The organism is Halomonas campaniensis, from assembly GCF_014193375.1.
Classification (GTDB): Bacteria; Pseudomonadota; Gammaproteobacteria; order Pseudomonadales; family Halomonadaceae; genus Halomonas; species Halomonas campaniensis.
Map to the genome: position 1 here is coordinate 1 of NZ_JACHZF010000002.1, position 215,916 is coordinate 215,916.

Here is a 215,916-nt window from a genome sequence, read left to right on the forward strand (position 1 = left end):
CTCCTCCTTCGGATCGCCCGATCCTTGAATGGATGTCTCTTCCATTCTGGCGCATTGCGACGCCGTTAAAGGGGGAGGAGACCATCTCATCATCCCTGGGCGCTACTTTTGCCGTCCCTGGCAAAAGACCCTCGCTCCGCCTTATCCCCGGCGCTCATCTAGGGGGCAGTACTCAATGCATCGTCCACGATCTCGATCCAGTGGCGCACCTCGGTGCGGTTGGCGCCGGCCAGGTGCGTCTGGCAACCGATATTGGCGGTGACGATCACCTCGGGGTTGCCGGCCTCCAGGTTGTCGAGCTTGTTGTCGCGCAGCTGCGTCGAGAGCTCGGGCTGGGTGATGGAGTAGGTGCCCGCCGAGCCGCAGCAGAGGTGGGCATCGGCGACCGGGGTCAGCGAGAAGCCGAGCCGGGTCAGCACGCCCTCCACGGCACCGCCGAGCTTCTGGGCGTGCTGCAGGGTGCAGGGGCAGTGGAAGGCGAGCCGGCGGCCCTGCTTCACGCTCAGGTCGTCGAGGGCCTCGTCGCGCAGCACCTCGACCAGGTCCTTCGCCAGCTCGCTCACCCGGGCGGCCTTCTCGGCGTAGGCCGGGTCGTCCTTGAGGATGTCGACGTACTCCTTGACGAAGGCGCCGCAGCCGCTGGCGGTCTGCACGATGGCCTCGGCGCCCGCCTCGATGTGCGGCCACCAGGCGTCGATGTTGGCCCGCGCCCGGGCGCGGCCGTCGTCATGGGCGTTGAGGTGGAAGTCGATGGCGCCGCAGCAGCCGGCCTCCGCCACGGGGGTCAGCCCGATGCCGAGGCGATCCAGCACCCGGGCCGTGGCGGCGTTGGTGTTGGGCGAGAGCCCCGGCTGCACGCAGCCCTCCAAGATCAGCATCTGCCGGGCGTGTTGCCTGCCGTCGGGGCGCTTGCCGGCATCCACCGGGGCCGGCGGCATCTTGTCCCGCAGGGCACCGGGCACCAGCGGCTTGAAGGTCTGCCCCAGTTTCAGCAGCGCCTGGAAGCGCTTCGGTTCCACCAGCATCTTGCGCAGCGCATAGCGCTGGGCCCGCTCGGCCGGCTTGCGCGGCACCCGGCGCTCGATCTCGGCGCGGCCGATGTCGAGCAGCTTGTGGTACTCGACCCCGGAGGGGCAGGTGGTCTCGCAGTTGCGGCAGGTCAGGCAGCGGTCCAGGTGCAGCCGGGTCTCCTCGGTCACCTTGTCGGCGCCCTCGGGGGCCTCGAGCATCTCCTTCATCAGGTAGATGCGCCCGCGGGGGCCGTCGCGCTCGTCGCCCAGCAGCTGGTAGGTGGGGCAGGTGGCGTTGCAGAAGCCGCAGTGCACGCAGCTGCGCAGCACCCGGTCGGCCTCGCGGATATGCGGCTTCTTGAGATCTTCCTCGGTAAAGTGCGTCTGCATCTCGGCGTTTTCCCCTGTCTCAGAATGCCGCGTAGAGCCGGCCCGGGTTGAAGATGCCCTGCGGGTCCAGCTCGGCCTTGAGGTTGCGGTGGTACTTGGCCAGCACCGGGGGCAGCGGAGTGAAGGGCTCGTCCACCGCTGCGCCGCCGGCGCCACGCAGGCAGGTGGCGTGGCCGCCGGCGCGGGCCGCCGCCTGGCGGATCGCCTCGGCGTCGAGGTCGCTCCTCAGCCAGCGCTGGCAGCCCGCCCAGTCGTAGAGGACGTCGGGATCATTGACGCCGGGCAGCTCGATCAGCGGGGTGTGGTGGGGCAGCGAGAGGCGCCACAGGGCCCGGCTGTCGTCCTTCGCGAAGAAGGCCAGGCGCTGCTCGCGCAGGGCCTCCCAGAAGTCCGGCTTGAGCGCGTCGCCGCCCAGGCGTTCGGCGGTGGCCGCCACGGAGCTCGGCCCGCCCTCCAGGCGCAGGTGCAGGGCGCCGTCGAGCCAGGCGGCCGCGGTGATCGGCAGCGGCTGGCGGCCCCACTCGGAGAGCTTATCCAGCGCCCGGGCCAGCGGCATGTCCAGGTGCAGGCTGCGCGAGGCACCGGGCAGCGGCAGCACCTTCATGGAGACCTCGGTGATCAGACCCAGGGTGCCCTGGGCGCCCACCATCAGCCGCGAGAGGTCATAGCCGGCCACGTTCTTCATCACCTGGCCGCCAAAGCGCTGCTCGCTGCCCTGGCGGGTGATGATCCGCGTGCCCAGCACGAAGTCGCGCACGCTGCCGGCCCAGGGGCGGCGCGGACCGGAGAGGCCGGTGGCGATCATGCCGCCCACCGTGGCGTCGTCGCCGAAGTGGGGCGGCTCGCAGGGCAGCATCTGCCCGTTGGCGGCCAGGGCGGCCTCCAGCTCGCGCAGCGGGGTGCCGGTGCGCACCGAGACGATCAGCTCCACCGGGTCGTACTCGGTGATGCCGCGGTGCTCGCGAGTGGAGAGCGCCTCGCCCTCGACCCGGCGACCATAGAAGGCCTTGGTGTCGCCGCCGACGATGCGCAGGGGCGTGCCCTCGGCCTCGGCGCGACGGACGCGCTCCGCCAGCGCCTCGCTGGCGTCCTGGCTTTGGATGTCGTGCTGGGGGATATCGTGGGTGGTCACCATGTCGTCGAACTCTCTCAGCCTTGGCTCTCGGGGGCCCGGGTCGGGGCGGGGGCGTCACCGGCGCTCTTGGTCAGGCGGAACTCGGAGCAGCGCGCCGGCGTGGGGATGTTCTTGCCGGGGTTGAGCAGCTCGTCAGGGTCGAAGGCGCGCTTGGCGGCACGGAAGGTCGTGAGTTCGCCGGGGCTGAACTGCACGCACATCTGGTGGATCTTCTCGCGGCCCACGCCGTGCTCGCCGGTGATGGTGCCGCCCACCTCGACGCACAGCTCGAGGATGCGGCCGCCCAGCTCCTCGGCGCGCTCGAATTCACCCGGCTGGTTGGCATCGAAGAGGATCAGCGGATGCATGTTGCCGTCGCCGGCGTGGAAGACGTTGGCCACCCGCAGGCCGTACGCCTCGCCCAGATCGCCGATGCCCTTGAGCACCCGCGCCAGCTCGCGGCGGGGGATGGTGCCGTCCATGCAGTAGTAGTCCGGCGACATGCGGCCCACCGCCGGGAAGGCGTTCTTGCGCCCGGCCCAGAACAGCGCCCGCTCGGCCTCGTCCCGGGCCTGCTGGATATCGGTGGCGCCGGCCTTCTCCAGCACGCGTCGCACGGTCTGGCAGTCGTCGTCCACGTCCGCCTCCACGCCGTCCAGCTCGCAGAGCAGGATCGCCTCGGCCTCCACCGGGTAGCCGGCGCCGATGAAGTCCTCGGCGGCGCGGATCGCCAGGTTGTCCATCATCTCCAGGCCGCCGGGGATGATGCCCGCGGCGATGATGGCGCCCACGGCGTTGCCGGCCTTCTCGATGTCGTCGAAGCTCGCCATCAGCACCTTGGCGGTCTCGGGCTTGGGCAGCAGCTTGACGGTGATCTCGGTGACCACCCCGAGCATCCCCTCGGAGCCGGTGAACAGCGCCAGCAGGTCGAAGCCGGGGGCATCCAGGGCGTCCGACCCCAGGGTCATGTGCTCCCCCTCGATGGTCAGCACCTCGACCTTGATCACGTTATGGACGGTGAGGCCGTACTTGAGGCAGTGGACGCCGCCGGCGTTCTCGGCCACGTTGCCGCCGATGGAGCAGGCGATCTGGGAGGAGGGATCCGGGGCGTAGTAGAGCCCGTAGGGGCTGGCGGCCTCGGAGATCGCCAGGTTGCGCACCCCGGGCTGCACCCGCGCAGTGCGCGCCTCGGGGTCGATCTCGAGGATGCGGTTGAAGCGCGACAGCACCAGCAGCACGCCGTGCGAAAGCGGCATGGCGCCGCCGGAGAGGCCGGTGCCGGCGCCGCGGGTCACCACCGGCACGCCCAGCGCCCGGCAGCGCTTGAGCAGGGTCTCGACCTGCTCGAGGGTCTCGGGCAGGGCGACCAGCATCGGCAGGGCACGATAGGCGGAGAGACCGTCGCACTCGAAGGGGCGCAGGTCCTCCTCGCGGTGCAGCAGGGTCATGCCGGGCAGTGCCTGCTGGAGGTCGGCCAGTACCTCCGACTGATCGCGCCCGGGCTGACCGCCATCGAGTCGTTCATCGAAGTGGGTGTTCATGGTGACTCCTGAGCGGGAGGGACATCACTTCAGTGTAGGACCAATTTTATGAAAAGAATTTCCATAAATCCATGGAAATTTTTTTCATCAACGTGGTTCCGATGTCCTGGAAAACGGGAAATGACCGGGCCCCGCCGACGGTCGGCGGGGCCCGGAGAGCGTCATGCTCGTGCCATCAACTCACCCGCATCAGCGGATCCGTCACGCCGATCACATAGAAGGCGATCAGGGCGATGAGGCCGGTGAAGACCAGGTAGTAGAGGGTCGGCAGGATGGTCTTGCGGATGGTGATGCCCTCGCGGCCGAGCAGGCCCACGGTGGCGGATGCCGCGACCACGTTGTGGATGGCGATCATGTTGCCGGCGGCCGCACCCACGGCCTGCAGGGCCACCATGAAGGCGGTGGAAAGCCCCAGCTGCTGTGCCACGTTGAACTGGAACTCGGCCAGCATCAGGTTGGACACGGTGTTGGAGCCGGCGATGAAGGCCCCCAGGGCGCCCACGGCCGGGGCGAAGAACGGGTAGACACCGCCCACGCCGTCGGCGACGAACTGCGCCATGGCCACCGGCATGGAGACCAGGTCTGCCGCGTTGACGCCGGAGTTGATCAGGATCCGCACCATGGGGATGGTGAAGATCAGCACGAAACCGGCGCCGAAGATGGTCTTCGAGGATTCGCTGAAGGCGGCCTGGAGTTCGCCGGCGCGCATGCGGTGCAGCACGGCGGTGATCAGCACCACCATCAGCAGGATGCCACCCGGCAGGTAGAGCGGCTGGATGGCACCGGAGACACCGGCCTCACCCAGGATGTTGCTCCAGCCGAAGGAGAGGGACTGCAGCGCCTCGCGGAACGGATCGATGGTGCGGGAGGCGACCAGGATCACGGCCAGCAGCACGTAGGGGACCCAACCCATCAGGGTGGAGATCGGCGCCTTGCCGGCGATGTCGTCCAGCTTGATTTCCAGCTTGCCGATCCACTCGTCCGGCCAGGACTTGCTCTCCGGGAAATCCCAGACGTCCTTGGGGATCAGGAAGCCCTTGCGGGCCGCCGGCACGACGATGGCCAGGCCGACCATGGCGCCGATCATCGACGGGAATTCCGGGCCGAGCAGCACGCCGGCCAGCATGTAGGGCACCACGAAGCAGACGCCGGCGAAGATGGCGAAGGGGGCGATGGAGAGGCCTTCCTTCCACGACTTGTTGGCACCGAAGAACTTGACCATGATCACCACCATGATCAGCGGCATCAGGACGCCGACGATGCCGTGGATCACCGCCACTTCACCGGCGATCAGGCGGAAGTACTCCAGCCAGGTGTAGCCGCCGGCTTCCAGCGCCTCGCTGATGCCCTCGCGGTTGATGCCGCCGGTGACGCCCACCACGATCGGCGTGCCCACGGCACCGAAGGAGACCGGCGTGGACTGGATCATCATGCCCACCACCACGGCGGCCAGCGCCGGGAAGCCCAGGGCGACCATCAGCGGGGCGGCCACGGCGGCCGGGGTGCCGAAACCGGAGGCGCCCTCGATGAAGCAGCCGAACAGCCAGGCGACGATGATGGCCTGGACGCGGCGGTCCGGGCTGATGCCCGAGAAGCCGTTGCGGATCGCGGTGATGCCGCCGGAGTGCTTCAGGGTGTTGAGCAGCAGGATGGCACCGAAGATGATCCAGAGGATCGACACGGTGAGGATCAGGCCCTGGAAGGTCGAGGCCAGCACCCGGTTGAAGCTCATTTCCCATGCGAACAGGGCGATGAGGGCGGTGACCACGAAGACCACCGGCATGGCGGTCCTGGCCGCCATCCGGAAGCCGATCAGCAACACGCCGGCCAGCACCAGGGGCACGAAGGCCAGTAGTGCAAGAGTGGTGTCATTCATGAGGCAGGTTTCCCTCTCGGTTATTGTCAGACAGGCTCGTGAACGAAGGTTAAGTGTAGGCACGCCTGCCGGCAGGGCGGGGCGAACGGGCGAAAGATAATCGCATCGCCGGGTGGCTGGCCAGCGCTGGAAAATTGGTATGACCAATCATGCCCGTAACCGATCTGCGCCGATCATGTCGCAAGCGTCTGTCAGGAAAGGCATTCTCGGTCGGCATCGGTGAGTGCCGCCGCCTGGCAGGGCGGGGCGGCATAGACTAAAGGACAGTCCGGCGTGCCGACCTGCCCGCCTGGTCAGGCCCCATGGCGGGGGTCGGCAAAGCCTGGCACACTCGGACGAGACCACCCCCGACACCGAGGAGTTGCCATGACACGGGTGCTTTACGATCTCTGCGGCATCGACGAGGGGCTGCGCTTCTCGCCCTATTGCTGGCGGGTCCGCTATGCCCTGGCCCACAAGGGGCTGGAGGTGGAGGCGCGTCCCTGGCGTTTCACCGACAAGCAGGCGCTGGCCTTCGCCGACCACGACAAGGTGCCCGTGCTGGTCGACGGCGACGAGGTCATCACCGACAGCTACGAGATCCTGCGCTACCTGGATCGCGCCTACCCCGACGCCCCCCTGCTCGGCGATGCCGTCGCCGAGGGGCGGGCCCGCTTCCTCAAGCACTATGCCGAGCGCGCCCTGCAGCCGGCGATGATGCGCACCATCATCATGGACCTGCTCAACGCGGTCCATCCCGACGACCGCGACTACTTCCGCGAGAGCCGCGAGAAGCGCTTCGGGCGCACCCTCGAGGAGTTCCACTCCCCCGCGAAGGGCCTGTCACAGCTGGATGCGGCGCTGGAGCCGCTGCGCGGGCGCCTCAAGGAGGCCGACTACATCGACGGCGCGTCACCGGCGGCGGGCGACTACCTGGTGTTCGGCAGCTTCATGTGGGCGCGCACCGTCTCCAGTGCCGACCTGGTCTCCAATGCCGACCCGGTGCACGCCTGGCTGGAGCGCATGCTCGACCTTCACGGCGGCCTGGGGCGCCATGCCATGCGGATCACCGATGTCGAGGGGGCCTATCGCTGACGGGGCCAACTAGGCCATCTCGATGGCGAGCCGCCCACGACGCCCGGCCCCGGCCGGGCGTCTTCGATGGCGGCGCGGGCGCGCGCGGAGGATGAGGAAAATCGGTCGTCGACATGTTGCGCCGCACAAAACCGCCTGCTATGTTGCAATGCAACACAGGGCATATCGCCCCTGTTCGACCACCAGAGACGGAGGTGTTCCATGTCCACCAAGGCAACCACCCAGAAGACGACCGAACAGTTCGAGGGCCTCTTCGTCGAGCCGGCACGCGCCTATGGCTCGCTGACCCTCGAGTACTACGAGAAGCTGCTGGGCGCCCAGCTGGATGCCGCCCGCAGCTACACCGACCTCGGCCTGGCCCAGGCGCGCGCCTGGATCGACGTGCGCGATGCCGATGGCCTCAAGAAGGTCGTGGAAGGCCAGCAGAAGGCGGCCCAGGACCTGGGCGAGCGCATGAAGAGCGATGCCGAGAAGGTCAGCGCCCTCGGCCAGGACTTCCTGCAGAAGAGCCAGAAGCTGGTCGAGGAAAGCATGAAGTCCGCGACCGCCGCCGCCAAGTAAGGCCGGCGCCGGCGTCTCGCCGGCCGCGGGAACCACACGGGCCGCCCCTCTCCGGGGCGGCCCGTGCCGTTCTGGGCCGGTGCCGCGGCTTCCGGCTCAGGTGGCCCCGCCGAGGAGACGGACGACCTCGTCATCCTCGACCTGGTCGAAGGTGGCGAAGAACTGGCCCACGGCGCGGAAGTGGTGGGGGGCCTCGGGGCAGATTACCTCGTCGGCCAGGGCGCCGAGCCGGGCCAGGGTATCGGGCGGGGCCACGCCGATGGCGGCGATGAGCCGGGCCGGGTCACGCTGGCGCAGGGTGGCGAGCGCCGCGGCCATGGTCGCCCCGGTGGCGCTGCCGTCGTCCACCACCACCACCACCCGCCCGGTCGGGTCGATGGGCGAGCGCACCGGCGTGTAGCGGCGGCGGCGCTCGTCGATCAGCTCGCGCTGGCGAGCCACCTCGCGGGCCAGCCAGTCGTCGCGGCAGAGCGCGGCCTCCTCCTCCAGGTGCACGCTGCCGTCCTCGCTGACCGCCCCGATGGCGAACTCGGGGTTGCCCGGGGCGCCGATCTTGCGCACCAGCACCACGTCCAGCTCGCCCTCAAGGGCGTCGGCGATGATCCGGCCCATGGGGACCCCGCCGCGGGGGATGGCCAGCACCAGGGGGTGTGCTCCCCTGAGGTGGGCCATGGCCTCGGCGAGCCGTCGTGCCGCATCGATTCGATCCCGGTACATGGTGATACTCCCAGCGTGGCCGTCAACGACAGTCTAGCCAAGGCGAGCCATGGCGGCCGTGAAACGACGAGCGCCGCCGGGGTAACCGGCGGCGTACGGGGAGGGGCAGGGCGCGAGGGAGGTGTCAGGCGTTGGACTCGGCCTTGCTGGCCTCGGCCTCGACGTCCTCGCCGCCGCGCTGACGCTTCGGCTTGCCGGGCAGGATGGCATCCAGCAGCAGGGCGGCCAGGGCCGCCGGCACCAGGCCGGACTTGAGCAGCAGCCCCGCCTGGCCGGGCATGGTCTCGGAGATCGCCTCCACCGCCGGCAGGCCGATGCCCAGGCTCAGCGAGACCGCGATGATCAGCATGGCGCGCTGGTCGAGCTCGCACTCCTGGATGATCTTGAGGCCCGCCGAGGCGATCATGCCGAACATCACCACGCCGGCGCCGCCCAGCACCGCATGGGGCATGGCCGCCACCAGGCCGCCCAGCTTCGGGAAGAGCCCCATGCAGATCAGCAGGATGCCGCCGATGGTCACCACGTGGCGGCTGACCACGCCGGTCAGGGTGATCAGGCCCACGTTCTGGGCATAGGCGGTGTTGGGCAGGGTGTTGAAGACCGCGGCGAAGGAGGTGGCCACGCCGTCGGCCATCACGCCGCCGGAGAGTTCGCGGTCCTTCGCCGGCCGGCCGGCGCCGCCGGTGGTGATGGCGGAGATGTTGCCGATGGTCTCCAGGCCCACCACGAACATGATCAGCACCATGCCCACGATGGCGGTGAGGTGGAACTCCATGCCGTACTGCAGCGGCCTCGGCACGGCGAACCAGGCCGCCTCGCGCAGGTTGGTGAAGTCCACCATGCCCAGTGCGATGGCCACCAGGTAGCCGGCCAGCAGGCCGAAGAGGATCGAGGAGGCCTTGACGAAGCCGCGGCCCAGCTGGTGCACGGCGATGCACACCACCAGCACGAACAGCGCCAGCAGCAGGTTGGTGGGCGAGGCGAAGTCGGGCGAGCCCACGCCGCCGGCGGCGTAGTTTAGGCCGACCGGCATGAGCGTGATGCCGATCAGCAGCACCACGATGCCGGTGACCACCGGCGAGAACCAGTGGCGGATCTTCTTGAGGAAGGCCCCCAGCACGATCTGCAGCAGGCCGGCGATGAAGGAGGCGCCGAGCACGGCGGCCAGCCCGAAGGCATTGGCCAGGGGGAGCGCCACCGGCAGGAAGCCGAAGCTAGTGCCCTGGACGATGGGCAGGCGGGCGCCGATGGGGCCCATGCCGATGGTCTGGATCAGGGTCGAGACCCCGGCCACGAAGAGTGCCACCTGGATCAGGAAGATCGTCTCGCCGGTGGCGGCGCCGATCACGCCGGCGATGATGATCGGCGGCGTCACGTTGCCGGCGAACATCGCCATGATGTGCTGAAGGCCCAGCGGGATCGCCTTGGAGAGCGGCGGCATCGCGTCCGGGTCGCGGTTGATGGTGCGGCTGGGGTTCGTCTCGGGATGGGGGGCGGAACGAGGTCTGGTCATGGTCGGGCTCGCAGCTTGGGTTGTTGTCGGTGCTGGCGTGCGGGTCGTGGAGTCGGCCGGTTGTTATGGGTATTGAGGCCAATCCTCTGGCCTAAATGTACACAATGTCGAAGATCATGAAAGACATTATGCCGCAATTTCTGTGTTCATTTATGGCGATACCTTTCATATCAATGTCTTGCGGGAAATTTGTTGACCAATCGGTCAGTCTGTTGGGGGTGGCCCATGAGGGGGCTGGGCCCCCGCGGCCGGGCCGCGGGGGCGGTGATCAGCCCGCCAGGCGCGCCTGCAGGCGGAACAGCGCGATGCGATTGATCTGCTCGATGGCGGTATGGCGCTCCTGCTCCGGCGTGTTCTCCAGGCGCGCCTCGAAGGCGTCGAGGATGGCGAAGCGGTCGCTGCCCTTCACCGCCATCACGAAGGGGAAGCCGAACTTCGCCTTGTAGGCCCCGTTGAGGCGCTCGAAATGGGCCAGCTCCTCGGGGCTGCACTGGTCGAGGCCGGCGCCGGCCTGCTCGCGGGTGGAGTCGTCGGTCAGGGTCCCGGCGAGGGCCGCCTTGCCGGCCAGGTCGGGGTGGGCGCGGATCACGGCAAGCTGGCGCTCGGGATCGGCCTCGGCGAGGATCCGGCCCATTGCCTCGGCCAGGCCCGCGGGTGTGTCGTGTCGCGGGTCCAACCCGCGTTCCCAGGCCAGTTCGGCGACCCAGGGGGAGTGCTCGTAGATCTCGCCGTAGGCGGCCACGAAGGCGGCCTTGTCCAGCTGGCTGGGGCGCGGTGTCAGGGTGCTGTCAGTCATGGTCGGTCTCCCGATGGCGGTGGTCGAAGGGGCTTTCCTTCCTAATGTATACAAAAAATATTTTGAAATGTACTCCATAAACGTCTAAAAATGTCCTCACTGATGTCCGCGACCTTCCGGGAACCATCCACCGAGAACAACAGGAGAGTGAAGATGGGACGCCTGACTACCCATGTGCTCGATACCGCCCAGGGCCGCCCCGGCCAGGGCATCCGCATCGAGGTGTACCGCCTCGCGGGCGAGGGACGAGAGCGCCTCAAGGAGGTCGTCACCAACGATGACGGCCGCTGCGATGCCCCGATCCTCGAGGGTGATGCCTTCGCCGCCGGCGAGTACGAGCTGGTCTTCCACGCCGGCGACTACCTGCGCCGGCAGGGCATCGAGGCCGACGAGCCGCGCTTCCTCGATGTGATCCCGCTGCGCTTCGGCGTGGCCGATGCCGAGGCGCACTACCACGTGCCGCTGCTGCTGTCGCCCTATGGCTACTCCACCTACCGCGGCAGCTAGCCTCAGCCCGTAACATGGCGGCCCCCTCCGGCATGTCTGACGAGGCCTGGCCGCCGGTCACCCATAACAATGCAATGAGTCGAGGCATCCCCTGATGCAAGCCTATCTGCTGGACTTTGCCAACTTCATGCTGCGCTGGCTGCACGTCATCGCGGCCATCGCCTGGATCGGCGAGTCGATCTACTTCGTGATGCTGGACAACGGCCTGCGCAGGCCCAAGGCCGCCGAGGACCGCGACAAGGGGGTGTTCGGAGAGATGTGGGCGGTGCACGGCGGCGGCTTCTACCACAACCAGAAGTACGCCACGGCCCCGGCCAAGCTGCCGGAGGACCTGCACTGGTCGTTCTGGAAGTCCTACACCACCTGGCTGTCGGGCTTCGCCCTGTTCGTGCTGCTCTACATGGCCAACCCGAGCTTCTACCTGGTCAACCCCGACAGCAGCTGGGCGTGGGCGGCGAGCATGAGCGGCTGGCAGGCCAACCTGCTGGCGCTGCTCTTCCTGGTCGGCGGCTGGGTGGTCTACAACGAGCTGTGCAAGCGCATCAGCCCCGACATGACCCGCGACGGCCTGCTGAGCATCGCCGTGGCGGTGATGATGGTGGTGGTAGCCTACCTCAGCACCCAGTTGTTCTCGGGACGGGCGGCCTTCCTGCTGACCGGGGCGGTGATGGCCACGGCGATGTCCGCCAACGTCTTCTTCTGGATCATCCCCGGGCAGCGGCGCATGGTGGCGGCGATGAAGGCGGGCGAGGCGCCCAACCCGCTGGACGGCAAGCGCGGCAAGCAGCGCTCGGTGCACAACACCTACTTCACCCTGCCGGTGGTACTGCTGATGATCAGCAACCACTACTCCTTCGCCTACTCCCACGAGCAGGCCTGGGTGATCATGTCGCTGTTCATCTTCGCCGGCGCGCTGATCCGCCAGTTCTTCGTGCTGATGCACGCGGGCAGCATCAAGCCCGCCTACCCGGCGGCCGGGGTGGCGCTGATCGCCGTGGCGTTCTGGATCGCCGCGCCTGAGCCGTCCCCCGCCGCCGATCCGGATCGCGCCGCGGTGGGCATCGAGGAGGCCCATGCCATCGTCGAGACCCGCTGCGCGGCCTGCCACGCCAGCCAGCCGACCCAGCCCGGCTTCAACGCGCCGCCGGCCGGCATGGCCTACGACACCCCTGAGCAGACCGCCCGCCAGCGGGAACAGATCCAGCAGGTGGTGGCCAGCGGGTACATGCCGCTGGGCAACATGACCGGGATGACCGACGAGGAGCGCGCGGCCATCGCCGCCTGGACGGAGTGAGCCGGACGGCTGCCTGCCACCCTTCCGACGACCCGCCCGGCCGGCGGGTCGTTGCCGTTGGCGGGCCGGGCGTCGTCGGCGACCGAGTATGCGTATACAATACCTCGCATCAGGCAATGCAGGAGACGAGCCTTCATGAACCAGCGTCAGACCGTGGCCGAGCGCAAGGCGCCTGGCCCCCGCCTGGGCAAGAACGGCGACGGTGCCGAGCGACACGAGGCCATCTACCGCTCGATCAGCGATGCGATCATCGAGCACCGTCTCAAGCCCGGCGCCCGCCTGCGCGAGGATGCCCTCGCCGAGGTGTTCGGCGTCAGCCGCACCGGCATCCGCAAGATCCTGCAGCGCCTGGCCCTGGAGCAGCTGGTCACCCTGACGCCACGCCGCGGGGCCAGCGTGACCCGCCCCACGGCCGACGAGGCCAAGGATGTCTTCGACGCCCGCCAGATGGTGGAGTGCGGCCTGATGCCCGAGGTGGCGCGGCGCATCACCGAGGCCGACGTGAGTGAACTGCGCGAGATGGCCCGCCGCGAGCGCGAGGCGCTCAAGGGCGGCGAGCAGAGCGCGGCCATCAAGCTCTCCGCGGCCTTCCATGCGCGCCTGGCCGGGATCTCCGGCAACGCCACCCTGGCCGACTTCGTCGGCCGGCTCTGCTCGCGCTCCTCGCTGATCCTCGCCGTCTACGGCAACGCCGGCCACCTGGGCTGTGAGTCCCACGACCACGACGACCTGATCGGCTACCTGGAGGCCGGCAACGGCGAACGCGCTGCGGCCTTCATGAGCCGCCACCTAAAGGCTATCGAGGCCTCGCTCTCCATCGTCGAGGAGGAGGGCGAGGCCCCGGACCTCCACGAGATCTTCGGCGGCTGACGCGCCTCGGCCGCCGCCCGAGCGGCGGTTCCCCGCTCCCTCCAGACGACAGCGCCCCGGACCATGGTCCGGGGCGCTGTCGTTGGTGCTCGGGCGGGTTACTGGCGGAAGCGCTGGCAGGGGGGCCAGTGGTTCATCAGCAGGTAGTAGGTGACGCCAGCCGGGATCAGACTGGCGTACCAGGAGATCGACGAGAAGCTCAGGGCGGCGGCGATGCCCACGGCGGTGGCGATCAGGGCGGCCAGGTTGACGCCGCGGTAGGGACCCTGCTCGTCATAGAGCTTGCCGAGGTCGAGGGTGCGGCGACGAATGATGTAGTAGTCGACCACCAGCACGGCGAAGATCGGGCCGAGGAAGGCGGAGTAGGTCTGCACGAAGAGCTGCAGGCCGGCGGCGGAGTCGGGCTGCACCAGCTTCCAGGGGAAGGTGGCGAAGGCCAGCAGGCCGACGATCACGGTGGCGGTGCGGAACTTCAGCTTGAACACGTCCATCAGCACGTAGGTGGGCGGGACCACGTTGTTGAGCACGTTGGTGGTGACCTGGGCGAAGGCGATGAACAGCAGGGTGGTCATCAGCAGCGGGGTGTTGTCCACGGCGTTGGCGAACACCTGGATCGGGTCGGCGGTGCCGGTGGCCTCGGAGACCATGAAGCCGATCAGGCCCATGAACAGGGTGCAGGGCAGGATCGACATGGCGTAGATGGTGGTCAGCAGGCCCGGGCCGGTGCCCTGCTTGTGCTCGCGGGCATAGTCGCCGACGTTGAGCATCATGGTGCTGTAGATGCCCAGGAAGAGCATGGTGGCGCCCCAGAACGGCATGCCCCAGGACCCTTCCATGGTCAGCAGGTTGGCGGAGAGCACGTCACCATAGCGCTGCACGGTGCTGTAGAACATGTAGACCAGCGAGGCGAGGATGAAGGCGCTGCCGATGTTCTCCAGCCACTTGATGCCCTGGAAGCCCATCACCGACAGGCCGATCTGCAGGAACTGGAAGGCGATGAAGTAGAAGATCAGGTTGTCGAAGCCGAACAGGGTGGCCGAGACCATGTTCAGGGCGCCGGCGCCGATCCAGCTCTGGAAGCCGTACCACACCACCGCCGGCACGGCGCGGACCAGCCCCGGCAGCCGGGTGCCGGCGAAGCCGAAGGCGCTGCGTGCCTGCACCATGAAGGGGATGCCGTACTTGTAGCCGGCGGCCCCGTTGATGGCCAGCGCGATGCCGATGACGAAGCAGCCGATGGCGATGGCCAGGGTGGCCTGGATCAGGTTGAGGGTGCCGACCACGCTGGAGCCCATGGTGAAGGTGCCGATGGAGACGCAGCCGCCGAACCAGGCCAGGAAATAGGAGGTGCGCCCCATGATCCGCGTCTGCTGCGGGGCCAGCGACTCCTGGCCGGGCGCCTTGGTGTGGTGTGTGCCGGCGCCGGTGGCCGGTGGGGCTGAGGCCGCCTGGGCGTTGGCCGGTGAAGTGGGCGTTGTCATGTCGAGGTCCTCGCAAGTCGCTTGTTGGTCTTGGGTTGTCCGGTCGAGCCGGGTGTCTTGCGGTCTGGCGTGCTGCCGGCAGCGCTATTGTTGTCGTGTCGTGTCGTGGCGATCGGTCAGCGGGTCGGGATCAGGTGGGCGAAGCGCTCGAACTGGCCGGTCATCGGCTTGGGCCGCGGAAAGGCCAGGTCGCCGTGCTTGCTGGTGCCGAGTCCCAGTCCCACCAGCGCCTCGGCGAGCTTCACGGCGGCGGTGACCCCTTCCACCACCGGCAGGCCGACCTCGCGGCTGATGGTGGCGGTCAGGTCTGCCATGCCGCCGCAGCCGAGCACGATGGCGCCGATGCCGTCCTCGTCGCGGGCGCGCCGGCACTCGTCGATGATGCGTGCCAGGGCCGCATCGCCGTTCTCCTCCAGGTCCAGCACCGGGATCTCCGCGGCGCGCACCCGGCGGCAGTGGTGGCGGAAGCCGTACTGCTCCAGCAGGTGCTCGGCGATGATGCCGGTGCGTCCCAGGGTGGTGACGATGGAGAAGCGGGTGCTGACCAGCGTCGCCATATGGAAGGCGGCCTCGGCGATGCCGATCACCGGGGCGCGCGTCAGCTCCCGTGCGGCCAGCAGCCCCGGGTCCCCGAAACAGGCGATCACGTAGGCGTCGACCTCCGCCTGCTCGCCCGCCAGCACCTCGTCCAGCACGCCCACGGCGCTGATCGCCTCGTCGAAGTGGCTCTCGATGGAGACCGGCCCGCTGGCGGGCTGGGTGGCGGTGATCCGGGTGCCTGGCGCGGCGATGCGGCTGGCGGCGTCGCCGATCGTCGCCGTCATGCCGGCGGTGGTATTGGGGTTGATGACGCGGATATGCATGGTGAGGGGCCCTGTCTCGTGAACATTGGATAATTTCTTTGTACACAAAATAGTTGTCTTTTGTTCAAGCTGCAACCCTCGGCTGCCAGGGCGGCGCTGGCCGATATATGCCAATCAAGATCAGTGTGTTAGCGGTTATTCGAGGAGGCGTCGAGAAGATGGGTGGCAATAGACCTTGGTCTATGCCGGGCGTTTCGGTTCGTGATGTCGGCTATTTTCACATTAATCTGTATACAGTTTTTGCCCTGCGCGAGGGCTTGCAGACAAAGTGGACACAGCCTATCTTGTCTTTGTATACATAAAACTGTTCTTTCACGTTCCGGCTCCCGGGCCGTCGCGACAGCCGATAACAACCAGGAAGCTTCGCCATGACGCACGTTCCCTCATCCGACTACCCTCGTGACCTGATCGGCTACGGCCGCACGCCGCCCCACGCCAATTGGCCGGGCCGGGCGAAGATCGCCGTGCAGTTCGTACTCAACTACGAGGAGGGTGGCGAGAACTGCGTGCTCCACGGCGATGCCGGTTCCGAGCAGTTCCTCTCCGAGATCATCGGCGCGGCCAGCTACCCGGACCGCCACCTGAGCATGGAGTCGATCTACGAGTACGGCTCCCGGGCGGGGGTGTGGCGCATCCTGCGCGAGTTCGAGCGCCGCGGCCTGCCGCTCACCGTGTTCGGGGTGGCCATGGCGCTCGAGCGCCACCCGGAGGTGGCCCACGCCTTCAAGGAGCTGGGCCACGAGGTCGCCTGTCACGGCTACCGCTGGATTCACTACCAGGAGATGCCGGAGGCGCAGGAGCGCGAGCACCTCAAGCAGGCCATGGAGATCTTCCAGCGCCTCTACGGCGAGAAGCCCGAGGGCTGGTACACCGGCCGCGACAGCCCCAATACCCGCCGGCTGGTGCTCGACGAGGGGGGCTTCCTCTATGACAGCGACTACTACGGCGATGACCTGCCGTTCTGGACCCGCGAGGCCGACAGCCGGGGCGTCGAGCACGACCATCTGATCGTGCCCTACACCCTGGACACCAACGACATGCGCTTCGCCGCGCCCCAGGGCTTCAATACCGCCGACCACTTCTTCACCTACCTGCGGGATGCCTTCGACGTGCTCTATGCAGAGGGCGAGGAGTCGCCGAAGATGCTCTCCATCGGCATGCACTGCCGCCTGCTGGGGCGCCCGGGCCGCTTCCGCGCCCTGCAGCGCTTCCTGGACCATATCGAGGCCCACGATCGGGTCTGGGTGGCGCGCCGGGTGGATATCGCCCGCCACTGGATGGAGCATCATCCGGCACCGGCGCGCTGAGTCCATGCCGCGCTGAACGGCTCGAGGCTGATCCGGCGAACGTCTTTTCAACTGCCGCTGCCCGAAGCGAGAGGCGCCGGGGACAGGTCGTAGAGGGGGTCCTATGCCAGGAATGGCATCGGTAGCGCCCAGGGAGGGGTTCACAGCGCCACCTCGTAGACCTGTCGCCGGAACAGCCTCGAGCGATCTCGGCCATGGGCACGGTTTTCGGCCGTAGACTTATTCAGGACACCCCATGAAACCACGTACCTACTACGCCCCCGCCGGCGGCCATCCGCCCCAGACCCAGCTGCTCTCCGACCGGGCGGTATTCACCGAGGCCTATGCGGTGATTCCCAAGGGCGTCTTCGGCGATATCGTCACCAGCAACCTGCCGTTCTGGGAAGGGACCCGGCTGTGGGTGCTGGCGCGCCCGCTCTCCGGCTTCGCCGAGACCTTCTCCCAGTACATCATGGAGGTCGCCCCCGGCGGCGGAAGCCAGCGCCCCGAGCTCGACCCCGAGGCCGAGGGGGTGCTCTTCGTGGTGGAGGGCGAGATGACCCTGACCCTGGCCGGCGAGCGCCACGCCATGGGCCCGGGCGGCTACGCCTTCATCCCGCCCGGTAGCGACTGGCAGGTCAGGAACGAAGCCGAGGCGCCGGTGCGCTTCCACTGGGTGCGCAAGGCCTATGAGCGGGTCGAGGGCATCGAGGTGCCCGAGGCCTTCGTCACCAACGAGAACGACCTCGACCCCAACCCCATGCCGGGCACCGAGGGGCGCTGGGCCACCACCCGCTTTGTCGACCCGAACGACGTGCGCCACGACATGCACGTCAATATCGTCACCTTCCAGCCCGGCGCGGTGATCCCCTTCGACGAGACCCACGTCATGGAGCACGGCCTCTACGTGCTGGAGGGCAAGGCGGTGTACCACCTCAATCAGGACTGGGTCGAGGTGGAGGCGGGCGACTTCATGTGGCTGCGCGCCTTCTGCCCCCAGGCCTGCTACGCCGGCGGCCCGGGGCCGTTCCGTTACCTGCTCTACAAGGACGTCAACCGCCATCCCAGGCTGCGCCTGGGTAGCCGCTGAACATTCAGGCGTCTGCCGCGAGATTCGCGAGCTGCGTTGGCGGGGCTCGAGGCTGATCCGGCGGCCTGCTGAGATAGCGCCAGCGCAGGGGCGCCGGGGGCAGGCTGAAGAGGAGGTCATTTGCCATGGATGGCAAATGTAGCGCCCAGGGAGGGGGTCACAGCGCCTCCTCGCAAGCCTGCCCCCGGATCAGCCCCGGAATGCAGGCGGACTGACGAGTTAAACAGGAGGGCACAACATGCTTGAATTGAAAGCCGAGCCGCTGACCGCCGAGGCCTTCGCCCCCTTCGGTGAGGTGATCGACGCCCGGACGTCGGAGTGGTTTCCCATCAACGCCGGGCGCACCCGGCGCCACCACGACCTGGCGACGGTCGAGACCCTGGGGGAGGGCGCACGGACGCTGATCAGCCTCTTCGTCAGCCAGCCGGTGACGGTGCCCCTGGAACTCGACTTCCTGGAGCGCCACCCCCTGGGCAGCCAGGCCTTCATGCCTCTTCATGAAGAGAGGTTTCTGATTGTCGTGGCGCCGCCGGGCGAAACCATCGACCCCGCCGAGGTGCGCGCCTTCGTCACCGACGGCCGCCAGGGGGTCAACTACCGCGCCGGCACCTGGCACGCCATCCAGTCGGTGCTGGAGCGGGAAGGGGAGTTTCTCGTCGTCGATCGCGGCGGCGAGGGGAACAACTGCGACGAGCATCTGCTGGCGCTGCGCATCACCCTCTGAGCGCCTCCATGTTGCGTCGATAACAATACCCAAGCATTTGATTCTGCTTGGGTATTTTCATGCATATGGTAATATTGAAAATATTTTCCATATAATCTTGACGGGGTTGGGGTGGCGGCCTAATCTCGGTATACAAAATGATTTTCCAAAAACAAGACACCTCACTGGAGGATCCCGTCATGGCCCGCATGACCGCTGCAGAAGCCGCCGTTCACGTGCTCAGGAAGGAAGGCATCGATGTCGCCTTCGGGGTGCCCGGCGCCGCCATCAACCCCTTCTATGCCGCGATGCGCCAGGTGGGCGGCATCGACCATGTGCTGGCCCGCCACGTCGAGGGCGCCTCCCACATGGCCGAGGGCTACACCCGCACGAAGGCCGGCAACATCGGCGTGTGCATCGGCACCTCCGGCCCCGCCGGGACCGACATGATCACCGGGCTCTACTCCGCCAGCGCCGACTCCATCCCGATCCTCTGCATCACCGGCCAGGCCCCGCGTGCCCGGATGCACAAGGAGGACTTCCAGGCGGTGGACATCCAGGCGATCGCCGGCCCGGTCACCAAGTGGGCGGTCACCGTGCTGGAACCGGCCCAGGTGCCGCGTGCCTTCCAGCAGGCCTTCCACCTGATGCGCTCCGCGCGCCCGGGGCCGGTGCTGATCGACCTGCCCATCGACGTGCAGATGAGCGAGATCGAGTTCGACCCGGACACCTACGAGCCGCTGCCCGTCTACAAGCCGGCGGCCAGCCGGGCCCAGGTCGAGAGGGCGATCGCCATGCTCCAGGAGGCCGAGCGCCCGCTGATCGTGGCCGGCGGTGGCATCGTCAATGCCGATGCCAGCGACCTGCTCCTCGAGTTCGCCGAGCTCACCGGGGTGCCGGTGATCCCGACCCTGATGGGCTGGGGCACCATCCCCGACGACCACCCGCTGATGGCGGGCATGGTGGGGCTGCAGACCTCCCACCGCTACGGCAACGCCACGCTACTCGCCGCGGACTTCGTGCTGGGCATCGGCAATCGCTGGGCCAACCGCCACACCGGCAGCGTCGAGACCTACACCCGGGGGCGCAAGTTCGTCCACGTGGATATCGAGCCGACCCAGATCGGCCGTATCTTCGGGCCGGACCTGGGCATCGTCTCCGATGCCCGGGCGGCGCTTGCGCGCTTCGTCGAGGTGGCCCGCGAGATGCACCAGGCCGGCACCCTGAAGGATCGCGGCCGCTGGGCCGAGGAGTGCCAGGAGCGCAAGCGAACCCTGCTGCGCAAGACCCACTTCGACAACGTGCCGGTCAAGCCGCAGCGGGTGTACGAGGAGATGAACCGCGTCTTCGGCCGCAACACCCGCTACGTCAGCACCATCGGCCTCTCCCAGATCGCCGGGGCCCAGTTCCTGCACGTCTACAAGCCCCGCCACTGGATCAACTGCGGCCAGGCCGGCCCGCTGGGCTGGACCATCCCGGCGGCCCTGGGGGTGCGGCGCGCCGACCCGGAGGCGGACATCGTCGCGCTCTCCGGCGACTATGATTTCCAGTTCATGGTCGAGGAACTGGCCGCCGGCGCGCAGTTCAACCTGCCCTGGATCCACGTGCTGGTGAACAACTCCTACCTGGGGCTGATTCGCCAGGCCCAGCGCGGCTTCGACATGGACTACTGCGTGCAGCTCGCCTTCGAGAACATCAACTGCCCCGAGATCGACGGCTATGGCGTGGACCACGTCGCGGTGGTGGAGGGGTTGGGCTGCAAGGCGCTGCGGGTGACGCGACCCGAGGAGATCGCCCCGGCGCTGCGGGAGGCCCGCCGCATGATCGCCGAGTACCGCGTGCCGGTGGTGGTGGAGGTGATCCTCGAGCGGGTGACCAACATCGCCATGGGCACCGACCTGGACGGCGTCACCGAGTTCGAGGCCCTGGCCGAGAACGTCGAGGATGCGCCCACCTCCATCGCCGCCCTGACCTGAAGAACCAACGACCCAAGGAGTTCACGATGCCCAAGTTCGCCGCCAACCTCAGCATGCTGTTCACCGAGGTGGAGTTCCTCGACCGCTTCGCGGCCGCCGCCCGGGCCGGCTTCCAGGGGGTGGAGTACCTCTTTCCCTATGACTATCCGGCCGAGGAGATCAAGCGGCGCCTGGACGGCAACGGCCTGACCCAGGTGCTGTTCAACCTGCCGGCGGGCGACTGGGCCGCCGGAGAGCGTGGCATCGCCTGCCACCCGGATCGCGTCGAGGAGTTCCGCGACGGCGTCGAGCGCGCCATCGCCTACGCCCGGGTGCTGGGCAATACCCAGGTCAACTGCCTGGCCGGCATCAAGCCCCAGGGCGTCAGCGACGACGAGGCGCGCAGGACCCTGATCGAGAACCTGCGCTTCGCCGCCAAGAAGCTCGCGGACGCCGGCATCCTGCTGATCGCCGAGCCGATCAATACCCGCGACATCCCGGGCTTCTTCCTCAACCGCACCGAGCAGGCGCTGGCGATCTTCGACGAGGTGGCAAGCGACAACCTCAGGCTGCAGTACGACATCTACCACATGCAGATCATGGAGGGGGACCTGGCACCGACGATCGAGAAACACCTCGCGCGCATCGCCCATATCCAGATTGCCGACAATCCGGGCCGTCACGAACCGGGCACGGGCGAGATCCACTACCCCTTCCTGTTCGCCCACCTGGATCGCGTGGGGTACCGGGGCTGGGTCGGCGCCGAGTACAAGCCGGCCGGCCGCACCGAGGAAGGGCTGGGCTGGCTGGACGCGGTACGGAATTGAGAGCGCTGTTCATGGCGAGAGGCGCCGGGGGCAGGTCGGAGAGGGGGTCCGAGGACCAGGGATGGCCGAGGTAGCCTACAAGGAAGTACTCGTAGCGCCCCCTCGAGGGCCTGTCGCCGGAACAGCCTCGAGCGGTAAGTAGCCTTCCAACCAGGATGACAACGACAAGAGGAGAGTGATGATGAGCAAGATCGGATTCATCGGCCTGGGCATCATGGGCCGCCCCATGGCAGGCCACCTGCTGGATGCCGGCCACGAACTGGTCACCGTGCGCCGCGGCACCCTGGACGCCACCCTGGCCGAGAAGGGCATGCGCGAGCTCGACTGCCCCGCGGCGGTGGCCGGCGAGGCCGAGGTGATCATCACCATGGTGCCGGACACCCCGGACGTGGAGGAGGTGTTGTTCGGTGAGGGCGGCGCCATCGAGGGCCTGACGCCGGGCACCCTGGTGATCGACATGAGCTCCATCGCCCCCATCGCGACGCAAGGCTTCGCCAGGCGTATCCACGAGGCCGGCGGAGAGTACGTCGACGCGCCGGTCTCCGGCGGCGAGGGCGGCGCCATCAACGCGGCCCTGACCATCATGGTCGGGGCCACGGAAGAGGGCTTCGAGCGCGCCCGCCCGATCCTCGAGGTGATGGGCAAGACCATCACCCATATCGGCGGCCACGGCGCCGGCCAGACCTGCAAGGTGGCCAACCAGATCGTCGTCGCCCTGACCATCGAGGCGGTGGCCGAGGGGCTGCTGTTCGCCTCGAAGGCCGGCGCCGACGTGGCCAAGGTGCGCGAGTCGCTGCTCGGCGGCCTCGCCCAGTCGAAGATCCTGAACGTCCATGGCGCGCGCATGATCGAGCGCACCTTCGACCCCGGCTTCAGGATCAAGCTGCACCAGAAGGACCTCAACCTGGCCCTGGAGGGGGCGCGCAGCCTGAACCTGGCGCTGCCCGGCACCGCCAATGCCCAGCAGCTGTTCCAGGCCTGTGCCGCCCTCGGCGGCGCCGACTGGGACCACGCCGGCATCCTGCGCGCCCTGGAGGCACTGGCCGACCACCAGGTCGGCCAGTCATGAGTCTGTCCGCCGGCCAGGTGCCTGGCCGGCGGACGACGGGGAGGTGACTGCTCCCCGGGACAGGCGTCGGGTCGTCGTCTGTCCCGGCCACCCGCGGGTGGCCTTGCCCGGCGGCGGGTCCGTCCCGTGGCCGGGTCCTTTTCCACGACCCCCGATTTCCCTTTCCTGGCTGTCCAGGCCTGACCTGGAGGAGTGTCCGATGGTCGCGATGTCTTCCCCGCAAATCCGGTCCTCGGCGGCCGGGCCGCTGTCCCCGGCGAGCGACGATGCCCCGGCCTGGCTGCGCCGCCTGGCCGACGTCGCCGTCGACGCCGTGCACCCGCGCTCCCTGCTCCCGGGACGGCTGCCCGAGCCGCCCGCCGGGCGCACCCTGGTGGTCGGTGCCGGCAAGGCCGCGGCGGCCATGGCCGCCAGCCTGGAGCAGGCCTGGCAGGTGCGGCATCCCGAGGCCCCCCTGGCCGGCCTGGTGGTGACCCGCTACGGCCACGGGCCCGAGCAGGACGCCGCTTGCCAGCGTATCGAGGTGCTGGAGGCGTCCCACCCCATGCCCGACGGGCTGAGCGAACGAGCCGCCCGGCGCATGCTCGAGGCCGTCTCCGGCCTCGGCGAGAACGACCGGGTGATCGCCCTGGTTTCCGGCGGCGGATCGGCGCTGATGAGCCTGCCGGCGCCGGGCATCAGCCTCGCCGAGAAGCAGGCGATCAATCGCGCGCTGCTGCGCTGCGGCGCGCCGATCCGCGAGATCAACACCGTGCGGCGCCACCTCTCGGCCATCAAGGGGGGGCGACTGGCCGCCGCGGCCCACCCGGCGCCGGTGCTGACCTGGGTGATCTCCGACGTGCCGGGCGACGATCCGGCGCTGGTCGCCTCGGGGCCGACCCGGCCGGATGCCTCCACGGCGGGTGACGCCCTGGCGATCCTCGAGCGCTACGGGATCGAGATCCCGGCCGACGTGCGTGGGCACCTGGCGGGAGCCGGCGATGCCCCGCGTGCCACCGACGCCGGTTTCGCCCGTGACGAGGTGGCGGTGCTGGCGCGGGCCGGTGATGCCCTGGCGGCGGCGCGAGCGGCGGCCGAGGCGGAGGGCGTCGAGGTGCGCCTGCTGGGCGATGACCTGGAGGGCGAGGCCCGCGAGCTGGGGCGCGCCCAGGGGCGCCTGGCGCTCTCCCTGCGCGAGGCGCCTCGGGACAGGCCGCTGCTGCTGCTCTCCGGCGGCGAGACCAGCGTCACCGTGCGCGGCGACGGCCGCGGCGGGCGCAATGTCGAGTACCTGCTGGGGCTCCTTGAGGCGCTCAAGGGGGCGCCGGGCATCCACGCCCTGGCCATCGACACCGACGGCATCGACGGCTCCGAGGACAACGCCGGCGCGCTGTTCGCCCCCGGGGACTGGACGCGCGCCGGCCGGCTCGGTCTCGACCCCGTCGATTACCTGTCACGCAATGACGCGTATACTTTCTTCGAGGCGCTCGACCGGCTGATCGTCACCGGGCCGACGCGCACCAACGTCAACGATTTCCGTGCCATTCTGGTCTTGCCGAGGACACCATGACGCTTCCCCCCCACGCTCCGCTCCATGATCCCATCCGCCGTACCAAGATCGTCGCCACCCTGGGCCCGGCCAGCGACCGCGAGGGGGTGCTGGAGGCGATGATCGCGGCCGGCGTCGACGTGGTGCGCCTCAACTTCTCCCACGGCTCGCCCGACGACCATCGCCAGCGCCTGACCCGCGTCCGCGAGATCGCCGCCCGCCTGGGCCGCAGCGTCGCCGCCCTGGGCGACCTCCAGGGCCCCAAGATCCGCATCGCCCGCTTTCTTGACGGCGCCGTCGAGCTCGCCGAGGGCGCCCCCTTCGTGCTCGACATGGCCCTGGACGGCAACGCCGGCACCCGGGAGCGGGTCGGCTGCGACTACCGGCAGCTGATCGACGACGTCGCCCCGGGCGACCGCCTGCTGCTCGACGACGGCCGGGTGGTGCTCGACGTCACCGCCGTCCGCGGCCACGAGGTCCACACCACCGTGGTGGTGGGCGGCAAGCTCTCCAACAACAAGGGCATCAACAAGCAGGGCGGGGGCCTCTCGGCGCCGGCGCTCACCGACAAGGACCGCGCCGACCTCGCCACCGCGGTGGCGATCGGCGTCGACTACCTCGCCGTCTCCTTCCCGCGCACGGCCGCCGACATGGCCGAGGCCCGCGCGCTGCTCGGCGAGGCCGGCGCCGAGATCGGCCTGGTGGCCAAGCTCGAGCGCGCCGAGGCGGTGGCCGACGCGGCCACCCTGGACGGCATCATCGAGGCCTCCGAGGCGGTGATGGTGGCCCGCGGCGATCTCGGCGTGGAGATCGGCGACGCCCAGCTGATCGGCATGCAGAAGCGCATCATCAAGCGCGCCCGCACGCTGAATCGCGCGGTGATCACCGCCACCCAGATGATGGAGTCGATGATCGAGTCGCCGCTGCCCACCCGGGCCGAGGTGTTCGACGTGGCCAACGCGGTGCTCGACGGCACCGATGCGGTGATGCTCTCCGCCGAGACCGCCGCCGGCGACTTCCCGGTGGAGACCATCGAGGCCATGGACCGGGTCTGCCTGGGCGCCGAGCGCGAGAAGATCGCCCAGTCGTCCGGCCACCGCATCCACGAGGGCTTCTCGCGGATCGACGAGACCATCGCGCTGTCGGCCATGTACGCCGCCAACCACCTCTCCGGCGTGGCCGCCATCGCCTGCATGACCGCCACCGGCTACACGCCCTTGATCGCCTCGCGCATCCGCTCGGGGCTGCCCATCGTCGGCCTGGCCCACAACCCGGTGGCCCAGCGGCGCATGGCGCTCTACCGCGGGGTGGTCTCGCTGCCCTTCGATACCCGCGACATGGCCCCCACCGAGCTCAACGACCGGGCGCTGGCGCTGCTGGTGGAGAAGGGCATCGCCGAACCCGGCGACCACGTGATCCTGACCCGGGGCGACCACATGAACGCCCACGGCGGCACCAACACCCTGAAGATCCTCGACGTGAACGAGAGTCACGAAGGCTGAGGAGGCGTCATGCAGGACACGATGCCGACCCTCGACTGCCCGCCCGGCGGTAGCAAGGGGAGCGTGGAGAGCGGCCGGGAGCTGCTCTCCGGCGTCAACCTGCCGGCCGCGGTGGTCCATGAGGCGCCCCTGGCCCATAACCTGGCCTGGATGCAGGGCTTCGCCGAGTCGCGCGGGGCGCGCCTGGCGCCCCACGGCAAGACCACCATGGCCCCGGCGCTCTTCCATCGCCAGCGGGAGGCGGGCGCCTGGGCCATCACCCTGGCCACCGCCCCCCAGTGCCGCTCGGCCTTCGCCCATGGGCTCTCTCGCCTGCTGCTGGCCAACCAGCTGGTCGGCGAGGCCAACATGGCGATCGTCGCCGGGCTGATCGAGGCCGGGGCCGATATCACCTGCGTGGTCGACGGGGAGGAGAACGTCCGCCAGCTCGGCCGCTACTTCGCGGCCCGCGGGCTGCGCCTGAAGGTGCTGATCGAGCTCGGTATCCCGGGCGGTCGCTGCGGCTGCCGCGACCATGACCAGGTGATGGCCCTCGGCGAGCGTATCGCGATGGAGCCGGCCCTGGTGCTCGCCGGGCTCGAGGGGTACGAGGGGGTGATCCACGTCGCCGAGCCCGAGGTCGAGGTGCGCGCCTATGCCTGGCGCCTGGTGGAAGCCGCCCAGGCGCTGGACCGCGACGGCCTGATCGAGGCGGCCAGCCCGATCATCACCGCCTCGGGCTCGGCCTGGTACGACCTGGTCGCCGAGGTCTTCCAGGCGGCTCGGCTCGGGCCCCGCTTCGTGCCGGTGCTGCGTCCCGGCTGCTATGTGGTCCATGACCACGGGCTCTACCACGAGGCCCAGGGGGGCGTGCTGGCGCGTCGCCCCGAGCTGGAGCGGGGCCTGGCGCCGGCGCTGGAGGTGTTTGCCCAGGTGCAGTCGCTGCCCGAGCCTGGCCTGGCCATCGTCGCCATGGGCCGCCGCGACGTCGGCGGCGACCGCCTGCCGATCCCACTGCGTCGCTATCGCGAGGGCGGTGATCCGGCGCGACCGTGGGGTGTTGCGGGCTGGGAGGTCGTCAAGCTGATGGACCAGCACGCCTTCGTGCGCCTGCCCAGGGCGGGTGAGGGCGCCGAGGATGAGCTGCGCGTGGGTGACGTGCGCGTTGGCGACGTGCGCGTGGGCGATATCGTCGCCTTCGGGGTCTCCCACCCCTGCCTCACCTTCGACAAGTGGCGGACGGTCCTGCGGGTCGACGAGCGCCTGGTGGTCCGCGAGGCGATGGCCACCTGCTTCTGATCCTGTATACAATCAGGCGCCAGGATGGTGTCATTCTTCGCCAAACGTGCGAAGGTGCTGGCAGGTGACTCGAGGGCGTCGTATGAGCAGGAGCTGGAAGGAAGAGGTGGAGGCCGCCGTGCTGGCGGGCGAGCGGATCAGCGACCGGCATATCGTCGAGCGGGTGCGGCATGCGGTGCTGACCCAGCGGCTGCCGCCGGGCACGCGGCTGCCGGAGGTGTCGCTGGGCGAGATCTTCGGGGTGAGCCGCTCGGTGGTGCGCAAGGCCTTGACCCGCCTGGCCGCCGACCATGTCATCGACCAGCGCCCCAACCAGGTGGCCCGGATCCGCGCGCCGAGCATCGCCGAGACCCGCGAGACCTTCGCGGCCCGCCGCCTGGTGGAGGGCGAGGTCGTGGCGCTGCTGGCCGTGCAGCTGGATGCCGAGACGCTGGAGGGGCTGGCCCGCGAGGTGGAGCGGGAGGCCGAGGCCCACACCCGCGGCGACGAGCCGGCGCGCATCGCCCACTCCCTGGCGCTCCACCACCGGCTGGCCGAGCTGTCGCCCAACCGGGTGCTCGGCGCCATGCTCACCGACCTGATCCTGCGCACCTCCATCGTCATCGCCCTCTACAAGCGGCCCTCGCTGGCCTCCTGCTTCCTCGAGGGAGACCATCCGCAGCTGCTCGCGCGGCTGCGCGAGGGCGATGCCGAGGGGGCGCGCCGGGTCATCGAGGCCCACCTGGAGGCCCTCCAGGCGCTGCTCGACCTGGGGCCCCGCGAGACCGAGACCGACCTCAGGGCGATCTTCGGCGGCCTGGCCACCGTCCGCTCCTGAGGGCCTTGACCCCCGTCATCGCGGCGCCAGTGCGTTGGCACGCATGCCTTGTGGCGATCCGGGCCCTGGCCGACAATGCGCGCATCCTCAACGACCCGGAGGTTCCGATGCGTCCACGATGCGCGGCCTGGCTGCTCGGCCTGGCGCTGTCCTTCTCCGCCACCCTGGCCAAGGCCGACGTGCCGACCGTGGCGGCGGCCTCGTCGCTGCAGTTCGCCTTCCCGGCGCTGATCGAGGCCTTTCGCGCGGAGACCGGCGGCGAGGTTCGCGTGAACTTCGGCTCATCGGGCAACTTCCGCCGCCAGATCCTGCAGGGCGCTCCCTTCGAGCTGTTCCTCTCCGCCGACGAGATCAACATCGATGCCCTGGAGGAGGCGGGACGCCTGGCTGGGGAGAGCCGGGTCTATGCCGTGGGGCGCCTGGTATGGCTGCAGCGAGCGGGGCGCGACGACCTGCCCGAGGCGGACGACCCGCTGGCCGGGGTGCGCGAGGCGCTGGCGGCCCATGCGGCGGGGGAGGGGCGGCCGCGCATTGCCCTGGCCAATCCGGAACACGCCCCCTACGGAATCGCTGCCCGGGAGGCCCTGGAGCACGCCGGGCTCTGGGAGGAGACGACGCCCCTGCGCGTGTTCGGCGAGAACGTCTCCCAGGCCGCCCAGTTCGCGCTGACCAGCGACGCTCGCGGCGGCCTGGTGGCCGAGTCGCTGGCGCTGGCTCCCCAGCTTGCCGAGCGCGGCGAGTACGTGCTGATCCCCGAGGCCTGGCATGCCCCCCTGGTGCAGCGCATGGGGCTGGTGCAGGGAGCCGGCGAGACCGCCCGGGCCTTCCACGCCTGGCTCCAGAAGGCGCCGGCCCGGGAGATCCTGACCGACCATGGCTTCCGGCTGCCTGCCCCTGAAACCCCACCCACCGACGCGGGAGACGCCACGCCCTGATGGACTGGACGGCCCTCTCGGTCTCGCTGCGCCTGGCCGCCTTCACCTGCCTGCTGCTGCTCCCGGTGGGGCTCTGGCTGGGGCGTACCCTGGCCACCGCCCGCTTCCGCGGCAGGCCGCTGTGCGAGGCGCTGGTGGCGCTGCCGCTGGTGATGCCGCCCACGGTGCTGGGCTTCTACCTGATGCAGGCCTTCGGCGCTGAGGCCCCCTTCGGCGGGCTCTGGGCCCGGCTGTTCGACTCGGGGCTCAACTTCACCTTCACCGGCATCCTGATCGCCTCGCTGGTGGCCAACCTGCCCTTCGCCGTGCAGCCGATCCAGCGGGCCTTCGAGACGGTGCCGGCCAACCTGCGCGAGGCGGCCTGGTGCAGTGGGCTCTCGCCCTGGCAGACCTTCCTGCGCATCGAGCTGCCGCTGGTGTGGCCGGGGATCATCTCGGCCCTGGCGCTGACCTTTGCCCACACCCTGGGCGAGTTCGGGGTGATCCTGATGGTGGGCGGGGCCATCGACGGCGAGACCCGCACCCTGGCCATCGCCATCTACGACCGGGTGCAGGCCTTCGACGAGACGGGCGCCGGCATCATGTCGGCGATGCTGCTGCTGGTCTCCTTCGTGACCATCGGCGTGGTCTACGGCCTGGCGGGCCGGCGGAGGTGGCGACGTGTCTGAGACGGAAAGCCCCAACGCGGCGCGCCTGTCGGTGAGCCTGCACCAGCCGGGCCCCATTCCCCTGGCGGCGGACTTCCACTGCGAGGCCGGCGAGCTGCTGGCCCTGGTGGGGCCCTCCGGCAGCGGCAAGACCACCCTGCTGCGGGCCATCGCCGGCCTGGCGCGCCCCGGGGCGGGGCGGGTCAGCGTCGGCGGGGAGAGCTGGTTCGACGCCGAGGCGGGAACCTGCCTCTCGCCCCAGCGCCGTCGCGTCGGCCTGGTGTTTCAGGACTATGCGCTCTTCCCCCACCTGACGGCGCTGGGCAACATCATGGTGGCTCTCGATCATCTGCCGGCCCGGGAGCGTCGCGAGCAGGCCATGGCCTGGCTCGGCCGGGTTCGCCTCGACGGGCTGGCCGACCGGCACCCCGCCGAGCTCTCCGGCGGCCAGCGCCAGCGGGTGGCGCTGGCCCGTGCCCTGGCGCGAAGCCCTCGGGTGCTGCTGCTCGACGAGCCCTTCTCGGCGGTGGATCAGGTCACCCGGCGCCGCCTGCAGCGTGAGCTGGCCATGCTGCGCGAGCAGATCCGCATCCCCATCGTGCTGGTGACCCATGACCTGGACGAGGCGGCGGCGCTGGCCGACCGGCTCTGCGTGCTGCACGCCGGCCGTACCCTGCAGGCGGGTCCGCCGGAGGCGCTGTTTCGCCGGCCCGCCTCGCCCGAGGTGGCCCGGCTGCTGGACCGCCACAACGTCTTCGCGGGCGAGGTGGTGGAGGCGGGCGGCAGCCGGCAGCTGCGGTGGGGGCCCTGGCGGCTCGAGGTGGCCGAGGGCCTGGCGGCACTGTCTCCCGGCACCCGGGTCAGCTGGTACCTGCCGCCCTCCGACGTGGTACTGCATCGGCGCGGGCGCCCCTCCCTGGGCGAGCGGGAGAATCCGGTGACGGCGCGGGTCGACGAGCTGGTGGTGCTGGGCGGCATGACCTCGGTGTCGCTGGCCTTCGACCATGCCCCCCAGACCCTGAGCTTCGAGATCGCCACCCATGCGGCGCGCCGCAACGGGCTGGCCCGCGGCGAGACGGTGCAGGTCTCGCTGCTGGCCGAGGGGATCCACCTGATGCCCGACGATGGACCGATTGCCACCCCGAGGAATACCACATGATCCCGACACGACGCCTGATCCTGGCCGGCCTGGCGGCCCTGCCGCTGTCTCTCGCCCTGTCACCTGCCCCGCTGCTGGCCACCGAGGGGGAGCCGCCGACCCTGGAGACACTGCCGCTGGTGATCCATGGCGAGGCGCGACGGCACGCCTTCACGGTGGAGGTGGCGCGCACCATCCCCGAGCGCAGCCGAGGCCTCATGGAGCGCGACCACCTCGACGAGGAGGCCGGCATGCTGTTCCTCTATCGGGATGCCCAGTCGCCCCGTAACGGCTTCTGGATGTACCGTACCCGCATCCCGCTGGATATCGCCTTCATCGGCGAGGACGAGCGCATCGCGGCGATCCGCACCATGCTGCCCTGTGCCTCCGACCAGCCCTCGGCGTGCCCGGTCACCTATCCCGGGGTGTCCTATCGGGCGGCTCTGGAGGTCAATGCCGGCACCTTCGAGCGGCTGGGCATCGCCGAGGGCGACTGCGTCAGCTGGCCCGGCAGCGCGGGGCACTGCCTGCCGGCGCCGGACGGCGGCGAAGGCGCCGACCCGGGGGCGTCGTCGGCCCCCGACGAATAGCCCCGACGAACCGGGGAGGGCGACGGGCTATCATTCAACGCAGCGCCTCGTAGACTATTTCCTTCCGACAACAATCATGCCGTCCGGCATCCCGCCGGGTGGCTGCCGCAAGGACACGCCATGACCACCACACGCCATCTCGCCAAGCTGGCCGCCACCCTGGCCGGCGCCGCCGTGCTCAGCGCCTCGCTCTCCGCCCAGGCCCGCGAACTCTCCGTCTCCACCGTGCTCTCCGATGCCTTCCCCTGGGGCCAGGCGGCCGAGAAGTGGGCCGAACTGGTCGAGGAGCGCACCGAGGGGCGCCTCACCCTGCGCGTCTATCCCAATTCCCAGCTGGTGGCCGGCGACCAGACCCGCGAGTTCTCCGCCATGCGCTCCGGGCTGATCGACGCCGCCGTGGGCTCCACCATCAACTGGTCGCCCCAGGTGCCGGAGCTCAACCTCTTCTCGCTGCCCTTCTTCCTGCCCGACGAGGCGGCGGTGGACGCCGTGACCGGCGGCGAGGCCGGCGAGATGATCTTCGAGGCCATCGAATCCCGCGACGTGATCCCGCTGGCCTGGGGCGAGAATGGCTTCCGCCAGCTCTCCAACTCCCGCGGCCCGATCAGTGAGCCCGGCGACCTGGACGGCCTGAAGATCCGCGTGGTGGGCTCGCCGCTGTTCCAGGACACCTTCAACGCCCTGGGCGCCGACCCCACCCAGATGAGCTGGACCGACGCCCAGCCGGCGCTGACCACCGGCGCCGTGGACGGCCAGGAGAACCCGCTCTCGGTGTTCGACGTGGCGCGCATCGACCAGGTGGGCCAGCAGCACCTGACCCTGTGGAACTACATGAACGACCCGCTGATCTTCGCCGTGAATCGCCAGGTGTGGGACTCCCTGGATGAGGGTGACCGCGAGATCCTGCGCGAGGCGGCCGTGGAGGCCGGCCAGTGGGAGATCGCCATGACCCGCGAAGAGGAGGGCGAGCGCCTGGCCGCCATCCAGGAGCGCGGCGTCAACGTCACCGAACTGACCGATGAACAGTACCGGGCCTTCGTCGAGGCCACCGCCGAGGTCCATGACAAGTGGGTGCCGCGCATCGGCGAGGCGCTGGTCGAGGCGGCTCGCGAGGCCGTCGAGGCGCGCTGAGTCCCGAAGCATGCCACGCCCGTCGCCCCCGCATCCGGGGGCGACGTCATTTCATGAGGTCGACATGAAACTCACTCCCGATGCCCGCCCGGAGCGCTGGCTCGCCTCCCTGGCGCTGGTGATCATCGCGCTGATCAGCCTCGGCAACGTGGTCACCCGCTACATCACCGGCGGCTCGCTGGCCTTCACCGAGGAGTTTTCGGTGTTCCTGCTGGTGGTCCTCACCTTCGCCGGCGCCGCGGTGGCCCTGCGCCGCAACGGCCACATTCGCGTGGGCCTGCTGGAGCGGGCGCTGCCGTCGGCGCCGCGCAAGGCCCTGATCCTCTTCCAGTGGGGCTGTGGCATGGCGGTGCTCGGCCTGATCACCTGGTTCGGCGGCAAGCTGGCCTGGCAGGAGTACCAGTGGGAATCGCTCTCGCCGGGGCTGGGCCTGCCCCAGTGGTGGTACATCGTCTGGCTGCCGCTGCTCTCGGCGGCGATGATGATCCGCCAGACCCAGCAGACCCGGGACCGGCTGAGCGGGAGGCTCGCCGATGAGCCCTGACCTGTGGATGCTGCTGGCCTTCGCGGGCCTCTTGATCGCCGGGGTGCCGGTGGCCTTCTCACTGGGCCTGGCCGGCGCCGTGGGCATCCTGGCCGGGCTGCCGCCGGCGATGCTGGCCACGCTGGGCACCAACACCTACAACAGCATCGCCAAGTACCCGCTGATCGCCATTCCGCTGTTCATCCTCACCGGGCTGATCTTCGAGCGCTCGGGGGTGGCGCTGCGCCTGGTGCGCTTCGCCCAGGCGCTGATCGGCCCGCGCCACGGCGGCCTGGCCCTGGTGGCGGTGCTGGTGTGCATGATCATGGGCGGCATGAGCGGCTCGGGGCCGGCGGACGCCGCCGCGGTGGCCATGGTGATGCTGCCGAGCATGACGAAGGCAGGCTACCCGAAGCCCTTCTCGGCGACCCTGATCGCCGCCTCGGCCTCCACGGCGATCCTGATTCCGCCCTCGGTGGCGCTGATCCTCTACTCCATCGTGGTGCCGGGGGTCGACCTGCGCGCGCTCTTCGCCGCCGGGCTCTTCCCCGGGATACTGGCCGGCCTGGCGCTGCTGGTGCCGGCGCTGCTGGTCTCGAAGCGCTATGGCTGGGAAGGCGGGACGCCGGTGGCGGGCGCCGAGCGCCTGAGGGTGGGGGAGACCTTCAAGCAGGCGCTGCCGGCTCTCTTCGCCCCGGTGCTGATCCTCGGCGGCCTGCGCTCCGGGCTCTTCACCCCCACCGAGGCGGCGGTGGTGGCGGTGGCCTACGGGGTGGTGATCGGGCTCTTCGTGACCCGCGAGATCGGCCTCCGGGACCTCTGGTCGCTGTTCGGCGAGGCGGCGGTGATCTCGGGCGTGGTGATGCTGATCATCGCGCTCGCCGGCATCTTCGCCTGGGCCGGCACCATGCTCGGCACCTTCCGCGACATGGCCCAGTGGATCATCGCGCTGACCGACAACGGGGTGCTGCTGCTGATCCTGATCATGCTGGCGGTGCTGGCCGCCGGCATGCTGCTCGACGCCATCTCCATCTACCTGATCCTGATGCCGATCCTGATCCCGGTGATGCAGCACTTCGAGTGGAACCCGGTGTGGTTCGGCATCCTGCTGGCCATGAACATCGCCATCGGCCAGTTCACGCCACCGGTGGCGGTGAACCTGATGGTGACCACCGAGGTGGCGAAGATCCGCCTGGAGCAGACCGTGGGCTGGGCGCTGCTCTTCGTGGTGGCCATGGCCGGCGCCCTGGCGCTGGTCGCCGTGTTCCCGGAGATCGCCCTGTGGTTGCCGCGCACCCTCGGCTACAACGTCGGCTAGGGCCCTGGTCGATCGCGACGTGAATCAGCGCTTTTCAGATTCAGATTGCTGCAGGGTCGCCAGGGTGCGCCGGTAGAGCTCGGCGCTCTCGGCATCGAAGAGCACGAAGCGCACCCGCTCGATATGCGGGCAGTCGGGCAGGGTGGTGAGCACCGTGGCCAGCGCCACCCGTGCCGCATCGGCCGGCGGGTAGCCGAAGGCCCCGGCGGAGATCGCCGGGAAGGCGACGGAGGCGATGCCGTGCGCCTCGGCCAGGGTCAGGGCGTTGCGGTAGCAGGCGGCAAGCAGATCGTCGGCGGGCTCGTCCACGCCATAGACCGGGCCCAGGCAGTGGATGACGTGGCGGTTGGGCAGGCCGAAGGCCTCGGTGATCACCGCCTCGCCCGGTCGGATCGGGGCCAGGGGACGGCAGGCGCGGTCGAGTTCGGGGCCGGCGGCGCGGTGCAGGGCGCCGGCCACGCCCCCGCCGGGATGCAGCCGGGCGTTGGCGGCGTTGACCACGGCATCGACGTCGGGCTGATGGGCGATATCGCCCTGGAAGCACTCGAGGGAGGCGTTCATGGGTCTCCTCCTGGGTGGGACTGCCACCTCCCAGTCTGGCCGTTCCCCGGGACCCCGGGCAAGCGAGGGGGCGATGCCTCGGCGCCTGCAGCGCCTCACGGCACAGCGGATCCGCAAGCCGGCGCAGTGAGGCGACCGTCTCGAATCAAGTGTTGCATGATCTGTGCTTTCGCGTGACATTCGTTGCAAATCGACGCAGGAAGTTGCACTTTCTCGTCCTGGTCTGTACCAATAGCCTCCCCCGATGAGAAGACGGTGGCCCCTGCCGGCAAGGCCAGGCCCCGGACAACGAAGAGGAGGCGAGATGAACCAGCGCGTCAGTATCGAGCTCGGCAGCCCCGAGGCCGAGGCCTTCGAGGCCCGGCAGTTCAAGGTCTATACCCACCGCCAGCTCGACAAGATCGAGGCGATCCAGAACCTGCCTGACGACCTGCGCTTCGACATGCGGGTCGTCAGCCAGGTGCTGCCGTTCCGGGTCAACGAGTATGTGATCGAGGAGTTGATCGACTGGAGCAACATCCCGGCGGATCCGGTCTTCCAGCTCACCTTTCCCCAGCGCGGCATGCTGCGTCCCGAGCACTACGACGAGGTGGCCGAGCTGGTCCGCCGCGAGGCCTCCGCCGCCGAGATGAAGCCGGTGATCGAGCGGGTTCGCAGCGAGCTCAACCCTCATCCGGCGGGGCAGATGGACCTCAACCTGCCGCTGCTTGACGGCGAGCCGCTGCCGGGCATGCAGCACAAGTACCGCGAAACGGTGCTCTTCTTCCCCAGCCAGGGCCAGGTGTGCCACAGCTACTGCACTTTCTGCTTCCGCTGGGCGCAATTCGTGGGCGACAAGGACTTGAAGTTCGCGTCCAGCGAGGCGGATTCCCTTCACCGCTACCTGGCCGAGCACACCGAGGTCACCGACCTGCTGATGACCGGCGGCGATCCCATGGTGATGAAGGCCAAGCACCTGCGCCAGTACCTGGAGGGGCTGATGGCGCCCGAGCTGGACCACGTCCAGGACATCCGCATCGGCACCAAGAGCCTGACCTTCTGGCCCTACCGCTTCGTCACCGATCCGGACGCCGAGGATATCCTCGAGTTGTTCAGAGAGTTGGTGGCTGCTGGGAAACATGTCGCCTTTATGGCGCACTTCAACCACTGGAAGGAGATGGACACCCCCATCTGCCGCGAGGCGATCCGCCGCATCCGGGCCACCGGGGCGGAGATCCGCACCCAGGCGCCGCTTCTGAAGCACATCAACGACGATGCCGACCAGTGGGCGAGGATGTGGACCACCCAGGTGCGCCTGGGGATGATCCCCTACTACATGTTCGTGGAGCGCGACACCGGCGCCCGCCACTACTTCGAGGTACCGCTGGTGCGCGCCTGGGAGATCTACCGCGCGGCCATGAAGCAGGTGCCTGGCCTGGCGCGCACTGCCCGTGGGCCGTCGATGTCCGCCGATCCCGGCAAGGTGGAGATCCAGGGGGTCACCGAGATCAAGGGTGAGAAGGTCTTCGTGCTGCGCTTCATCCAGGGCCGCGACAGCGACTGGGTGCAGCGCCCCTTCTTCGCGAAGTACGACGAGGAGGCGACCTGGCTCAACCACCTGGAGCCCGCGCTGGGCGAGAGCGCGTTCTTCTATGAGGCCGAGTTCGCCGCCATGAAGGACGAGAAGCAGGCGTTGATCATGAAGGCCTCCTGAGCCACCTTGGCCCCACGGCCGCCCGCGTCACTCCTCGAGAACCGCGCCACGGCGCGGTTCCTTTGTTGCGGCGCAACAAGAAGTTAACGTTTCATAAACGCGGGCAGGCGCTAGACTCTCCTCATGGACACCGGAAATCTGCCTGACCTGAGCGATGTCATGGTCAGGTATTTTCTCTGGCGTAATTTTTTCCGCTAAAGTAGGAGAGAGTGGTAGATTCGCAGGCCTCGGGCCGCGAGCTGCCCGATAACGAATGCCTACAACGTCAAGAGGTATGTTCATGAAACGCCATGCATTCTCGGCTGCTGCCTTCTCCGGTGCGCTTCTGGGTGCCGCCATGTTCTCGGCCCCGGCCGTGGCGCAGGAACGCTTCATCACCATCGGCACCGGCGGCCAGACCGGCGTGTACTATGTGGTCGGCCAGTCGGTCTGCCGCATGGTCAACCGCGGGAGCGATGAGCACAACATCCGCTGCAACGCCCCCTCCACCGGCGGCTCCGTGGCCAACGTCAACGGCATGAAGAGCGGTGAGCTGGACATGGGCGTGGTGCAGTCCGACGTCCAGTACCGCGCCTACCACGGCGAGGACAACTTCGCCGACGACGGTGCCTGGGAGGAGATGCGCGCCGTCTTCACCATGCACGGCGAGCCGCTGACCGTGGTCGCCCGCGCCGACTCCGGCATCGAGCACATCAGCGACTTCCCGGGCAAGCGCGTCAACATCGGCAACCCGGGCTCCGGCCAGCGCAACACCATGAACGTGGTGATGGACGCCATGGGCTGGGATACCGACACCTTCTCGCTGGCCTCCCAGCTGGACGCCGCCGAGCAGGCCGCGGCCCTGTCCGACAACAACATCGATGCCATGGTCTACGTGGTGGGCCACCCCAACGGCTCCATCCAGGAGGCCACCACCACCATCGATGCCCGCCTGGTGCCGGTGACCGGTCCCGAGATCGACGAGATCATCGAGGCCAATCCCTTCTACACCCGCTCGGTGATTCCCGGCGGCGTCTATCGCGGCAACGACGAGGACGTCGAGACCTTCGGCGTGGCGGCCACCTTCGTCACCTCCACGGCACTGGACGAGGAGATCGTCTACGAGACCGTCAAGGCGGTGTTCGAGAACTTCGACCGCTTCAAGCGCCTGCACCCGGCCTTCGAGAACCTCGAGGAGGAGCACATGATTGCCGATGGCCTGACCGCACCGCTGCATGACGGCGCGGCCCGCTACTACCGGGAGCGTGGCTGGATCGAGTGATCCCGGCAGTGAAAGCCAATCACCCGTGGTGATCGATGCGCGGACCCCCTCGGGGCGTCCGCGCATCTCGTTGGTGACTCGGCTTCCTGCCGTCGCCGCGGGAAGGGAATGAACCATAAGTCAATGACAGTGGGCAGGGCCAGCACATGACTGACGAGAACACTAAACCCCGCGCGTCGGACGTCGACCTGGAGGACATGGTTGCCTCCAGCGACTCCGGGGCGCGCAAGCCGCTGGGAGCGCCCGGCAAGCTGCTGGTAGGGATCGCGGCCACCTGGTCGCTCTTCCAGCTGTGGATCGCTTCGCCGCTCCCCTTCCTGTTCCGCTTCGGGGTCTTCAATGCCACCGAGGCGCGCTCGATCCACCTGGCGTTTGCCCTCTTCCTGGCCTTCATGGCCTATCCGGCGCTCAAGCGCTCGCCCCGCGACCGCATCCCGATCCAGGACTGGGTCTTCGCGGCGGTGGCGGCCTTCTGCGGCGCCTACATGTTCCTCTTCTACGACCAGCTGGCGACCCGCCCGGGGGCGCCGATCACCCAGGACGTGATTGTCGGCATCGTGGGCATCGTGATGCTGCTGGAGGCGACACGGCGGGCCCTGGGGCCGCCGCTGATGATCGTCGCCTCGGTGTTCATCCTCTATTCGCTGTTCGGCCCCCAGATGCCGGGCATCCTGGCCCACCGTGGCGTCAGCTTCAACGGCCTGGTCAACCACCAGTGGCTGACCACCCAGGGGGTGTTCGGCATCGCGCTGGGGGTCTCGACCAGCTTCGTGTTCCTGTTCGTGCTCTTCGGCGCCCTGCTCGACAAGGCCGGGGCCGGCAACTACTTCATCAAGGTGGCCTTCTCGCTGCTGGGCCACTACAAGGGTGGCCCGGCCAAGGCGGCGGTGGTCGCCTCGGGCATGACCGGCCTGATCTCCGGCTCCTCCATCGCCAACACCGTGACCACCGGCACCTTCACCATCCCGATGATGAAGCGAGTCGGCTTCTCGGCGGAGAAGGCCGGTGCCGTGGAGGTCTCCTCCTCGGTCAACGGCCAGATCATGCCGCCGGTGATGGGCGCCGCGGCCTTCCTGATGGTGGAGTACGTCGGCATCCCCTACGTGGAGGTGATCAAGCACGCCTTCCTGCCGGCGCTGATTTCCTATATCGCGCTGATCTACATCGTTCACCTGGAGGCGCTCAAGGCCAACATGCAGGGGCTGCCGTCGAGCAACCCGGCGCGCCCCTTCCTCAACAAGGTGATCGGCTTCCTGACCGGGCTGCTGTTGCTGATGGCGCTCTCCTTCGGGGTCTACTACGGGCTCGGCTGGCTGAAGCCGGTGCTCGGCGATGCCACCCCCTGGGTGGTGGCCGTGGCCCTGGCGGTGATCTACGTCGCCCTGCTCAAGGTAGGGGCCAGGTATCCGGAACTCGAGATGGATGACCCCGCCTCCCAGGTGGTCACGCTGCCCCAGACCCGGCCCACGGTGATGGTGGGCCTGCACTACATCCTGCCGGTGATCGTGCTGGTGTGGTGCCTGATGGTGGAGCGGCTCTCGCCCGGGCTGTCGGCCTTCTGGGCGACGGTGTTCATGATCTTCATCATGGTCACCCAGCGGCCGATCATCGCCCTGTTCCGGGGCCGCAGCCGCATGGCCGCCGACATCAAGGAGGGCTTCAAGGACCTGTGGGACGGCCTGGTGGCCGGTGCCCGCAACATGATCGGCATCGGCATCGCCACTGCGGCGGCGGGCATCATCGTCGGCGCGGTCTCCCAGACCGGCGTGGGCCTGGTGCTGGCCGACGTGGTGGAGATCCTCTCCATGGGCAACCTGATGCTGATCCTGCTGCTCACCGCGGTGCTTAGCCTGATCCTCGGCATGGGCCTGCCCACCACCGCCAACTACATCGTGGTCTCGGCGCTGCTGGCGCCGGTGATCGTGATGCTGGGCCAGCAGAACGGCCTGATCGTGCCGCTGATCGCGGTGCACCTGTTCGTCTTCTACTTCGGCATCATGGCCGACGTGACGCCGCCGGTGGGCCTGGCCTCCTTCGCGGCGGCGGCGGTCTCCGGGGGCGACCCGCTGCGCACCGGTTTCCAGGCCTTCTACTACAGCCTGCGCACCGCGGCGCTGCCGTTCCTGTTCATCTTCAACACCGACCTGCTGCTGATCGACGTGACCTTCCTGCAGGGCATCGTGATCTTCATCATCTCGACCATCGCCATGCTGATCTTCGCGGCGGGCACCCAGGGCTTCATGATCGCCCGCAACCGCTGGTACGAGTCGATCCTGCTGCTGCTGGTGGCCTTCACGCTGTTCCGGCCGGGCTTCTGGATGGACCAGGTCCACGACCCCTACCAGTCGGTGCCGCCCAGCGAGTTCGTGCAGGCGCTGGGGGAGGTCGACGAGGGCAGCAACCTGCGGGTGCAGATCGCCGGCGAGGACGCCTTCGGTGACCCCATGACCACCTACATCCTGGTGCCGGTGCCCCGCGGCGAGGATGGCGAGGAGCGCATGGAGCGCCTCGGCATGGAGCTGTGGGTCGACGGTGACCAGACCCTGGTGGACTTCGTCGAGTTCGGCGGCATGGCCCAGGACCTGGGCTTCGACTTCGACCAGGAGATCGTCGAGGTGATGGCGCCGGTGGATCGCTGGGCCAAGGAGTGGATGTGGATTCCGGGCTTCCTGGTCTTCGGCCTGGTGGTGATGCTGCAGCGTCGCCGTCGTGAACCTGGTGCCGGCCAGGCCGCCACCGCCTGAAGGAGACGATGACATGTACAGCAAGATCATGCTGCCGGTGGACCTCAACGAGGAGAGCTCCTGGAAGAAGGCCCTGCCCACGGCGGTGACCCTGTGCCGGACCTTCGGTGCCTCGCTGCACGTGGTGACGGTACTGCCCGACTACCGCATGCCGCTGGTGGGCTCCTACTTCCCCAAGGACTTCGCCAGGAAGGCCCACGAGGCGATCACCGAGGCCCAGCACACGTTCATCCGCGAGCATGTGCCCGAGGATATCCAGACCCAGACGGTGATCGTCGATGGCTCGCCCTGGGAGGCGATCATCAAGGCGGCCAAGAAGCTCGAGGTCGACCTGATCATCATGGCCTCCCACAACAAGCGCAAGTTCGCCGACTACGTGCTCGGCCCCAACGCCGAGCATGTGGTGCACCACTCCAAGGTGTCGGTGATGATCGTGCGCTGAATCCCTCACTCACCCGCTGCGCGACGCCCGCCCCGGCCCCTGCCGGGGCGGGCGTCCTGCGTTCAGGACGCCGCCACCCGCCGCCATCTCCCGTTGGATCGGCGTGACATCCTTTCGTCTCGGGGGGCCTGCAGGATTGACGCGGGTCAACTACATTAAGGTCGTGTTAAAGGATGACGGCGGCATTAAGGCCCTGCGCCGGTGTCGCCACAGGAAGGCCCGATTCATGCGAATAGCTCGGCTCGGGCCGTTATGGCAGAAACAGGGGTGACACCATGAATGCGGCAACAACAAGAGCGCACAACAAGGCTGCAGCGCCCGGGGTCAAGATCACCATCAACCCGGTGGGCATGGACAGGCCGCGGGCATGGCTGGCAGCGGGCTTCGAGGACTTTCGCCAGGCCACGGCGGTCAGCCTGGCCTACGGGATGTTCTGGGTCGGCCTGAGCCTCGCCATCACGGCAGGGGCGGTGACCCTGGGCCTCTGGCACTGGCTGCTGCCCATGGTGGCGGGCTTCATGTTCATCGGGCCGCTGGTGGCCGTGGGCTCCTACGGCGTCAGCCAGGCCCTCGAGGCCAACCGGGCCCCCCATCTGGGCGACGCCTTCGGCGCCTGGCGGCCCCATGCCGGACAGCTGGCCATGATGGGCGTCATGATGATGATCTTCTTCCTCGCCTGGATCCGGCTGGCGACCCTGCTGTTCGCGCTCTTCTTCGGCTTCGAGGTGCCGAGTCCCGCGACCCTCTACTCGGCACTGCTGACCACCCCGGAAGGACTGGGCATGATCGCCGTGGGCACGGTACTGGGTGGCATCCTGGCCTTCGGCGCCTTCGCCATCAGCGTCGTGGCGATCCCCACCCTGATGGACCAGGACCTCACCTTCATGGAGGGGATCGAGGCCAGCGTGCGTTCCGTGGCCCGCAACTTCCGTCCCATGCTGCTGTGGGCGGCCATCCTCACCGGCTGCGTGCTGGTCGGCGTGATGACCTTCTATATCGGCCTGGCGCTGATCCTGCCGGTGCTGGGGCACGCCAGCTGGCACGCCTACGAGGATCTGGTGCGCATCAAGCCGGTCGAGGAGGGTGAGCAGCTGCCCGGCTGAGACGCCAGGCGCGGGTAGTCGCGCTCGCCTCGATCAACCTCTATGCTGGGGGGGCGTTCATCGTCCCCCTTTCTCGTGGCCGACCGCCGCCTTCGCCGCCACCCTTCGAACCGGCACCCTTAGAACCAACACCGCGGGGCCTCCATGCCAAGTCTGCGACATCTACTCTGGCCGCTGCTCGCCTGCCTTCCCCTGGAGTCGCTGACCGCCCAGCCGCTTCCTTCGCCGGGCGGACACCCCATCGAGTACGCCCTGGATGACTGCATGGAGCAGGGCGAGTGGCAGCCGTCGGTGATGCGGGAGTGTGCGGCCACCGCCGAGTCCCGCTGGCAGGACGAGGTGGCACAGCTCACGGCCAGGCTCGCCCAGGTACTCGGTCGTGAGGCGCGAGAGGCGCTGGAGGCCTCCGATGATGCCTGGCAGCGCGCCCTCGATGCCGACCTGGCACTGATCGATGCCTATCACGCCCAGCTGGTCGAGGCCGAGCTGGGTGACCCGGCACTGCTGCCGCTCGCTCGCCAGCTCCATCGCAATGCCGTGCTGGAGGAGCGCGCGCTTCGCCTGCGGCGCTTCCTGGACGGCCTTGAGGCCCTGGAGATGCCCGCCGAGGCACCGTCGGCGCCCTGACGCCGGGAGCCGTCGCCGCCTTCGTCGAAGTGAACTTGATTCATGAACCCTGTACCCTTGGCGCCAGTGCCCCTTCGACAGGACCGCCCCATGCGCCCACGCGCCTCCTGCCTGCTGCTCGCCCTCGCGCTGCTGACCTGGCTGCCACCTGCGCTGGCGGAGGCCCTGCCGCCGCCGTCGGGGGAGGTGCTGCTGACCATCAGCGGGGATATCGCCCATCCCAACGTCGGCGAGCGCGCGCTGCTCGACCGCGAGATGCTGATGGACATCGCGCCCACGGTGATCGAGACCCGCACCCCCTGGCACGCCGACCGGGGCCGCTACCGGGGGCCGCTGCTCCGCGAGGTGCTGGCGGTGGTCGGTGCCGGCAGCGACCGGGTCCGCGTGCGGGCGCTCAACGACTACGAGGCCGAGATCCCCGTGGCCGACCTGCACGACTACGATGTCATCCTGGCGATGACCCGCAACGGCTCGCCGATGCAGATCCGTGAGTTCGGCCCGCTGTTCGTCCTCTATCCCTTCGACGACCACCCGGAACTGCACACCGAGGCGGTGCGCTTCCGTTCGGTGTGGCAGGTCGTCCAGATCCACGTCCCCTGACGCCCCCGGGCCACGGAGGCTCTCCATGCTGCGCCTTCCCCTGCGTCTCAAGCTCGGTGCGGTCAGTGCCCTGCTGCTGCTGGCCGCGGCCCTGGTGGTGGTGGGGCTGGTCTCCTGGCGGCAGGACAGCCTGGCCCAGAGCGTCGGCGGGGATGCCACCTGGCACGCCTACAAGCTCGACCGCGACAACGTGCAGATGCGCAACTACCTGGCGCAGCCGGACGCCGACCTGGCCGGCCTGTCGCTGCGCTTCGAGCTCTTCTACAGCCGCCTCAACCTGCTGAGGGACGGGGACATCAACGAGCTGATCGCCTCCATCCCCGCCGCACGGGCGCTGATGGACGAGATCGAGCGGCGCATCGAGGCCCTGGATCGCGAGATCGACGGCCTCGACGGCCTCGAGGCCACGAGTCGCCAGGCCCTGGACCGCCAGCTCGAGACCCTGGGCAACCGCACCGAGCGGCTGATCATCGCCATCAACGGCCACCTGGCAGAAAGCGCCACCCGGGAGCGTGAGCGCCTGCAGCGGCTCTATGCCCTGCTGCTGGTGCTGATCCTGGCGATGAGCTTCGCGGCCATGCTGGTGGCCATCATGCTGTTCCGGGAGGCGCGGGACAACGCGGCGGCCCGGCGCAATCTGGAGACGCTCAGTCGCGAGCTGGAGGTCACCGCCAGGCAGGCCGAGTCGGCCAGCCAGGCGAAGTCGGAGTTCCTGGCCACGGTCAGCCACGAGATCCGCACGCCCCTCAATGGCGTGATCGGCATGAGCGACCTGCTGCTCGCCCACCGCCTGGAAGCACAGGCGCGTCAGTATGCCGTCACCATCCATGACAGCGCGGGCCTGCTGCTCGAGCTGATCAACGACCTGCTGGACTTCTCCAAGATCGAGGCCGGGCGGCTGGAGCTCGAGAGCCGCCCGGTCGCCCTGGCCGAGGTGGTCGAGGGCACGGTGGCGATGGTCGCTCCACGCGCCGACGCCCGCGGCTTGCGCCTGATCACCCGGGTGGACCCGGCGCTGCCCGCCCGGGTGGTGGGCGACCCCGGGCGGCTGCGCCAGGTGCTGCTCAACCTGGTCTCCAACGCCATCAAGTTCACCGAGCGTGGCGAGGTGCGCATCGAGGTGGTGCCCCAGGGGCGCGACACCCTGCGCATCGAGGTGATCGACACCGGCTGCGGCATCGAGCCGGAACAGCAGGCCCGCGTCTTCGAGCCGTTCCGCCAGGGGGACGCCTCCATCGCGCGACGCTATGGCGGCACCGGCCTGGGCCTGGCGATCTGCCGACGCCTGGTGGAGGCCATGGGCGGCCGCATCGACGTGGCCAGCGAGCCGGGGGTCGGCAGCCGGTTCTGGTTCACCCTGCCGCTGCTGCCGGCGCCTGGACAGGACCTGCCGAGTGCCGCGGGAGGGGCTCCGGCGCGGCAGGTACGTCTCGACCAGGCGCGGCTGCTGGTGGTGGAGGACAACCGGGTCAACCAGCAGGTGGCCCGGGCCATGCTGGAGCGGCTCGGCTGCCGGGTGACCATCGCCGGGTCGGGAGGCGAGGGGCTGCGCCTGGCCGCCGCCGAGCGTTTCGACCTGATCTTCATGGATGTCCAGATGCCCGACATGGATGGCCTGGAGGTGACGCGTCGGTTGCGCGCCCGGGGCGGCTGGCTGGCCGAGGTGCCGATCGTGGCGATGACGGCCGGGGGGCCCGGCGGGGAGCAGGCGCGCTGCTTGGCCGCGGGGATGAACGGCTACCAGACCAAGCCGCTGCGCCAGGAGGCCCTGCTCGAGGTGTTGCGCCGCCACCTGCCCGACGGCGCGCCGGGCGCCGGGTCGGCCGCCGGGGCGCCGCCCCGGGTGGAGGCCGGGGCCCTGCTCGACACCGCTGCCCTGGCCGCGCTGCGGGAGAGCCTGGGCGACGCGGGGCTGACGGCACTGGTGGCGCTCTACCGCCGCCAGGTCGACGAGCGCCTCGACCAGCTCGAGCAGGCCGCCGCGGGCGCGGCCTCGGCCGAGCGAGTCGGCCACCTGGCCCACCAGTTGAAGGGGGAGTCCTCCAGCCTGGGGGCGGTGAAGGCGGCCGGGCTGGCCTCGCGGCTGGAGCACCTGGCCGCGGAGGGCCGCCTGGCCGAGGTGCCGGCGGTGCTGGGAGAGCTGCGAGGCTGCCTGGCGGCCACCCTGCCGGCCCTCGAGGCGTGGCGGATGGCGCCGACCTCGGGATGAGGTGTCGGGCGGGCCGGCGTTGTGACGCCCCGGCAGGCTGCTAGACTGCCTGGAGCCTCCCTGCCTTTCCCCGTCGGAGTCCACCATGCTCGATGCTCCTCTCCCCAGGGTCCCGGTGGAGACCCCTTCCGGGTCGGCCCCGCCCCTGCTCACGGCGGTGAGCCGGCAGGGGGATCCCCGCCTGGCGGCCGCCGAGCTGGCCGATGCGTTGCGCCACGAGTCCCTCGGCTTCGTGCTGTTCTTCTGCAGCGCCGAGTACCCCCTGGCGGCGCTCTCGGCGGCTCTTGACGAGGCCTTCGACGGCGTGCCGGTGGCCGGCTGTACCACCGCGGGCGAGATCTCCCCGCAAGGCTACGAGCGCGGCTGCATCGTGGCCATCGGCCTCGATCGCCGCGACTTTGCGGTCTCCTGCGCCCTGGTGGAGGACCTGGAGGGGTTCGACCTGCTGCGCGCCCAGGGGCTGGTCGAGGGGCTGCTCGAGGAGTGCCGCCGTCGCGCGGTGGCCCCGCTGGGGGAGCACAGCTTCGCCCTGACCCTGCTCGACGGCCTCTCCAGCTGCGAGGAGCAGGTCCTGGCCACCCTGGATGCGGCCCTGGGGCGGATACCCAGCTTCGGCGGCTCCGCCGGTGACGACAACCGCCTGGCCCATACCCACGTGCATGCCGGCCGCCGGTTCCACGACCAGGCCGCCGTGGTGGTGATGATCAACACCCGCCTGCCCTTCGAGGTCTTCACCACCCACCACCTGCGCCCGCGGACCGAGAAGCTGGTGGTCACCCGCGCCGACCGCGAGCGGCGCCGGGTACTGGAGCTCAATGCCGTGCCCGCCGCGGAGGAGTACGCCCGCCTGGTGGGGCTGCCGGTGGCGGCCCTGGAGGCCGCCGTCTTCGCCCGCCACCCCCTGGCCGTGCGTATCGGCGAGCAGCACTTCGTGCGTTCCATCCAGCGGGTCAACGACGACGGCAGCCTCGACTTCTACTGTGCGGTGGAGAACGGCATCGTGCTGACCGCCATGGAGCCGGCGCCGCTGCTCGACGACCTGGCGGGGGTGCTCGGCGGGCTGACGCAGCGCCTCGGCGAGCCGTCGCTGGTCATCGGCTGCGACTGCTTCCTGCGCCGCCTCGAGCTGGAGAGCCTGGCGCGGGTCGAGGAGGCCTCGCGGCTGCTCTCCCGCGCCAGGGTCGTCGGCTTCAACACCTACGGGGAACAGCACCATGGCATGCACATCAACCAGACCTTCACCGGCGTTGCCATTGGACCTCGCCCGACCCCCTGAGCTTCCCGCCGACGCCAGCGAGCAGGAGCGTGCCCTGGCCGAGGAGAACGCCAGGCTGAGGCGAATCTGCGCGGCGCTCATGGAGCGTGTCGAGTCGGGAGGCATGGCCGGGGGGGCACCGTACGGGGCCTTCGAGCACTCGGTGCTGCTCGCCGAACAGGTGCGCGAGCGCACCGAGACCCTGCAGCGCACCCTCGAGGCGCTGCGCCGGGCCAAGGCCGAGGCGGAGGCCGCCAACCACTCCAAGACCCGCTTCCTGGCGGCGGTGAGCCACGACCTGCTGCAGCCACTGAACGCCGCCCGACTCTTCACCAGCGCCCTGGACACGCATCCCCTGCCCGAGGCCTCGCAGCGGCTGGTGGGCAACATCGGCCGCTCGCTCAAGGACGTGGAGAGTCTGCTGGGCACCCTGGTGGACATCTCGCGCCTGGATGCCGGGGTGCTCGAACCGGATATCGCGCCCTTCCCGGTGGCGACCCTGCTCGATACCCTGGCGGAGGAGTACCGCCAGATGGCCGCCGCCCGGGGGCTCGAGCTGCGCTACGTGCCCAGCGGAGCGGTGGTCGAGTCGGACCTGGCGCTGCTCGCCCGGGTGGTGCGCAACTTCCTCACCAATGCCATCCGCTATACCGAGTCGGGGCGGGTGCTGCTGGGCTGCCGGCGTCGCCCCGAGGGACTGGAGATCCTGGTGGGGGATACCGGGCCGGGGATTCCCGAGGCGCAGCGCGAGGAGATCTTCCTCGAGTTCCGCCGCGCCGGCGCGAGGCGTGACTCGCCGGACCGCGGCCTGGGGCTGGGGCTCGCCATCGTCGATCGCATCGCCGGCATGCTGGGCCACCCGGTTCGCCTGGCCTCGCGGCCGGGACACGGCTCGCTGTTCTCCCTGCGGGTGCCCTACGGTCGGCTGGCCACCTCCCGGCCGGCCGCTACGGTGAACCGGTCCGGGGAGGATCGCGTGCTGGCGGGGCGGCGGGTCTGGGTGATCGACGACGACCCGGGGATCTGCGAGGGGATGGTGGCGCTGCTGGAGGGGTGGGGCTGCCGGGCCCATGCCGCCGCCACGCCGGCACGCCTGGCGGGGGAGGGGCCTCCCGATGTCCTGCTGGTGGACTACCATCTCGAGGCCGGCCTCGATGGCCTGGAGGTGGCGGCAGGCCTGCGCGAGGCGTGGCCGGACCTGCCGGTGGTGGTGATCACCGCCAACCATGATGCCGTGCTGACCAGCCGCGCCCGCGCGCTGGGCTATGGCTGCCTGCTCAAGCCGCTCAAGCCGCTGAGGCTGCGCATGATGCTCACCACCCTGCTGGGGCCGGCATTGGCCCCGCCCGGGGGTCAGCGCTGACGGCGGACGACGTCCCGCTCGCCCGGTTCCACCTCGCCGGCGACGAGGATCGCCTGGACCCGGCTGCCGACGCCCAGCCGTCGCAGGATCGCCGAGACATGGGTCTTCACCGTGGTCTCGGCGATGCCCAGCTCCCGGGCGATGGCCTTGTTGGAGTCGCCGCGGGCCAGGCGGGCGAGCACCTCGAGCTGCTTGTCGGTGAGGCGGGAGAGCCCGGGCGGCGGTGGCGGGGGCGCCGCCGGAGGCTCGGCGGGCGGCCGGCGCATGATGTCCGGCGGCAGGTAGACCTGACCCGACAGGATGTGCCGGAGGGCCGAGATCAGCGCCTGGCGCGGCGTCGACTTGGGAATGTAGCCCACGGCACCGAGGTCGAGGGCATCGAGCACCGTGCGCCGCTCCTGGTCGGCGGAGATGACGGCCACCGGCAGCTCGGGAAGCGCCTGGCGCAGGGCCCGCAGGCCCGAGAGCCCCTCGGCATCGGGGAGGTTGAGGTCCAGCAGCAGCAGGTCGAGCTCAGCGCATGCCCGGGCCTGGCCCAGGGCCCCGGCGAGGCTCTCCGCCTCCAGCAGCCGGCTGCCGGGCAGGCCGGCCTCGATGACCGACGCGATGGCGTCGCGAAACAGCGGATGGTCGTCGGCGACCATCAGGGTATGCATGGGCGTGTCCTCGGTGTCGTCGACCGCCTCCTACCGATGGAGGAGGCGATCTCATGCCTCCGGAGTATGTCGCAGAAGCGCGGAGTGACCAAGACTGTGGAGTGACCCGACATAACCACAACACCCTGGAGTCACGCCATGATCTATGCCAACCCCGGCCAGTCCGGTTCCGTCATCACCTTCGACCAGCGCTACGGCAACTACATCGGCGGCGAGTTCGTCCCGCCGGTGAAGGGCCAGTACTTCGACAACGTCAGCCCGGTCAATGGCGAGGTGTTCTGCCAGATCCCGCGCTCCACCGCCGAGGACATCGACAAGGCGCTGGATGCCGCCCACGCCGCCGCGCCGGCCTGGGGCAAGACCTCCGCCGCCGAGCGCAGCAACCTCCTGCTCAAGATCGCCGACCGCATGGAGCAGAACCTCGAGATGCTGGCCGTGGCCGAGACCTGGGACAACGGCAAGGCGGTGCGCGAGACCCTCAACGCCGACCTGCCGCTGGCCGTCGACCACTTCCGGTACTTCGCCGGCTGCATCCGCGCCCAGGAGGGCACCGCCGCCGATATCGACGCCAACACCGTGGCCTACCACTTCCATGAGCCGCTGGGCGTGGTGGGGCAGATCATCCCCTGGAACTTCCCGCTGCTGATGGCCGTGTGGAAGCTGGCCCCGGCGCTGGCCGCCGGCAACTGCGTGGTGCTCAAGCCCGCCGAGCAGACTCCCGCCTCGATCCTCGAACTGATGAAGCTGGTCGGTGACCTGCTGCCGCCGGGCGTGATCAACATCGTCAACGGCTACGGCGCCGAGGCGGGCCAGGCGCTGGCCACCAGCAAGCGCATCGCCAAGATCGCCTTCACCGGCTCCACCCCGGTGGGCGCCCACATCCTCAAGTGCGCCGCCGACAATATCATCCCCTCCACGGTGGAGCTGGGCGGCAAGTCCCCCAACATCTACTTCGCTGACATCATGAACGCCGAGCCCGAGTTCATCGACAAGGCGGCCGAGGGCCTGGTGCTGGCCTTCTTCAACCAGGGCGAGGTGTGCACCTGCCCGTCCCGGGCGCTGATCCAGGAGTCCATGTACGACGCCTTCATGGCCAAGGTCATGGAGAAGGTGGGCAAGATCACCCGCGGCAACCCCCTGGACACCGATGTCCAGGTCGGCGCCCAGGCCTCCCAGGAGCAGTTCGACAAGATCATGTCCTACATGGAGATCGCCCGCGAGGAGGGCGCCGAGTTCCTCACCGGCGGCGAGAAGGAGAGTCTGGACCCGAGCATCGACAAGGGCTTCTACATCCAGCCGACCCTGCTCAAGGGCAACAACAAGATGCGGGTCTTCCAGGAGGAGATCTTCGGCCCGGTGGTGGCGGTGACCACCTTCAAGGACGAGGCCGAGGCGCTGGCCATCGCCAACGACACCGAGTTCGGCCTGGGCGCGGGCGTCTGGAGCCGCGACATGAACGTCGCCTTCCGCATGGGCCGCGGCATCCAGGCCGGCCGGGTGTGGACCAACTGCTACCACCAGTACCCGGCCCATGCCGCCTTCGGCGGCTACAAGAAGTCCGGCGTCGGTCGCGAGACCCACAAGGTGGCTCTGGAGCACTACCAGCAGACCAAGAACCTGCTGGTGAGCTACGACATCAACCCGCTGGGCTTCTTCTGAGGAAACGCTGCTTTATTGCTGCGCTCGATATCTTGGCCGCCGGCGGTGCTCACAATCCTCATTGAGCACTCAGTCAACTCCGGTTGTTGCGCTCCGGCGGCGGTCAACCTGTCTTCGCTCGCGACATAAATCAGCAGTTTCCTCTGGTGCTGACCGACGGGGGCGCGACGCGAGTCGCGCCCCCGTCGCATTGCACACCCGGCATGCACTTGCGGCATCATGGAGGTTCGGCCACCCGAGGAGCCCCCATGACCGACGGCGACCCCTTCGACCTCCACCAGCAGCGCCTGCAGCACGTGGCCGAGCAGCTGCGCGCCAGCGGGGCACGGCGCGTGCTCGACCTGGGCTGTGGCACCGGCACCCTGCTGCAGTACCTGCTGCAGGCGCCGCAGTTCGAGACGCTGGTGGGGCTCGAGCAGTCCGGCGAGCTGCTGGCCCAGGCCCAGCTGCGACTGGGCGACCGGCCCGAGGCCGAGCCCGGGCGGCTGACGCTGGTGTGCGGCTCCTACGCCGACCCCCAGCCACACCTTTCGGGATTCGATGCCGCCGCCATGGTGGAGACCCTCGAGCATGTGCCGCCGGCCAGCCTCTCCCGGGTCGAGCGGGCCGTGTTCGGCCAGCTGCGCCCGGCCCTGCTGCTGCTGACCACGCCCAACCACGACTACAACCCGCTCTACGGTCTGGCGCCGGGCGAGTACCGCGACCCCGATCACAAGTTCGAGTGGACCCGCGCCCGCTTCCGCGACTGGGCCCAGGGGGTGGCGCGGCGCAACGGTTATCGGGTGCGGCTCTCCGGCATCGGCGAATGGCATCCCGAGCTCGGCCAGCCGACCCAGCAGGCCCGCTTCACCCTGCCCCGGGGCGAGGCCTGAGCGTTCCGGCCTCCTCCTGCCCGCCGACGCGCTACGGCGCTTCCTCGAGCCCCAGCACCTGCGCCTCGCGCCGCCGTCGTCGGCGCAGGTCCCAGGTCACGGCGCTCGCCAGCAGCACGAAGCCGGCCAGCTCCACCAGGGCGCGATAGTCGACGAAGAGGGCATGGAGCACCAGGCTGCCGCCCGCCGCACCGAGCAGCATCGGGACCGGTGACCGGTGGCGGCGGATGCCCGCGGCCAGCGCTGCCAGGGTGAGCAGCACGAACAGGGCGATGGTGCCGGCCCAGAGCCCCTCGTCCAGGGCGAGGCCCAGGCCCAGTAGCGGCAGCAGGGCGACCAGCGCCAGGGTGCCGTAGCAGCTCAGCAGCGCCAGGCCGAGGGCGGTCAGGCCCGCGAGCCCACGGCGCTGGACTCGCCGCCAGGCACGGCGGGGGTCGAGCCGGTGTCGCCAGCGCCGGGCCCGGGAGGGCGCCGTCTCGCCGCGGCGCATGCCCACCTCGATGGCGTGGGCGCCGAAGCTGGCCGCCACCTCGCGGGTCTGGGCGCTGGGACTCAGGGCGAAGTAGTCGTGCTCGCCCACCACCCGGATCTCCTCGAAGCCCGCCTCCGCGAAGAGGGTCAGCAGCTCCTCCTTGACCGTGGCGCCCACCACGCACTCCACCCACAGCCGCGGGTCCTCGTGGCAGTCCACCGACACCGGCCGATGGATCACCACGTCGGCGAGCTGCAGGCGCCCGCCCGGCCTGAGTACCCGGAACATCTCCGCCACGGCGCGACGCTTGTCCGGCACCAGGTTGAGGGCGCCATTGCTGGTGATGCTGTCGACGCTGGCCTCGGGCAGCGGCAGCTGTTCGGCGGAGCCCTGCACGACGTCGAGGGCGTCGATACCGGCCCGGCGTGCCGCCCCGGCCAGCCGGCGGGTCATGGCGGCGGTGAGGTCCAGGGCGAGCACCCGGCCCTCGGGGCCGACCCGCCGGCGGGCGATCAGGGCGTCGTTGCCGGCGCCGGCGCCGATGTCGAGCACCCGGTCACCGGGCCGGACGGCGTCGGCGCGAAACGGGTAGCCGACGCCGGCGAAGCGGGCCAGTGTCTCCGCGGGCAGGCCGTCGGTCTGTTCCGGCGGGTAGCCCAGGCGTCGGCAGGCCTCGGCGCCGACCGGGAAGTGGTAGGGGGCGTCGGGGGTCGCGGCCACGGCGCCGTACATCTGCTGGACCGCGGCAAGGATCTGGGGTCGCGAGTAGCCGAGAATTGCCACCATGAGGGTCTCTCCTCACGGGTCAGGGCAGGGCATCCGTCTCGTCGCTGTCGAACTGGTCGAGCAGGTGGCGGATACGTCGGTGCAGCCGTGGCGGTGCCTTCACCGTGCCGGATGCTTCCACCATGGCCCGCAGTCGTCGTTCGAATTCGGTACGTGAGAAGCAATCGCGGCACCTGGCCAGGTGTCGCTCGATATCCTCGGCCTGCTGCGCGTCGAGTTCCCGGTCGAGATAGTCGAAGAGCCGCTCGATAACCTCCTCGCAGCCCAGTTCCCTGGTGCTCATGGTGAATGACCTCCCTCTCCCTGGTGGCCGGAGCCGACGCCGGCGTCTCTGGCCTGCCGCCACAGCGACTTCTGCAGCAGGCCCCGGGCACGGCTGAGGCGTGACCTCACGGTGCCCAGCGGAATCCCCAGCAGGCGGGATACCTCCTCATACGTATAGCCCTGCACCTCCACCAGCACAATCACCAGGCGGAAGGGGTCGGGCAGCGCATCCAGCGCCGCCTGCAGCTCCTCCTGCAGGACGCTGTTGAAGAACTGCTCCTCCAGGCTGCCCCACCACAGCAGGAAGGGCTGGTGCAGCTGCTGGAAGAGGGTGAACTGCTCCGCGGCCAGCGCCTCGGTGTCCGGCCCCTCGGCACCCTCCTGGGGGTGGCTGCGACGCCGCCGCCACTCGCTGATGAAGGCGTTGGTGAGGATCTGGAACAGCCAGGCCTCGAAGCGCTGCGGGTCGCGCAGGGTGTCGAGGCGCCGCCACGCCTGGCCCACCGCCTCGGCGACGATGTCCTCGGCGTCATCGGGGTGGCGGGTCAGTCGCAGGGCCGTGCCGTAGAGCCGATCCATCAGCGGCTCCAGGCGCGCCCCGAACCACTGCCGCCGATGGACGCTGCCTCGCTCTTGCATGGCGGCCCCCGAATCGCCCCGGCGTGGCGGGCAGGGCTGCCGTGCCGGGGCTGTGGTGGGCGAGCTGGCCAGGATCATGGGCCACTACCTCGAGGATGGCGGGTGGAGCGGCGACCGGCAAGTCGCCTCGAGTGCAGGGACGCGGCGGTGGCCGGAAGGGTTCCCGCCGCCGGTCATGATCGGGTCGGGAACAAAAGTCCACGGCGCTGCGTCCTCGCGGACACGACACACCGGCCTTCGCCGGTGTCGTCGCCGCACAGCCACTGAGGAGAACCACCATGACCAGCACGGCAACCGCTTCCACCCTCTCCGAGGTGGATCGCCAGGAACTGGAGGCACGGGTCAAGTCGATGTACCGGGAGGTCGCCGAGACCCCGGAGGCCGACTTCCACTTCGAGATGGGGCGCGCCCTGGCCGAGCGCCTGGGCTACGACCCCGAGGCCCTCGACCGGATTCCCGCCGCGGCCATCGACTCCTTCGCCGGGGTTGGCCACTTCCTGGACCTGGCGGCCATCCGGCCCGGCGAGACGGTCCTCGACCTGGGCAGCGGCTCCGGCATGGACAGCCTGCTGGCCGCCCTGGCGACGGGGCCCGCCGGCAGGGTGCTGGGGGTCGACATGACCGAGGCCCAGCGCGAGAAGGCCAGCCGCCTGGCCCGCGAGGCGGGCATCGAGCACGTCGAGTTCCACCCCGGCTACATCGAGGCACCGCCCTTCCCGGACGAGAGCGTGGACGTGGTGATCAGCAACGGGGTGATCAATCTCTCCGCGGACAAGCCGCGGGTCTTCGCCGAGGCGGCCCGGCTGCTGAAGCCCGGCGGGCGCCTGGCGCTGGCGGATATCGTCACCGAGTCGCCGCTGCCGGAGAGCGTGAGCTGCAATGCCACCCTGTGGGCCGCCTGCATCGGCGGCGCCAGCCAGCAGGACGATTACCGCTCGGCCATCGAGGCCGCCGGCCTCGCCATCCATACCTTCCGCGAGCACCCCGAGTACCGATTCCTGACCGAATCGGCGCGGGGCGCCTGCGAGAAGTGGGGCGTCAAGAGCATCTCGCTGCTGGCCATCAAGGCCTGAGCGGGGGGGCAAGGCCCCGCCGGAACACCACAACGAGAGGACACGACCATGAACCTGAACGCCACCCTGACCACCGCCTCGCTGCTGCTGGCCCTGACCCTGCCGGCGGGCGCCCTCCAGGCCTCCCCGTACCAGGGCGACGGCCACCTGCTCGGCACGCCGGATGAACTCTCCTGGGGGCCGGTGGGCTCCATGGGGGAGGGGGCCGAGATCGCCATCATCGAGGGCAACCTCGGCGAGGAGGCCCCCTTCACCTTCCGCCTGCGGCTGGCGGACGGCTACGAGATCAAGCCCCATGTGCACCCGGCCTACGAGCGCGTCACCGTGCTCTCCGGCACCCTGCATTTCGCCCACGGGGAGACCTTCGACCCCGGGGCGACCACGCGGCTGCCGGTGGGCGGCTATGCGATCATGTCGCCGGGCGACGCCATGTTCGGCTATGCCGAGGGCGAGACCGTGATCCAGCTCCACGGTACCGGCCCCTGGGGGATCGAGTACCTCGATTCCGCCGACGACCCCCGTCAGTGAGCCGCCGTTGCCCGGCCGGCCCCATGACAGGGCCCCGCCTCCATGAGGCGGGGCCCTGTCATGGGGCCGGCCGTGCCCCGCGGGGACGGCGCCTCAGCCCTGGGTGGCCCCCTCGGGCGGCTCGCCCACGGCGCCCGGCATCGCCTGGACGCTGCCGTCCTCGCCGGCCAGCGCCAGGAAGTGCAGGTGGCGCTCGTACTCGGAGAGCACGTCGCCGATCACCTGCCCGCGGGTGTAGCCGTTGAGGTCCTGGCCGGTGCCGCCCTCGGCGAGGAAGACGTCGAGGCGCACGTAGTAGTCGTCATCCACCGGCAGGAAGCTCGGGGTGCGCATGCGATGGGGGCAGACCTGGTAGACGAAGCTCGCCGCGTCCTCCAGCACGACCTGGAGGGTCAGGCGCGGCAGCGGCTCTCCCTCGAGCAGCTCCTCGGTCACCGTGGCGTCCTGCCCGCGGCTCTCCAGTTCCTGGGCGAACTGGGACAGCGCCGGCCGGATGGCGTGCTCGATGGTGGCCGCGGCCCCGGCGCGGTTGGAGGTGTCCAGCGCACGGTCGAGGCGTTCCCGCCAGTCGCCGCCCGGCGCGGTGCCGGAGACCTGGCGGCGCGCGTCGGCCTTGCTGCCCTCGAGCTTCAGCGCCTTGAACATTCCCCACATGATGGCAAAGATCACCAGCGAGAAGGGCAGGGCGGTGATCACCACCGCGCTCTGCAGGGCGGCCAGGCCCCCGGCCATCAGCAGGGCCACCGTGACCAGCCCGATCACCACCGACCAGAAGATGCGCAGGGCCACCGGGGCGTCGTGGTTCACGTCGCTGAGGATCGAGGTGAAGTTGGCCAGCACCAGGGCGCCGGAGTCCGCCGAGGTGATGAAGAAGACGATGCCCAGCACGGTGACCACCGCGGCAGTCACGCCGATCCAGGGGTAGTGCTCGAGCAGGGTGTAGAGGGTGGTCTGGGGCGTGCTCAGGGCCTGCTCGCCCAGTTCGGCCACCCCCTGGTTGGCCACCAGCTCGATGCCGCTGTTACCCATCACCGACATCCACACCATCATGAAGGCCAGGGGAATGAACAGCGCACCGGCGACGAACTCGCGGATGGTGCGCCCGCGGGAGATGCGCGCCAGGAACAGCCCCACGAAGGGCGTCCAGGCGATCCACCAGCCCCAGAAGAAGATGGTCCACCACATCTTCCACTCGTTGGCCTCGTCGCCGGCGAAGGCGTAGGTATCGAAGCTCTTGGCGACGAAGCCGGAGAGGTAGTCGCCGGCGTTGTTCACCATCATGTCGAGCAGCTTGAGAGTATGGCCCTGGAAGAGCACGAACAGCAGCAGGGCCAGCGCCAGCAGCATGTTGAACTCCGACAGCCGGCGGATGCCCTTCTCCACGCCACTGACCACCGAGATGGTGGCCAGCACCACCACCAGGCCGATCAGGATCACCTGCACCGAGAGGCTCTCGGGCACGTCGAACATGTAGGCCAGCCCGTAGTTGAGCTGCATCACGCCGATGCCCAGGCTGGTGGCAATGCCGAATACCGTGGAGACCACCGCGGTGATGTCCACGGCGCTGCCGATGGGGCCGTGGATGCGCTTGCCCAGCAGCGGGTAGAGGGCGCTGCGGATCGCCAGCGGCAGACGGTGCCGGTAGCTGAAGTAGGCCAGCGCCATGCCCATCAGCACGTAGAGGCCCCAGCCGGAGAGGCCCCAGTGCAGGTAGGTCTGCACCACGGCGTTGCGCATGGCCTCCTGGCTCTCGGGCGCCAGGTCGGGCGGTGCCAGGTAGTGGGCCACCGGCTCGGCGACGCTGAAGTACAGCAGGTCGATGCCGATGCCGGCGGCGAACAGCATCGCCGACCAGGAGAGCAGCGAGAACTCTGGGCGGGAGTGGTCGGGGCCGAGGCGGATGCTGCCGAAGCGCGAGCAGCCGATCAGCACCACGAACACCAGGTAGGCCACCACGGCCAGCATGTAATACCAGCCGAAGGTCTCGCTGACCCAGGCCAGGCCGGCATCGAAGAAGGCGCCGGCCTGCTCGGTGAAGGTCATGGTGAGGACCAGGAAGACGAGGATCCCGGCCACGCTGCCGTGGAAGACCACGGGATTGAGCCGGTCTCGCCGCTCGGGAGGTGAGGTGTCATGCGCCATGGGGGCAACTCCTGTCGGGTGAACCTGGCCTGCCGCCCTCGCGGGACGCACTGTGGCTCGCGGGACGCGCTGTGGATTGTTTCGCACAATCGAGAGCACGCACCGCTGCCGGGCGGCCCGGGCGGGCAGGTTTTTGAATGAACGTTCAAATAAAATACGCGGATCGCCGTCGGGCTGCAACCCTGCGTTGAATGGCGGCGGGGTTGCGTGGACCGAACGTCGGACGCGCGAGTTGCCTTGCACGCGGTAACCGCTATACCTAAATGACCGAATGGTGACAGGAGTGACGCCCCGGATGGCGTGTTCACCGCAGGATGCCTCGGGACTGGAACGACCCTGCCGGGCGGGAACCCACGGCGGGGCGAATACAACGACAAGATTTCTGGAGTAACCGATGGCTCACGACAAGACGCCCGCCACCCCGGAGGTGGCCGCCCAGGCGACCCCCTCCGAGACCCCGACGCCGGCCAGCACCTCGCGGCGCCGCTTCCTCACCGGCTCCGCCGTCGCGGTCGGCGCCGGTGCCGCCGCGGCAGTCGGCTTCCCCAGCATCGCGGTGGCCCAGACCACCACGCTGCGCTTCCAGAGCACCTGGCCCAATCAGGACATCTTCCACGAGTTCGCCTCGGACTATGTGCGTATCGTCAACGAGATGTCCGGCGGCCGGCTGCGCCTCAACCTGCTGCCCGCCGGGGCGGTGGTGGGGGCCCTGCAGCTGCAGGACGCGGTGATCTCCGGCGCGCTCGATGGCGGCCACGGGGTCACCGCCTACTGGTACGGCAAGCACAAGGCCTTCTCGCTGTTCGGCACGCCGCCGCCCTTCGGCTGGGACGCCCACCAGTTCCTCGCCTGGTACTGGACCGGCGGCGGCAAGGAGCTCTATGCCGAGCTGCTGGAGATGCTGGAGCTGCCGCTGGTGGGCTTCCAGACCGGCCCCATGCCGACCCAGGCGCTGGGCTGGTTCAAGGAGCCGATCACCAGCGCCGATGACCTGCGTGGCCTCAAGTACCGCACCGTGGGGCTGGGTGCCGACCTGATGAACGAGTTCGGCGCGGCGGTCACCATCATGGGCGGCGGCGACATCGTGCCGGCCATGGACCGCGGCCTGCTCGACGGCGCCGAGTTCAACAACCCCTCCTCGGATCGCCTGCTCGGCTTCCCCGACGTCAGCAAGACCTGGATGCTGCGCAGCTACCACCAGGACTGCGAGGCCTTCGAGATCATGTTCAACAAGAACAAGCACGACAGCCTCCCCGAGGAGTTCCAGGCGATCCTCGAATATGCCGCCAAGGCGGCCTCGTCGGAGATGTACTGGAAGGCCATGGAGCGCTACCCCCGCGACCTCAACGGCATGCGCGAGGAGCAGGGGGTGCGGACCTACATCACCCCCGATTCGGTGCTGCAGGCGCAGCTCGATGCCTGGGACGCGGTCATCGAGCGCGAGTCCAGCAACGAGTTCTTCAAGAAGGTGGTCGACCACCAGCGCGAGTACTGCGAGCGGGTGGTGGGCTTCCACCTGGAGGGCACGGCGCCGAAGGAGCCCGCCTACCAGCACTTCTACGGCAAGGCTTCCACCGACACCTCCACCATCCTGTAGCGGTACCGGCGGGAGCCGCCGCCCACACCGTTCGCCCCGGCGCCAGGAGGGCGCCGGGCCCTCGTTGCCGCCGCCCCTCCGGAGGAGGGGCGGCGGCCGGTGAGAGGCCGTCATGCGCTTCATCTTCATGATCGATCACCTCAGCACCTGGGTGGGCAAGTTGTTCGCCTGGGCGATCCTGATCCTGACCTTCGTGGTGAGCTACGAGGTCTTCATGCGTTACGCCCTGGGGGCGCCCACCACCTGGGCCTACGACACCAGCTACATGCTCTACGGCACCCTGTTCATGATGAGCGGGGCCTATGCCCTGGCCCACAACGCCCACGTGCGGGCCGACGTGGTCTCGCGCTACTTCGCCCCCCGGGTGCAGGCCGGGTTCGAGCTGGCGCTCTACCTGCTGTTCTTCTACCCGGGGATCCTCGCCCTGATGTGGAGCGGCTGGGACTTCTTCGCCATCTCCTTCCGCCAGAACGAGCACAGCTCCTTCACCCCCGGCGGGCCGCCGATCTGGCCCTACAAGTTCGTGATACCCGCCTGCGCGGCCTTCCTGGCGCTGCAGGGCGTCGCCGAGGTCGCGCGCTGCGTGCTCTGCCTGAAGCACGGCCAGTGGCCGCGCCGGCTGGGTGACGTGGAGGAGATCGCCATTCCGGTCAACAAGGAGGCCGAAATCGAGGCCGCCCAGAAGGATTCAGGGGAGACGCGTCAATGAGTGAACCGGAAATCGGCATCCTGATGCTGGGCATGCTCGTCCTCCTGATCATGCTCGGCTTTCCCATCGCCTTCACGCTGATCGCCATGGGCATCGGCTTCGGCTACTTCGCCATCGGCGACATCATCTTCCCGCTGCTGGTGCAGCGCGCCTACGGCGTGATGTCCAACGACGTGCTGATCGCCGTGCCGCTGTTCCTCTTCATGGGCTACATGGTGGAACGGGCCAACATCCTCGACCGGCTGTTTTCCAGCCTGCAGCTGGCGGCCCGCGGCATGCCCGCCTCCCTGGCGGTGGCCAGCCTGATCACCTGTGCGCTGTTCGCCACGGCGACGGGCATCGTGGGGGCGGTGGTGACCCTGATGGGCCTGCTGGCGCTGCCGGCCATGCTCAATGCGGGCTACGACAAGCGGATGTCCAGCGGGGTGATCTGCGCCGGCGGCTGCCTCGGCATCCTGATCCCGCCGAGCATCATGCTGATCCTCTACGGCGCCATGGCCGGGGTCTCGGTGGTGCGGCTCTACGCGGCGGCGCTGATCCCGGGGCTGCTGCTGGCGGGGCTCTACATCGCCTACGTGATGGGCCGGGCGATGATCAACCCGAAGGTGGCGCCCAAGCTGTCCGCCGAGAAGCTCGACGTGCCGCTGGGACAGGTCTACTGGGGACTGCTGACCTCGTTCGTGCCGCTCTTCGTGCTGATCATGTCGGTGCTGGGGGCGATCCTGTTCGGCCTGGCCACCCCCCACGAGGCGGCGGGCATCGGGGCGCTCGGCGCGATCCTCCTGGCAGCCGCCTACCGGCAGCTGACCTTCGCCCGGCTCCGCGAGGCGGTGTTCCTCACCGCGCGCACCAGCGCCATGGTCTGCTGGCTGTTCGTCGGCTCCTGGATCTTCTCGTCGGTGTTCTCGCTGCTCGACGGCCACTCGCTGATCGAGCACTGGATCAGCGGGCTCTCGCTGACGCCGCTGCAGTTCCTGCTGCTGGCCCAGCTGATGATCTTCATCCTCGGCTGGCCGCTGGAGTGGACCGAGATCATCATCATCTTCGTGCCGATCTTCCTGCCGCTGCTGCACATGTTCGGCATCGACCCGCTGTTCTTCGGCGTGCTGGTGGCGCTGAACATCCAGACCTCGTTCCTGACGCCGCCCATGGCGATGTCGGCCTTCTACCTCAAGGGCATCGCGCCCAAGGGGATCCAGCTGGGCGACATCTTCATCGGCATCGCCCCCTTCCTGCTGATGGTGTTCGTGGCCATGTTCATCCTCTACATGGTGCCGGGCATCGTCTTCTGGCTGCCGGGCGTGCTCTACGGCTGAGGCCCGGAAACGACCGGACCCGACGCATGGCGCCGGGTCCGGGGAAGTGGCTGTTCTCACCTGCCGCCGGCCTGGGCCGGCGGCATTCCGTTTCAGTGGCGGTGCTTCAATCGCCGCGCTTCTCGCCATGGCCGTGGTAGGGCTTGCCGTGACCATGGCCATAGCCGCGCTCGCCGCGCTGCATCATGGTCTCGCGCAGCTCCTCGAGCTGCTCGTCGGTGAGCAGCTCGGCCAGGGCGGCCTGGTGCTCGTCGCGCATCTCGCGCATGGCGTCGCGGCGCTCGCTTCGGGAGTCGAAGTCGCGGTCGCGCAGCTCGGCCATGTCGGCGTAGATCGCCTCGCGGGTCTCGCGCAGGGCCTCGCGCTCCTCGTCGGAGAGGCCCCACTCATCGACCAGCGCCTCAAGGCGCTCCTGCATGCTGGCGCGGCGCTGCTCCCTCATCTCGGTGCGACGCTCCTCGCGCATCTCCCGGCGGGCCTCCTCCAGGGCGGCGCGCTGCTCCTCGTCGAGGATCTCGGCGAGGCGCTCCTGATGCTGCTCGTGGAGCTGGCGCATCGCCTCGCGGTGCTCGCTGCGGGCCTCGTCCAGCGCCTCGCGGGTCGCCTCGTCGATGCCGGCGCGCTCGAAGAGCGCCCGGCGCTGCTCGGCCCGGTACTCGGCGCGGGCCTCCTGCCACTGCTCGCGCTGTTCCGCCGTTCCCTTGCCATGGTGGGCGGCGGTGGCGGAGAGCGCCAGCGGGGCGATGGCGAGGGCCAGCAGGGCGGGGGCCAGCAGCTTGCGGGAAACGGTCATCTTCATGGGGGCACTCCTTCGGGCCGGGGTTGACGGTTCCAGTCTCCCCGCAGCGGGTGCAAGGGGGATGCACCGACGGTGCAAAGCTCGTGCAGGTCACTCCTCGGGCTGGTACTTGTAGCCCACCCCGTAGACCGAGCGGATCACCTCGCGTTCCGGCCACACCTCGCTGATCTTGCGCCGCAGCTTCTTGACGTGGCTGTCCACGGTGCGCTCCGAGACGATGCGGTGGTCGCGATACATGTGATCCATCAGCTGGTCGCGGGAGAAGATCCGCCCCGGGGCGTGCATCATCACCTTGAGCAGCTGGAACTCCACGGCGGTCAGCCCGAGGTCCTGGCCATCGGCCAGGGCCCGCCAGCCCTCCTCGTCGAGGACCAGGTCGCTGCCGCCGGCCGTCGCCGGGTCGCGGGCCGCCTGGCTGCGCCGCAGCACCGCCTTGACCCGGGCCACTACCTCGCGGGGGCTGAACGGCTTGCAGATGTAGTCATCGGCGCCCAGCTCCAGGCCCAGCAGGCGGTCCACCTCCTCGACCCTGGCGGTGAGCATCACCACCGCGATGGCCGGCCAGCGCTGGCGGATCTCGCGGCACAGGGTCAGGCCATCGGTGCCGGGCAGCATCAGGTCGAGCAGCACCAGGTCGGGGGCCTCGCCCTCCTGCCTGGCGCGCTCGAGCCAGGGCAGCACGGCGTCGCCATGCTCCAGGGGGTGGGTGGTGAAGCCGCTGCCCTCCAGGTAGTCGGCCACCAGCCGGGCGATCTTGGGCTCGTCCTCGACGATCAGGATGCGTTGGGTGACGGTGTCCTGCGGGCTCATGCCTTCTCCTCCTTGAAGCGGTCGTCATCGAGTCGTGGAAACGCCAGCGACCAGCATAACCCACCCAGCGCGGAGCGCGACGCCTCCATCCGGCCGCCGTGGGCCTTGACCAGGGCCGCGGCGATGGAGAGTCCCAGGCCGCTGCCGCCGCTGGCCCGGTTGCGCGATCCCTCGACACGGTAGAGCCGCTCGGTGAGCCGCGGTAGGTCGGGCTCACCCACCCCGGGGGCGCTGTCCTCCCAGGTGATGCGGACCTCCGCCGGCGAGCCGGCAAGGCGCACCCGCAGCTGCCCCGGGGCCCGGGTATAGGCGCAGGTGTTGTCGAGCAGGTTGTTCCACAGCTGGCGCAGGCGCTGGACGTCGCCGCGGATCCAGGCCTCGCCCGGGATGTCGGCGTCCAGTGCGATGCCGCTGTCGGCGAGCCACCCGCCCGCCTCGTCGAGCCGCTCGGCGAGGCTCTCGGCCAGGTCCAGCGGGGCGAGCTGCACTTCCAGGGCCCCGGCGTCGCTCTGGGAGAGCAGGCGCAGGTCGGCCACCAGGCGCTCGAGCTGGCCCACCTCCTGGGCCAGGGAGTGCAGGCTGTCCTGATCCAGGCGGCGGATCCCGTCCTGCATCGCCTCGATCTCGCCGCGCAGCACCGCCAGCGGGGTGCGCAGCTCGTGGGCGATGTCCGAGACCCAGCGGCTGCGCGCCTCGCGGCTCGCCTCCAGGGTGGCGGCCAGCACGTTGAAGTCCCGGGAAAGCCGGGAGAGCTCGTCGCGCCCCTGCTCGGGGAGCCGGGTGCTGTAGTCGCCCTCGGTGAGGCGGCGGGTGGCCAGGGCCATGCTGCGGGTGCGGCGACCCAGCCACCAGGAGAGGCCGCCGGCCAGCAGCAGCGAGGCGACCCCCAGCGACGCGACGATGATCGCCAGGTTGCGCTGCTGGCGGGAGAGGAAGATGCGGTCCATGCGCGCCATCAGCTGCTCCGGCGGCCGATAGCCCAGGGTGCCGACCCGCTCCCCCTCGTGGAGGATCGGCAGCCAGCGCAGGGTGGCGGCCTCCTCCTCGTCGTCCGGCGGCAGGCCGATCACCGGCAGGCCCGCGGCGTCGTGGAGCACGAAGTCCTTGGGGTCGCCCAGGCGGCGCTCGATGCCGTGGGGCGGCGGCCCCGCCCCGGGCCACAGCTGCTGGCGGACCAGGCGCTGCCAGGCCGAGGGCGAGACACGCAGCCACTGCCAGTCGCCGCGACGCGCCCACTCCTCGCCGAGCCCCTCGGCCAGGGTCTCGGCGCGGTTGGCCTGGGTGGTGTCCAGGTACTCCAGGAAGCCGCGGTCGAGGCTGCGCGAGACCGCCAGGAAGACCAGGCCCGAGATGGCCACGTTGACCACCAGGATCACCACGAAGAGCTTGATGCCCAGCCGTGACACGGCGGGGCGGGGCAGGCGCAGGCTCATGAACGGGCCTCCTGTGGGGTGATGCTGCGGCCGCCGAGGCGCTCGCGGAGCCCCTCCAGCATCAGGTAGAGACAGGGTACCAGCAGCAGCAGGATCAGGGTGGCGAAGAGCATGCCGAAGCCCAGCGAGATCGCCATGGGAATGATGAAGCGGGCCTGGCGCGAGGTCTCGAAGATCATCGGGGCGAGCCCCAGGAAGGTGGTCAGGGTCGTCATCATGATCGGGCGCAGGCGTCGGACCGCGGCGGCGACGATCGCCTCCCGGGCGGCCATGCCCTCGCGGCGACGGCGGTTGGCATGGTCGATCAGCACCAGGGCGTCGTTGATCACCACCCCGGAGAGGGCCAGCATGCCCATCAGGCTGATCACCGAGAGCCCGAAGCCCATGATCAGGTGGCCGGCCACCGCGCCGATGATCCCGAAGGGGATGGCGGCCAGCACCAGCAGCGGCTGCAGGTAGCTGCGGAAGGGGATCGCCAGCAGGGCGTAGAGGGCGGCCAGGGTCAGCCAGGCGGCGCGGGTGAGCGCCGAGACGTTGTCTGCGGCCTCCTGCTGGCGCCCGCCGGCGGTGATCTCGAGCCCCGGCCAGCCGGCCTGCAGGGCGGGGAAGACGTCGGCCTCCAGGGTGGCCATCACCTGGTTGATGGCAGCCTCCTGGCTGGCGTCGGCGGTGACGGCGATGATGAGTCGGCCGTCGATGCGCTGCAGGGTCGTGGCGGCCTGGCCCAGCGTGATCTCGGCGACCCGCGCCAGCGGTACCTGGCTCCCCTCGGGGGTGCGGACCGGCAGCCGGTGAAGGTCGGCGAGGCTGCGGCGCGCCTCGGCGGGCAGGCGCACCTCGACGCTGATCTCCTGGCGGCCGACGAACTGCTCCAGGGCGGTGATGCCCTGCAGGGGAGCGCGCAGCTGGCCGGCGAGATCGGCGCCGGTGAGCCCCAGCGCGCGCCCCTCCGGCGACAGGCGCAGCTCCAGCTGCGGCTTGCCGTCGGCCAGGCCGCTGTCGATGTCGGTGATCCCCTCGAACTCGCCCAGCGCCTCGGCCAGGCGGGTGGCCGCCCCCTCCAGGGCGCGGCTGTCCGGGTGGGAGAGGCGCAGGGTCAGGGCGGCCCCGGCGCCGGGGCCGCCGACGTCGGACTCGAAGCGTACCGCCTGGGCGCCGCCGAACTCGCCGGCCAGGCCTCGCCACTCGCGGGCCACCCGGGAGGGCGGCCAGGCGTCTAGGCTCTCGCCCGCCAGGGTCAGCTGCACCGTGAGCCGGTCGCCGTCGATCTGCGCGCGGCTGGCGGTGAACGCCGGGCCGTCGTCGCGGGCCGCCAGCGCCTCGGCGGCGTCCAGCAGGCGGTCGCGGATGGCGCGGTCGTCGGCGATGGGGCTGCCCACCGGCAGGGTCACCGTGGCCTGGACCCGGTCCGACTCCACCCGGGGCATCAGCGAGAAGCCCAGCCGTCCGCTCATGGCCCAGGCCAGGGCCACCGCCAGCACCGCCACGGCGAGGCTGACGGTCAGCAGCCGCTGGTCCAGGCAGCGCTCCAGGAAGGGGGCGAAGTGCTGCCGGGTGACCCGCGCCAGCCATCCCTGAAGCCCCTGGCGCACCCGGTCCAGCGGTCGGCGCCAGGCCGGCGCCTCGCGCCCCCCGGCGCGGTGGGCCAGGTGGGCGGGCAGGATGAACAGCGCCTCCAGCCAGGAGGCCAGGAACACCGTGACCACCACCAGCGGCACCACGGCGAAGATCATGCCCAGGAAGCCCGGCAGGAAGAGCAGCGGCAGGAAGGCCACGATGTTGGAGAGGATGGCGAAGCTGATCGGCACCGCCATCTCCCGGGCGCCGCGCACCGCCGCCTCGCGCAGGGAGTGGCCCTGCTCGCGGTAGCTGTGGATGTTCTCGCCGACCATGATGGCGTCGTCCACCACGATGCCCAGCGCGATGATGAAGGCGAACATCGACATCATGTTGATCGAGACGCCGAACCAGGGCAGGAAGAGCATCGCGCCGAGGAAGGCGGTGGGGATGCCCAGGGTCACCCAGAAGGCCAGCCGCGCCTCGAGGAACAGGCCCATCAGCACCAGCACCAGGGCCAGGCCCAGGAAGGCATTCTTGAGCAGCAGGTCCAGGCGGTCGCGATAGACTTCGGAGCTGTCCCGGGAGACGGTGAGGCTCACCCCCTCGGGCAGGCCGGCCCTCAGGCGATCCAGCTGGGCGTGGACGGCATCGGAGATGCCGATCGGCGTCTGGTCGCCGAGCTGGTAGACCTCCAGGGAGAGGCTCGGCTCGCCGTTGTAGAGCACCTCGCGGTCGGTCTCGGCGAAGCCGCGCTCGACCCGGGCGATGTCGCCCAGGCGCAGCTGGCCGCCGTCGGGGGTGCCGAGGATCGGCAGCGCCGCGAACTCCCGGGCCTCGTCGCGACGCCCCTGGTAGCGGATCAGCCATTCGCCCTCGCCGGTGGTCAGGCGCCCCCCGGCCAGGTCCAGGGCCTCGTCGCCGATGCGGCCGGCCAGCTGGCGGTGGTCCAGGCCGTGGCGCCGCATCGCCTCCTCGTCCAGCAGCACCTGGATCTCGCGCTCACGGTTCCCGGAGAGCTCCACCCGGGAGATGCCCGGGGCCGCCTGCAGCTCGGCGCGTACCTCCTCGGCCACGTCGTGGAGCAGCGGGTCGTCCACCGCGCCGTGGAGCTGCAGGCTCATCACGCTGCGCGAGCGCCCGGCCAGGCCGAAGCGCGCCGGGTCGGCGGCCGCCGGCAGGGTGGTGATGGCGCCCACCGCCTGCTGGATCTCCTGGTAGACCCGCATCACCTCCACGCCGTCGATCAGGGTGGCGGAGACGCGGCCGGCTCCCTCGTTGGCGGTGGCGGTGAGTTCGTCGATGCCGTCCACATCGGCCAGGGCCGCCTCCAGGGGCAGCAGCAGGCTGCGCTCGACCTCCTCGGGGGTGGCGCCGGGATAGCCGATGGCGACGGTGATGATCTCCAGCTCGAAGTCGGGGAAGACCTCCTTCTTGATGGTGGTGGAGGCCAGCAGGCCGCCCACGATCAGCAGGATCATCAGCAGGTTGGGGGCCACCCCGTGGTGGACCATCCAGGCGATGGGGCCACGGCGGATCATGGGCGCTCCTCCCCGGGCGAGGGGCTGGCCTCCCCGGCCGGGCGTTCGTCGCCCGGGGGGCGGGCGCGCAGCGCCATGCCGGCGCGGGGCTGGCCCAGCGGCGAGGTGATCACCCGCTCGCCGGAGGCCAGGCCCTCGGCCACCAGCACCAGGTGGTCATCGCGGTGCACCACCGTGACCGGCCGGCGCTCCAGCCGGTCCCGGTCATCCAGCAGCCACGCCTCGTCACCGGGACGCAGGGCGGCGGCCGGCAGGGCGATCAGATCGTCGCGTTCGCGGGTCGCGAAGGACAGCCGCACCACGTCGCCCAGTCGCAGCGCCGGGGCGCCCCGGTTCTCCTCGGCCAGCGCCAGGGGGTCCTCCACGGCGACCAGCAGCTGGGCCTGCAGGCCGTTCTCCTCGAGCGCCGGCAGCACCGAGAGCAGCTCGCCCCGGCGCCGGCTGTCGGCGGGCCAGCTGCGGCTGGTCAGGGTCACGGGGCTGCCCGGGGCCGCCGCGGTGGCCGGTGTCAGCCAGGCCAGCGCCTCGCCGGGCAGCGAGACGCGCACCCAGAAGCGCGACACATCCACCAGGTGGACGAGCTCGGTGCCGCTGCCCACCTCGCTGCCCTCGCCGAGCAGGCGTTCCTGGAGCATGCCCTGCCACGGCGCTCGCAGGGTGGCCCGCTCGAGATCCAGGCGGGCGCGGTCGCGGGCGGCCCGGGCCCGGGCCACCTCGGCCTCGGCGCTCCTCAGCTGGGGCTCGCGCAGCACCAGGGCGCGTCGCTCGGCCGGCAGCTCGCGGCCGAAGCTCCGGTACTCGGCCTGGGCGCGCTGCTGCTCGCCGCGCTCCATGGCGAGCGCCGCCTCGGCCTGGGACAGCGTCGCCTCGGCCTCGCGCAGGGCCAGGGCCAGGTCGTCATCGTCGAGCCGTGCCAGCGGGGCCCCGGCCTCCACCACCCTGCCGGGCAGCGCTCCGGGGGCGAAGGCTTCCAGCCGGCCGGCCACCCGGCTGGCCAGGCGCGCCTCGCGCTCGGCCACCACGCGGCCGAAGCCGTGCAGCTCGGGGGCAACGGGCCCGGGTGCCACGACCAGGGTCTCCACCAGGGGAGGCGGCGCCTCTACCCGGGGGCGGCGCTCCACGCCCGGCGGCTGGGTCATCAGCCAGCCGGCCAGGGCGAGGCCGGCCGCCAGCACCAGCAGGGCCAGCAGGGGGCCGAGGCGAAGTCGCCCGCGCTGACGGGTCGGGCAGGGCGCGGGAGGGGAGAGGGGGCGACGCATGGGCGACTCGGGCAGGAAGACGGAGTCCACAGCATCGCCGCTGGCGATGCAGTCAATGGTCATGAAATGTGCAAGCCCCGTGCAAGCCCGGGCGTCGCCCCGCGGTCACAGCGACAGGAAGAAGAGGATCAGCGGCGGCGAGAGCAGCGAGAGGAGAAAGCCCGAGACCACCGCCACCGGCACGCAGGTCACTCCGCCGTGCTGCTGGATCACCGGCAGCGTGAAGTCCATGGAGGTGGCGCCGCCGTAGCCGATGGCCAGGGCCGCCCGGCGGCGGATCACCAGCGGGATCAGCACGAAGGCCAGCAGTTCCCGGGCCAGGTCGTTGAAGAAGGCCACGCCGCCCAGCAGGGGGCCGAGCTGGTCGCCCACCAGGATGCCCGAGAGCGAGTACCAGCCGAAGCCGGCGGCGAGGGCCAGCCCCTCGCTGGCGCGCAGCGCCAGCAGCGGGGCGGCGATCAGCCCGCCGACCAGCGAGGTGGCGGCGAGGGTCAGGGCGATGGCCAGGCCGTGGCGGTTGAGCAGGATCTGGCGCAGCGGCATGCCGGAGTTGCGCAGCTGGCAGCCGATCAGCGCCAGCAGGGCATAGAGCACCCACTCGGCCAGGGTCTCGGCATGCCCGTGCAGCGCCTCGCCGACCAGCCGCCCGCCGGCCAGGCCGAGCAGTACGCCCAGCACCACCACCCCGACCAGGGCCAGGGAGCCGCCCATGGCGGCGAGCTTGCTCACCGGCGCGCCGGGCACCACCCGGCTGGGGTCGGCGCGCAGGGCGAGGCGGTTCGACAGCCACCACAGGCCGGCCAGGTTGCAGGCCGTGATCACCAGGAACAGGGCCAGCGCCTGCCCGCCCATGCGCGACAGCTGGCTGGCCAGGTCGTCCAGCCCGGCCAGGCCGATACCCATCAGCAGCAGGATGACGTAGACCGAGGCGTTCACGCCGCGGTTGATCAGTGCCATGGCCCCGGCATGGCGAACCGGCACCAGGTAGCCCAGCACCAGGGGCAGCAGGACGATCACGAGTCCGCTCAACATCGAGATTCCCTTCCCTTCACGATGACCGCCGCCGGCGGTCGAAAGCCCGCTACTCTAGCAGCCCGGCGGCCGGAAGGCAGGGCCTCGGTCGAGGAGGGCGCACCGATGCGTTGCCGGGATCATTCGCCGAAGGAGAGGTGGGTCAGGGAGAGGCGGCTACGGCGTTCGCCGTCGCGGTGGTAGTCCACGGCCAGCAGCAGTCCGGGGAGGTCGGGGTGGAAGCGGAACACCAGGCGACGCTCAGGCTTGCCGGGCTCGGTGACCTCCACCGCCACGGCGTCGAACTCGCCGGCGGGCAGCGACAGGGCCTCGGGGCCCGTCACCCGGTACTCCATCCGCTCCTCGCGGCCGCGGTGGTCCTGATAGCGCAGGGTGCAGGTGGCCGGGCAGTCGCCGCTCAGCGCCCGGCGGGAGAGCTCGAAGAGCGCCGCCTGGCGGTCGGGAAGCCCTTCCAGCTCGCCGGGGGCGAGACGGTAGTCACCGCCGAAGCCCAGCAGCGAGTAGCCGCTGGCGTACTGCAGCGAACGAACGCCCCCCTCCTTGACCAGGAAGCGGCTCTGCTCCTCGCCGCGAGCCACGGCGATGGCGGCGCTCATCCGGCTCTGCCAGGAGCCGCCGTCGCGGGAGAGGCGGTGTTCGACCTGGGTGCTGGGCCAGCCGCTCACCTCCAGGCGGTAGCGGGCGTCGAAGGGGCGGGGGGCCACCCGGAGGGGGTTCTCCGCCGCCGGCAGCGCCTTGCGATAGGCGGGGTCCGGCGCCGCCGGCGCCTGGGCCGCGGCGACCAGCGGCAGGCAGAACAGCAGGGCGGTCAGCAGGCGTCTGAGGGGCATGGGGCGTCCGTATCGCTGGGCGAGTTCAGTGCGGTGGACCCGCCGGCCGGGCGCGGGTTCCGGCATGCGGAGAACTTGCATATTCACCCCGCGGGACGACAGGGCCATGGCGGGACCGCACCGCCGCACCCCTGGCCTGGCCGCGGCGGCAGCGTCACGGCGCGGCTCAGCTGCCTGCCTGCAGGCGCTGGAGCTCGGGGCTCAGGTCGACCGGGTAGCCGTCGTCACCCGGGGCGAGTCGCCGCAGGGCGTCCGGCAGGCGCTCGAGACTCTCCCGTACCCGCTCCCGGGCCTCGTCGGCCCTGGCCATCTCGTCATCGTCGAGCCGTCCCGCCCGGACCAGCGGGCGCAACAGCGGCTCCCCGTCGATGCCCGGCTCGTCCCGCAGGGCAATGACATCGCCGGCATAGCGGCCGTCGGCGTCCCGCCGGCGATAGAGCTGCTTGCGACACGGCAGGTTGATCTTGCCGGGAGAGTGCTTGACCCGCGGGGTGCCGGCGTACTCCACCAGCTTGTAGGAGAGGTCGATCACCGGGGCATCCGCCGACACGCCCATCTGGGTGCCGACGCCGAAGGCATCGATGGGGGCGCCGTCCTCGAGCAGCGTCTCGATCTGGACCTCGTCGAGGCCGCTGCTGGCGACGATGGTGATGTCGTCGTGCCCGGCCGCGTCGAGCAGCTCGCGGGCGCCCCTGGCGAGCTCGCCCAGGTCCCCGGAGTCGAGGCGGATGGCCCTGACGGCGACCTCGGGCTCCTCGCGCATGATCTCGATCACCTTGCGTACCCCGGCCAGGGTGTCATGGGTATCCACCAGCAGGGTGGTGCCGGGGTAGTGGCGGGCGAAGGCCCGGAAGGCCTCGCGCTCGTCGTCGTGGGCGAGGATATAGCTGTGGGCCATGGTGCCGCTGAGCGCCAGGTCGTGGCGCAGGCCGCCCAGCACGTTGCTGGTGCCGGCCAGCCCCGCGCTGCGGTAGGCCCGCACGCCGCGCACCGCGGCATCCACGCCGTGCATGCGGCGCATGCCGAAGTCCACCACCGGCCGGCCCCGGGCGGCGATCACCAGGCGCACCGCCTTGGAGGCGAGCACCGTCTCCAGCTGCACCAGGTTCATCACCAGGCTCTCGAGCAGCTGGGCCTGGGCGATGGGGGCTTCCACCTCCATGAGCGGCTCGTTCTCGAATACCGGCGTCCCCTCGGGCAGCGTCCAGATGTCGCCCTCGAAGGACCAGTCGGCCAGCCAGTCGAGGAAGCCCGCGTCGAACAGGCCGGTGCCGGCCAGGCGCTCGAGGGCCGTGTCGCCGAAGCGCAGTTGGCACAGCAGCGCCGCGGCATGCTGCTGTCCGCAGGCCAGCATGAAGCGCCGGGTCGGCGGCATCTGGCGGAAGAACAGGCTGAAGGTGGCCCGCTCCTGCATCGCCTCCTTCCAGTAGGCCTGGGTCATGGTCAGCTGGTAGAGGTCGGTGAGCAGGACCAGCTCGTCATCGTCCACCCGCGGGGAGCTCGGTGCCGTCATGGGCGTACCTCGGCGCCGGCCTCGGTGAATTCGCGCCGGCACTCGCTCGCGGCGTCCGGGTCCACCGCGGCGGAGAGGCCCTCCAGCAGCAGGGTGGCAAAGCCCTCCCGGCGGGCCTCCAGCACCGTGGCGCGGACGCAGACGTCCAGGGCCAGGCCGCAGACGATCACCCGCGCGATGCCCTGCTCCTTCAGGTAGCCACCGAGCCCGGTGCCGTCGAAGGCCGAGTAGGCGTCGGCGTCGAAGGCGGTGGCCTTGCTGACGCGGATGGTGTCGGCCTCCAGCGCGAGGTCGGGATGGAAGGCGGCGCCGTCGGTGTCCTGGACGCAGTGCACCGGCCAGGGGCCGCCGCGATGGGCGAAGCTCACATGGTCGACGGGGTGCCAGTCCCGGGAGGCCACCACCAGGGCGCCGGCCGCCCGGGCGGCGGCGATCTCGGCGTTGATGCCCGGCACCAGGGCCGCCCCGCCCTTGACGGCCAGGGCGCCGCCCTCGCAGAAGTCGTTCTGCATGTCGACGACGAGCAGCGCGTCGCCGGGGCCGTAGTCCACGTTCATGCTCATCGCGCACCTCCTCGGAGGTTGTCGGGTTCACCTGCCTTCAGCGTAAGGCCTTCCCGGGGCTTCTTGTAGGGGCCGGGCTCAGTAGCCGGCGTCGGGGTCGACGGTCTCCTGCGCCTCGCCCGCCTCGAAGGCGCGCAGCGCCTCGGCCACCTGGTCCAGGGCCGCCCCGAGGGGCGTGGGCCCGGCCATGTGCGGGGTGACCCACACGCGCGGGTGGGACCACAGCGGACTGTCGGCGGGCAGCGGCTCCTCGGGGAAGGCATCGAGCAGCGCGCCGCGCAGCCGCCCCTCGCCCTCGCCCTCGCCGAGCGACTCGAGCAGCGCGGCCTCGTCGATCAGGGTGCCGCGGCCGGGGTTGATCAGGCTGGCCCCCTCGGGCAGCCGGGAAAGTGCCCGGGCGTCGATGATCTGGCGGGTCCCACGCGTGTCCGGCAGCAGCAGCACCAGGCTCCTCACCTGGCCGAGCAGCGCCTCGAGGCCGTCATCGCCGTGGTGGCAGGTGATGCCGTCGAGGGATTTCGGCGTGCGGCTCCAGCCGTGCACCGGAAAGCCGTCGTCGGCCACCATGGCCGCCACCTTGGCGCCGATGGCGCCCAGCCCCAGCACCCCCACCGGCCAGTCGGCCTTGTCCACCACCGCGTGTTCGCGCCACTCCCGGCGCGCCTGCTGGCGGCGGTAGCGGTCGAAGTCGCGCTGGAAGTGGAGGATGCCGTAGCGCACGTAGTCGCCGATCAGCTCCGCCATGCCGGCGTCACGCAGCTTGACGATGGGCACCCCCGCGGGCAGGCCGGGGTTGCCCAGCAGGGCATCCACCCCGGCACCCAGGTTGACGATGCCCTTGAGGTTTGCGGGCTCGCGCAGCAGGGCCTCCGGCGGCTTCCAGACCGCCAGGTAGTCGGCCTCGCGACGCTGCTCGGGCGGTGCCGCGGGGGTGATCACCTCGGCCTGTGGCAGTCGTTCGGCCAGGGCGTCGCGCCACTGCTCGGCATCGTCGATATGTACCAGTACCTTCATGTCGCCTCCCGGGGTCGTCGTGCCCTTCATCATGGGAGCGGGCGAGGCTGTGAACAAGGGTGTCGGATGATAAGGAAATGCTTGACCGCCTACCGTGGGTTGGCAGTAACCTCCCTTCATGGGGACCCTCCCCACTGCCTGGTGCGACTGACCGGCTTGCGCCCCGATCAGGCATCTCGTCAGTGACCCGTCACCCTGGCCCGGCCTTCTCCTCATCAGAGAGGGCCGATTTTCTTGATGTTGCGATGGCGAGTGGCCCAATGACCCAGGTAAACCTGCCCTTCACTCGTGAGGAATATGCCAGCCGCCTGTGGAAGGTGCGCGCCGAGATGGCCAGCCGAGGCATCGACGTGCTGATCATCAGCGACCCTTCCAACATGGCCTGGCTGACCGGCTATGACGGCTGGTCCTTCTACGTGCACCAGTGCGTGCTGCTCGGCCTGGAGGGCGAACCGGTCTGGTATGGTCGGCGGATGGACGCCAATGGGGCGCTGCGCACCTGCTGGATCGATCCGGACAACATCACCTACTACCCGGACTACTACGTCCAGAATCCGGACATGCACCCCATGGATTACCTCGCCCAGTCGATCATGCCCGATCGTGGCTGGCACGAGGGCGTGGTGGGCATGGAGATGGACAACTACTACTTCTCCGCCAAGGCCTACCAGAGCCTGCTGCGTGAGCTGCCCCACGCCCGCTTCATGGACGCCAACTCGCTGGTCAACTGGTGCCGGGCGATCAAGTCGCCCCAGGAGGTCGCGTACATGCGGGTCGCGGCGAAGATCGTCGAGGGCATGCACTCGCGGATCCTCGAGGTGATCGAGCCCGGCCTGCCCAAGAGCAAGCTGGTCTCCGAGATCTACCGGGTGGGCATCGAGGGCTGGACGGACGCCAACGGCAAGGTCTTCGGCGGCGACTACCCGGCCATCGTGCCGATGCTGCCCACCGGCAAGGATGCGGCAGCACCCCACCTGACCTGGGACGACACCCCGTTCCGCGAGGGTGAGGGCACCTTCTTCGAGATTGCCGGGGTCTACAAGCGCTACCATGCGCCGATGTCGCGCACGGTGTTCCTGGGCAAGCCGCCGGCGGAGTTCGTGCGCGCCGAGTCGGCGCTGCTCGAGGGCATCGAGAACGGCCTGGCCGTGGCCAAGCCCGGCAACCGCACCGCGGACATCGCCATGGCGCTGGGCGCGGCCATGGACAAGTACGGTTTCGACCGCGGCGGCGCCCGCTGCGGCTATCCCATCGGCATCAGCTACCCGCCGGACTGGGGCGAGCGCACCATGAGCCTGCGCCCCTCGGACGAGACCATCCTCCAGCCGGGCATGACCTTCCACTTCATGCCCGGCCTGTGGGAGGACGACTGGGGCCTTGAGATCACCGAGAGCATCCTGATCACCGAGACCGGCTGCGAGACCCTGGCCAACTTCCCGCGCCAGCTCTTCGTGCGCTGACCTCGATACACCACCCAAGGAGGGGCGCCGGGGACGAGCCGAAGAGGAGGTCTTTTGCCAGGGAAGGCAAAAGTAGCTTACAGGGAAGTATTCACAGCGCCTCCTCGCAGGCTTGTCGCCGGAACAGCCCCGTGTCGGGCCGCCATTCGTCGCGAGAATGGAGTCTCGAAAGACCTGTACAAGAACATGGAGACCAGCCAATGACCAAGCGTCCCAGCCCCATCAGCGCCACCGTCGACTTCGACGCCGACGGCGTCCAGCACGGCTTCCTCAAGCTGCCCATCTCGGTGGACGACTCCGCCTGGGGGGCGGTGATGATCCCGGTCACCGTGGTCAGGAACGGCGAGGGCCCCACGGCGCTGCTCACCGGCGGCAACCACGGCGACGAGTACGAGGGGATCACCTCGCTGCTCAAGCTCTCAAGCCAGCTCGAGGCCGAGGAGGTGACTGGCCGGGTGATCATCGTGCCCTGCATGAACACCCCCGCGGTAATGGCCGGCAAGCGTACCTCCGGGCTCGACGGCGGCAACCTCAACCGCAGCTTCCCCGGCGACCCCGACGGCACCGTCACCGAGAAGATCGCCGACTACTTCACCCGGGTGATGGTGCCGATGTGCGACGTGGTGCTCGACCTGCACTCCGGCGGGCGCACCCTGGACATCATCCCCTTCGGCGCCTCCCACGTGCTCGACGACGCCGAGCAGCAGCGCCAGGCGCTGGAGGGCGCCAAGGCCTTCGGTGCCCCCTACGCCATGATGATGTTCGAGCTCGACGCCGCGGCCCTCTTCGACACCGCGGTGGAGAGCCAGGGCAAGGTCTTCGTCGCCACCGAGCTCGGCGGCGGCGGCACCTCCACCCCCGAGAGCATGGCGATCACCGAGCGTGGCGTGCGCAACTTCCTGATCCACTACGGCCTGCTCGAGGGCGAGGTGGCGATGCCGGACGAGCCCCAGGTCTACCTCGACATGCCCGATGCCAGCTGCTACGTGCAGAGCGAGCACTCCGGCGTGCTGGAGCTGGCCTTCGCGCTGGGCGAGCGAGTCGAGAAGGGCGAGGTGGTGGCCCGGGTCTACGACATGACCCGCAGCGGCACTCCCCCGGTGGAGTATCACGCCGGGCGCAGCGGCGTGCTGGCGGCGCGGCGCCATCCGGCGCTGGTCAACATGGGCGACACCATCGCGGTGATCGCCGATGTTGTCGACTCCCTGGGATGAGGCGGCCGGCATCACGATGAAACTGGACCGCTACGACCTCAAGATCCTCGAGATCCTCTCCCGGGATGGCCGCATCACCAAGTCGAAGCTGGCCGAGGCGATCAACCTCTCGGTCAGCCCCTGCTGGGAGCGGGTGCGCCGCCTGGAGAAGGCCGGGATCATCGAGGGCTACAGTGCCCGCATCAATGCCGCGGCGCTGGTGCGCCGTACGCCGGTGTGGGTGCAGATCGAGCTCAAGCAGCACAACGCCGAGAGCTTCGCCCGCTTCGAGGCGCTGGTGCACGACACCCCGGAGGTCACCGAGTGCGTGGCGGTGGGCGGCGGCGTCGACTACCTGATCAAGGTCGAGGCGGACACCGTCGATGCCTACCAGCGCCTGATCGACACCTGGCTCACCGGCGAGGCCGGCATCGAACGCTACTTCACCTATATCGTCACCAAGACGGTCAAGCGCCCCGACCCGGGCTTCTCCCGCGACGACTTCACCGCCTGACCCCGCCCGGCGGCGCTCCGTCGCCGCCGGACCGGCCGGCCAGGGTCAACGAAATATCAGCGTTGATTCCCTGTGAGTGCGATGTGGCTTAAGCTGGTAGCGAGAGGCGAGCATGTGCTCGCCGGCCGGGCGATCTTGCCGGCACGCTCCTCAGGTGCCGGACATGCGGGATGTACTCCCGACAGCGCCCTGGAAGTTTTCGAGATCGCCTGACGCAGAGAGACCAAGATGTCCTACTTCACGATTGCCGGGGTGCAGATGCATGCCCTGCACCATGGCGACAACACCGAGGCCATGCGCCACCGGGTCGACGTGCTGATGAGCCGCTTCCCCCAGGTGCAGATGGTCCTGTTCAGTGAGCTGATGCCCATGGGGGCCTCGCCCCACCATGCCCAGCCGATGCCGAGCCACGCCGAGCAGTTCTTCTGCGAACTCGCCGAGCGCCACCGCATCTGGCTGATTCCCGGCTCGATGTTCGAACAGACCGACCAGGGGGTCTACAACACCCTGTCGGTGATCAACCCCCGCGGCCAGGTCGTGGCCCGCTACCGCAAGATGTTCCCCTTCCTCCCCTACGAGGCGGGCGTGGAGAGCGGTACCGAGTTCGTGGTCTTCGACGTGCCTAACGTGGCGCGCTTCGGGGTATCGATCTGCTACGACATGTGGTTCCCCGAGACCACTCGCACCCTGGTGGCCATGGGCGCCGAGGTGATCCTGCACCCGACCATGACCGATACCATCGACCGCGACATCGAGCTCTCCATCGCCCGCACCAATGCCGCGGTCAACCAGTGCTACTTCTTCGACATCAACGGCGCCGGCGCCATCGGCAACGGCCGATCCATCGTGGTCGGCCCCTCCGGGGATGTCATCCACCAGGCCGGCACCGGCGAGGAGGTCATGCCCATCGAGGTGGACCTCAACCGGGTGCGTCGCGAGCGCGAGACCGGGCTGCGCGGCCTCGGGCAGCCGTTGAAGAGCTTCCGCGACCGGCGCGCCGACTTCACGCTCTACCGCAGCGAGTCCGGCTCGTCGCCCTTCCTCGATACCCTGGGGCCGCTGCAGAAGCCGCTGCGCGCCGACGTCGAGGAGTACTGACCCCGCTGCCCGCCCGGCAGCGCCCGTGAAGGAGATCGCCGTGCTGGAGTCCCTGCTGCGTGCCCTGCGTCGCCTCTTCGGCGGGGCCCCCGAAGGGGACTCCGCTTCATCACCGCCCCCCGCCCGGCCCGCCGCCGGGGGGGAGGCCCCCGAGACCCCTCCCGCCACACCTGGAGCGACAACGATGAGCAAAATAACAACCATTGCCGACGTCCGCCGCCACTTCCTCAACAACAAGGAGCCGATCTACTTCATCTCGGCCACCAACTTCAACCTGCTGGGCATCGGCGACTGGGTGGGCAACTTCCGCCACATCAACTACATCGACTGCTTCGACGGCCAGCAGCGCAACGTCTTCGTGCCGAAGGAGAAGTTCCCGCGGGACTTCGAGAGCATCGAGGACATCAACAACTACCTCCTCGAGCACAAGGAGGTGATCGACTTCATCCAGTCGAGGGCCGACGGCGACAACGCCGGTGTGGCGGCCTTCCTGATGTTCGACGAGCATACCGAGGAGGTCTGCCAGCAGCTCGGGCTGCGGGTGGCGTTCCCGCCGGCGAACCTCCGGCAGCGCATGGACAACAAGATCGAGACGGTGCGCATCGGCAACAAGGCCGGCGTGCCCAGCGTGCCCAACGTGCTGGCCCGGGTGGGCAGCTACCAGGAGCTGCTGGAGGTCAGCCAGGAACTCGGCTCCGACCTGGTGGTGCAGACCGCCTTCGGCGACTCCGGCCACACCACCTTCTTCATCGCCAGCGAGGACGACTACTACAAGCACGCCGAGGAGATCGAGGCCGAGGCCGAGGTCAAGATCATGAAGCGGATCAACTGCCGCGGCTCGGCCATCGAGGCCTGCGCCACCCGCTGCGGCACCGTGGTGGGGCCGCTGATGACCGAGCTGGTCGGCTTCAAGTCGCTGACCCCCTACAAGGGTGGCTGGTGCGGCAACGAGATGTTCGCCGGCGCCTTCACCCAGGAGATCCGCGACAAGGCCCGGGAGTACACCTTCAAGTTCGGCGAGGCGCTGCGCGAGGAGGGCTACCGCGGCTACTTCGAGCTCGACTTCCTGATCGACATGGACAACGGCGAGGTCTACCTGGGTGAGCTCAACCCGCGGGTCACCGGCGCCAGCTCGCTGACCAACGTGGCGGCCTTCGCCCACTCCGACATCCCGCTGTTCCTCTTCCACCTGCTGGAGTTCTCCGACGTCGACTTCGACCTGGACATCGAGGAGATCAACGAGCGCTGGTCGCATCCCGAGAGCGTCGACAGCTGGAGCCAGCTGGTGATCAAGCACACCGACGAGAGCGTCGACCTGCTCACCGCCGCGCCGCAAACCGGGGTCTGGAGGATGGCCGGCGACGGCAGCGTCGGCTACGACCACTACAGCTACCATCCCCACGCCGCCGAGAACGAGCAGGAGGGCTTCTTCCTGCGCATCAGCGGCGCCGGCGACTTCCGCTACGAGGGGGCGGACCTGGGCATCCTGATCACCCGCGGCCGGCTGATGGACGACGACTTCCAGCTCAACGAGCGGGCGAAGGCCTGGATCGACGGCATCCGCGGCCAGTACGCCGGCCAGTCGCTGCAGGACCCGGTGGTGGAGGAAGTGGCCGTCAATCATGCCGTCGGTGGCGGCAACTTCAAGATCCTTTGAGCGGGGAGGGCGGCGGCACCCCCTGGCGGGTGCCGTCGCCGGCCGAAATGGACGACAAGACGCTGGTTTTTCGTACCGTGCTCGAGGCGGCACCGGGGGCCAAGTGGCAGTCGCTGTTCGACTACCACTGGCCGGCCTACGAGCCCTGGTACCTCGCCGAGGGGGAGCGCGAGCGCCCCGGGTATCTCGCCTGCTACAACGCCCTGCGCCGGCACATGCCGGAGCTGCTCGATACCTATCGGGCGCTGTGCGAGCTGGCGGGCGGTGGGGACCTGGCCTCGCGCTTCCTGAGCCTCTACCAGCCGCCGCCCTACATCACCGGCTGCTCCCAGGCGGTGCTGGCGCGCCCCGGTGCCACCCTGCTGGCCCGCAACTACGACTACCCCCCGGAGCTGTGCGAGGGCACCATCCTCTATACCCACTGGAACGAGCGCCGGGTGATCGCCATGTCGGACTGCCTGTGGGGCGTGCTCGACGGCATGAACGACCGCGGGCTCGCCGTGTCGCTGGCCTTCGGGGGGCGCCAGGTGGTGGGCGAGGGTTTCGGCGCGCCGGTCATCCTGCGCTACCTGCTGGAGTTCTGCGATACGGTACCCGAGGCGGCGGAGGTGCTCTCCCGGGTCCCGACCCACATGGCCTACAACATCACCGTGGCCGACGCTTCCGGGCGCTACGTGACGGCGATGATTGCCCCGGATCGACGGGCCAGCATCCGCCGCGTGCCGGTGGCCACCAACCACCAGAAGCGGATCGAGTGGTACGCCCATGCCCTGGCCTCGGAGACGCTGATCCGCGAGCGCCAGCTCTCCATCCTGGTGGACGACGAGGCCACCAGCGAGGAGCGGCTGGTCGCCGCCTTCTCGGCGCCGCCGCTGTTCCGCCACGACTACCGGCGGGGGCTAGGCACCGTCTATACCGCCTTCTATCGCCCCCGCGAGGGCCGGGCCTGCTTCCACTGGCCCGGCATGAACCTTGACCTGAGTTTCGATGACTTTCCCGAGGAGCGGATCACCGTTCGCTACGGCAGGCGCGGGCTGCAGACCGGCTGACCCGATGCGCCGGGCGGCCGATGCCCCTCGTCAACAACAAGCAAGGATGGGTGTCGCCATGCAAGAGACCAGCCAGACCGAAACGCCCTATACCGCGCTGGGCTTCTACCACAAGATCTCCCAGCTGCGTGCCGATACCTGGAATGCGCTGAAGCGCGACCTGGGCCAGCTGGTGCGACTGACCGACGATAGCCGGGCGAGGAACCTGGTGAAGGCGATCGACGTCAAGCTGACGCGGCTCGAGATCATCGAGGACTACCACGCCTTCCCCTCCAAGGAGGACTTCCGCCACCTCTGGTCGCTGTTCGACCGCGAGGAGTACGTGCTGCTGGAGAAGGTGGTCAAGCGCCTGGTACGGGCGCTGATCAGCGAGTCCTACCGGCGCCGCCACGTCGACCTCTCGGAGACCGACGCCGATGCCGAGGACATGGAGACCCTGGATGCCCTGGCCCAGCTGCGCCGCGGCCACCCCGCCTCCAACAGCTCCGCCCAGCCCTACTTCGAGCTGCTGATCGTCGACAACCTCTCGGCCCAGGAGGAGGAGGTGGTCCGCGAGGCGTTCCGCAACATGCGCCGCCCCGAGGACCGCTTCGTCTACGACGTGGTGACGGTGAGGAGCTTCGAGGACGCGCTGATCGCGGTGCTGGTCAACCCCAACATCCAGGCCTGCCTGATCCGCTACGAGTTTCCCTACAAGTCCAAGTACAACCTCAGCGCCCTGCGCAACTACCTGGAGGGGCTCTCCGAGCAGGCACTGGAGAACCAGTCCGAGGCCGAGCGCAGCATCCTGCTGAGCTCGATGATCCACGAGCTGCGCCCGGAGATCGACCAGTTCCTGGTCACCAGCGGCGACGTGGAGGCCACGGCCAGCCGTGACATCCGCCACTTCAACCGCATCTTCTACCGCGAGACGGACTACATCGAGCAGCACCACACCATCCTGCGTGCCATCGACAACCGCTACCGCACGCCCTTCTTCGATGCCCTGCGCGAGTACAGCAAGAAGCCCACCGGGGTCTTCCACGCCATGCCCATCTCGCGGGGCAAGTCGGTGACCCGCTCCCACTGGGCGGGCCACATGATCGACTTCTACGGCATCAACATCTTTCTCGCCGAGACCTCGGCCACCTCCGGGGGGCTGGATTCGCTGCTGCAGCCCTACGGCCCGATCAAGAAGGCCCAGGAGTACGCCGCCCGCGCCTTCGGTTCCCGGCAGAGCTTCTTCGTCACCAACGGCACCTCCACCGCCAACAAGATCGTGGTGCAGGCGCTGGTCAAGCCCCGCGACATCGTGCTGATCGACCGCGACTGCCACAAGTCCCACCACTACGGCATGGTGCTGGCGGGGGCCCACGTCAGCTACCTGGACTCCTATCCGCTGCATGACTACTCCATGTACGGCGCGGTGCCCCTCAAGGAGATCAAGAAGACGCTGCTCGAGTACAAGCGGGCGGGCAACCTGGACAAGGTGAAGATGCTGCTGCTGACCAACTGCACCTTCGACGGGGTGGTCTACAACGTGCGCCGGGTGATGGAGGAGTGCCTGGCCATCAAGCCCGACCTGGTGTTCCTGTGGGACGAGGCGTGGTTCGCCTTCGCCGGCTTCAACCCCACCTACCGGCCGCGCACCGCCATGCATGCCGCCCGCACCCTGCGCGACCGCTACCGCAGCGAGGCTTACCGCGAGGAGTATGCGGCCTGGAAGGCCGAGTTCGACCAGCTCGACCCCGACGACGACGCCACCTGGCTGGAGCGTCGGCTGCTGCCCGACCCCGACGCGGTGCGCATCCGTACCTACGCCACCCACTCCACCCACAAGACCCTGACCTCGCTGCGCCAGGGCTCGATGATCCATGTCTGGGACCAGGACTACCGCCAGAAGGTCGAGGCGCCGTTCCACGAGGCCTACATGACCCATACCTCGACCTCGCCCAACTACCAGATCATCGCCTCGCTGGACGTGGGCCGCATGCAGGCCGAGATGGAGGGCTTCGAGCTGGTGCATGCCCAGGTGGAGGCGGCGCTGTCGCTGCGCGAGCAGCTCTACACCCATCCGCTGCTGCAGAAGTACTTCCGGGTGCTGGTCAACAAGGACATGGTGCCGCTGGAGTACCGGCAGTCCGGGGTCGACACCTTCTACGACCCGGTCACCGGCTGGAACAAGATGGAGGAGGCCTGGGCCAATGACGAGTTCGTGGTCGACCCGAGCCGCATCACCATCGCCATCGGCGCCACCGGCATCGATGGCGACACCTTCAAGAACGAATACCTGATGAACAAGTACGGCATCCAGATCAACAAGACCTCGCGCAATACCGTGCTGTTCATGACCAACATCGGCACCACCCGGGGCTCCATCGCCTACCTGCTCGACGTGCTGATCAAGCTGGCCAAGGAGTTCGAGACTCGCTGGGAGGAGAGCAGCCGGCCCGAGCGCAAGATCATCGAGCACCGGGTGCGCTCGCTGACCCAGGAGCTGCCTCCGCTGCCCGACTTCAGCCGCTTCCACGACGCCTTCCGCCCGGACCCCGGTGGCCACACCCCGGAGGGGGACATCCGCCGCGCCTACTTCCTCAGCTACGACGAGGAGAACACCGAGTACCTGCGCTTCGACAACGGCGAGCTGCAGGCGGCGATGCGGGCCGGCCGCGACGTGGTCTCGGCGAGCTTCGTGATCCCCTATCCGCCGGGATTCCCGGTGCTGGTGCCGGGCCAGGTGGTCAGCGAGGAGATCCTCTACTTCCTGCAGGCCCTGGACGTCACCGAGATCCACGGCTACCGGCCGGAGCTGGGCCTGCTGGTATTCACCGAGGCCGCGCTGGTCGACCCGGCGGCCGGCTGAGGGCCCGCAGAAAAACTTCGCGTCAGACCGGCGAGGACGAAAAAAAAGCCCATTCGCCTCGCCGGCCAACGAAAAGTCCCCCCGCCCTCCTTCCCCTATCATGACCCCATCGAGCCGCACCGGACGCAACCGGGCGGCTCGCCCGTTTTTTTCCGCACCGGCCACACAACGTCAGTCCGGCCGGTGCGTCAGGGGAGGTGCCGCATGAACATGAAACTGTCCAGGACGCTGTCCACCATGCTCGACGATCCGCGTCTGTTCCGTCAGCACGCCTATGTCGACGGCAAGTGGACCCACGGCGAGGGCGGCCGCGAGGAGGCCGTCCAGGACCCCGCCACCGGCGAGGTGATCGGTCACATCCCCTGGCTGGAGGCGCACCAGATCCGCGCCGCGGTGGACGCCGCCGAGGCCGCCTTCGTGCACTGGCGCGCGCTGCGCGCCGACGAGCGCTGCGAGCGCCTGCTGGCCTGGTATGACCTGCTGCAGGCCAACCGCGAGGACCTGGCCACCATCATGACCCTGGAGCAGGGCAAGCCGCTGCCGGACGCCCGTGGCGAGGTCGAGTACGGGGCCAGCTTCGTGCGCTGGTTCGCCGAGGAGGGCAAGCGCACCTTCGGCGAGACGATCCCCAGCCACATCCCCAATGCCGCCCTGGGCACCATCAAGGAGCCGGTGGGTATCGCCGCGCTGATCACGCCGTGGAACTTCCCGCTGGCGATGATCACCCGCAAGGCCGCCGCCGCCATGGCCGCCGGCTGCCCGGTGATCGTCAAGCCCGCCGGCGAGACCCCCTTCTCGGCGCTGGCGCTGGCCGAGCTGGCCGAGCGCGCCGGCATCCCGGCCGGGGTGTTCAACGTGGTGCTGGGCGAGCCCGTCGAGGTGTCGAAGATCCTGTGCGCCGAGGACCGCGTCAAGGCGCTCTCCTTCACCGGCTCCACCCGGGTGGGTCGCCTGCTGCTCGAGCAGAGCGCCAACACCGTCAAGCGGGTGTCGCTGGAGCTGGGCGGCAATGCGCCCTTCATCGTCGGGCCGGACATGGATCCCCGGGAGGCGGCCTTCGCCGCGGTGGCGGCCAAGTTCCAGACCGCCGGCCAGGACTGCCTCGCCGCCGACCGCATCCTGGTCCACGAGTCGATCCATGACGAGTTCGTCGAGCACTTCGCCGAGCGCATGGCGGCGCTGACCGTGGGCAACGGCCTGGAGAGCGAGGTCGACCTGGGTCCGCTGATCCACCGCCAGGCGGTGGAGAAGGCCGCGGCCATCGTCGATGACGCCCTGGCCAAGGGGGCCACCCTGGTGGCCGGCGACCAGACCCTGGCGCCGGGCGAGAACTTCTTCATGCCTACCCTGCTGACCGGGGTGACCCACGACATGAAGATCTGGCACGAGGAGAGCTTCGCCCCGGTGGCCGGCATCACCGCCTACGCGGACGACGACCAGGTCATCGAGATGGCCAACGACACCGAGTATGGCCTGGCGGCCTACATCTACACCCACGACATCCGCCGCATCTGGAAGATCATGCGCGCCCTGGAGTTCGGCATGGTGTCGGTGAACTCGGTGAAGATGACCGGCCCGCCCGTGCCCTTCGGCGGCGTCAAGCACTCCGGCCTCGGCCGCGAGGGTGGCATCACCGGCATCGACGAGTACCTCGAGACCAAGTACTACTGCCTGGGTGCCCTGGGCTCCGTATCCGGGAGCTGATTGACCGACCCCATTGATGAACCTTCTCCCCGGCGGGACGCCGGGGAGCCTTGATATCAGAGAGAACGACATGAGCCAGCAGCACCAGGACCTGATCGACCGCGACCGCAAGGTGACCTTCCACGCCTCCACCCACCTGCGTGACTTCGCCAATGGCGATGCGCCGGGCCGCGTGATCACCGGCGGCAAGGGCATCCATATCCGTGACAAGGACGGCCGCGAGTTCATCGACGGCTTCGCCGGCCTTTACTGCGTCAACATAGGCTACGGTCGCACCGAGGTGGCCGAGGCCATCTACCAGCAGGCCCTGGAGCTCTCCTACTACCACACCTATGTGGGCCACTCCAACGAGCCGCAGATCGCCCTCTCCGAGAGGATCCTCGAGCTCGCCGGGCCCGGCATGTCCAAGGTCTACTACGGCCTGGGCGGCAGTGACGCCAACGAGACCCAGCTCAAGATCGTCCGCTACTACAACAACGTGCGCGGCCTGCCCCGGAAGAAGAAGGTCATCTCGCGCATGCGTGGCTACCACGGCTCGGGCCTGGCCACCGGCTCGCTGACCGGCCTCAAGGCGTTCCACGACCAGTTCGACCTGCCCTTCGAGGGCATCCTGCACACCGAGGCGCCGTACTACTACCACCGCGCCGCCGAGCAGGAGGGCATGACCGAGCGGGAGTTCTCCCAGCACTGTGCGGCAAGGCTCGAGGAGATGATCCTGGCCGAGGGGCCGGAGACCGTGGCCGCCTTCATCGGCGAGCCGGTGCTCGGCACCGGCGGCATCGTGCCGCCGCCGGAGGGCTACTGGGAGGCGATCCAGGCAGTGCTGGCGAAGTACGACGTGCTGCTGATCGCCGACGAGGTGGTGTGCGGCTTCGGGCGCATCGGCGCCGACTTCGGCAGCCACCTCTACGGCATCAAGCCCGACCTGATCACCGTCGCCAAGGGGCTCACCAGCGCCTACCAGCCGCTCTCCGGCGTCATCGTCGGTGACCGCGTCTGGCAGGTGCTCGAGCAGGGTACCGGCCAGTACGGCCCCATCGGCCATGGCTGGACCTACTCCGGCCACGCCCTGGGCTGTGCGGCGGCGCTGGCCAACCTGGCGATCATCGAGCGCGAGGGCCTGACCGAGAACGCCCGTGATACCGGCGCCTACCTGCAGCAGGCCATGGCAGATGCCTTCGGCGACCATCCCATCGTCGGCAACGTGCGCGGCGTGGGCATGCTGGCGGCCCTGGAGTTCTCCCCCCGTCCGGAGACGCGCGAGCACTTCGACCCGGCCCTCAAGGTCGGTCCGCGCATCGCCGCCGCGGTGCTGGAGGAGAACTTGATCGCCCGGGCCATGCCCCAGGGCGACATCCTCGGCTTCGCGCCGCCGCTGATCGCCACCCGCGACGAGGTCGACGAGATCGTCGCCCGCGCCCGCCGGGCGGTGGACAAGGTCGCCGATGCGCTGGTGCGCGAGGGTGCCGTCCAGGCGGTGGCGAAAACGATGGCCTGAAGCCAGGCCCGACCGACCCCGGCTCGTCGTTAGGCCGTAATCCCTGAGCATCGCCGCGGGCTGTCCCGCGGCGACGGCATTGGGCGCGACAATTGCGGCCCCCACAGTCAACCATCGCTTATGAAGGAGCGTCAGGACCGCTCCTAGCCAATCTGCAGTTCCTCTTTCATCGAGTCCCGTGAGGAAGCAAAAGCAGAGCCAACCAGGTAGGCCACCGTCAGCGGACATACGCGACCCACGAACATCATGACCATGATGACGAGCTGTCCCTCGCCGGAAAGCTCCGTCGTCAGGCCCCGAGTGAGGCCAACCGTGCCAAGTGCCGAGGTGGCTTCAAATGCCACGGTCAGCAGATCGGCGTTTTCGGTGATGGACAGGGCCAGGGTGCCCAGGAAGATGCCGAGGATGGCCATCACCGTGACGGCAAGTGCCTTGAGCAGGGTAGTGGTGTCAATGGCCTGGGAAAACAGCACCGGTTGGTTTCGTTGCCGGAGATAGGTCCAGGTGGCGGCGAGCAGGACAAACAGGGTGGCCACCTTGATGCCACTACCAGTGCCGTTGGCGCCGGCACCGACGAACATCAGCAGCATCAGCACGAGGCAGGTGGGTTGGGTGAGGCTGCCGATGTCGAGGCTGTTGAACCCTGCGGTTCGCGGGGTTGTGGCCTGTAGCCAGGAGGCCCAGAGCTGATCGGACAGCGCAGGGATTGCAGCCAGTGTGGCTGGATTGTTGGATTCCAGCACGTAGATCAGGGCGGTGCCCACGAGGCTCAACACCAGAGTACCTGAGAGCACGACCTTGACGTTGATATCCAACGCCCGGTTGAAGCGATAATCGAGTATTCCCACGATGACAATGAAGCCCAGCCCTCCGATGAGGTAGAGAGCGGGAATCACCGTATTGATGACCGGATTTCCGACATAGGACATCAGGCTGTCCGAAGACAGTGTGAAACCGGCATTGTTGAACGCGGAGACAGTGTGGAACAGGGACCACCAGAGTCCCTTGGCCCAGCCATGTTCAGGCACCCATACCAGTGCCAGTGGGATCAGTGCGAGACCCTCTATTACCAGGGCCAGCTTGACCACTTCCCTGGCAGTACGGAAGACGTCCCGAGGGTGGGTGGTGACATAGGGGCTGCTGGCGACTAGGTAACGCCGTCCCTTGATGCGTCCACCCAGAGACAGCAAGGCCACCACCGCAAATGTCATCAGTCCCAGTCCCCCTGCCTGCATCAAGAGGAGAATGATGATCTCGCCCCAGGTCGTGAAGGTGGCGCCGGTGTCGGTGACCACCAGGCCGGTAACGGTTACCGCCGAGGTGGCGGTAAAGAGGGCCTCGCTCCATGCAATGGGAGTGTTCGTGGAAAAAGGGAGCTTGAGCAATGCCGTTCCGGCAAGGATCAACATTATGAAGCCAGCGGCAAGCAAGAACGGAGGACTGATACGCCAGGCGCTCTGCAGCCGCCTGAGAAGGTGCTCTCGGCGATGGCCCATGGACACGGTCCCCCGTGATCATCACTGTCCAGTGGATGAACGGAATAGAATCCCGGAAGCAGGTGAACGCAGCATAGGAGGCGAGGGCAGCTACCGCCACCGGTTTGGCAGTGACCGGCCCATCTACCACTAACGACTCGACCGCCTTCTCCTGGTGGGGGCCGTTCTGGCAGGGGGCTGGGCATGCTTCTCTTGTGTCTGTATTCACCAGACGTCATGCTGCTGACATCTGATCAATTTGACCCGAGGAGCTTCGAGGATGGCAAAAATACTGGCCTTCGATGTCTACGGCACCCTGATCGACACCCATGGGGTGGTCACCGAACTGGAGGAGCGGCTCGGCGCCCTCGGCAGGGGGGAGCTGGCGGACGAGTTCTCGCGCCGCTGGCGTGACAAGCAGCTGGAGTACAGCTTCCGGCGCGGGCTGATGGGGGCCTATGTGCCCTTCGGCCAGTGTACCCGGGAGGCGCTGGAGTTCACCGACCGCGCCCTGCAGACCCGCCTGGCCGACGTCGACAAGGAGCACCTGATGGCGGTCTATGCCCGCCTGCCGGCCTTTGCCGAGGCGTCCAGCGCCCTCGATCGCCTGACCCGGGCCGGGGTGCGCTGCGTGGCGTTCTCCAATGGCACCCGGGAGGCGGTGGAGGGGCTCCTCGAGCAGGCCGGCCTCCGGGAGCACTTTGATGAGGTGGTCAGCGTCGACGAGGTCAAGCGCTTCAAGCCCGACCCCGCGGTCTATGCCCACCTGCGCCAGCGGCTCGAGGTGGCGCCGGGCGACACCTGGCTGGTCTCCAGCAACCCCTTCGACGTGATCGGCGCCCGCCACGCCGGGCTGCATGCGGCCTGGGTGCGTCGCAGCCCCGAGGCGCCCTTCGACCCCTGGGGCGTCGAGCCGGACATGACCGTCGCCGACCTCGACGCGCTGGCCGAGCGGCTGGGGTAGATCACCGCGCCGACACCACAGCGCCCCGCGGCCAGGGGCCAGCGGGGCGCTGTGGAGCGTGGCAGTCAGGCTTGCCGGATGGCGTCAGTCGGCCAGCTCGCCCACGGTGACGATGCCGCGGTCGGCCAGCTGCAGGGGGCGTGCGTCGTCCCGGGTCCACTCGGCCATGGAGCCGTCGTACATGCTGACGTTCTCCAGGCCGCCGATCTCGCTGAGCTGGAACCAGCCGCTGGCGGCCCAGTGGCCGGTATTGCAAAACGCCACGGTGGGCGCCTGGCGATCCAGCCCCAGGGCATCGATATTGGCGTTCAGCCGCGCCGGCTCCAGGTAGTAGGCGCCGTCGCGCTCGACCAGGGCGCCATCATGGGGCAGGTTGACCGCGCCGGGAATGGTGCCCGGAGCGCGAGCCGCGGGGGACTGGGCCTCGCCGGTGAAGAAGCCCGGCGGGCGGGCGTCCACCAGTGGCTTGTCGGCCTCCCGGGCCGCTTCGACTTCCTCGGTGGTGGCGAGCAGGTGCGCCTGCAGGGAGCCTGAGAAGTCCGTGGCCTCGGGCGCGCCGGGGGTGCCCGAGGCGACATCGAAGCCCTGGGCCTGCCAGCCGGCGAAGCCGCCGTTGAGGATCGTCACCTCGTCGTGGCCCAGCGCCTTGAAGGTCCAGTAGATTCTCGCAGCGCTGCCGAAGTCGGTGGGGCCGGTGCCGCCGGCGACCACCACCACGGTGTCGTCGTTGCCGATGCCCAGGCCGCCGATCAGCGCCTCTAGGTCGGCGACGTCCGGCATCAGGCCGGCCACGTCATCGCGGGTCTCGCGCCAGCCGTCATCGGTATAGCTGCTGTAGCGGCTGCCGGGGATGCGGGCGGCCTCGAAGCTCTCGCGGTCGCCGCCATCGTCGATGGCCGAGCGCACGTCCAGCACCACCAGGCCGTCACTGCCCAGCTGCTGGTCGAGCCACTCGGCCTCGACCAGCGGCGCAGGATGCAGGGCATGGGCCGGACCGGCGATGGCCAGGGCGCCGGCGGCGATGATCAGTCGGGATCTCATGGGGGATCCTCCTCGTCCGGATTGGGGCATGGTCACCATGCTGCAACGGGATGGCGTTCCCTCGCCAAGAATGCTTCCTGACACATCTAGTACATTCGGTTATATCCAGATCTGCTGTTATCCCTGTTTCGCCTTCCGGCGACAGCTTCAGCCCTGCCAGGCGTGACCGGCGAAGGCATCATCCACTTCCGGGTGGTTGACGTGGTTCGAGTAGTTGGAGAGCGTCTTCACGGCCAGGGCCAGCACGATCTGCAGCACCTGCTGCTCCTCGAAGCCGGCATCCAGGAATGCCTTGACGTCGGTCTGGCTCGGCATGCCGCGGGTCTCGAACATCACCCGGGTGAACTCGGCCAGTGCCGCGAGGCGCTCGTCGGGGATCGGCTGGCCACCGCGGATCGCCTCGAGCACATCAGCCGGGACCTGGGACATCTTGTCGGCCAGCATGCTGTGGGCGGACATGCAGTAGGCGCAGCCGTTGAGCCGGCTGATGGTCAGGAAGACCACCTCCTGCTCGGGCGGCGCGAACCCCGAATCGTTGCGGAACAGCTCATAGCCGTGCAGGTAGGTGTCCAGCACACCCGGCGCCTTGGCCATGCCCTCGTACATGTTGGGCACGAAGCCCAGCTTGGCATTGGCCTGCTCGAGCAGCGGCCTTGCCTTGGCGTCGGCCGTGTCGAGGGTCTGTGGGGCCAGCTGCATCTGATAGTCGGCTGCCATGGGGTATCTCCTTCTGTGGCGTGAGAGTTGATCGTGGGTGTTGTTCACGATATATGGAACGATCGGTCCACATACGTGGTAAAAAACTGCTTCGAGATATGTCATCGGCGCAGCCCGTCGATCAGCAGGGCAACGGCCTGTAGAGCCTGATCAGGGTCCGCTCCGCTCTTCAACAGCGTCCTGAGCCCGGCCATCCCCAGCGTCAGGTAGGTGGCCAGTGCCTCGGCGTCACGCTCCGGCGCGATGTCGCCGTCGCGCTGGGCCTGGACCACCGCCCGGTGGAAGAGGCCCGTGATGGCGGCCAGGCTCTGCCGCGCATGGTGCGAGGGCGCATCGCCGCGCTGGCCGAGCTCCGTGGCGGAATTGAAGATCAGGCAGCCCAGAGCGGCGCGCTCGCTGCCGGCCTCATCGGCCGTCTCGCGGAACAGCGCCTCGAGGAAGGCCATGGCCGAAGGGGCCGCTGCCAGGCGTCGACCCAGTCGGCCGATCAGCGCCTCGCGATAGCGACGCAGGGCCTCGAGGAAGAGCTGCTCCTTGTTGCCGAAAGCCTGGTAGAGGCTGCTGCGCGAGATATGCATGGCCTCGAGCAGGTCCCGGGTCGAGGCGGCATCGTAGCCTCGGGCCCAGAAGACCTGCATGGCAGCGCTGGCAGCCTCGTCAGGGCTGAAGGCGATGGGGCGTCCTCGTGTCATGTCCTGTAATTTAGTACCGATCGATCCATAAATCAAGGCCGCGACAGATCGTGCGGAAGTTGCTATCGCTGTAAGGACCCTGTGCTGGCAACGACTGAATCAGAAAGGCGACCCCGATCCGCGAGGGTCGCCACGGCCGAGAGGAGATCCCCCGCATGACCGAGCCGCATTCGCCGACCCGACGCTTCTGGCTGGGTGGCCGCCGGGCCGCCGAGCAGGACCGGTTCTTCCGCGAGGCCCTGGAGCCGCTGGGCTGGGAGGCCGGGGACGACCAGGCGTGGGACGCCGGCTGGATCACCGGCATGCCCGATCCCGCCCAGTTCCGGCGGGTCTCGCCGGCGCGCCGGCTCAACCACTTCCCCGGCAATGCGGCGCTGACCATCAAGAGCCGGCTCCATGCGAGCCTTTCCACGCTGCGCGAGCGCATCGTGGCGAGCCACGGGTCAGACAGCGACGCGGCCTCGCGGCTGGCGTTCTTCCCGCACGCCTGGGTGATGCCCCACGACTACCACGCCCTGCAGGAGGCCGCCCTGGCCAATCCCGAGCAGCGCTGGATCCTCAAGCCCACCAATGCCTCCAAGGGCAAGGGCGTGCGGGTGCTGCGCGATGCGGGCGAGGCGCCGCTGGCGCACGACTGGATGGTGCAGGAGTACCTGGCCAATCCGCATACCATCCGCGGGCACAAGTATGTGCTGCGCCTATACGTGCTGATCAGCTCGCTGGAGCCCCTGCGGGTCTATCTCTACCGTCAGGGGTTTGCCAAGCTGGCCTCGGAGCCCTGGGACCCGGAGGATGCCGACAACCCCTACAGCCAGCTGACCAACCCGGACATCAACGCCCTCAACGACCGCGCCGAGGTGCCGGTGGAGTTCATCGACCTCGACCGCTACCGGACCTGGCTGCGTGACCAGGGGCATGACGACGATCGCCTCTTCGCCCGGATCCATGACCTGGTCGCCCTGACAATCATCTCGGCGGTGGATGCCATGCGTCGCCGCACCGCCGAGGTGGGGGCCGATCCGCGCGGCTGCTACGAACTGCTGGGGCTCGACTGCCTGGTGGATGACGCCCTCACGCCCTGGATCCTGGAGTGCAACCTCAGCCCCTCGCTGGGGATCTGCGCCGCCCCGGAGCACGGCGGGCAGATCGAGGAGGCCGTCAAGGGCGGGCTGGTGAGAGACATGATCGCGCTACTGGACATCCCCGGCAGCGCGCCCGCGGCGACCGGGGGAGACGACGATGACGCCTCGGCCCGACTGGTGGCCGAGGCCGGGGCGGAGCAGGCGCGAGCGGGTGACTTCCTGCGCCTGCTGCCGGCCAGCGACCCCGGCCGCTATCTGCCGTTCTTCTCGTTGCCGACCCTGGCCGACCTGCAGCTGGCCGAGGGCCTGGCGGGCCAGCCCCTGCCGCGGCCGGTGCTGCAGCGCCGCCGGGTGGCGGAGATGCTGGACGATGACCAGCTGGCGCTCCATGACACCCGCAGCGGGCGCTTTTATCGGCCCAACGACACGGCGGCGATGATCTGGCTGCTGGCCACGGAGGGGCTGGACCCCGATGCCATCGTCGATCAGCTGGCCCTGGCCGCCGCCCAGGGGGAGGGCTCCCCGGACCTGGCGGCCCTGCGACGCGACGTCTGGCATACCCTGGGAGAGTGGTGTCGCGATGGCCTGCTCTGTCAGCGTGGCCCGGCCCTGGGCGACGCCCCGGCGACGGAGGCGGTGCCGGCGGCCCGTGCCCGGCCGCATCTGCTGCAGCTGGACCACGACGGCCGGCGCTGGGCGCTGGAAGTTGGCACCCCCGCTGCCCTGGCCAGGCTGACGCCGCTGTTCGGCGCGCGGCTCTCCCCGCTTGACGAGGTGGCAGCGATCGGGCTTCCGCGCCTGGCCCTGCTGCCTGCGACGACCGGCTACGCCCTGGTGGCCGATCACGCGGTGGTAAGGTCGCGGCTGATGCTGTCCCAGCTCGCCCCGGCGCTGCTGGCCCACCTGGTTGGCCAGGCCGCGCGGCCCGGTCGACCGGTGATCGATGCCGGCCTGCTGGTCACCCCGGAAGGGGAGGGGGTGCTCTGCCTGCTGCCCGACGAGGAGGCCTGCCGGGAGCGGCTGCAGCGGCTGACGGCCTCGGGGGGGACCCTGACCCGCGGCCTGCGGCTGCCCATGATGGCGCCCGACGCGGCCGAGCCGCTGGGCCTGCCGCTGGCGACGCCCGCCGGTGAGGCGCCGGCGACGGCGCCCGGCAGGGTGACAATCCGGGCCGTGCTGGTGCCCGCCGAAACGGGGGAGGCGATGGCCCCCGCCGGGGTGCTGGACGTCATGGGGGCATTGCTGCCGCGCTGCATCACGTCGCCGGACGAGCCTCTGATGCCCGACGGGGTGACCGCCCTCGGCGACTGGGCCTCCCGGCTGGAACGCCTTGCCGTGGGCGACATCGATCCCTCGTCCGCGGCCGATCCGCTGGTCGACTGGCTGGCCGAACGAGACATGGCCGCCCGCCGGCCGGCCGATCCGGCCATGGCGAGGGAGTGACAACCGTTGCGGCATTGGCGTGACGGGCTGGATAGCCAGGTTGGCAGGACAAACAGGACAAGATGGTACCGAGCAGAGGGTGGCGTCCATGGGTGGGCGTCGCCGAAGGGAAGTCAGCCTCGATGAGGAGGCTGGCGTCACTGCAAGACGGCGTGCTGCGACATGCCGTCCATCGCATCGCGAGATGCATCACCGAGGAGGTCATGACCATGACATTGCAAGACGAGAAACGCCGCAGCCTGCTGGGGCGTCTGGGTCGCCAGCTGGGCTACACGACTCCGGCGCTGCTGCTGGTTGCCAGCGGTGCGGCCTTCCAGGCAGTGGCCAGCGACACGGCCACCGAGGCGACCTACACCAGCGGCCAGGAAGCCCCGCTGATGCTGGCGGAGGCCCATGCCGAGGGCGGCGCGGAAGGCGCCGGTGAAGCCCAGGGCGAGGCTGAAGCGGAAGGCGAAGCCGAGGGTGAGGCTGAAGGAGAGGCCGAGGGCGAAGCCGGTAACTGACGCCTCGCCCGCGACTGACCGAGGGCCGGTCCGCGCGCCATGGGCGCCGGCCCGGCCTTCCCCGAATCGCTCATGTCACCCCACCGGTAACCTGGAGAACCCGGCCATGACACAGCCTGCATCAGGACAACCCCGCCCGCTGGAGGGGCTCATCGAGGAGAACCTCATGGCGCTGGCCCAGCTCAAGGGCCTGCTGGATGACCTGACTCCTGCCGCCTACCGACAGCCCTTCGGCGCGGACGGCCGCCATACCCTGGGCAAGCACGTTCGGCACATCATCGACCACTATGATGCCCTGCTCGGCGGCCTCGAGGCCGGCGGAACGTCCCTCGACTACGAGCATCGCCGCCGTGACGAGGTGCTCGAGCAGTGGCCCGCCCGGGCCGCCCAGCGGGTCACCGACATCCAGGCCGCCCTGCTGGCGCTGGCCGACCAGACGCCCCCGGCGTCCCTGACCCTGGCCTATCCTGTGGGCGAGGAGCCGCTGGCCCTGTCCACCAGCCTCGCCCGTGAGCTGGCTTTCCTGACCAGCCACACCATCCACCACATGGCGATCCTCGGCCTGCTGGCCGAGCCGCTTGGCCTGGCACTTCCCGAGTCGTTTGGCGTTCACCCCTCGACCCTGCGCCACTGGCGGCGGGAAGCCCTGCCGGTGATGGCGGAGGGGGCGTGATGGTCACGACACGGGGGGGTTCATGGTGGCTGGCCTTGCTGATGGTGCTGCTGCTGGCTGCTCACGCCGCGGCCGACGCTCGCTGGCCCGAACAGGGTTGGCGGGTCCTGCCGGTGTCATCGACCTATTCCGAACTGCTGGAGGCCCTGCGTGAAGCGGTCGAGGCAGAGGGCATGTTCATCGTCACCGAGGCAGGCCCTACCGAGGCGGCTGCCCGACGCGGTGAGACGATCCCCGGTAACCGTGTAGTGGGGGTCTTTCGCAACGACTATGCCGTGCGCACCCTGCGCCTCAGTGTCCCGGCAATGATCGAGGCGCCGATCCGCTTCTATGTCACGGAGAACGATGATGGCAGCGCCACCCTCGCCTGGAAGACCCCGAGCCATGTCCTCGCGCCTTATCTCGAGGAGGGCGGTGAGGCATTGGACGAGATCGGCCGGGAGCTCGATGACGTGTTCGACGCCATCGGACGACGGGCCCAGGCCGCCGCGCAGTAGCGAAGCTTTCTCAGGCCGTGTTCTAAGGAGAGTTCCGAGGAGAACCGCGGATGGCATCCGAGACCCATCGAGAGCTCCCTGCCCCCAGGGGCACCCTTATCGAAGCGGCACTCATCGGTACCCGGAACTGGAGCTACGGCGATCTGCTGTTTGCATGAGCCGGAAGTCCGGTGCGCTGTCCCCCTTCCATGCTGCCCATCTTCCTCTGTAAGTCTGTGCCGCCATCATCGACAAAGGGTCTCGCCGGTGCGCAAGCACCCGGGCAATGCGTGAAACGTTCCAAGGTACCATGGAGGTGAAAGTGAGAAAGGCACTGGGTCTATTGCTGCTCAGGGTGTCGCTTGGCGGTCTGCTGCTGGTGTGGGGGGTGAACAAGATTGTCAATGTCGATCACAGCCTGGCTATCGCCGACAATTTCTATGCCGGCTTTCTGTCTAGCGAGTTCCTGCTGCCGCTGTGGGGCGTTTCTCAGCTGGTGATCGGCCTGCTGGTGATCATCGGGCTGGCCAGGCGGTGGGTCTATCCCCTGCAACTGGTGATTAACGGGGCGTCCCTGCTGGCCGTCTTCCCCTCGGTGATCGACCCGTGGGGCTGGTTCCTGGAAGGCACCAATGTGCTGTTCTATCCCTCATCGATCATCCTGGCGGCAAGCCTGGTGATGATGGCCTTTCGCGACGAGGACCGCCTCGCCCTGGATGCCAGGCGGAAGTCACGGCCCAGCACCTGGGTGGGGCGTCACCAGTGTGGCCAGGTGGTGCGCCAGAGGTAGGCGAATGGATGCCGGTGGGATCTCAGGGACAATCGGGTGGCTCGTCACTGGCCGAGAACCCGAGATTCGAGAACCAGGCAGTGGCATCGACGCCGGCATTGTCACCATCGCTCATCAGCGCCACGCCATCGAGTCGGTCGGCTTGGTCACCGAAGAGTGAGGCGAAATCCTCCCCGACGTGGCGGACTTCCGCTACCCATTCGCCGACACGTGACTCGCCACTCTGCAGTGCCAGCAGATGGGCCCGCGAGGTGAAGGCATTGGGCCAGTCCGCCCCCTGTGGCTGGCCGGACGCCCAGACATAGTTCACCGACTGGACCTGCCAGGGAAGTATGCCCGTCTTGCGTGCCACATAGACCCGGGCCGGATAATCATCTCCGGCCCGGGTCCTTTCATCCACTCCATGGTGGATGCCCGAGACCTGCCAGCACCAGTGGAGATAGGGGGTGCGCTCCAGGTTCACCTCCATCTCGAGATACTTTGCCGAAGCCTGCTCCTTCGACCTGGCCTGCAGCACGCGCGTGCCTTCCCGCTCGACGACTCGGTACTCCGTTTCTCCTTCAAAGGAGCGAGTCGGCCAGGCCATCATCGCTTCCGGGGAAAAGCTGATGTCGGCCGCCGTCGCGGGTAGTGCGCTGGCCAGCAGCAACACGCCAGTCAGCAGGGTGTCCTTGGTCATCGAGTCGATCCTCTGCGGTTACCATCGGCTGGGGGTGATCGGTTTTGTCGGTTGCTGGTGTTATTCCTGACACCTTTCTATATCCTTTTTTTGACTATCCATAACAGATAATATGCTGCATTCTGTCTTCATCTTTCTGTAAGAAAAGCGTCCCTTTCCCTACCGAATAAAGCGGCCTGGTGGCCTGAGCGACCCGGCATGCCCTGTCCAGACAATGGACTCGAACCGATCGCCATTAATAACAGCAAAGAGGGAAAGGCAATGGGACACCAACATGACAACAAGCTCCCGAACGCCCTGAGGCTCTCCACGGGTGTTGCGGCCATGGCCCTGGCCGGCATGAGCCTGCCAGTGTTCGCCCAGGATGCCAGCATCGAGGCACTGCGTGCCCAGATGCTGGAGATGCAGCGACAGATCGAGCGCCTCGAGCAGCAGCAGGTCCAGGCACAGCAGCAGGAGGCCGAGGCCCGAGAAGCGCTGGCATCCAATGTGGTCACCGGCGGAGATACCCCGGGCAGTTTCAAGGTGCCGGGCACCGATACCTCCGTGCAGATCGGGGGGTATGTCAGGCTGGATGCCATCTACGATCTCGACCAGGACCTGGGTGACAGCCTGTTCGTCGAGGGTATCGATACCTCGGACGGCTCCAGCAATGCCTCGTTCCGCGCACACGCGCGCCAGTCACGCCTGTTTGTCAAGACATCGACGCCGACCGCATTCGGCCCGGCGACCACCCATCTCGAGGGGGACTTCTTCGGCGGTGGGGGCAACGAGGTGTTCTCCAACTCGCGCAGCTTCCGCCTGCGGCATGCCTATGGTGAGTGGAACGGCCTGCTGGCGGGTCAGACCTGGAGCAACTTCATGCACTTCGCCGCCTATCCGAGCACCGTCGACTTCGATGGCCCGGTGGGGGTGAGCTTCATTCGTCAGGCACAGCTGCGCTACACCTTGCCCCTGGGGGCAAGTGCGCTGTCGTTCTCGGCGGAAAACCCCGAGGCTACCGGGTTCGAGGGTTCCCGCGACACGGCGCCTGACCTGACCGCACGCTATCGCTGGGGGGGAGACAACGCTACCATCGAGACGGCCGGTCTGGTCCGTCGACTCAAGGTGGACGACGATGCCGCCAACGACTCGGCCACCGGCTACGGCCTGATGTTGGCCGGCAATGTCGGCGTGGGACCTGATACCACCCTGATGGCGGGGGCCATCTACGGTGACGGCATCGGCCGCTACCTCTATACGGCAAGCGGGGCCAGTGATGGCAGCAGCGGCATCGGCGAGGCCTATGTGGATGCCAACGGCAACCTCGAGACCATCGAGGCCTACGGCTTCAATGTGGCCGTGGCCCAGAACTGGACCGACAAGTTCAGCTCCAGCCTCTCCTACGGCCAGGCCAGGGGGGATCGTCCGGGTGATCTCTTCCCCGAGTCGACCCGCAAGCTCGAGAGCATCCACTTCAGCCACTTCTACCGGGTGACGGAGCCGGTCATGCTCGGCTTCGAGGTCTCCCACGGCAGGAAGGAGCTCCAGAGCCGAGACTCCGAGGAGAATACCCGCCTGCAGTTCTCGGCCCAGTACAACTTCTGAGCCCTCTGGCCGATGAGGTAAGAACCATGCCCGCGTCGGGGAAACCTGGCGTTGGGCATGGCACCACCTCGAAGGAGGTGACCATGACACTCTCCCTGTTTCGCGGTGCCGCGCTGAGCACCGCCCTGTTTCTGCTATCGTCTCCCCCTGTGCTGGCCGGACCTCCGGGCGCATCCCCTCCAGACGTGCCCGTGGCCCACAGTCTGGCGTCCTTCCGTGAGGCCGTTCGCTCGGGAGGGCCGGGAAAGGATGGGATTCCCTCCATTGACCGTCCCCGTTTCCTGCCGGCCACGGAGGCGCGGCTGGATGACGGTGAGAAGATCATCGGCGTCTACCACCGCGGCCAGGCCAGGGCCTATCCCCAGCGTATCCTGGTGTGGCACGAGATCGTCAACGACCAACTTGGAGGGGATGCGCTGAGCATCACCTACTGTCCCCTGACGGGAACCGCACTGGGCTTCAGGCGCGGCGAGACCGAGCTGGGTGTCTCCGGCAAGCTGGTCAACAGCAACCTGGTCATGTATGACCGGGCAACCGACAGCGAATGGCCCCAGATCCTGGGGGTTGCCATTGACGGCCCCCTGGCCGGCCAGGGGCTCGAGGAACTGAGGGTCTTCTGGACCACCTGGGGGGCCTGGCGTGCACGTCATCCCGGCAGCGAGGTGCTCAGCGAGCAGACCGGCTTCGTGCGCAACTACCGCCGCGACCCCTACGGCAGCTACAACCCGGTCAGCGGGTACTACGCGCCCGACAGTCGCCGCCTCTTCCCGGTGATGCACAGGGACGATCGTTTCCCGCCCAAGACCGAAGTCTTCGGCCTGCGTGGGCCCGAAGGCGCGCTGGCGATCACCCGACAGGCGCTGCGTGAGGAGGGCGTGATCGATGTCACGCTCGGAGGATGGCGCTACACGGTGATTCACGACCCGGGGCTGGACACCGGCTGGGCCTTTCGGAACCCTCAGGGTATCGAGATTCGGCCCTCGAGCCTCGACTTTACCGCCGAGGGTGCCATCGGTCCGGGGGTCGATCGCCTAGAACCGGTGAACGGCTTCGAGGCCATGTGGTTCGCCTGGGCCGCCTTCTATCCCGATACCCGGCTCTATCAGGGGGCGGCGTCACCATGAGGACGCTTGTCCGGGCGTTGCTCTCGCGTCCCGCCGCGCTTGCCGCCGTGGTGGTGATCATGGTGGCGTACCTGCTGCTCTACCTCTGGCTGACGGGAGACCTGTCGGGAGGCGGGTCGGGGGGCTGGCAGGCGGTGTTTCCGGCCTGGGACAGGGTCTGGCAACGTCGGGGCCCGTTCCAGTTTGAGCCCGTTGGGTTGCTTGCCCTGGGCGGGCTGGTCTGGACCTTCAGCCTCCTCAATACCCTGATTGCCGCTTCCATGGGGCTGCTGGTGGGGCTGAACGTTGTGGCTGGCTGGTGGCTCTGGCACCGCCCGCGTCAGTGCCGCCCGGGTGCCGGCAGCACCGGTCTGCTGGGTAGCCTGCCGGCACTGCTCGCCGGTGGGGCCTGCTGTGCGCCCCTGATCCTCGTCTGGCTCGGCCTGCCGATTGCCGGCACGGTGGCGAGCCTGGCCCCGGTGCTGCTCCCGGGAGCGGCACTGATGCTGTCGGTGGGACTGTGGCGCATCTCGAGACACCTGGCGCCGTCGTCGGCAAGCGAATGCCGGGGCTTGGCTTGCAACCCGAGAGAGGGTCGACGACGCTGAATGCTGACACCAGAGGAGAGGAGAGACCCCATGAGCAAGTTACCCCTGCTGATGACAGCCTTGCTGTTGACCGCCGGCGGACTGGCCCAGGCCGGCAACCATGGTATCGAACAGCGTGAGAGCGACGACGGGATCGAGGCGGTGGATCAGCGGCTGCGAGCGGCACTCGAGGAGCGCGGCATGCGACTGGTGACGGTGGTGGATCATGCCGGTAATGCCGAGAGCGTCGAGATGTCGCTGCCTCCGACCCGCACCTTCATCTTCGGCAACCCCAATGTCGGTACGCCCATGATGCAGTGCCAGGGCAGCCTGGCTCTGGACCTGCCCCAGAAGATGGTGATCCGCGTTGATGGCGAGCAGACCCTGGTGGAGTGGAACTCTCCCCACTACCTGGCCGAGCGCCATGCGCTGGGCGACTGCGAGCTTCCGCTGGACAGGGTGGCGGAAGCCCTGGAGGGCATCGCCGCCGAAGCGGCGGGTGACTGACTGCCACGTCCTACTCCCGGCGTCCGGAGCCGCCAGTGCCGGCGCCGTCACCGCCGGGCATCTCTTCGAACTCGGCCTCGAAGCGCTTCCCCGCCCGATGATGCAGCAGGGAGAACTGATGGTCGCACTGCCGGCAGGCACCGCACATCGTCAGGTGAAAGCGCAGCGAAATGCTTTCCTGGAACGTCAAGCGGCGATCCTGCTTGAGTGACATCAGGCGGGTCGCCTCCTTGCACATCATCATTGGTTATCTCCTTCCCCCATGGCTTCTCGAGGCCTCGGGGTGAAATGGTGACGGGTGGGCATGATCTGTGAGTCATGGGCGGGTCGCGTCGTGAAGGTCGTCCTTGCAATCCAATCCGTGAGTCCCTTTGTAGGGCAGATGGTGGGATTCCTTACATGGATTTTTTTCTGGATATTCAGGGTCATTGTGTAGTTTAAATCCAGTGTTTTTTTAATGGTTCCTGTAAGAAATCGCTCGTTGTTGCCACCAAGGATCATGGAACACATTCAATGTGATCCTGGTAATAAAACATCAACGGGGAGATGAAGACCATGAAAACTTCAACCATCATTTCGACTGCCTTATTGACCGCTTCCCTGACCATGGGGGTCGCGACTCAGGCTTCCGCCATGGCAGGCCACAATACCTTCACCCTGGAGTCCGGCAATACACCGTCCCGCCTGGTGCCCATTGTCGACCACTATCGCTTCGAGGTGGAGAATCCTGGTCACCTGCATGTGACCAGCCACCTCTGGAGCCCGGGGGCGGCCACCGGAAGGATGCGGGCCGAGCTTGTCGACGGCAGTGGCCGAGTGGTCGCGCGGGCCCAGTCCAATGGCAGGGGCTTTGTCCTGAATCAGAGCCTTCAGCCAGGGAGCTATACCCTTCAAGTGGATGGTTCCACCCTGGGGGGGCGCAAGGAAACATCACAGCGCTACTACCTCAAGACCGACCTGCGTTAACTCAGGATGCCGGGAAGGCCTCGCCCGAAAACACCGGGCGAGGCCTTTCCCGTTGACGTGCCGATGCCACATGGAGAGTCGCGCTTGCCGGCCCATCATCTTGCCGTTTCCTCCTTCAGCCAGCCCTTCTGCAGGCAGGCTCGCAGCTTCAGGCGGGCGCGATGCAGAATGACCCAGCAGTTGTTTTCCCTGATATCGAGTTCCCTGCAGATCTCCTCGGTGGAGAGCCCCATCAGCTCCCGTAGCGAGAAGACCCTAGCCGTGTTGTCCGGCAGCGTGATCATGCAGGCATCGAATACCTGCCAGAAGTGCTCGTTCTCGAAGACCTGGTCCGGATCCCCCCAGCTGGCCGGCCGGGCATGGTCCTGCCAGCGCCCGTTCTCCTGGAACTGCCGGTCGATGGCATCGTCGTCGCTCTCGTCATCCAGGGGCTGCAGGCGGCCCTGACGTTTCTGGAAGCGCATCACATCGAGGATCTTGTACTTGAGGATACCGAAGACCCAGGTCTCGTAGCCCGAGCGTCCGGCGAAGCTGGCGTCCTTCTCGATGGCGGCCATCAACGCCTCCTGTACGGCGTCCTCGGCCAGGGCGTTGTCCCTGAGGTGAAGTCGGGCGAAGGAGAGCAGGCGGGGCCTGACCGCCGCCAGTCGTTCCATGCGGGTGGGGGAGGCTGCCAGGGCGGCATCGTCCTTGGGGGAGGGCTCGTCGGTCATGGGCTGCAGGCTCCAGGTTCAAGGGCGTGACACTCATCCGCCAGTCCGGCGCTTCGCATCACATGTGGACAAAGGCATCAGTCGCAGGCGAGAGGTGTTTCATTACATTGGATTAAAGACTGTTTTCTCTCAAGGTTATTGCGAAAGCGTTTATCCGGAACACTCGAATATCGTAAGAAAACCGCCTTCCTCACTACCAATTCACAAGGATTCACAACGGGTGATCCTGACAATGAAATGAAATGGCAGAGGAAGGAGAACCATCATGAAACGTTCCACGATGATGACCACGGCGCTGCTCGCCGGCATGCTCACCATGGGCCTGGCGACCCAGTCATCCGCCATGGTGACCAATGGCACCTTCGAACTCAAGAATGGCAATACGCCATCGCGCATGATCCCGGGAGTCGACCACTATCGCTTCGAGGTGGACAGCCCCAGCCAGTTGCGCGTGGAGAGCCAGCTCTGGAGCCCCGAGGCGGCCGGCGGCAGGATGAAAGCCGAACTTCGCGATGGCAACGGTAACGTGGTCGCACGCTCCAATTCGCGCGGCAAGGACTTCGTCCTCCAGCAGAGCCTTGCGCCGGGCCGCTACGTCCTGGAGGTGCATGGCTCCCCGCTGGGAGGTCGCCAGGAGTCCACACAGCGTTACAACCTGAGTACAGACCTGCGCTGAGCGCAAGCCTGCATGGTCTTCCGCTCGGCATCTTCCGAGCGGGATACCTTGCCAGGCCAATAGGAGACAGGCCATGACGATCTCGAGATACATGTTGGCCACCATTGCTGCCGGTCTGCTCGTCGGTGGGCTGGGTCACGTCTCGCCGGTGTCGGCCAGTGCGCTCGCACCTCTTGTGGAGGGGCACAGCGAGACACGGCGCATCGACGGTGTCCATCGGTTCTTCCTCGATGTGGATGCCAGGACGCGACTGCAGGTGGCAAGCCGGGTCTGGGCCGGAACCAGCCCGAATACGGTCAGTCTGAAGGCAGTCCTCCTCGATGGCGAGAACAGGCGCGTTGCCGAAGGTCGGCAGCGAAGAGGGGTGTTCGCGCTCGATGAGATGCTTGACGCCGGCCGCTACACGCTGGAGGTGAAGGGTCGATTGCTGGGTGGCAAGCAGGAAGCATCGAGTCGTTATTACCTGGTCACGCGAATGGACTGATGTCAACAGGCGCTCCGGGGAGGGCGTTGGCCCGAGGAGGACCCCATGTCAAAGCTGCTGGAACGCTGTGGCTACCGATTGAGCTGCTGGCTCGCAAGCCCGCGCCCCTGGCATCGGGCCGAGTCCCCTCCCGCTCCAGAGGCGCTGGGCTGCCTGCAGCCCGGCGATGTGCTGCTGGTCGAGGGGTCCTCCCGGCTGAGCACCGTGATCAAGTACCTCACCCAGTCCTCCTGGTCCCACGCGGCGCTGTTCGTTGGCCATGAGGCGGCGAGTCAGGCAGGCGGTAGCGAGCGGGACTGCTTCGTCGAGGCAGACCTGGCCGATGGCGTGCGGCTGGTGGGTGTCGACGAATTTCGCGGCTTGCCGTTGCGCATCTGCCGCCCGGTGGGGCTGGCCTCCGAGGAGGTCGCCACGCTGGTCCGATTCGCCTGCCAGCGGGTGGGGCACCGCTATGACCTGCGCAACATCGTCGATCTGGCGCGCTACCTGCTGCCGCTGCCGCCGGTCCCGGCGCCCTGGCGCCGGCGGATGCTGGAGCTGGGCAGCGGGGATCCCACCCGGGCGATCTGCTCGACCCTGATCGCCCAGTCGTTCCAGTCGGTTCGCTATCCGATCCTGCCCATCGAGTCGTGGCAGGAGGACGAGCAGCGCTGCGTCGGATGCCGGCGGCGGGTCCTGCGGCGTCGCCATCACAGCCTGTTCACGCCCCGGGATTTCGACCTGTCGCCCTACTTCCAGATCGTCAAGCCGGCGCTGCTGGGCGACTTCGACCCGCACCGCCTGCGCTGGGAGGATTCAGCGGAACGCCGACTCCTCGCCCGGGTGGCGACCGGCCCACTCCAGCCAGCGCCGCAGGTCCTCGGGGCGGTCGACGTCCCAGACCGTGGCGGGGCAGGCCAGGCGCCAGCCTAGCGTCGCGAGCCGTTCCCGCGTCTCGGCCATGACGCTGCCGGTACCCCAGGCGATGTCGTTGAACAGCCGCGGGTCGGAATGGCGAACGCCGATCAGGCCATAGCCCCCGTCCTCGGCGGGCAGGCAGACGGCGTCGTGGTTCTTCAGTCGCCCGGCGCAGGCCGTCAGCAGCGAGGGCGAGAGCACCGGACAGTCGCTGCCGATGACCATGGCGGGGCCGCCTGACAGCGCCAGGGCGCGATGCATCCTCTCCCCCAGGTCACCCTCGGGCTGGGGGCGCAGAATAATGCCGTGTCGCTCGGCCAGCTCGAGGAACAGCGGGTGGTCAGGGTCCAGCGCCGTCCACAGCGTGATCCGCGCGGAGGGCAGGGCGTGGCAGGCCACCGCCAGGGTCCGGCGCAGCAGTCGTGCGTGGAGTCGCGCGGCTCCCTCGGGCCCCAGCGCCGGGATCAGGCGGGTCTTGGCCCTGCCCGGGATCGGCGCCTTGGCGAGGATGGCGAGCGATACCTCGGCATCAGCGTACATGGCGATACTCCCTGGCCAGGTGCTCCGGCGACTCGCCTCGCCAGTAGCGCCAGCGCAGCCGCCACATCAGCCGGATGGTCGCCCAGGCCCCCTGCCGCTCCCAGCGTCGTCCGCTGCTCACCACGCGCTGGCGCAGGCAGGCGGGGGAAGAGCGACGCTTCAGCCGGCGTGACATCTCGATGTCCTCCATCAGGGGCTGCTCGGGAAACCCCCCGGCGGCCGCGAATGCCTCGCGGGTCATGAACAGTGCCTGGTCGCCGGTGGCGATGCCGGTCAGCCGTGAGCGCAGGTTCATGGCCGTGGCGATGACCGGCAGCAGCGGGTGGCGCCCTGCCAGTTGGATATCGAAGCGTCCCCAGCAGTGTCGTCCCGCCAGCGCGCCGGCGATCAGGCGGTCGGCGCCGGGCGGCAGGAGGGTGTCGGCATGCAGGAACAGCAGCCGTTCACCCCGGGCCACCCGGGCACCGGCGTTCATCTGCACGGCCCGCCCCCTCGCCGCGGCCAGCACCCGGTCCACCAGGGGGGCGGCGCGCTCCCCGGAGCCGTCGCGGCTTCCGCCGTCGACCACGATCAGCTCGACGCCCTGGTGGCGGAGTCCCTGCAGGTCGTCCAGCAGGGCCTCGAGGGTGTCGGCCTCGTCGAGCACCGGGATGATGATGCTGAGCCGCCCGGCACGGGACTTTGGCGAGGCGTCCCGGCTCATAGCTCGATCACCCGCCCGCCGGCGGCTTCGGCGTCTTCGCGGTCATGGGTCACCAGCAGGCTGGGCAGGCCGGCTTCACGCAGCCGGTCGAACACCAGCTGGCGCATCTCGCGCCGCCGGTGAGTGTCGAGGTTGGAGAAGGGCTCGTCGAGGAGCACGGCCCGGGGCGCCGACAGCAGCAGGCGCATCAGGGCCACCCGCGACTGCTGGCCACCCGAGAGAGTCGAGGGGTCGCGGTCACCGAAGCCCGTCAGGCCGATCTGCGCCAGTGCCTGCTCGACCCGGGCCGTCCTGTCCCGGGTGGCGCGGGGCAATCCGAAGCGCAGGTTACCCGCCACCGAGAGGTGCGGGAAGAGCAGCGGGTCCTGGAACAGCAGGCCGATGCCGCGCTGTTCCGCCGGCAGCCCGGTGAGGTCGAAGCCGTTCAGCAGCACCCGCCCCGAGGCGTGAAACACCGGCGCCAGGAAGCCGGCCACCAGGGCCAGCAGCGTCGACTTGCCGGAGCCCGAGGGCCCCATCACGGTCAGCACCTCGCCGGGCGCGATGCGGGCATCCACCTCGACCAGCGTCTTGCCTGCCAGGGCGATGCGGATCTCCTGCAGGGTCAGGGTCTGGTGTTCGGTCATGGGGCTCCTTGCATGCCGCGGCGATTGGACCAGAGCAGCCGGGGCAGGCCCACGGCGATGACGAAGCCCACCAGCGGCAGGCTGGCCTGGACCAGGGCCCAGACACCGATCAGTCGCCGGTTGCCGCCGGTGGCCAGGGAGACGGCCTCGGTGGTCACGGTGGGAATGCGGCCGGCACCGAGCAGCTGGGTCGGCAGGTACTGGCCGATGCTCACTGCCAGGCCCACCGCCATGGCGGTAAGCAGCGGCGCCAGCAGCATCGGCAGCCGCACCCGCCAGAAGAAACCATTATGCGAGGCGCCCAGGGTGAGGGCCAGCCGTTCCCAGCGTGGGTCGAGACGCCGATAGGCTTCCGAGAGGGACAGGAACACATAGGGCAGCACGAACAGCAGGTGGCCGAAGATCACCAGGCCATGGGTCGGCGGTCTGCCCAGGGATTCCATGACCACGACCAGCCCGAACAGGAAGGCGATCTGCGGCACGATCAACGGCAGGTAGAGCAGGCCCAAGGCCGACAGCACGCGGCCCTGGTGGGGGCGGCGCCCGGTGCGCTGCTCGTTCTCCAGGGCCGCCAGGGTCAGGCCCAGGGCGAGCAGCGTCGAGATGGCGGCGATCACCAGCGTCGAGGTGACCGGGCCAGCCAGCGAGGGCAGGGCACGCTGCCAGTGCTGCAGGGTGAAGGCCTGGGGCAGGGCATCGGGAAAGCGCCAGAAACCGGCCAGTGAGTTGAGCGCCAGCCCGGCGATCCCCACCAGGGCGGTGGTACCGGCGAGCAGGATCAGCCCCTTGCCGGCGGCGCGCAGCGCCAGGTCGCCGCGGCGGCGCTGTCCGCCCTCGACCCAGCCCCGCCCCAGGCGGCGCACCAGGCGCTCCAGACACCACCAGCTGGCCAGCGCCGAGAGAGTCACGCCCAGCTGCAGCAGCGCGCCCGCCGAGGCCATGAAGCGCCGCGACAGGTCCGGGTCGTTGAACCAGGCGAGGATGGAGACGGCCAGCGTCGGCGGCAGGGTGGGGCCGAGGATCATGGCCACGTCGACCACCGAGGAGGCATAGGCGATCACCGCATAGACCGGCAGCCGGATCAGCGGGTAGAGGGCTGGAGCGACCACCTTCAGCCAGGCCAGCGTCGGCCGGTAGCCCAGCGAGCGCGCCATGGCCACGCGACGCTGGGGGTCGAGCTGGGGCAGAGCCGCCAGGCTCATCAGCAGCAGGAAGGGAATCTCCTTGATCACCAGCCCCGCCATCAGCGACAGCCCCCAGGGGTCCTGGACGATGAGCGCATCCGGGGGTCGCTCCCAGCCGGTCAGTGCCGGCGAGACCAGGCGGGCCAGCAGCCCCGAGGGGGCGATCAGGAAGGCCAGCCCGAAGGCCGCCGCCGCATGGGGGATCGACAGCAGCGGCGAGACCAGGCGGCGGATCCAGTCGTCGAGGCGGCTGCCGGAGGCCCCGGCGAGGAACAGCAGTACCACGGCCAGCGACACTGCGGTGGTCACCAGGCCGCTGGCCAGGCTGATCGCTACCGAACGCGCCAGGCCCGGCTGGGCGAGCAGCTCCCGCCACGGTGTCAGGCTGAAGGCCTCGCCACCCAGCGCCGGCAGGTAGCCGAAGGCGGGCAGCACGGCCATGGCCAGGCCGGCCAGGATGGGCCCGACCAGCAGGAAGCCGATCAGCCAGGGAGCGAGTCGGAGCATCGCGAGACTCGCTCAGCGACCCACGTAGCGTTCCTGCCAGGCCTCGGCCAGTGCATCCACCCAGCTGGGGTGGGGCTGCCCCAGGACCTCGCCGAGTTCGTCCGGCGCCAGGGTGGCGATGCCCAGGTCGATGCCGTCGAAGCGTGCGCGATCGGCCTCGTCGAGGGTGTCCAGCGAGAGTACCGTGTTGCTGCCCCAGACCACCGGGTCCTGCTTGTGCGCCTGGGCCTCGGGCCCGAGCAGGTAGTTGGCCACCACCATGGCCCCGGCCTTGTGCTGGGCATTGTAGGGAATGGCCAGGAAGCTCATGTTGCCGATCATGCCGTGGTCGTGGACATAGCTGCGCACGCTGTCGGGCAGCTCGAAGTTGGCGATGGCGCCGGAGGCCTCGGTGGTGCTGAAGGAGAGGGCGATGCTGATCTCGCCGTCTCCCATCAGACGACGCAGCTCCGAGCTGTTGGCGGGGAAGGCCCGGCCGCCTCGCCACAGCAGCGGGTGCAGTTCATCCAGGAAGGCCCACAGGGGGGCAGTGACCGCCTCGAAGTCCGCTTCCTGCATGGGGGAGTAGAGGATCCCGGGCTCTTCGGCCAGCTCCAGCAGCGCCTGGGTGATGAAGGCGTTGCCCAGGAAGTTGGGGACCCGGGCGTAGGTGAACTCGCCGGGGTTGTCATGCGCCCATTCGAGCAGTTCGGGCATGGAGCGCGGGTGGTCATCGACCAGTGCCGTGTCGTGGTAGAACACCACTTGGGAGCTGCTCCAGGGCGACTCGAGGCCGTCTACCGGGATCGTCCAGTCGTAGCGCACCGCCGGCGTGTTCTCCGGGTCGGTCAGCGGGTAGTGGGGCAGCCGATCCGACCAGGGGCCGAACAGCAGGTCGTTGGCCTTCATGGTGGCGAAGTTCTCGCCGTTGATCCAGATCAGGTCGACGTTGCCGCGGTCGTCGTTGCCGGCCTGCTTCTCGGCGAGCACCCGGGAGACCGCCTCGGCGGTGTCGCTGAGCTTGACATGCACCAGCTCGATATCGAAATCCTCGGCGACCCGGTTGGCGGTCCACTGGATGTAGTCGTTGGTCCGCTCCTCGCCGGCCCAGGCATACCAGTAGACGGTCTGGCCGCGGGCCTCATCGAGCACCGCCTCCCAGTCGGCGGGGTCCGGGGCGGCCTGGAGAGGACCGGTGAGCATCAGGGCGAGGGCGGGAAGCAGGGCAAACGGGCGGATCGGCATTCGGTCAGTCCTTGTCGGGTGGGTCGGGAGGGGGATCAGTCGCCGAGGGCGAGGCGCAGCTCATCCAGTTCATGTCGCACACGGTCGATCACCGCCGGGGAGAGGTAGTGCTCGACCCGCTCGCGGACATGGGCCACCAGGGCATTGTCGCTGAGCTGGGCCGACCAGTCCTCGCCGGCGGCATCGGCATCGCGGTCCCGGCCGTGCTGTGCCCGCCACTTGGCGCACCAGGTCAGGGACCAGAGCCACATGGCCCGGCGGCAGGCGAGCAGGCTGGAAGTGTCGCCGGTGGCCCCACCGGCGCGACGCCAGTGGCGATAGAAGTCGGCGACCTCAGTGGGGCTCAGCACGGCGCGGCTGTTCAGGTCCCAGGTGGTGGAGGTGTAGAGCGTGGCGTGGGCCAGGTCGAACCCCGGCAGGCCGTAGCGGCACTTCTCCAGGTCCACCAGCACCGCCCGCCCCGAGTCGGTGACCAGGAAGTTGCCGGGGTGGGCATCGAAACTGATCAGCCGCGGTGCCATGCCGGGTGCCTGGGGCAGGTGCTCCGGCAGGGCGGCGAGCTCGGCCTCGATCCGCGTCCGCGCCTCCCGGGAGAGGCCGGCGTGCCCCAGCCACTCCGCCTGCCGGGCGATCTCATCGCGCATGGCACGCCAGGGATCGCCGGGGGCGTGGAGGGGCGGTCGCTCCGCCTCGAGGGGCACGTCGAGGCCATGGATGGCGGCCAGCGCCTCGGCGACGGCCGGCAGGTCTTCGGGCAGGCGGGCCGGCCGGCCTCGGACCGCGCTCACCAGCAGTCCGCCCCGGGGCAGTTCCGGCCCGGGCGGCAGCACGCCATGCAGCGCCGGCGTATGGCCGCTCCGGCTGGCGCGGGCGAAGCAGGCCGCCTGGTACGCCAGGTTCTCCTCGGCCGCAAGACCCATCTGGCTCTGCTTGGGCAGGCGTGCCACCCAGTCGATGGTGTCGCGCGAAAGCCACACATGGGTATGCGCCAGGCCGGTATCGGCCATCGGGCGCATCGCGCGGATATCGGCCGCGAGGCTGGCCCGAGCCAGAGCCCTGGCCAGGGCATCGTGTGCGTCGAGTCGGGTGTCCGCGCAGGAGACGGAATCCGGCATGTCGTTCCTCGGTGTCGGGAGTTCGGCGTCTCATCATGGTCGGGCGAGCCCGGCCATCCTTACACTACAGTTCCGGTGGCAGAGGGCGTTTCTGGCGGCGTGGGGGCCGTGGCCAGAAGGCGACTGTAAGCCATGCGGCCGTCTGCCGACAGAACCTGACCGCAACGACATGCGGTGGTCCGGGCGAAGAGGCGTGTGCCTGGCCGAACGACGCTCCCGCGTCGTCACGACTTGCCATCACGGAGGTAGCTACCATGTCACAGCATGACGATAAACGCCGCAGGCTGCTAGGACGCCTGGGGCGACAGCTGGCCTATTCGGCGCCGGTGCTCGCCCTGGTGGCGGGCGGTGTGACCCTTCATGCCACCGTCGGAGAGGATGAGACCGCGCCAGGCCTGTCCACGCTTTCTGCCACCTCGCTGCTTTTTGCCAACGCCCATGCTGAGGCCCATGCGGAGGGAGGCGCCGAGGCGCAGGGTGAGGCCGAGGCAGAGGGCGAAGCGGAAGGTGAGGCAGAGGGGGAAGCGGAAGGTGAAGCCGAGGGCGAGGCAGAAGGCGAAGCCGAAGCGGAGGGAGAGGCCGAGGCGGGGTCTGCCGATGCCGTGCAGCGTCCGGCGGGCTATGAACCGGCCTACAGCGAGAGCGGCGAGAACCCTCCCGAGCTGCTGGCCCGCGGCGAGGAGCTCTACTATGACACCTCGCTGAGCACCAACGGGCTCTCCTGTGCGACCTGCCACGGCAGTGATGGCCAGGACATGGGCTACAACCCGACCTTCGAGGAGGCCTTCCCGCATCAGGTCGCCATGGCCGAGAACCAGTTCGGCATGTCCGAGGTGCACGCCGACGAGATGGTGCAGATCTGCATGGTGGCGCCGATGCAGGGGAGTCCCCTCGACTGGGGGGGCGAGGCGCTGCCGTCGCTCTCGGCCTACATGGTGGAGGTCCAGCGCCGCGTGTCCGGCCAGCCCCACGACCTCTGACGTCCCCGCGGGACCTTGCGGACACCGGCGTCACTACGACCCGGTGTCCGTTTCCCTTTGCACTCTCCCCCTTTGCCTGCTGACCCGATGACGTGACGGTCTCCCCGACAGGACCGGGCTGTTGCGGCCGGTGGCTGCCAGCACCTACGCTGATATCAGCATCGGCTGAACCAACCGCTACGCCGACACTCACACCCACTGTACGGGTCGCGCAGGGAAGATCATCATGAGCCGAGTTCATGCCGCCCTGATCGGGCGCCGATTCCTCCTGTTCAGCCTCTTCTGCCTGGCGCTGGGGGCGCTCCTGGCGCTCTTCCAGTCGGTGGTCCAGGCCCAGCAGAACGAACGCACGGCGCTGGTGATGACCGTGGAGGGGGCCATCGGCCCCGCCACCAGCGACTACTTCCAGCGCGGCCTGCGCCGGGCCGCCGAGGGCAATGCCGAGATCGTGGTGGTGCAGATGGACACCCCCGGCGGCCTCGACGCCTCCATGCGCGACATGATCCGCGCCATGCTCACCTCGCCGGTGCCGGTGGCCATCTACGTGTCGCCGAGCGGCGCACGGGCGGCCAGCGCCGGGACCTACCTGCTGTATGGCAGCCACGTGGCGGCCATGGCGCCCTCCACCCATCTGGGGTCGGCCACGCCGGTGCAGATGGGCGGGGGCGGCCTGCCGGGCCTGGGTGGCGACAATGATGACGAAGACAGCGGCGGCGGGGCCAGGGCGGAAGAACCCGAGGGCGCCGACTCCGCCGGCGCGAGCGCCGAGGTGACGGCCGAGGACGATGACGCCGCCTCCGAGGGCGTCGCGGCGGCACCGTCGGAGGAACCCGCGGCCGCCGACGAGGATGAGGCGCAGGAGGCCTCCGGCGACGGCCCGCGTCGCGGCGAGACGGCCATGGAGCGCAAGGTGCTGGAGGACGCCGTCTACTATATCCGCGGCCTGGCCGAGCGCCACGGCCGCAACGCCGACTGGGCCGAGGAGGCGGTGCGCGAGGCGGTCAACCTCACCTCCCGGGAGGCGCTGGAGAAGAACGTCATCGACGTGGTGGCCAGCGACATCGAGGACCTGCTCGAGCAGATCGACGGTCGCACGGTGGTGATGGAGCGCGGCGAACTGACCCTTGCGACCGCCGATCTGGTCATCGAGCGCTTCGATCCCGACTGGCGCACCCAGCTGCTGTCGGTGATCACCAACCCCAACGTCGCCTACTTCCTGATGATCATCGGCTTCTACGGGCTGATCTTCGAGCTCTCCAACCCGGGCAGTCTGGTGCCGGGCACCATCGGCATCATCTGCCTGCTGCTGGCCCTGTTCGCGTTCCAGGTGCTGCCGGTCAACTTCGCCGGCCTGGCGCTGATCCTGGTCGGCCTGGCGCTGATCGTGGGCGAGGCGCTGATGCCCAGTTTCGGCATATTGGGAATGGGCGGCATCGTCGCCTTCGTGATCGGATCGGTGATTCTGATGGATGCAGACAACCTGAGTATCTCGCTGCCGATGATCGGCGGCATCGCCCTGCTGGCCGCGGTCCTGATGCTGTGGGTGATGACCCGCTTCATGAGCATTCGCCGGCGCCCGGCCAAGGGGGGGCAGGAGGAGCTGGTCGGCAGCGAGGCCCGGGTCCTCGAGGACTTCGACGGCACCGGCCACGTGCGCCTGATGGGCGAGCGCTGGAATGCCCGCAGCGACAGCCCGCTGGTCAAGGGCCAGAGGGTGAGGGTCGCGAGGATCGATGGCCTGACCGTCGAGGTCGAGCCCCTGGAGGAGGATCGCTGAGGCGTCGCCTTCGACGCCGCCAGGCTTCACCCGGAACCTTTTCACGCCAACCTTTCACGCCAACCTTTTCACGCGAACCATGGAGACAGACCATGTTGATTTCCTATCTCGTACCGGTAGTGCTGCTGTTCATGCTGATCGCGGCCTCGATCCGCATCCTGCCGGAGTACAAGCGCGGGGTGATCTTCTTCCTCGGCCGCTTCCAGGGGGTCAAGGGCCCCGGCCTGATCATCGTGATCCCCGGGATCCAGAAGATGGAGGTGGTCGACCTGCGGGTGATCACCATGGACGTGCCGGAGCAGGACGTGATCTCCCAGGACAACGTCACCGTGAAGGTCAACGCCGTGCTCTACTTCCGGGTGGTCGACCCGGAGAGGGCGATCATCCAGGTGGAGAACTTCACCGTGGCGACCAGCCAGCTGGCCCAGACCACCCTGCGTTCGGTGCTCGGCAAGCATGATCTGGACGAGATGCTCTCCGAGCGCGACAAGCTCAACAACGATATCCAGGAGATCATCGACGCCCAGACCGAGGAGTGGGGCATCAAGGTGGCCAACGTGGAGATCAAGCACGTCGACCTGGACGAGAGCATGATCCGCGCCATCGCCCGCCAGGCCGAGGCCGAGCGCGAGCGCCGCGCCAAGGTGATCCACGCCGAAGGCGAGCTGCAGGCCTCGCGCAAGCTGGTCGAGGCGGCCAACGTCATGGCCGAGAACTCGGCGGCCCTGCAGCTGCGCTACCTGCAGACCATGAGCGACATGAGCAACAAGAACGCCTCCACCATCGTCTTCCCGCTGCCCATGGACATCATGGAGGCCTTCAAGTACATGAAGGCCTCGCCGGCCGCCCAGGCCCGCACGGGGGGCGCCAAGGCGCCCGACGAAGGCGGCGCCAGCTGAGCCTTTCCCGCCCATGCCGCCACGGCCGCCGGGCCGTGGCGGTTCCTGCCCGCCTGCCCCGGGGGTGCACCGCAGCATCCGTTCTGCTAGAATCTGCGCTCTTTCCGGGAGCGGTCATCAGACTTTCGTTCAATTCGTTCCCGTCGATGTGATGCAGAGCAAGGGAACCGACAGCACGTGACGACTCACCCGGCAGGGCTAGCCACGCCGCCCTAGCGCACGCCTCCTTCTCCTTCGGTCGCGCCCTCGTCATCGAGGCGTCACCGCATGGCGCCACCCTGTGGCCGCCGGGGCACGCCCGTGCCCACCCCCATAGCGGCAATACCCGATGGTCCGTGACATGGACCGCACCGTCAGCGGTGCGGTCGGCGACCCGGCGTTGCCCGACAGCCCTGACGGCATGACACTCAACCCTGACTGGAACCCAGCATGTACGAAAAAATGAAGCTGAGTTGGTTTTCCAACTTGAAAGGCGACACCCTCGCGGGAATCGTGGTCGCCCTGGCCCTGATTCCCGAGGCGATCGCCTTCTCCATCATCGCCGGCGTGGACCCCAAGGTGGGCCTCTACGCCTCCTTCGCCATCTGTGTGATCATCGCCTTCACCGGCGGACGTTCCGGCATGATCTCCGGCGCCACCGGCGCTATGGCGCTGCTGATGGTCACCCTGGTGCGTGACCACGGCCTGGAGTACCTGCTGGTGGCCACCCTGCTCACCGGGGTGCTGCAGATCCTGGCGGGATATCTCAAGCTGGCCGAGCTGATGCGCTTCGTCTCGCGCTCGGTGGTCACCGGTTTCGTCAACGCCCTGGCGATCCTGATCTTCATGGCCCAGCTGCCCGAGCTGACCGATGTGACCTGGCACGTCTATGCCATGACGCTAGCCGGGCTGGCCATCATCTACGGCTTCCCACTGTTGCCCGTGATCGGCAAGTCGATTCCCTCGCCGCTGGTCTGCATTGTGGTGCTCACCGCCGTCTACATGATCACCGGCATGGATATTCGTGATGTTGGCGACATGGGCGAGCTGCCGGACAGCCTGCCGGTCTTCCTGTGGCCGGACGTCCCGCTCAACCTCGAGACCCTGATGATCGTGCTGCCCTACTCGCTGATGCTCACTATAGTCGGCCTGCTGGAGTCGATGATGACCGCCACCATCGTCGACGACCTCACCGACACCAAGAGCAACAAGAACCGCGAGTGCAAGGGGCAGGGCATCGCCAACATCGGCGCCGGCCTGATCGGCGGCATGGCGGGCTGTGCGATGATCGGCCAGTCGGTGATCAATGTGAAATCCGGCGGCCGCACCCGCCTCTCCTCGCTGATCGCCGGGGTGGTGCTGCTGCTGATGGTGGTCTTCCTCTCCGAATGGGTCTCGCAGATTCCCATGGCCGCCCTCGTCGCGGTGATGATCATGGTGGCCATCGGCACCTTCAGCTGGTCCTCGATCCGCGACCTCAAGCAGCACCCCATGAGCACCAACGTGGTGATGATCGCCACGGTCATCGTCACCGTGGTGACCCACAACCTGGCCATCGGGGTCTTCGTCGGCGTGCTGCTCGCCGCCATGAACTTCGCCAACAAGGTCGGCAACATCCTCTACATCGGCAGCGAGGAAGCCGACGAGGGTAGCCGTCGCATCTACAGGGTGGTGGGCCAGGTCTTCTTCGCCTCCTCCGAGCGCTTCGGCAACGCCTTCGACTTCAAGGAGACCGTCGAGAAGGTCACCATCGACCTCTCCCGCGCCCACTTCTGGGATATCACCGCCGTGCAGACCCTGGACCGCGTGGTGATCAAGTTCCGCCGCGAGGGCACCGAGGTGGAGCTGGTGGGCCTCAACGAGGCGAGCGCCACCATCGTCGACCGCTATGCGGTGCATGACGACCCTGCCGCCGTCGAAAAACTGATGGGAGGACACTGAGATGACCGAACAGGTAATGGCCGCCATCGACGGCTCGACATTCTCCGAAGGCGTCTGCGACGCCGCCGCCTGGGCAAGCCTCGCCCTGGGCGCGCCGCTGACCTTCCTGCATGTCAACGACAACCATGTGCCGCCGGAGGAGCGCAACCTCTCCGGCAACCTGCTGGCCGGTGGGCGCGAGCGCCTGCTCGAGGAGCTCGCCCGGCTGGATGAGCAGCGTGCCAAGGTGGCCCAGGAGCAGGGCCGGCTGATGCTGCAGGCCGCCAGGGAGCGAGCCATCCAGGATGGCGTCGCCGAACCCGGCGCCCGCCAGCGCAACGGTACCCTGGTGGAGACCCTGGAGGAGCTGCAGGGCGACATGCGCCTGCTGGTGATCGGCAAGCGCGGCGAGGGCGCCGAGCAGGCCAGCGGCCACCTGGGCTCCAACCTGGAGCGGGTGGTGCGCACCCTGCATCGGCCGATCCTGATGGTGCCGGCGTCCTTCGAGGCCCCGAAGAAGGTGATGCTCGCCTTCGACGGCAGCCCGACCACCCGCAAGGGCGTGGAGATGCTGGCGAAGAGCCCGCTGTTCGCGGGCATCCCGGTGCACGTGGTGATCATCGGCGCCGAGACCGGCGACAACCGCTCCCAGCTCGACTGGGCCCTGGCCACGTTGCGCGACGCCGGTCACGAGGCCGAGGGCGCCATCCGCGCCGGCGAAGTGGAGGCGACCCTGCGCGCCTACAAGGACGAGAACGCCATCGACCTGCTGGTGATGGGCGCCTACGGCCACTCGCGCATCCGCCACCTGCTGGTGGGCAGCACCACCACCGAGATGCTGCGGCGCGCCAGCGTGCCGATCCTGCTGCTGCGCTGAAGCCTCGGGACGCGCTCCGATGAACCGGCCCGCCTTCTGGCGCGTGCCGGTTCTTTTCTTCATGCTGGCGGTACAGTGACGTCACGCAGAGGGGGAGTCGCCCATGAATCACCCGGAACTCGATGTGGAGAAGATCACCCGCCAGCTGGAAGACACCAGGGCGGAGCTGGTCGATCAGAGCGCCGAGAGCGAGGAGAGCCGTGCCACGGTGGTGCTGGACCAGCAGTCCGTGGGGCGGCTGTCGCGCATGGATGCCCTGCAGGGCCAGGCCATGGCCAAGGCCGAGGAGGAGCGCCGGCAGCTGGCGATCCGGCGCATCGATGCCGCCTTGGCCCGGATCGGCCGAGGTGAGTACGGCGAGTGCATCGAATGCGGCGAGTGGATCGCCGCCAGGCGACTCGAGTGGGACCCCACCGTGCTCAAGTGCATCGACTGTGCCGAGTGATCCGTTGACCTGTGTCCTATGCAGGCCAGTCCTCATCGGGTAGAAACGATATGACGGACAACGACATGCGCCAGCCAGGAAACGACACGATGACCGAACAGGTGATGGCCGCCATCGACGGCTCGAAGTTCTCGGAAGGGGTGTGCGACTACGCCGCCTGGGCAAGCCTCGCCCTGGAGGCGCCGCTGACCTTCCTGCATGTGGTGGACAACCATCCCCAGGTCGCCGAGGCGGACCTCTCCGGCAATATCGGCCTGGGGTCGCGGGAGCACCTGCTGGAGGAGCTCTCCCAGCTCGACGAGCAGCGCGCCAAGGTGGCCCAGGAGCAGGGCCGGCTGGTGCTCAAGGCCGCCAGGGAGCGGGCCATCGAGGATGGTGTCGCCGAGCCGGCCACCCGCCAGCGCAACGGCACCCTGGTGGAGACCCTCGAGGAGCTGCAGGAGGAGATCCGCCTGCTGGTGGTGGGCAAGCGCGGCGAGACCGCCCACCAGGACAGCGGCCACCTGGGCTCCAGCCTCGAGCGGGTGGTGCGCACCCTGCACCGGCCGATCCTGATGGTGCCGGACACCTTCAAGGTCCCCGAGGGGGTGATGCTCGCCTTCGACGGCAGCAAGACCACCCGCAAGGGCGTCGAGATGCTGGCCAAGAGCCCCCTGTTCGCGGGCATCCCGGTGCACGTGGTGATCGTCGGTGCCGAGACCGGCGACAACCGCTCCCAGCTCGACTGGGCACTCAGGACCCTCCGCGACGCTGGCCACGAGGCCGAGGGGGCCATTCGCGCCGGCGAGGTGGAGGCGACCCTGCGCGCCTACCAGGAGGAGAAGGGCATCGACCTGCTGGTGATGGGCGCCTACGGCCACTCGCGGATTCGCCACCTGCTGGTGGGCAGTACCACCACCGAGATGCTGCGCCGTGCGAGGGTGCCGGTGCTGCTGCTGCGCTGAGTCGCTGTCCTTCCAGGCACGACCCGACGCCCCGGGCGCGATAGCGCACGGGGCGTCGTCACATTCGACACCTCGGCACGAGAAAGCCCCGACCAGCTGGCCGGGGGCGGGCAGCGCCTATCGCCTGAATTCAGGCCCGGGACGAGGAATAGGGGCGGGTCAGCCCTTGACGCCGCCGGCGGTCAGCCCGCCGATGATCCAGCGCTGGCAGACCAGGAAGGCCACGGTGATGGGCAGGCCCGAGAGCACCGCGGCGGCGGCGAAGTTGCCCCAGCGCTGGTTGTGGTCGGCCAGGTACTGCTGGGCGCCCACGGCCAGCGTCAGCTTGTGCTCGTCGACCAGCAGCACCGAGGCCATGGGGTATTCCATGATGCTCATCACGAAGGCGAGGATGAAGACCACCATCAGGATCGGTACCGACAGCGGCAGCAGGATGTAGCGGAAGGCCTGCCAGGTGCTGGCGCCGTCGACCATGGCGGCCTCCTCCAGGGAACCGTCGATGGATTCGAAGTAGCCCTTGATGGTCCAGATATGCAGGGCCACCGCCCCCAGCGAGGCGACGATCAGGGCGCCATGGGTGTTGATGCCCAGCCAGGGCACCAGCTGGCCCAGGCGATCGAACAGCGCATAGAGCGCCACCAGCGAGAGCACCGCCGGGAACATCTGGAAGATCAGCATGCCCTTGAGGATCGGCGCCTTGCCGCGGAAGCGCATGCGCGCGAAGGCGTAGGCGCTGGTGGTGGCGAGCGCCAGGATCAGCAGCGACGACACCAGCGCGACCTTCACCGAGTTCCACAGCCACAGCAGCACCGGAAAGGGGGGCTGGACCACGCTGCCGTCGGCCCGCTCCCAGGGGATGCCGAAGGCCAGGGCCCAGTGCTCCAGCGAGAAGCGTTCGGGAATCAGGCTGCCGCTGGCGAAGTTGCCCTCGCGGAAGGAGATCGAGATCACCAGCAGCAGCGGGAAGACGATCAGCGACACGAAGCCGAGCAGCGCCAGGTGGGCGGCCAGCCGCCGGGCGCGGATCGTGCGGGGTTGAACCATGGCCATGACGGTATCTCCTTTTCAGACCTTGACCCTGGACAGCCGCAGGTTGAGCAGCGACAGGCCTGCCACCAGCAGGAAGATCAGGGTGGCGATGGCGGCGGCCAGGCCGAAGTTCTGGCCGGCATCCTGGAAGGCGATGCGGTAGGTGTAGCTGACCAGCAGGTCCGTGGTACCCGCCGGCGTGCTGGCGCCGAGGATGTCCGGGTTGCCGCCGGTGAGCAGGGCGATCAGGACGAAGTTGTTGAAGTTGAAGGCGAAGGCGGCGATCAGCAGGGGCGTCAGTGGCCTGATGATCAGCGGCAGGGTGATCCGGAACAGGTTGGTGAGCGGACCGCCGCCGTCCACCGCCGAGGCCTCGAAGAGGTCCCGCGGGATCGACTGGATCAGTCCCATGCACAGCAGCAGCATGTAGGGGTAGCCGAGCCAGGTGTTGACCACCAGCAGCATGGTGCGGGCCAGCCAGGGGTCGGTGAACCACTCCGGGCGAATGCCGAACAGGCTGTCGAGGATCATGTTCACCTCGCCGAAGTGCTGGTTGAACATCCCCTTGAAGATCAGGATCGAGATGAAGGCGGGCACCGCATAGGGCAGGATCAGCAGCGTGCGGTAGATCGCCTTGCCGCGCAGCTGGTCCCACTGCAGCAGGGCGGCCAGCACGAAGCCCACCGCCAGGGTGAAGAGCACGGTCAGCCCGGCGAAGGCGAAGGTCCAGACGAAGATCTGCAGGAAGGGGCCGCGGATGTCCGGGTCGGCGAAGATCCGGGTGTAGTTGTCCAGGCCGACCGCCACCGGCCACCCCGGGGTGATGGTCTCGCCGTCGTCGGTGACGAAGAAGCCGATCTGCTGGTCCGGCGTCAGCACCCGGTCGTCGCGGCGGTCGAACAGGCTGCCGTCGTCGCGGGCCTCGTAGCGGTCGAGCATCGGGGCGAAATGGCGCAGCCCCGACATGCGAAGCTCGAGGCCCTCGGGCGTGACCAGGCGCAGTCCCTGCAGGGCGCCGCGGGCGGCGATCACCTCGCGCATCGCCAGCGGTTCGGCAGCCGGGGGGCGGTCGGTGGGCTGTACGCCGATCCGGCGCTCCTCCTGATTGGCCAGGTTGAGCGGTGGGCTCGCGAAGCGCTTGGTGCCTTCCCCGGCCGGGTCGCCCTCGGCTTCCAGGTAGAGCCTGACGAGCTCGCCCTCGCGATGCAGCGAGAAGCCGAAGGCGGCGCCCTCTTCCTGGTAGGTGCGCGAGAGGAGCTGCGCGCGGACCCTCTCCTCGCTGAGCAGGTTGCTCGAGCTGTAGTTGCTGAAGCTGATGCCGAAGGTGTAGACCAGCGGGAAGATCACGAAGACGCCGAGGCCGGCCACGGCGGGGAAGATGTAGCGATGGCTCATCAGGCTGCGGCGGGTGAAGACCACCGCCAGGGCGGCGCCCAGCACCAGGAAGAGCAGCGCGAACATCCATTGGCCGTTGAGGTGGAAGGCGACGACCAGCCACATCAGGCCCACGACCAGGGCGGCGACCAGGGCGCGGGCCGCCCAGCGGGCGTAGCGTTCCCCGGGATGGCGCGAGCGGTGTCGCGGCAGCCCCCGGGAGGCATTGGTGGTGTACATGTCGAGTGTCCTGCGGGAGCGGCCGACGGCAGGGCCGCCGGCCAGGGTGGCGGGTCGGCTTACTGGCGCATGCGGCGGGCGGCGGCGTCCAGCGCCTCCTGCGGGGTCTGGCGGCCGCTGCCGATGTTCTGCAGCGCCGGCTCCATGGCGGCCCAGAAGGCGCCCATCTCGGGGATGTTGGGCATCGGCATGCCGATCTCGGCGTTGGCCAGGGTGGCGGCGATAGCGGGGTCCTCCGCCAGCTCCCGCTGGTAGGCGATATGCGCCACCGCGCCCAGGGTGCCGTCGCCGTTGAAGGTGCGCAGCCCCGCCTCGTCGAGCAGGTAGTGCTCGAGGAACTCCACCGCCAGGAAGTCGTTGGGCGTGGCGGCGTTGATCATCGCCGTCATGACGCCGAACATCGGCCTGGCGCGCTCGTCGCCCACCCTGGGCAGCAGGGCCACGCCGTAGTCGATCCCGCTGCGCTCCAGGTTGCCCCAGGCCCAGGGCCCGCTGATCATGGTGGCCACCTCGCCGCGATTGAAGCGGGTATCCATCACGCTGTAGTCGGTGCCGCGGGGCACCACGTCCCGATCGATCAGCTCGCGCAGCAGCTCGGCGCCCTGCAGGGCCCCCGCGTTGTTGACCCCGATGTCGCTGACGTCGAAGCCCGCCTCGGTCTGGCGGAAGGGGTAGCCGCCGTTGGCCGCCAGCAGGGTCCAGCCGTAGTAGGGCTCGCTGTAGTCGAAGAGGATCGCCTTCCTGCCCTGCTCGGCCAACTCGGCATCCAGCGCCATCAGTTCGGCGAAGCTCTCCGGGGCCTCGTCGACGAGCGCCTTGTTGTAGATCAGCCCCAGCGACTCCACGGAGATCGGGTAGCCGTAGGTCTCGCCGTTCCACAGGGTGGCGTCCCAGGTGAAGTCGAAGTAGCGGCCACGGAAGTCGTCGCTCGGAGAGAGCGGCGTCAGCAGCCCGCTCTGGGCCCACTCGCCCAGGCGGTCATGGGCCCAGATCACGACATCCGGCCCCTGTCCGCTGCCCGCGGCCTGCTGGAAGCGGTCGGTGAGGTTGTCGGGATGGACGATCTCCACCTCGACCCCGGTGTCGGCGGTGAACCGGCGGCCGACCTCGCGGATGCCCTCCGGCCCCTTGTTGTCGCCCATCCAGATGGTCAGCTTGCCGGCGTCGAAGGCCACGGCGGGCAGGGCGAGGCCGCTCCCCAGGGCGGCGGCCAGCAGCGGGAACAGGAAACCACGGCGTGATGGCGTCATGGGACTGGATCCTCCAGGTTGTTGTTGTGCGGTGGCGCCCCGGGTGGAGCGCCATGACGAAGGCGTCCAGCGTCGCCAATCCCCCGCTCGGCGTCCTCCTCCCCGGGGGGCGCAGGGGTGGCGTACGGGTGGGGCGTAGGGCGTAGGGCGAAGGAGAGGAGGCGCGGGGCGGCAGGCCCCGTCGGCTCAGGGGCAGTTGGCGCCGATCACCAGTTCGGTGGGCAGCAGGCTGGGCTCGGCCGGGGCGAGGCCGAGGATGATGCGGGCAGCGGTGCGGCCCTTCTCGGTGCTGTCCTGGCGGACCGTGGTGAGGCGCGGGGCCCGGTACTGTCCCTCGGCGATGCCGTCGAAACCGGTGATGCGCAGGTCCTCGGGGATGCGCAGGCCGCGCTGTTCGGCCAGGGTGACGGCGGTCAGCGCGATGCGGTCGGACATGCACAGCAGCAGGTCGGGGCGCTCATCGTCGGGCCGGTCGAGGATCGTCTCGATCACCGGGGCGCACACCTCGAAGGTGTTCTCCTCGATGTTCCACATCGGCACCCCGGCCGGGTCGATCCCGTGCTCCGCCAGGGCGCGGTGGAAGCCGGTCAGGCGCGAGCGGGTGATGGTCTGCTCGGCTCCCAGCAGGGCATGGGCCGGGGTGATGCGGCCGTTGCAGGGCTCGGCGGTGAGGCGCAGGTTGACGACGGCCGGCCGCCGCGGGGGCGTCCGCAGGGCGTGGCGGGCGATGGCGAGGCAGGCGGCCTCGTTGTCGACGTGGACGGTGGGGCGGCCGGCGATGTCGAAGTCCACCGAGACCAGCGAGGCCTGGGCAGGCAGCCGGCCGAGCAGCGAGGGGCTCGGCATCAGGCCGTAGACGATGAAGCCGTCGGCCATGCTCGCCGAGCCCGGGATCTGGCCCTGGGTCTGGCGCGAGGAGAGCAGCAGCAGGGTATGGCCCTGGGCGTCGAGCACCTCGGCCACCCCGGAGAGGAACTCGCTCGCCACGGCGTCGTTGAGGCTGTAGGTGAGGCTCTCGGCGAGGATCACCGCGATGATCCGCGAGCGCCCGGTGCGCAGGCTGCGCGCCTTGGCGTCGGGGCCGTGGTAGCCCAGCCGGCTGGCCTCGCCAAGGATGCGCTCGCGCAGGGCGGGCGAGAGCTGGTCCGGCCGGTTGAAGGCGTTGGAGACGGTGGCGGTGGAGACCCCGAGCTCCCGGGCCAGGTCCTTCAAGGTGATGCGACGCGTTGGTGCGGTCATGGCCTTCCCTGGTCGTTGGCGACCCGCTGACAAGGATACCGACCCTGGCCCGCGGGGGACAGGGTCGGTGCGTGCTCATGCGCCGCTTCAGGCCACGGCGCGTGCCCGGCTGGCCTTCAGGGCGCGATTGTCCGCATCGAACAGGTGCACGTGCTGCGGGTCCGGGACCAGCGCCACCCGCTGCCCCTCCTGCCAGCGGCTGGGCGCCTCGCTGCGATGGATCAGCAGGGTCTCGCCGGCCATCGGTTCCAGGTAGACGTAGACCTCGTTGCCCAGGTACTCGACGTTGACGATCTCGAAGGCGTTGTCGCTGCTGGCCGCCTCCAGGCGCAGGTGCTCGGGGCGAACGCCCAGGGTCAGCGCCGCGCCGGCGGCATGCTCGCCCGCCGCCTGGGGCAGGCTCAGCTCGCCGATGCCCTCGACCTGCACCCGGCAGCCCGCTTCGGCCTGGCCGGCCAGGCTCGCCGGCATGAAGTTCATGGTCGGCGAGCCGATGAACCCCGCCACGAACTTCGTCGCCGGCCGCTGGTAGAGCTCGTGGGGGCTGCCCACCTGCTCGATGCGTCCGCCGTTGAGCACCACGATCTTGTCGGCCAGGGTCATGGCCTCCACCTGATCGTGGGTGACATAGATCATGGTCGAGCCCAGGCGGTTGTGCAGCCGGGCGATCTCGTTGCGCATCTGCACGCGCAGCGAGGCGTCCAGGTTGGAGAGCGGCTCGTCGAACAGCAGGATGCGCGGCTCGCGGGCCATGGCGCGACCCATGGCCACGCGCTGGCGCTGGCCGCCGGAGAGCGCCTTGGGCTTGCGGTCGAGCAGCTCCTCGAGCTGCAGGATGCGCGCCGTTGCCATCACGCGATCATCCACCGTCTCCTTGCTGGCCTTGGCCAGCTTGAGGCCGAAGGCCATGTTCTCGTAGACGGTCATGTGCGGGTAGAGGGCGTAGGACTGGAACACCATGCCCACGCCGCGCTCCCGGGGCGGCAGCTCGTTGACCACCGTCTCGCCGATGCTGAGCGTGCCGTCGCTGATCGACTCCAGCCCGGCGATCAGCCGCAGCAGGGTCGACTTGCCGCAGCCCGAGGGGCCGACGAAGACCACGAACTCGCCGTCGCCGATATCCAGGTCCACATCCTTGATGATGTGGGTGCTGCCGAAGATCTTGTTGATCTTGTCGAGAGTGACGCTTGCCATCTGATGACTCCTTGCCGGCCCCGCGCCCTTGGCGTCCTCGTCGGGGCCGGCCTGTTGTTATGGTGAGCTGCTATGGTGAGCTGCCGGCGTGGGCGGCGATCGTTCAGGATACCGCGAACCAGGCGGCCTGGTAGGCCGGCAGCCGCAGGGTGTCGCCGTCGAGGGAGGCCGTGAAGCCATGGCCCTCGAGGGCGTGGTCGACCGCCAGCGGCAGCCGGGTCTCCCGGGGCTCGGCGGTCAGGTTGAAGAGGCACAGGATCCGCTCGCCCGCCCCTTCGCGGACGAAGCCGAGCAGCCCGTCGCCCACGTCGACCAGGCGCAGCTCGCCGTCGAACAGCGCCGGGTGCCTGGCGCGGAACGCCAGCAGGCGGCGGGTGGCGTTGAGCACCGACGCGCTGTCGTCCTCCTGCCGCGCCACCGAGAGGGGCAGGTGGCGCGCCTCCACGGGCAGCCAGGGCTCGACGCCCGGGGTGGTGAAGCCGCCGCTCTCGGCATCGGTCCAGGGCATCGGGGTCCGGCAGCCGTCGCGGCCCTTGAACTCCGGCCACAGCACCTTGCCGTAGGGGTCCTGGATGCGCTCGAAGGGCACCTCGGCCTCGGGCAGGCCCAGCTCCTCGCCCTGGTAGAGGCAGACGCTGCCGCGCAGCGAGAAGAGCATCGCCAGCATCACGGCGGGGTAGGCCACCGGGTCCTGGCCGGCGCCCCAGCGGCTGGCGCTGCGCTCCACGTCGTGGTTGGAGATCGCCCAGCAGGGCCAGGCATCGCCGGCCAGGCGCTGGAAGCGCTCGATCACTTCGCGGAGATAGGCCGCCGAGTGGGGCTTGTTGAGCAGGTCGAAGGTGTAGGCCATGTGCAGCTTGTCGCCGCCGGCGGTGTATTCGGCCATGCGCTCGAGGGGGTTGTCGTCGCCGATCTCGCCCACCGTGGTGGTCCCGGGGTACTCGTCCATCAGCGCGCGCAGCTCGCGCAGGAAGTCGAGGTTTTCCGGGCGGCTCAGGTCGAAGACATGGCGCTGCCAGGTGTAGGGGTTGGCCTCCGGGGCGCCCAGGGTCTTGGCCTCCCCCTCGGGGACCGGCGGGTTGTCACGCAGCTCGGCGTCGTGGAAGTAGAAGTTGACGGTGTCCAGGCGGAAGCCGTCCACCCCCAGCTCCAGCCAGAAGCGCATGTTGTCCAGCTGGGCGGCTCTCACCTCCGGGTGATGGAAGTTGAGATCCGGCTGGCTGCTCAGGAAGTTGTGCAGGTAGTACTGGCGCCGGCGCGGGTCGAAGGTCCAGGCCGGGCCGCCGAAGATCGACAGCCAGTTGTTGGGCGGTGTCCCGTCCGGCTTCGGGTCGGCCCACACGTACCAGTCGGCCCTGGCATTGGTGCGGTCCTGCCGGCTCTCCTGGAACCAGGGGTGCGCCTCCGCGGTGTGGCTGATCACCTGGTCGATGATCACCTTCAGGCGCAGCGCATGGGCCCGGGCCAGCAGCGCCTTGAAGTCCGCCAGGGTGCCGAACATCGGGTCCACGTCGCGGTAGTCGCTGACGTCATAGCCGAAGTCGAGCATCGGCGAGGTGAAGAAGGGCGACAGCCAGATCCCGTCCACGTTGAGCGAGGCCACGTAGTCGAGCTTCTCGGTGATGCCCGCCAGGTCGCCGATGCCGTCGCCGTTGGCGTCCATGAAGCTGCGCGGGTAGATCTGGTAGATGACGCCACCGCGCCACCAGAAGGTGTTGTCCTGCATGGGGGATTCCATATTTGACAGGGTGAATGGAGGCCTCAGCCCTTGACGGCACCGGCGGTCAGCCCCGAGACGATGCGCCGCTGGAAGATGATCACCAGCACCACCAGGGGCACGGTGACGATCACCGAGGCGGCCATGATCGGGCCCCAGGGCAGCTCGTAGGCGCTGCCGCCGGAGAGCAGGGCGATGGCCACCGGCACGGTGCGCTGGCTGTCGGTCAGGGTGAAGGTCAGGGCGAACAGGAACTCGTTCCAGGCGGCGATAAAGGCTAATAACCCTGTCGTCGCCATGGCCGGCCACATCAGCGGCAGGAACACCTTGGTGATGGTGACCCAGGGGGTGGCCCCGTCCATGATCGCCGCCTCCTCGAGCTCCATGGGCAGCTGGCGCATGAAGGTGGTCAGCACCCAGACGGTGAAGGGCAGGGTGAAGATGGTGTAGCTCAGGATCAGGCCGCCCGGGTTGTTGTAGAGGTTGAGCGCGCGGATCACCTCGAAGAGCCCGGAGAGCACCGCCACCTGGGGAAACATCGACACGCCCAGGATCACCAGCAGCACCGTGGAGCGGCCGCGGAAGCGCACCCGGCCCAGGGCGTAGGAGGCGGTGATGCCGAGCAGCAGGGCGATGAACACCACGCTGGTGGCGACCAGGATCGAGTTGAAGATCGCCTGGATGAAGCTGCGCTGGGTGAACACCTGCACGTAGTTGGCGAGATCCCAGGTGCTGGGCCACAGCTCGACCCGGAAGAGGTCGCCGGAGGGCTTCAGGGAGGTGATCACCGCGTAGTAGAAGGGGAACACCGCGACCACCACCACCAGGGCCACCAGCCCCCAGAAGCCGACCCGTGCGGCGAGCTTGTTGAACCGGCGCGAGGTCATGCGTCACCTCCCAGGTTGAGTTGCTTGCGGCCCAGGTAGAGATAGGCGATGGTCGCCAGGGCGATGATCAGGAACAGTAGGGTCGAGGCGGCGCTGCCGTAGCCCACGTCCTGGAACTCGACGAGCTGCTGGCGGGCGTAGATCGACATGGACATGGTGCTGGTGGAGTTCGAGGTCAGCACGTAGATGACATCGAACACCCGCAGGGCGTCGAGCAGGCGGAAGATCACCGCCACCATCAGCGCCGGGGTGATCAGCGGCAGGGTGACCCTGAAGAACACCCGGACCGGGTGGATGCCGTCCACCTCGGCGGCCTCGTAGCAGTCCTTGGGCAGCATCTGCATGGCGGCCAGCGCCAGCAGGGCGACGAAGGGCGTGGTCTTCCACACGTCGACCATGATCACCGCCCACATGGAGTAGCTGGCGTCGGCCGTCCAGGCGATGGGGTCGGCGATGATGCCCAGCGTCATCAGCAGCTCGTTGATGATCCCGAACTGGTCGTTGAGCATCCAGGCCCACATCTGCGCCGAGACGATGGTGGGTATCGCCCAGGGGATCAGCACCGCGGCGCGCACCAGAGTGCGGCCCTTGAACTCGGCGTTGAGGATCAGCGCGACGATCACCCCGAACACCACCTCCAGCGACACCGAGACGATGGCGAAGAAGAAGGTGTTCCACACCGAGCGCCACCAGACGGGGTCGGCCAGCACGCCGTACCAGCGGCCATCGTCCAGGACCAGGTAGTTCTCCAGCCCGATGAAGAAGACGTTGCCGAGGTCCGACAGCGAGGCATCGGTGAAGCTGAAATAGAAGGTGCGGATCAGCGGCCAGCCGGCCACCAGGGCCAGGGTCACCAGCATCGGCGCCAGGAAGGTCCAGGCGGCGCGTACCCGCTGGCGGCGTACCTTGGTGCTGCGGTACTGGCCGGAGACGGGGCGCGCCGCGGCGGGCGCGCTGTCGTTGACGGTTGAGGTCATGGGAAGGCTCCCGGTTACCAGTTGCGGCGCTTGACGCGCGAGAGCTCGCGCTCGAGGTCGGCCACGGCCTGCTCGCCGCTGCGGCTGCCGGAGAGCACGTCATGGCTGGCGCTGAAGAAGGCGTTGCTGACCCGGCCGTAGGCGTCACCGGTCACCGCCGAGGGGCGGGCCACGGCGTTGACGAAGGTGTCGTAGAGCTCGCCGAAGAAGGGCACGGCCTCCAGCACCTCCTCGTCCTGGTAGAGGGCCTCGAGGGTCGGGTTGTAGGCGCCGGCGATGGCGCGACGCTTCTGCTCGTCATGCCCGGTCAGGAAGGCGACCAGGTCCACGGCCAGTTCGGGATTCTCGCTGTAGCGGGAGATTGCCAGGTTCCAGCCGCCCAGGCCCGCGGCGCTTCTGTTCTCGCCGCCCGAAGCCGCGGCGCCTTGACCATCGCCGCCCGCCGGCAGCTGGGTCACGCCGACCTTGTCGCGCACCTCGCTGCCCTCGCTCTGGGCCAGGGACCAGGCATAGGGCCAGTTGCGCATGAACACGGCATTGCCGCCCTGGAAGACCCCGCGGGCCTCCTCCTCGGTGTAGTTGAGGACCCCGTCGGGGGCGATATCGCCGACCCAGCTGGCCGCCAGGTCCAGGGCGGCCGCGGCGCGGGGGTTGTTGATGCTGATCTCGCCGTCGGGCTCCACCAGGGCGCCGCCGCCGTGGCTCGCCACCCACTCCAGGGCGTTGACGGTCAGGCCCTCGTAGGCCCGCCCCTGGAACACGAACCCGTGCATGCGGTCGTTGCCGGCCTCGCGCTCGGCCGCCTTGATCTCGCGGGCGATCTCGGTGAGCTCCTGCCAGGTCCCGGGCGCCTCGAAGCCGTACTTCTCGAGCAGGTCCTTGCGGTAGTAGAGCACCCCGGCATCGGTGAACCAGGGCATCGCCACCAGGCGACCATCGACGGTGTTGTTCTCGACAATCGCGGGGAAGTGCCCCTCGCCGGCCTCGTCACCCAGCGCCTCGCGCAGGTCGAGCAGGTGGGTGGCGAGCAGGCCCGGCCAGACCACGTCGATCTGCATCACGTCGATGTCGCTGGAGTTGGCGGAGAGGATCTGCTGGTAGAGCGACAGGCGTTCAGTGGAGGAGTTGGGGGTGGAGACGATATCGACCTCGTGGCCGGTCTGCTCCTCCCAGGCGCGCACGCCCTCCTCGCAGAGGGTCAGCTCGGCGCCGACAGCGCCGCAGGAGATGGTCAGGTCCGCCGCCTGGGCGTGGCCGGTGCCGGCCAGCGCGGCGGAACCCAGGGCGATGGCGGTGATGAGAGGCGTCTTGAGCATGGGATAATCCTCGTCGGCTTGTTGTTGTGAATGGCGGGTCTTAAACGATTAAGTTCGTGGCGACAGTTAAGACCATGGCCCTGGCCCCATCAACCTAGACTTTTGTCGAACCCTGGCCGCGCGTCCTGGCGCCCGGGCGTGAGCGCTTGCTTACCTCGCCGGCGAAGGGTGGCCAGGGTCTGGCTAAGATGGCTTCGGCCGCGGAGGGCTGCATTAGACATTGGTCGCGTTCTGCGCCCTCGGCGTTGAGGGGGTGGGCTTAAACGATTAAGTTTCGATTGGCTTGTCCAGCCGCCTTCCCCGGCTCCCGCCGCGTCTGGCACGTCGCGGAACTGAATCGATACAGACCGGGGCCGGCATGGGCGACAGTCCACAACAACAAGGGATGACATCACCATGAATGCCGTCATGTTCAAGACCCCCCTCGCCATTGCCATCACCGCCGCCGGCGTGGCGCTGAGTGGCGCCGCCAGCGCCGACAGCCACGGGCTGGAGCAGCGCCTGGCCGAGCTCGAGGCGCGTATCGCCGCCGCGGAGCAGCGTGCCGATGCCGCGGAGCAGCGCGCCGCGATCGCCGAGGCCGAGGCCGACGGGCGGCTCTCCGCCGACGAGTTCGAGGCGCGCCTGGCCAGGGTCGAGCGCCAGGCCAGCGGCGAGGAGGGCTTCTCCTTCAACGCCTATGCCCGCTCCGGGCTGCTGCTGGGCGAGGATGGCAAGAGCCTGCCGGGCGGCCCCTACGTGACGCCCGCCGGGCCGCTGGGCGGTGCCGTGGGGCGCCTGGGCAACGAGGGGGATACCTATGTCGAGGGCATCTTCAACTACCGGATGCGCTACGACAACGGCGCCCGGGCCCACTACCGCATGATGCTCGCCGACTCTGTCAGCACCAGCAACGACTGGACCGCCGACGAATCGAACCTGAACGTGCGCCAGGTCTATGCCGAGTTCAGCGACCTGCCGAGCTTCACCGGGGTCTTCGAGAACGCCTCGATCTGGGCCGGCAAGCGCTTCGATCGCGACAACTTCGACATCCACTGGATCGACAGCGACTTCATCTTCCTGGCCGGCACCGGCGCGGGTATCTACGACATGCAGCTGGCCGAGAACTGGACCTCCAACCTGTCGCTCTACGGTCGCAGCTTCAGCGACTTCGATATCATCGGCAGCGAGGACCCGGGCAGCACCGACAGCCTGATCCTCACCTCCAACAACTATGTAGGCAACTGGCAGTTCATGGTCAGCGGCCTCTCCGCCGCCGACAACGACGAGCGTGACATCGAGGTGGGCCAGACGGCCGCCGACAGCGGCTTCCATACCATGGTGGCCTACCACGGCGACAGCTTCTTCGGCCTTGCCGAGGGCAACTTCAAGGCGGCGCTGATCCATGGCCAGGGCCTGGGCGCCGAGGCCAAGGTGCTGGGCGCCGACGGCAGCCTCACCGATGACGCTCAGGCGACCCGCCTCGGCCTCTACGGCACCACCTACCTGGCGCCGAACTGGCGCGTGGCCCCCTCGATCCTCGCCGAGACCAGCCGGGATCGCTACGTGCAGGGCGACGAGTTCAACTGGGCGGGCCTCAACGTGCGCCTGGCCAACGAGCTGACCGAGAACTTCGAGATGCAGTACGAGGCCAGCTACCAGTACATGGACCTCGACCAGGGCGCCGGCGGCAACGCCGTGAAGGGCGACTTCGGCAAGTTCACCCTTGCCCCGACCTTCAAGCCCCAGGTGGGCGGCTTCTGGCAGCGCCCGGAGATCCGCCTGTTTGCCTCCTACACTGACTGGAGCGAGGAGCTGAACGAGTACGGCGGCAGCTTCGGCGAGGACGGCTTCACCGGGGGCCAGTGGAGCTTCGGCGTCCAGACCGAAGTCTGGTTCTGATGGCAGGGGCCCGGCGCCGGCCGGGCCCTGTCGGCTGTTTCGATCCTTGCCCGCGGCCCTGGCCGCGGGCTTTTCGCAGGCCCATGCGATGCCAGGGAGCCGTCATGACGCTGATCCCGAACAAGCTGGCGCCCCCGGTGCTGCCCCTGTCGCTGGTGGCGCGCTCGCGCCTCAACGATCACTTCGTGCTCGACGAGCGGGTCCGCCTGCTGGTGGTCGAGGCGCCTCCCGGCTATGGCAAGAGCACCCTGGTGGCCGAGCGCCTGCCTGCCCTGGAGCAGCGTGCCGCCTGGCTGAGGCTGGACGGCCGTGATGACGTGCCGCGGCGTTTCGCCGAGGGCTTCCGGGCCATGCTCGGCGAGCTCTGTGACGCCCCTCTCGCGCCGCTCGAGGAGGGCGCCGGCCTGGACGATGCCATGGAGGCCTGGCTTGCCGCGCTGCCCGCCGTGGCGCCGCCGGCACGGCTGGTGCTCGATGGCTTCGAGCACCTCACCGAGACCGCAATCCTCGCCGCCCTGGTGACCTGGCTGCGCCACCAGCCGCCCTGGCTGACCCTCACCGTGATCTCCCGCCGCCGCCCGGCCCTGGGGCTCCCGGCGCTGCGGCTGCGCGGCGAACTGGAGGAGATCGGCATGGCCGAGCTTGCCTTCGACCTGGAGGAAGCCCAGACCCTGTGTGCCGAACAGCTGAGCTTCCCGCCGACCCGGGTCAGCCTGGAGCGCGCCCTGCGCCGCACCGGCGGCTGGGCCATGGCGCTCGACTGGCTGATCCAGCGGACCACCACCCGGGCGGGATTCGACCGCCTGGTGGACCGGCTCGACGGCCCGCATCCCGACTTCGTCGCCTGGTTCGATGACCTGATCGATGTCGGCGACCGCGAGCTGCTGCTGCAGCTGGGCGTGCTGGAGCGCTTCTCGCCCCCCCTGGTGGCGAGGCTGCTGGAGGGGGACGGCCTCTCCCAGCGGCTCGAGGCCCTGGAGCAGGCCGGCCTGTTCCTGGAGCGTCCCGACCCCGACGATCACTGGCTGCGCCTGCATCCGCTGTTCGCCCGCTACCTGTGCTTTCGTCGCCATGAGCTGAGCCTGTCGCGCCAGCGGGCGCTCCACCGGCGCGCCGGTGAGGCGTGGCTGTCGCTGGGCGAGCCGGCGCTGGCCCTGGCCCAGCTCATCGAGGCCGACGACCCGGAGGCCCTGGCCGCCCAGGTCGAGGCCCAGGGGCCCTCCCTGCTGGCCGGGGGGCACTTCTCGCTGCTGGCGCGTGCCCTCGACCGGTTGGGCGATACGCGGCTGGCCGCCGCGCCGAAACTGGCCCTGCTGCAGGGCTGGGTCTCCCATGCCCAGTACCAGTTCGGGCGTACCCGGCGGGCCATCGACTGGATCGAGGCCCAGCTCGAGGCGCCCGAGTGGCAGACGCTGGCCGCCGAGTTCGCGACCCTGCGCGCCCAGCTGGCCATCAACGAGGGGAACGCCGATCGGGCCGCCCCCCTGGCCGAGCAGGCCCTGACCCTGCCGGCCCGCTACCTGGCGTCCACGCCCGCCTCGGCGGCGGCGATACGCGCCGAGGCGCGATTCGTCCAGGGCCACCTCGAGGCCTCGCTCGGGGAGGTGGCCGAGGTGGAGCGCGAGGCCACCCGCATCGGCGACGACCGGCTGCTGCTCTGGTCGCTCTGTCACCAGTCGGAGACCCTGGTCGCCCAGGGCCGGCTGCAGGCCGCCCATGACGTCCAGGAGCGCGCCCTGGCCCATATCGAGCGCAGCGGCCTGGATCGGCTGCCGGTGGCGGAGTTCCTCTACCGCATCCGCAGCCAGCTGCTGTGGGAGTGGCAGCGCCTGGACGAGTCGGAGCAGGCGGCGCTGGCCGGGATCGCGGTACTCGACCGGCAGGGCAAGCGCTGGACCCTGCAGTGCCACGTCAGCCTCGCCAAGCTCGCGCTCTCCCGCGGCGACCAGGCCCAGTGCGCCGACCACGTGCGGCGCCTGCGCCAGATCCTGGCCGAGGGCGACTACCATGCCGACTGGCAGGCCAATGCCCATGCCACCCTGCTGGCCTGGTGGCAGGCCAACGGTGATCTGGACGCCGTGGCACGCTGGTGGCAGGAGGCGCCCCCCGGCGATCCCCAGGCGGCCACCAACCACTTCGCCCAGTGCAACCTGCGCAACCATGCCCGCGCGCTGACCCTTCTCGGCCGCCACGACGAGGCCGCCGGGCTGCTCGAGGCGCTGCAGCGTCGGGCCGAGTCGCTGGGGCTGGTCACCGACACCAATCGCAACCGGCTTTGCCTGGCGGCCCTGGCCTGGCAGCGCGGGCAGCGTGAGGAGGGCCTCGAGCACCTGCGCGAGGCCCTGGTCCTGGCCACCCGCACGGGGCTGACAGGGAGCTTCCTGAGGCTGGGATCGGCCCTGCCCGAGATGCTCATCGAGCTGCTCGCCGGGGACGCGCTGGAGCCGCTGGCTCGCCGCCATGCCGAGCGGCTGCTCGAGCTGGCCCGGCGCCAGCGCGACTTCACCAGCGCGGTGCGGCTGATGCTCGACGAGTCGGTGATCGCCGATATCGTCGCGCGCCCCGACGTGCCCGAGCTGATCCGGGTCTCGCCGTTGACCCGGCGCGAGTGGCAGATCCTCGGCCTGATCCATGCCGGCCTCTCCAACGAACAGATCGCCGACCAGCTGTCGGTGGCGCCCACCACGGTCAAGACGCATATCCGCAGCCTCTACCAGAAGCAGGGCATCCGTCGCCGCGAGGAGGCCGTGGCACTGGCCGCCGACCTGCTCTCGCGCATTCAGGGGGAGTAACCTCCGCCCCCCGACTACGCCGCCCCCTCCGTCCCCGGGAGGATGTCCTCCTGGCCGCTGCGGCGCACCATGTGCCTGACCCTTGCCATGGCCGGGTTCCGGCGCGTGGCCCACGCATGATGGAGGACAGGACGCATGACACGGATTCTGGGTCGGCAGGGCGCCGACTGGTGGCGCGGCGCGGTGATCTACCAGATCTACCCGCGCAGCTTCATGGATGCCAACGGCGACGGCATCGGCGACCTCAAGGGCGTCATCGAGCGCCTCGACTACATCGCCTCCCTGAACGTCGACGCCATCTGGCTGTCGCCCTTCTTCACCTCGCCGATGAAGGACTTCGGCTACGACATCAGCGACTACCGCGGCGTCGACCCCATGTTCGGCACCCTCGACGACTTCGACCGCCTGGTGGAGGCCGCCCATGCCCGCGGCCTCAAGGTGACCATCGACCAGGTGCTGTCGCACAGCTCGGACCAGCATGCCTGGTTCCAGGAGAGCCGGGCGAGCCGCGACAACCCTCGCGCCGACTGGTACGTGTGGGCCGACCCCAGGCCGGATGGCGCCCCCCCGACCAACTGGCAGTCGATCTTCGGCGGGTCCGCCTGGCAGTGGGACACCCGCCGCTGCCAGTACTACCTGCACAACTTCCTGGTGGAGCAGCCCGACCTCAACTTCCGCAACCCCGAGGTGGTCGAGGCGATCCTCGGCGAGGTGCGCTTCTGGCTGGAGCGCGGGGTCGATGGCTTCCGCCTGGATGCCGTCAACTTCTGCACCCATGGCGAGATCCGCGACAACCCGCCCCGCGAGGAGCTGGTCGAGGGGTTCATCGGGGTGCGTCCGGACAACCCCTACGGTTTCCAGCAGCACCTGTACGACAAGACCCAGCCCGAGAACCTGGCGTTCCTGGAGCGGCTGCGCGCCCTGCTCGACGAATACCCCGGCACCACCAGCGTCGGCGAGGTGGGCGACGACGACTCGCTCGGCGTGATGGCCGAGTACACCCGCGGCGGCAACCGCCTGCACATGGCCTACTCCTTCGACCTGCTCGGCGAGCGCCACGACCCCGAGTTCCTGCATGCGACCCTCACCGGGATGGAGGCGCGCATCGCGGATGGCTGGCCCTGCTGGGCGCTGGGCAACCACGACGTGACCCGCCTGGCGACCCGCTGGGACGCCGAGGGCGATCAGGCCAAGCTGCGCCTCTACCTGGCCTTCCTGCTTACCCAGCGCGGCAGCGTCTGCCTCTACCAGGGCGAGGAACTGGGGCTGACCGAGGCCGAACTGCGTTTCGAGCAGCTGGTGGATCCGGCCGGCATCACCTTCTGGCCGGCCTACAAGGGCCGCGACGGCTGCCGCACCCCTCAGCCCTGGGTCGCCGATGCCCGGCATGGCGGCTTCTCCACCGCCACACCCTGGCTGCCGGTGCCCGAGGCGCACCTCGCCCTGGCCGTGGACCAGCAGGAGCGCGATCCCGACTCGCTGCTCAACGCCTACCGCGCCTTCCTGGCCTTCCGCCGCATCCAGCCGGCCCTGGTCAGGGGCGAGATCCGCTACCACCCGGTGCGCGACGGCGTGCTCTGCCTGGAGCGTTACCACCCCTCCAGCCAACCCGGCGAGCGGCTGCTGGTCGCGCTCAACTTCAAGGCCGAGGCGCGCACCCTGCCGGCGCCCGCCGTGGCCGAGGCACTGGTCGAGGCGCCGGCACTGGTCAACGGCCGCTGGGCCGAGGGCCGCGTTTCCCTACCCGCCCACGGCATCGCCATCGCGCGCTGCCCCGCTGAGGAGGACCTGGCATGGGACGTCTGACACTGGAAGGCATCGGCAAGGCCTTCGACGGCATCGAGATCTCGCGCGATATCGACCTGACCATCGAGGACGGGGAGTTCGTGGTCTTCGTCGGCCCCTCCGGCTGCGGCAAGTCGACCCTGCTGCGCATGATCGCCGGCCTCGAGGAGATCACCCGGGGGGAGATGTGCCTGAACGGTGAACGGATCAACGAGATCCCGCCCCAGGAGCGTGACATCGGCATGGTCTTCCAGTCCTATGCCCTCTACCCGCACCTGAGCGTGGCCGAGAACATGGCCTTCGGGCTCAAGCTGGCGCGCACCGACAAGGCGGAGATCCGGCGCCGGGTGGACCATGCCGCCGGGATGCTGCACCTCACCGAACTGCTCGACCGCAGGCCCCGGGACCTTTCCGGCGGCCAGCGGCAGCGGGTGGCCATCGGCCGGACCCTGGTCAAGGAGCCGGCGGTGTTCCTGTTCGACGAGCCGCTCTCCAACCTGGATGCGGCGCTGCGGGTGGACATGCGGGTGCAGATCGCCGAGCTGCACAAGCGCCTCAAGGCCACCATGATCTACGTCACCCACGACCAGGTGGAGGCGATGACCCTGGCCGACCGCATCGTGCTGCTCTCCCGGGGGCGCATCGCCCAGGTCGGCCCGCCGCTGTCGCTCTACCACTTCCCCCGGACCCGGGAAGTGGCCGAGTTCATCGGCTCGCCGCGCATCAACACCCTCGAGGTCGAGGTCGTCGAGCCGGGCCGGCAGCACACGACCGTGCGCCTGCCCGGCGGCGAGCCGCTGCGGGTGGCGGTGGATGGCCGGGGGCTCACCGCTGGCGAGCGGGCGACCCTGGGGGTGCGTGCCGAGGACTTCGTGGCCCCGGAGCAGGCCGAGGCGACCCTGTCGGCCCGGCTGATGGTGGCCGAGAAGCTGGGCTACGAGACCCTGGCCCACCTGAGGGTGGCGGGCGTCGAGGGAACCCTGACCCGGCGGCTGGATGGCCTGACGGCCCTCGAGGATGGCCAGGCGGTCCCCCTGGGGCTTGCCGGCGAGCGCTGCCACCTGTTCGGCCCGGACGGCACGGCCTGTCCGCGCCAGGTGGAGATTCCCGGGGTCAGCCACTGAGTCGCAGGCGGGATCAGCGTGCCGCCTTCAGGGTCGTCAGTACGCCTTGGGCCAGCCACCAGCCGGCCAGGAGAAAGGCCAGCATGCCGCCGAGGATGGCGCCGAAGGGGGCGCCGAGATCCAGGGCGATGCCCAGTACCGCCGGCGCCAGGCCGGTGGAGAAGACCATGCAGGCACTCAGGGTGGCGCGAACCGTGCCCAGGTGCTCGGCTCCCCAGATGCGCACCAGCACGCTGGTGGCAATGGGCTCCTGGGCGCCCATGGCCAGGCCGCCGCCCACCATCAGCGCCCAGACGCCGAGGTGGCCGCCCATCAGCATGGCCAGCCCCAGGGCCAGGGCGAAGGGCAGCAGGTAGAGCCGGGCCAGGCGCACCGGCCCCAGGCGGTCGACGAAGCGGCCGCCGAACAGGGCGCCGGGCAGCTTGGCCAGGCCCATGCCGGTGAGTGCCAGGGCGTAGACGCCCAGGGAGCTGCCCAGGTCGGCGGTCATCTGTGCCTGGTAGATGAACAGCCCGGTCATGGTCACCGGCAGGATCATCAGCAGCGGCAGCAGCCGCCAGAATCGACCGTCGCGGAACGGGCGAGGGCCCTCCCGCCGCTGCCCCCGTGCCGGGCGGCTCCGGGGCGCGTCCGGCCAGGGCGCGCGCAGCAGTACCGCCGTCCAGGCCAGGGCCAGCACCAGCCCGAACAGCCCCCACAGCTCCTGCCAGCCCAGCCACACCAGCAGCGCCGCCACCAGGGGCGGCAGCGCCGTTTCCCCGAGCATCATGCCGAGGCTGGTGAGCCCCAGGGCCCGGCCGCGCAGCTCGGTGAACTCGCGACCGGCCAGGGTGTTCCCCAGGTGGGGCATCATGCCCTGGCCGCAGAACCGGACCAGCCCCAGGCCGAGCAGCCCCAGCCCCCACCAGGGCGAGAGGGTCAGCAGCAGTGCCCCCGCCAGCAGGCCGCCCAGCACCATGAGGGCGAAGCGCCGCGGCGGTATCCAGTCGATGGCGGGCCCCAGGCGCAGCACGGCGAAGCCGGCGATCAGGGTGACCAGCGCATAGGTGGTGCCGAACTGGCCGGCGGTGAGGCCGAGGCGCGCGCTGATCGGGGCCTGGAAGAGCCCGATGAAGAAGCTCTGGCCGAGGCTCGAGGTGAACATCGCCAGGAAGGCGATGCCGATCAGGCCGCGATGATCCCGCAGCAGCAGGCGGTAGCCCATGACGCCCTCCTCTGGCGCTGGCATGATGTGACGGTCGAATCCATCGGGGCCATGTTACCAGCTGGCCGCCACTGCATGAGGAGTTCCCATGACCATCATCCGTCACGACACCAAGGCGCGCATGAGCCGCGCCGTGATCCACAACGGCGTCGCCTACCTGTGCGGCCAGGTGGCCGGCCCCGAGGCGCGCCATGGCGACATCACCGCCCAGACCGAGAGCATGCTGGGCCGCCTCGATGACCTCCTCAAGGAGATCGGCTCCGACCGCGAGCACCTGCTCTCGGCCACGATCTACCTGAAGGAGGGCCACGACTTCGCCGCCATGAACGCGGTCTGGGATGCCTGGGTGCCCACCGGCCACGCGCCGGCGCGCACCTGCGTCTGTGCCCCGATGCCCGCCGACGAGCTGAAGGTGGAGATCACCGTCACCGCCCTGGTGGTCGGCGACTACAGCTACTGAGCCCTGTCTAGCGCGAGCAGGGATCCTCGATGGGCGCCTCTCTCGGCCGCAGCCGCCGCGAGAGGGCGTCCACCGCAATGTTCAGCGCCGCGGTGACCAGCAGCAGGAAGAAGGCCACGTCGAACAGCAGGTAGTCGAACCCCTCCTCGATGTAGAAGCCGAGCGTCGCCACCCCCAGCATCCCCAGGATCGCCGTCTCGCGCAGGATCACCTCGGCGCGGTAGTAGAGCAGCGCCAGCATTCCCGGATAGAGCCGCGGCAGCAGCTCGTAGGCATAGCGGCCGGAGGCCGGCAGCCCGGGCATGCCGGGGGCCAGGGCATCGGCGTGGCGCGCCACCAGGAAGGCGATCAGCGCCCCGTTGTGCAGGGCCAGCGCCAGCCAGGCCGGCAGCAGCGAGGGGCCGAGCAGCAGCAGGAAGAGGAAGGCCAGCATCAGCTCCGGGGTGGAGCGCAGCGCCACCAGCAGGCCCCGGCCGGCCAGCCGGCTGGCGCGGTTGCCGAAGTGGCGGCTGGCCAGCGGCCAGAGCAGCAGCGCCACCGCCAGCGCCCCCACCGTGCCCAGCAGCCCCAGCAGCAGGGTATTGCCGATGGCCGGCCCCAGGGCGGGAATCCGCGACAGCCAGGCGGTGAGCCCCGCCCAGTCCCCGGCGAGCAGCGCCGGCGGCCAGATGTCCTCGGAGACGAAGCGCCACAGCAGGGCGCCATCCACGCTGGGCCAGGGGCCGAGCAGCCAGGCCCCGCCCACCAGCAGCACCGGGACCAGCCGCCGATGCCCCCACCACGGCAGGCTGGCGATCAGCAGGTAGAAGAGCCAGAGCAGGGCGCCGGCCTCGTGGTAGCGCCCCTCGCGGAAGGCGGTCTCCAGGTGGAAGCCCAGCGTCGGCAGCCCGACGAAGCCCAGCAGCACGCTGGCACGCAGGGCACACTCGAAGCGGTAGCGGGTATAGGCGACCAGCTGCGCCCAGGCCAGCGGCAGCTCGGCGTAGACGAAGCGCGACAGCCGCCCGCTGCCGGGGGGCAGGGCATCGCGCGGCGCGCGGGGCGCCTGCTCGAGGATCTCGGCATAGACCTTGGCGAAGATCCCCGCGTAGGGGATCGCCAGGGCCGCCAGGGCGGTGAGCGCCGACAGCCCGAAGACCTGCAGGAAGAGCAGCGCCCAGAACAGCTCGTGGATGGCGCGCACGAAGGCGCAGCCGGCGCGTACCAGCCGCGAGCGGGCGAACAGCAGGGCCAGCGGGAAGCCCAGCACCACGCCGGCCAGGGTGCCCCAGATCGCCACCGCCACGGTGAGGCCGATGGCGGTGAGCGGCGATTCCAGCGAGCCCCAGGCCGGCCAGGCCATGCCCAGGGCCATGCGGCCCAGCTCCGTCCAGGGCTCCCGGGTGTGGATGGCGAGGTCGGCGAAGGGCATCAGCAGCACCGCCAGGGCGACCAGCGCCAGGGTGTGGCGGGCGAGCTTCAGCCCGGTGCTGTCACCCCGCCACCAGTGGCGTCCATGGCCCGGATGGGGATGACGGGAGAGGGCCTCGCTCATGGCCGGCCCCGCGCGCAGGGCAGCGCCCACCTGAAGATCGGATACAACCGCGCTGCTCGCTGGCCGGCCCCGCGCGCAGGGCAGCGCCTCCGGGCCGGGCATGGCCGGTGTGGCCGCCTCACGGGGCGAGCCGGCGGGGGCGTCGGCATCGGGGTAGAGGGCGTCGAGGTCGGCCAGGCGCAGGTCCCGGGACGGGGCATCGATCACCAGGCGGCCGTCGCGCAGGCCCCAGACCCGGTCGAAGTGGGTGAGGGCCAGCTCGCGCTGGTGCAGGGCCACCACCTGGGTGGTGTGGCGGGCATCGATCAGCGCCAGCAGCCGCAGCGCCTGGTGGGGGTCGACGCTGGCCACCGGCTCGTCGCCGAGGAACAGCGCGCGGCCCTGGTAGAGGGCGCGGGCGATGGCCACCCGCTGGCGCTGGCCGCCGGAGAGCCGGCCCACCGGGCGGCGCAGCAGGCCCGCGAGCCCCAGCTGCTCGCACAGCGCCTCCACCTCCCGCCAGGGTTGGCGCAGGGGTCGCACCAGGTTCCACAGGTTGGCCAGCGCCGAGTGCTCGGGCAGCCGCCCCATGTAGACGTTGTGGTAGACGGCCAGGGCCGGCACCAGGCCATGGTGCTGGGGGCACCAGGCGGCGCGCCGGCCGAGCCGCTCGCGCAGCTCGGCGAGCAGGGTCGACTTGCCCGAGCCGCTCTGGCCGAGCAGGGCGACGCGCTCGCCCTCGTGCAGGGCCAGCGTCAGGCGGGGCAGCACCACGCTGTCGAGCCGTCCGTGACGGTCGCGGCCATGGCCGAGGTCCTCGGCCGCGAAGGCGACCAGCGGGCGGCGTTGCTCGCTCTCCATGGTGTCAGGCCCTCAGCGCAGCAGGCCGAGCTCCTCGGCCACCTCTTCGATGGGGGCATAGAGGGCGTTGTCGGCGGGGATGAAGGCCTCGCGGGGGAAGCTCGCCAGCAGCTCGGGGTCGTCCATCTCCAGGAAGGCGGCCTGCACCCGGTCGGTGAAGCCCTCGCCGAAGCGCTCATCGGCGTCGCCCCGCAGGGTCCAGTTGTAGTCGGGGTAGGGCGGGGTGGCCCAGATCACCTCGACCCGGTCGGTATCGACGCGGCCATCGGCCACCGCGGCCTCCCACACGGTGTAGTTCACCGCGCCCAGGTCCCAGGTGCCGGCCTCGACTAGGGCGATGGTGCGCGAGTGGTCGCCGGAGTAGCCCACCCGGGAGAAGAACGCCTCGGGGTCGGCGTCATCGAAGCGCTGGCGGAAGAAGTGCTCCGGCATCAGGCGCCCGGAGGTGGAGGTGCGCGAGCCGAAGGTGAGGCTCATGTCCTCGATCGCGTCGGGCAGCGCGTCGGCCCGCTCCAGGCCCGTGGAGTGGTGGGCGATGAAGTAGCTCATGAAGGCGTCATCCTCGCTGCCCTGGGCCAGGGCCACCGAGCCCGGCACCAGGCGGCGGGCCTGCACGCCGGAGAGGCCACCGAACCAGGCCAGCTGCACCTGGTCGTTGCGGAAGGCGGTCACCGCGGCGCTGTAGGACTTCACCGGCACGTACTCCACCTCGACCCCGAGCCGCTCCTCCAGGTAGTCGGCGACCTTGGCGAAACGCTCCACCAGGCGCGCCTGGTCCTCGTCGGGGATGGCGGTGAAGCGGAAGGTCTCGGCGGCCGCTCCCTGGGCGAACAGGGCGAGGGCGGCGGCAAGGGCGAGGTGACGCATGGGGCGGCTCCGGCTGGGGAATCGGGCCGCTATTGTTGTCGCTGGGCCCGGGCCTGGCAAGTCCGGGGCGGTCAGTCCTGGCGGCCGGCCGGGTAGCGGGTATCGAGCAGGCTGTCCTTGATCTTCTTGAGGTGGCCCAGGAAGTCCTCGCCGCGGCGCAGGGTTACCCCGGTGGCCAGCACGTCGATCAGCGCCAGCTGGATCATCCGCGAGGTCATCGGCATGTAGTGGTCGGTGTCCTCGGGGGTGGCGATGGCGACTTCCAGCGTCTCGGTGCACTCGGCGGCCAGCGGCGACCCCGGCGCGGTGATGCCCAGCACCACGGCACCATTCTCCCGGGCCAGCCGTGCGATGTCGACCAGCTCCCGGGTGCGACCGGTCCAGGAGATCACCACCACCACGTCACCGGTATGGCAGCTCGAGGCCACCATGCGCTGCATCAGCACGTCCACGTAGGCGGTGACCGGCAGGTTGAAGCGGAAGAACTTGTGCTGGGCGTCCTGGGCCACCGCCCCCGAGGCGCCCAGGCCGAAGAAGTGCACCTGCTTGGCCTGGATCAGGTAGTCCACCACCCGCTCGATGCGCTGGGGGTCGGCCTGGCGGCGCGCCTCGTCCAGGGCGGCGATGGTGGCGCCGAAGATCTTCTGGGTATAGTCGGCGGCGCTGTCCTCCGGCTCCACGGCGCGGCTCACGTAGGGGGTGCCGCCGGCCAGGCTCTGGGCCAGCTTGATCTTGAAGTCCGGATAGCCCTTGGCATCGAAGCTGCGGCAGAAGCGGTTGACCGTGGGCTCGCTCACCGAGGCCGCCTGGGCGAGGGTGGCGATGCTCATGCTGGTGGCGGCGCCGGGGTCGGCGAGGATGACGTCGGCGACCTTGCGCTCGGAGCGGTTGAGTTCCTCGAGGCGTTGGCGAATGCGATCGAGCAGGTCGTGACTGGCCATGATGGGCGGGGGTCTCCATGACAGCGGGCGGCGAGGGCCGCGGATTTAGCCGGGATAGATGATGTAGTGATTTAACTACATTATGCTGGCTATCCTAGCCCGAGGAGGTGGGTCGCGGCCAACCGTCCCCGTCGGGCGGGTGTTTGTTTTGTAAGTTTACAACAAAAACTTGCCTTTTGACCGCTCGGTGGGTATTTTTTTGGTAATCCAACGAAAAGCGAGGCGCACATGAGTCACTCCAGCCGATCCGGCCAGGCGGCCAGGACCGATATCGACCTGGCGCTGTTCGGCGCCCTCGGCGACCTGGCGCAGCGCAAGCTCTTTCCGGCGCTGTTCCAGCTCGACCGCGAGGGGCTGCTCGACCCGAGCACGCGACTGCTGGGGCTGGCGCGCCAGGAGCTCGACCTGGACGGCTTCAAGGGGCGCGTCGAGAAGGCGCTCAAGACCCACGTCAAGGCCGAGGAGCTCGACCGCCAGGCGCTGGCGCGCTTCCTTTCGCGACTCGACTATCGCCAGCTCGACTTCACGCAGCCCGAGGGCTACACCGTCATCCGCGACTGGCGCCAGGCGGGGCAGGAGCGCCCCATGGTGGTCTACCTCTCGGTGGCGGCGAGGATCTACGGCGACATCTGCCGACACCTCGAGGCCAGCGGCAGCCTGGACGACCAGAGCCGGGTGGTGGTGGAGAAGCCGATCGGCCATGACCTCGCGTCCTCCGCCGAGGTCAACGACGCCATCGGTGCGGTCTTTCCCGAATCGCGCATCTATCGCATCGACCACTACCTGGGCAAGGAGACGGTGCAGAACCTGATCGCGCTGCGCTTTGCCAACCCGCTGTTCGGCACCCAGTGGAACCAGAATCACATCTCCCATGTGGAGATCACCGTGGCCGAACAGGTCGGCATCGAGGGGCGCTGGGGCTACTTCGACGACGCCGGCCAGCTGCGCGACATGGTGCAGAACCACCTGCTGCAGCTGGTCTGCCTGATCGCCATGGATCCCCCCGCCAACCTCGACGCCGATGCCATCCGCGACGAGAAGGTCAAGGTGCTCAAGGCGCTCAAGCCCTTCACCGACGACATGCTGGGGCGCGACGTGGTGCGCGGCCAGTACACCGCCGGCACCATCGGCGGCAAGTCGGTGCCCGGCTACCTCGAGGAGGAGGGGGCGAACACCGAGAGCCACACCGAGTCCTTCGTGGCGATGAAGACCGGCGTCGAGAACTGGCGCTGGGCCGGCGTGCCCTTCTACCTGCGCACCGGCAAGCGGATGCCCGAGAAGCTCTCCCAGATCATCATCCACTTCCGCCAGCAGCCCCACTACATCTTCGATCCGGACCAGCGCGGGCTAGCCGCCAACAAGCTGGTGATCCGCCTGCAGCCGGAGGAGGGCATCGCCCTGGAGGTGCTGACCAAGGACAGCGGCCTGGACAAGGGCATGCGCCTGCGCCGCGGCCCGCTGCACCTGGACTTCAACAGCGCCTTCCCCAAGTCACGGATCCCCGACGCCTACGAGCGCCTGCTGCTCGAGGTGATGAAGGGGCAGCAGTACCTCTTCGTGCGCCGCGACGAGGTCGAGCATGCCTGGCAGTGGTGCGACAACCTGATCGCCGCCTGGGCCGATCGCGACGAGCCGCCACGCCGCTACCCGGCCGGCTCCTGGGGGCCCGTCGCCTCCATCGCGATGATCACCCAGGACGGACGAAGCTGGTATGAAGATTACTAGAGCATGGCGACCGGCCCCGGGGGCCCGTGGCGCCTCTCTCAAGACCGCCATGATCACCCGGGACGGCCGCAGCTGGTATGAGGATTATTGAACATGGGGGAGCTGAGATGAGCGACGATTCCCGCAAGCGCCTGGCCGCGCAGCTGGCCGAGGCGGTGGCCGAGGCGCTGCGTGCCGACCTGGCCCGCCAGGAGCGCGCCCTGCTGGTGGTCTCCGGCGGCTCCACGCCGGTGCCCTTCTTCCGGGCGTTGGCCGCCATGGCGCTGCCCTGGTCACGCATCGACGTGACCCTGGCCGACGAGCGCTGGGTACCCGAGTCCGCCGACGACAGCAACGCCCGCCTGGTGCGTGAGCACCTGCTGCAGGGGGCCGCCGCCGAGGCGACCCTCGTGCCGCTGACCACCCATGACCCCACCCCGGAGCAGGGGGCCGAAGCCGTGGCCGACCGCCTGGCACCGCTCGCCTGGCCGGCCAGCGTGGTGGTGCTGGGCATGGGCGGCGACGGCCATACCGCCTCGCTGTTCCCCGACAGCCGCGAGCTCGACCTGGCGCTGACCACCGACGCCGCGGCGGTGGCGGTGCGCACCCCGAGCCAGCCCCAGCCGCGCATCACGCTCAGCGCCGACCGCCTGCACCAGGCCCGCCGTCACGTGCTGCACATCACCGGCGGCGACAAGCGCGCCGTGCTGGCCAGGGCACTGTCCGGCGACGACGTCCGCGAACTGCCGATCCGCGCCTTCCTGGCCTGCCCGCTGGCCACCTACTGGGCCCCCTGATCTCATGGAGAGACATCAATGACCATCGACAAGCAGCTGCCCTCCACCCGCACCACCGAACTCGATAGCATCTGCCTCAAGGCCGAGGTGATCCCGGTGCTCGCCATCCAGCGCGTGGAGGACGCCGTGCCCCTGGCCACCGCCCTGGTCGAGGGCGGCCTGACCGTGCTCGAGGTGACCCTGCGCACCGACTGCGCCCTGGAGGCGATCCGCCGCATCAAGGCGGCACTGCCCCAGGCCAGCATCGGGGTGGGCACCGTGCTGACGCCGGCCCAGTACCGCCAGGCCGAGCAGGCCGGCGCCGACTTCGTGGTCACCCCGGGCACCACCGAGGCGCTCTATCGCTATGGCGTCTCGAGCCCGGTGCCGATGCTGCCGGGCGTGGCCACCGTCTCCGAGCTGATGACCGGCTGGCAGTACGGCTATCGCCGCTTCAAGTTCTTTCCCGCCGAGGCCAGCGGCGGCGTCAAGGCGCTCAAGGCCTTCGCCGGGCCGATCCCAGAGGCGCGCTTCTGCCCCACCGGCGGCATCAGCCTCGACAACGCCGAGGACTACCTCGCGCTCAGGAACGTGATGTGCGTGGGCGGCTCCTGGCTGACGCCGAACTCGCTGGTGGAGGCCGAGGACTGGAACGGCATCCGCCAGCTGGCACGCGAGGCGGCCCGGCGCTTCCACCACTGAATCCCCGCGCCCGGCAGGGCGCTCCCCTGTGCTCTCTCGGCAGCCTGTGGCTGTCCTTTTCCCCGGCCCCCCGCGGCCGGGTTTTTTCATGTTGTCGCTGGTCAGCGTGAAACGCAGCGGGGCCGGCAGTTGCCGGCCCCGCTACCCCTACATGCCGAATCAGCCCTTCGTTCGCTTGCCGCTCTTGCCGGCGGGTTTCGCCGCGGGCTCGGCGGCGCTCGCCCGGGGAGCGCCGTCGGCCGCGAAGTGGCCACGTACCAGCGCCAGCAGCCCCTGGGTGGAGGCGTCGAAATCCTGGCTCTGCTCGTCGATGCGCTCGCTGATCTCGCCGGCGATGCGCTTGCCGAGCTGCACCCCCCACTGGTCGAAGGAGTTGATGTTCCAGATCACCCCCTGGACGAACACCTTGTGCTCGTACAGCGCGATCAGCGCGCCGAGGTTCCGCGGCGTCAGCTCGTCGAGCAGCAGCACGCTGGAGGGGCGGTTGCCGGGGCAGCTGTAGGGGTCCAGCCGGCTGCCGCTCTGGCTGCCCTCCATGAAGGCGTTGGCCTGGGCCAGCATGTTGGTGAGCAGCGCGAAGTGGTGCTCCTCGACGCCGGGTTCCGGCTTCAGCGAGGCGATGAAGTCGATGGGCACGTAGCGGGTGCCCTGGTGGAGCAGCTGGAAGAAGGCGTGCTGGCCGTTGGAGCCGGTCTGGCCCCAGACGATGGGCCCGGTCTTGTAGTCCACCGGGTGGCCGAAGATGTCTACCGACTTGCCGTTGGACTCCATGTCGAGCTGCTGGAGGAAGGCCGGCAGCTGATGCAGGGCCTGGTCGTAGGGCACGATGGCCTGGGTCTCGGCGCCGACGAAGTTGATGTACCAGATGCCGATCAGCGCCATCAGCACCGGCATGTTCTCGCGGAAGGGGGCGGTGAGGAAGTGCTGGTCCATGGCGTAGGCGCCCTCCAGCAGCTCCATGAACCCCTCGAAGCCGATGGAGAGGGCGATGGGCAGCCCGATGGAGGACCACATGGAGTAGCGCCCGCCCACCCAGGCCCAGAACTCGAAGACGTTCTCCTCGCGGATGCCGAAGGCCATGGCCGCCTTCTTGTTGGTGGAGGCGGCGATGAAGTGCGCCCCCACGTCGGCATCCGGGCCGGCATTCTCCAGGAACCAGCGCCGGGCGGTATGGGCGTTGAGCAGGGTCTCCTGGGTGGAGAAGGTCTTGGTGGAGACGATGAACAGGGTGGTGGCCGGGTCGAGGCGGCTGAGCACCTTCTGGATGTGGGCGCCGTCGACGTTGGAGACGAAGTGGAAGTTCAGCTCCGGGTGGCGGTGCTTGAGCAGCGCCCGGCAAGCCATGTTGGGCCCCAGGTCCGAGCCGCCGATGCCGATGTTGACCACGTCGCGGATGCGCTCGCCGCTGTAGCCCTTCCATTCGCCGTTGCGCACCGCCTCGGAGAACTGGCGGATCTGCTCGCGGGTGCGCTGGATCTCCGGCATCACATCCTGGCCATCGACCATCAGCGGCCCCTCGCCGAGGTTGCGCAGGGCGGTGTGCAGCACCGGACGGTCCTCGGTGACGTTGATGATGTCGCCGGAGAACATCTGGGCGCGGCGCTGCACCAGCGCCGAGTGCTCGGCGAGCTCGATCAGCTTGTCGAGCACCGCGTCGGAGACCTGATGCTTGGAGTAGTCGAGGAACAGGCCGCCGACGCGCAGGCTCATCTTCTCGAAGCGCTGGGGGTCGGCGGTGAAGTAGTCGCGGATGCGGTCGTCCGCGGTCTGCGCGTGCAGCTGCTTGAGGGCCTGCCAGGTGACGCTGCGGGTAAGCTGGAACATGGGGCGCTCCGTTGTTGTGGGTCGGTGGGGTGCCGAGGGTTTGTTATGTAAAAATACTACCCAATGGGCGGGCATTTGGCCAATCTACGCGCGCGTATCGCCTTTATCTTGTAATAAAACAACGATTCGCCGCCCCCGTGGCCTGCCACGGCCATGGTCAGGTACTGGCGCCCACCGCCACCGGCGCGGCGCCGCGCTTGATCGCCGCATAGCCCAGGCCGGTGATCAGCGAGCCGATGACGATGGCGGCCAGGTAGAGCAGGGCCGGCGTGATGGCGTTGGGAATCAGCAGCACGAAGATGCCGCCGTGGGGGGCCATCAGCTGGGCCCCCACCAGCATCGACAGCGCCCCGGTCACCGCGCCGCCGAGGATGCAGGCCGGGATGACCCGCAGCGGGTCCTTGGCGGCGAAGGGAATGGCCCCCTCGCTGATGAAGCAGAGCCCGAGGACGAACGACGCCTTGCCCGCCTCGCGCTCGGGTTCGGAGAACTTGTGGCGTGCCACGAAGCTGGCGATGCCCATGCCGATGGCCGGCACCATGCCGGCGGCCATGATCGCCGCCATGGGGGCATAGGTCTGGGAGGCGAGCAGGCCGACCCCGAAGGTGTAGGCGGCCTTGTTGACCGGCCCGCCCAGGTCGAAGCACATCATGGCACCCAGCAGCACGCCCAGCAGCACGGCGTTGGCCGAACTCATGCCGGCGAGGAAGTCGGTCAGGGTGGCGAGGATCGCCGCCACCGGCTCGCCGATCACGTAGATCATGGTCAGGCCGGTGACCAGGCTGGCCACCAGCGGGATGATCAGGATCGGCTTGAGGGACTCGACGCTGGACGGCAGCCTGACGTGACGGGTCACGGCCAGCGCCACGTACCCGGCGAGGAAGCCGGCGAGGATGCCGCCGATGAAGCCGGCCTCGATATTGGCCGCCAGCATGCCGCCGATCATGCCCGGGGCGATGCCGGGACGGTCGGCGATGGAGTAGGCGATGTACCCGGCCAGCACCGGGATCATCAGGGCGAAGGCGGTGCCGCCGCCGATCTGCATCAGCGCCGCGGCCAGGGTGCCCTCCTGCTCGAAGGCCTCGATGCCGAACACGAAGGAGAGCGCGATCAGCAGCCCCCCGGCCACCACCATGGGCAGCATGAAGGAGACCCCGGTGAGCAGGTGCTTGTAGACCCCCTTCTCCTTGGCGCCCTTCCTTCCCTCTCCGCCGGCGGCCGGTGCGTTGGCGTGTTCCGTCTCGGCCTGCTCGAAGGCGGCCTCGAGGGTCGCCCGGGGCTTCTTGAGCGCCGCCCCGGTGGAGGTGCGGTAGACCCGCTTGCCGGCGAAGCGGGTAGGGTCCACCTCGATGTCGCAGGCCAGGACCACCAGGTCCGCCGCGGCGATCTCCTCCTCGGTGAGCCGGTCCTGGGCGCCCACCGACCCCTGGGTCTCCACGCGGATCTCGTGCCCCAGGGATTTCCCGGCTTCGCTCAGGGCCTCGGCGGCCATGAAGGTGTGGGCCACCCCGGTGGGGCAGGCCGTCACCGCCACAATCCGCGCGCCGGAGCCGGGGGCCGTGCCGGTGGCCAGCGCCGGGGCGGGGTCGTCGGCCGGGGTGAAGGCCTCGGCCTCGCGCTCGGCCCGCGCCAGGAAAGCGGCGGGGTCGGGCAGCGCCTGGTCGATGGGGGCCTGAAAGAGCCGCTTGCCGGCGAAGCGCTGCGGGTCGGGCACATGGTCGGCGGCCACGATGACCAGGTCGGCCGCCTGCAGGGCGGTCGCCGACAGCGGCGTGACGGGCTCGAGTTCGCCGTGCATCTCGACATCGACCCGCCAGCCGAGACGCTGGGCGGCCTGCTCCAGGCGGCGGGCGGCGAGGAAGGTGGTGGCCAGGCCGCTGGGGCAGGCGGTGACGATGATGGCGTTCATGCGAGGGCTCCCCCCGCGGCGACGTCGTTGAGGCGACGCACGCGGGTCTGTTGCTGGAGTTGCGGGAAGTCATCGGCGCGGACATGGCCCACGCCGACATGGCGGACGGACTCGGCGGACAGCGCGGTGGCGAAGCGCAGGACCTGTTCCGGCGTATGGCCGGATAGGATGCCGTGCAGCATGGCGGCCAGCAGGGTGTCGCCGGCGCCGACGGTGCTGGCCACGGCCAGGCGCGGGGGAACCGCCTGCCAGGCGCCGCGGCGGCTGATCCACAGCACCCCGGCCGGCCCGGCGGAGATCAGCGCCTCCTCGACGCCGGCGGCGTAGAGGCGAAGCGCTGCCCGGAGCCGGGTCTCGGCGGTGTCGAGGGGAGTGCCGGCCCAGGCCGCCAGCTCCTGTTCGTTGGGCTTGACCGCGGTGGGGCGGGCGTCGATGGCCCGTGCCAGGGCCTCGCCGCTGGTGTCGACCCATACCGCGAGGCCGGCGTCGCGCAGCCGGGCCACCAGGCCTGCCAGGTCCTCGGCGGCGACGCCGGGCGGCAGGCTGCCGGCGATCACCACCCCGGCGGGGCGGCGCTCGGCGTTGGCCAGGCGGGCGTCCAGCCAGTCGAGCAGGCGTTGCCAGCTGGCGGCGTCGATGCGCGCGCCCGGCCCATTGATGTCGGTGACCCGGCCGTCGGCCTCGGCGAGCTTGGCGTTGATTCGGGTCTCCCCCGGCACCCGCAGGAAGGCATCCTCCACGCCCAGGGCCTCGAAGGCGCGCAGGAAGGGGCCGTCGTTCTCCTCGCCGAGGAACCCCGACACCGTGACGTCGTGGCCCAGTTCGGCGAGTACCCGGGCCACGTTGACGCCCTTGCCGGCGGCGGCGAGGTGGGTGGCACGGGTGCGGTTGACGGCCCCGGGCTCCAGTCGCTCGAGGGTCACCGAGAGGTCCAGGGCCGGGTTCAGGGTCAGGGTGAGCACGCGGGCCATCAGCGCACCTCCAGGGCGTCGCGGACGGCCTCGCTGGTGGCCTGGGCCAGCGCCAGGGCGGCCTGGTCGCGGGCCTCCGCGAGGTCGAACTCGCGCAGACGCGCCTTGACCAGCGGCACCTGGCGGGCGCTCACCGACAGCTCGTCGACGCCGAGCCCCACCAGCACCGGCACGGCGGTGGCGTCCGAGGCCAGCTCGCCGCACACGCCGACCCACTTGCCGCGGGCATGGGCAGCGGCCACGGTCATCTCGATCAGCCGCAGCACCGCCGGGTGCAGGCCGTCGGCCTGGGCGGAGAGTTCGGGATGGTCGCGGTCGATGGCCAGGGTGTACTGGGTCAGGTCGTTGGTCCCCACCGAGAAGAAGTCCACCTCGTCGGCGAGGCTGGCGGCCAGCAGGGCGCTGGACGGCACCTCGACCATCACCCCGAGCTGCAGGTCAGTAGCGCGTTCGGCCTCGGGGATCTCCGCCAGCAGGCGGTCGACGATCGCCCGGGCGGCGCGGAACTCGCCGACGTCCTTGACCATGGGCAGCATGATGCGCAGCGGCCGGGTCTTTTTATTAACCCCAGCCGCAGGCGCTGTTCCCGATTTATCCGCGGGCGCCGCGGCCATCAGCAGGGCGCGCAGCTGGGTCTCGAGGACCTCGGGCCGGGTCAGGGCCAGGCGGATGCCGCGCAGGCCGAGGAAGGGGTTGTCCTCCTTCGGCATCGGCCAGTAGGGGAGCGGCTTGTCGCCCCCCACGTCGAAGGTGCGGGCCACCAGCGGCCGGCCGTCCAGGGCGTCCAGGGCCTCGCGGTATTCACCGACCTGGGTGTCGAGGTCCGGTTCGCGGGCGTGGGCCATGAACAGGAACTCGGTGCGCAGCAGGCCGATGCCCTCGGCGCCACGCGCCACCGCATCGGCGGCGTGGGCGGTGTTGCCCAGGTTGGCGGCCACCTCGACGCGGTGGCCGCAGCGGGTGCGTGCCTCGCCGAAGCGGGCCTCCCAGGCCTCGGCCGCGCGACGCTCGCGCTCCACCAGGCGCTGCTCGGCGGCGGCGCGCCGTTCGGCGGAGGGGGCGGGAACCACCCGGCCCCGCTCGCCGTCGAGGATCAGCTCGCTACCGTTCTCAAGGGTGAGCACCCGCTCGCCGGCCCCCACCACCGCCGGGATGCCCAGGGCGCGGGCCAGGATGGCGCTGTGGGCGGTGGCGCCGCCGCGGGCGGTGAGCAGGCCGCGGACCCGGGCGGTGTCGAGGCGCGCCACATCGGAGGGGCCGATGTCGTCGGTGATCAGGATATAGGGGTGGTCCGGCGGCGCCGGCAGCTCGACCCGGCAGAGCACCCCCAGCACCCGGCGACCGACGTCGCGCAGGTCGGCGGCGCGTTCGGCGAGCAGCCGGTCGGCGAGCATCTCCTGGGCGTGGGCCGCGGTCTCGATGGCGTCCCACCAGGCCGCCTCGGCGGAGCGGCCGTCCCGGATGCCCTCGCCGGCGGCCTCGAGGAGTTCGGGGTCGTTCAGCATCTCCTCGTGCATGGAGAGGATTTGGGCGACCTCGCCACCGCGCGCCTGGCGCACCAGGGCCTCCAGCTGTGTGGCGCCTTCGTGGATCGCCTGCTCCAGGCGGCGGCGCTCGGCCGCGGAGTCGGCGGCCCGGTCGGGATAGTCGAAGCGGGGCGTGCGCAGCACGAAGGCCGGGGCGATGGCCAGCCCGGGGGAGGCCGCGACGCCGGGGTGGGGCAGGTCGGCGGGCAGGGGCGTCAGGGGCGCGGCCGCTTCCCGGGGGGCGAGTCGCTCACGGCTCTCGTCGAAGGGCAGGACCTGCTCGCCCAGCCCCTCGGCGACGGCGCGGTCGAGCGCCTCGAGGGCCGCCTCGGCGCCCTCGCCCTCGGCGGAGAAGGCGAGCTGCTGGCCGCGGCGGGCCCCCAGACCGATCACCTTGGTCAGGCTGGTGGCCGGCACGGCTTCCCCGCCGCCCTCGGCGAGGCGCACGCGAATCGCAATGCCCTGGGCGCGAGCCACCTGCACCAGCTGCTTGGCCGGACGGGCGTGCAGCCCATGGGCGTTGAGGACCCGGGCCAGCCGGGTGTGGGCAGTGGCGGATTCCCCGGAGAGCCGGCCCAGCACGGTGGCGGCGTCGGCCCCCTTGAGCTCCCCCGCCTGGCCGCTCTCCAGCAGGGCCAGGATCCGCTCCAGCAGGCCGCGATGGGCCTCGCCCCGCGCCGCCAGGCAGAAGACTCCGGCGACCGGTTCGCCGTCTTCCGCCAGGGCGGGGGCGGGCGTCGCCAGGGCCAGGGCGGGCGTCTCCACGCCACGGTCGCTGGTGGCCAGCCACAGCCCCTGGCCGAGTCGCAGCGGGGCGCCTGCGGCCACCGCCGCGACGAAGCCTCCGGCCACGCAGTCGAGCTGGCGCAGGCGGGCGGCCCCGGCCAGGGCCAGCTCGCGGACATCGCGGGCGGGGAAGCCCAGGCAGAGGGTGTCGGCATCGAGGCGCGCCTCCACCACGGCCTTCGACAGCAGGGCGGCGATCTCCCCCGCCGAGGTAGCCTGCGCGAGGCGCTCGGCGACGCTGTCGTCGTCCAGCACATGGGTGAGCTGGCGCAGGATGTCCAGATGCTCGTCGCTCTGGGCGGCGATGGTCACCAGGGCATGCACGCGGTGGCCGTCGTGCCAGTCGATGCCGCGGGGGAACTGCAGCACCCGTACCCCGGTGGCCCTCACGTGCTCGCGGCTCTCCGGGGTGCCGTGGGGGATGGCGATGGCGTTGCCCAGGTAGGTGGAGGACTGGGCCTCGCGGGCATGCAGGCCGTCACGGTAGCCGGCCGTGACGAGGCCTGACCGCTGCAGCGTCTCGGCGGCGCTGTCCAGCGCGGCCCGCCAGTCGTCGGCATGGCAGTCCAGCAGGATGTCGTCGGGACTCAGGGTCAGCATGAGGGGGCTCCTGTGAGGGGGCAGGCCATGTCGGATAGCGTTGTCCGGCTTGGCTGAATCGTGTCACCTGTCTATACTCAAGGCTGGATCGATTCACTTGCGATGGCAAGTGGTCGCATCTACGACATTGGTAGGGGGAGGTCGCCACGCCCTGACGTACAATGGCGCGAACGCCACGGGAGGTAGCCCATGACACTCGCCGAAATCGCCCGGCTGGCCGGCGTCTCGCGCACCACGGCCAGCTACGTCATCAACGGCAAGGCCGAGGAGAAGCGCATCAGCGCCCGGACCGTGGAGCGGGTGATGGCCGTGGTGCGTGAACACCGCTACCGGGTGGATGCCCAGGCCGCCGCCCTGCGTCGCGGCACGAGCCGGACCCTGGGGCTGATCATTCCCGACCTGGAGAACGTCAGCTATGCGCGCCTGGCCAAGCGGCTGGAGCGCGGGGCCCGGGAGCAGGGCTACCAGCTGCTGATCGTCGGCTCCGATGACCGGCCCGATGCCGAGCGCGACCTGGCTCTGGCGCTGCGTGCCCAGCGCTGCGAGGTGCTGATCGTCGCCAGCTGCCTGCCCGAGGGTGACCCCTTCTACGGCGAGCTCCTGGCCGATGGCCTGCCGGTGATCGCCGTGGACCGCGGCCTCGATCCCGGGCGCTTCGCCAGCGTGGTGAGCAACGACCGCGAGGCGGCCGAGCGGCTGAGCCGCTCGGTGCTGGGCGAGAGGGTGGGCAGTGTGGCCTGGCTGGATGCGGTGCCGGGGCTCTCGATCACCGCCGAGCGGCGGGCCGGCTTCCGGCAGGCGCTGATAGACAGCGAGGCGCACCCGCTCATGTGCTGCGCCGAACGCTACGACCGGGAGCATGGCGCACGGCTGATGCGCGACCTGCTCGACGGCCATGGCCTGCCCGACGCCCTGATCACCGCCTCCTACACCCTGCTGGATGGCGTCTTCGACGTGCTGCTGGAGGAGGGCGGGCTGCCCCCGTCGCTGCGCCTGGCCACCTTCGGTGACAGCCGCCTGCTGGACTTCCTGCCGCTGCCGGTCAATTCGGCGGTGCAGGATCACGACCGGATCGCCGCGGCCGCCCTGCAGGCCGCCCTCGCCGCGGCGCGAGGAAGCTACCGGCCCGGGCCCACCGTGATTGCCCGCCAGCTGCGCTGGCGCCTGCCGGAGCGACAGGCCGTTCGTTAGTCCCCTGCCGGGGCCCGGTAGGTTCCGGGTGGCAGGCTGACCGTGCAACCCTCCTGGAGCGAGCGCCGACAGGCCGCCAGCAGTGTGGCCTGGTCGAGCAGTTCGCCGGGGGCATCGGGGGCCGGCCCTTCCCCCAGCGCCCAGCGGGAGAAGGCCTCGACCTGGTCGGGGTACTGGTCGCCGAAGACCGGTTCGCGGCGGGTACGGCCCCGCTCGTCGCGAATGACGATCTCGCCCACGCCGCCCTGCTTGTCGGGGCGGAAGGCGGCCGGCAGCAGCAGGCTGCCGTGGCTGCCGATCACCTCGTAGCGATTGAGCATGGTCTGCTGGAAGCTGGCGCCGAACTCGGCCAGGCGGCCGTCGGCGTAGGACAGCATGCCGTTCACGCTGGTATCCACGCCCAGCGCCTCGGGCATCCGGCCGATCACGGTCACCGCCTCGGGCATCCCGAGCAGCCGGCGGATGATGTCCAGCGGGTAGCAACCGACGTCGTGCAGGCTGCCGCCGGCGGCCGCGGCGGAGAGGCGGATGTTGTCGGCGCCCAGGTCCAGCGGGAAGGAGAACAGCCCGCGCACCTGGCGCACCTCGCCGATCTCGCCGCTGTCGAGGATCTCCCGGGCCCGGGCGTGCTGGGGGTGATGGCGGTACATGTAGCCCTCCATCAGTGCCACCCCGGCCTGGTCGCAGGCCGCCTGCATGGTCAAGGCCTCCTCGGCGTCGAGGGCGGCGGGCTTCTCGCACAGCACGTGCTTGCCGTGGCGGGCCGCCTCGCAGGCCCATCGGGCGTGGAGGTGGTTGGGCAGCGGCACGTAGACCGCCTCCACGTCGGGGTCCTCCAGCAGGTGGCGGAAGCCGTCGTGGGCGCGGGGGATGCCGTACTCGGCGGCCACGTCGCCGGCCTTGCCGCTCTCGCTGGCGATGGCGGTGAGCCGCGCGCTGGACGCGGCCTGGATGGCCGGGATCATCGCCTTGCGGGCGATCCCGGCGGTACTCAGGATGCCCCACTTGAGCTGTCTCATCGAAATCTCCTGATGGCGGATGCGTTCAGCCCTTCACCGCCCCGGCGGTCATGCCGGTCACGATATAGCGGTTGGCCAGCAGGGCGAAGATGATCACCGGCAGCACGATCAGGCTGGCGTAGGCGGCGATCACCCCGTACTGGGCGCCGGCTTCGACCCCGCCCATGAAGCGGGTGATGCCCACGGTCAGCGGCTGGGCGTCGCTGCCGGCCAGGAACAGCGCGAACAGATACTCGTTCCAGGACATGATGAAGACCAGGATGGCGAGGGCGTTGAGGCCCGGTCGTACCACCGGCAGCGAGATGCTCCAGAACAGGCGCCAGGGGCCGCAGCCGTCGACGATGGCGGCCTCCTCCATCTCTCTGGGCACGTTCTCGAAGAAGCCCACCATCATCCATACCGCGAAGGGGATATGGATCGACAGGTGGGCCAGCAGCAGCCCGATCCGCGAGCCGGATAGCCCCAGGTTGACGAAGATCAGGAACAGCGGCAGGGCCAGCACCACGTGGGGCAGGAAACGCATCGCCAGCACCGCGAAGGAGAGGCTGGAGCGCACCCGCGGCCGAAGCTTGGTGAGGCCGTAGGCCATGGGCACGCAGACCACCACCGAGATGATCACCGCGGCCGTGGCGATGAACAGGCTGTTGCGGAAGAAGAACCAGAAGTCACCGGCGCTGAAGGCCGTGGCGAAGTTGTCGAGGGTGAAGTCGCGCAGGGTCAGCAGCGCCAGGGGCGAGCGGAACATGGCGGTCTCGTTGAGGGCGGCGGCCAGCAGGATCAGCGGTGGTAGCAGGGCGATGATCAGCCACAGGGTCAGGCCGGCATACTGGCCACCGAGGACCAGGCGTCCCTTGGTGCGATCGTTCATGAGCTGGCCTCCTTGTTGACCTTGTAGACCTTGATGTAGAGCCAGGCGACCACGGCCATGATGATGAACATGGTGAAGGCGATGGTGTTGGCCATCCCCATGTCCTGATTGGCGATGCCGCGGTTGTAGGCGAGGATGCTCAGCACCGTGGTGGAGCGGCCCGGGCCACCGCCGGTCATGGTGAATACCATGTCGAACTCGCGGAAGGCGCTGGTCATGATGATGATCGACACGAACAGGATATGCGCGCGGATCATCGGCAGCACCACGTGCCAGAGGGTCTGGAAGGGACCTGCGCCGTCGACACGGGCCGCCTCGTAGAGCTCCTCGGGGATGGTGGTCAGGGCGGCGTAGAGCACCAGGATCGCCATCGGCGTGAGGTGCCAGGCATTGGTCAGGGCGGTGGCGAACAGCGCCGTGGAACGGTCGGTCAGCCAGTAGGGGCCGCCGATGCCGAGGAAGCCGAGCACCTGGTTGACGACCCCGAAGTCCGGCTCCCACATGAACAGCCGCCAGGTGATGCCGACGATCACCGGGGTCATCACGAAGGGCATCAGGAACAGGGCCATCCAGCCGGCCTTGAAGCGGATCTTCTTGCCGCTGAGCAGGAAGGCCACCAGCATGCCCACCACCAGGCAGCCGACGGTGTTGGCGATGGTGAACAGGGCGGTGACGCGCACCGAGTTCAGGAACAGCGGGTCCTCCAGGGCATAACGGTAGTTCTCGAGCCCGACGAACCACTGGTTGGCAAAGTCGTACAGGAAGACATCGTGCAGGCTGAAGCGGAAGGCGATCGCCAGCGGGAAGGCGACGATCAGCAGCATGGCGACCAGGCCGGGCAGCACGAAGTACCACCCCCGCGTGAAGCGGTTGAGATTGTTGTGCATGGGGGCTCACCTCGGAGCTTGTGGGGAAGGTCGAGTCGCAGCGTGCGGGGCGGCGCGACAACGCCGGCCCCGCTGCCTGTCGTCCTCAGTCGAGGTAGCCGGCGCGACGGAAGGTGCGTTCCATGTTGCGCACCCAGCGGCTCTGGGCCTGCTCGGGGGTCATGTCACCGCTGAGCACGTCGGTGGCGAAATCCACGGTGCCCTGCCACATCACGGTGCCGTACTCGGGGATGCCCTGGCGCACGAACACCTGCTGCAGCACCTGCTCGTAGGCCGGCAGGAAGCGCTCGTAGTGGGCCTCGAGGCCACGCAGCTCCTCGCTGGAGAAATGCGCCTCGCGGGAGAACTGCTGGGTCTGCTTGCCCCACTCGATCTCGTTGTCCTGCAGCATCCACTTCAGGAACTTGAAGGACTCCTCGGCATTGGGGGTGTCGAAGATGAACACCCCGCCGCCGCCCAGGAAGGGCACGCCCTGCTCGTAACCCTTGAGGTTGCCCTCGAAGGCAGGCAGGGGCTGATAGAGCACCTTGCCGGCGGATACCCCGTTCGGGTCCTCCACGGTGCCGAGACCCTGCGGCCACATGGTGGCCATGGCCAGGCGGCCGTCGCGGAAGTAGCTCAGGCCTTCCAGGAAGTCCCAGTTGCGGGCGGCGGGCGGCGCGGTGTCGTTGGCCAGGTCGACGAAGAGTTCGGCAGCCTCGACCAGGATCGGGTGGTCCAGGTCGGGCTGATAGTCCTCATCCCAGCCCTCCAGTCCCGTGGAGTAGAGCATCACGATGAAGCTGCGCGCCACGCCGCTGCCGGCGCCGAGGGCGTCGGTCCAGCCATAGAGGTCCTGCTCGAGCACCTCGCCGGCCACCGTCTCGCCGGCCTCGCGAGTGAAGAACTCGGCGACCTCGTAGAGCTCCTGCCAGGTCGCCGGGACCTCCAGGGCACGGCCGTACTGCGCCTCGAAGGCGGCCTGCTCATCGGGGTGTTCGAAGAAATCCTCCCGGGCGATCAGCATCGGCGCCGCCGGGGTGGTGGGCAGGGCGATGATGTCGCCGGGGCGCGCGCTGCTCTCCATGTGCGAGCGACGGATCAGTTCCGGGTAGGCGTCCAGATCGAAACCGTACTCCTCGATGAAGGGGGTCAGGTCGACCACGTGGTCGCGGAAGGTGCCGAACCAGCCCGGGCTGTGGTAACCCATGTCCCAGCGCCCGGTGCCGCCGATCGCCTCGATGGACATGCGGTCGCGCAACTGGTCGGGGGGCAGGATCTCGCCCACCACGCGGACCCCGGTCTGGCGCTCGTACTCCGGCGCAAAGTGTTCGATGACCGCATCGGCTTCCTCGCCGGGATGCAGGGCCCAGCGAATGGTAGTCTCTTCGGCATGGGCGATGGCGCTGCCGGTGGCCATCGCCAGGCCGAGCCCGGTCGCGGTAAGCAGTCGTGTTGTTGTCATGGATGATGTCTCCCAGCACGGTTGTTGTTGTGCGCACGTTTCAGCCGGATGATTCGGCTCGCTTGCATCCCGTGGATGACCCGCCACAAGCCAGTTCAGTGTGGCCAGTATGAGCGAGATCGCCCAAGGCTGTTTCCAACATAGTGGATTTGCAGAATCGTGTCACCTTGCGTATTTAATGCGCTAGAGTAGGGAGAGTGCCGCTGTCATGGAAGCTTGCCGAGGATGTCGGTGGAAAGCGGGGAGTCAGGGTAAAAGACTATTGAAATCAGATGGTTGAATCATGAGCTTCCGCTCAGATCAAGGACCGGTTGGCGGCTTTCCCTGAAGCGATGCCATCGGGCGATAGGGTTGCGGTGTTGAACTAATGTCTAACGATTTTATTGACTGAATCCGGCCGGTGGCCGGGATCGATCACGAATTAGACCAAAGTGGGATATAACAATCATGGCTAACATCAAGCTCGAGAATGTCCAGAAAAGCTTCGGCGACGAGACGGTCATTCATGACGTCAATATCGATATCCGGGACGGCGAGTTTGTCATCCTGGTGGGCCCCTCCGGCTGCGGCAAGTCGACCCTGCTGCGGATGATCGCCGGCCTCGAATCCGTCAGCGGCGGGGAGGTCCAGATCGGCGGCACCGTCGTCAACGATATGCCCCCCAAGGCGAGGGACATCGCCATGGTCTTCCAGAGCTACGCCCTCTATCCCCACATGACGGTGGCGGAGAACATGGGGTTCTCGCTGAAGCTTTCCAAGGTCGACAAGGCGGTCATCGAGGAGAAGGTCAACAATGCCGCGGCCATTCTCAATCTCGGCCCCCTTCTCAAGCGTCACCCTCGCGAGTTGTCCGGTGGCCAGCGCCAGCGTGTGGCCATGGGGCGTGCCATCGTGCGTGATCCCCAGGTGTTCCTGTTCGACGAGCCACTCTCCAACCTGGATGCCAAGCTGCGCGTCTCCATGCGCACCGAGATCAAGGAGCTCCACCAGCGTCTCAAGACCACGACCGTCTACGTGACCCACGACCAGATCGAGGCCATGACCATGGCCGACCGCATCGTCGTGCTGCACCAGGGGTACGTCCAGCAGATGGGCACGCCGCTGGAGCTCTACGATCACCCGGCCAACCTGTTCGTGGCCAGTTTCATCGGCTCGCCGGGGATGAACCTGATCCATGGCCGGCCCGGGCGGGAGACGCGCTTCGAGGTCAGGGGAGGGGGCGAGCTGCCATTGGGCGAACTGGATACCAGCAAGGCGCCTGGTGAGGCCGTGTATGGCATTCGCCCCGAGGACATCAGCCTGGTGGACGACGGCGTGCCGGTGGAGGTGGTCTCCGTGGAGCCCACGGGAGCCGAGATCCATGTGGTGGCCAGGCTCGGCGATCAGCATGTCACCGTGGTGTTCCGCGAGCGCCATGATGTCCATCCCGGCGACACCATTCACCTGGGCCTGAATCTCGAGAAGGTGCACCTCTTCGACGCCGACAGTGGTGAGCGTCTCGCCTGGCATACCACGACCCGGGCGGCCTGAACATGGCGAATGATATCTACCTCGGGCTGGATATCGGCACCTCGGCCGTCAAGGCGGTGCTGGTCGATGGCACGCAGCGCTGCCTGGCCACCGCCAGCCAGGACTACGCGGTGGATCATCCCTTCCCCGGCTGGGCCGAGCAGCATCCGGATCGCTGGTGGCAGGCGGTCGAGGAGGTAATGGGCAGGCTGCGTCAGCAGGCTGCCGAGGCACTCGCCGGCACGGTCGCGATCGGGCTCTCCGGTCAGATGCACGGGCTGGTCCTGCAGGACGAGGCCGGCGATGCCTTGCGTCCGGCGCTGCTGTGGAACGACAGCCGTGCCGAGCGGGAGTGCCGGCTGCTCGATGCAGAGCTACCCCGGCTGGGAGAGCTGACCGGCGTGGGCCCGATGCCCGCCTTCTGGCCCGCGAAGTTGCGATGGTTGTCCGGCCACGAACCGGATGTCCTGGCGCGGACCCGGTACCTGCTGCTGCCCAAGGACGAGGTGCGCTGGCGGATGAGCGGTGAACGGGTCACCGACATGTGTGATGCTGCCGGCACCCAGCTGCTCGATCAGGCCAGGCGCCAGTGGTCGGAGGAGGTGGTCGCCGCATGCGGGGTCGATCCCGCCTGGCTGCCGAGGCTGGTGGAGGGCAGCGAACCGGCGGGTCGACTGCACCCCGAGCTGGCGCAGCGTTGGGGGCTGCCCGAGGGCGTGGTGATCGCCGGCGGCGCGGGCGACGTGGCCGCCGGTGCCCTGGGCATCGGCGCCATCGAGGACGGCAGCGCCTTTCTTACCCTGGGCACCTCCAGCCAGCTCTTCGTGTCAACCCCGGGCTATCGCCCGGCCCCCGAGCATGCGCTCCACGCCTTTGCCCACGCACTGCCCGGCCGCTGGTTCCAGATGGCCGCACTCCTCAATGGTGCCAGCGCGCTCTCCTGGGTCGCCGGCCTGATGGGGGTGAGCATCGAGGGGGCCCTGGCCCGCGCCGAGGCGCGCGGTGACGCCCCCGAGTCGCTGCTGTTCCTGCCCTACCTCAACGGCGAGCGTACCCCCCACGACGATCCTGCGGCGCGCGGGGTGCTGTTCGGCCTGACGCCCGCCAGCGATGTCGGCGAGGTGACCCGGGCGGTACTCTCCGGGGTGGGATACAGCCTGCGGGAGGCGATGGAAGTGATCGAGTCGGCGGGGACGCCGGTGGCCAGGCTGGCGGCCATCGGTGGCGGGACGCGAAGCGATCTGTGGCTGCAGCTGCTGGCCGATATCCTCGAGCGGCCGCTGGTGCGCTATCGCGACAGCGAGACGGGCCCGGCCTTCGGAGCGGCCCGACTGGCACGGCTGGCGGTGACCGGCGAGTCGCCCGAGGCGGTGTGTCGGGTGCCCGAGATCGACCGGGTCTTCACGCCGTCCGAGCCGCTCGGCCGGCATGCCGCTTCCTACGCTCGCTTCCTGCGCCTCTACCGGGTACTCAAGCCGGAGTTCACTGCCGGGATGAGATCGCCCAGAGGTTGATGGCGGCATCCTTCGGGGCATGCCGGTCGATCTCGGCAAGCTCCGCCTCGGCGAAGGCGAGGTTGTCCCCGTCGCCGACGTTGTGCCACAGCCCCGGGGACAGGGCGGGCAGCTGCAGGCCGCTCTTCCCGCAGCGGCGGTAGTGCATGGCGTCATAGCGTGATGCTTCGGCCTGGTGGGGCATGGGGGAACTCCTTCTCGGCAGGCAATGCCTCAGCGCTTCAGCTGCTGCAGGTCCTCGCGGGTCGGCAGGGCGACGTAGGCGCCGGGGCGGGTCACGGCGTGGGCGCCGCAGCGGCAGGCCGTCTCCACGGCGCGGGCCAGGAACGCCTCGTCGCGCTGCCAGCCCTCCGGGCCCGCGCTGCCGAGGTGCTCGGCGAGTTCGGCCAGCAGCCCGCCGATGAAGGCGTCCCCGCCGGCGGTGGTGTCCACCGCCTCGACGGCGGGGGGCGTCACCCGCCGTTCGATGCCCACCCCCAGCAGCCGCACGTCACCCGGCCCGTCGGTGATCACGACGGCCTTGACCCCGGCAGCCAGCCGCTCGGCCAGCCAGGCGTCCTCCGGGTGGTCGGCGCGCAGGTAGCCGAGCTCGTCGCTGGAGAGCTTGAGCAGGTCGGCGGCGTCGAGCAGGCGGGTCACCAGGCTGATGTCGGCCTGGCCGGTCGCCCACAGGTTGTGGCGCAGGTTGGCGTCCACGCTGACCAGGCAGCCGGCGCGGCGGGCCATCTCGGCCATGGCCAGGGTAGTCTCGGCGATCTCCGGCTCGGTCAGGCTGTTGCTGCACAGATGCAGGATGGCGGGCTCGGCGAACACGCCCTGGGGCAGGTGCTCGAGCCGGTAGAGCAGGTCGGCGGCCGGTGGCCGGTAGAAGTCGAAGGTGCGCTCCCCCGCGGCGTCCCGGGAGACGAAGGCCAGCGCCGTGCGCGCTTCGCGGGTGCGCACCACGCCCGAGGTGTCGACGCCGTGGGCGGCGAGCTCCGCGGCGAGGAAGTCGCCGAAGTGGTCGTCTCCGAGCATGCCCAGGAAGCGGCTGGGCACGCCCAGCCGGGCGCAGGCCACGGCCACGTTGGCGGGGGCGCCGCCGGCATAGGGGGTGAACGTCTCGGGGCCCTGCCCGGCATCGCCGAGGCGGCTGGAGAGCATGTCGACCAGGGCCTCGCCGAAGGCAATCACGGGTATCATCGGGGGTCTCCTCAAAAGGGGGCGGGTGGGTCGAGCGCCGTCAGGCGACCGGGTGGCCGCGGGCGGCCTCGAGCAGGGCGTACCACTCGGGACGGACCAGGGAGAGGTCGGCATCCCGCGCCAGGTCGTCGATGCGTTCGGCGCGCAGGCTGCCGATCACCGGCACCGGCCGCCCCGGCAGGGCGCGCAGCCAGGCCAGCGCCACGCCGGCCGGGGTGGCACCGTGGACCCCGGCCAGGTGGTCCAGCAGGCCCACGGCCGGGCCCTGGAAGACCCGGCCGCCACCCAGCGGCGACCAGACCAGCGGCGCCAGGCCGTCGGCCACCAGCGCATCGTAGCGGCCATCGAACAGCGGCGTGGCGTGGTCCAGGGAGAGCTGTAGCTGGTGGGCCTCCAGCCGGTGATGCATGGCGGCCTGGAGGCGTCGCCACTGTTCGGGCAGGAAGTTCGAGACCCCGGCAGCACCGATCTTGCCGGCGGCGATGGCATCGTCCAGGGCGCGACCGGTGGCCGCGGCCTCCATCAGCGGGTCGGGGCGGTGGATCAGGAAGTGGTCGAGGCGCTCCACCCCGAGGCGCGAGAGGGCCGCATCGATGGCTCGCGTCAGGGCGGCCGGCGAGCTGTCGTAGTGCTTGACCCCGGTATCCTGGTGGCCGACCCGCGAGGCGTCGCGCTCGGGGGTGACGATGCCCGCCTTGGTCACTACCTTCACTCGCCCCGCCAGGGCCGGGCGAGCGCGCAGGGCGGCGCCGAACAGCGCCTCGCCCTGGCCGTCGCCGTAGATGTCGGCATGGTCGAACCAGCCGAGGCCCTCGTCGAGCCGCGCCTCGATCCAGTCGGCCAGGCGCCCGGGGACATGGAGTGCCGGTACCTCGTGCAGGCGCATCATGCCGAGCAGGAAGGGGGCGTCGATGCGGGGCGCGGCGCTCATGAGGCCGCATCCGCCACCGAGAGCGTGGTGCCGAGCAGGTGCTGGGCGCCCGGGACCAGCCACACCGGGTCGAGCCGGGTGTTGGCCGACTCCACGCACAGGAAGCGGCGGGCGGCCTCCTCGGGGGTGTCGTCGGGCAGCGCCTCGCCGGGGTGCCAGATCACCGCCGAGTCGCTGCCCTGGCGGGCGATGCGCAGGCGGCGCGAGCCGTCGTCCAGGGTGAGCTCGGCGTTGCTGTGGTAGATGCGGTCGAGCCCGCCGCGTACCCCGAGCTCGCCCTGCTGGTCCCGTTCGGCGAAGCCGGCCAGCTTGTCCAGGTAGCGGGCACCGGCCAGCCCCTCGACGCGGCAGGCGAAGGCGTCGCCCACGGCCAGGTAGCTGTGCAGGGCGCCGCTGATCTTCACCGGCGTCTCGCCGACGTGCTCGGTGATCAGCTCCAGGTGGAGGCGGCGGGCATTGGCCTGGACCACCAGCCGCGGCGCCAGCTGGGTATGCAGGCGCCCCTCGGGCGAGAGGTGCAGCTCCACGCCCTCCTCGTGGTCATCCACCGCGTCCAGCCGCCAGTCGGCCTTGCGCGCCGGGCCATGGAAGGGGCCCGAGCGATCCGGCGACTCGTCGGCATAGCGGTCGTCGGCGAACCAGGGCCAGCAGAGCGGGATGCCGCCGCGGATCGCCCCGGGCAGGGCCTGGGGGGTGGGCGTCACCCAGAGCCAGCCGTCGCTGCCGTCACCGGCCGGAAGATAGTGCAGGACCTGGGCGCCTTGCAGGGAAACGGCCAGCTCGCCCCAGGCCTCGTTGGCCAGCCACACCTCGCGGCCGGCCCATTCGGCGCGGCGCCGGCCGCGGGTCTCGTCGAGCAGGGTTCGCAGGCTTCGTGGAATCATCATTCGACCTCTTCCGTCGCGTTACTCGACTTCTTCCGTCGATTCATTCGACCTCTGGATTATGCAGGGCCTCGGCGGCGCCCAGCAGCCCCGGCCAGGGCGCGGTGACCAGGTGCACGGGGATCGCCGCCGTGTAGGCGCCCATGCGCCCCTTGGCGGCGAAGGCCTCGCAGAAGCGGCTCCGCGGCAGCCACTCCCGCAGCCGGGGCAGGATGCCGCCGCACAGGGTGACGCCGCCGCGGGCGCCCATCGTCAGGGCCGCGTCGCCGCAGACGTCGCCGAGGATCTTCAGGAACCGCAGCAGGGTATCACGGGCCACCGGGTCGCCGTCGGCTGCGGCGGTGACCTCGGCGGGGGTGGCGTAGCGGGGCGGGGCGCCCTTCAGCGAACAGTGGGCCAGGTAGAGGTCCAGCAGCCCCTGGCCGCACAGCAGGCGCTCCACCGAGACGCGGCCGTAGCGGTTGCGGAAGTGGCGCAGCAGGTTCTGCTCGCGCTCGTCGGTGGGGGCGAAGGTGACATGCCCCCCCTCGGTGGGCAGCGGGATCCAGGCGTGGCGGCCGGGGAAGAGCCCGGCCACGCCGAGGCCGGTGCCGGGGCCGATCACCAGCCGGGCCGCATGGGGGATCGCCTCGCCGGGCTGCACCTCGACCAGGTCGTCCTCGGCCAGGTGGGGCACGCCCAGCGCCTGGGCGGTGAAGTCGTTGATCACCTTGAACAGCGAGAGCTCAAGCGCGGCCTGGGCCTCGGCCCGGGAGAAGGACCAGGGGTTGTTGGTCATGGTGACCCGGTCGCCGCGGATCGGGCAGGCGAAGGCCAGGCAGGCCTCGCGCGGGGCCCCTTCGCCGGTGGCGCCGACCCGAGCCAGGTAGTCGCGTACCGCCTCCACCAGGCCGGGGTAGTCGGCGCAGGGCAGGGCGAGGATGTCGTGGGGCGCGAAGCCGCCCGGGGTCACCAGGGCGAAGCGCGCGTTGGTGCCGCCAATGTCCCCAATAAGAGCGGGTCGAGTCATCGTCGATATGTCCTTTCTGTCTACGGCGCTTCTCGCCATGGCCGCAGCTCAGGCGTCCTCGTCGTGGATCTGGCCGGCCTGGCGCGCCAGGTCGTCGGCCTCGAAGCCGCCGAACACCGAGGCGCCCTGCTCGGAGCCGCTGGCCAGGTGGCGGAAGCCGGCGAACAGCTCGCGGCCCAGCCCCACGTGGTAGTGGTCGAGATGCGGCTCGCCGACCTCGCGATCGGCCCAGGCATCGGCACTGACCCCGACCTCGAGGGTGCCGGCATTGGCGTCCAGGCGGACGATATCGCCGTCGCGCAGTCTCGCCAGGGGGCCGCCGTCCAGGGCTTCCGGGGTCATGTGGATGGCCGCCGGCACCTTGCCGGAGGCGCCGGACATGCGCCCGTCGGTGACCAGCGCCACCTGGAAGCCGCGGTCCTGGAGCACGCCGAGATAGGGCGTGAGCTTGTGCAGCTCCGGCATGCCGTTGGCCTTGGGGCCCTGGTAGCGCACCACTACCACCACGTCGCGATCCAGCTCGCCGGCCTCGAAGGCCGCCTTGAGCTCGTTCTGGTCCTCGAAGATCCTTGCCGGGGCCTCCACCAGGCGATGCGCCTCGGCCACCGCCGAGACCTTGATCACCCCGCGGCCCAGGTTGCCGTCCAGCACGGTGAGGCCGCCGGTGGGGGCGAAGGGGTCGGCCACGCCGCGCAGCACGTCCCGGTCGAGGCTCTCGGTGGGGCCCTCGCGCCAGGTCAGCTTGCCGTCCTCGAGGAAGGGCTCCCGGGTGTAGGCGGTCAGGTCGCTGCCGAACACCGTGGGGATGTCGCCGTGGATCAGCCCGGCGCCGAGCAGCTCGCGGATCAGCAGGCTCATGCCGCCGGCGGCCTGGAAGTGGTTCACGTCGGCCTGGCCGTTGGGGTAGATGCGGGTCAGGCTGGGGGTCACCGCGGAGAGGGCGGTGAAGTCGTCCCAGGTGATGGTGAGGCCCGCCGCGGCGGCCATGGCCACCAGGTGCAGGGTGTGGTTGGTGGAGCCGCCGGAGGCCAGCAGGCCGACCATGGCGTTGACGATGGCGCGCTCGTCGATCTGCCGGTAGAAGGGGCGGTAGTCGCCCCCGACCTCGGTGTTGCGGATCGCCTGCTCGGCGGCGTAGCGGGTCAGCGCCTCGCGCAACGGCGTGCCCGGGTTGACGAAGGAGGCGCCGGGCAGGTGCAGGCCCATGATCTCCATCATCAGCTGGTTGGAGTTGGCGGTGCCGTAGAAGGTGCAGGTGCCCGGGCTGTGGTAGGAGGCGGACTCCGCCTCGAGCAGTTCGTCGCGGCCCACCTTGCCCTCGGCATAGAGCTGGCGGATGCGCGCCTTCTCCTTGTTGGGCAGGCCGCTCTCCATGGGGCCGGCAGGCACGAACAGCGCCGGCAGGTGGCCGAAGCGCGCCGCGCCGATGAACAGGCCCGGAACGATCTTGTCGCAGACGCCCAGGTAGAGGGCGGCATCGAACATGTTGTGGGAGAGCGCCACGGCAGTGGCCATGGCGATCACCTCCCGGGAGAACAGCGACAGCTCCATCCCGGGCTGGCCCTGGGTCACCCCGTCGCACATGGCCGGCACGCCGCCGGCGAACTGGGCGGTGGAGCCCATGGCCCGGGCGGCCTCCTTGAGGATCGCCGGGTAGTCCTCCAGAGGCTGGTGGGCCGAGAGCATGTCGTTGTAGGAGGAGACGACCCCCAGGTTGGCGCTGTTCATCAGCTTGAGGCGGCCCTTGTCCTCCGTGCCGCAGGCGGCGAAGCCGTGGGCCAGGTTGCCGCAGGAGAGCTCGCCGCGATGTACGCCGCGCCGGTGCTGGTCGGCCATGCGCGCCTCGTAGAGGGCGCGGCGCTCGGCGGAGCGCTCGCGGATGCGTCGGGTGACATCGGCGACGGTGGCGTTCAGTTCGGGGGTCGGCGTGGCCATGGGGCACCTCGGTCTCTTGTGGCGTGTTTGGTAAGTTTACCAAAATTTAATCCGGATTCCTCGCCATCCTAGCCGGAGTCTCGGCATTTTTGTAGTTTTATTACCTTGAGCTTTTGGCTGACGTCGCTTCCGGCTAGAGCCCCAGCAGCCTGAGCAGCCAGCGGCGGTAGGGGGGATTCAGCAGCCCCACGGCATTGTGCCGCGCCTGGAGGAAGACGCTGCGCTCCAGGCTGAAGCGCAGGAAGCCGGCCTCGCCCTGGTAGGCCCCCATGCCGCTCTCGCCCACGCCGCCGAAGGGCAGCGCCGGCACGGCGTTGTGCCACAGGGTGTCGTTGAACACCACGCCGCCGGAGTGGGTCGTCTCCAGCAGCCGCTGCCGTTGCCCGGGGTCGTCGGTGAAGGCGTAGAGCGCCAGCGGACGGGGGCCGGCGTTGACATGGCCGATGGCGGCGTCGAGGTCGCGCACGCCGACGATCGGCAGCCAGGGGCCGAAGATCTCCTCGCGCATCAGCGACAGGCCCTCGTGGGGGTCGATCACCAGGGTCGGCGGCAGCTTGGCCCCGCCGCCCGGCAGCTCGACACGCTCGCCCAGGGCGATCACCCGGCAGCCATGGTCGCGGGCCTCCTCCAGCATCCCCTCGAGCCGCGCTCGCTGGCGGGCCCCGAGCACGGCGCTGTAGTCCTCGCTGGCGGTGCCCCGGGGGTAGAAGTCGGCCACCGTCCGGCGCATTGCCTCGATGAAGGCGCCGAGCCGCGAGGCCTCGATCAGCACGTGGTCCGGGGCGATGCAGGTCTGGCCGGCGTTGAGCCACTTGCCGAAGGCGATGCGCTCGGCGGCCTTGGCGAGGTCGGCGTCCCGGCAGACGATCGCCGGGGTCTTGCCGCCCAGCTCCAGGGTGATGGGCGTCAGGTTGGCGGCGGCCGCCCGGGCCACCTCCCGCCCGGTGTCGGCGTGGCCGGTGAACAGCAGGTGGTCCAGCGGCAGCGCCGCGAAGTCGCGGGCCGTCTCCACCCCGCCCAGCACCACGCAGAGCTCCTCGGCGCCGAAGTAGCGGTCGACCAGGCGGGACAGCAGCTCGCTGGTGGCGGGGGTGTGCTCGCTGGGCTTGATCATCACCCGGTTGCCGGCGGCCAGGGCATCCACCGCCGGCAGCAGGGCCAGGTTCCAGGGATAGTTGGAGGGGGCGATGATGCCCACCACGCCGAGCGGCTGGCGATGGATCCTGGCCCGGCCGGGCTTGAGCCGCCAGGGCACCGGCGCGCGGCGTGGTCGCATCCAGCGCCTGAGGTGGCGCCGCGCATGGCGCACCGCCTGGAGCACCGTGGCGACCTCCGCCAGGCGGGTCTCGGCCTCGGCGCGGTGGCCGAAGTCGCGGCCGATGGCACGGGCGATCTCGTCGCGGTGGCGGCGGGTCAGGGTCGCCAGCCGGGCCAGCCGGTCGCGGCGGATGGCCAGGCCGGGGTAGGGCTCGGCCGCGAAGGCGCGACGCTGGGCGTCGAACTGCGCCTGCAGCTCGCGGACATCGGTCATGCACGTCTCCGTGTGTCGGTGAGGATGGAAGGAGGCTCGGACACTGGGCACAATGTAGGCCTTCTGCCAACGGCTTGTCAGCAGCTGGTGCGGAGGCATCGCTCGGAGCTTATCCGAGGGCAGGCCTGCGAGGAGGCGCTGTGAACCCCTCCCTGGGCGCTACCGACGCCCTGCTTCGCTCTCGCGTCCTGCTCCGCTTGCAGGACCAGTGCTGGCCATCCATGGCCAGCCCGTTCGAAGCAGTGCTTCTCACCTCTGGCGTAGGACCTCCTCTTCGGCCTGCCCCCGGCCCTTCTCGCTTTAGATAGCTGTAATTGCCCAGGAGCCTCTATGACTCAGCTGGTGCTGCAAGAACTCCCCGCCATCGAGGCGGTGCCGGCCGCGGCCTGGAACGCCCTGGTCGGCGATGACCACCCCTTCCTGCGCCACGAGTTCCTGCACGCCCTGGAGGCCAGCGGCTCGGTGAGCCGGGCCACCGGCTGGGTGCCGCGCCACCTGACGCTGTGGCGGGGCGAGGCGCTGGTGGGGGTGATGCCCCACTACCACAAGTACCACTCCTTCGGGGAGTACGTCTTCGACTGGAGCTGGGCCGATGCCTGGGAGCGGGCCGGCGGCCGCTACTACCCCAAGGGGCTCACGGCGATTCCCTACACGCCGGCACCCGGGCCTCGCCTGGCGCTGGCGGAAGGGGTCGACCCCCTGGCGGCCCGGGAACTGCTGGCCACGGCCTGGGAGGCGGGCGAGCTCTCCAGCTGGCACCTGCTGTTCGCCCCCGACGAGGAGGCGGCCGCCTGGCAGGCGGCGCGCCCCGGCCTGCTGGCCCGCCACGGGGTCCAGTTCCAGTGGCGGGACGCCGGCTACGGCGACTTCGACGGCTTCCTGGCTGCCATGACCGCGAAGCGGCGCAAGGCGATCCGCCGCGAGCGGCGCATCGTCGCCGACCAGGGGCTGACCCTGCATCGCCTCGAGGGGGCGGCGATCGACGCCGCGGCGCTCGAGCACTTCTTCCACTGCTACGGGATCACCTACCGGGAGCGCGGCCGCCACGGCTACCTCAACCTCGACTTCTTCCGTCGCCTGCACGCCTCGATGCCCGACAGCCTGCTGCTGGTGCAGGCCAGGCTGGACGACACCCCGGTGGCCGCCGCCCTCTGCCTGCAGGGGGCGCGCACCCTCTACGGCCGCTACTGGGGCAGCGAGGTGGTGGCCGACTGCCTGCACTTCGAGGCCTGCTACTACCAGGGCATCGAGCACTGCCTGGCGCGGGGGCTGACCACCTTCGACCCGGGCACCCAGGGCGAGCACAAGCTGTCCCGGGGCTTCGGCCCGCGCCTGTTGACGTCGCTTCACCACATCGCCGACCCTCGCCTGCGCGACGCGGTGGCGCGCTTCTGCGCCGAGGAGCGGGCCCATGTCAGGGCCTACTGCGCCGCCGCCGAACAGGCGCTGCCGTTTCGCAGCCGTCGGTGAACGAGCGCCCCGAGATTGGCCCTGCCTCCGGACGGTGAAGATGGCATAATGCCCGCCATCGAAACGTCGTGACGGAAGTGTCGAATGCTCAAGTGGTTGGCCGTGGTACTCGTGGTCCTGCTTGCCCTGCTGCAGTATCGGCTGTGGCTCGGCGAGGGGGGCATCCGTGACCTCGGCATGGTGCGCGAGCGGGTCGCGCTGCTCGAGGAGGCCAACAAGCCGCTGCGCGACCGCAACGCCCGCCTGGCCGCCGAGGTGGTCGACCTCAAGACCGGGCTGGATGCCATCGAGGAGCGCGGGCGCAGCGACATCGGCATGGTGCGCACCGACGAGCAGTTCTTCTGGGTGCCGGGGGTGGTGGTGGAGGCCACGCGCCCGGTCACCCCGCCCGAGCTGCCCGCGGCCGCGGAGGTGACACGGTGAGCGCGCCCCTGTGGCTGGTGGTGCCGGCGGCCGGGCAGGGGCGGCGCATGGGTGCCGACCGGCCCAAGCAGTACCTGGCGCTGGGCGGCCGGCCGGTGCTGGCCAGGACCCTGGCGCGGCTCCATGAGGCGTTTCCCGGGGCGCGCCTGTGCCTCTGCCTCGACCCGCAGGATGCCCGCTTCGACCCGGCCTGGGTGCCCTTCGCCCACTGGCGGCGGGTCGGCGGCGGCGCCGAGCGGGTCGACTCGGTCGCCAACGCCCTGGCCGCCATCCGCGCCGAGGCCGGCGACGACGACCTGGTGCTGGTCCACGACGTGGCACGCCCCTGCGTCACCACGGCGGACCTCCGGCGGCTCCACGCGGTGCTCTCGGCGGACTCGGTGGGCGGCCTGCTGGCTGCCCCGGTGGCGGACACCATGAAGCGCGACGACGGTGCCGGCCGGGTGGCCACCACCGAACCGCGCGCCGGCCTCTGGCATGCCCTGACCCCCCAGGGGTTTCGCTACGGCCTGCTGCGCCGGGCCCTGGCGGCTGCCCGGGAGGCCGGCGTCACGGTCACCGACGAGGCCTCGGCCGTCGAGGCCCTGGGCGCCTCGCCGCGGCTGGTGGCCGGACGGCGCGACAACCTCAAGATTACCCACCCCGAGGACCTGGCCCTGGCCGAGCTGATCCTGGCCGCCCAGGCGCGCCAGGCGCCTGCCTCGGTCGACACGGCGCCGGCGTCGGCCGGCCCCCTGGAGAGATGATGCGAATCGGCCACGGCTTCGACGTCCACCGCTTCGGCGAGGGCGACCACCTGATGATCGGCGGGGTCGCCGTGCCCTTCGAGCACGGCTTCGTCGCCCACTCCGACGGCGACGTGCTGCTCCATGCCATCAGCGATGCCCTGCTCGGCGCCTGTGCCCTGGGCGACATCGGCCGCCACTTCCCCGATACCGATCCGGCCTGGGCCGGTGCCGACAGCCGGGCGCTGCTGCGCCACGTGGTGGGGCTGGTGCGCCAGGCCGGCTACCGGGTGGGCAACCTGGATGCCACGGTGATCGCCCAGGCGCCGAAGATGGCGCCGCATATCGGCGCCATGGCGGCGCGCATCGCCGAGGACCTCGGCGTCGCCGTCTCGGCCGTCAACGTCAAGGCGACCACCACCGAGCGGCTCGGCTTCACCGGCCGCGGCGAGGGCATCGCCGCCGAGGCGGTGGTGCTGCTGCTGGCCGACCGGGAGTCGACGGGTGAGTGACGCGGCCCTGGATGCCATCGACTGGCCGCCGGCCTGGCCGCGGGTGCTGGACCCCGAGTTCGGCCCGCCGACGCCCGGCGACTACCGGGCCAGCCCCGAGGATTTCCGGGTCGACGAGGTCCTGGACTTCGTCCCCGAGGGGGAGGGCGAACACCTCTGGCTGTTCATCGAGAAGCGCGACCAGACCACCGCCATGGCCGCCCGGGAGCTGGCGCGGCTGTGTGGCGCCTCGCCCCGGGAGGTCGGCTACGCCGGCATGAAGGACCGCGTCGCCGTGACCCGGCAGTGGCTCTCGGTGCAGCTGCCCGGCCGCGAGGCACCCGAGGGGCTGGCCGAGGCGCTCGGCGAGCGCGGCATCCGGGTGCTCGACCAGGGGCGCCACCCGCGCAAGCTCAAGCGCGGCGTGCACCGCGCCAACCGCTTCCGCCTGCGGATCACCGGGGCCGCGGTGGGCGACCCCGCCCTCGAGGTGCGCTGGGCGCGGCTGGTGGAGCAGGGCGTGGCCAACGTCTTCGGTCCCCAGCGCTTCGGCCCCGGCGGCCGCAACCTGCTGCGCGCCCGCGCGCTGCTGGCCCGCGGCTGGCGCAAGCGCGACGACCGCGACGGCATGCTGCTCTCGGCGGCGCGCAGCTTCCTGTTCAACGAGGGGCTGGCCGAGCGCATCCGCGACGGCAGCTGGCATCGCCTGCTGCCCGGCGAGGTGGCGATCCTCGACGGCACGGCGAGCCAGTTCACCGTGGAGCTGCCGGATGCCGAGCTCGAGGCCCGCGCCGCCCGGCTCGACCTGCACCCGAGCGGGGTGCTGTGGGGCGTGGGCGACTCCGTGGCCGTCGGCGAGGCGCGGGCCCGGGAGGCGCGCCTTCCCGAGCGCTATCCGGGGCTGTGTGGCGGGCTCGAGCGTGCCGGGGTGCGCCTGGCGCGACGGGCCCTGCGGCTGCGCCTCGCCGAGCCGGAGCTGGCCACCGGGGAGGACGAGCTCTGGCTCTCCTTCACCCTGCCGCGCGGCGCCTTCGCCACCGGCGTGCTGAGAGAACTGATCGCGCACCCGACGCTGTGAGCGGGTGCGCCGCCATCGAGGAGTGACCATGCGCCGACTACTGCTTTCCAACGACGACGGCGTGCATGCGCCGGGGCTGCGTGCCCTGCATGACGCCCTGGTGCCCCACGCCCGCCTGCGCGTGGTGGCCCCGGACCGCGACAAGAGCGGGGCCAGCAACTCCCTGACGCTGAGCCGGCCGCTCTCCCTGACCGACATGGAGAACGGCTTCTACAGCGTCGACGGCACCCCGGCGGACTGCGTCTACCTGGGGGTCAACGGCGTCTGGGACGAGAAGCCGGACCTGGTGATCTCGGGCATCAACCACGGCGGCAACCTGGGCGACGACGTGCTCTATTCGGGTACCGTGGCCGCCGCCATGGAGGGGCGCAACCTGGGCATGGCGGCCATCGCCATGTCGCTGGTCGGCTCCCGTCATTTCGATACCGCCGGACGGGTGGCGGCGAGCCTGGTGGGGGCGGCCGACCAGCTCTCGCTGCCGCCGCGCAGCCTGCTCAACGTCAACGTGCCGGACCTGCCCTGGGACGAGGTCCAGGGTTTCCGGGTCACCCGCCTGGGCTACCGCGGCCCGGCCTCGCGGCCCCTCGAGGTGCGCGATCCCCGGGGACGCCTGCGCTGGTGGATCGCCGCGGCGGGCGAGAACGCCGACGACGGCCCCGATACCGACTTCGCCGCGGTGGAGGCCGGCTTCGTCTCCATCACCCCGCTGCAGACCGACCTGACCCGGCATGCGGCGCTCGACGACGTGCAGGGCTGGCTGGATGCACTCACCTGATCGACGGCCCGACCTGCTCCGTGGCGTGGGGATGACCTCCCAGCGGACCCGCGACCGCATGGTGGGCCGGCTGGCCGGGCAGGGGATCCGCGACACCCGGGTCCTGGAGGTGATGGCCGCCGAGCCGCGCCACCTGTTCCTCGACGAGGCGCTCGCCCATCGCGCCTACGAGGACACCTCGCTGCCGATCGGCCACGGCCAGACGCTCTCGCAGCCCTGGATGGTGGCCCGGATGACCGAGCTGGTGATCCAGGAGGCGCCCGCCCGGGTGCTGGAGATCGGCACCGGCTCGGGCTACCAGACGCTGATCCTGTCGCGGCTGGTCCCGGAACTCTGGTCCATCGAAAGGATCAATGCCCTGCATCGCCGGGCCGGCCCGCGCCTGCGGCTGCTGGAGGCCCACAACGTCCGGCTGCGGATGGCCGATGGTGGCCACGGCTGGCCGGAGGAGGCCCCCTTCGATGTCATCCTGCTCACCGCCTGCGCCGGCGAGCTGCCCGAGCCCCTGCTCGCCCAGCTCGCCGACGGCGGGGTGCTGATCACGCCGCTGAGCACTGCCTCGGGAAGCCAGTGGCTCACCCGGGTGCAGCGCCGGGGCGACACATTCGAAACACAGCGTCTTGAACCGGTACGCTTCGTGCCGCTGCTGGAAGGCGTCATTCGTTGAAAGGAGTCGGCTGTTGAAGCGTCATCTCGGTATCTTCCTCAGGGGCGCGGGCATGGGGGCGGCGGACGCCGTGCCCGGCGTGTCCGGTGGTACCATCGCCTTCGTCACCGGCATCTACGAGGAGCTGATCCACACCATCAAGCAGTTCGGGCCCAGCGCCTTCGTCGCCTGGCGTCGCGGTGGCCTGCCGATGCTGGTGGTTCACCTCAACCTCGCCTTCGTGGTGCCCCTGCTGGTGGGGATCGCTGCCAGCCTGATCAGCGTGGCCCACCTGGTGGTGTGGCTGATGGACGACCATCCGCTGCTGCTCAACGGCTTCTTCTTCGGGCTGGTGGCGGCCTCGGCGCTGGTGGTCAGCCGCCATCCCGCCGACTGGAAGTGGTGGCACCTGCTGCCGCTGGTGCTAGGCCTGGTGCTGGCCCACTTCCTGCCCGCGTTGATGCCGCTGGTCATGCAGATCGGCAGCCCCAACCTGATCCTGGTGGTGGGGGGCGCCATTGCCATCAGCGCGCTGCTGCTGCCGGGGGTGTCGGGCAGCTTCCTGCTGCTGACCATGGGACTCTACGGCACCGTGATGCAGGGCATCCGCAGCTTCGACCTGGGCCTGATCGCGATCTTCGGGGTGGGGTGCCTGATCGGCCTGTTCGTCTTCTCGCGGCTGCTCTCGTGGCTGCTGCGTCACTACCATACCGCCACCCTGCAGCTGCTGGTGGGCTTCATCATCGGTTCGCTGCCGGTACTCTGGCCCTGGCGGGAACTGGTACGCTACCAGCTGGGCCCGGAAGGGCAGATGATTCCCCTCGACTACCGCTATCTCACCCCTGGCGACTATGCGCTGCTGACCGGCGAGGCGGCGCAGCTCGTGGCGGTGGGCGCGCTGATGCTGGCCGGGGCCGCCCTGGTGCTGCTGCTCGACCGCGGCGGGCGGCGTGCCCACTCGACCCGGCAGGCCGGCGCAGCTCCCGCGACCGGCGCGGCCAGAGAGTCAAACAAGGAGGAAGGCTCCGATGCGTAAGGTATTGATGATTTCCGGCCTGGCCCTGGCTGTGGCGGGCTGTGCCGCCCAGCAGGGCGAGGCCCCCCAGGTGCAGGTGCGCGACCTCTCCACCAGTCGCGAACAGGCCTCGGCCTCCCACTACACGGTGGAGGCGGGCGATACCCTGTACGGGATCGCCTGGCGCCACAACATGGACTACCGCGACCTGGCGCGACTCAACCGCATTGCCCCCCCCTACCAGATCCAGCCCGGCCAGCGGCTGGCGCTGGGCGGCGACGGCCAGGCGCCGGCGCAGGATGAGGCCAGTGCGGTGGCCGGAGGGACCGGCGTGGTGGCCACCCCGCTGGGGGGCGGCCAGCAGGCCGCCGGCGGCGAGGGTGGCATGGAATGGCTGCTGCCCGACGAGAGCGCGATCGAGCGCAACCGGCGCCTGACCGCCCAGCCGCTGGGCGAGCAGGTCGAGGGGCCCAGCCAGCAGGCCATGGAAAGCGTCGCCGAGGTGAGTGGCAGCGAGGCGGGCCCGGGGCCGGTCTACGACTACGACAGCCCCGGCGCCGATGGCCGCCTGAGCGAGCGAGACCTGGCGGAGCGGCGGGCCGCCGAGCAGCAGGCCACCGAGCAGCAGGACGCCGAGGCCCCGACAGTGGACGAGGCGCCCAGCCGTGAGGTCGCCGCTGCCGAGCAGCAGGCCACCGAGCAGCCCGACCCGGAGCCGGCGCCCCGCGAGGAGGCGCCGGCCACGCCCCAGGCCGATGCGGGCACCGCGGTGGCGGGGGGGAGCCAGGCCAGCGACCGTGGCTCGCGCAGCTATACCCCGGTCGCCGAGGTGGACTGGCAGTGGCCCGTGGACGGCGAGATCGTCGGCCGTTTCGGCGAGGGTTCGAGCATCACCGCCGGCATTGATATCGCCGGTCAAAAGGGGCAACCTGTCAGGGCAGCCGGGCCGGGTATCGTGGTCTATGCGGGCAGCGGCGTCAGGGGCTACGGCAACCTGATCCTGCTCAAGCACAACGACCAGTTCCTGAGCGCCTACGCCCATAACGACACCCTGCGCGTCCGCGAGAACGACGTGGTCGAGGCGGGGGAGGTGATCGCCACCATGGGCGACAGCGATGCCGAGGATGTCAGGCTGCACTTCGAGGTGCGCAAGGACGGCCAGCCTCAGGATCCCCTGGACTACCTGCCGTCTCGCTGAGCACCGGGCCGGCCCGGGCAGGGTCGAAGGACTGCCGACGGGATGTCACACAATAACAATCATGTGCGCCGATCCTCGTGATGACGGGCAACGGCGTCTGGACGCAACCACAGGGTAGCCACACCGATGAGCATGCTTGAACGGGACCTTCAGGATGTGAATCTCGACTCGCTCGAGGACAAGGACGAGGACACCATCGAGGAGCTGGGTGACGAGGCCGACGGGGAGGAGGCCACGCCCAACGACGACGAGGCCTTCGAGAAGGCCCTGAGTCGCGAGGATCGGCACAACCACCACAGCCTCGATGCCACCCAGATCTATCTCAACGAGATCGGCTTCTCGCCACTGCTGACGCCGGAGGAGGAGGTCTTCTACGGTCGCCTGGCGCGCAAGGGCGACCCCGCCGGTCGCTCGCGGATGATCGAGTCCAACCTGCGCCTGGTGGTCAAGATCGCCCGGCGCTACCTCAACCGCGGCCTCTCGCTGCTCGACCTCATCGAGGAGGGCAACCTGGGCCTGATCCGCGCCGTGGAGAAGTTCGACCCCGAGCGCGGCTTCCGCTTCTCCACCTACGCCACCTGGTGGATCCGCCAGACCATCGAGCGGGCGCTGATGAACCAGACGCGCACCATCCGCCTGCCGATCCACGTGGTCAAGGAGCTCAACATCTACCTGCGGGCGGCCCGGGAGCTGACCCAGAAGCTCGATCACGAAGCCACCGCCGAGGAGATCGCCGACTACCTGGACAAGCCCGTTGAGACCGTCAAGAAGATGATGGGGCTCAACGAGCGGGTCTCCTCGGTGGACTACCCGGTGGGCGGCGACAGCGACAAGCCGCTCATCGAGACCCTGGCCGACGACAACGACCTGGGCCCCGAGTCCTCGCTGGTCGACGGCGACGTCAAGCAGCACGTCGACGAGTGGCTCTCCGAGCTCACCGAGAAGCAGATGGAGGTGGTGGTGCGCCGCTTCGGGCTGCGCGGCCACGAGGCGGCGACCCTCGAGCAGGTGGGCGAGGAGATCGGCCTGACCCGCGAGCGGGTTCGCCAGATCCAGGTCGAGGCGCTCAAGAAACTCCGCCGGGTGCTCGACAAGCAGGGGCTCTCCCTGGACGCCATCTTCGAGTAAGCCGCAGGCCCTATTGCCGATTTCCTGTACGCTGGTCGACCAGCATGGCGGGCAATCGGCCCCCAGGAAGGAACTCACGACACATGGCCCGCTCAACTTTACCTCGACGGGGCCGCGGCCTGGCCCTGCTGGCAGGCCTCGCCCTTGCCGGCTCGGCCCAGGCTACCGACCTCTGGACCGTCGCCCGCGACGCCCTGGACAACGATGCCAGCCTCGCCTCGGCCCGATCGGGCTTCTCGGCGGTCGAGGCGGGCCGCGACATCCAGCGTGGCACCCTGCTGCCCCAGCTCTCCGCCACCGGCAGCCTGACCCACAGCCGCACCTACGAGACCCAGACCGGGAGCCTGATACGGCCGGAGGAGCAGGGCGATGACGACGTCAATCGCCTGGGGCTCAGCCTGGAGGCGAGCCAGGCGCTCTTCGACGCCACCCGCTCGGCCCAGCTGGCGCGGGCCGAGCGGCAGATCGACCGCGAGGCCCTGTCACTGGTGGCCACCGAGCAGCAGCTGCTGCTGGAGGTGGCCGAGGCCTACTTCGAGATCCTGCGCGCCCACGACATCCTCTCGGCGCGGCGCTCCCAGGAGACCGCCATCGAGCGCCAGCTGGAGCAGGCCCGCGAGCGCTTCGAGGTGGGCCTGATCGCCATCACCGAGGTGCACGAGGCCCAGGCCTCCTTCGACCTGGCACGGGCCCAGCGCATCGCCGCCGAGAGCGCCATGCAGGTGAGCTTCGAGGCCCTGGAGCGGCTCACCGGCCAGCGCTACCAGAGCATCGACGGCCTGGCCGAGGAGATTCCCATCGTGCCGCCGGAGCCCGTCGACCGTGCCGACTGGGTGGCGCTGGCCATGGACAACAGCCCCGTGCTGCAGGTGGCCGAGGCGGGCATCGAGGTGGCGCGCAGCGAGCTCGAGGTCTCCCGGGCCGGCCAGCTGCCCCGGGTCGAGGCGTTCGCCAGCTATGACGTCTCGGACGACGACCGCAGCGGGGTCTCCGGCTACAACTCCGGCAGCCAGCTCGGCCTGCGCGCCAGCATGCCGCTCTATACCGGCGGCAGCACCCAGGCGCAGATTCGCCAGAGCGGCTTCGCCCTGGAGGTCTCCCAGTACGACTTCGAGGCCCAGCGCCGTGACACCGTCCAGCAGGTCCGCTCGCTCTTCACCCGGGTCAGCAACGACGTGGAGACCGTGGAGGCCCGCGCCCAGGCGATCGTCTCCAACCAGAGCGCCCTGGAGGCAACCCGCTCCGGCTACGAGGTGGGCACCCGCAACATCGTCGATGTGCTCAACGCCGAGCGCAACCTGTTCAACGCCATCGCCGACCACGCCGAGGCGCGCTACGACTACGTGCTGGGGCTGCTGCGCCTGCAGCAGCAGGCGGGGCTGCTCGACGCCGCCTCGATCCAGGCGGTCAATGCCTGGCTGCAGGCCGACAGAGCCGTCTCCCTGGAGCTGCCTGCCGCCGGCAACGACGACCCGGTGATGAACATCGGCGAGCGGCCCCAGGCACCATCCTGATGATCGGCTGATCGATCCCGTATTGTCAGTTGATTTCCTTGCAAGCCACCAACTATTTGGTGGCTTTTTCCATGAATTGCCTGCCTTGCCTGTAGATAATGCTCGTCTCTCGCCCGCTTTTCAGGACTCCGCCATGGCCCGGCCGCTGATCGCCGATATCGACCTCGATGCCCTGCGTCACAACTACCTTCTCGCCCGTTCCCTGGCCCCCGACAGCCAGGCCGTCGCCGTGCTCAAGGCCGATGCCTACGGCCATGGCCTCGTCGCCTGTGCCCGCGCCCTGGCTGGCCTCGCCCCGGCCTTCGCGGTGGCCTGCCTCGAGGAGGCCGAGGTCCTGCGCGAGGCCGGTATCACCGCCCCCGTGGTGCTGCTCGAGGGCATCTTCGAGGCCAGTGAGCTCGAGCGGGTCGAGGCGCTGGGCCTGTGGATGGCGGTGCACAGCGACTGGCAGGTGGAGGCGCTGCTGGCCTACCGGCCGGCGCGGCCGATCCCGGTATGGCTCAAGGTGGACTCCGGCATGCACCGCCTGGGCTTTGCCCCGGAACGGGCCGAGGCGGCCTGGCAGCGCCTGGCGGCGGCACCGGGCCACGCCTGCGACCTGCACCTGATGAGCCACTTCGCCACCGCCGACCTGGTGGATCGCCACTACCTCGAGCGCCAGATGGGGCGGCTGGCGAGCCTGGCCGAGCGCCTCGGCGCGCCGCTCTGCCTGGCCAACTCGCCGGCCACCCTGGCCTGTCCGGAGGCCCACGGGGCCTGGAACCGCCCCGGGGTGATGCTCTACGGCAGCGATCCGCTGGAGGCCGCCAACGCGGCGAGCCGCCGCCTCCTGCCGGTGATGACGCTGCGTTCTGCGATCATCGCCGTGCGCGACCTGCCCGCCGGCGAGCCGGTGGGCTACGGTGGCCGCTGGACCACGCCGCGCCCCTCGCGGATCGGGGTGGTGGCGGCGGGCTACGGCGACGGCTACGACCGTCACGCCGTGGACGGCACCCCGGTGCTGGTGGCGGGTCGGCGCACCGCCATCGCCGGCAAGGTCTCCATGGACATGCTCACCGTGGACCTCACCGACATCCCCGAGGCCGATATCGGCAGCGAGGTAGTGCTGTGGGGCCGGGCGGCGGGCGGCGAGGTGCTCTCGGTGGACGAGGTGGCCCGCCACTGCGACACCATCAGCTACACCCTGCTCACCGGGGTGCTGCCCAGGGTCCCGAGGCGCTATCATGGGCACTCTTGAAAGCCCGACAGGAACCGCGCATGTCCAGGGACGATGACACCTCGCCCAACTTCGCCCATCCCCGCTACTGGCCCGTCTGGCTGGCCATCGGCGCCATGTACGTGGCGGCCTGGCTGCCCTGGCGGCTGAAGCTCTGGGTCGGCAAGGGGATCGGCCTGGTCGCCTGGCGCCTCGCCAGGCGCCGGCGTCATATCACCGAGACCAACCTGCGGCTCTGCTTTCCGGAACTGGATGATGACCAGCAGCGGCGGCTTGTACGGGAGACCTTTATCGCCAACGGCATCGGCATCATGGAGACCGCCACCGGCTGGTGCCGCGACCCGGAGCACCTTCGCCACCGTGTCACCTTCAAGGGCCAGGAGCACATGGCGAAGGCGCTGGCCGAGGGCAGGGGAGCGCTGATCATCGGCGTGCACTTCTCCACCCTCGACCTGGGCGGGGCCCTGCATTCGCTCTTCTTCCCGGCGGACGTGGTCTATCGCCCCCACGACAACCCCCTCTTCGAGCGCTTCATGACCCGGGCGCGCTCGCGGATCTTCGGCACCGCCATCGACCGCCACGACCTGCGCGGCGTGGTGCGCCGGATCAAGGCTGGCCGAGGCGTCTGGTACTCGCCGGATCAGGACTTCGGCCGCGATGTCAGCGTCTTTGCTCCCTTCTTCGGCATCGAGGCGGCCAGCATCAAGCTCACCGCCAAGATTACCCGCATGACCGGGGCACCGGTGATGCCGCTGATCTTCCACCGCAACCCCGACGACCGCACCTACACCCTCGAGTACCTGCCGCCGCTTTCGGACTTCCCCAGCGGCGACGAGGTGGCCGATGCCGCGCGCGTCAACGCGGTCATCGAGGGCGCGATCCGCAAGCACCCCGAGCAGTACCTGTGGCTGCATCGCCGCTTCAAGACCCGGCCGGAGGGCGAGCCGGGGTTCTATTGAGCCCAGGCGGCTTACAGGGCGATACCAAGCGTAACTTGCCATTCGCCAGGCGGTTGGCAAGGCTGTAGGGGAGCGCGGGGCGAAGGCAGGCCCCGCTCGGTACCGGAAATGATTACCGGATCCACCGGAAAAAGGAGGTTCCCCATGCTTGGCAACGCCCTGCTGTTCCTGATCATCGCGATCATCGCCGGGGTACTCGGTTTCACGGGCATCGCCGGTGTCGCCACCTCGATTGCCCAGATCCTCTTCGTGCTGTTCCTGATCCTGTTCGTGGTATCGCTGATCTTCGGCCGACGCTGACCGATCCCATCTCCGATCGAGCCCCCCAAGCAGAAGGCCCCTCCAACCGGAGGGGCCTTCGCGCATGATGGGCCGGCGTCGTCGACTCAGGCGTCGATGCGCTTGTACTTCATGCGGTGCGGGGTGTCGTCGCCCACGCGCTTCCGGTGGTCCGCCTCGTACTCGGCGTAGTTGCCCTCGAAGAACTCCACGTGGGAGTCGCCCTCGAAGGCCAGGATATGCGTGGCGATGCGGTCGAGGAACCAGCGGTCGTGGGAGATCACCAGGGCGCAGCCGGGGAAGGCCAGCAGCGCCTCTTCCAGCGCCCGCAGGGTCTCGATGTCCAGGTCGTTGGAGGGCTCGTCGAGCAGCAGCACGTTGGCACCCTGCTTCAGGGTCTGGGCCAGCTGCAGGCGGCCGCGCTCCCCGCCGGAGAGCTCGCTGAGGCGCTTCTGCTGGTCGTTGCCCTTGAAGTTGAAGCGGCCCACGTAGGCCCGCGAGGAGACCTCGTAGCCGTTGATGTTGAGCATGTCCTGGCCGTCGGAGACCGCCTCCCACACCGTCTGCTTGTCGTCCAGGCCATCGCGCAGCTGCTCGACGTAGGCGACATCGACGGTGTCGCCGATCACCACCTCGCCGCGGTCGGGCTGCTCCTTGCCGGTGATCAGCTTGAACAGCGTCGACTTGCCCGCGCCGTTGCCGCCGACGATGCCGACGATGGCGCCTTTGGGCACGGTGAAGGTCAGGTCCTCGTAGAGCAGCTTGTCATCGAACGCCTTGGCCACGCCGTGGAACTCGATGACCTTGTCACCCAGGCGCGGGCCGGGCGGAATGTAGATCTCGTTGGTCTCGTTGCGCTTCTGGAAGTCGCCGGACTGCATCTCCTCGAAGCGGTTGAGGCGCGCCTTGCTCTTGGCCTGGCGGCCCTTGGCGTTGGAGCGTACCCACTCGAGCTCCTGCTTGATGGCCTTGTTCTTCGAGGCCTCCTGCTTGGCCTCCCGGGCCAGGCGCTGCTCCTTGGCCTCGAGCCAGCCGGAGTAGTTGCCCTCGAAGGGGATGCCCTGGCCGCGATCCAGCTCGAGGATCCAGCCGGCCACGTTGTCGAGAAAGTAGCGGTCGTGGGTGATCGCCACCACGGTGCCGCTGTAGTCGTGCAGGAAGCGCTCCAGCCAGGCCACGGACTCGGCGTCCAGGTGGTTGGTGGGCTCGTCGAGCAGCAGCATGTCGGGGCTGGAGAGCAGCAGCCGGCAGAGCGCCACGCGGCGCCGCTCGCCGCCGGAGAGGTGTCCGACGCGGGCCTCCCAGGGCGGCAGGCGCAGGGCCTCGGCGGCCACTTCCAGCTTGCGCTCCAGGTTGTGGGCGTCGGCGGCCTCGATGATGTTCTCCAGGCGGGCCTGCTCGGCGGCCAGGGCATCGAAGTCGGCGTCCGGCTCGGCGTAGGCGGCGTAGACGCCGTCGAGCTTCTCCTGGGCCTCCTTGATGGCGCCCAGGGCCTCCTCGACGGTCTCGCGGACGTTCTTGTCGTCGTCGAGCTCCGGCTCCTGGGGCAGGTAGCCGACGTTGATGCCCGGCATCGGCCGCGCCTCGCCTTCGTATTCGGTGTCCACGCCGGCCATGATGCGCAGCAGGGTCGACTTGCCGGCACCGTTGAGGCCCAGCACGCCGATCTTGGCGCCGGGGAAGAAGGAGAGCGAGATGTCCTTGAGGATGTGCTTCTTGGGGGGCACGACCTTGCCCACCCGGTTCATGGTGTAGACGTATTGCGCCATGGAGTTCCACTGGGTTGAGGATTTCAGTGGCCACGATGATAGTGGCCACTGCGTTCAAAGGCCAGCCGGGGCCTATTCCTCTTCCTCGTCGATGGCCCAGTCGTCCTCGATGGCCCGCCGCAGGCGGCGCTCCTCGAGCAGGGCTTCCACGCGGCGGCGGGCGCGCAGGGTGTCGGCGCGACTGGCGGGACGCGAGCGACCGTAGTCGTCGTCGTTCACCGCTTCGGAGAAATCCTGCTCGTCATCGAGCCCCGGATCGAGAAGGTGTTCACGGCCCATGCGACGTCCTCCCATGGCCTGGTGTCGACGCCCCGCGTCGACGCATCACACGATCGCTTCTCGTCCGCTCTCTTCAATCTCTGGGTGCGGAACCCGAAGCGCCAGCAGGCAACGGGCGTTGCCTGGACGCTATATATATCCCCGAGGGGGGCAGGGCAAGCCCCCGGGGGGACTTTTTTTGTTTCTTCGCACTGTGGCGTGAACATGTTTGGCAGGTTTAATGGTGGGAGGCCGGCTCCGCCGGGCGAATGGAGGCCGAAGGACTCCCTGGCGGCTGGTGCAAGCGTAAGCAACACCACCGGGGCACCTTCGGCGCCATTCGCTCGGGGAACCCGAGCTCCCACAAGGCAGCATCACGCTGATCTGCGAAGAATCTTTTTTTCCGGCTGGTGTTCCGGCGGGGCCGGGGGCAGGAGGAAAAGGGGATCAGGTGAGGCCGTGCTCGGCCTTGAGGCGCTCGAGTTCCATCTGGGCCTCCACCCGCTCGGTCACGTCCTTCTGCACCCCGATGTAGTAGGTCAGGTTGTCGTCCTCGTCATGGACGGGGGTGATGGAGAGCTCGTTCCAGAACAGGGTGCCGTCCTTGCGGTAGTTGCGCAGCACCGTGCGACAGGGGCGCCCTTCGGCCAGGGCCTTGCGGATGGCCCCGAGGCCCTCCTGGTCGCGGTCCTCGTTCTGCAGGAAGCGGCAGTCCTGGTAGAGGATCTCGTCGGCGTTGTAGCCGGTCAGGCGCTCGAAGCCCTTGTTCACGTAGATCAGGATGTTCTCGTCGCCCTCCTGCTCGGCGACCACGATGCCATCCTCGGAGGCATCGACAATGCGTTCCAGCAGTTCCGGGCTGATCAGGGGAGATCGTTTCATTCTGGACGTTCCATTCTGGGCGTTCCTGTCGCGAATCCTGTCCTGGCCGCCCGGGTAGGGCGACGGCGGCGGGCACTTCACAGCTGGTTACATCATGGCCAGACGGCCACGGGATTTCAACGCGGCAGGCCTATTCGACCTCCGGCAGGCGGCTGGCGCTGGCCGATGCGGCCAGCGCCATCAGCGCCAGCACCACCAGCAGGGCGGGGGTGCCGAGCCACTGGGCCAGGGCGCCCACTGCCCCGCCCACCAGCAGCATCAGCACCCCGGTCACGCTGTTGGAAAGCGCCACATAGAGCGCGCGCCGGTCGCTGCCGGCCATGTCGACCACGTAGGTCTTGCGGCCCAGACGCACTCCGGCATGGACGATCACCAGCAGGGCATAGACCAGCGCATAGGGCCACACGGTCTGGCTCCATGCGCCCGGCAGCCAGACGAAGGTGGCACCCAGCAGGCAGCAGGCGGCGGCGCCTGCCCCGGCGTCGCGCATCACCCGGCGGCTGGAGGCGTCGGCGCGCTTGCCCCAGACCGGGCTTGCCACCATGCCGGCGATGCCGGAGACCACGATCAGCACGCCGAGGCCGCCGAGCTGCGTGCCGCTCTGCTGCTGGCCGAGCAGTGCCACGTAGGGCAGTGCCAGGGCGCTGGCCAGCAGCAGGGCACGGGAGACGTTGAAGTGCAGGAAGGCGCGGTCCTCGCGCAGCAGGCGAAGCCCCAGCCGGATGCTGTCCCAGGCGTTGTCGCCCCCCTCCACGGCCCCCGGGGTCTCCGTGATGCGCGCCGCGCACAGGGCATTGAGCGCCCAGCCCAGCGCGGCCACCCCCAGCAGCACCGCCAGGGCCAGCTCGCCGGGGCGCTCCTCGAAGAGCATCAGCACGGCGCCGGCCAGCAGGGTCACGGCCCCGGCCACGCTGCCGCTCCAGCCCATCAGGGTGCCGCGCCGCTGCTTGCTGATGGTCTTGCCCAGCACGTCCTTGGTGGCGATGGAGGAGAGCCCCCGGGCCAGCGACAGCGCCACCAGCACGGCCAGCACCAGGCCGCCGCCGACGGCGCCTGCGCCGAACAGTGCCAGCAGGGCGAGCAGGGCGGCGGCGGCCGCCTGGAGCAGCCCGCCCACCACCCAGGCCCACTTGCGCTCGGGCCTGAGGCGAATGAAGCCGGCCACGAACAGCTGGGGCAGCAGGGCACCGGCTTCGCGGATCGGGACCAGCAGGCTCACCATCCACAGTGGCGCGCCGATCACCCCCATCAGCCAGGGCAGCACCAGGCGGGCGCTCGACAGCTCGTCGGCCAGCTTGTTGCCCAGCGAGGCGACCAGGTGGAGGAAGAAGTTGCGCGGCTGCTCGTCACAGGCCTCGTCCGGGATGTCCCGGCACATCCGGCTGTCCTCGTCGCCGGTCAGCCATTCGTAGAGGCGGGACTGGCTGATCTCGGGTGCGGCCATGGGGGCTCCTCGCTGGTAGGATGGTAGTCTCCATTGTCGCGATAGTAAGGTTGGCATGTCACTCATCTGTTTCCGGGAGCGCCACGCATGCGCCTGACCCCTGAACAGGTCGCCATCATCCATGAGTCTGTTGCCGAGGTGCTGGGCCCTGAGGCGCGCGTCTATCTGTTCGGCTCTCGGGTCGATGACCGGCGCCGCGGCGGTGATATCGACCTCTACATCGAGTTGCCGGTACTGGCCGAACCGCGCTCGCGGCTGCAGGTGCAGCTGCAGCGTCGGCTCTGGGAACGCCTGGGGCCCCGGCGTATCGATCTGCTGATTCGGGCGCGTGATGAAGCGCTGCGGCCGATACATCGCGATGCCCTCGAGCAGGGAGTGAGGCTGTGATGACGACGGCCCAGACCATTCTGGAGGAACAGTTGCAGGTAGCGGAGCGCATGCAGCACCACCTGCACCGCTCCTGGGGGGCCATTCAGCCCGACCTTCCTCTCCAGTCCGCCGCGGTTCCCCGGCTGGATGACGACACCATCGACAGGCTGGACCTCTTTCTGAGTCGCTTCGGCAAGCTTCAGGACTTCATGGCCGGCAAGTTGTTCCGGGCCTTGGCGCGGGCCAGCCTGGAAGATACAGGCGCCGATGTCTCGCTACTGGATACGCTGAACCGCATGGAGAAGTTCGGTGTGCTGCTTGCCGTCGATGACTGGCTGGAGGTGCGCCAGCTGCGCAACGCCTTCGCCCATGAGTACCTGAACGATAGCGCCGCCATTGCCGAGAATATCAATAGCGCGGCGCGCCTCTATCCCCTGCTGTCGGACACTCTTGGACGCTGCCGCGACTTCCAGGCACGGCACATCCTACGGGCTTCCGGAAACGGTGACGCATGACCCGCGACGGCCAGGCGATGCTCTACGGGCTGGGGGCGGTGGCGCTGTGGTCCACCGTGGCCACCGCCTTCAAGGTGGCGCTGACCTACATGTCGCCGCTGGCGCTGATGTGGCTCGCCTCGCTGGTCTCCTGGGCGCTGATCGGCGTGCTGGTGGCCCGCCAGGGGCTGGCGGGCCAGGCGCTTCGCCACGGCTGGCGCACCGCCGCCTGGGCGGGGCTGATGAACCCGGTGGCCTACTACCTGGTGCTGTTCGGCGCCTACGACCGCCTGCCCGGCCAGGAGGCCATGGCGCTCAACTACACCTGGGCGCTGGCCATGGCCTTCCTGGCGGTGCCGCTGCTCGGTCAGCGGCTGACCCGCATCGACGTGCTGGCCGGGCTGATCGCCTACGGCGGGGTCTGGGTGATCGCCACCCGCGGGGCGGTGTTCGACGTGGCCTTCGCCGACCCGCTGGGGGTCGCCATGGCGCTGGCCTCGACGCTGATCTGGGCGCTTTACTGGCTGCTCAACGCCCGGGACCACCGTCCGCCCCTGGTGGCCCAGTGGCAGAACTTCAGCGTCGGGCTGCCGGTGCTGACGGTGCTGCTGCTGGCCGGGCCGGGACTCGAGTGGCACGGCTGGGCGGGGCTCGGTGCCGGCGTCTACGTGGGGCTCTTCGAGATGGGCATCGCCTTCGTGCTCTGGCAGCTTGCCGTGCACCGGGTGTCGCGCACGGCGAAGGTCTCCAACCTGATCTTCCTCTCGCCGCCGGTGTCGCTGCTGCTGCTCTACCTGGTGGTGGGGGAGCCGATCCTGGCCTCAACGCTCATCGGCCTGGTGCTGATTCTTGGCGGCCTGGGGCTGCAGCAGTGGCAGAAGAGCCCGGCGCCGGCGGCTCAGGAGAGCCGCTGATACTCGAAGAGCACGCGTTGTGGCGTGGTCATGACGATTCGCCACGGCGTGCCTCGTGCCTGGCCTCGAGCCGCGCTATGAACTCCTCGGCGGTCATGCTCTTGCCGGTGGCTCGGCTCTCTTCGCCTAGCCGTAGCATTTCCAGCAAGGCTTCAGCCTGTTCCTTGCGTTCCTGCTGGTCCCAATCTGGATTATCCATGGTTCATCCCCTCCATCATGGGTTTCAGTGTAGGCCAGACGTTGTCGAGGATGAGCGGCTGGGCCTCGGCCGTGGGGTGGATGCCGTCGCCCTGCATCAGCGTCTCGTCCAGTGCCACCCCCTCCAGCAGGAAGGGCACCAGCGGCAGGTCGAACTCCTCGGCCAGGCGGTGGTAGACCCCGGTGAAGGCGTCCCGATAGGCCTGCCCGTAGTTGGGCGGGATGTCGATGCCGAGCAGCAGCACTTCGGCGCCGGCGTCGAGGCTCGCCTCGACCATGCGGGTCATGTTGGCCTCGAACTGTCCCGGCGGCAGGCCGCGCAGGCCATCGTTGCCGCCGAGCTCCAGCAGAACAATGTCGGGGGCATGCTGTCCGAGTAGCTCGGGAAGCCGGCTGGCACCTCCGGCGCTGGTCTCGCCGCTGATGCTGGCGTTGACCACCCGCGCCTTTCCGTCGAGGCGCGCTTCCAGCAGACTGACCCAACCCTCGTCGGCCTCGATGCCGTAGGCCGCACTCAGGCTGTCGCCCATCACCAGCAGGGTGGGTCGGGCCTCGGCCAGCGCCGCGCCGGCGACCAGCGTCAGGGTGATCGTCACCGGCAGGGCCAGCAGCCAGGCGGTCAATCGACGATATGCACAACCAGGGAATCCCTTCATCATGAACGATACCTCTCGCATGGACATGGCACCGATTCTACACGCCGAGCACCTGGCCAAGCAGGTGAGGAGCGGCGACCGGCAGCTCACCATTCTGAGTGACCTGGCCCTCTCGGTGTTCCCCGGCGAGACGGTGGCGATCCTCGGCCAGAGCGGCGCGGGCAAGTCGACCCTGCTGGGGCTGCTGGCCGGGCTCGACCTGCCCACCGGCGGCGAGCTCTCGATGTTCGGGCAGTCCCTCGCGGCGCTGGACGAGGATGGCCGGGCCCGGCTGCGGGCCGGCCGGGTGGGGTTCGTGTTCCAGAACTTCCAGCTGCTGCCGACCCTCACCGCGCTGGAGAACGTGATGCTGCCGCTGGAGCTCTCGCCCCGGGCCGGGACCGAGGCGCGCGCCCGCGAGTGGCTCACCCGAGTGGGGCTGGGCGAGCGCCTGGACCACCTGCCCAAGCAGCTCTCCGGCGGCGAGCAGCAGCGGGTCGCCCTGGCCCGTGCCTTCGTCACCGGCGCCGAGCTGGTGTTTGCCGACGAGCCCACCGGCAACCTCGACCCCGACACCGGCGAGCGCATCATCGAGACCCTCTTCTCGCTCAACCGCGAGGCCGGCACCACCCTGGTGCTGGTCACCCACGACCACGCCCTGGCGCGGCGCTGCGACCGCTGCCTGCGCCTGGACCACGGCCGCCTCGAGACCCTGCACCTCGACGAGGTGAGCGCATGAGCCTGACCGCCCTGCGCCTGGCGCGCTTCTCCGCCCGGGGCCTGGCGCGGGACCTGCGCGCCGCCGACGTGCGCGCCCTGTTCGTTGCCCTGGCCCTGGCGGTGGCCGCCTCCACCATGATCGGCTTCTTCCTTGACCGCCTGGACCGCGGCCTGGAGCGCCAGGCCAGCCAGCTGCTGGGCGGCGACCTGGTGCTGGAGCAGGGCCGCCCCTTCGATGCCGAGCTGCGTCAGACCCTGGAGGAGGCCGGCCTGGTGCTCAGTGACCAGGTGGACATGGTCTCCATGGCCAGCCTCGGCGACGCCTTCCAGCCGGCCAGCGTGAAGGTGGTGGACCGGCGCTATCCGCTCTACGGCGGGGTCCACGTGGACCTGGGCGAGGGCACCGAGGTGGTGGCCCGGGGCCCCGCGCCCGGCGAGGCGTGGCTGGCGCCGCGCCTGGCACTGCTGCTCGAGGCCGAGATCGGCGACCGGGTGCGTGTCGGCGAGACCGAGCTGACCGTGGCGGGACTGGTCGAGCGCGAGCCCGACCAGTCCGCCGGCTTCGGCAATTTCAACCCCCGGCTGATGATGCACATGGATGACCTGGCGGCTACCGAGCTGGTGCAGGACGGCTCCCGCGTGGAGTTCGAGCTGCTGGCCGCCGGGCCGCCGGACATCATCGACGACCTGGCGCCGCTGCTGGCCCAGCTGCGGCGCGACGGGGTCGAGGTGCGCGACGTGCACCGCGACCGCCCCCAGCTCGGCAACGCCCTGGAGCGCGCCGAGCGCTACCTGAGCCTGGCGGGGCTCGCCGCGGTGCTGCTGGCCGGCGTGGCGGTGGCCATGGCCACCCGCCGCTACGTGGATCGCCACCTGGACACCGCGGCGCTGATGCGCTGCTTCGGCGCCACCCAGCGGGAGCTGATCCGGGTATTCAGCCTGCAGCTGCTGTGGCTGGCGCTGGCGGCCTCGGCGGTGGGCGCGGTGCTGGGCCTGGCCGGCCAGGCGGGGCTGCTGGCCCTGCTCACTGCCTTCCTCCCCATGGAGCTGCCGCCCCCCGGGGCGCTGCCGCTGTGGCTCGGCGTGCTCACCGCGCTGGCGGTGCTGGTGGGCTTCGCCGGGCCGACCCTGCTGCGGCTCAAGAAGGTCAGCGCGCTCAAGGTGCTGCGTCGCGAGCTCGACCCGCTGCCCGCCTCGGCCTGGCTGGTGGTGGCGATGGCCAGCGCCGTGTTCGGGGGGCTGCTGTGGCTCTACTCCGGCGACCTCGGCCTCTCCGTGGGCCTGCTGCTCGGCGGGCTCGTCATGCTGGTGGTGCTGTGGGGGCTCGGTTCGCTGCTGCTCGGCGGGGTGCTGCGCCTGGCCGACCGCCTGCCGCGTCGCGGCGGCCAGGATGACCTCGTCCAGGCGCTGCGCCTGGGCGGGGCCCAGCTGGCGCGGCGGCGCACGGCGAGCCTCGGCCAGCTGCTGGCCTTCTCGGTCACCTTCTTCGCCATGGCGATGATCGCCCTGGTGCGCGGTGACCTGCTGACCACCTGGGAGGCCCAGCTCCCCGAGGACACTCCCAACTATTTCGCCATCAACATCCAGCCCCACGAGCGCGAGGATTTCGAGGCGACCCTGGGCAGCGCCGCCGATGCCCGCAGCGCCCTCTACCCCATGGTGCGCGGGCGCATCACCGCCATCAACGACCTGCCGCCCCGGGAGGCGGTGCCGGCGGATGCCCGCGGCGACAACACCCTGCGCCGGGAGCTCAACCTCACCTGGCGGGAGACCCTGCCGGAGGGCAACCGCCTGGTGGCGGGGCAGTGGTTCGATGCCCTGGAGGGCGCTGAGCCCGGCGGCTGGCTGGGCCAGGTGGCCGCCGAGCCCGCGGTGACCCGGGTGCCGATCTCCGTGGAGGATGGCCTGGCCGAGCGCTTCGGGCTCCGCCTCGGCGACACCCTGACCTTCACCATCGGCAGCGAGGAGATCGTCGGCGAGCTGGCCAGCCTGCGCAACCTGGACTGGGACAGCTTCCGCCCCAACTTCTTCGTGATCTTCCCGCCCGGGGTGCTGGAGCGCTTCGGCCACAGCTACATCACCGCCTTCCACCTGGACGCCGGGGAGACCACCACCCTGCGAGAGCTGGTGCGGGCCTTTCCCGGGGTGACGCTGCTCAACGTCGACGCTATCCTCGGGCAGGTGCGCGAGCTGCTGACCCAGGTGACCCGCGCGGTGGAGCTGGTGCTGGGCTTCGTGCTGCTGGCCGGCGTCAGCGTGCTCTACGCGGCGCTGACCGCCAGCCGCCCGGTGCGGGCCCACGAGAGCGGCCTGCTGCGGGTGTTCGGCGCCGGCAACCGCATGCTCTCCCGGGTGCAGGGGGCGGAGTTCGCGATCCTCGGCCTCGCCAGCGGCCTGATGGGGGCGCTGCTGGCGGAGCTGGCCACCGCGGCCATCTACCTGGCCTGGTTCGACCTGGCGCCGCGCCTGCACGGCGGGCTGTGGCTGGCGCTGCCGCTGGGCGGGGCGCTGCTGATCGGCGCCATCGGCCACCTGCTCTCCCGGGACCTGCGCCGCCAGGCGCCAGCGGCGAGCCTCGGCCTGCTGGGCGAGACCTGAGGAGATGGCATGAACTCCGACACCCTGCGCTACCGGCTGCTGGATGCCCAGCTCGCCCTGGCCCGGGAGAAGCGGCGCGCGGTGATCCTGCTGCTGACCGGGCATGCGGCGACCCACAAGGGGCAGGTGGTCAACCGCCTCAACCACTGGCTGGAGAACCGCCATACCGAGGTCCATGCCCTGGGGCCCAGCAGCGAGGAGCAGTCGCGCCCCTACTGGTGGCGCTACTGGCGGCGGGTGCCCGACCGCGGCCGCATCGGCATCTTCATCCATGGCTGGTACGGCGATGCGCTGTTTGCCCGGGCCGAGCGGCGGCTCTCTCCCGGCGCCTTCCAGGACCGCCTGGCGGAGATCCGCGCCTTCGAGGCGGAGCTCGCCGCCGAGGGGGTGGTGCTGCTCAAGCTGTGGACCGACATCGGCCGACGCGAGCAGCGCCGCCACCTGGCCGAGCTGCAGCAGGACCCGGCCCGTGCCTGGCAGGTCGGCGTGAACGAGTGGCAGCGCCATGGCCAGCATGCCGTCATCGAGGCCATCGGGCGGACGCTGCGCGAGGACACCCGCGCCCCTCATGCCCCCTGGCAGCGGCTCCCCTTCCGCGACCCGGGGGAGCAGCTCACCCGGGTCGGCCGTGCCCTGCTGGCGGCCATGGAGAAGCCGCCCGAGCCACCGGCGGCGACGCTTGCGACGCTGCCCGACGAGGCGTCCGGCGTCCCCTCGCTGGGTCGTGCCAGCGCCGCGGTGGAGGCGCGCCTCGACAAGGCCGCCTACCGCGAGCGCCTGGCCCACGGGCAGGCCCGCCTGGCGGCCAACGCCCGGGAGGTCGCCCGGCGGCGCATCCCGGTGGTGATCGCCTTCGAGGGCCATGACGCGGCGGGGAAGGGCGGCAGCATCCATCGGGTCACCGCGGCGCTGGATGCCCGCCAGTACCGGGTCCACCGCATCGGCGCGCCCAGCGACGAGGAGCTGGCGCTGCCCTGGGGCTGGCGCTTCTGGCGCCGCCTGCCCGCCGACGGGCGCATCGCCCTCTTCGATCGCAGCTGGTATGGGCGGGTGCTGGTGGAGCGGGTCGAGGGGCTGGCCTCCGAGGCCGAGTGGCGGCGCGCCTATGGCGAGATCCACCACTTCGAGCAGCAGCTGCTGGCCCATGGCGGGGTGCTGATCAAGCTGTTCCTCGCCATCGACAAGGACGAGCAGCTCCGGCGCTTCGAGGCCCGCGCCGCCACGCCCCACAAGCGCCACAAGCTGACCGACGAGGACTGGCGCAACCGCGAGCGCTGGGACGACTACCAGCGCGCCATCGACGAGATGTTCGCCCGCACCCACCTTCCCGGCGCCGAGTGGTCGCTGATCGCCTGCGATGACAAGCGTCGCGCCCGGCTGGCGGTGCTGGAGCGGGTCAACGAGCGGCTCGAGGCGCGCCTCGCCTCGGCCGTCTGAGCTAGGCTGTCTCTGTTCCGGCCCTGTTTCCATCGATCACACAGGAGGTGATCCATGTCTCGCCCCAACCGCGCCTCGGCGCTGCTTGCCCTGCCCATGAGCCTGGCCCTGGTCGCGGCCCCGCCGGCCCTGGCCGACGAGGAGCGCCTCGAGGCCGAGCTGCGTGCCCTGTTCGCCGGCCAGGGCCGCCTGGAGATCGGCGACGTCTCCGGTGCGCTCCTGCGCGACCGGGTCACCGCCGAGGCGCTGCGTTTCGACAGCGACGAGGGGGAGCGGCTGCTGATCGACCGCTACCGCGTCAGCGGCGACTACGACCGCCCCGACGAGGTCCTGGTGGAGGGGGTCCGCCTGGAGGAAGGCCTCACCGAGATGCTGCTGATCGGGATCGAGCGGATCGTGCTGGGCGAGCCCTCCCGGGCGGTGCTGCCCCTCGGCGATGAGGAGGCGATGGCGTCGATGCGTCTCGGCAGCCTGGCGGTGGACGGCCTGGTCGTCGAACTGGCCTCCGCGCTGGTCGCCGAGCTCTCGGGCGAGCCCATGGGCGAGGGCCGGCTCAGCGTCGCGCGGATCCGCGGCGAGGGGATCTCCCGGGAGGCCATCGACTGGCTGGAGATCGCCGACGTGGCCGGCACCGGCCAGGACCTGGACGAGCTTGGCTCCGGCGCCTTCACCCTGGGCCGCCTGCGCCTCGAGGGACTCAGCGGCCTGGACGAGGAGGATGCCGAGGAACTCTCCCTGCTCGAGCTGAACGACCTGGCGGTGGAGGCCGAGCGCATGGTCGGCTCGCTGGCGCGGCTGCGTATCGACGGCGACTTCACGGACGGCGAGGGCGGGGTCCGGGTCGACGAGCTGCGCCTCGACCTGGCGCGGATGATCGAGCTGGCGCCAGAAGAGGAGCGCACCCGGCTGCGCATGGCCAGCAACGTGCTCACCGACGGCAGCGGGGCGCTGCACCTGGACGCCGCCTTCCGCGGTGACTGGCAGCCGAGCGAGGCCCACGGCGTGCTGCGCAGCGACAGCGAGCTCACCCTCCACGACGCCCTGCGCCTGGCCCTCGACATCGAGCTGCCGCTGGTGCTGCCCGAGGACGCCGAGCCCGCCGAGCTGTTTGCCGACAGCGAACTGCTGGAGGCCGCCACCCTGCTGGGCGGGGAGGTGACGCTCATCCTCTCCGACCGGGGGCTTTTCGGCCGCCTGGCCACCCTGGGCGCGGCCCTGGAGGGCATCAGCGAGGCCCAGTACCTGGAACAGGCGCGGACCCAGGCCCAGGGCTTCGGCATGATGTTCGGCCCCCAGGTGCAGGCCTTCCTCATCGGCCTGGTCGAGCTGATGGAGGGCAGCGCCAGCGAGCTCGAGCTGGCGATCAGCCTGCCGGCGGAGAGCAACCTGGAGACCTTCACCGGTGATCCCCTGGCGCTGCCCGACCGGCTCTCCCTGCGCGTGGAGACGCGCTGACCGGGAGCGAGAGGCGGGCGTCATGAATCCCCTGCAGCTCGGGATGATGGCGTTTCATGTGAAAGCGCCCCGGGGCTGGGGTATCATGTCGCCCTCAGATTTCCCCCTTGATGCGAGGTCCCCCGCCCATGTTCAGCCGCGACATGACGATTGCCGGTTTCGATGACGTGCTGTTCGACGCGATGCAGAAGGAAGTCGCGCGCCAGGAAGCGCACATCGAGCTGATCGCCTCCGAGAACTACGCAAGCCCGAGGGTGATGGAAGCCCAGGGCAGCCAGCTCACCAACAAGTACGCGGAAGGCTATCCCGGCAAGCGCTACTACGGCGGCTGCGAGTATGTCGACATCGTCGAGCAGCTGGCCATCGACTACGCCAAGGAGCTGTTCGGCGCCAGCTACGCCAACGTCCAGCCCCACTCGGGCTCCCAGGCCAACGGCGCCGTCTTCCAGGCGCTGGTCAAGCCGGGCGACACTATCCTGGGCATGAGCCTCGACGCCGGCGGCCACCTGACCCACGGTGCCAGGCCCAACTTCTCCGGCAAGCACTACCACGCCGTCCAGTACGGCCTGGGCGAGGGCGGCCTGATCGACTACGCCGAGGTGGCGGCCCTGGCCCGCGAGCACAAGCCGAAGATGATCATCGCCGGCTTCTCCGCCTACTCCCAGGTCATCGACTGGGCGAAGTTCCGCGAGATCGCCGACGAGGTGGGCGCCTACCTGCTGGTCGACATGGCCCACGTGGCCGGCCTGGTGGCCGCCGGTGTCTACCCGACCCCGCTGCCCCACGCCCACGTGGTCACCACCACCACCCACAAGACCCTGCGCGGCCCCCGCGGCGGCCTGATCCTCTCCGCGGAGGGGGATGCCGAGATCGAGAAGAAGCTGCAGTCCGCGGTCTTCCCGGGTGGCCAGGGCGGCCCGCTGGAGCACGTCATCGCCGCCAAGGCGATCTGCTTCAAGGAGGCCATGGACCCCGCGTTCAAGACCTACCAGCAGCAGGTGGTGAAGAACGCCCAGACCATGGCCGGCGTGTTCATCGAGCGCGGCTACGAGGTGGTCTCCGGCGGCACCGAGGACCACCTCTTCCTGCTTTCGCTGATCAAGCAGGGGCTCACCGGCAAGGACGCGGACGCCGCCCTGGGCCGCGCCCACATCACCGTCAACAAGAACGCCGTGCCGGGCGACCCCCAGAGCCCGTTCGTCACCTCCGGCCTGCGCATCGGCACCCCGGCGGTGACCACCCGCGGCTTCGGCGAGGGCGAGTGCAAGGACCTCGCCGGCTGGATCTGCGACATCCTCGACGTCATGGCCAAGGGCGAGGACTCCGTCGCCATCGAGGCCGAGGTGAAGGGCAAGGTCGAGGCCGTCTGCGCCAACTTCCCCGTCTACCGCTGAACCGGCCAGGCGGCGGGGTGATCGACCCCGCCGCCTGCTGCCTCGCAGCCCGCGCCCCGCGCCGTGACAACGGCGCGGGGCGCACGCGTCGAGGGGCACGGAAATCTGTCGCTTTGCCGTCCAGTCTGTTATTTTTCGTAAACAAGTCCGCGGGTCATGAACCCGGGGGCAGCAGTGACGGCGGGGGAAGGGCAGCATGGCGGAACAGCAGGGCGTGACGGCGCTGCAGCAGGCCTTGAAGGCGTGCCGCGGCTCCTTCCTGTCGGTAGGCTTCTTCAGCCTGTTCGTGAACCTGCTCATGCTGGTGCCGGCCATCTACATGCTGCAGGTCTACGACCGAGTGCTCGCGACCCAGAGCGGCGAGACCCTGCTGATGCTGACCCTGGTGGTGGTCTTCCTGTTCGCGGTGATGGGCCTGCTGGAGCTGGTGCGCTCGCGCATGCTGGTGCGGGTCGGCAATCGCCTCGATACCCTGCTCAGCGCCGACCTCTACCAGGCCATGTTCCGTCGCAGCCTGATGACCGAGGGGCGCCAGTCGGCCCAGCCGCTGAGCGATCTCGGCACCCTGCGGCAGTTCTTCGCCGGCAGCGGCCTGCTGGCCTTCTTCGATGCCCCCTGGGTGCCGGTCTACCTGGCGGTGCTCTTCCTGCTGCACCCCTGGCTGGGGCTCTTCGCCACCGGCGCCGCGGTGGTGCTGGTGCTGCTGGCCCTGCTCAACGAGAAGCTGACCCAGCCGCTACAGGCCGCCGCCAACGCCGAGCACATCAAGGCCCAGGAGCTGGCCGGCTCCAACCTGCGCAATGCCGAGGTGCTGCACGCCATGGGCATGCTGCCCGCCATCATGGGGCGCTGGGCGCGTCGCCACCGCGACTATCTGGCTGGCCACTCCCGCGCCGCCGACCGCGCAGACACCCTGAGCAACACCTCCAAGACCCTGCGGCTGCTGGCCCAGTCGCTGATCCTGGGGCTGGGGGCCTGGCTGGTGCTGCGCGCCGAGCTGACCCCGGGGATGATGATCGCCGGCTCCATCATCATGGGGCGCGCCCTCGCGCCCATCGATCGCATGATCGGCACCTGGAAGGGCTTCGTGGCCGCCCGGGGGGCCCATGGCCGCCTCCAGGAGCTGCTGGCCCGCACCCCGGGGGAGCCGCCACGGATGTCGCTGCCGGCACCGAAGGGCGAGGTGGTGCTGGAGGGCGTGGCCGCGGCGCCGCCCGGCCTGCGCACACCGACCCTGCGCGGCATCCAGTTCGCCGTGCCGGCGGGCGTCCATGTCGGCATCATCGGCCCCAGCGCGGCGGGCAAGTCGACCCTGGCGCGGGTGCTGCTCGGCGTCTGGCCCACCCTGGCGGGCACCGTGCGCCTGGATGGCGCCGACATCGAGCACTGGAACCGCGAGGCGCTGGGGCCCCACGTGGGCTACCTGCCCCAGGACATCGAGCTGTTCGACGGCACCCTGGCCGAGAACATCGCCCGCTTCGGCGCGGTGGACCCTGAGCAGGTGGTGGTCGCGGCCCGCAAGGCCGGCGTCCACGAGATGATCCTGGCGCTGCCGGAGGGCTATGACACCGTGATCTCGGTCGGCGGGGGAGCCCTCTCCGGCGGCCAGCGCCAGCGCATCGCCCTGGCCCGGGCGCTCTACGGCAGCCCGGTACTGGTGGTGCTCGACGAGCCCAATGCCAGCCTTGACGACGTCGGCGAGCGGGCCCTGGCCGAGGCGATCCAGCGCCTCAAGGCCGAGGGCGTCACCCTATTCGTGATCAGCCACCGGGTCAGCCTGTTGCGCGGCATGGACCGCCTGCTGGTGCTGCGCGAGGGGCAGGTCCATCTCTACGGCCCCACCGCCCAGGTGATGGAGCGCATGCAGGGCAAGCCGGCGCCCCAGGCGCGGGTCGCCCGCGCCGGGCGAGCGGCAGTGGCCGCGGCCGGGAGCGAGGACCACCAGGCCGGCGATGAGCCTCGCGGGGGACAGACACCATGAGCCAGCAGGAGAGCCGCAGCCTGCCTGCCGGGCATCGCGGCGGGGTGCCGGGTCGCCCCGAGATCGACGTCACGCCCGCCTCCCTGGAGGGCGAGTACAGCGAGAAGGTGCCGGTCAGCGACCGCGGCTATCGCCGCCTGGGCATGCTGGTCCTCGGCCTGGGGCTGGGGGGCTTCCTGGCCTGGTCGACCACCGCTTCCCTCGCCGTGGCGGTGGTGGCGCCGGGTCACGTGGCGGTGGAGTCCTTCCGGCGCACCGTACAGCACCTGGAGGGGGGCATCGTGCGCGAGATCCTGGTGGCCGATGGCGACCGGGTCGAGGCCGGCCAGCCGCTGGTGGTGATCGATGACATCCAGGCCCGCAGCGAGCTGCAGATCGTGCGCACCCAGTACCTGGTCGGCCGTGCCGCCGAGCTGCGCCTGCTGGCGGAGCAGCGCGGCGCCGAGGCGCTGGCGCTCCCCGAGGAGCTGACCGCCAGCGACCTGCCGCGTGTGCAGGAGGTGCTGGCGGTGCAGCAGGCGCTGTTCGCCGCCCGGGGCCACTCCCACCGCGCCACCCTGGAGGCGCTGGACGAGCAGGCCGAGCAGCTGCGCCGCCAGATCGAGGGGCTCGAGGAGGTGGTGCGCATCAACGAGCGCCATGCGGCCTCGCTGCGCGAGGAGGAGCGCGACCTGCGCGGCCTCTTCGAGAAGGGCATGGTCAACAACCAGCGCCTGCGCGAGGTGGAGCGCGACCGGCTGGAGCTGGAGGGCGATATCGCCAGCCGCCGGGCCGAGATCGCCCGCCTCGCCTCCCAGGTGAGCGAGAACCGCATGCAGCGCGAGATCCGCGACCAGGAGTTCCACAAGGAGCTGGGCGAGCAGCTGCGCGAGGTCCAGGCCCGGGTAACCGAGGCCGAGGAGCGCATCACCACGCTGATGGACCAGGTGGGCCGCAGCACCGTCACCGCGCCGGTGGCCGGCACCGTGGTGGAGCGCCGCGTGCACTCCATCGGCGACGTGGTGCGCAGTGGCGACCCGCTGCTCGACATCGTGCCGGGCAACGACCGCTTCGTGGTGGAGGCCCGGGTGCCGGACCGCGATGTCAACCAGCTCTACCCCGGCCAGCCGGCGGAGATCCGCTTCTCCGCGTTCAACCAGCGGTTGACCAATGTGATTCCCGCCGAGGTGATCTTCGTCAGCGCCGACAGCCAGGTGGACGAGGCCACCGGCGCGCGCTTCTATCGGGTGCGCCTGCGGGTCACCGAGCCGGGCCGCGAGTCGATGGCGGAGTCCATGCAGCTGCTCGCCGGCATGCCCGCCGAGGTGATGATCCGCACCGGCGAGCGCACCTTCGCCAGCTACATCACCAAGCCCATCACCGACATGCTGGCCCGGGCCATCCGCGAGGAGTGACCGCGCCGCCTCGTCCGGCTCAGGCGATCAGCCAGTCGTCGGCGAGCTGGAAGTCGTTGTACCAGATCTCCTTGGCCTCGGTATTGCGGGCGAAGACGAAGAACATGCCGTCGGTCGCTTCTCCCACGGCGTGGGTCGGCATCTGTGGGTCGCTCATGTACTCGCCGTCTCGCGTACTGGCGACGAACAGGGTGCCCGGGTCGCTGGGGTCGAAGGAGAGCTCGTTCGCACTGGAGGCCTTGAAGTAGATGTCCCCGTAGGGGCGGTTGGTGTTTTCCTGGTAGAACACGAACAGCGTCTGGCTGTCCTCGTCATAGGCCAGGGTCGGCCGGCTCGCGCTGTGGGTCGCGGCATGCACCAGCACGGGCTCCTCCCACTCTCCCGGCATGCCCCGGATCGCCCAGAGGGCGTCCTGGTCGTCCTTCATGGTCATCAGGATGGCGCTGCCGTCCCAGAGCGCGGCGAGGTGGTTGTCGAGCACCACCGCGTCCGTGATGGTATCGATCGTCCAGCCGCTGCCGTAGCCGGCGGGGGAGGGGGGCGTCGGCTGGTAGGCGAACTTCCACAGCCCCGTGGCGTCGTCGCCGTAGACCAGGCCGACGTGTGCGACGCCATCGAGCTCGAAGGCCACGAAGTCGACCTTGTTGTCGCCGTTGCTGCCCGCGGTGGTCGAGGGGCCGGGGTCGACGGTGGTGGTGCCCCAGGTGGCGAGGCTTGAGGAGGTGGGATAGGCCAGCTTCAGTCCCGATGTGCCCCCGGCGGCCGAGGGGCCGATCATGGCGACCACCGGGCTGCCGTTCTGGTCCAGCCCCAGCGACATCTCGGTGTTGCGCTGCCATTCGGCGCCGGTCAGCTTGCCGCCGGAGCCCGCCAGCTGGATGTTGTTCTGGATCTCGAAGGTGCCGGTCTGGGCGCTGTAGCCGAGCTGGAAGAGCCGCGGGCTCGTCTCCGAGGGCCCGAAGTTGAGCACATAGAGGGTGTCGGTGGCATCGTCCCAGGCGATGTCGGCCCGGCGCCCGCTGGTCAGCATGGTCGGGCTCGACTTGACCCAGCCTCCCAGGGTGCCGGGGTCGGGCAGCGAGCCATCGAAGCGATAGACATGCCAGCCCGTCTGTTCCGGCAGCACGGCCCACCATTCGCCGTCGTGGAAGAAGCTCTTGGTGGCGTTGGTGTGTTCGAAGTTGCGCCGATCATTGGTGCCGAAGGCCGTGGCGATGTAGGAGGTCTCCAGCGGCAGCGGCGGGGGGCCGTCGCCTTGGCTGACGGTGACCTGGACCGTGGCGGGGTCGCTCAGCAGCTGGCCGTCGTAGGCGCGGTAGGTGAAGCTGTCGCTGCCGATGAAGCCGAAGTCGGGGGTATAGGTGAGGGTGCCGTCGGCATTGACGGTGACGCTGCCGTTGCCCGGCAGGGTGACGGCGCCCACCGTCAGCGGATCACCGTCGGGGTCGCTGTCGTTCTCCAGCACCGCGATCTGCACGGCGCTTCCCTGTACAGTCGAGGCGGTGTCGTCCTGGGCCAGCGGCGGGGCGTTGACCGGCTCCGCCTGCTCGATGGTGACCTGGACCGTGGCGGGGTCGCTGAGCAGCGCCCCGTCCGAGGCCTGGTAGGTGAAGCTGTCGCTGCCGACGAAGCCCGCGTCGGGGGTATAGGTGAGGGTGCCGTCGGGGTTGAGCGTGACGCTGCCGTGGCTCGGCTGGGTCACGGCGCCCACCGTCAGCGGATCGCCATCCGGGTCGCTGTCGTTCTCCAGCACCGCGATCTGAATGGCGCTTCCCTCGAGGGTCGAGGCGGTGTCGTCCTGGGCGACTGGCGGGTTGTTGACCGGCGCCACCGGGGTATAGCGGTACTCGACGATCAGCCTGGGTGGGGACATCCCCTCTGCCGAGTCGAAGCTCCAGCCATCGGGCCCCAGGGGCAGGAAGGCCCAGCCGAGGTTATTCTCGCCATCGGCCCAGGCCTGCAGGCTGGTGGTGACGTCGAGCCGGGTGGTGCCGGTGGTGACGAAGCCCGTCTCGAGGTCGGCCTGCGCGAGGGCTTCGACGCCATCGGCCTGGATGCCGCTCTGCAGGCTGTCCCAGGTGTCGCCGTCGCTCCAGGGCCGGAGCATGCGATGCAGGGTGGCGCCGTCCCCCGAGGTGGTCGTCTGCAGTTCCAGCGTGGCGGAGAGGATGGTGGCCCCCAGCGGGATCTGCCCGGCAGCGTCACCGAAGATGTTCTCGAAGCGGATGAGGGTCTGCATCTCGCCCCGGCGCTCCTCGCTGTCCACGGTCAGCGTCTTCTGGCTGCTCCGGTTGGCGCGGGACTGGCCCTCGTAGAGGAAGGTGTCCACCACGCCTGAGTACCCATCCTGGCCCTGCTGGAACTGGCTCGTCGCGGTGATCGGCTCCGGCTCGTCCGCTGTGCTCGTGGTCATGGCCAGGAATGTCGGTGAGTCCTCGGCATCCTCCTCCAGGGACTGGAAGCTGACGAGATCGTCGTCATCGAGCAGCGCCTGATCCTGCGTATGCTCCGTCGTGGCCGTGGTCTCTTCCGCCTTCGGCTCGGGCTCGGGCTCGGGCGTCGCGTCAGCGGCCGTCTCTTCCTCCGGCAGTGCCGTTGCTGTCACCTCAGGATCATTGTTCGCTTCGGCGGGAGCGCCAGAGGTGTCGTCAGGGTCTGCTTGAGGGGCTTCGTCAGGCTGGTGGCCTTCGTCGCCGGCGGGAGCGTCCTCCGTCGGCGTGGTTGATGTCGCGGTGGCGGGCTCGTTGGCCAGGCTGTCGGTACTGCCAGCTGGTGACTGCTCATTATTCACCTCATCCCCCGCCAGGTTGTCGGCCTCCTCGGCAGGAGTCGCGTCGTCGACATCGGCCGGCGGCGTTATCGCATCGGTCTCCGGTTCGTCGGCATCATCGAGGTCCGGCGGCGCCTGGGCCAGGCCGCGCCTCTCTTCGCTTTCCACGGCCCGCTCGCGGGGCAGCGACCGGTTTGACTCGAAGCGGGTCTCGAGCAGGTCGGTATCGAGATCGTCCGACTCAGGTGAGGTGGACATGGCAGCCCCCTGTAACGGTGCGGTTGAATTGCTTCCTTGCTGGCAGGCGTCGGCCGGGACGCTGTCTGCGTTGCTTTATGTAATGTTAGGTTTCCGGGAGGGCGGCGCCATCCCGAGAAGTGATGAACCGTCGGTCCAAAATCGCCATACGGCTCGGCTCAGGGGATTTACTGAGGGAAGGAGTATCGGGGATGGGAAAGTTACTGCGAGCGGGGTGAGGCTGGCTGGAGTATCAGGGGGCTGGTTGACGCTTCAGGAGGGGGAACAAGACAGGGCTGCCATTAGGCAGCCCTGGTGGTACTAGATGCAACTTGCCGTCAGGCGATCTCGACGGTCACGTGGTCCCAGATATTACCGGCATAGTTTCTGTCGTCTCCCAGCGTGGCGGACCAGAGGTACTCGCCCTCATTGGCGGGATCCTTGAGACCGATGAAGTCTTCTTCTTCGACGAAGAAGCCTTCATCAAAGAGATGCTGCTTCAGTGCGCTCTCGTCGAAGTCGCCATCAGCTACGCTGTCCCACCCTTCCGGTGCCCAGTCGTCAGGAAGATCGACAACGAAAAGCAGTGAGTCGGACTGCCGCTGTCCAACGCCGCCAGTGGTTATCACGGAAAAATCAGTGATTGTGTCGAAGCCATCATCGCTGCCGAGTGCAACGACAGTCTCCGAGGAGGCTTCCTGCTCGAAGTGCTCGGTATTGAGATCGGAGTAGTAGCGCTCCTGGGTCTTCTTGCCGGTCGAGACGTCGATCTTGGTGGAAGCCATGAAGACGGAATCGATCAGGCTGTCCATCGCATCCTGGTAGGACTCGAGGCCTTCGCCCAGGGTGACTGAGGGGTAACTGTCCTCGGCGTTCTGCTTGAAGCTGACGTCGAAGCTGTAATCCCCTGAGGTGTCGAAGTCCTCACCAAGCAGGGCGGGAATCAGCCAACCCTCGACCACGTACTCCATCCAGGCCTTGTAGTATTGAACGAACTCGTTCTGGGAGAGGGCGGCGTCGAGCTGGTCGGCGTCCCCGATCAGGCCCTCTGATGCCAGCCAGGCAGCGAAGGGGTCCGGTCCCATATATACGGTATCGCCGGGAATGACCTCTTCGGAGAGCGCGAAGTTGAAGACAAAAGTATCATCTCCTCTTCCACCGGTCAGGGTGTCGTCACCAGCCCCGCCGATAAGGGTGTCATCCCCGTTGCCGCCGGTAATTTCGTTATCGAGATCATTCCCAGTAATAATATGATCTTGGCCAACACTTGTGCTGACAGTGTAGTTTTCAGTTTCTGGGCTCAACGTCACTTCGATAGCCATTGCATTACCCTCGCTTGCCTGCTGTTTCCTTGGAGAAACGGGCAGCACCTGTCGGTGCGCGGTTACCCGTTCGCCGCCTTGTCTGTTCTTCTCTTTCTCAAGGCGCCTTCCTCAGGCAACCCGGCTGTCTCGGTACGAGGGCGAGACCCGTGGCTTTCCGTCCCGGCATCGCTGCCGGTTTGGCGTTTGCTGCGTGGCGCTTGGACCGGGTCGTCGTCGCGCCCGCGGGGCAGGGCAGTGACGGGGCGAAGTCGATACGGTCTCCGGTATCAATTCTTGCCGAAATGTGAACTTTTGCAACAGGAATTTTGTAGCGACCTCATGCCCGAGTGATGAGCCGGACCATGTCGCCCGGGCGAGCCGTGGGCACGGCAGCTCATTGCAGGCGCACCGGTCGTCGATCCAGTATGCTGAACTCAAGAGACACAAGCTGGTCACGTCAGCAGGCAAAGGAGCGCAACCCCATGTCGACACTCACTTTCCAGGGCGCGGTAAAGGAAGTCACCGGCTCTCGCTACCTGATCGAGGTGGACGGCAGCGACGGCTCGCACAGGCTGCTGCTGGAGTGCGGGCTGCACCAGGGCGGCAGCGATGCCGACGAGACCAACGCCAAACCCTTCGGCAAGCTGGCCCACGAGCTCGAGGCCGTAGTGCTCTCCCACGGACACCTGGACCACTCGGGCCTGCTGCCCAAGCTGGTGCGCGAGGGCTTCAGCGGCCCCATCCACTGCACCCGGGGCACCCGTGACCTGCTGGAGATCATGCTCCAGGATTCCGCCTTCATCATGGCCAAGGACGTGGAGTGGGAGAACAAGTGGCGCAAGCGCAACGACAAGCCGCTGGTCGAGCCGCTCTACGAGCTGGAGGACGTGGAGCGCACCCTGTCGCTCTGCGAGTCCCATCCCTACGGCCAGCCGGTGGACCTGCCCGGCGGCGCCCGCCTGGTGTTTCGCGACGCCGGCCATATCCTCGGCTCAGCCATCGTCGAGCTGACGGTCCCCTCCGGCGGCCAGGAGAAGCGGCTGGTGTTCTCCGGCGACCTGGGCAACCCCGGCTCGGTGCTGATGAAGGATCCCGAGAAGCTCTATGAGGCCGACGTGGTGCTGATGGAGAGCACCTACGGCGATCGTGACCACCGTCCCCTGGACGAGACCCTGGAGGAGTTCGCCCGGGTGCTGGAGGAGGCCCACGAGGCGGGCGGCAACGTGCTGATTCCCGCCTTCGCCGTGGGGCGCACCCAGGAGATCCTCTACCACCTGAGCGTGCTCTACCACGAGGGGCGGCTACGCCAGCAGATGGTGTTCCTCGACAGCCCTATGGCGATCAAGGTCACCGAGCTCTACCACCGGGCGCGCAAGGCGCTGGATGCCGAGGACCTCAAGGTGCTCAATATCGCCGCCAGCGGCGATACCAGCCAGTACCTGCCGATCCTGCGCATGACCCGCACCGTGGACGAGTCCATGGCCATCAACCGCATCCACGGCGGGGCCATCATCATCGCCGGAGCCGGCATGTGCACCGGCGGGCGCATCATCCACCACTTCCGCTACAACCTGGAGAAGCCCAATACCCGCCTGGTGATCGTCGGCTTCCAGGCCGCCGGTACCCTGGGCCGCCAGATCGTCGATGGCGCCGAGCGGGTACGGGTGCTGGGCCAGGACCTGGCCGTAAAGGCCAAGGTGCACACCATCGGCGGCTTCTCCGCCCACGCCGGCCAGACCGACATGATCGGCTGGGCAGGCGCCTTCCGGAATAACCCCCGCTTCTACCTGGTGCACGGCGAGCCCGGCACCCAGGAGGCCTTCAAGGCCGCCCTGGCCGAGAGTGGCATCGAGGCCGAGATTCCCGCCTACGGCGACCGCATCGAGCTCTGACTCCACCTGTCGCAGCTTGATCTGCATCAAGCTGCGACGACTTGCCCCATGTCGTACGGCGAGCTCTGATCTATCCTCATGTTGATTGCAAACTAAGTAATTAATTTAGTTTGATTGGTTATTGAAGGTGGTGGAGGAAGGCCACCAGCGCCAGGGCGTGGCCGCCCCCGGCCCCATGGCCGCGATGATGCGCGATTCGAAGATTCCGGTCTTCAGCTTCTGAACTCACTGACTGCCTGAGGTAAATACCATGAAGAGCAACGTGGGCGGCATCGACAAGATTGCCCGTATCGTGATCGGCGCGCTGCTGATCGGCCTGGCGCTGACCGGTGTCATCGGCGCCTGGGGCTGGATCGGTGTGCTGCCGCTGGCCACCGGCCTGTTCAACTTCTGCCCGGCCTACAGCCTGTTCGGCATCAACACCTGCAAGCTGAAGAAGTAGCCGGTCCCGACCCTGGCTCGGCCAGGCCGTTCGACGCCCGCGACCCTCCGGTCGCGGGCGTCGTGCTTCCGGGAGCCGGGCAGGCTATCGCCGCCATGGGCAGGCTCAATCGCCATATAGAGCAAAATGAGCTAAGCTTATTCCATATTTAGCAAGTTGCCGCCCGGTCGACCCGGGCGCCACCAGGAGGAATGCTCATGAAGACCTTTGACCTGTCTCGCAGCACCGGCGCTGGCAACCCCGACGTGGCGGGCTTCTTCGACCCGCGCACCTTCAGCGTCCAGTACGTGGTCAGCGACCCGGCGACCGGCAAGTGCGCCATCATCGACCCGGTGCATGACTTCGACGAGAAGTCCGGTGCCACGGCCACCCACCATGCCGACGAGCTGCTCGCCTACGTGGCGGAGAAGGGCCTCGAGGTGGAGTGGGTGCTCGACACCCACCCCCATGCCGACCACTTCTCGGCGGCCCGGTACCTCAAGGAGAGGACCTGCGCGCCCACTGCCATCGGCGAAAAGGTCGTGGAGGTCCAGAAGCTGTGGAAGAAGATCTACCACTGGCCCGACTTTCCGGCCGACGGCTCCCAGTGGGATCGCCTCTTCGCCGAGGGCGACACCTTCCGCATCGGCGAGCTGGAGGCGCGGGTGATGTTCTCGCCGGGCCACACCCTAGCCTCCATCACCTACGTGATCGGCGATGCCGCCTTCGTTCACGACACCCTCTTCCAGCCGGACTTCGGCACCGCCCGGGCGGACTTCCCCGGCGGGGACGCCCACCAGCTGTGGCGCTCCATCCAGTCGATCCTGGCGCTGCCCGACGAGACCCGGCTGTTCACCGGCCACGACTACATGCCGGGCGGGCGCGAGCCGGCGTGGGAGAGCACGGTGCGCGAGCAGCGCGAGACCAACAAGCACCTGGCCGGCAGTGTCACCGAGGACGACTACGCGGTGATGCGCGAGGAGCGCGACAGCGAGCTGCCGATGCCCAAGCTGATCCTGCACTCCCTGCAGATCAATACCCGGGGCGGCCATCTGCCGGAGCCCGAGGCCAACGGCAGGCGCTATCTCAAGATCCCGCTGGATGCCCTGGAGGGTGCCGCCTGGGAGTGAGTGGCCGGGCATCGCGGCCATGACAGGGGCGAGCCTCGCGTGGATGAGGCTCGCCCCTGTCGGGAATAGGTCAAAAAAGTATAAGTATAGAACTTGTTTTTCGGCTATGCTGTCAGCATATCGTGAGGCAGCGACGCCAACGGAGGTAAGCCCCATGTCACAGACGAATGCGCCACGACCCATCGTGACCCACTTCTTCGACGAGCCCACCAACACCTTCAGCTATGTGGTGCAGGACCCCAACAGCAAGTCCTGCGCGATCCTCGATTCGGTGCTCGACTTCGACTACGCCGCCGGGCGTACCGACGTTCGCTCTGCCGACGAGATCATCGCCTTCGTGCGCGACAACGGCCTGGAGGTGGAGTGGATCCTCGAGACCCACGTGCACGCCGACCACCTCTCCGCCGCGCCCTACCTCCACGAGGCGCTGGGCGGCAAGACCGGCATCGGCGCCAAGATCACCGTGGTGCAGGATGTCTTCGGCAAGGCCTTCAACGCCGGCACCGAGTTCGCCCGGGACGGCAGCCAGTTCGACCGCCTCTTCGAGGAGGGCGACACCTTCACCATCGGCAGCCTGGAAGGGCGGGTGCTGCACACCCCGGGCCACACCCCGGCCTGCCTGACCTACGTGATCGGCGACGCCGCCTTCGTCGGCGACACCCTGTTCATGCCCGACTACGGCACCGCCCGCTGCGACTTCCCCGGCGGTGATGCCCGCACCCTATACCGCTCCATCCAGAAGGTGCTGGCCCTGCCCGGCGAGACCCGCATCTTCCTGTGCCACGACTACAAGGCGCCGGATCGCGAGGAGTACCAGCACGAGACCAGCGTGGAGGAGCAGCGTCGTCACAACGTCCACGTCCACGAGGGCATCAGCGAGGAGGAGTTCGTGAAGATGCGCACCGAGCGCGACGCCACCCTCGACATGCCGAAGCTGATCCTGCCCTCGGTGCAGGTCAACATGCGCGCCGGCCACATGCCGCCCGCCGAGGACAACGGCCAGGTCTACCTCAAGGTGCCGATCAACAAGTTCTGAGGCCCATCGATCAGGAGAGCGCCCATGCAGATCCATCAGCTCGAACCCGGTTTCGCCATCACCGACGCCGTGACCCCCGCCGACCTCGACGAGGTGGCCCGCCGCGGCTTCCGTTCGGTGGTCTGCAACCGCCGCCCCGGCGAGGCCGAGGACCACCCCGACGACCGCGCCCTGAGCGAGCGGGCCGCCGAGCTCGGCCTCGCATGGCGGTGCATCCCGGTCGCCCCGGGCGAGTATGGCGACGCGGACATCGCGGCCTTCGGCGAGGCGCTGGAGACCCTGCCCACGCCGATCCTGGCCTTCTGCAAGACCGGCAAGCGTGCCGTGCACCTCTGGGCCCATGCCCGCAGCCAGGGCGAGAGCTGCGATATCCCGGCGCTGCTGGCCGCGGCCCGCGCCGCGGGCCACGACCTGGAGGAGCGCCGCCCGCTGCTGGAAGCCGCCGCGGGGCAGCGCTGAGCGATGAACCCCAAGCGCTACTTCCCGATCCTGCAGTGGCTGCCCGGCTACGGCCGCGCCACCCTGGGAAGCGACCTGCTGGCGGCGGTGATCGTCACCATCATGCTGATCCCGCAGTCGCTGGCCTACGCCATGCTGGCCGGGCTGCCGCCCGAGGTGGGGCTCTATGCCAGCATTGCCCCGCTGGTGGTCTATGCGGTGTTCGGCACCAGCCGCACCCTGGCGGTGGGGCCGGTGGCGGTGGTCTCGCTGATGACCGCCGCGGCGGTGGGGCAGATCGCCCCCCAGGGATCGCCGGAGTACCTCGGCGCGGCCCTGGTGCTGGCGCTGATGTCCGGGCTGATGCTGACCCTGATGGGGGTGGCGCGGCTGGGCTTTTTGGCCAACTTCCTCAGCCATCCGGTGATCTCCGGCTTCATCACCGCCTCGGGGCTGATCATCGCGGCGAGCCAGCTCAAGCACGTGCTGGGCGTCGAGGCCAGCGGCCATAACCTGCTCGAGCTGCTGGTCGGCCTGGCCGGGAACCTGGGCAGCGTGAACGGCCCGACCCTGGCGATCGGCCTGGCGGTGCTGGCGTTCCTCTACGCCGCACGGCGCTGGCTCAAGCCAGGGCTGCTGCGCCTGGGCGTGCCGGGCCGGCCGGCGGACATGCTGACCAAGGCCGCGCCGATCCTTGCCGTGGCGGTGACCACCCTGGCCACCTGGGGGCTCGGCCTGGACGAGCGCGGCGTGGCCGTTGTCGGCGCCGTGCCGGCGGGCCTGCCGCCGCTGACCCTGCCCGGCTTCGACAGCGGCCTGTGGAGCCAGCTGTTCGTGGCGGCACTGCTGATCAGCATCGTCGGCTTCGTGGAGTCGGTGTCGGTGGGCCAGACCCTGGCCGCCAAGCGTCGCCAGCGCATCGACCCCGACCAGGAGCTGGTGGGGCTGGGCACCTCCAATATCGCCGCGTCGTTCACCGGCGGCATGCCGGTGACCGGGGGCTTCGCCCGCTCGGTGGTCAACTTCGATGCCGGCGCCGAGACCCCGGCGGCGGGGGCCTTCACCGCGGTGGGGATTGGCGTGGCGGCGCTGCTGCTCACCCCGCTGATCGCCTACCTGCCCATCGCCACCCTGGCGGCCACCATCATCGTGGCGGTGCTCTCGCTGGTCGACCTCCCCGCCATCCGGCGCACCTGGGCCTACTCGCGCAGCGACTTCGCGGCGATGCTGGCGACCATCCTGGTCACCCTGGGGCACGGGGTCGAGAGCGGCATCACGGTGGGGGTGGGGCTGTCGCTGGCGCTGCACCTCTACCGCACCAGCCGTCCCCACAGCGCCGTGGTGGGGCGGGTGCCGGGCAGCGAGCACTTCCGCAACGTGCAGCGCCACGCGGTGGAGACCGACGAGCGCCTGGCGATCCTGCGGGTCGACGAGAGCCTCTACTTCGCCAACGCTCGCTACCTGGAGGACACCGTGATGGAGCTGGCCGCCCGCCAGCCGGGCCTCCAGAACATCGTGCTGGCCTGCCAGGCGGTCAACGTCATCGACGCCTCGGCGCTGGAGAGCCTGGAGGCGATCAATGCCCGACTCAAGGATGCCGACGTGCGCCTGCACCTGGCCGAGGTCAAGGGCCCGGTGATGGACCGGCTGAAGAACACCGAGTTCTGCCACGAGCTCACCGGGCACGTGTTCCTCAGCACCTATGACGCCTGGCGGGAGCTGCGCGGCGAGAGCGACGGGACCCTGTCGCGGCGCTGTGCCGAGCTGCAGATGACCTCGCCGCGTCAGCCCTGACCCCAACGTTTCGATATCACCCGCATCCGCGTGGATGCCCCAAAGGAGAGAGAAAGTGGACTGGAGTTCATCCCTGCAGGGACTGGCCGGCGGCATCCTGATTGGCCTGTCCGCCACCTGGCTGATGGCCACCCTGGGCCGTATCGCCGGCATCAGCGGCATCATCGGCACCCTGATCACCGCCCGCCCCCGGGGCGACAGCGCCTGGCGGCTCACCTTCCTGCTCGGCCTGATCAGCGGCCCGATCGTGCTGATGCTGCTGGGCGGCGGCCTCGGCAACGTCGTCGGCGCCGGGGTCGACGTGACCGGCGAGGTGATCGGCCAGCCCGCCGGCGGCGTGGTCATGATGCTCCTCGCCGGCCTGCTGGTGGGCGTGGGCACCGGGCTCGGCAGCGGCTGCACCAGCGGCCACGGGGTCTGTGGCCTGGCGCGCCTCTCGCCGCGCTCGCTGGTGGCGACCCTGACCTTCCTGGTGGCGGCGATCATCACCGTCTACGTGGTTCGGCATGTGATCGGAGGTGGCGCATGAAGACCGAGACCTTGAAGCCAGTGATGGGCTATATCGCCGGCCTGCTGTTCGGCCTGGGTCTCGGTATCTCCGGCATGACCGACCCGGCCCGGGTGCTGGGCTTCCTGGACCTCTTCGGCGCCTGGGACCCGACCCTGATGTTCGTGCTCGGCGGCGCCGTGGTGACCAACTTCATCGGCTATCGCCTGGCCTTCAAGCGTACGGCCCCGATCTACGGCGAGGCCTTCCAGCTGCCCACCCGCCAGGACCTCGACGGTCGCCTGATCGGCGGTGCGGCGCTGTTCGGCATCGGCTGGGGGCTTTCGGGCTACTGCCCGGGGCCGGCCTTCGCCTCCATCGCCGGGCTTACCGGCCCGCTGGTCGCCATGCTGGTGGCCATGGTGGCCGGCTGGTTCCTGGCCAGGGCAATCCCGGCACGCGGTTGATTCACCCCCTGCCGGGCGGCCTCCATTGCGTCCCCGCCGGCACGGTCGGCGGGGACGCCTGCGTCTGGTGGCAGGACCTTTGACCAATGGACGAGGCGATCCGGCTGTATGCTTATAACCGGTTAACGCCGCCTTAATTGACGAGTGACAGGATGTCGCACACAACGAGGATTCCATCTCATGCACGTTCTGCTGATCGAGGATGACGCCCTGGTTGCCTCCGGCATCCAGGCCGGGCTGACCGTCCACGACTTCGTGGTCGACCATGTGGAGACGATGGCCGAGGCGCGCAGCGCCATGGAGACCGTCTCCAGCGATGCCGTGATCCTCGACCGCGGACTGCCGGATGGCGACGGCCTGTCGCTGCTCGAGGAGTGGCGCTCGGCGGGCATCGCCACGCCGGTGCTGGTGCTGACCGCCCGCGATGCGGTGCGCGACCGCATCGAGGGGCTGCAGGGCGGCGCGGATGACTACCTGGTCAAGCCCTTCGACCTGGACGAGCTGGTGGCCCGCCTGCAGGCCCTGCTGCGCCGGGCGGCGGGGCGTTCGCGGACCCTGATCGAGCACGGCCCGCTGTGCCTGGACCCGGTGGCCCGGGAGGTCACCGTTGACGGCCGCCCGGTGGCGCTGTCGCGTCGCGAGCTGGTGCTGCTGGAGACCTTCCTGCAGTCGCCGCGCAGCGTGCTCTCCGCGGACCAGCTCAAGGACAGCCTCTACGGCATGAACGATGAGGTGGAAAGCAACGCGCTCAACGTGCATATCCACCACCTGCGCCGCAAGCTCGGCAGCCGGGTGATCGAGACGGTGCGCGGGCTGGGCTACCGGCTCGGCAAGCCCTCGGCGGTGGTACTGACCGACAAGAGGCGGGAGGCGTGAGCCTGCGCACGCGGCTGCTGCTGACCCTGGGCCTGACCCTGGCGCTGCTCTGGAGCCTGGCGGCGGCCTGGCTGATGCGCGATCTGGAGGAGCAGTTCGTCGCCACCCTGGACCAGCGCCTGGCGCAGTCGGCGCGCATGGTGGCCGGGCTGATGGCGCAGCTTCCGGAGGAGGTGTGGCTGCAGGCCGACCAGCGGGCGCTGTCGATTCCGCCCATCGAGGGGCTGGCCTGCCAGGTGCACTCGCCCCGCGGCGAGATCATGGCGCGCACCCACACCGACCTGGAGTCGATCCTGGCTCCCGGCGAGCGGGGGCACGCCTACCGCGAGGAGGGCGGCGTCACCTGGCGGGTGTTCACCTACGAGCGCGGCGGGCTGACCATCACCACCGCCGACCGCATGGACGAGCGCGACATGCTGCTGCGCAACGTCTTCCAGGTGGCGGTGGTGCCCTTCGCCGTGGCGCTGCAGGGCAGCATGGTGGCGCTGTGGCTGGGCGTGCTGCGCGGCCTGGCGCCGCTGAGCCGCCTGCGCGACTCCCTGGCGCGGCGCCATCCGGATGCCCTGGCGCCGGTGGCCACCTACGGCGTGCCGGTGGAGCTGCGGCCGCTGGTCGAGACGCTCAACGGGCTGCTGGCGCGGATCCAGCAGGCCATCGTTCGCGAGCAGCGCTTCACCAACGATGCCGCCCACGAGCTGAAGACGCCGCTCACCGCCATCAAGACCCACCTGCAGGTGGCGAGCCGGGTCGAGGGCGAGGCCGCCCGCCAGGCCCTGGCCCATGCCGAGGAGGGGGTGGGGCGCCTGTCGCGCATCCTCGACCAGCTGCTGATGCTGGCCCGGGTCGAGGGGCGGCTGCAGTTCGAGGATGGCGAGCGCAGCCGGGTCGACGACGTGGTCGAGCTGGCGCTGCGCGATACCGGGGTCGACCCGGCGCGCTTCCGGATGCCGGCGGCGTGGCCGGCGGTCGAGCTGGCGCTGCCCCGGGAGCTGGCCGTCACCGCGCTGCGCAACCTGGTGGATAACGCCCTGCGCCACGGCGGCGAGGACCAGCCGGTGGCGGTGGATGCCCGGCTGGACGAGACGGCCGGTGAGCTGACCTTCCGGGTGCGCGACCACGGGCCCGGCGTCGACGACGAGGCCCTCGGCCAGATGGCGCAGCGCTTCTGGCGCGCCAGCAAGCAGCGCGGCAGCGGCCTGGGTCTGGCTATCGTGGTGGCCATCGCCGAGCGCTTCGCCGGACGGCTCGATTTTGCCCGCCCCGACGGGGACGGGCTGGAGGCCCGCCTGACCTTCCCGGTCCTGGCGAGCCGTTGAATACCCCGTACCGAACACTGCGTACCGGGGCCGATGACAACACGAGGGGAAACCGCTATGTCCTACAAGGGGATCATGGGGACCAGCAAGAGGATCACGGGCGGGCTCGGCCTGCTGCTGGGCGTCGGCCTGGCCGCCGGTCAGGCCGTGGCGCTGGAAGGCGACGCCGAGCGTGGCCAGGCGGCCGCGGGGACCTGCGTGGCCTGCCACCAGGCCGACGGCAGCGGCATGAACGTGCCGGGCGGTGAGTCCTGGCCGCGTCTGGCCGGCCTGGACGCCGACTACCTCGCCAAGCAGCTGCACGACTTCAAGGAGGGGCGTCGCCAGAACGCCACCATGATGCCGTTCGCCAACATGCTCGACGACCAGCAGATCGCCGACGTGGCGGCCTACTACAGCGAGATGCGGGTGACCGCGGCCCAGACCGGCGATGTCGATGACGACCTGCTGGCCCGCGGCGAGCAGCTCGCCCTGCGCGGCGACTGGGACGCCTACATCGTCTCCTGCAAGAGCTGCCACGGCCCGCGCAACGAGGGCGTCGGCGATACCTTCCCGGGCATCGCCAGCCAGCACGCCGGCTATATCGAGAACCAGCTGCGCGCCTGGCAGGCCGACGAGCGCAGCAACGACCCGCAGAACCTCATGGGCGCCATCGCCAAGCGCATGAGCGACGAGGACATCCGCGCCGTTTCCGCCTGGCTGGCCAGCCAGTCCGTGGCGTCCGAATAAGGGGGAGCAGACCATGAACCATTTCAGGACCAACCTGGGCAGGACCACCCTGGCCGTGGCCGGTGCCACCGTGGTGGCTGGCGTCAGCCTGGCCGCCTTCGCCGAAACCCGGCACCCGGCGGTCGAGACCCTGGTGGAGATGGGCTATCCGGCCCCCCAGGAGGGCGAGCTCGTCCATATCCCGCCGACCATGGCGGACCTCGAGGCCTCCGACCTGCATCCGGAGACCAAGCAGGTCATCCGCCGCGGCTATGACCTCTTCACCAACACCCAGCAGCTGCGCGGCGAGAACGTCTTCAACGACATGAACTGCTCCAGCTGCCACCTGGGCGAGGGGCGCCAGCCGTTCAGCGCCCCGGTGTGGGCGGCGGCGGTCACCCTGCCCAACTATCGCGGCAAGAACGACCACGTCAACAACCTCGAGGAGCGCATCGCCGGCTGCTTCGCCTACTCCATGAACGGCACGCCGCCGGAGTACGGCAGCGACGACATGCTGGCGCTGACTGCCTATCACCAGTGGCTGGCCAAGGGGGCACCCATGTACCCCGACCAGCCGATCTACGGCCGCGGCTTCCCCCATCCGGACCGCCCCGAGGAGCTGAGCTACGAGAACGGCCAGGCGCTCTACGCCGAGAACTGCGCGGTCTGCCACAGCGAGGACGGCTCCGGGCTCTACCAGGACGGCGAGTATGTCTTCCCGGCGCCCTGGGGCGACGGTTCCAACAACTGGGGCGCGGGCATCGTGCGCCTTTTCACCGCGGCCGGGTTCATCAAGAACAACATGCCGCTGGGCCAGCCGCTCTCGCTCTCCGACCAGGAGGCGTGGGACATCGCCTACTACATGAACAGCCAGGAGCGCCCGCAGGATCCGCGCTATACCGGCGACGTGGCCGAGACCCTGGAGCGCTTCGGCCCGACCTTCCACCGCCACTCCCTCTACGGCCAGGAAGGCCCGAATGGCGACATCCTCGCCGACCATGCCAACTGGGGCGAGAAGGGCGACGAGGTGAAGCCCTGGAACGTCGGCCAGCCGCGCTTCGAGGAGCTGAAGGCACAGTAGACATGATGGATTGACCTGCCCCGCCTCAACGTCGTGGGTTACGTTGAGGTGGGGACACCCAAACACAGAGCCACTATTGAGGGAGGCAGGT

General features: G+C 69.4%; 190 protein-coding genes and 1 riboswitch. Of the genes, 116 read left to right on the plus strand and 74 right to left on the minus strand.

Features of this window, described 5'->3' with window-relative positions; genetic code table 11:
- Positions 1 to 158: 158 nt before the first annotated feature.
- From glcF to BDK63_RS01095, 4 genes are all read right to left on the minus strand, one after another.
- A complete protein-coding gene (glcF, locus tag BDK63_RS01080; protein WP_183329472.1) occupies positions 159 to 1,400 on the minus strand; it encodes a glycolate oxidase subunit GlcF in 1,242 nt (413 codons plus the stop codon).
- 19 nt (positions 1,401 to 1,419) lie between these two features.
- The gene (gene glcE / locus BDK63_RS01085; RefSeq protein ID WP_183329473.1) at positions 1,420 to 2,535 is read right to left on the minus strand and encodes a glycolate oxidase subunit GlcE; all 1,116 of its coding nucleotides are present in this window, start codon (positions 2,533 to 2,535) and stop codon (positions 1,420 to 1,422) included.
- Positions 2,536 to 2,549: 14 nt separating this feature from the next.
- Positions 2,550 to 4,055, minus strand: a complete 1,506-nt coding sequence (gene glcD, locus BDK63_RS01090) for a glycolate oxidase subunit GlcD (protein ID WP_183329474.1) — start codon at positions 4,053 to 4,055, stop codon at positions 2,550 to 2,552.
- A gap of 175 nt (positions 4,056 to 4,230) precedes the next feature.
- The gene (locus BDK63_RS01095; protein WP_183329475.1) at positions 4,231 to 5,931 is read right to left on the minus strand and encodes an L-lactate permease; all 1,701 of its coding nucleotides are present in this window, start codon (positions 5,929 to 5,931) and stop codon (positions 4,231 to 4,233) included.
- A 366-nt stretch (positions 5,932 to 6,297) separates the two neighbouring features.
- Here BDK63_RS01095 and BDK63_RS01100 point away from each other — a divergent pair, with 366 nt between their 5' ends.
- Entirely contained in the window at positions 6,298 to 7,005 is a 708-nt protein-coding gene (locus BDK63_RS01100) for a glutathione S-transferase family protein (RefSeq protein ID WP_183329476.1), read from the plus strand.
- Between the two features lie 201 nt (positions 7,006 to 7,206).
- Positions 7,207 to 7,566, plus strand: a complete 360-nt coding sequence (locus BDK63_RS01105) for a phasin family protein (protein WP_183329477.1) — start codon at positions 7,207 to 7,209, stop codon at positions 7,564 to 7,566.
- 96 nt (positions 7,567 to 7,662) lie between these two features.
- Here the strand turns inward: BDK63_RS01105 and BDK63_RS01110 are convergent, their stop codons facing one another.
- From BDK63_RS01110 to uraD, 3 genes are all read right to left on the minus strand, one after another.
- Positions 7,663 to 8,283: a phosphoribosyltransferase gene (locus BDK63_RS01110; protein ID WP_183329478.1), complete on the minus strand. Its 621-nt coding sequence runs from the start codon at positions 8,281 to 8,283 to the stop codon at positions 7,663 to 7,665.
- A 124-nt stretch (positions 8,284 to 8,407) separates the two neighbouring features.
- Positions 8,408 to 9,796, minus strand: a complete 1,389-nt coding sequence (locus tag BDK63_RS01115; RefSeq protein ID WP_183329479.1) for a uracil-xanthine permease family protein — start codon at positions 9,794 to 9,796, stop codon at positions 8,408 to 8,410.
- A gap of 268 nt (positions 9,797 to 10,064) precedes the next feature.
- Positions 10,065 to 10,592, minus strand: coding sequence for a 2-oxo-4-hydroxy-4-carboxy-5-ureidoimidazoline decarboxylase (gene uraD / locus BDK63_RS01120; RefSeq protein WP_183329480.1), 528 nt, complete (start codon positions 10,590 to 10,592; stop codon positions 10,065 to 10,067).
- Positions 10,593 to 10,745: 153 nt separating this feature from the next.
- Between uraD and uraH the strand changes: the two genes are divergently transcribed.
- The 3 genes from uraH (at position 10,746) to BDK63_RS01135 (ending at position 13,263) form a co-directional block, all read left to right on the plus strand.
- Positions 10,746 to 11,099: a hydroxyisourate hydrolase gene (uraH, locus tag BDK63_RS01125; RefSeq protein WP_183329481.1), complete on the plus strand. Its 354-nt coding sequence runs from the start codon at positions 10,746 to 10,748 to the stop codon at positions 11,097 to 11,099.
- 94 nt (positions 11,100 to 11,193) lie between these two features.
- Entirely contained in the window at positions 11,194 to 12,393 is a 1,200-nt protein-coding gene (locus BDK63_RS01130) for a urate hydroxylase PuuD (protein WP_183329482.1), read from the plus strand.
- Between the two features lie 135 nt (positions 12,394 to 12,528).
- On the plus strand, positions 12,529 to 13,263 hold the full coding sequence (locus BDK63_RS01135; RefSeq protein WP_183329483.1) for a GntR family transcriptional regulator: 735 nt from the start codon (positions 12,529 to 12,531) through the stop codon (positions 13,261 to 13,263).
- A 98-nt stretch (positions 13,264 to 13,361) separates the two neighbouring features.
- Here the strand turns inward: BDK63_RS01135 and BDK63_RS01140 are convergent, their stop codons facing one another.
- Positions 13,362 to 14,744 carry an NCS1 family transporter gene (locus BDK63_RS01140; protein WP_183329484.1) on the minus strand — a complete coding sequence of 461 codons (1,383 nt, stop codon included), beginning with the start codon at positions 14,742 to 14,744 and terminating at the stop codon, positions 13,362 to 13,364.
- Positions 14,745 to 14,860: 116 nt separating this feature from the next.
- Positions 14,861 to 15,607: an aspartate/glutamate racemase family protein gene (locus BDK63_RS01145; RefSeq protein WP_183329485.1), complete on the minus strand. Its 747-nt coding sequence runs from the start codon at positions 15,605 to 15,607 to the stop codon at positions 14,861 to 14,863.
- Positions 15,608 to 15,975: 368 nt separating this feature from the next.
- Between BDK63_RS01145 and puuE the strand changes: the two genes are divergently transcribed.
- The 17 genes from puuE to BDK63_RS01230 all read left to right on the plus strand — a co-directional run bounded on the left by puuE (position 15,976) and on the right by BDK63_RS01230 (position 33,944).
- Positions 15,976 to 16,914, plus strand: a complete 939-nt coding sequence (gene puuE / locus BDK63_RS01150) for an allantoinase PuuE (RefSeq protein WP_183329486.1) — start codon at positions 15,976 to 15,978, stop codon at positions 16,912 to 16,914.
- A 235-nt stretch (positions 16,915 to 17,149) separates the two neighbouring features.
- On the plus strand, positions 17,150 to 17,983 hold the full coding sequence (locus BDK63_RS01155; protein WP_183329487.1) for a bifunctional allantoicase/(S)-ureidoglycine aminohydrolase: 834 nt from the start codon (positions 17,150 to 17,152) through the stop codon (positions 17,981 to 17,983).
- Positions 17,984 to 18,221: 238 nt separating this feature from the next.
- On the plus strand, positions 18,222 to 18,707 hold the full coding sequence (locus tag BDK63_RS01160) for an ureidoglycolate lyase (protein ID WP_183329488.1): 486 nt from the start codon (positions 18,222 to 18,224) through the stop codon (positions 18,705 to 18,707).
- 179 nt (positions 18,708 to 18,886) lie between these two features.
- On the plus strand, positions 18,887 to 20,662 hold the full coding sequence (gene gcl, locus BDK63_RS01165; RefSeq protein ID WP_183329489.1) for a glyoxylate carboligase: 1,776 nt from the start codon (positions 18,887 to 18,889) through the stop codon (positions 20,660 to 20,662).
- Positions 20,663 to 20,688: 26 nt separating this feature from the next.
- Entirely contained in the window at positions 20,689 to 21,468 is a 780-nt protein-coding gene (gene hyi, locus BDK63_RS01170) for a hydroxypyruvate isomerase (protein ID WP_183329490.1), read from the plus strand.
- A gap of 181 nt (positions 21,469 to 21,649) precedes the next feature.
- Positions 21,650 to 22,537, plus strand: coding sequence for a 2-hydroxy-3-oxopropionate reductase (locus BDK63_RS01175; protein WP_183329491.1), 888 nt, complete (start codon positions 21,650 to 21,652; stop codon positions 22,535 to 22,537).
- 208 nt (positions 22,538 to 22,745) lie between these two features.
- Entirely contained in the window at positions 22,746 to 24,086 is a 1,341-nt protein-coding gene (locus BDK63_RS01180; RefSeq protein WP_221202454.1) for a glycerate kinase type-2 family protein, read from the plus strand.
- Positions 24,083 to 25,567, plus strand: a complete 1,485-nt coding sequence (gene pyk / locus BDK63_RS01185) for a pyruvate kinase (protein WP_183329493.1) — start codon at positions 24,083 to 24,085, stop codon at positions 25,565 to 25,567. Before BDK63_RS01180 ends, pyk begins: the two co-directional genes overlap by 4 nt.
- A gap of 9 nt (positions 25,568 to 25,576) precedes the next feature.
- Positions 25,577 to 26,845 carry an amino acid deaminase gene (locus BDK63_RS01190; RefSeq protein ID WP_246385655.1) on the plus strand — a complete coding sequence of 423 codons (1,269 nt, stop codon included), beginning with the start codon at positions 25,577 to 25,579 and terminating at the stop codon, positions 26,843 to 26,845.
- Between the two features lie 82 nt (positions 26,846 to 26,927).
- Complete coding sequence (locus tag BDK63_RS01195) at positions 26,928 to 27,662, plus strand: GntR family transcriptional regulator (RefSeq protein WP_183329494.1); 735 nt, start codon at positions 26,928 to 26,930, stop codon at positions 27,660 to 27,662.
- A gap of 107 nt (positions 27,663 to 27,769) precedes the next feature.
- Complete coding sequence (gene modA / locus BDK63_RS01200) at positions 27,770 to 28,597, plus strand: molybdate ABC transporter substrate-binding protein (protein WP_183329495.1); 828 nt, start codon at positions 27,770 to 27,772, stop codon at positions 28,595 to 28,597.
- Entirely contained in the window at positions 28,597 to 29,265 is a 669-nt protein-coding gene (gene modB, locus BDK63_RS01205; RefSeq protein ID WP_183329496.1) for a molybdate ABC transporter permease subunit, read from the plus strand. The genes modA and modB overlap by 1 nt, the downstream gene beginning before the upstream one ends.
- Complete coding sequence (locus BDK63_RS01210; protein WP_183329497.1) at positions 29,258 to 30,403, plus strand: ATP-binding cassette domain-containing protein; 1,146 nt, start codon at positions 29,258 to 29,260, stop codon at positions 30,401 to 30,403. Before modB ends, BDK63_RS01210 begins: the two co-directional genes overlap by 8 nt.
- Positions 30,400 to 30,972 (plus strand): DUF192 domain-containing protein, encoded by a 573-nt coding sequence (locus tag BDK63_RS01215; protein WP_183329498.1) that lies wholly within the window; start codon positions 30,400 to 30,402, stop codon positions 30,970 to 30,972. Before BDK63_RS01210 ends, BDK63_RS01215 begins: the two co-directional genes overlap by 4 nt.
- 120 nt (positions 30,973 to 31,092) lie before the next feature.
- Entirely contained in the window at positions 31,093 to 32,103 is a 1,011-nt protein-coding gene (locus BDK63_RS01220; RefSeq protein ID WP_183329499.1) for a DctP family TRAP transporter solute-binding subunit, read from the plus strand.
- A 64-nt stretch (positions 32,104 to 32,167) separates the two neighbouring features.
- Positions 32,168 to 32,647 (plus strand): TRAP transporter small permease, encoded by a 480-nt coding sequence (locus BDK63_RS01225; protein ID WP_183329500.1) that lies wholly within the window; start codon positions 32,168 to 32,170, stop codon positions 32,645 to 32,647.
- The gene (locus tag BDK63_RS01230; protein ID WP_183329501.1) at positions 32,637 to 33,944 is read left to right on the plus strand and encodes a TRAP transporter large permease; all 1,308 of its coding nucleotides are present in this window, start codon (positions 32,637 to 32,639) and stop codon (positions 33,942 to 33,944) included. The genes BDK63_RS01225 and BDK63_RS01230 overlap by 11 nt, the downstream gene beginning before the upstream one ends.
- A gap of 24 nt (positions 33,945 to 33,968) precedes the next feature.
- Here BDK63_RS01230 and BDK63_RS01235 read toward each other — a convergent pair whose 3' ends face one another.
- Complete coding sequence (locus tag BDK63_RS01235; protein WP_183329502.1) at positions 33,969 to 34,505, minus strand: macro domain-containing protein; 537 nt, start codon at positions 34,503 to 34,505, stop codon at positions 33,969 to 33,971.
- A 304-nt stretch (positions 34,506 to 34,809) separates the two neighbouring features.
- On the opposite strand from BDK63_RS01235, the gene BDK63_RS01240 reads away from it, so the two are divergent.
- From BDK63_RS01240 to BDK63_RS01285, 10 genes are all read left to right on the plus strand, one after another.
- On the plus strand, positions 34,810 to 36,198 hold the full coding sequence (locus BDK63_RS01240) for a KamA family radical SAM protein (RefSeq protein ID WP_183329503.1): 1,389 nt from the start codon (positions 34,810 to 34,812) through the stop codon (positions 36,196 to 36,198).
- Between the two features lie 280 nt (positions 36,199 to 36,478).
- Entirely contained in the window at positions 36,479 to 37,459 is a 981-nt protein-coding gene (locus tag BDK63_RS01245) for a TAXI family TRAP transporter solute-binding subunit (RefSeq protein WP_183329504.1), read from the plus strand.
- A 146-nt stretch (positions 37,460 to 37,605) separates the two neighbouring features.
- On the plus strand, positions 37,606 to 40,203 hold the full coding sequence (locus BDK63_RS01250; RefSeq protein ID WP_183329505.1) for a TRAP transporter permease: 2,598 nt from the start codon (positions 37,606 to 37,608) through the stop codon (positions 40,201 to 40,203).
- A gap of 13 nt (positions 40,204 to 40,216) precedes the next feature.
- On the plus strand, positions 40,217 to 40,645 hold the full coding sequence (locus BDK63_RS01255; protein ID WP_183329506.1) for a universal stress protein: 429 nt from the start codon (positions 40,217 to 40,219) through the stop codon (positions 40,643 to 40,645).
- A gap of 275 nt (positions 40,646 to 40,920) precedes the next feature.
- The gene (locus tag BDK63_RS01260) at positions 40,921 to 41,748 is read left to right on the plus strand and encodes a DUF2189 domain-containing protein (RefSeq protein ID WP_183329507.1); all 828 of its coding nucleotides are present in this window, start codon (positions 40,921 to 40,923) and stop codon (positions 41,746 to 41,748) included.
- Positions 41,749 to 41,892: 144 nt separating this feature from the next.
- Positions 41,893 to 42,375: a lysozyme inhibitor LprI family protein gene (locus tag BDK63_RS01265; RefSeq protein ID WP_183329508.1), complete on the plus strand. Its 483-nt coding sequence runs from the start codon at positions 41,893 to 41,895 to the stop codon at positions 42,373 to 42,375.
- A 90-nt stretch (positions 42,376 to 42,465) separates the two neighbouring features.
- Entirely contained in the window at positions 42,466 to 42,975 is a 510-nt protein-coding gene (locus tag BDK63_RS01270) for a putative pterin-binding protein (RefSeq protein ID WP_183329509.1), read from the plus strand.
- Between the two features lie 25 nt (positions 42,976 to 43,000).
- Entirely contained in the window at positions 43,001 to 45,184 is a 2,184-nt protein-coding gene (locus BDK63_RS01275; RefSeq protein WP_183329510.1) for an ATP-binding protein, read from the plus strand.
- Between the two features lie 85 nt (positions 45,185 to 45,269).
- Positions 45,270 to 46,460, plus strand: a complete 1,191-nt coding sequence (gene nosP / locus BDK63_RS01280; RefSeq protein ID WP_183329511.1) for a nitric oxide-sensing protein NosP — start codon at positions 45,270 to 45,272, stop codon at positions 46,458 to 46,460.
- Entirely contained in the window at positions 46,432 to 47,802 is a 1,371-nt protein-coding gene (locus BDK63_RS01285) for an ATP-binding response regulator (RefSeq protein WP_425485919.1), read from the plus strand. The genes nosP and BDK63_RS01285 overlap by 29 nt, the downstream gene beginning before the upstream one ends.
- Here the strand turns inward: BDK63_RS01285 and BDK63_RS01290 are convergent.
- The gene (locus BDK63_RS01290) at positions 47,793 to 48,458 is read right to left on the minus strand and encodes a response regulator (protein WP_183329513.1); all 666 of its coding nucleotides are present in this window, start codon (positions 48,456 to 48,458) and stop codon (positions 47,793 to 47,795) included. The genes BDK63_RS01285 and BDK63_RS01290 overlap by 10 nt on opposite strands.
- Positions 48,459 to 48,596: 138 nt before the next feature.
- Between BDK63_RS01290 and exaC the strand changes: the two genes are divergently transcribed.
- Together exaC and BDK63_RS01300 are read left to right on the plus strand one after the other, a co-directional pair.
- Complete coding sequence (exaC, locus tag BDK63_RS01295; RefSeq protein ID WP_183329514.1) at positions 48,597 to 50,117, plus strand: acetaldehyde dehydrogenase ExaC; 1,521 nt, start codon at positions 48,597 to 48,599, stop codon at positions 50,115 to 50,117.
- A gap of 248 nt (positions 50,118 to 50,365) precedes the next feature.
- Positions 50,366 to 50,989, plus strand: coding sequence for a class I SAM-dependent methyltransferase (locus BDK63_RS01300; protein WP_183329515.1), 624 nt, complete (start codon positions 50,366 to 50,368; stop codon positions 50,987 to 50,989).
- A 31-nt stretch (positions 50,990 to 51,020) separates the two neighbouring features.
- Here the strand turns inward: BDK63_RS01300 and BDK63_RS01305 are convergent, their stop codons facing one another.
- The 3 genes from BDK63_RS01305 to BDK63_RS01315 are packed head-to-tail and all read right to left on the minus strand — an operon-like array spanning position 51,021 to position 53,150.
- On the minus strand, positions 51,021 to 52,247 hold the full coding sequence (locus BDK63_RS01305) for a MerC family mercury resistance protein (protein ID WP_183329516.1): 1,227 nt from the start codon (positions 52,245 to 52,247) through the stop codon (positions 51,021 to 51,023).
- A 19-nt stretch (positions 52,248 to 52,266) separates the two neighbouring features.
- Positions 52,267 to 52,530, minus strand: coding sequence for an anti-sigma factor family protein (locus BDK63_RS01310; protein ID WP_183329517.1), 264 nt, complete (start codon positions 52,528 to 52,530; stop codon positions 52,267 to 52,269).
- Entirely contained in the window at positions 52,527 to 53,150 is a 624-nt protein-coding gene (locus BDK63_RS01315; RefSeq protein WP_221202456.1) for an RNA polymerase sigma factor, read from the minus strand. Before BDK63_RS01315 ends, BDK63_RS01310 begins: the two co-directional genes overlap by 4 nt.
- 278 nt (positions 53,151 to 53,428) lie before the next feature.
- Between BDK63_RS01315 and BDK63_RS01320 the strand changes: the two genes are divergently transcribed.
- Positions 53,429 to 54,223, plus strand: coding sequence for a methyltransferase domain-containing protein (locus tag BDK63_RS01320; RefSeq protein ID WP_183329518.1), 795 nt, complete (start codon positions 53,429 to 53,431; stop codon positions 54,221 to 54,223).
- 48 nt (positions 54,224 to 54,271) lie between these two features.
- Positions 54,272 to 54,751, plus strand: a complete 480-nt coding sequence (locus BDK63_RS01325; protein WP_183329519.1) for a cupin domain-containing protein — start codon at positions 54,272 to 54,274, stop codon at positions 54,749 to 54,751.
- Between the two features lie 93 nt (positions 54,752 to 54,844).
- Here the strand turns inward: BDK63_RS01325 and betT are convergent, their stop codons facing one another.
- Positions 54,845 to 56,893, minus strand: coding sequence for a choline BCCT transporter BetT (gene betT / locus BDK63_RS01330; protein ID WP_183329520.1), 2,049 nt, complete (start codon positions 56,891 to 56,893; stop codon positions 54,845 to 54,847).
- Between the two features lie 394 nt (positions 56,894 to 57,287).
- Between betT and BDK63_RS01335 the strand changes: the two genes are divergently transcribed.
- The 3 genes from BDK63_RS01335 to BDK63_RS01345 all read left to right on the plus strand — a co-directional run bounded on the left by BDK63_RS01335 (position 57,288) and on the right by BDK63_RS01345 (position 60,515).
- Complete coding sequence (locus BDK63_RS01335; protein ID WP_246385661.1) at positions 57,288 to 58,490, plus strand: TRAP transporter substrate-binding protein; 1,203 nt, start codon at positions 57,288 to 57,290, stop codon at positions 58,488 to 58,490.
- Positions 58,491 to 58,602: 112 nt separating this feature from the next.
- Positions 58,603 to 59,199, plus strand: coding sequence for a TRAP transporter small permease subunit (locus BDK63_RS01340; protein ID WP_183329521.1), 597 nt, complete (start codon positions 58,603 to 58,605; stop codon positions 59,197 to 59,199).
- A complete protein-coding gene (locus BDK63_RS01345) occupies positions 59,196 to 60,515 on the plus strand; it encodes a TRAP transporter large permease (protein ID WP_183329522.1) in 1,320 nt (439 codons plus the stop codon). The genes BDK63_RS01340 and BDK63_RS01345 overlap by 4 nt, the downstream gene beginning before the upstream one ends.
- 106 nt (positions 60,516 to 60,621) lie before the next feature.
- Here BDK63_RS01345 and BDK63_RS01350 read toward each other — a convergent pair whose 3' ends face one another.
- From BDK63_RS01350 to BDK63_RS01395, 10 genes are all read right to left on the minus strand, one after another.
- Complete coding sequence (locus tag BDK63_RS01350; RefSeq protein ID WP_183329523.1) at positions 60,622 to 61,314, minus strand: Spy/CpxP family protein refolding chaperone; 693 nt, start codon at positions 61,312 to 61,314, stop codon at positions 60,622 to 60,624.
- Between the two features lie 90 nt (positions 61,315 to 61,404).
- A complete protein-coding gene (locus tag BDK63_RS01355; RefSeq protein ID WP_183329524.1) occupies positions 61,405 to 62,124 on the minus strand; it encodes a response regulator in 720 nt (239 codons plus the stop codon).
- Complete coding sequence (locus tag BDK63_RS01360) at positions 62,121 to 63,557, minus strand: ATP-binding protein (protein WP_183329525.1); 1,437 nt, start codon at positions 63,555 to 63,557, stop codon at positions 62,121 to 62,123. The genes BDK63_RS01355 and BDK63_RS01360 overlap by 4 nt, the downstream gene beginning before the upstream one ends.
- Positions 63,554 to 66,655, minus strand: coding sequence for an efflux RND transporter permease subunit (locus BDK63_RS01365; protein WP_183329526.1), 3,102 nt, complete (start codon positions 66,653 to 66,655; stop codon positions 63,554 to 63,556). Before BDK63_RS01365 ends, BDK63_RS01360 begins: the two co-directional genes overlap by 4 nt.
- Complete coding sequence (locus BDK63_RS01370; protein WP_246385663.1) at positions 66,652 to 67,977, minus strand: efflux RND transporter periplasmic adaptor subunit; 1,326 nt, start codon at positions 67,975 to 67,977, stop codon at positions 66,652 to 66,654. The genes BDK63_RS01365 and BDK63_RS01370 overlap by 4 nt, the downstream gene beginning before the upstream one ends.
- Positions 67,978 to 68,019: 42 nt before the next feature.
- Positions 68,020 to 68,946: a LysO family transporter gene (locus BDK63_RS01375; RefSeq protein WP_183329527.1), complete on the minus strand. Its 927-nt coding sequence runs from the start codon at positions 68,944 to 68,946 to the stop codon at positions 68,020 to 68,022.
- Between the two features lie 119 nt (positions 68,947 to 69,065).
- Entirely contained in the window at positions 69,066 to 69,776 is a 711-nt protein-coding gene (locus BDK63_RS01380; RefSeq protein ID WP_183329528.1) for a hypothetical protein, read from the minus strand.
- A gap of 166 nt (positions 69,777 to 69,942) precedes the next feature.
- Positions 69,943 to 71,289 (minus strand): nicotinate phosphoribosyltransferase, encoded by a 1,347-nt coding sequence (locus BDK63_RS01385; protein ID WP_183329529.1) that lies wholly within the window; start codon positions 71,287 to 71,289, stop codon positions 69,943 to 69,945.
- On the minus strand, positions 71,286 to 71,852 hold the full coding sequence (locus BDK63_RS01390) for an isochorismatase family protein (protein ID WP_221202457.1): 567 nt from the start codon (positions 71,850 to 71,852) through the stop codon (positions 71,286 to 71,288). The genes BDK63_RS01385 and BDK63_RS01390 overlap by 4 nt, the downstream gene beginning before the upstream one ends.
- Positions 71,853 to 71,930: 78 nt before the next feature.
- On the minus strand, positions 71,931 to 72,866 hold the full coding sequence (locus BDK63_RS01395; RefSeq protein WP_183329530.1) for a 2-hydroxyacid dehydrogenase: 936 nt from the start codon (positions 72,864 to 72,866) through the stop codon (positions 71,931 to 71,933).
- A gap of 260 nt (positions 72,867 to 73,126) precedes the next feature.
- On the opposite strand from BDK63_RS01395, the gene doeA reads away from it, so the two are divergent.
- From doeA to BDK63_RS01440, 9 genes are all read left to right on the plus strand, one after another.
- Positions 73,127 to 74,326: an ectoine hydrolase DoeA gene (gene doeA / locus BDK63_RS01400; RefSeq protein WP_183329531.1), complete on the plus strand. Its 1,200-nt coding sequence runs from the start codon at positions 73,127 to 73,129 to the stop codon at positions 74,324 to 74,326.
- 200 nt (positions 74,327 to 74,526) lie between these two features.
- The gene (gene doeB, locus BDK63_RS01405; RefSeq protein WP_183329532.1) at positions 74,527 to 75,540 is read left to right on the plus strand and encodes a N(2)-acetyl-L-2,4-diaminobutanoate deacetylase DoeB; all 1,014 of its coding nucleotides are present in this window, start codon (positions 74,527 to 74,529) and stop codon (positions 75,538 to 75,540) included.
- Between the two features lie 16 nt (positions 75,541 to 75,556).
- A complete protein-coding gene (locus BDK63_RS01410; RefSeq protein WP_183329533.1) occupies positions 75,557 to 76,033 on the plus strand; it encodes an Lrp/AsnC family transcriptional regulator in 477 nt (158 codons plus the stop codon).
- A 228-nt stretch (positions 76,034 to 76,261) separates the two neighbouring features.
- Positions 76,262 to 77,131: a carbon-nitrogen hydrolase family protein gene (locus tag BDK63_RS01415; RefSeq protein ID WP_183329534.1), complete on the plus strand. Its 870-nt coding sequence runs from the start codon at positions 76,262 to 76,264 to the stop codon at positions 77,129 to 77,131.
- Positions 77,132 to 77,315: 184 nt separating this feature from the next.
- Positions 77,316 to 78,788, plus strand: a complete 1,473-nt coding sequence (locus BDK63_RS01420) for a biotin carboxylase (RefSeq protein WP_183329535.1) — start codon at positions 77,316 to 77,318, stop codon at positions 78,786 to 78,788.
- A gap of 47 nt (positions 78,789 to 78,835) precedes the next feature.
- The gene (locus tag BDK63_RS01425; RefSeq protein ID WP_183329536.1) at positions 78,836 to 79,837 is read left to right on the plus strand and encodes a C45 family autoproteolytic acyltransferase/hydrolase; all 1,002 of its coding nucleotides are present in this window, start codon (positions 78,836 to 78,838) and stop codon (positions 79,835 to 79,837) included.
- A gap of 58 nt (positions 79,838 to 79,895) precedes the next feature.
- The gene (locus BDK63_RS01430; RefSeq protein ID WP_183329537.1) at positions 79,896 to 82,679 is read left to right on the plus strand and encodes an aminotransferase class I/II-fold pyridoxal phosphate-dependent enzyme; all 2,784 of its coding nucleotides are present in this window, start codon (positions 79,896 to 79,898) and stop codon (positions 82,677 to 82,679) included.
- A gap of 204 nt (positions 82,680 to 82,883) precedes the next feature.
- Positions 82,884 to 84,383 carry an NAD-dependent succinate-semialdehyde dehydrogenase gene (locus BDK63_RS01435; protein WP_183329538.1) on the plus strand — a complete coding sequence of 500 codons (1,500 nt, stop codon included), beginning with the start codon at positions 82,884 to 82,886 and terminating at the stop codon, positions 84,381 to 84,383.
- Between the two features lie 70 nt (positions 84,384 to 84,453).
- Positions 84,454 to 85,881 (plus strand): aminotransferase, encoded by a 1,428-nt coding sequence (locus BDK63_RS01440; RefSeq protein ID WP_183329539.1) that lies wholly within the window; start codon positions 84,454 to 84,456, stop codon positions 85,879 to 85,881.
- Between the two features lie 143 nt (positions 85,882 to 86,024).
- Here the strand turns inward: BDK63_RS01440 and BDK63_RS01445 are convergent, their stop codons facing one another.
- On the minus strand, positions 86,025 to 87,377 hold the full coding sequence (locus tag BDK63_RS01445; protein ID WP_183329540.1) for a TrkH family potassium uptake protein: 1,353 nt from the start codon (positions 87,375 to 87,377) through the stop codon (positions 86,025 to 86,027).
- A 259-nt stretch (positions 87,378 to 87,636) separates the two neighbouring features.
- Between BDK63_RS01445 and BDK63_RS01450 the strand changes: the two genes are divergently transcribed.
- Positions 87,637 to 88,320: a haloacid dehalogenase type II gene (locus BDK63_RS01450; protein WP_183329541.1), complete on the plus strand. Its 684-nt coding sequence runs from the start codon at positions 87,637 to 87,639 to the stop codon at positions 88,318 to 88,320.
- Between the two features lie 84 nt (positions 88,321 to 88,404).
- Here the strand turns inward: BDK63_RS01450 and BDK63_RS01455 are convergent, their stop codons facing one another.
- The 3 genes from BDK63_RS01455 to BDK63_RS01465 all read right to left on the minus strand — a co-directional run bounded on the left by BDK63_RS01455 (position 88,405) and on the right by BDK63_RS01465 (position 90,770).
- On the minus strand, positions 88,405 to 89,361 hold the full coding sequence (locus BDK63_RS01455; RefSeq protein ID WP_183329542.1) for a sulfurtransferase: 957 nt from the start codon (positions 89,359 to 89,361) through the stop codon (positions 88,405 to 88,407).
- Between the two features lie 147 nt (positions 89,362 to 89,508).
- A complete protein-coding gene (locus BDK63_RS01460; RefSeq protein ID WP_183329543.1) occupies positions 89,509 to 90,078 on the minus strand; it encodes a carboxymuconolactone decarboxylase family protein in 570 nt (189 codons plus the stop codon).
- A 101-nt stretch (positions 90,079 to 90,179) separates the two neighbouring features.
- Positions 90,180 to 90,770, minus strand: a complete 591-nt coding sequence (locus BDK63_RS01465; RefSeq protein ID WP_183329544.1) for a TetR/AcrR family transcriptional regulator — start codon at positions 90,768 to 90,770, stop codon at positions 90,180 to 90,182.
- Positions 90,771 to 90,925: 155 nt separating this feature from the next.
- Between BDK63_RS01465 and BDK63_RS01470 the strand changes: the two genes are divergently transcribed.
- From BDK63_RS01470 to BDK63_RS01490, 5 genes are all read left to right on the plus strand, one after another.
- Positions 90,926 to 93,295, plus strand: coding sequence for an amylase (locus tag BDK63_RS01470; RefSeq protein ID WP_183329545.1), 2,370 nt, complete (start codon positions 90,926 to 90,928; stop codon positions 93,293 to 93,295).
- Positions 93,296 to 93,504: 209 nt separating this feature from the next.
- Positions 93,505 to 93,798: a hypothetical protein gene (locus BDK63_RS01475; RefSeq protein ID WP_183329546.1), complete on the plus strand. Its 294-nt coding sequence runs from the start codon at positions 93,505 to 93,507 to the stop codon at positions 93,796 to 93,798.
- A gap of 106 nt (positions 93,799 to 93,904) precedes the next feature.
- Positions 93,905 to 94,471, plus strand: coding sequence for a DinB family protein (locus tag BDK63_RS01480; RefSeq protein WP_183329547.1), 567 nt, complete (start codon positions 93,905 to 93,907; stop codon positions 94,469 to 94,471).
- Positions 94,472 to 94,512: 41 nt separating this feature from the next.
- Positions 94,513 to 94,968 (plus strand): DUF302 domain-containing protein, encoded by a 456-nt coding sequence (locus tag BDK63_RS01485; protein ID WP_246385678.1) that lies wholly within the window; start codon positions 94,513 to 94,515, stop codon positions 94,966 to 94,968.
- 301 nt (positions 94,969 to 95,269) lie between these two features.
- Positions 95,270 to 95,737: a DoxX family membrane protein gene (locus BDK63_RS01490; protein ID WP_183329549.1), complete on the plus strand. Its 468-nt coding sequence runs from the start codon at positions 95,270 to 95,272 to the stop codon at positions 95,735 to 95,737.
- 22 nt (positions 95,738 to 95,759) lie between these two features.
- Here BDK63_RS01490 and BDK63_RS01495 read toward each other — a convergent pair whose 3' ends face one another.
- Positions 95,760 to 96,416, minus strand: coding sequence for a DUF3047 domain-containing protein (locus tag BDK63_RS01495; protein WP_183329550.1), 657 nt, complete (start codon positions 96,414 to 96,416; stop codon positions 95,760 to 95,762).
- Positions 96,417 to 96,677: 261 nt separating this feature from the next.
- On the opposite strand from BDK63_RS01495, the gene BDK63_RS01500 reads away from it, so the two are divergent.
- The 4 genes from BDK63_RS01500 to BDK63_RS01515 all read left to right on the plus strand — a co-directional run bounded on the left by BDK63_RS01500 (position 96,678) and on the right by BDK63_RS01515 (position 100,200).
- Positions 96,678 to 98,003 (plus strand): DcaP family trimeric outer membrane transporter, encoded by a 1,326-nt coding sequence (locus tag BDK63_RS01500; protein ID WP_221202459.1) that lies wholly within the window; start codon positions 96,678 to 96,680, stop codon positions 98,001 to 98,003.
- 191 nt (positions 98,004 to 98,194) lie between these two features.
- Complete coding sequence (locus BDK63_RS01505; protein ID WP_221202461.1) at positions 98,195 to 99,127, plus strand: DUF3179 domain-containing (seleno)protein; 933 nt, start codon at positions 98,195 to 98,197, stop codon at positions 99,125 to 99,127.
- Positions 99,124 to 99,714 (plus strand): hypothetical protein, encoded by a 591-nt coding sequence (locus tag BDK63_RS01510; RefSeq protein ID WP_183329552.1) that lies wholly within the window; start codon positions 99,124 to 99,126, stop codon positions 99,712 to 99,714. The genes BDK63_RS01505 and BDK63_RS01510 overlap by 4 nt, the downstream gene beginning before the upstream one ends.
- Positions 99,715 to 99,744: 30 nt before the next feature.
- Positions 99,745 to 100,200 (plus strand): DUF302 domain-containing protein, encoded by a 456-nt coding sequence (locus BDK63_RS01515; protein WP_183329553.1) that lies wholly within the window; start codon positions 99,745 to 99,747, stop codon positions 100,198 to 100,200.
- A 10-nt stretch (positions 100,201 to 100,210) separates the two neighbouring features.
- Here BDK63_RS01515 and BDK63_RS01520 read toward each other — a convergent pair whose 3' ends face one another.
- Positions 100,211 to 100,444 (minus strand): zf-HC2 domain-containing protein, encoded by a 234-nt coding sequence (locus BDK63_RS01520; protein WP_183329554.1) that lies wholly within the window; start codon positions 100,442 to 100,444, stop codon positions 100,211 to 100,213.
- 311 nt (positions 100,445 to 100,755) lie between these two features.
- Between BDK63_RS01520 and BDK63_RS01525 the strand changes: the two genes are divergently transcribed.
- On the plus strand, positions 100,756 to 101,166 hold the full coding sequence (locus BDK63_RS01525; protein ID WP_183329555.1) for a hypothetical protein: 411 nt from the start codon (positions 100,756 to 100,758) through the stop codon (positions 101,164 to 101,166).
- Between the two features lie 95 nt (positions 101,167 to 101,261).
- Here BDK63_RS01525 and BDK63_RS01530 read toward each other — a convergent pair whose 3' ends face one another.
- Positions 101,262 to 101,879: a sigma-70 family RNA polymerase sigma factor gene (locus BDK63_RS01530; RefSeq protein WP_246385667.1), complete on the minus strand. Its 618-nt coding sequence runs from the start codon at positions 101,877 to 101,879 to the stop codon at positions 101,262 to 101,264.
- Positions 101,880 to 102,144: 265 nt separating this feature from the next.
- On the opposite strand from BDK63_RS01530, the gene BDK63_RS01535 reads away from it, so the two are divergent.
- From BDK63_RS01535 to BDK63_RS01545, 3 genes are all read left to right on the plus strand, one after another.
- Positions 102,145 to 102,555: a hypothetical protein gene (locus BDK63_RS01535; protein ID WP_183329556.1), complete on the plus strand. Its 411-nt coding sequence runs from the start codon at positions 102,145 to 102,147 to the stop codon at positions 102,553 to 102,555.
- A gap of 73 nt (positions 102,556 to 102,628) precedes the next feature.
- The gene (locus BDK63_RS01540; protein WP_183329557.1) at positions 102,629 to 103,039 is read left to right on the plus strand and encodes a hypothetical protein; all 411 of its coding nucleotides are present in this window, start codon (positions 102,629 to 102,631) and stop codon (positions 103,037 to 103,039) included.
- A gap of 45 nt (positions 103,040 to 103,084) precedes the next feature.
- On the plus strand, positions 103,085 to 103,951 hold the full coding sequence (locus tag BDK63_RS01545) for a YiiX/YebB-like N1pC/P60 family cysteine hydrolase (RefSeq protein ID WP_183329558.1): 867 nt from the start codon (positions 103,085 to 103,087) through the stop codon (positions 103,949 to 103,951).
- Here the strand turns inward: BDK63_RS01545 and BDK63_RS01550 are convergent.
- The 6 genes from BDK63_RS01550 to BDK63_RS01575 are packed head-to-tail and all read right to left on the minus strand — an operon-like array spanning position 103,835 to position 109,835.
- Positions 103,835 to 104,476, minus strand: coding sequence for a TIGR04282 family arsenosugar biosynthesis glycosyltransferase (locus BDK63_RS01550; protein WP_183329559.1), 642 nt, complete (start codon positions 104,474 to 104,476; stop codon positions 103,835 to 103,837). The two genes, BDK63_RS01545 and BDK63_RS01550, sit on opposite strands and share 117 nt — an antisense overlap.
- Positions 104,466 to 105,179: a TIGR04283 family arsenosugar biosynthesis glycosyltransferase gene (locus BDK63_RS01555; RefSeq protein ID WP_183329560.1), complete on the minus strand. Its 714-nt coding sequence runs from the start codon at positions 105,177 to 105,179 to the stop codon at positions 104,466 to 104,468. The genes BDK63_RS01550 and BDK63_RS01555 overlap by 11 nt, the downstream gene beginning before the upstream one ends.
- Complete coding sequence (locus tag BDK63_RS01560) at positions 105,176 to 105,805, minus strand: ATP-binding cassette domain-containing protein (protein WP_183329561.1); 630 nt, start codon at positions 105,803 to 105,805, stop codon at positions 105,176 to 105,178. Before BDK63_RS01560 ends, BDK63_RS01555 begins: the two co-directional genes overlap by 4 nt.
- Positions 105,802 to 107,496, minus strand: a complete 1,695-nt coding sequence (locus BDK63_RS01565; RefSeq protein WP_183329562.1) for an ABC transporter permease — start codon at positions 107,494 to 107,496, stop codon at positions 105,802 to 105,804. Before BDK63_RS01565 ends, BDK63_RS01560 begins: the two co-directional genes overlap by 4 nt.
- A 12-nt stretch (positions 107,497 to 107,508) precedes the next feature.
- The gene (locus BDK63_RS01570) at positions 107,509 to 108,720 is read right to left on the minus strand and encodes an ABC transporter substrate-binding protein (protein WP_183329563.1); all 1,212 of its coding nucleotides are present in this window, start codon (positions 108,718 to 108,720) and stop codon (positions 107,509 to 107,511) included.
- A gap of 35 nt (positions 108,721 to 108,755) precedes the next feature.
- Positions 108,756 to 109,835, minus strand: coding sequence for a phosphotransferase (locus BDK63_RS01575; RefSeq protein ID WP_183329564.1), 1,080 nt, complete (start codon positions 109,833 to 109,835; stop codon positions 108,756 to 108,758).
- Positions 109,836 to 110,089: 254 nt separating this feature from the next.
- On the opposite strand from BDK63_RS01575, the gene BDK63_RS01580 reads away from it, so the two are divergent.
- The 7 genes from BDK63_RS01580 to BDK63_RS01610 all read left to right on the plus strand — a co-directional run bounded on the left by BDK63_RS01580 (position 110,090) and on the right by BDK63_RS01610 (position 117,656).
- Positions 110,090 to 110,815: a hypothetical protein gene (locus BDK63_RS01580; protein ID WP_183329565.1), complete on the plus strand. Its 726-nt coding sequence runs from the start codon at positions 110,090 to 110,092 to the stop codon at positions 110,813 to 110,815.
- A 226-nt stretch (positions 110,816 to 111,041) separates the two neighbouring features.
- Positions 111,042 to 112,592, plus strand: coding sequence for an NfeD family protein (locus BDK63_RS01585; RefSeq protein WP_183329566.1), 1,551 nt, complete (start codon positions 111,042 to 111,044; stop codon positions 112,590 to 112,592).
- A 92-nt stretch (positions 112,593 to 112,684) separates the two neighbouring features.
- Positions 112,685 to 113,491 carry a slipin family protein gene (locus BDK63_RS01590; protein WP_183329567.1) on the plus strand — a complete coding sequence of 269 codons (807 nt, stop codon included), beginning with the start codon at positions 112,685 to 112,687 and terminating at the stop codon, positions 113,489 to 113,491.
- 429 nt (positions 113,492 to 113,920) lie between these two features.
- Entirely contained in the window at positions 113,921 to 115,411 is a 1,491-nt protein-coding gene (locus tag BDK63_RS01595) for a SulP family inorganic anion transporter (RefSeq protein ID WP_183329568.1), read from the plus strand.
- Between the two features lies 1 nt (position 115,412).
- Positions 115,413 to 116,267 carry a universal stress protein gene (locus tag BDK63_RS01600; protein WP_183329569.1) on the plus strand — a complete coding sequence of 285 codons (855 nt, stop codon included), beginning with the start codon at positions 115,413 to 115,415 and terminating at the stop codon, positions 116,265 to 116,267.
- Between the two features lie 103 nt (positions 116,268 to 116,370).
- Complete coding sequence (locus BDK63_RS01605) at positions 116,371 to 116,712, plus strand: TraR/DksA family transcriptional regulator (protein ID WP_183329570.1); 342 nt, start codon at positions 116,371 to 116,373, stop codon at positions 116,710 to 116,712.
- An 89-nt stretch (positions 116,713 to 116,801) separates the two neighbouring features.
- Positions 116,802 to 117,656 carry a universal stress protein gene (locus BDK63_RS01610; protein ID WP_183329571.1) on the plus strand — a complete coding sequence of 285 codons (855 nt, stop codon included), beginning with the start codon at positions 116,802 to 116,804 and terminating at the stop codon, positions 117,654 to 117,656.
- 159 nt (positions 117,657 to 117,815) lie between these two features.
- Here BDK63_RS01610 and malG read toward each other — a convergent pair whose 3' ends face one another.
- The 9 genes from malG to BDK63_RS01655 all read right to left on the minus strand — a co-directional run bounded on the left by malG (position 117,816) and on the right by BDK63_RS01655 (position 128,879).
- Entirely contained in the window at positions 117,816 to 118,706 is an 891-nt protein-coding gene (gene malG, locus BDK63_RS01615; RefSeq protein WP_183329572.1) for a maltose ABC transporter permease MalG, read from the minus strand.
- A gap of 15 nt (positions 118,707 to 118,721) precedes the next feature.
- Positions 118,722 to 120,299, minus strand: coding sequence for a maltose ABC transporter permease MalF (gene malF / locus BDK63_RS01620; protein WP_183329573.1), 1,578 nt, complete (start codon positions 120,297 to 120,299; stop codon positions 118,722 to 118,724).
- 59 nt (positions 120,300 to 120,358) lie between these two features.
- Entirely contained in the window at positions 120,359 to 121,549 is a 1,191-nt protein-coding gene (gene malE / locus BDK63_RS01625) for a maltose/maltodextrin ABC transporter substrate-binding protein MalE (RefSeq protein WP_183329574.1), read from the minus strand.
- Positions 121,550 to 121,735: 186 nt separating this feature from the next.
- The gene (locus tag BDK63_RS01630) at positions 121,736 to 122,788 is read right to left on the minus strand and encodes a LacI family DNA-binding transcriptional regulator (RefSeq protein ID WP_183329575.1); all 1,053 of its coding nucleotides are present in this window, start codon (positions 122,786 to 122,788) and stop codon (positions 121,736 to 121,738) included.
- A gap of 87 nt (positions 122,789 to 122,875) precedes the next feature.
- On the minus strand, positions 122,876 to 123,982 hold the full coding sequence (locus BDK63_RS01635) for an ABC transporter ATP-binding protein (RefSeq protein WP_183329576.1): 1,107 nt from the start codon (positions 123,980 to 123,982) through the stop codon (positions 122,876 to 122,878).
- Between the two features lie 103 nt (positions 123,983 to 124,085).
- A complete protein-coding gene (locus BDK63_RS01640) occupies positions 124,086 to 125,708 on the minus strand; it encodes an alpha-glucosidase family protein (RefSeq protein WP_183329577.1) in 1,623 nt (540 codons plus the stop codon).
- A gap of 35 nt (positions 125,709 to 125,743) precedes the next feature.
- Entirely contained in the window at positions 125,744 to 126,586 is an 843-nt protein-coding gene (locus BDK63_RS01645) for a carbohydrate ABC transporter permease (protein ID WP_183329578.1), read from the minus strand.
- On the minus strand, positions 126,583 to 127,563 hold the full coding sequence (locus BDK63_RS01650) for a carbohydrate ABC transporter permease (protein WP_183329579.1): 981 nt from the start codon (positions 127,561 to 127,563) through the stop codon (positions 126,583 to 126,585). The genes BDK63_RS01645 and BDK63_RS01650 overlap by 4 nt, the downstream gene beginning before the upstream one ends.
- A gap of 14 nt (positions 127,564 to 127,577) precedes the next feature.
- Positions 127,578 to 128,879, minus strand: coding sequence for an ABC transporter substrate-binding protein (locus tag BDK63_RS01655; RefSeq protein WP_183329580.1), 1,302 nt, complete (start codon positions 128,877 to 128,879; stop codon positions 127,578 to 127,580).
- Positions 128,880 to 129,275: 396 nt separating this feature from the next.
- On the opposite strand from BDK63_RS01655, the gene BDK63_RS01660 reads away from it, so the two are divergent.
- The 4 genes from BDK63_RS01660 to ugpC all read left to right on the plus strand — a co-directional run bounded on the left by BDK63_RS01660 (position 129,276) and on the right by ugpC (position 136,461).
- Complete coding sequence (locus BDK63_RS01660) at positions 129,276 to 130,760, plus strand: carbohydrate porin (protein ID WP_183329581.1); 1,485 nt, start codon at positions 129,276 to 129,278, stop codon at positions 130,758 to 130,760.
- A gap of 104 nt (positions 130,761 to 130,864) precedes the next feature.
- Positions 130,865 to 133,552: an HTH-type transcriptional regulator MalT gene (gene malT, locus BDK63_RS01665; protein ID WP_183329582.1), complete on the plus strand. Its 2,688-nt coding sequence runs from the start codon at positions 130,865 to 130,867 to the stop codon at positions 133,550 to 133,552.
- 135 nt (positions 133,553 to 133,687) lie between these two features.
- Positions 133,688 to 135,358 carry an alpha-amylase family glycosyl hydrolase gene (locus BDK63_RS01670; RefSeq protein WP_183329583.1) on the plus strand — a complete coding sequence of 557 codons (1,671 nt, stop codon included), beginning with the start codon at positions 133,688 to 133,690 and terminating at the stop codon, positions 135,356 to 135,358.
- The gene (ugpC, locus tag BDK63_RS01675; protein WP_183329584.1) at positions 135,346 to 136,461 is read left to right on the plus strand and encodes a sn-glycerol-3-phosphate ABC transporter ATP-binding protein UgpC; all 1,116 of its coding nucleotides are present in this window, start codon (positions 135,346 to 135,348) and stop codon (positions 136,459 to 136,461) included. Before BDK63_RS01670 ends, ugpC begins: the two co-directional genes overlap by 13 nt.
- Before the next feature lie 13 nt (positions 136,462 to 136,474).
- Here ugpC and BDK63_RS01680 read toward each other — a convergent pair whose 3' ends face one another.
- The gene (locus tag BDK63_RS01680) at positions 136,475 to 137,665 is read right to left on the minus strand and encodes an MFS transporter (RefSeq protein ID WP_183329585.1); all 1,191 of its coding nucleotides are present in this window, start codon (positions 137,663 to 137,665) and stop codon (positions 136,475 to 136,477) included.
- A gap of 88 nt (positions 137,666 to 137,753) precedes the next feature.
- Here BDK63_RS01680 and BDK63_RS01685 point away from each other — a divergent pair, with 88 nt between their 5' ends.
- A complete protein-coding gene (locus BDK63_RS01685) occupies positions 137,754 to 138,125 on the plus strand; it encodes a RidA family protein (protein WP_183329586.1) in 372 nt (123 codons plus the stop codon).
- Between the two features lie 7 nt (positions 138,126 to 138,132).
- Here the strand turns inward: BDK63_RS01685 and BDK63_RS18740 are convergent, their stop codons facing one another.
- The 3 genes from BDK63_RS18740 to BDK63_RS01705 form a co-directional block, all read right to left on the minus strand.
- Positions 138,133 to 140,499 carry an ATP-binding cassette domain-containing protein gene (locus tag BDK63_RS18740; protein ID WP_343065256.1) on the minus strand — a complete coding sequence of 789 codons (2,367 nt, stop codon included), beginning with the start codon at positions 140,497 to 140,499 and terminating at the stop codon, positions 138,133 to 138,135.
- A 12-nt stretch (positions 140,500 to 140,511) separates the two neighbouring features.
- Positions 140,512 to 141,366, minus strand: a complete 855-nt coding sequence (locus BDK63_RS01700) for a putative selenate ABC transporter substrate-binding protein (protein ID WP_183329587.1) — start codon at positions 141,364 to 141,366, stop codon at positions 140,512 to 140,514.
- A gap of 71 nt (positions 141,367 to 141,437) precedes the next feature.
- Entirely contained in the window at positions 141,438 to 142,307 is an 870-nt protein-coding gene (locus tag BDK63_RS01705; protein ID WP_183329588.1) for a MurR/RpiR family transcriptional regulator, read from the minus strand.
- 228 nt (positions 142,308 to 142,535) lie between these two features.
- Here BDK63_RS01705 and zwf point away from each other — a divergent pair, with 228 nt between their 5' ends.
- From zwf to BDK63_RS01720, 3 genes are all read left to right on the plus strand, one after another.
- Positions 142,536 to 144,032, plus strand: coding sequence for a glucose-6-phosphate dehydrogenase (gene zwf / locus BDK63_RS01710; protein WP_183329589.1), 1,497 nt, complete (start codon positions 142,536 to 142,538; stop codon positions 144,030 to 144,032).
- Between the two features lie 107 nt (positions 144,033 to 144,139).
- Complete coding sequence (gene pgl / locus BDK63_RS01715) at positions 144,140 to 144,808, plus strand: 6-phosphogluconolactonase (RefSeq protein ID WP_183329590.1); 669 nt, start codon at positions 144,140 to 144,142, stop codon at positions 144,806 to 144,808.
- 18 nt (positions 144,809 to 144,826) lie between these two features.
- Positions 144,827 to 145,489: a bifunctional 4-hydroxy-2-oxoglutarate aldolase/2-dehydro-3-deoxy-phosphogluconate aldolase gene (locus BDK63_RS01720; protein ID WP_183329591.1), complete on the plus strand. Its 663-nt coding sequence runs from the start codon at positions 144,827 to 144,829 to the stop codon at positions 145,487 to 145,489.
- Between the two features lie 159 nt (positions 145,490 to 145,648).
- Here BDK63_RS01720 and pgi read toward each other — a convergent pair whose 3' ends face one another.
- The 4 genes from pgi to ptsP form a co-directional block, all read right to left on the minus strand.
- Positions 145,649 to 147,313 carry a glucose-6-phosphate isomerase gene (gene pgi, locus BDK63_RS01725; protein ID WP_183329592.1) on the minus strand — a complete coding sequence of 555 codons (1,665 nt, stop codon included), beginning with the start codon at positions 147,311 to 147,313 and terminating at the stop codon, positions 145,649 to 145,651.
- Between the two features lie 157 nt (positions 147,314 to 147,470).
- Positions 147,471 to 149,222: a PTS fructose-like transporter subunit IIB gene (locus BDK63_RS01730; RefSeq protein WP_183329593.1), complete on the minus strand. Its 1,752-nt coding sequence runs from the start codon at positions 149,220 to 149,222 to the stop codon at positions 147,471 to 147,473.
- Complete coding sequence (pfkB, locus tag BDK63_RS01735) at positions 149,219 to 150,193, minus strand: 1-phosphofructokinase (protein ID WP_183329594.1); 975 nt, start codon at positions 150,191 to 150,193, stop codon at positions 149,219 to 149,221. The genes BDK63_RS01730 and pfkB overlap by 4 nt, the downstream gene beginning before the upstream one ends.
- Entirely contained in the window at positions 150,193 to 153,105 is a 2,913-nt protein-coding gene (gene ptsP, locus BDK63_RS01740) for a phosphoenolpyruvate--protein phosphotransferase (protein WP_183329595.1), read from the minus strand. Before ptsP ends, pfkB begins: the two co-directional genes overlap by 1 nt.
- Positions 153,106 to 153,294: 189 nt before the next feature.
- On the opposite strand from ptsP, the gene cra reads away from it, so the two are divergent.
- Entirely contained in the window at positions 153,295 to 154,296 is a 1,002-nt protein-coding gene (gene cra, locus BDK63_RS01745; RefSeq protein WP_183329596.1) for a catabolite repressor/activator, read from the plus strand.
- Here the strand turns inward: cra and BDK63_RS01750 are convergent.
- From BDK63_RS01750 to BDK63_RS01765, 4 genes are all read right to left on the minus strand, one after another.
- Positions 154,293 to 155,315 (minus strand): Gfo/Idh/MocA family protein, encoded by a 1,023-nt coding sequence (locus BDK63_RS01750; RefSeq protein WP_183329597.1) that lies wholly within the window; start codon positions 155,313 to 155,315, stop codon positions 154,293 to 154,295. The genes cra and BDK63_RS01750 overlap by 4 nt on opposite strands.
- A gap of 25 nt (positions 155,316 to 155,340) precedes the next feature.
- Positions 155,341 to 156,183, minus strand: a complete 843-nt coding sequence (locus tag BDK63_RS01755; RefSeq protein WP_183329598.1) for a carbohydrate ABC transporter permease — start codon at positions 156,181 to 156,183, stop codon at positions 155,341 to 155,343.
- Positions 156,180 to 157,070, minus strand: a complete 891-nt coding sequence (locus tag BDK63_RS01760; protein WP_183329599.1) for a carbohydrate ABC transporter permease — start codon at positions 157,068 to 157,070, stop codon at positions 156,180 to 156,182. Before BDK63_RS01760 ends, BDK63_RS01755 begins: the two co-directional genes overlap by 4 nt.
- Before the next feature lie 85 nt (positions 157,071 to 157,155).
- Entirely contained in the window at positions 157,156 to 158,514 is a 1,359-nt protein-coding gene (locus BDK63_RS01765) for an ABC transporter substrate-binding protein (protein WP_183329600.1), read from the minus strand.
- A gap of 447 nt (positions 158,515 to 158,961) precedes the next feature.
- Here BDK63_RS01765 and BDK63_RS01770 point away from each other — a divergent pair, with 447 nt between their 5' ends.
- Together BDK63_RS01770 and xylB are read left to right on the plus strand one after the other, a co-directional pair.
- Entirely contained in the window at positions 158,962 to 160,044 is a 1,083-nt protein-coding gene (locus BDK63_RS01770; protein ID WP_183329601.1) for an ABC transporter ATP-binding protein, read from the plus strand.
- A 2-nt stretch (positions 160,045 to 160,046) separates the two neighbouring features.
- Positions 160,047 to 161,537, plus strand: a complete 1,491-nt coding sequence (xylB, locus tag BDK63_RS01775; protein ID WP_221202464.1) for a xylulokinase — start codon at positions 160,047 to 160,049, stop codon at positions 161,535 to 161,537.
- On the opposite strand, the gene BDK63_RS18620 is transcribed toward xylB, so the two are convergent.
- The 7 genes from BDK63_RS18620 to BDK63_RS01810 all read right to left on the minus strand — a co-directional run bounded on the left by BDK63_RS18620 (position 161,506) and on the right by BDK63_RS01810 (position 169,009).
- Positions 161,506 to 161,721 carry a hypothetical protein gene (locus tag BDK63_RS18620; RefSeq protein ID WP_281379213.1) on the minus strand — a complete coding sequence of 72 codons (216 nt, stop codon included), beginning with the start codon at positions 161,719 to 161,721 and terminating at the stop codon, positions 161,506 to 161,508. The genes xylB and BDK63_RS18620 overlap by 32 nt on opposite strands.
- A gap of 29 nt (positions 161,722 to 161,750) precedes the next feature.
- Positions 161,751 to 162,719: a carbohydrate kinase family protein gene (locus BDK63_RS01785; RefSeq protein ID WP_183329602.1), complete on the minus strand. Its 969-nt coding sequence runs from the start codon at positions 162,717 to 162,719 to the stop codon at positions 161,751 to 161,753.
- Between the two features lie 40 nt (positions 162,720 to 162,759).
- The gene (locus tag BDK63_RS01790) at positions 162,760 to 163,650 is read right to left on the minus strand and encodes an aldo/keto reductase (protein WP_183329603.1); all 891 of its coding nucleotides are present in this window, start codon (positions 163,648 to 163,650) and stop codon (positions 162,760 to 162,762) included.
- Entirely contained in the window at positions 163,647 to 164,534 is an 888-nt protein-coding gene (locus tag BDK63_RS01795; RefSeq protein ID WP_183329656.1) for a D-hexose-6-phosphate mutarotase, read from the minus strand. Before BDK63_RS01795 ends, BDK63_RS01790 begins: the two co-directional genes overlap by 4 nt.
- Before the next feature lie 43 nt (positions 164,535 to 164,577).
- A complete protein-coding gene (glk, locus tag BDK63_RS01800) occupies positions 164,578 to 165,543 on the minus strand; it encodes a glucokinase (RefSeq protein WP_183329604.1) in 966 nt (321 codons plus the stop codon).
- A 48-nt stretch (positions 165,544 to 165,591) separates the two neighbouring features.
- Positions 165,592 to 167,478 (minus strand): phosphogluconate dehydratase, encoded by a 1,887-nt coding sequence (gene edd, locus BDK63_RS01805; protein ID WP_183329605.1) that lies wholly within the window; start codon positions 167,476 to 167,478, stop codon positions 165,592 to 165,594.
- A gap of 133 nt (positions 167,479 to 167,611) precedes the next feature.
- Entirely contained in the window at positions 167,612 to 169,009 is a 1,398-nt protein-coding gene (locus BDK63_RS01810; protein WP_183329606.1) for a coniferyl aldehyde dehydrogenase, read from the minus strand.
- Between the two features lie 330 nt (positions 169,010 to 169,339).
- Between BDK63_RS01810 and BDK63_RS01815 the strand changes: the two genes are divergently transcribed.
- From BDK63_RS01815 to BDK63_RS01880, 14 genes are all read left to right on the plus strand, one after another.
- Positions 169,340 to 170,479: a GNAT family N-acetyltransferase gene (locus tag BDK63_RS01815; protein WP_183329607.1), complete on the plus strand. Its 1,140-nt coding sequence runs from the start codon at positions 169,340 to 169,342 to the stop codon at positions 170,477 to 170,479.
- Positions 170,480 to 170,563: 84 nt separating this feature from the next.
- Positions 170,564 to 170,902 carry a cell division protein FtsB gene (gene ftsB / locus BDK63_RS01820; protein ID WP_183329608.1) on the plus strand — a complete coding sequence of 113 codons (339 nt, stop codon included), beginning with the start codon at positions 170,564 to 170,566 and terminating at the stop codon, positions 170,900 to 170,902.
- A complete protein-coding gene (gene ispD / locus BDK63_RS01825) occupies positions 170,899 to 171,648 on the plus strand; it encodes a 2-C-methyl-D-erythritol 4-phosphate cytidylyltransferase (protein WP_183329609.1) in 750 nt (249 codons plus the stop codon). Before ftsB ends, ispD begins: the two co-directional genes overlap by 4 nt.
- Positions 171,648 to 172,139 carry a 2-C-methyl-D-erythritol 2,4-cyclodiphosphate synthase gene (gene ispF, locus BDK63_RS01830; protein WP_281379214.1) on the plus strand — a complete coding sequence of 164 codons (492 nt, stop codon included), beginning with the start codon at positions 171,648 to 171,650 and terminating at the stop codon, positions 172,137 to 172,139. The genes ispD and ispF overlap by 1 nt, the downstream gene beginning before the upstream one ends.
- The gene (truD, locus tag BDK63_RS01835; protein ID WP_343065257.1) at positions 172,132 to 173,196 is read left to right on the plus strand and encodes a tRNA pseudouridine(13) synthase TruD; all 1,065 of its coding nucleotides are present in this window, start codon (positions 172,132 to 172,134) and stop codon (positions 173,194 to 173,196) included. The genes ispF and truD overlap by 8 nt, the downstream gene beginning before the upstream one ends.
- 28 nt (positions 173,197 to 173,224) lie before the next feature.
- Positions 173,225 to 173,971 (plus strand): 5'/3'-nucleotidase SurE, encoded by a 747-nt coding sequence (gene surE, locus BDK63_RS01840; protein ID WP_183329611.1) that lies wholly within the window; start codon positions 173,225 to 173,227, stop codon positions 173,969 to 173,971.
- A complete protein-coding gene (locus BDK63_RS01845) occupies positions 173,958 to 174,638 on the plus strand; it encodes a protein-L-isoaspartate(D-aspartate) O-methyltransferase (RefSeq protein WP_183329612.1) in 681 nt (226 codons plus the stop codon). Before surE ends, BDK63_RS01845 begins: the two co-directional genes overlap by 14 nt.
- Positions 174,639 to 174,690: 52 nt before the next feature.
- Positions 174,691 to 175,653, plus strand: a complete 963-nt coding sequence (locus BDK63_RS01850) for a DUF368 domain-containing protein (RefSeq protein ID WP_183329658.1) — start codon at positions 174,691 to 174,693, stop codon at positions 175,651 to 175,653.
- Entirely contained in the window at positions 175,646 to 176,830 is a 1,185-nt protein-coding gene (locus tag BDK63_RS01855) for a peptidoglycan DD-metalloendopeptidase family protein (RefSeq protein WP_183329613.1), read from the plus strand. The genes BDK63_RS01850 and BDK63_RS01855 overlap by 8 nt, the downstream gene beginning before the upstream one ends.
- Before the next feature lie 126 nt (positions 176,831 to 176,956).
- Complete coding sequence (rpoS, locus tag BDK63_RS01860) at positions 176,957 to 177,958, plus strand: RNA polymerase sigma factor RpoS (protein WP_183329614.1); 1,002 nt, start codon at positions 176,957 to 176,959, stop codon at positions 177,956 to 177,958.
- Positions 177,959 to 178,041: 83 nt separating this feature from the next.
- A complete protein-coding gene (locus tag BDK63_RS01865; protein ID WP_183329615.1) occupies positions 178,042 to 179,472 on the plus strand; it encodes a TolC family outer membrane protein in 1,431 nt (476 codons plus the stop codon).
- A gap of 133 nt (positions 179,473 to 179,605) precedes the next feature.
- Positions 179,606 to 180,709 carry an alanine racemase gene (gene alr / locus BDK63_RS01870; RefSeq protein ID WP_183329616.1) on the plus strand — a complete coding sequence of 368 codons (1,104 nt, stop codon included), beginning with the start codon at positions 179,606 to 179,608 and terminating at the stop codon, positions 180,707 to 180,709.
- Between the two features lie 20 nt (positions 180,710 to 180,729).
- Positions 180,730 to 181,647 (plus strand): LpxL/LpxP family Kdo(2)-lipid IV(A) lauroyl/palmitoleoyl acyltransferase, encoded by a 918-nt coding sequence (gene lpxL / locus BDK63_RS01875; protein ID WP_183329617.1) that lies wholly within the window; start codon positions 180,730 to 180,732, stop codon positions 181,645 to 181,647.
- Positions 181,648 to 181,791: 144 nt separating this feature from the next.
- Positions 181,792 to 181,947: a DUF1328 domain-containing protein gene (locus tag BDK63_RS01880; protein WP_183329618.1), complete on the plus strand. Its 156-nt coding sequence runs from the start codon at positions 181,792 to 181,794 to the stop codon at positions 181,945 to 181,947.
- A gap of 86 nt (positions 181,948 to 182,033) precedes the next feature.
- On the opposite strand, the gene ettA is transcribed toward BDK63_RS01880, so the two are convergent.
- From ettA to BDK63_RS01900, 4 genes are all read right to left on the minus strand, one after another.
- Complete coding sequence (ettA, locus tag BDK63_RS01885; RefSeq protein WP_183329619.1) at positions 182,034 to 183,695, minus strand: energy-dependent translational throttle protein EttA; 1,662 nt, start codon at positions 183,693 to 183,695, stop codon at positions 182,034 to 182,036.
- 72 nt (positions 183,696 to 183,767) lie between these two features.
- Entirely contained in the window at positions 183,768 to 183,974 is a 207-nt protein-coding gene (locus BDK63_RS01890; RefSeq protein ID WP_183329620.1) for a PA3496 family putative envelope integrity protein, read from the minus strand.
- Positions 183,975 to 184,400: 426 nt separating this feature from the next.
- Positions 184,401 to 184,835: a PAS domain-containing protein gene (locus BDK63_RS01895; RefSeq protein ID WP_183329621.1), complete on the minus strand. Its 435-nt coding sequence runs from the start codon at positions 184,833 to 184,835 to the stop codon at positions 184,401 to 184,403.
- Between the two features lie 130 nt (positions 184,836 to 184,965).
- Positions 184,966 to 186,279 (minus strand): MFS transporter, encoded by a 1,314-nt coding sequence (locus BDK63_RS01900; RefSeq protein ID WP_183329622.1) that lies wholly within the window; start codon positions 186,277 to 186,279, stop codon positions 184,966 to 184,968.
- Between the two features lie 87 nt (positions 186,280 to 186,366).
- Between BDK63_RS01900 and BDK63_RS01905 the strand changes: the two genes are divergently transcribed.
- Genes BDK63_RS01905 through BDK63_RS01915 form a run of 3 tightly spaced genes read left to right on the plus strand, consistent with a single transcriptional unit; the run spans position 186,367 to position 188,056 of the window.
- Positions 186,367 to 186,666 (plus strand): nucleotidyltransferase domain-containing protein, encoded by a 300-nt coding sequence (locus tag BDK63_RS01905; protein ID WP_183329623.1) that lies wholly within the window; start codon positions 186,367 to 186,369, stop codon positions 186,664 to 186,666.
- Positions 186,666 to 187,163, plus strand: a complete 498-nt coding sequence (locus BDK63_RS01910; RefSeq protein ID WP_183329624.1) for a hypothetical protein — start codon at positions 186,666 to 186,668, stop codon at positions 187,161 to 187,163. Before BDK63_RS01905 ends, BDK63_RS01910 begins: the two co-directional genes overlap by 1 nt.
- Positions 187,160 to 188,056, plus strand: coding sequence for a DMT family transporter (locus tag BDK63_RS01915; RefSeq protein ID WP_183329625.1), 897 nt, complete (start codon positions 187,160 to 187,162; stop codon positions 188,054 to 188,056). The genes BDK63_RS01910 and BDK63_RS01915 overlap by 4 nt, the downstream gene beginning before the upstream one ends.
- A 28-nt stretch (positions 188,057 to 188,084) precedes the next feature.
- On the opposite strand, the gene BDK63_RS01920 is transcribed toward BDK63_RS01915, so the two are convergent.
- Together BDK63_RS01920 and BDK63_RS01925 are read right to left on the minus strand one after the other, a co-directional pair.
- A complete protein-coding gene (locus BDK63_RS01920; protein ID WP_183329626.1) occupies positions 188,085 to 188,255 on the minus strand; it encodes a hypothetical protein in 171 nt (56 codons plus the stop codon).
- Positions 188,248 to 188,913 (minus strand): arylesterase, encoded by a 666-nt coding sequence (locus BDK63_RS01925; protein ID WP_183329627.1) that lies wholly within the window; start codon positions 188,911 to 188,913, stop codon positions 188,248 to 188,250. Before BDK63_RS01925 ends, BDK63_RS01920 begins: the two co-directional genes overlap by 8 nt.
- Between BDK63_RS01925 and BDK63_RS01930 the strand changes: the two genes are divergently transcribed.
- The 7 genes from BDK63_RS01930 (at position 188,912) to BDK63_RS01960 (ending at position 199,868) form a co-directional block, all read left to right on the plus strand.
- Positions 188,912 to 189,628, plus strand: coding sequence for an ABC transporter ATP-binding protein (locus BDK63_RS01930; protein ID WP_183329628.1), 717 nt, complete (start codon positions 188,912 to 188,914; stop codon positions 189,626 to 189,628). The two genes, BDK63_RS01925 and BDK63_RS01930, sit on opposite strands and share 2 nt — an antisense overlap.
- Positions 189,625 to 192,207: an ABC transporter permease gene (locus BDK63_RS01935; RefSeq protein ID WP_183329629.1), complete on the plus strand. Its 2,583-nt coding sequence runs from the start codon at positions 189,625 to 189,627 to the stop codon at positions 192,205 to 192,207. Before BDK63_RS01930 ends, BDK63_RS01935 begins: the two co-directional genes overlap by 4 nt.
- Before the next feature lie 9 nt (positions 192,208 to 192,216).
- Positions 192,217 to 193,644: a polyphosphate:AMP phosphotransferase gene (locus BDK63_RS01940; RefSeq protein WP_183329630.1), complete on the plus strand. Its 1,428-nt coding sequence runs from the start codon at positions 192,217 to 192,219 to the stop codon at positions 193,642 to 193,644.
- 54 nt (positions 193,645 to 193,698) lie between these two features.
- On the plus strand, positions 193,699 to 195,099 hold the full coding sequence (locus BDK63_RS01945; protein ID WP_246385670.1) for a hypothetical protein: 1,401 nt from the start codon (positions 193,699 to 193,701) through the stop codon (positions 195,097 to 195,099).
- Positions 195,100 to 195,227: 128 nt separating this feature from the next.
- Positions 195,228 to 196,493, plus strand: a complete 1,266-nt coding sequence (gene glyA / locus BDK63_RS01950) for a serine hydroxymethyltransferase (RefSeq protein ID WP_183329631.1) — start codon at positions 195,228 to 195,230, stop codon at positions 196,491 to 196,493.
- 196 nt (positions 196,494 to 196,689) lie between these two features.
- Positions 196,690 to 198,474, plus strand: a complete 1,785-nt coding sequence (locus tag BDK63_RS01955; RefSeq protein ID WP_183329632.1) for a type I secretion system permease/ATPase — start codon at positions 196,690 to 196,692, stop codon at positions 198,472 to 198,474.
- Positions 198,471 to 199,868, plus strand: a complete 1,398-nt coding sequence (locus BDK63_RS01960; protein ID WP_183329633.1) for an HlyD family type I secretion periplasmic adaptor subunit — start codon at positions 198,471 to 198,473, stop codon at positions 199,866 to 199,868. The genes BDK63_RS01955 and BDK63_RS01960 overlap by 4 nt, the downstream gene beginning before the upstream one ends.
- A gap of 19 nt (positions 199,869 to 199,887) precedes the next feature.
- On the opposite strand, the gene BDK63_RS01965 is transcribed toward BDK63_RS01960, so the two are convergent.
- On the minus strand, positions 199,888 to 202,896 hold the full coding sequence (locus BDK63_RS01965; RefSeq protein WP_183329634.1) for an Ig-like domain-containing protein: 3,009 nt from the start codon (positions 202,894 to 202,896) through the stop codon (positions 199,888 to 199,890).
- Positions 202,897 to 203,213: 317 nt separating this feature from the next.
- The gene (locus tag BDK63_RS01970; protein ID WP_183329635.1) at positions 203,214 to 204,197 is read right to left on the minus strand and encodes a hypothetical protein; all 984 of its coding nucleotides are present in this window, start codon (positions 204,195 to 204,197) and stop codon (positions 203,214 to 203,216) included.
- A gap of 111 nt (positions 204,198 to 204,308) precedes the next feature.
- Positions 204,309 to 204,391: riboswitch (cyclic di-GMP riboswitch) on the minus strand.
- A gap of 270 nt (positions 204,392 to 204,661) precedes the next feature.
- On the opposite strand from BDK63_RS01970, the gene BDK63_RS01975 reads away from it, so the two are divergent.
- The 12 genes from BDK63_RS01975 to BDK63_RS02030 all read left to right on the plus strand — a co-directional run bounded on the left by BDK63_RS01975 (position 204,662) and on the right by BDK63_RS02030 (position 215,825).
- Entirely contained in the window at positions 204,662 to 206,071 is a 1,410-nt protein-coding gene (locus tag BDK63_RS01975) for an MBL fold metallo-hydrolase RNA specificity domain-containing protein (RefSeq protein ID WP_183329636.1), read from the plus strand.
- A 250-nt stretch (positions 206,072 to 206,321) separates the two neighbouring features.
- Positions 206,322 to 206,513: a YgaP family membrane protein gene (locus BDK63_RS01980; protein WP_183329637.1), complete on the plus strand. Its 192-nt coding sequence runs from the start codon at positions 206,322 to 206,324 to the stop codon at positions 206,511 to 206,513.
- 197 nt (positions 206,514 to 206,710) lie between these two features.
- The gene (locus tag BDK63_RS01985; protein ID WP_183329638.1) at positions 206,711 to 207,622 is read left to right on the plus strand and encodes an MBL fold metallo-hydrolase; all 912 of its coding nucleotides are present in this window, start codon (positions 206,711 to 206,713) and stop codon (positions 207,620 to 207,622) included.
- Between the two features lie 154 nt (positions 207,623 to 207,776).
- Positions 207,777 to 208,658: an MBL fold metallo-hydrolase gene (locus BDK63_RS01990; protein WP_183329639.1), complete on the plus strand. Its 882-nt coding sequence runs from the start codon at positions 207,777 to 207,779 to the stop codon at positions 208,656 to 208,658.
- Between the two features lie 24 nt (positions 208,659 to 208,682).
- Positions 208,683 to 209,117 (plus strand): protein tyrosine phosphatase family protein, encoded by a 435-nt coding sequence (locus BDK63_RS01995; RefSeq protein ID WP_183329640.1) that lies wholly within the window; start codon positions 208,683 to 208,685, stop codon positions 209,115 to 209,117.
- 3 nt (positions 209,118 to 209,120) lie between these two features.
- On the plus strand, positions 209,121 to 210,890 hold the full coding sequence (locus tag BDK63_RS02000) for a SulP family inorganic anion transporter (protein ID WP_183329641.1): 1,770 nt from the start codon (positions 209,121 to 209,123) through the stop codon (positions 210,888 to 210,890).
- A 55-nt stretch (positions 210,891 to 210,945) separates the two neighbouring features.
- The gene (locus tag BDK63_RS02005; RefSeq protein WP_183329642.1) at positions 210,946 to 211,419 is read left to right on the plus strand and encodes a YeeE/YedE family protein; all 474 of its coding nucleotides are present in this window, start codon (positions 210,946 to 210,948) and stop codon (positions 211,417 to 211,419) included.
- A complete protein-coding gene (locus BDK63_RS02010; RefSeq protein WP_183329643.1) occupies positions 211,416 to 211,844 on the plus strand; it encodes a DUF6691 family protein in 429 nt (142 codons plus the stop codon). The genes BDK63_RS02005 and BDK63_RS02010 overlap by 4 nt, the downstream gene beginning before the upstream one ends.
- Before the next feature lie 180 nt (positions 211,845 to 212,024).
- Positions 212,025 to 212,720 (plus strand): response regulator, encoded by a 696-nt coding sequence (locus BDK63_RS02015; RefSeq protein ID WP_183329644.1) that lies wholly within the window; start codon positions 212,025 to 212,027, stop codon positions 212,718 to 212,720.
- Positions 212,717 to 214,036 (plus strand): ATP-binding protein, encoded by a 1,320-nt coding sequence (locus BDK63_RS02020; RefSeq protein ID WP_183329645.1) that lies wholly within the window; start codon positions 212,717 to 212,719, stop codon positions 214,034 to 214,036. The genes BDK63_RS02015 and BDK63_RS02020 overlap by 4 nt, the downstream gene beginning before the upstream one ends.
- A 57-nt stretch (positions 214,037 to 214,093) precedes the next feature.
- Positions 214,094 to 214,765: a c-type cytochrome gene (locus BDK63_RS02025; RefSeq protein ID WP_246385673.1), complete on the plus strand. Its 672-nt coding sequence runs from the start codon at positions 214,094 to 214,096 to the stop codon at positions 214,763 to 214,765.
- A 13-nt stretch (positions 214,766 to 214,778) separates the two neighbouring features.
- Complete coding sequence (locus BDK63_RS02030) at positions 214,779 to 215,825, plus strand: c-type cytochrome (RefSeq protein ID WP_183329646.1); 1,047 nt, start codon at positions 214,779 to 214,781, stop codon at positions 215,823 to 215,825.
- The last annotated feature ends 91 nt before the right edge of the window (positions 215,826 to 215,916 follow it).

Coding starts and splice junctions, on each gene's coding strand:
- BDK63_RS01995 (WP_183329640.1), top strand. CDS start 208,683: ATGCAGATCCATCAGCTCGAACCCGGTTTCGCCATCACCGACGCCGTG.
- BDK63_RS01465 (WP_183329544.1), bottom strand. CDS start 90,770: ATGACACGAGGACGCCCCATCGCCTTCAGCCCTGACGAGGCTGCCAGC.
- BDK63_RS01535 (WP_183329556.1), top strand. CDS start 102,145: ATGAAACGTTCCACGATGATGACCACGGCGCTGCTCGCCGGCATGCTC.
- BDK63_RS01815 (WP_183329607.1), top strand. CDS start 169,340: ATGACTCAGCTGGTGCTGCAAGAACTCCCCGCCATCGAGGCGGTGCCG.
- BDK63_RS01450 (WP_183329541.1), top strand. CDS start 87,637: ATGGCAAAAATACTGGCCTTCGATGTCTACGGCACCCTGATCGACACC.
- BDK63_RS02015 (WP_183329644.1), top strand. CDS start 212,025: ATGCACGTTCTGCTGATCGAGGATGACGCCCTGGTTGCCTCCGGCATC.
- BDK63_RS01865 (WP_183329615.1), top strand. CDS start 178,042: ATGGCCCGCTCAACTTTACCTCGACGGGGCCGCGGCCTGGCCCTGCTG.
- BDK63_RS01215 (WP_183329498.1), top strand. CDS start 30,400: ATGATCCCGACACGACGCCTGATCCTGGCCGGCCTGGCGGCCCTGCCG.
- BDK63_RS01975 (WP_183329636.1), top strand. CDS start 204,662: ATGTCGACACTCACTTTCCAGGGCGCGGTAAAGGAAGTCACCGGCTCT.
- BDK63_RS01235 (WP_183329502.1), bottom strand. CDS start 34,505: ATGAACGCCTCCCTCGAGTGCTTCCAGGGCGATATCGCCCATCAGCCC.
- BDK63_RS01570 (WP_183329563.1), bottom strand. CDS start 108,720: ATGCCGATCCGCCCGTTTGCCCTGCTTCCCGCCCTCGCCCTGATGCTC.
- BDK63_RS01680 (WP_183329585.1), bottom strand. CDS start 137,665: ATGGGCTACCGCCTGCTGCTGCGGGATCATCGCGGCCTGATCGGCATC.
- BDK63_RS01345 (WP_183329522.1), top strand. CDS start 59,196: ATGAGTGAACCGGAAATCGGCATCCTGATGCTGGGCATGCTCGTCCTC.
- BDK63_RS01115 (WP_183329479.1), bottom strand. CDS start 9,796: ATGACCAGACCTCGTTCCGCCCCCCATCCCGAGACGAACCCCAGCCGC.
- nosP (WP_183329511.1), top strand. CDS start 45,270: ATGCTCGATGCTCCTCTCCCCAGGGTCCCGGTGGAGACCCCTTCCGGG.
- BDK63_RS01790 (WP_183329603.1), bottom strand. CDS start 163,650: ATGAGCGCCGCGCCCCGCATCGACGCCCCCTTCCTGCTCGGCATGATG.
- BDK63_RS01605 (WP_183329570.1), top strand. CDS start 116,371: ATGAATCACCCGGAACTCGATGTGGAGAAGATCACCCGCCAGCTGGAA.
- glcE (WP_183329473.1), bottom strand. CDS start 2,535: ATGGTGACCACCCACGATATCCCCCAGCACGACATCCAAAGCCAGGAC.
- alr (WP_183329616.1), top strand. CDS start 179,606: ATGGCCCGGCCGCTGATCGCCGATATCGACCTCGATGCCCTGCGTCAC.
- BDK63_RS01195 (WP_183329494.1), top strand. CDS start 26,928: ATGAGCAGGAGCTGGAAGGAAGAGGTGGAGGCCGCCGTGCTGGCGGGC.
- BDK63_RS01880 (WP_183329618.1), top strand. CDS start 181,792: ATGCTTGGCAACGCCCTGCTGTTCCTGATCATCGCGATCATCGCCGGG.
- BDK63_RS01685 (WP_183329586.1), top strand. CDS start 137,754: ATGACCATCATCCGTCACGACACCAAGGCGCGCATGAGCCGCGCCGTG.
- BDK63_RS01420 (WP_183329535.1), top strand. CDS start 77,316: ATGAGCAAAATAACAACCATTGCCGACGTCCGCCGCCACTTCCTCAAC.
- BDK63_RS01565 (WP_183329562.1), bottom strand. CDS start 107,496: ATGCTCCGACTCGCTCCCTGGCTGATCGGCTTCCTGCTGGTCGGGCCC.
- BDK63_RS01955 (WP_183329632.1), top strand. CDS start 196,690: ATGGCGGAACAGCAGGGCGTGACGGCGCTGCAGCAGGCCTTGAAGGCG.
- BDK63_RS02030 (WP_183329646.1), top strand. CDS start 214,779: ATGAACCATTTCAGGACCAACCTGGGCAGGACCACCCTGGCCGTGGCC.
- glk (WP_183329604.1), bottom strand. CDS start 165,543: ATGACTCGACCCGCTCTTATTGGGGACATTGGCGGCACCAACGCGCGC.
- BDK63_RS01145 (WP_183329485.1), bottom strand. CDS start 15,607: ATGCATATCCGCGTCATCAACCCCAATACCACCGCCGGCATGACGGCG.
- glcF (WP_183329472.1), bottom strand. CDS start 1,400: ATGCAGACGCACTTTACCGAGGAAGATCTCAAGAAGCCGCATATCCGC.
- BDK63_RS01655 (WP_183329580.1), bottom strand. CDS start 128,879: ATGCTCAAGACGCCTCTCATCACCGCCATCGCCCTGGGTTCCGCCGCG.
- BDK63_RS01480 (WP_183329547.1), top strand. CDS start 93,905: ATGACACAGCCTGCATCAGGACAACCCCGCCCGCTGGAGGGGCTCATC.
- BDK63_RS01485 (WP_246385678.1), top strand. CDS start 94,513: ATGGTGCTGCTGCTGGCTGCTCACGCCGCGGCCGACGCTCGCTGGCCC.
- BDK63_RS01130 (WP_183329482.1), top strand. CDS start 11,194: ATGCAAGCCTATCTGCTGGACTTTGCCAACTTCATGCTGCGCTGGCTG.
- doeA (WP_183329531.1), top strand. CDS start 73,127: ATGACCCAGGTAAACCTGCCCTTCACTCGTGAGGAATATGCCAGCCGC.
- BDK63_RS01460 (WP_183329543.1), bottom strand. CDS start 90,078: ATGGCAGCCGACTATCAGATGCAGCTGGCCCCACAGACCCTCGACACG.
- BDK63_RS01095 (WP_183329475.1), bottom strand. CDS start 5,931: ATGAATGACACCACTCTTGCACTACTGGCCTTCGTGCCCCTGGTGCTG.
- BDK63_RS01550 (WP_183329559.1), bottom strand. CDS start 104,476: ATGTACGCTGATGCCGAGGTATCGCTCGCCATCCTCGCCAAGGCGCCG.
- BDK63_RS01325 (WP_183329519.1), top strand. CDS start 54,272: ATGAACCTGAACGCCACCCTGACCACCGCCTCGCTGCTGCTGGCCCTG.
- BDK63_RS01945 (WP_246385670.1), top strand. CDS start 193,699: ATGTCTCGCCCCAACCGCGCCTCGGCGCTGCTTGCCCTGCCCATGAGC.
- BDK63_RS01390 (WP_221202457.1), bottom strand. CDS start 71,852: ATGAGCATGAACGTGGACTACGGCCCCGGCGACGCGCTGCTCGTCGTC.
- BDK63_RS01765 (WP_183329600.1), bottom strand. CDS start 158,514: ATGACAACAACACGACTGCTTACCGCGACCGGGCTCGGCCTGGCGATG.
- rpoS (WP_183329614.1), top strand. CDS start 176,957: ATGAGCATGCTTGAACGGGACCTTCAGGATGTGAATCTCGACTCGCTC.
- BDK63_RS01595 (WP_183329568.1), top strand. CDS start 113,921: ATGTACGAAAAAATGAAGCTGAGTTGGTTTTCCAACTTGAAAGGCGAC.
- BDK63_RS01985 (WP_183329638.1), top strand. CDS start 206,711: ATGAAGACCTTTGACCTGTCTCGCAGCACCGGCGCTGGCAACCCCGAC.
- BDK63_RS01455 (WP_183329542.1), bottom strand. CDS start 89,361: ATGAGATCCCGACTGATCATCGCCGCCGGCGCCCTGGCCATCGCCGGT.
- malT (WP_183329582.1), top strand. CDS start 130,865: ATGACGCTGATCCCGAACAAGCTGGCGCCCCCGGTGCTGCCCCTGTCG.
- ispF (WP_281379214.1), top strand. CDS start 171,648: ATGCGAATCGGCCACGGCTTCGACGTCCACCGCTTCGGCGAGGGCGAC.
- BDK63_RS01935 (WP_183329629.1), top strand. CDS start 189,625: ATGAGCCTGACCGCCCTGCGCCTGGCGCGCTTCTCCGCCCGGGGCCTG.
- BDK63_RS01180 (WP_221202454.1), top strand. CDS start 22,746: ATGTCTTCCCCGCAAATCCGGTCCTCGGCGGCCGGGCCGCTGTCCCCG.
- BDK63_RS01540 (WP_183329557.1), top strand. CDS start 102,629: ATGACGATCTCGAGATACATGTTGGCCACCATTGCTGCCGGTCTGCTC.
- exaC (WP_183329514.1), top strand. CDS start 48,597: ATGATCTATGCCAACCCCGGCCAGTCCGGTTCCGTCATCACCTTCGAC.
- BDK63_RS01770 (WP_183329601.1), top strand. CDS start 158,962: ATGGCTAACATCAAGCTCGAGAATGTCCAGAAAAGCTTCGGCGACGAG.
- BDK63_RS01265 (WP_183329508.1), top strand. CDS start 41,893: ATGCCAAGTCTGCGACATCTACTCTGGCCGCTGCTCGCCTGCCTTCCC.
- BDK63_RS01510 (WP_183329552.1), top strand. CDS start 99,124: ATGAGGACGCTTGTCCGGGCGTTGCTCTCGCGTCCCGCCGCGCTTGCC.
- BDK63_RS01990 (WP_183329639.1), top strand. CDS start 207,777: ATGTCACAGACGAATGCGCCACGACCCATCGTGACCCACTTCTTCGAC.
- ftsB (WP_183329608.1), top strand. CDS start 170,564: ATGCTCAAGTGGTTGGCCGTGGTACTCGTGGTCCTGCTTGCCCTGCTG.
- modA (WP_183329495.1), top strand. CDS start 27,770: ATGCGTCCACGATGCGCGGCCTGGCTGCTCGGCCTGGCGCTGTCCTTC.
- BDK63_RS01335 (WP_246385661.1), top strand. CDS start 57,288: ATGGCTCACGACAAGACGCCCGCCACCCCGGAGGTGGCCGCCCAGGCG.
- BDK63_RS02010 (WP_183329643.1), top strand. CDS start 211,416: ATGAAGACCGAGACCTTGAAGCCAGTGATGGGCTATATCGCCGGCCTG.
- BDK63_RS01140 (WP_183329484.1), bottom strand. CDS start 14,744: ATGACAACGCCCACTTCACCGGCCAACGCCCAGGCGGCCTCAGCCCCA.
- BDK63_RS01155 (WP_183329487.1), top strand. CDS start 17,150: ATGAAACCACGTACCTACTACGCCCCCGCCGGCGGCCATCCGCCCCAG.
- BDK63_RS01300 (WP_183329515.1), top strand. CDS start 50,366: ATGACCGACGGCGACCCCTTCGACCTCCACCAGCAGCGCCTGCAGCAC.
- BDK63_RS01255 (WP_183329506.1), top strand. CDS start 40,217: ATGTACAGCAAGATCATGCTGCCGGTGGACCTCAACGAGGAGAGCTCC.
- BDK63_RS01475 (WP_183329546.1), top strand. CDS start 93,505: ATGACATTGCAAGACGAGAAACGCCGCAGCCTGCTGGGGCGTCTGGGT.
- BDK63_RS01910 (WP_183329624.1), top strand. CDS start 186,666: ATGACGACGGCCCAGACCATTCTGGAGGAACAGTTGCAGGTAGCGGAG.
- ettA (WP_183329619.1), bottom strand. CDS start 183,695: ATGGCGCAATACGTCTACACCATGAACCGGGTGGGCAAGGTCGTGCCC.
- BDK63_RS01600 (WP_183329569.1), top strand. CDS start 115,413: ATGACCGAACAGGTAATGGCCGCCATCGACGGCTCGACATTCTCCGAA.
- BDK63_RS01515 (WP_183329553.1), top strand. CDS start 99,745: ATGAGCAAGTTACCCCTGCTGATGACAGCCTTGCTGTTGACCGCCGGC.
- BDK63_RS01610 (WP_183329571.1), top strand. CDS start 116,802: ATGACCGAACAGGTGATGGCCGCCATCGACGGCTCGAAGTTCTCGGAA.
- BDK63_RS01175 (WP_183329491.1), top strand. CDS start 21,650: ATGAGCAAGATCGGATTCATCGGCCTGGGCATCATGGGCCGCCCCATG.
- BDK63_RS01445 (WP_183329540.1), bottom strand. CDS start 87,377: ATGGGCCATCGCCGAGAGCACCTTCTCAGGCGGCTGCAGAGCGCCTGG.
- BDK63_RS01635 (WP_183329576.1), bottom strand. CDS start 123,982: ATGGCAAGCGTCACTCTCGACAAGATCAACAAGATCTTCGGCAGCACC.
- surE (WP_183329611.1), top strand. CDS start 173,225: ATGCGCCGACTACTGCTTTCCAACGACGACGGCGTGCATGCGCCGGGG.
- BDK63_RS01190 (WP_246385655.1), top strand. CDS start 25,577: ATGCAGGACACGATGCCGACCCTCGACTGCCCGCCCGGCGGTAGCAAG.
- BDK63_RS01230 (WP_183329501.1), top strand. CDS start 32,637: ATGAGCCCTGACCTGTGGATGCTGCTGGCCTTCGCGGGCCTCTTGATC.
- BDK63_RS01425 (WP_183329536.1), top strand. CDS start 78,836: ATGGACGACAAGACGCTGGTTTTTCGTACCGTGCTCGAGGCGGCACCG.
- BDK63_RS01670 (WP_183329583.1), top strand. CDS start 133,688: ATGACACGGATTCTGGGTCGGCAGGGCGCCGACTGGTGGCGCGGCGCG.
- gcl (WP_183329489.1), top strand. CDS start 18,887: ATGGCCCGCATGACCGCTGCAGAAGCCGCCGTTCACGTGCTCAGGAAG.
- BDK63_RS18620 (WP_281379213.1), bottom strand. CDS start 161,721: ATGCCCCACCAGGCCGAAGCATCACGCTATGACGCCATGCACTACCGC.
- hyi (WP_183329490.1), top strand. CDS start 20,689: ATGCCCAAGTTCGCCGCCAACCTCAGCATGCTGTTCACCGAGGTGGAG.
- BDK63_RS01375 (WP_183329527.1), bottom strand. CDS start 68,946: ATGTTGAGCGGACTCGTGATCGTCCTGCTGCCCCTGGTGCTGGGCTAC.
- BDK63_RS01965 (WP_183329634.1), bottom strand. CDS start 202,896: ATGTCCACCTCACCTGAGTCGGACGATCTCGATACCGACCTGCTCGAG.
- BDK63_RS01580 (WP_183329565.1), top strand. CDS start 110,090: ATGTCACAGCATGACGATAAACGCCGCAGGCTGCTAGGACGCCTGGGG.
- BDK63_RS01730 (WP_183329593.1), bottom strand. CDS start 149,222: ATGAACGCCATCATCGTCACCGCCTGCCCCAGCGGCCTGGCCACCACC.
- BDK63_RS01520 (WP_183329554.1), bottom strand. CDS start 100,444: ATGATGATGTGCAAGGAGGCGACCCGCCTGATGTCACTCAAGCAGGAT.
- puuE (WP_183329486.1), top strand. CDS start 15,976: ATGACGCACGTTCCCTCATCCGACTACCCTCGTGACCTGATCGGCTAC.
- BDK63_RS01110 (WP_183329478.1), bottom strand. CDS start 8,283: ATGTACCGGGATCGAATCGATGCGGCACGACGGCTCGCCGAGGCCATG.
- BDK63_RS01250 (WP_183329505.1), top strand. CDS start 37,606: ATGACTGACGAGAACACTAAACCCCGCGCGTCGGACGTCGACCTGGAG.
- BDK63_RS01260 (WP_183329507.1), top strand. CDS start 40,921: ATGAATGCGGCAACAACAAGAGCGCACAACAAGGCTGCAGCGCCCGGG.
- BDK63_RS02025 (WP_246385673.1), top strand. CDS start 214,094: ATGTCCTACAAGGGGATCATGGGGACCAGCAAGAGGATCACGGGCGGG.
- BDK63_RS01245 (WP_183329504.1), top strand. CDS start 36,479: ATGAAACGCCATGCATTCTCGGCTGCTGCCTTCTCCGGTGCGCTTCTG.
- BDK63_RS01355 (WP_183329524.1), bottom strand. CDS start 62,124: ATGAGCCCGCAGGACACCGTCACCCAACGCATCCTGATCGTCGAGGAC.
- BDK63_RS01310 (WP_183329517.1), bottom strand. CDS start 52,530: ATGAGCACCAGGGAACTGGGCTGCGAGGAGGTTATCGAGCGGCTCTTC.
- BDK63_RS01855 (WP_183329613.1), top strand. CDS start 175,646: ATGCGTAAGGTATTGATGATTTCCGGCCTGGCCCTGGCTGTGGCGGGC.
- uraD (WP_183329480.1), bottom strand. CDS start 10,592: ATGACTGACAGCACCCTGACACCGCGCCCCAGCCAGCTGGACAAGGCC.
- BDK63_RS01915 (WP_183329625.1), top strand. CDS start 187,160: ATGACCCGCGACGGCCAGGCGATGCTCTACGGGCTGGGGGCGGTGGCG.
- pgl (WP_183329590.1), top strand. CDS start 144,140: ATGAGCGACGATTCCCGCAAGCGCCTGGCCGCGCAGCTGGCCGAGGCG.
- BDK63_RS01660 (WP_183329581.1), top strand. CDS start 129,276: ATGAATGCCGTCATGTTCAAGACCCCCCTCGCCATTGCCATCACCGCC.
- BDK63_RS01100 (WP_183329476.1), top strand. CDS start 6,298: ATGACACGGGTGCTTTACGATCTCTGCGGCATCGACGAGGGGCTGCGC.
- BDK63_RS01930 (WP_183329628.1), top strand. CDS start 188,912: ATGAACGATACCTCTCGCATGGACATGGCACCGATTCTACACGCCGAG.
- doeB (WP_183329532.1), top strand. CDS start 74,527: ATGACCAAGCGTCCCAGCCCCATCAGCGCCACCGTCGACTTCGACGCC.
- BDK63_RS01385 (WP_183329529.1), bottom strand. CDS start 71,289: ATGACGGCACCGAGCTCCCCGCGGGTGGACGATGACGAGCTGGTCCTG.
- lpxL (WP_183329617.1), top strand. CDS start 180,730: ATGTCCAGGGACGATGACACCTCGCCCAACTTCGCCCATCCCCGCTAC.
- BDK63_RS01275 (WP_183329510.1), top strand. CDS start 43,001: ATGCTGCGCCTTCCCCTGCGTCTCAAGCTCGGTGCGGTCAGTGCCCTG.
- BDK63_RS01220 (WP_183329499.1), top strand. CDS start 31,093: ATGACCACCACACGCCATCTCGCCAAGCTGGCCGCCACCCTGGCCGGC.
- BDK63_RS01650 (WP_183329579.1), bottom strand. CDS start 127,563: ATGACCTCAACCGTCAACGACAGCGCGCCCGCCGCGGCGCGCCCCGTC.
- BDK63_RS01645 (WP_183329578.1), bottom strand. CDS start 126,586: ATGACCTCGCGCCGGTTCAACAAGCTCGCCGCACGGGTCGGCTTCTGG.
- BDK63_RS18740 (WP_343065256.1), bottom strand. CDS start 140,499: ATGGAGAGCGAGCAACGCCGCCCGCTGGTCGCCTTCGCGGCCGAGGAC.
- edd (WP_183329605.1), bottom strand. CDS start 167,478: ATGGCCACGCCGACCCCCGAACTGAACGCCACCGTCGCCGATGTCACC.
- BDK63_RS01810 (WP_183329606.1), bottom strand. CDS start 169,009: ATGACCGATGTCCGCGAGCTGCAGGCGCAGTTCGACGCCCAGCGTCGC.
- BDK63_RS01585 (WP_183329566.1), top strand. CDS start 111,042: ATGAGCCGAGTTCATGCCGCCCTGATCGGGCGCCGATTCCTCCTGTTC.
- BDK63_RS01925 (WP_183329627.1), bottom strand. CDS start 188,913: ATGATGAAGGGATTCCCTGGTTGTGCATATCGTCGATTGACCGCCTGG.
- BDK63_RS01495 (WP_183329550.1), bottom strand. CDS start 96,416: ATGACCAAGGACACCCTGCTGACTGGCGTGTTGCTGCTGGCCAGCGCA.
- BDK63_RS01760 (WP_183329599.1), bottom strand. CDS start 157,070: ATGCACAACAATCTCAACCGCTTCACGCGGGGGTGGTACTTCGTGCTG.
- BDK63_RS01470 (WP_183329545.1), top strand. CDS start 90,926: ATGACCGAGCCGCATTCGCCGACCCGACGCTTCTGGCTGGGTGGCCGC.
- BDK63_RS01905 (WP_183329623.1), top strand. CDS start 186,367: ATGCGCCTGACCCCTGAACAGGTCGCCATCATCCATGAGTCTGTTGCC.
- BDK63_RS01895 (WP_183329621.1), bottom strand. CDS start 184,835: ATGAAACGATCTCCCCTGATCAGCCCGGAACTGCTGGAACGCATTGTC.
- malG (WP_183329572.1), bottom strand. CDS start 118,706: ATGGCCATGGTTCAACCCCGCACGATCCGCGCCCGGCGGCTGGCCGCC.
- BDK63_RS01560 (WP_183329561.1), bottom strand. CDS start 105,805: ATGACCGAACACCAGACCCTGACCCTGCAGGAGATCCGCATCGCCCTG.
- BDK63_RS01720 (WP_183329591.1), top strand. CDS start 144,827: ATGACCATCGACAAGCAGCTGCCCTCCACCCGCACCACCGAACTCGAT.
- BDK63_RS01500 (WP_221202459.1), top strand. CDS start 96,678: ATGGGACACCAACATGACAACAAGCTCCCGAACGCCCTGAGGCTCTCC.
- BDK63_RS01525 (WP_183329555.1), top strand. CDS start 100,756: ATGAAAACTTCAACCATCATTTCGACTGCCTTATTGACCGCTTCCCTG.
- BDK63_RS01225 (WP_183329500.1), top strand. CDS start 32,168: ATGAAACTCACTCCCGATGCCCGCCCGGAGCGCTGGCTCGCCTCCCTG.
- pgi (WP_183329592.1), bottom strand. CDS start 147,313: ATGTTCCAGCTTACCCGCAGCGTCACCTGGCAGGCCCTCAAGCAGCTG.
- BDK63_RS01430 (WP_183329537.1), top strand. CDS start 79,896: ATGCAAGAGACCAGCCAGACCGAAACGCCCTATACCGCGCTGGGCTTC.
- zwf (WP_183329589.1), top strand. CDS start 142,536: ATGAGTCACTCCAGCCGATCCGGCCAGGCGGCCAGGACCGATATCGAC.
- BDK63_RS01590 (WP_183329567.1), top strand. CDS start 112,685: ATGTTGATTTCCTATCTCGTACCGGTAGTGCTGCTGTTCATGCTGATC.
- BDK63_RS01920 (WP_183329626.1), bottom strand. CDS start 188,255: ATGGATAATCCAGATTGGGACCAGCAGGAACGCAAGGAACAGGCTGAA.
- BDK63_RS01890 (WP_183329620.1), bottom strand. CDS start 183,974: ATGGGCCGTGAACACCTTCTCGATCCGGGGCTCGATGACGAGCAGGAT.
- BDK63_RS01340 (WP_183329521.1), top strand. CDS start 58,603: ATGCGCTTCATCTTCATGATCGATCACCTCAGCACCTGGGTGGGCAAG.
- BDK63_RS01630 (WP_183329575.1), bottom strand. CDS start 122,788: ATGACCGCACCAACGCGTCGCATCACCTTGAAGGACCTGGCCCGGGAG.
- BDK63_RS01270 (WP_183329509.1), top strand. CDS start 42,466: ATGCGCCCACGCGCCTCCTGCCTGCTGCTCGCCCTCGCGCTGCTGACC.
- BDK63_RS02000 (WP_183329641.1), top strand. CDS start 209,121: ATGAACCCCAAGCGCTACTTCCCGATCCTGCAGTGGCTGCCCGGCTAC.
- BDK63_RS01435 (WP_183329538.1), top strand. CDS start 82,884: ATGAACATGAAACTGTCCAGGACGCTGTCCACCATGCTCGACGATCCG.
- BDK63_RS01380 (WP_183329528.1), bottom strand. CDS start 69,776: ATGCCCCTCAGACGCCTGCTGACCGCCCTGCTGTTCTGCCTGCCGCTG.
- BDK63_RS01315 (WP_221202456.1), bottom strand. CDS start 53,150: ATGCAAGAGCGAGGCAGCGTCCATCGGCGGCAGTGGTTCGGGGCGCGC.
- ptsP (WP_183329595.1), bottom strand. CDS start 153,105: ATGCTGACCCTGAGTCCCGACGACATCCTGCTGGACTGCCATGCCGAC.
- BDK63_RS01135 (WP_183329483.1), top strand. CDS start 12,529: ATGAACCAGCGTCAGACCGTGGCCGAGCGCAAGGCGCCTGGCCCCCGC.
- BDK63_RS01240 (WP_183329503.1), top strand. CDS start 34,810: ATGAACCAGCGCGTCAGTATCGAGCTCGGCAGCCCCGAGGCCGAGGCC.
- BDK63_RS01545 (WP_183329558.1), top strand. CDS start 103,085: ATGTCAAAGCTGCTGGAACGCTGTGGCTACCGATTGAGCTGCTGGCTC.
- ugpC (WP_183329584.1), top strand. CDS start 135,346: ATGGGACGTCTGACACTGGAAGGCATCGGCAAGGCCTTCGACGGCATC.
- BDK63_RS01290 (WP_183329513.1), bottom strand. CDS start 48,458: ATGCATACCCTGATGGTCGCCGACGACCATCCGCTGTTTCGCGACGCC.
- BDK63_RS01750 (WP_183329597.1), bottom strand. CDS start 155,315: ATGAGACAGCTCAAGTGGGGCATCCTGAGTACCGCCGGGATCGCCCGC.
- BDK63_RS01970 (WP_183329635.1), bottom strand. CDS start 204,197: ATGGCTATCGAAGTGACGTTGAGCCCAGAAACTGAAAACTACACTGTC.
- BDK63_RS01850 (WP_183329658.1), top strand. CDS start 174,691: ATGGGGGCGGCGGACGCCGTGCCCGGCGTGTCCGGTGGTACCATCGCC.
- BDK63_RS01700 (WP_183329587.1), bottom strand. CDS start 141,366: ATGCGTCACCTCGCCCTTGCCGCCGCCCTCGCCCTGTTCGCCCAGGGA.
- BDK63_RS01705 (WP_183329588.1), bottom strand. CDS start 142,307: ATGGCCAGTCACGACCTGCTCGATCGCATTCGCCAACGCCTCGAGGAA.
- BDK63_RS01845 (WP_183329612.1), top strand. CDS start 173,958: ATGCACTCACCTGATCGACGGCCCGACCTGCTCCGTGGCGTGGGGATG.
- BDK63_RS01105 (WP_183329477.1), top strand. CDS start 7,207: ATGTCCACCAAGGCAACCACCCAGAAGACGACCGAACAGTTCGAGGGC.
- BDK63_RS01360 (WP_183329525.1), bottom strand. CDS start 63,557: ATGAGCCTGCGCCTGCCCCGCCCCGCCGTGTCACGGCTGGGCATCAAG.
- xylB (WP_221202464.1), top strand. CDS start 160,047: ATGGCGAATGATATCTACCTCGGGCTGGATATCGGCACCTCGGCCGTC.
- BDK63_RS01555 (WP_183329560.1), bottom strand. CDS start 105,179: ATGAGCCGGGACGCCTCGCCAAAGTCCCGTGCCGGGCGGCTCAGCATC.
- BDK63_RS01305 (WP_183329516.1), bottom strand. CDS start 52,247: ATGGTGGCAATTCTCGGCTACTCGCGACCCCAGATCCTTGCCGCGGTC.
- cra (WP_183329596.1), top strand. CDS start 153,295: ATGACACTCGCCGAAATCGCCCGGCTGGCCGGCGTCTCGCGCACCACG.
- BDK63_RS01980 (WP_183329637.1), top strand. CDS start 206,322: ATGAAGAGCAACGTGGGCGGCATCGACAAGATTGCCCGTATCGTGATC.
- BDK63_RS01370 (WP_246385663.1), bottom strand. CDS start 67,977: ATGACCATTGACTGCATCGCCAGCGGCGATGCTGTGGACTCCGTCTTC.
- uraH (WP_183329481.1), top strand. CDS start 10,746: ATGGGACGCCTGACTACCCATGTGCTCGATACCGCCCAGGGCCGCCCC.
- glcD (WP_183329474.1), bottom strand. CDS start 4,055: ATGAACACCCACTTCGATGAACGACTCGATGGCGGTCAGCCCGGGCGC.
- BDK63_RS01410 (WP_183329533.1), top strand. CDS start 75,557: ATGAAACTGGACCGCTACGACCTCAAGATCCTCGAGATCCTCTCCCGG.
- BDK63_RS01320 (WP_183329518.1), top strand. CDS start 53,429: ATGACCAGCACGGCAACCGCTTCCACCCTCTCCGAGGTGGATCGCCAG.
- pfkB (WP_183329594.1), bottom strand. CDS start 150,193: ATGGCCCGCGTGCTCACCCTGACCCTGAACCCGGCCCTGGACCTCTCG.
- BDK63_RS01940 (WP_183329630.1), top strand. CDS start 192,217: ATGAACTCCGACACCCTGCGCTACCGGCTGCTGGATGCCCAGCTCGCC.
- pyk (WP_183329493.1), top strand. CDS start 24,083: ATGACGCTTCCCCCCCACGCTCCGCTCCATGATCCCATCCGCCGTACC.
- BDK63_RS01365 (WP_183329526.1), bottom strand. CDS start 66,655: ATGATCCGCCGTGGCCCCATCGCCTGGATGGTCCACCACGGGGTGGCC.
- BDK63_RS01160 (WP_183329488.1), top strand. CDS start 18,222: ATGCTTGAATTGAAAGCCGAGCCGCTGACCGCCGAGGCCTTCGCCCCC.
- BDK63_RS01575 (WP_183329564.1), bottom strand. CDS start 109,835: ATGCCGGATTCCGTCTCCTGCGCGGACACCCGACTCGACGCACACGAT.
- BDK63_RS01795 (WP_183329656.1), bottom strand. CDS start 164,534: ATGATTCCACGAAGCCTGCGAACCCTGCTCGACGAGACCCGCGGCCGG.
- BDK63_RS01785 (WP_183329602.1), bottom strand. CDS start 162,719: ATGATACCCGTGATTGCCTTCGGCGAGGCCCTGGTCGACATGCTCTCC.
- BDK63_RS01900 (WP_183329622.1), bottom strand. CDS start 186,279: ATGGCCGCACCCGAGATCAGCCAGTCCCGCCTCTACGAATGGCTGACC.
- BDK63_RS01395 (WP_183329530.1), bottom strand. CDS start 72,866: ATGAAGGTACTGGTACATATCGACGATGCCGAGCAGTGGCGCGACGCC.
- BDK63_RS01755 (WP_183329598.1), bottom strand. CDS start 156,183: ATGAACGATCGCACCAAGGGACGCCTGGTCCTCGGTGGCCAGTATGCC.
- malE (WP_183329574.1), bottom strand. CDS start 121,549: ATGACGCCATCACGCCGTGGTTTCCTGTTCCCGCTGCTGGCCGCCGCC.
- betT (WP_183329520.1), bottom strand. CDS start 56,893: ATGGCGCATGACACCTCACCTCCCGAGCGGCGAGACCGGCTCAATCCC.
- modB (WP_183329496.1), top strand. CDS start 28,597: ATGGACTGGACGGCCCTCTCGGTCTCGCTGCGCCTGGCCGCCTTCACC.
- BDK63_RS01530 (WP_246385667.1), bottom strand. CDS start 101,879: ATGACCGACGAGCCCTCCCCCAAGGACGATGCCGCCCTGGCAGCCTCC.
- BDK63_RS01350 (WP_183329523.1), bottom strand. CDS start 61,314: ATGAAGATGACCGTTTCCCGCAAGCTGCTGGCCCCCGCCCTGCTGGCC.
- malF (WP_183329573.1), bottom strand. CDS start 120,299: ATGTACACCACCAATGCCTCCCGGGGGCTGCCGCGACACCGCTCGCGC.
- BDK63_RS01440 (WP_183329539.1), top strand. CDS start 84,454: ATGAGCCAGCAGCACCAGGACCTGATCGACCGCGACCGCAAGGTGACC.
- BDK63_RS01960 (WP_183329633.1), top strand. CDS start 198,471: ATGAGCCAGCAGGAGAGCCGCAGCCTGCCTGCCGGGCATCGCGGCGGG.
- BDK63_RS01640 (WP_183329577.1), bottom strand. CDS start 125,708: ATGCAGGACAACACCTTCTGGTGGCGCGGTGGCGTCATCTACCAGATC.
- glyA (WP_183329631.1), top strand. CDS start 195,228: ATGTTCAGCCGCGACATGACGATTGCCGGTTTCGATGACGTGCTGTTC.
- BDK63_RS01415 (WP_183329534.1), top strand. CDS start 76,262: ATGTCCTACTTCACGATTGCCGGGGTGCAGATGCATGCCCTGCACCAT.